Here is a 230,686-nt window from a genome sequence, read left to right as displayed (position 1 = left end):
CTTTCGACAGGGCAGCGGACGGCACGACGGCCGATACGTCATCGCCGCGAGGGCACGGCGTGTGCCCACGTGCCGGCTTCTGTGCCGACGATGTCCCCTCCTCTTCCAGGAGTGCCAGGTAGTCGACGGCGTCGGCGTCCCCGAGTTCCGCTGCCAGCTTCCACCAGCGCACTGCCTCCTCATCGGCGTCCATCAGTTCCAGCAGTTCCGCGGCCCGACGGGCCTGGGCCCCGGTGAGTCCCTCCTCCACGCCCAGCAGGTCCACCAGTTCACTGATGGCTGCCGTCGCGTGACGGAGGTGCTCGGCCGTACCCGCCCCGGCGGGGACGGCCCCGGGGGGGCCGGCCGCCTGGTGGCGGCCGGCCCTCTCGCTCTGATCGTCTTCTGCGGGCCTCCGGGCCGGCTCGGACAGCCAGCCCTTGATCAGTGACTGCAGCAGGGCGGCAGCCACCCGGTCGAGGCGGTGCAGTTCGTCGACGATGAGCAGATCCCCGTACTTCACGCGACCACCTCCTTCACGATCTCCTGCGCACCGGCCTTGAGGTTCTTCTTCGCCAGGCGCAGGTACTTGTCGACGGACGTGACCTTGATGCCGAGGTGGGCGGCCACCTGGGCCTTGTCCATCTGCTTCCAGAACATGAGCTTCACGACCTCGCGCTGCCGCTCGGGCAGCTTGTCGAGGAGGCTGTTCACCCGCGCGGCCACCTGCCGGTACGCCTGTGCGAGAACGACGTCCTCGGGGGTGTCGTCATCGGACGCTTCCCGCGACGACGGGATGTCCAGTCCCTGGGGGATCATGCGGTTCCCGTACGTGCGGTAGTGGTCCGTGGTGGCATTGTCGATGGCCCTGCGCATGTAGTGGCTGAGCGCGACCGGATTGTCCGGGACCGCGAGGTCCCTGGCGATCCGGCGCAGCACCTTCTCGTAGACCTGCTGGAGGACGTCCTCCGCCAGGTGCGGGTCTCCGTTGGCACGCCACCGGGCGCGCTTGAGGAGATCGGGATGGTGCTCGTCGACGGTGGCCTCGAATACGGTGCGCGGCAGGGACGCCGGGCCGAGCGTCCCTGCCACCGGGTTGGGGTTGGTCACCGGGTGGACCTCCGGGCGGTGACCGGGAAGCAGTGGGGGGACACCCGCACTTCCCAGCCCTGGCCACCGTCATGGGCGATGGTGACGTCGCCGTGCGGCAAGGCCGCCATGACGGTGGTGATGGTGCCCCGCCGCTCACGCTCCCGACGGAGCAGGAGCCGGCCGGTCACCCACGAGTTCACTGCAGGGGCCAGTGCTCTCGTGGCGGTGGAGAGGTACGCGGAGACGGACAGCGCCACGACCTCACCGCCGTTGAAGAGGGTCCAAGCCATTGGAGCTCGGCTCCTTTCGACAACAAGGAGGGGGCGGGGAACCCCCTCGCTATATACACGAGGCAGGAGCCGAATCGCGGATGCCTCTGAGGGACAAGCGCCTGAAAGACACTCAGGTACCGGTGGTTGCGGCGGAGGTGACGCCGGCGACGACCGCGGTCACGGCCCTGCGGACGGCTCCGGTCTCCGGTGGGGTGCCCTTCCGGTCGGCGAAGAGCATGTGGCCCGTCCCGACCAGCGTGGGAGCGAGGGCGTCGACGTCGGCGTGCGCCGCGATGCGGCCCAGTTCGCGCTCGACGGTGAGGTAGGAGGCGATCGCGGCGGTGGCTTCCGTCAGTACCGGGATGCCGGTCGGCGTGGTTCGACGGAGCCGGGTGCGCAGGTCGTCCCGCGAGGTGACGAGACCGACGATCGCCACGGCGACCGACTCGAACAGATCCGTCAGCGCGTCGGCGAGGTTGTCGGCGACGGTGCCGGTCCCGGCGGAGTCGCGCAGGGTGGCGGCCCGGCTTTCGAGCCGGGCGATGCGGTCCAGTACGAGCTCGGCGAGGAAGGCGTCGAAGTCGGCGAAGTGCCGGTGCAGGACGCCCTTGGCGCAGCCCGCCTCCGTGGTGACCGCCCGGCTGGTCAGCGCACTCGGCCCGTCCCGGAGCAGGACGCGCTCGGCGGCGTCGAACAGCTGCTCGCGCGCGTCCCGGATGGCCACTCCCGTCGGCACCGTGCGTCTCCTTGCTTCTCTCATCCGGTCTCATCCGGCCCGCACGATTGACGAGTGGGCGCACGCCCACTCATAGTGGGCAAGTGCCCACTGTACCGCCGGAACAAGAGCGGCCGTCCGAGCGCGAGCTTCATCAACACCGAGAGGTGGCCGAGTCGTTCGGCGTGGACGCCGAGCGCTACGACCGGGCCCGGCCCCGCTACCCGCAAGCTTTGGTGGACCGAATCGTCGCCGCCTGCCCCGGCCCCGACGTTCTCGACGTCGGCTGTGGTACCGGCATCGCGGCCCGGCAGTTCGCGGCGGCCGGCTGCAAGGTGCTGGGGGTCGACGTCGACGTGCGGATGGCCGACCTGGCGCGACAGCGTGGACTCGAGGTCGAGGTGGCCGCGTTCGAAGCCTGGGACCCCGCCGGCCGGAAGTTCGACGCGGTCGTCTCCGGACAGGCCTGGCACTGGGTGGACCCGGTCGCGGGAGCGGCCAAGGCGGCGCGGGCGCTACGGCCCGGTGGCCGGCTGGCCATGTTCTGGAACGCGGCCCAGCTCCCGCCCGAACTGCTGGAATCCTTCGCCGAGGTCTACCGCAGGGTGCTTCCCGACCCCCTCGCAGCCCGCCAATGGACGATGTCGGCCCTGGACGCGTACGCGGCGCTGTACGCCAGGGTGGCCGACGGGATAGGGGAGACGGGCGAGTTCGGCGACCCGGAGCAGTGGCGATTCGACTGGCAGCGGCCCTACACCCGTGACGAGTGGCTGGACCACCTGCCCACCACCGGCGGCCACACCCGGCTCCCGCGGGCCGAGCTGCAGGAAGTGCTCACGGGCATCGGCGCCGCCATCGATGCGGTGGGAGGCGCCTTCGTGATGCGCTACGCCACGGTGGTGGTCGTTGCGACGCGAGGCGATGCGGCCTGATCCGGCGAGTACGTCGTATTGGGCATGCGGTGAGGGATGGTCATGCTGCACACTCCGCAGGTGATCATCATGCAGCCCGTGCTGGAAACCCGTTCCTCCGATGACTTCTCGCTGTGGCCGGTCGCCTCGACCGAGGCGTACGGGTTCATGCCGCTCAGCGGTGTGCTCGGCCCCGAAGAGATCGGCACCGCGGTGATGTACGTCGCCGCCTGCAACGACGTCGCCCCGGAGCCTGACGACCACCCGCCGGGCCCCGCCGACCCGCTCGGGAGCTTCCTGCACGGGCTGCTCACCATGGATCCCCTCTTCGCGGCCGGTGGCCTGCAGGTCACAGACACCGCGACCGGTGCCACGCTGCTGCCGGGCTGCTGCAACGGCCTTGACGAACGGAGCGACTGGCTTGAGGCTCTCGACGGCGACGGCTGGGCCTCCTTCGGCCACGACCCCACCCCGCTCGCCGAACGCCTCGGCGACAGCGTCCGGCTGACCATCGATGCAGAGCAGGACGACAGCCCTGTGATCGAACTGCCCGCCGACGAGCTGCGCCGCCTGCTCATCGGCGCGGAGAGCGACCTGGCCGACTTCCTCCGACTGGCCACCGCCTGGGCCGCCCGACACCTGCCCGGCTACGCCGCCCCCGTCTCCGCCGCCCTCGCCCGCGCTCTGGCGCTGCCCACCCCCGTCGTACAGCCGCTGCCGTGAGGCCACAGCGGCACCTTCCCGTGGTCGCCGGGGGCGGTGGGCTCGTGCAGCACCTCGTACCGGCGGCAGGGGTCGATATAACTGGCCACATGGCATTGAACTGGAAATTGGTCATCGACAGCACGAACGCATCCACCCTCGCGGACTTCTGGGCCGCGGCCCTGGAGTACGAGGTGGAAGACCCGAGCGCTCTCATCGAGCAGCTGCTGGCCGCCGGACACGTCGGCGAGGAGGCGGTCGTCGAGCATCGCGGCCGCAAGAACTTCCGCGGCTACGCCGCGATCCGCCATCCCGAGGACCCGTTCGACGGGACCAGCGGTATCGGCCGCGGCCGACGGCTGCTCTTCCAGGACGTGCCCGAGGGCAAGTCCGGCAAGAACCGCCTGCACCTCGACGTCCACAGCGAGCCCGGCGGCCTCGACGAGCTGGTGGCCCGACTGGAAGACCTGGGGGCGACCCGTGTCCGCGAGGTCGACAAGAGGCCTGCCGGGCATTGGTGGATCATGCAGGACCCGGAGGGCAACGAGTTCTGCGTGGCCTAGGCCGGGGCGTCGGGAGGTCAGCTGATCCGAACGCTGTGGCCTCCCGCGGAGGACGCGGACTGGCGTGCCGGGACGGTCTGGGCCGGGCCCGTGCAGTCCCGGCTCGTGAAGACGTACGCGACGGTGCCGGTGCGGTTCTGCACCGACAAGGGGGCGTTGAGCTCCCTGTAGCAGCCGGACGGGTTGGTGAAGATGCGGCCGTTGAGGACGAGGTCTCCTGACGTGGAGTGAGCCGGGCCGGGGAGGGCCAGGGAGAGCATCCCTGCGGCAGCAAGGGCACCAAGTGCCGTGACGACGCGTCGCATTGACGCCTCCTGTTCCATCAGTCGACAGGTCGCTCCGAACGCTTCCCCGGTTCCGGCACCGGTAAGTGCTCAAACTGCCGTACGGGCACGTCCGGGCGTCGCGGCGACCGCGGCCCTGTACACCTCCAGCGCCGGCCGGGGCTCGCGGCCGAGGAGCGTGCGCAGGGCGTTGTCCCCGATCCCGCTGCCGTCCAGGAAGCCGCCGGCGATCGCCGAATACGTGCTCAGCAGCATCGGCACCTGGTAGGGCAGCGCTTCACCGGCGGCGGTGATCGCCTCGCGGGCCGCGCCGAGCGAGCCGGGTTCGTACGAGCCGCCGACCGCGTCCGCCAGGTCGGCACCGCCCAGAGGCCGCTCGCCGACGAGCTCGTACACCCGCCCGGCGTGCGCCCCCGGCGCGCTCGCCACCCGGGCCGCCACTGTCGCGAGGTCGGCGCGGGCCACCGCGGCCAGGCGGCCCGTGCCCAGCGGCGCCGCGATCGTCCCGTCGGGGCCCGGGGCGGCGATGCCGGCGAGGAACTCGGCGTAGAGCCCGTTGCGCAGGATCGTCCACGCCAGAGGGCCGCGCCGGAGGCGGCGTTCGGTCCAGCGGTGGGCCAGCGCGTACGTCAGATGGTCGCCGTCGCCGCTGAGGCTGGTGTAGACGACGTGCCCTACGCCCGCTCTCTCGGCCGCCGATATCGCCGCGTCGTGGCGGGCGATGACGACATCGTCCTCGCCGTACCCCGCGGAGACGAGCAGCAGGGTGTCCACGCCGCTGAAGTCGAGCGAGGACGGATCGTCGAAGTCGACGTGCCGCTCGGTGGCGGAGCGGGGGGTGCGGGTGCCGAGGACGACGTCGTCCCGCCCCGCCGTCTCGGCGGCGACGAGCTGTCCGAGCGCGCCGTTGGCACCGGTGAGCAGAATCATGAGATCTCCCTCCTGAGCTGTGTGTTTCCATCTTCGGGAGCGAATTTCGATCGCGTAAGGAGGCACATTGATGTCAGCAGGGCACACCGCGGTAACCGCCCCGGTGCCGGACGGACCCGTGATCGTCTGTGAGACGCCGCAGGACGAGTGCGGGGTGAGGGACGTGCTGGACCGGCTCGGCGACAAGTGGTCCGTGTACGTGGTGGTCGAACTCGCCTCCGGCATACGGCGCTTCAAGGAGCTTCAGCGCGCCATCCCCGGCGACATCTCGCAGCGCATGCTCACGCTCACCGTCCGGCGCCTGGAGCGCGACGGGCTGGTGAAGCGGACGGTATACCCCACGGTCCCGCCGCAGGTCGAATACGAACTGACGGAGATGGGCCACAGCCTCACCCACCTCGTCAAAGCCCTGGCGGACTGGTCGATCGCCCACCGTCCGGCCATCGCCGCCTCCCACGCGGCCTGGGACGCCGCCCACGCGGAGTGATTGCGGGCGCCGCGGTGTCGAGTCCTTCGAGGGTGGCCTCGCGGATGTTCTCGCGCTCGGTCCCGGCCATTGCGGCGAAGAACCCGAACAGCGGGCGTATCCGATGCGGATGTCCGCGCCGGAGCGCGATACGCGCGCCCCGGAGGCACGTTCACACATCGCGATGCCGTACGACGACCACCGCGAGGGCGACCGCGACCAGCGGCCAGAGCGCGTACACGGCCCAGGAGCCGGGGAGCGTGGCGGTGTAGCCCAGGGACGCGGGATCCGGCTCCCAGGTCTGGACCAGGCGAGTCCAGGCGGCCGAGACCGTCGCGTGTTTGACGTCCGCCGACCAGCGGTTGCTCTCCGAGAACATGGTGGGCAGCATCAGCAGGGCGAAGACGCTGGTGAGCATGGTCCCGGCGGCATGCCGGAGCAGGACGCCGAGGCCCAGACCGACCAGGGCACACACCGGAGCCAGCAACGCGGATGCCACCAGCGGCCGGAACACATCGGGGTGGGTGATCGGAACGCCGGCATCGTGCCCGGCCAGGATGGCCTGGGAGATCAGGAAGGAACCGATGGAGGCGGCCGTGCCGACCACGGTCCACAGCGCGGCGGTGACGACCGCCTTGGCCAGCATCACCGCACCGCGGTCGGGGACGGCCACGGTGGTGGTGCGGATCAGGCCGCTGCTGTACTCGCTCACGACGGTGAGGGCGCCCATGCTTCCGGCGACGAGTATCAGCGTCATGTAGCCGGTTTTCGGGAAGGCGTCGTAGGCCAGGAACGCAGCGGGTTCGGAGCCCGCGGCCTTGTCCGCCATCGTGGCCACGGCGGCGGACCCGATGACGAACAGGGTGATGAGTGCGAGGGTCCACGGGGTGGAGCGCAGGGACCGCGTCTTGATCCACTCGGAGGCGAGCAGGTCGCGGAAGCGGGCGGGCGGCTCGGCGAGGGACCCGGCCGAGGTGGTCGCGGTGGCGGAGGCGAGTGTGGTCATCGGGTCTGTCCTGCCTGGTATTCGACGCTGTCGGCGGTGAGTTCCATGAAGGCCTCCTCCAGCGAGGCGGTCCGGGTGGTCAGCTCGTCGAACAGGATCCGGTGCTCGAAGGCGAGCGCGGCGATCCGGTCCGCCGGGAGTCCGGTCACGGAGAGCTTCTCGGCGCCCGCCGATCCCTCCGGCTCGACCGACGCGCCTGCGGCGGTCAGCACTGCCGTCAGCTCGGCGGCCTGTCGCGTGCCGACCACGACGCCGAGGCCGGTGCTGCGGGCCGCGAAGTCCCGTACCGACTCGGCGGCGATGAGCCGGCCCCGGCCGATGACCACGAGCTGGTCGGCGGTGTTCTCCATCTCCGACATGAGGTGGCTGGAGAGGAAGACCGTACGGCCCTCGGCGGCGAGGCGCCGGAAGAGGCGGCGCATCCAGAGCACGCCTTCGGGGTCCATGCCGTTTACCGGCTCGTCGAACATCAGCACCGGCGGGTCGCCGAGCAGGGCGGTGGCGACCCCCAGCCGCTGCTTCATGCCGAGCGAGAATCCGCCGATGCGGCGGTTCGCCGCGTCGGCCAGGCCCACTTCGTGCAGCACCTCGTCCACCCGGCGCCGGGAGATCCCGTTGCTGCGGGCCAGGGCGGAGAGGTGGGCCGTGGCGGTGCGTCCGCCGTGGACCTGGCCGGCGTCGAGGAGGGCGCCGACGTGCCGCAGTCCGCGGGGGTGGCCGCGGAAGGGGACCCCGCTGACGGTGGCGGCGCCGCCGGTGGGCTCCTCCAGGCCGAGGATCATCCTCAGGGTGGTGGACTTGCCGGCTCCGTTGGGGCCGAGGAAGCCGGTGACCTGGCCCGGCCGCACGGTGAAGGACAGCTGGTCGACGGCGGTCTTGGCGCCGTAGCGCTTGGTGAGTTCGTTGACTTCGATCACGTGGACAACACTGCCGGGCGGGCCCCGTCCGGTCATGTGGCCGTGGGCGGCAATCGTGCGGCCGGGTTCGCCCGTGGGCGTACGCCCACGGGCCGATGCCGCGGCGTCGGCGGCTGGATAACCTCGCGGGATGAACGACATACCGACCACCCCGTTGCCCGCGCGACTCGCGGGGCACGACCTTTCTCTTGAGTGGGCACACCGCCTCGAGAGGGCACACCGTCGATGACGAGAACGAAGGTCATGGCCTGGGTGGGGGGTGTTCTGTACCTCCTCGCGGTGGGTCTGCTCATAGGAGGTGCGCCGCGGGCTTCGGGCACGGTCCACGGCATCGGGGCACTGCTGGCGGCGAGCCTGCTCGTCGGCGTCCTGCGTCGCGGGCCGGTCCTGGCCCTGGCCATGGCGCTCTTCGGATCCACGGCCGTGGTGGTGGGTCCCCCGAGCTCCGCCCATGTGGACCTGTCGGCTTCGTACCAGGGCGAGTTCCTGTCGTATCTGGCGGTGGACCTCGTCCTGGGCTTCATCGTCGCCACCCGCGCACGGCGGACTTCGACCGCCGCGGCGGCCACATCCCTCGTCGTCCAGCTGCTGCTCGTCGGCGGCTTCGCACATGGCGACAGCCTGATCGTCAACCTCGTGATCGCCCTCCTGGCGATGGCCGCGGCCTGCACGGCCGGCCTGCTGAGCCGCGAGCGCCGCGAGCACGCGGTGGAGCTGCGCGCACAGGAGGTGGCCGAGGCGGTGGTCGCCGAACGGCTTCGGATCGCACGGGAGTTGCACGACATGGTCGCGCACAGCATCGGCATCATCGCCATCCAGGCCGGGGTGGGGAGCCGGGTCATCCAGACGCAGCCCGAGGAGGCCCGTGAGGCGCTGCGAGCCATCGAAGCCACCAGCAGGGAGACCTTGTCGGGCCTTCGGCGCACGCTGGTCGCACTCCGTCGGGCCGACCCGGACGCGGAGGCTTCGGGGCGGGCGCCGCTCGCGCCTTCGCCCGGTCTGGCGGACCTCGAACGGCTGGCGGCGGCGACGGCGGACGCCGGCGTGAGCGTCGACATGCGCCGCGGCGGGGAACAGCGCCCGCTGCCGACCGACATCGACTTGTCGGCCTACCGTATCGTCCAGGAGTCGCTGACCAACGTGGTCCGCCACGCGGGCACCGGACACTGCCGGGTGACCATCGAGTACGGGGACGGGGAACTATCCGTGGAAATCGTCGATGACGGGCGCGGCGCCGCCGAGGACGGCCCGGCCCACGGCTTCGGCATCGTGGGCATGCGCGAGCGGGTCGCTCTGCTGCACGGCCGCCTCAGCGCCGGGCCGCGACCCGAGGGCGGCTTCCGGGTGGCGGCGCGACTGCCCCTGCCCGACCCCGCCGGAGTTCCGATGGAGGCCCGATGACGACCGGCAGTCTTGCACGCGTCCTGCTCGTCGACGACCAGCCGCTGGTGCGGTCCGGCCTGCGCGTGATCATGGCCGACCACCCCGACCTGGAGGTCGTCGGTGAGGCGTCCACCGGTGCCGAGGCGGTCCAACTGGTCGAGGACATATGCCCCGACGTCGTGGTGATGGACATCCGGATGCCCGACATGGACGGGATCGAGGCCACTCGGCGGATCACCGCCGGTCCGGCGACCGCCCGCGTCCTCGTCCTGACCACCTTCGACGAGGACGACCACGTCTACGGCGCGCTCCGGGCCGGAGCGAGCGGCTTCATGGTCAAGGACATGGCGCTCGACGACATCCTCGCGGCGATCCGAGTGGTCGCCGCCGGCGACGCGCTGATCGCCCCGGGTGTCACGCGCCGTCTGATCGCGGAGTTCGCCGGGCGCCCCGAAGCCGCCCCGGCACGCTCCCCACGGCCGGTCGAGGGCATCACCGAGCGGGAACGGGAAGTCCTGACCCTGGTCGGGCGCGGCCGGTCGAACACCGAGATCGCGGAGGACCTCTTCATCACGGTGGCCACCGCCAAGTCGCACGTGTCTCGCCTGCTCACCAAATTGGGCGCCCGGGACCGGGTTCAGCTCGTGATCACCGCCTATGAGATGGGGCTCGTCACGCTGCCCGGCTGAGCGCGTCCGACGGCGACACCGGTTTCCTGATCCGTTCCTCGCACAGCCCTGCCGCGCCGCCGCTCACGACGTTGCCCGGGACGCTTCAGCGTCCCGGGCAACGTCGTCTTCACCACGGCTCCGGCCAGGCCCGGAGCGTCACGCCGGGATGCTTGCGGCCTCCTCCTGCGGAGTGCGCGGGCCGGGCACTGCCGGGCCACCGCCAGCCGCTCCTGCGTTCAGCTCGACGAGGCGGTCAGGGCGGGGAAAAACGAGGGCTATGGCGGTAGCCATACGAGAACAGGGCCTCCGCTGCTGTCTGGACCGGAGCGGGCGGCCGTAGGGTGGTCCGCGTGGGGAGACATATCGCGTTCGAGCGCCTGCACAACTTCCGGGACCTGGGTGGCTACCGGGCCGCCGACGGCCGTACGGTGCGCTGGGGGCGGCTGTTCCGCTCCGACTCGCTGGGCAAGTTGCGCGGCCATGACCAAGACCGCTTCCTCGCCCTGGACATCCGCACCGTGATCGACCTCCGATACCCCTGGGAGATCGAACGCAGCGGACGCGTCCCGCCCCACCAGGGCCTCGCCTACCACAATCTGAGCATCGAGCACCGGCCGTACGACCAGGCGGGCCTGGACCCGGACGTCGAGCCCGCGCGCTTCCTGGCCGGCAAATACGCCGAGGTTGCCCACGACGGCGTCGAGGAGCTCCGGCACGCGCTGGAGATCATCGCCGAGGACACCGCTCCGCTGGTGTTCCACTGCCACTCCGGCAAGGACCGCACCGGCCTGCTGGCCATGCTGGTCCTCGCCCTGATCGGCGTGCACGAGGACGACATCGCCGCCGACTTCGCCCTCACCGAGCTGGCCACCGACCGCCTGGTCGCCGATTGGCACGCCAATTACCCGGACCTGACCCTCAGATGGCCCGCCTACGGCCGCGCCCCCGCCGAGACCATGCGGCTCTTCATGGCCGACCTGACCACACGGTACGGATCGGTGCGCGGCTACGCCGCCGAGCGGCTCGGCGTCGATGACGACCTGGTGGCGGCATTGCGCGGGCGGCTACTGCATGCCTGAGCCCGCGCTTGTCGGGATGGCAGGGGCGCTGGGAGGAGAGGGGCTCAGGATCCGGCGCCGTCAGGCCTTCCTGACCACGCTGGACTTCAGCTGCATCGCGCCGAATCCGTCGATCTTGCAGTCGATGTCGTGGCCGTCCACGCCGCCGCCCTCGATGAGGCGGATGTTGCGGACCTTGGTGCCCGCCTTGATTCCGCTCGGGTTGCCCTTGACCTTCAAGGTCTTGACCACCGTCACCGTGTCACCGTCGGCGAGTACGTTGCCGACCGAATCCCTGATCACCGAATCCTCACCGCTCACGGGTTCGGCGGCCGCGGGCGACCATTCGTGCCCGCACTCCGGGCAGATCAGGAGGGTGCCCATCTCATAGGTGTAGGCGCTGGAGCACTCGGGGCACGGGGGCAGAATTTCGTTCACCGAGAGAGTGTATTGCAGGCCGGGCACCCCTCAGTGGGTCGCTCCCGCCGTGCGGAATTGGTCGCTCGTCCGAGTGGGTCGGTGATTCACCTCTCCTTGAGGTGGGAATTCGCCATATGGGGCTCGTACTCCGCAATGCCGGGGGAGGTAGCAGTCATGCCTGACGTAACGATCGCGAACCATGCCTTCAACCCCGCCGAGCAGCCCGTGAGGGCCGGCGAAACGGTCACCTGGACCAATGTCGAGGACGGCGTGCCGCACACGGTGACGTCCGACACCAGGCTGTGGGATTCGGGAGTGATCGACCCGGGTTCCACCTTCTCCCGGGTGTTTCCGGCCCCCGGCACTTTCCGTTATCACTGTGACATCCATCCGGATATGAAGGGCGCGATCCTCGTCACCTAGTGCCGGGCGCGCGGGGGCGCCGCTATCGTCGGGCGTCATGCGGATTCTCGTACTGGGCGGGACCTCGTTCGTCGGCCGCGCGATCGTCGAGGACGCGCTGCGCAACAGCGCCGAGGTGACCTTGTTCGGCCGGGGCAGGACCGGCACCGGCCTGTTCCCCGACGTGCCGCGGCGCATCGGTGACCGGGACACCGGCGACTACGCCGCGCTGGGTGAGGGCAGCTGGGACGCGGTCGTCGACGTCAGCGGATACGTGCCGCGCCACGTCGGGCAGGCGATGGAGGCGCTCGACGACAGGGTCGGCCGGTATCTCTTCATCTCCAGCCACGCGGTGTACGCACGGGCGGGCGTCGGGCCCGGCTCCGCCGAGGACACCCCGCGCCGGGCTCCGGTCCGCGACACCGAGGAGCTGACCGAGGCCACCTACGGGCCCCTCAAGGTGGCGTGCGAGGACGACGTACTGGCCCGGTACGGAGCTCGGGCCACGGTCGTGCGCCCGGGGAAGGTCGCCGGGCCGCACGACCGGGCGGATTCGTTCCTGTACTGGGTGCGCCGGGCGGCGCGCGGTGGGCGGGTGGCGCTGCCGGGTCGTCCCGAGCAGCCTGTGCAGGTCGTCGACTCAACGGACGTGGCCCGTCTGGTGGTGCGGCTGCTGCTCGACGACCGGCCCGGCGCGTTCCACGCCGTGGGGCCGGCCGAGCCGGTCACGCTCGGGGGACTGATCGAGACCTGTGCGCGGGCGGCGGGCAGCGAGGTCGAGATCGTGCCGGTGGACCCCGCGTCGGTACCGCCCGGGTTTCCGCTGGTGCGGCCGGACTGGTCCACGCAGCAGCGCAGCGCGGCGCGCGCCAGGGCCGCGGGCCTGCCCGCGACGCCGCTGGCGGTGACGGCGGCCGACGTGCTGGCCTGGGACCGCGAACGCGGCGAACCCCCGCTGGAATGCGGCCTGTCCGCCGCGGACGAGGAGCGGCTGCTCGCCGGAAGGTGATCCCCGCCGGCACATGTTTGTCTCATCCCTGTCTCGGCGTGAAGGTCGGCTGGCAGACCGGCGGCGCCGATCACTACGCTCGGGCGGCACAGCGCCACTGGCCTGGCGGACATGACGTGGACGGGGTTTTCCATGCGCTACCTGGTACGCGATCGCGTGCTGGCCTTTCACGAAGAAGCCTGGATCGAGACCGAACACCGCGAGAAGATCTACAAGGTCAACAGGAAACTGCTGCGGTTGCGTACGACGTTCACCATCGTGGACACCCACGGCCATCAGGTGGCCAGCATCGTCAAGAAGGCGTTCACCCTCCATCACACCATCCTGGTCAAGCGGGACGGCTGGCTGGAGGCCCGGATCAGCAAGCGGGCGTTCACGCTCTTCGGGGACCGTTTCAAGGTGACGCTGCACGACGGGCGGCGGCTGCGGATCACCGGCAACCTCTGGGACCGGGAGTTCGACATCCAGCACGAGGGCACCACCCTCGCGCATGTCTCCCGGCGTTGGTTCAGCATGCGGGACGCCTACGCGGTCGACGTGCTGGACCCGGAGGACGAGACGCTGATGATCATCCTCGCGGTGTGCGTGGACCACACGCTCCAGGACCGCAGGCGGGAACAGCTCGCCAACCGCTGAACCGGCGGTGCACGAGCGCTCGTCAGTGCTCGGCGTCGCCCGTCGGCCCCGGGGCCGGGCGCAGGACCAGCGGCAGGTACACACTGTCGACGATGTCGGTGATGATCCCGTCGTCGACGGGCGCGCCGAACAGCAGGAACTCGTTGCGCAGCAGGTCGGTCGCGACCGTGGCCCGCCGGGAACCCAGGATCCAGGGTTCGACCTCGCCGCGCTCGACGGCCCGTTGCAGAAGGGCGCGGATGGTCACGGGCCCGGCGGTGTGCACCCGGTCCCGGATCAGCCTGGCGAAGTCGGGATCGCTCGTCATCTCGGCGAGCAGGCCGCGCAGGATGCTCCCGAAGGGGCTGGCCATGTGCGTGGACATCCGCCGCAACAGGGCGATCACATCGGTGCGGAGTGCGCCGGTGTCGGGGAGTCCGCCGTCGGGGAAGGCGCGGAGCTTGCAGGCGTCCAGGACGAGTTCGGCCCGGCCGGACCAACGGCGGTAGAGGGCGGCCTTGCTGGTGCGGGCGCGGGAGGCCACCCGGTCCATGGTCAGGGCGGCGTAGCCCACCTCGGCGAGTTCCTCCAGAGTCGCCGTCAGGATGGCGTTCTCCAGCTCCTCGCCCCGCCGGCGGGGGCCTTTGCGGTGGTCGACGGCCGATTCGACGGCTCGGCCGACGTTCGGTGGCACCGGGACTCCTGAGAGGTTGTCGAGAGGTCGTTGCGTTCCTTGTGGGGACACCTTAGCCTCGTATTAGAGAACTGACCGTTCTTTAAGTGTCAGAGAGCTCGAGGGGATCGATGACCGAGACCGTTGCGACGCCCCAGACCGAAGACGCCCCCGCATTCCCCGACGACCGCACCTGTCCCTATCAACTGCCCGAGAGTTACGTCAGTTGGCGGGACGAGCCCCGTTCCCTGAGCAGGGTGACCCTCTACGACGGCAGCCACGCATGGGTGGTGACCAAGCACGAGGCCGCGCGCAAGCTGCTGGCCGACCCCCGGCTGTCCTCCGACCGCACCCGCGCCGGCTTCCCCGCCACCTCGGCGCGCGTGGCGAGCTTCCGGGACAGCCGCCGGCCGTTCATCGGCCTGGACCCGCCCGAGCACGGCCCCCTGCGCCGGATGACGATCAGCGAGTTCACCGTGAAGCGCATGAAGGGCATGCGCGCGGACATCGAGCGGATCGTGCACGGCTTCATCGACGACATGCTCGCCGCGGGCCCACCCGCGGACCTGGTCGGCAGCTTCGCGCTGCCGGTGCCCTCCATGGTGATCTGCCGGCTGCTCGGAGTGCCCTACGCCGACCACGACTTCTTCCAGGACGCCAGCAGGCGGCTGGTGCAGGCGCCGGACGCGCCGAGCGCGGTCGCCGCGCGCCAGGACCTCGAACGCTACATGGACGGGCGGATCACCGAACTGCAGACCCGGCCCGGCCCGGGGCTGCTCGGCAGCCTCGTCGCCGAGCAACTGGCCAACGGGGAGATCGACCGCGAGGGACTGATCGCGAACGCCCTGCTGCTGCTCGTCGCCGGCCACGAGACCACCGCCTCGATGACCTCGTTCGGCGTGATCACCCTGCTGGAGCACCCCGACCAGCTCGCCGCCCTGCGCGCCGACCCCGGCCTCGCGCCCGGAGCGGTCGAGGAACTGCTGCGCTACCTCGCCATCGCCGACCTCGCGGGCAGCCGCGTCGCGACGGCCGACATCGAGATCGACGGGCAGCTCATCCGGGCCGGTGACGGAGTGATCGTCACCAACTCCATCGCCAACCGCGACGGTTCGGTCTTCGCGGAACCGGACACCTTCGACGTACGCCGCTCGGCCCGCCACCACATCGCCTTCGGCTACGGAGTGCACCAGTGCCTCGGCCAGAACCTGGCCCGCCTGGAGCTCGAAGTGATCATCACCGCGCTGTTCGACCGCATCCCCACGCTGCGCCTGGCCGTCCCGGTCGACCGGCTCACGCTCCGCCCCGGCACCACGATCCAGGGCGTCAACGAACTCCCGGTCACCTGGTGACCGCGGCGGAAGGAGTGGCCATGCGAGTGACCGCCGACCGCGGCGTCTGCGTCGGCGCCGGACTGTGCGCGCTGACCGCGCCCGGCGTCTTCGACCAGGACGACGACGGCGTCGTCACCGTACTCGCGGCCGATCCCGCGGCCGACCGGCGGCCCGATGTGCGCGAGGCCGTCGACCTCTGCCCGTCCGGCGCCGTACGGATCATCGAATAGCCCCTGGGCCGGGGCGCGGCCACGGTCGGGTCCCGGCCCTGAGCGCTCCTACCGCCGACGGTAGACCGAGCGCAGCAGCTGATCCTTCTCCGGTCCGGTGGTGCGCCAGCGCACGTGCCATTCGCCGGGCGAGACGATGGTGAAGGTGCCGTCGTAGAGGTCCGCTGCGCACGGGTGGCGGGTGGTCCAGGAGTCGCCGCGCAGGTCCAGATCGTGGAAGAACCGGCCGTCGGCGAACGTCACCTCGGCGGTGCCGTCCGCCCGGGGGAACAGCTTGAGCGTCCGGCCCGCACGGTTGACCGTGCCGTTCCAGCTCAGCTCGCCGTCCTCGACGTGCAGTACGCACGCGTCGTCGGACCGCCGGAATTCGGCCGTGCCGTGGAACGTCCCGCGGGAGTCCGTCCGCAGGTCGACAAGGGTCCGGTCGACCGTCCACCAGCCGGTCAGAAAGGCCGCGGTGTCGCGGACGGGAAGCGGGTGGGGCGTCCCGGGCGGCGGGGGAACGGGGGCGATGGAGCTCACGTGCCCAGTATGACGAGCGCCGCCGTGCGCGTGCCGGGCCCTCGTGGCGGGACCGCCGACGGGCTCGGGCGTGTGGGTGACATACCGGGGTGTTCCAGACATGCCTCGATCGTGGCGGGGCGGGCGGGAGTCAGGATCGCCGTGGGCGTCCCGCCGACGCGGGCCGCCCCGCCGCCGCTCGACGCGAGACCTGTCCGGAGGTCGCCCATGAACATCCTGCTGCTCGCCGACGCGTTCGACAGCCTCACCCAGCGCGTCTACGCCGAGCTGGGCGACCACGGGCACACGGTGGTGGTGGAACAGGTGCCGCACCGGGCGGACGTGGGCGGGATCGTGGGGCGCCACCGCCCGGAGCTGATCCTCGCACCGGTGCTCACCGCGGCCGTCCCGCGCGAGGTGTGGTCCGCGTACCCCTGCCTGATGGTGCACCCCGGCCCGGTCGGCGACCGGGGTCCGTCCTCGCTGGACCGGGCGGTCCACGAAGGGGTGCGGCAGTGGGGCGTCACGGTCTTCCAGGCCGCCGAGGAGATGGGCGCGGGTGACGTCTGGGCGGCGGTCACCTGCCAGGTCCCGGCGGTGGCCAAGAGCGATCTGTACCGCAACGAGATCGCCGACGCCGCCCTCGAAGCGGTGCGGCTGGCCGTGGAGCGCGTCGCGTCCGGAACGTACATCCCCGTCCCGCGGGAAGCCGTGGCGCAGGCGCCCCCGTACTTCCGGCAGGAGCTGCGGCGCATCGACTGGGAGAGCGACCCCACCGGGACGGTCCTGCGCAAACTGCGCGCCGCGGACTCGCGCCCGGGCGTGCTGGACACCCTGCTCGGCGAGGAGTGGTATCTGCACGGCGGCCACTTCGAGGACCGGCTGAGGGGCCGCCCGGGCGAGCTGCTGGCCACCCGGGCGGGCGCCGTCTGCCGGGCGACCGCCGACGGCGCGGTGTGGATCCCGCAGCTGCGCCGGCGCAGCGGACCGGGGGAGCTCCCGGGGCTCAAGCTGCCGGCGACGCTCGCGCTGGGCGACCGGCTGCCGCGCGTCCCCGAGGTGACGGCCCCGCTCGATCTGGCGGACGACCGCTGCACCTGGACCGACATCCGCTACCGCGAGGACGGGCGGACCGGCTTCCTGCGGTTCTCCTTCCCCGGCGGCGCGATGAGCACGACCCACTGCCGGAGGCTGCTCGCCGCCTACCGCTACGCCCGCTCCCGGCCGGTCTCCGTGCTGGTCCTCGGCGGCGGCCGGGACTTCTTCTCCAACGGGATCCACCTCAACGTCATCGAGGCGGCCGCGGACCCGGCCGAGGAGTCCTGGGCCAACATCAACGCCATGGACGACCTGGTCCACGCCGTTCTGACGACCACCGACCGGCTGGTGGTCGCGGCGCTGGGCGGCAACGCCGCGGCGGGCGGGGTGATGCTGGCGCTCGCCGCCGACGAGGTGTGGTGCAGAGCCGGGGTGGTGCTCAACCCGCACTACCGGCTGATGGGGCTGTACGGCTCCGAGTACTGGACGTACTCCCTGCCGCGCCGCGTCGGCGCCGGAACGGCCGAGCGGCTCATGGACGACGCCCTGCCCGTCAGCGCGGTGGCCGCGGAGCGCATCGGACTGGTGGACCGCGTCGTCGACTCCGCCCCCGGCGAGTTCGGCGCGCAAGTGGCCGCGCTGGCCGTCCACTTGGCGGACACGCCCGCGGCCCGGGCGCGGATCGCGGCGAAGAAGGCCGAGCGGGAGCAGGACGAGGCCCGCAAGCCGCTGGCCGCCCACCGGGAGGAGGAGCTGGCCCGGATGCGCGCGGTCCTCCACGACCGCGCCGCGCCCTACCACGCCAGACGCCGGGCCTTCGTGCGCAAGGAGCCGGCCGGGAGGGGCCGGCGGCCTGTCGGCGCGCCAGGGATTGGCGGAAAATGAACCTTCGAGAGGGTCCTACTGCTCCGAGCGCTCGGGGCACTTCTTCCAGGCGAAGTGGTAGAGGGTGTTGATGTTCCCGTCGGTCGAGTCCATCGCCAGGAGGCTGGTCGTCCTGGTGGGATCGGAGGTTCCGGCGTCCACGCGCAGCTCGGTGTTGATGTTGAAGTACCGGATGGCCCCGCAGGGGGCGTAGATCAGGGCGTCGATGTCCGTGGTGTCGGAGGTCTGCCAGTCGTCGCCGGCCGGGCCGGTGAAGTGGTGATTCATATAGGCCGTCTGCGACATGCCCTGGAAGTAGTAGTTGGCTCTCTCCAGGCCGGTGGCGCCCGCTTCCAGATGGGCGTAGCCGCGGTAGTCGGCCTGGGCGACGGCGTAGGTGAAGCCCTGCGGCACATGGACGTTGAGGCCGAGCTGGCAGTTCTTGCGGGCGTCGGTCGGCTTGGAGCCGACGCCGACCTGGGCGATGTAGTTGCTGTAGGAGACGGTGAAGGCGGTGTTGTCCGGCGAGACCGCCACGTTCGCCGTGCCGGTGGGACAGCCCGATCCGTTGACGGACACCACATCGATCACGATCTTGTCCGGCGGAGGCACCCCGTCCAGAGCCGCTGCGCGCGGCGAGAACGACGTGGCGAGCAGTGCCGCGGCCGCGCCACACATCATCACCGATCTGAACACGAAGACCCCTTCCCCTGCATTTCGTTCCCCTGCTTTTCGGGAGCCGATCGGACACGTGCGGGACAGCTGACGCCGGGCCGGCGAACCGCGATGTCTCCGCCGGCCCGGCCCGGGATCACCTCATGAGCCCTGGCACCTGATCAGGGGCATGCCTTCCAGGAGAAGTGGTAGAGGGTGTTGACGCTGCCGTCGGTCGAGTCCATCGCCATGTAGCTGGTGGTCGTCGCCGGATCGGAGGTCCCGGCGCCCGCCCGCAGCTCGGTGTTCACGTTGAGGATCCGCGAGGCGCCGCACGGGGCGTAGACGAGGGAGCTCGCGTCCGTGGTGTCGGTCGTCTGCCAGTCGTCGTCGGCGGGACCGGTGAAGCGGTGGCTCACGGCCGTCGTCTGCGACGTGCCCTGGAAGTAGTAACTCGCCTTCTCCAGGCCGATGGCGCCCGGTTCCAGGTGGGCGAAGCCGCGGTAGTCGGCCTGGGCGATCGCGTAGGTGAAGCCCTGCGGGACGTGGACGTTGAGGCCGAGCTGGCAGTTCTTGCGGTTGTCGGTCGGCTTTGAGCCGACGCCGACCTGGGCGAGGTAGTTGCTGTAGGAGACGGTGAAGGCCGTGTTGTCGGACGCGACCGCCACCGCGGCCGTCCCGGCGGGGCAGCCCGATCCGTTGACCGTCACCACGTCGATCACGACCCTGTCCGGTGGAGGCACCCGCTCGGCCGCCGACGACGGCGTGAACGAAGCAGCCACGAGCGCCACCGCCGCACCGCCGATCATCACGGGCCTGATCATCGCCGATGTGGACATCGCCGGTTTGAACATGGGACCTCCTGCTGCCGTGCGGACCCGCTGGGGACGCCCATGCCACCACCGGACGAGGGGCGTGTACAGGTCAAGTTGAGCCGTCCCTGGAAGCCGGCCGGTCAGCGGCAGGAAGACGCAAGGGGCGGGGCAGTGGCGGCAGCCGCATCCGCGTCAGGGCGGCGCGTCGCCCGTGACGCGGTCGTGCGCGGCGGTCGCGCCGCAGGACTCCAGGCAGCGGGCCAAGTGCCGGTGCAGGGCTTCGAGAACGGTGAGCGGGCCGGTGTCGGGGGCGACGGGCACGGGCGCCAGGGGACGGCAGACCCCGTGGACGAGTTCCAGGATCCGGCGCCGCCACCGTACGACGTCCTCACCGGCCATCGCGGCCGCGGCCAGGACGACGGCCCGGGTACGGGCCCGGTCGGGCACCGCCGCGTCGGCGGCGCTCCCGGCCCGGGCCACGGACGCGGTGGCGGTGTCGAAGGCGCGCGCCACCGCGGGCACCCGCGCCGCGAACCGCCCGCCCGGGGTGCCGTCCGGCGGCGCCTCGCGGCCGTACGACAGCCTGCCGCCGAGCCGGTCCGCCACCTCGACGACCGCCTGCTCCGGGCGCGTCAGCGACACCAGACGCTCGACCGCCCCGGCCGTGAACACGGCGTGCCCCGTGCGCTGCGCGTGCGCGGAGACCGACGTCGCCAGCTCGTGGGCCAGGCTCGCGGCCGCCCGCCGGAGCAGGTCCGTGAGCAGGTTCCCGTAGGTGCCGTCGCGCAGCACCGGCCGGCCCGCGGCGAGCAGCGCGGCGACCCGGTCCCCGCACTCCCGGGCCCGCACGGTCCACTGGCGGAGCGCGTGGTCGACAACGCGCTCGGCGTGGGCGCGGAACATCTCGGAGCGGGCGGCGAGTTCGGCCTCGGCCAGGGCGGTACGGGCGCGCTCCTGTGCCAGGACGGAGCGCTGCTCGCGTATCCGGAACGCGGCCTCCTCGGCGTGCGGGCGCAGCAGGGACGCCGCCCGCGCGCGCCTGGCCGCGGCCGCGCCGCCGTCGCGGGGGCCGGTGAGCCGGGCCAGCAGGGCGCGGGCCTCCGGGCCGCCGAAGCCGGTGGGGTCGGCGGTCGCGGCGCGGACGCCGACGAACGCGAGCCCCGCGGGCCGCGCGCCGTCCAGGGCGGCGGCGAGGCGCCGCCGGTGCCACTCGGCGCGGGTGCCCAGGAAGCGGTCCCAGAGCTCGGGGGTGTCCTCGGTGAGGAAGACGTTGACCAGGACGGCCAACGAGGCGGGCCCCTGGCGTCGGAGGTGCTCGCGCAGGAAGTCCTCCTCCGTCATGGAGAGCGGCTGCCGGGAGTCGGTCACCCACACCAGGAGGTCCGCCTGCCGGGCGGCCGCGGCGGCGCGGCGGGCCGTCACGCCGGTGCCGTCGATGCCCGGCGAGTCGATCCACCGCACCCCGGGCGGCACGGCGGAGTCGGCCAGTTCGATGTCCACCCGGCCGGGCCCGCCCAGCACCTCACCGCGGTACGGGCCGTCGGCCGCGATCAGCGAGACGGCCCCCGCGATCGCGGCGGGGGTGCAGGGCAGGATGTCCCGCAGCCCGTCCGGGCGGGGGACGGTGACCCGGTCGGCGGGGCCGCCGCGGATCACGCAGGCCACCCCCGTCTCCGGGAAGTCGCCGACCGGCAGGAGCCGGCGGCATGTCAGCAGGTTGAGGAGGCTGGACTTCCCGGCGCCTAAGTGACCTCCGAAGACCACCGTCGTGACCGGCCCGGCCAGGGCCTCCCGCACCCGCTCCAGCCTGGCGCACAGCCGGTCCCGGTAGCCGGTGCCGTGGTGGCGCGCCAACTGCTCGGCGAGGGGCGGCGGGAGGACCACCGTCGGGGTCCCGGTCACCGGACTCACACCTGCCGGGCGGTGGTCAGGGTCCGCCGGCGCCGGCCCAGGTGCCCGGAGACCGCTTCCTCGGCCTCGCCGAGCCGGGGCGTCACCATCAGGTCGAAGGTGTCGGAGCGCAGTTGGGCGGCCGTCGCGTCCGGCCGCGCCGCCGTCTCCTTCATGTCCGGCTCGTGTGCCAGGGCCACCAGGCCGTTGATGGCCGATCCCGCCTCGCTCCTGACCTGACCGGCGCCCTCCGCCATCATGTCCGCGGGCGTGCTGATCGTCCCCCGTGTCATCGTCCCTCCCGTTCGGCCGTGCCGGGCGGTGTCACCGCCCGTCGTCCTGGCGTGGGTGAATCATCGTCAGCCGGCCGCCGCCGTCCCCTCCAGCGCGGCCAGCCGCCGCCGCAGCCCGCCGAGTGCTCCGGCGGCCTCCGCGTCGGTGCCGCGAGCGGATCGCGGACCGTCCTCCCGCGGGCGCGCCGCCTCCAGATCCCCGCCGATCCGGTCCAGCGTCCGCTCCGTCGACCGCCGTAGCACCTCGGTCTCCCGGCGCACGGCGGCCGGGACGCCGACCACGAGGGCGCCGACGCGCTCCCGTACGGCGGACCTGCCGTACGCGGCGGCGCGGCCGATCTGCAGCTCGGTCTGGCGGTGGTGGAGCACCCCACCGGCCGCGGCGCCCATCCCGGCGCCGAGCAGGGTGCCCAGCCCGCTGGTCAGCACGGCCCCGGCCGCGGCCCCGAGCGCACCGCCCACCACCATCTCGGTCGGCACTCCGGACGGCTTCCCGCCCGTCGGCCTGCCGCCCGGGGCGGCGGCCGGGCCGCGCGCGGCGCCGTCGAGCGACACCGACGGCGGGGCGCCGACCGTGACCCCGTCCACGCCCCGCGCGGCGACGGTCTGTTCCAGCTCCTGGAACACCTCCGTGGCCACGAGGTTGATCCGGGCGGCCCGGGCCCGCAGCCCGGACACGGTGGCGGCGGCCCAGCCGCCGGTGCCCCGGTCGACGTAGCCGGCGACCAGACCTCGCGCCCGGCCCGGCTCGGACACCTCCTGGCGGTGCCGCTCCAGGAACCCGCCCAGCCCCCGCAACAGGTCCTGCTCCACCACCCGCAGGGTGGCCACGATCTCCCGCTCCGCCGCCGCCGTCTCGGCGTCCACGGCACGGAGCACCTTCCGGCGCCCGCTCTCCAGCACCGCACGCGCCTCGGCGACGCCGTCGGCGGTGGGCCCGGCGAGCAACCCCGCGGCGAGGCCGAGCAGATGGACGGCGCGGTCGTGGAGCAGCTCGGGCGGCGCGGTCACGGCCGACCGCAACCGCTCCTCCAGCACAGCCGCGTCGCGGGCGAGCACCCCGTGCAGCGGCTCGGTGGTGTCCGCCGGATCCTCGGCGCTCCACAGCAGACAGCCGAGCTCCGCCAGGCCCCGGCCGGTCCACTGCTCGTCGGCGTCTGCGTACAGGACACGCCAGATCCGCCGGGCCACCAGGGCGAGGTCGTCGTCCCCGGACAGCGCGTCGGCTCCCGTGAGGACGACGAGGACGGTGCCCGGCGGACGGGCCGCCAGGGCACTGCCCGCCGCGGCCGCCGCGGGGCTGAGTAGCTCGGCGCAGCCCAGGGCGAGGACGACGCGGTTGGCGCGCAGCGCCTCGTAAGGGTCCGTGTGCAGTGGCTCCAACGGGGCTGTACGCAGCTCCAGTTCCGGCAGGCGCGTGCGCAGGTGCGCGGCGAGGGCGGAGCCGTCGGCCTTGGGCGAGGCGCACAGCAGGACGCTCCGGTCGTCCCGCTCCGGCAGCGCGGCGGCCGCCTCGGCGACGGCGGCCCAGCCGTGGCGCGCGGCGGCGCGGGCGGTGTCCTCGATGAGCGCTTCCAGGTCGGTGACGAGCGCGTCGCCCGTACGGTCCGCCGGACCGGGGGTGTCGGGATCGGCCATCACTGCTCCATCCAGGAGTAGAAGTCGGGTGTCGGGGCCCGGCCCCGGGCGTGGCACTCCCTGTCCGGGGCCGAAGGCGCGGACGGCCGGGGCGCGCCGGACCCGGCTCGCGGCATGGCCGCGCGCTTCATGTGCCGGGTGGGGTCGTACGCTCCCGTGCGGTCCGGCCCGTGCGGGCGTCGGGTCAGGGAGTGGCGGGGTCGTCGCCGCTCTGCCCGGTGGGCGGGTTGCCGTCCTGGGCGCCCGTGGTGGGGACGCGGCGCAGCAGTCTGGTGATCTGCCGTGAGAGCGTGCCCATGGCCTGGGTGGCCGGCACCTTCTTCAGGGCGAAGATGGAGGCGACGGAAGTGACGGGCATTCCGCACAGCAGCACGCAGTAACCCGCGTCGCCTCTCTGCACCATCTGATATCCGACCCAGAGATAGGCGAGGACGAGCGTGCCGGAAAGGCATTGCCCGAGAGCCGTCGTGGCATTTCCCAGGATGACGTCGAGCCGTTGATTACGGGCCTCCATGTTGATGGACCGCATGGCGCGCCGTAAATTTCTTGATTTCACGTTCTCGAGATTCTTCACCAACTCCATCAACTGGTCGAAATCGACCGTCGATCCATTGGTGCCCCCGTTGTCGGTCATTAACGCGCCTCGCTCACATCCGCGTCCACGTCCGAGGCCAGCCGCCGAAGTGTACGGGCGATCAGATGGTCCTGGTTGGCCGGGTTCGTCATCTTGCCCACCAGGACGGAGAATGTTTGATGCCGGCCCAATTCCGTGTGCTGTTCGGCCGACTGCTCGGCGTCGGTGTACTCGCGGACGATGCCCGCGAGGATGGCATTCGCCAGCTCCGGATCGTCCTGGCTGCGCCGCAGCAGCTGCTTCGCCTCCAGGTTGAGCACCTGCTCCTCGGCCATGCCCCGCAACGTGGCGCAGAGCGTCGACCGCGAGGCCCGGAGCTGGTGCGCCTGCTGCTTGGCCAGCGCCCGGCGCAGCGCGGTGAAGAAGGCCAGGATGGCCAGGGTGGCGCCGGCCGAGACCGTCCAGACGCCTATCAGCGGCCACTCCGCATGGCTCGCGAAGGCGAGCGTGCAGAAGCCGAGCGTCGACACCGCCGAAAGAAAGCTCCCCGTCACCGCCGCGGTGCGCAGCCTGGTCAATTCCGGGTGTCTGCCGAACTCCTCCTGACGCCCCGCCCGCACCGTCCCCGTGATCTGTCGGGCCTCTTCTTTCCGCAGCGCGGATATGAGTGCCCCTGTGCCTTCGTCGAAGGGTCGCGGCCGCGTCACGCGAGGGGCTGAGCGTGCGGGAAAGGATTGGCCTTCCGGATCAATCAGGCTGCGCACGCCCACAGCGAATTCTTTTCTCCGCACGGCGCCCCCCTGAGGTATCTCGAGCGTACCCAACGTAGCAGATCGTCAACCGTTGGTGAAGCTGTGTCGAAAGATTTGGGAGGCCCGGAAAGGCGCGCTCGGGCGACCGTCGCGAGATGTCCCGGATTACTCGGTGGTAGAACGATCAAGTAGCTGTGAAAGAACGATTCTGTAGCGGAAATTCCGGCATCGTCGGACTCCTGTGCTACCGGCGGAACGCGAGAGCCGATTCACCGGGACAGGCCGAACAGCTGGGTCCAGTAGGTACCCGCCCGGCCGCCGCCGACAAACCCGATGCCGATGTGGGTGAAGCCCGGATCGAGGATATTGGCGCGATGCCCGGGGCTGTCCATCCAGCCCTGGACGACCTCGGCGGGGGACCGCTGCCCGCACGCGATGTTCTCGCCGATGCCCCGGTGTCGGCATCCCGCCGCCGCGGCCCGGTCCCACGGCTGCCGTCCCTCGGGCGAGGTGTGCGCGTAGAAATCGCGCGCGACCATGTCCGCGGAGTGGGCCTGCGCGGCCACGCCCAGGAGCCGGTCGTCGGCCAGCGGCGGCAGATCCGCCGAAGCGCGCTCGGCGTTGGTGAGCGCGACGACCTCGGCCGCGGTGCGCGTCAGACCTGCCGCGCTGAACGGGCTTGCCCACAAGGCCGTCCAATAGGTGGTGCCGGAGCGGGCGTCCACGGACTGCGCGATGCCCACGGCGGTCAGCGCGGGGTCCAGGAACGGGTGCCGTGCCTGTGCCCCGCCCAGGCAGTAGTCCACGAACTCCGCCGGGGTGCGGGGCCCGGAGACCAGCTGCTCGGCTATCCGCAGATAGGCGTAGCCGTTGCCGGTGACGCGCTGGAAGACGGAGAGCCCGTCGGCGCCCTCGGCGGCGAGACATCCCTGGGCCGCCATCGCCGCCGCGTGGCTCCGTGCGGCGGCCGTGAGCCGTGGGTCCACCGCCACCGGCGGGGCGCCGCTGCGCGAGCGCCCCGAATTCACCGTCTCCGCAAGGGGATCGGGGACATCCGCCCCGGCGGCGGGCTCCTCGTCCAGCACGTCGACACCGAAGTCACGGGTGATCCCGGCCAGCCCGTCCGCGTACCCCTGACCGAGCGCGCGCAGCTTCCACCCACCGCCGCGCCGGTAGATCTCCGCGAGCAGCAGCACGGTCTCGTGGGTGGGGCGCGGCGGCGTGAACCGGGCGAGCACGCCCTGCCCGTCGCCCGTCACCGACAGGGCGGGCGCGGGCAGCCGGCCGAGCGGCGTGCCCGGGTCGGCGGGGCTGACCACGAGCGTGACCCGGCTCGCCCCGGCCCGCAGCCGCGCCGGGTCCACGGTGAGGACGCCGTCGTGCAGCCGGGTGCCTGGGGCGGCCGGCTGGTTGTAGAAGACGAAGTCGCCGTCGCCGGTGACCTTGCCGGTGTCGTCGGTGATGAGGGCGGAGAGGTCGAAGGGCCCGGAAACGCGGAGGGACACCGGGCCGTGGGGGAGAGGGGTATTGCCGCCGGGTACCAATGGGGTCATCGCCGCACCTGTGTCCTCGTCGTCCGTGGGGGCATCGCCCGAAGAACGGCTTGCGGTGCGGCGCGGGTTCCCGCTCGCCCTTCCCGGCCGCATCCGGGCCTCCTACCCGGGCCCTGCGGATGCGCGTCTAGGGTGGGGGCATGACCGATGATCCAACCGTGAATGACGTGCAGTCCTGGCGCCGGGAGCGGCGTCACGTCTTCGGTGAGGACGCCGAGATCTACGACGCGTCCCGCCCCGGCTATCCCGAGGCCCTCGTCGCCGATGTCGTCGAGTTCGCGGCCCTGGACGGCGCCCCGGTCGTGGAGGTCGGCGCGGGGACGGGGAAGGCCACGCTCGCCTTCGCCGCGCGGGGCCTGTCGCTCACCTGCGTCGAGCCCGATCCCCGGATGGCCGACGTGCTGGCCCGCAACTGCGCGGGTTCGGCCGATGTCACCGTCGAGGTGGGCGACTTCGAGACCTGGCGCCCGGCCGTCCCCTACGGGCTCCTCTACTCCGCACAGGCGTGGCACTGGCTCGACCCCGAGGTGCGGTGGGCGCGGGCACGTGCCGCTCTGCGCCCGGGTGGGGCCCTCGCGCTGTTCTGGAACGACTGGATCGTCGCCGGGGACGGAGTCGAGGAGGAGCTGGCCGCGGCGCACGAGCCGCACCTCGCGGGCGTGGCGTCGGGCGCCTTCAACGAACTGCGTCCCAGGTCGACCGTCGAGGGCACCGAGTCGTGGGTCCACGAGGAGCTGGCGGCCGACGGCGGCTTCACGGATGTGACGTACCGGCGGTACGAATCCGTGCACGAGCGCTCCGCGCAAGGGCTCGTCGACCTGCTCGCCTCGCACTCCGCGTACCGCGTGATGCCGGAGGAGGCGCGGCAGGCGCTGTTCGCCGACGTGCGACGGGTGGTCCAGGCGCGTGGAGGGACCGCGCGCCTGGAGACGACGACGGGACTCTTCCTGGCGAGGACGGTGTGCTGAAGGCCGTCCTTCCCGCGCGGCGCGCCCCGCCCTCAATCCCCCTGGGGCATCCGGCGCGGCGCGCCCGCTATCGCCGCTTCCACCGCCGCCAGGCGGTCCGCCAGGACACCCAGCGCGGCGACCGCCCGCGTGACCGGGTCGCCCTCGGGCCCGCCCAGCCGCAGCCCCCGTACGTAGGCCGCCTTGACCTCCTCCCACCGCTCCGCCTGACTCGCCGTCAATGTGCCGCGCAGTTCGGCGAGTTTGAGGAGATTGGCCTCGGCGCCGTCCGTCAGCGTCTGGGCCTCGCCCTTGTAGTGGTCGTCGACGACCGCGGCGAGCTCGGCCTCGTTCATGACGGGGTCGATGCGAGAGATGATCTTGTTCATGTCGCGGTACGAGCCCTGGAGCCGGAACGGCGGCTCGGTGCGCGTCGCCTCCGACCGGGCCGCGGAGGCGATGTAGGCCGCGTTGACGGCGAGCACGGTGCGCCGCACGGTCAGCGCGTGGCGCAGGACGGCGAGCACGCGGTCCAGTTCGGCCGGCGCGTACGGGTGGGCGAGCCGGTCGGCCCGTACCGTCGCGTCGCCCGCGGCGAGGCGGAGCAGCAGCTCCAGGTCGGCCTGTCCGCGTGCGGCGAGCGGGGCGAGGGCCGGGTGGGAGGTCAGGGCGTTCTCCACGAAGCTGAGCGCGAAGACCTCCTCCTTGCCGCTCAGGACGTCACCGAGGTTCCACACGTCGGCACGGTTCGCGAGCATGTCGGGCACGCGGAAGACCCCGCCCGACTCGGTGTAGGGATTGCCGGCCATGCAGACCGCGAACCGCTTGCCGCGCAGGTCGTACGTGCGCGACCGGCCGCCCCACACCCCCTCCATCCGCCGCTGCCCGTCGCACAGGGAGATGAACTTCTGGAGCAGCTCGGGCGAGGTGTGCTGGATGTCGTCGAGGTAGAGGAGGACGTTGTTGCCCGCCTCCAGCGCGAAGTTGATCTTTTCGACCTCCTGGCGCGCGGTGGCGTCGGGCGCCTGCGCCGGGTCGAGCGAGGTCACGGAGCGGCCCAGCGCGGGCCCGTCGACCTTCACGAGGACCAGACCCAGGCGGTCGGCCACGTATTCCATCAGGGTCGTCTTGCCGTAACCGGGCGGCGAGACGAGCAGCAGCAGACCGCTGTTGTCGGTGCGCCGCTCGTCGCCCGCCGCGCCCAACTGCCGGGCGAGGTTGTCACCGATCAGCGGGAGGTAGACCTCGTCGATGAGCCGGTTGCGCACGAAGGCACTCATCACCCGCGGCCGGAACTCCTCGATCCGCAGCCGGGAGCGCTCGGCCGCGACGAGCGCGTTGCGCTGCCGCTGGAACGCGCGGAAGCCGGGGACGGTCTCCTCCCGGAACCGGCGGGTGCGGGCCAGGACCTCGTCGAGACGCAGCACGAGCCGGCGGCCGCCGATCCGGGGATGGTCGCCCAGCAGTCCCTCGACGGCCTCCGAGAGCGGCGCCGCCGAGTCGTACCGCGCGATGTCACCGCACAGCTCCACGGCGACCGCCTCCGCGAGGTCGCCCGCGTCGACCGCTTCACCGCGCCCGGCGGCGTACGAGCCGAGCCAGCCCTCGACGAGCTGACGGCGCGCCGCGAGGAGGCCGTCCCGCGCGCCGAGCGCCCGCAGTTCGTCGTCGTACGCCGGGCCGCCCACCGCCCGGCGGAAACCACCGATGAGCTCCCGCGCCGCGGCGCCGGTCACGAAGCCGTCGCGCTCGTGGGCCAGCTCCTCGAAGAGGTACTCGGCCGCGAGCGCGGCATCGGCCGCCAGGGCGCCGCCGTCCTCGAACGAGACCATGGCGGCCGCCAGTTCGGCCGTGAGGTCGCCGATCGCGGGCGCGAGCCCGAACGTCCCGCGCGCCCGTGAAAGCGACCGGGCCCGCAGCGTCCACGCCTCGCGCGCCGTGCTGTCGGTGCCGTACGTCCAGAACAGCTGGGCGGCCGCGCGGGCGGCGGGCGGATAGCGCAGGAGGCCCGCGCCCGAGTGCAGCCGCAGCAGGGCGGCGAGGATCGCGGTCGCGTCGTGGTCGTGCACGCCGCGCTCGTAGCCCTCGTCGTACGCCGCGTCGGCCGCCGCCCTGACGAGAGCGGCCAGGCCGTCCGGACCGGCGTCCCGCAGGACGGCGGGGCCCCGCGCCGCGAGCAGGCTCGCGGCCAGGTGCTCGGCGCGGTAGACCGCACGGCTCTCCGAGGGCAGCAGCTGCTCCCAGTAGGGGCGGGTGGCCGCGAAGCCGGGGTCGGCGACGGGGGAGCGGTAGTCGGTGCCGGTCAGGGCGAAGGCGAGGCCGTCCCCGTGCGGGACGAGGGTGAGGTCGACGGGCTGCGCGTTGACGGTGAAGCGGTGGCGGCCGAGCCGGACGGCCGCACCGCCGTCGGCGTACAGCTCGGCGCGGTCGCGCACCGCGCGCCCTGCCTCCTGACGCGCAGCCTCGATCCGCCCGTCGAGCTCGTCGGCCCGCACGCGGTCCCCGAGCCCGCGCAGCTCGCCCGCCGTGCGGCGGACCTTGGCGACCATGGGATCGGAGGCGAAGTAGGTGTTGACCGCGTCGGCGTCGGGGAGGGCGGTGGCCCGGCGCCGGACGGTGCCGAGGATCCGGGCCGCGGAACCGGCCAGCCGCTCGGCGCGCCGGGCGAGGCCGTCCTCCAGGATCTGCTTCCGGGAGGCGAAAGCCTCGTGGACCTCGACGCGCTTGGCGGACAGCTCCTCCAGGAAGCCGTCCGACTCGGCGTGGCGCGATTCGAGGTTCTCCAGCTGGAGCAGGACGCGCGCGAGCTGCTCCTCGCACGCCCGCGGGGTGTCGGCGGCGGCGAGCGCCCCGGTGACGGCCTGCCCCAGCAGCGCGAACTCGGCGGCGAACCCGGCCCGGCCCTCCCTCTCCCGCAGTTCGCGGCGGCGCGCGGAGAGCGTGGCGCGGGCGCGGTTGACCCCGCCGAGCGCCTCGGCGATCCGCTCCAGGATCGAGGTGCGCACGGTCGCGTCACCGATGTCCAGGCCCGCGACCACCTCGGTGAGCACCCGCAGGCCCTCGGCCCGCTCGTCGAGCCGCTCGGCGACCGGCGCGGCGGCCGCGGTCGACTCGACGGCCGCGGCGTCGGCCGTCAGCCGCTCGACGTCGGAGTGGTAGCCGGTGAAGGCGTCGTCCTGCTGGAGGAAGGCGATGGCCCGCTGCGCGGCGGCGGCGATGTCGCCCTCGACATCGGAGGCCAGGGAGTCGACGCGCTCGACATCGGCGTACCGCAGCTCCCGCAGGGTGGCCAGCCTGCCCTGCGCCCGCCGCAGTTCGGTGAGCTGCCCGACCCACGCGTCGGCGGTGCGGGGCGCCTCGCCGCGGACGCGGCGCACGAGCGAGGCGATGTGGACCGCCGCCTTGCCCAGTGCCTCGGCGGCCTGCCGGGTGAGCGCCCGCACGGTCTCGAACTCCCGCAGCACCTGCCCGGCCGTGGCCCGTATCGCCGTGAGCGGGGCGAGCAGGTCGCCCAGTTCGGGGTCCGCGAGCCAGGGGAAGCGGTCCGCGGTCCGCACGCACGCGGCGTCGATCTCCTCGAAGACGGCACCCGTCGGAGAGGTCCCGGCCGCCATCCGGGCCACGGTCAGGCACGCGGAGACCCCGCGCACCAGATCCGCGTTGCCGACCCGCCCCAGGGGCCCGCTGCCGGTGGGCTGCGAGGCGGCGTGGGTGTCGGAGGCGTACGGGCTCCGCCAGATCTGCACCGCGTGCACGCGCGCCGCCTCGCCGGTGCCCGGGCGGAGCGTGACGAGCGTGCCGTCGTCGAAGAGCGCATGGCCCTGGCAGAGCACCGGGGCGGCGACCTCCTTGCGGATGAGGTTGTAGGAGAGCAGCAGCGTCCGGCCGTCGGCGGGGGAGCGGAAGACGTAGAGGATGTCCTCGCCGTTCGGGGACCGCACGGACCGCTCGAAGGAGAGCTCCTCCCCCTCGGCGCCGGTGTCGAAGGTCCTGGTGTCGCCGGTCGCCAGGCAGTAGCCGCCCGGGAAGACGATCCCCTGGTCGTCGGGGAGCGGCAGACAGGCCCGCCCGATGCCGTCGAGGCGCGCCACGGTCCCGGTGACGGTGTGGAAGACGAGGTGGCGCCAGGCGTCCTCCTTGTACGGGCGGACGCGCACCAGGAGCAGCGGGCCGGTGCGGGCGTGCTCGACGGCGGCGTCGGCGAGCGATTGGAGCGGCTCGTCGACCGGCTCGCTGTGGATGCCCTCGGACGTCTCGGTGGAGTCCTCGGTCTTGACGGTCAGGGCACCGCCGACCGTCGAGACGAACAGCTCACCGCCGATGGAGATGTGCGGGTGGCGGCCGAGGACGTGGTCGTCACGGGTCGTCGGCGTCCACGCGAGTTCCCCGCCGAGCGGCGGGACGTCGTCACGGTCGCCGCGCGCGTCCAGGTAGTCCGGTGTGCCGTCGGCGTCGAGCCGCCAGCGCAGGACGCGCCGGTCGCCGGGCAGCGGACCGGTCCGGAAGACGGCGAGGAGCCTGCCGTCGAGCGGCCGCAGCCGGGTCAGCTCGGCATCGCGGTAGTAGCGGTGCAGCTCCCCGAACTCCTTGCCGAAGGCGGGGTCGTGGAGCAGTCCGGGCAGCGTGCCGTCGGGGGCGCGGTCGAGCCCGGGGACGGTGTGGAGTGCGAATACGTGGTCCGCGGCGGTGTCCGCGTAGCCGACGAGCAGGTGCCCGCCGACCGCCGCGACGTCGCGCGGGGTGCAGGTGCGGTCGGTACGGAGCAGGCCGGTGCGCAGGAGCTGCATTTCGGTGGTGCCGAACGTCTCCGTGCGGCGGGTGTTGAGCGCCTCGGCCGCCCGGGTGAGCGTGGTCGCCTGCGCGGCTAGGCGATCGCGCAGTACGTCGTAGGTGCCGGTGTCCATCGGGCAGTTTGCTTCCTGTTGTGCGGGCACTCGTCGCGCCGTTGCCGCCTGCGGCGGGAGCGGCCTGCGGCCGCGTCCTCAAACGCCGGACGGGCTGAAATTGCGTACCCCGGAGGTCTGGGGCGGAGCCCCCGGTTTCGGAAGGGGCTGTGCTGGTTACTTGTGGGTGCCGTTGACCTTGGTCGCGCGACCGGCCAGGTCACCCAGCTTCACTTCGCTCAACCCACCGGCCTGCGCGGACTCCAGCAGGCCGGACAGCGCGCCCGCGATCGTCACGTCGCGCAGGCCACCGGCGCCCAGCCCCGCCGCCAGCGCACCCAGGTCCTTCGTGAAGGAGGAGTCCTCGGCGAGCCAGGGCCCGGCCAGCGTCCGCACCGTCTCCGAGCGGTCGACGAAGGCGTCCACGCCCTTGCCCAGCGCGATGGAGTTCACGAGCCGGTCGAAGAAGACGCTCTCCCCGCCGACGATGTCGATCTTCGCGTTCTCCAGCCCGGTGGCCAGCACCGTCGCCTGCGCCTCGGCGACCTGGCGGTGGACGTCGATGCCGGCCAGCCGTACGTCCTTCTCCGCCTCCAGCCGCAGCCGGAACTCCTCGTGGTCGCGGCTCGCCGCGTCCAGCGCCGCCATCGCCGCGGCCTTCTCCGTCAGGCCCTCGGCCTCGCACTTGAGCTTCTGCTTGAGGCCCTCCGCGCTCGCCAGGGCCTTCTCCCGGGCGACCTCCGCCTCCGCGTGGCCGACCTTCGCGATGGCCTCGGCCTCGCGCATGCGCACCTCCGCCTCCGCGAGACCGATCGCGGCCGCGTCGGCGCGCTTGCCCTCCGCCAGCCGGACGGCGGCCTCCGCGTCCAGCTCGGCGGCCTTGCGCCTGGCCTCGGCCGCCGTCAGCGTCTCCGCGGCCCGGTGGGTCGCGGCCGCCTCCGCGGCCTCGGCCGCCTTGATGTCCTTCACCAGCCGCTCCTGCGCCTCGGCCTCGGCGCGGATGACCAGCGCCTGCCGGTCCCGCTCGGCCTCCTCGACCTTGCGGAGCTTCTTGATCTCCTCCTCCTGGGCGGCCACCGTCCGCTCGACCGCGATGCGCTCCCGCACGACGTCGGCGATCTCGCGCTTCTCCGCCTCGACCTCCTTGTCGGCGGCGATGCGCCGCAGCTGCGTCTCCCGCTCCCGGGCGATGACCTCCAGCAGCCGGTCCTTCTCTATGCGCTCGTTCTCCACGGCGATGACCCGCTCGCGGTTCTTCTGCGCGACGGCGACCTCGCGCTCGCGGTTCTCGTTCTGGACGCCGAGCTGCTCCTCGGTCCGGATCTGCGCGGTGTGGGCGCGCAGCCGCTCCTCGGCCTGGACGCGCGCCGTCTCGGCCTCCTCCCGGGCCCGGGAGGTCTCGATCTCCCGCGTCTGCTTGATCTCGGCGTCGGCCTGCCGCCGCTCCAGCTCCAGGACCGCCTCGCGGGCCTCGACGTTCTGCCGGGTGATCTCCTTCTCCTCGGTGCGCCGGAACTCGTTGGTGCGCACGTGCTCGATCGCCGTCAGCTCCGTGATCTTGCGGATGCCCTGGGCGTCGAGGATGTTGGCGGAGTCGAGCTGGGTCATCGGGGTCTGCTCGAGGAAGTCGATGGCCGCGTCCTCGAGGTGGTAGCCGTTGAGGTCGGTGCCGATGACGGCGATGATCCGGTCCCGGAACTCCTCGCGCTTGGTGTAGAGGTCCACGAAGTCCAGTTGCTTGCCCACCGTCTTGAGCGCCTCGGAGAACTTCGCGGCGAAGAAGTCCTGCAGGGTGGCCGCGTCGCTGGCCCGGTGCGTGCCGATGGCCTGGGCGACCTTGACGACGTCCTCGACGGTCTTGTTGACCCGGACGAAGAAGTTGATGTGGATGTCGGCGCGGATGTTGTCCTGGCAGATCAGCCCCTCGCGGCCGGTGCGCCGGATCTCGATGGTCTTCACCGAGATGTCCATGTACTCGGCCTGGTGCAGCACCGGCAGCACGACGGCACCGGTGAAGGTGACGTCGACCCGCTTCGTCTTGGAGATGATCAGCGCCTTGCCCTGCTCGACCTTGCGGAAGAGGCGGCTGACGGTGAACAGCACGCCGAGGGCGATCAGCAGCAGGACGGCGACGAGCACGCCGATCCCGATGGCGGTGGCATCCATGGTGGAACCTCTGTCGGTGAGTTGGTGAAGGGGCGGCCGGGAGCGGCCGCCGGGCCGCTCAGACGGCCGGGAAGCCGGGGTCCAGGGCGGCGTCGAAGGGCGTGACCCGGAAGAACTCGCCCTCGGCGTCGTAGTCGAAGATGAGGGCCGTCGCGCCCGAGGCGAGACCGGGGTCGTCCGTGCGGACCTGGACGATCGCCGTCGAGCCGTCCTCCGCGGCCACCTCGGCCTGCCCGAACCCGCTGTCCACCCGGCCGGTGCGGATGACGCAGACGCGGCCGACGAAGTCGAGGCGGGAGGGCGGGCGTTCCTCGGGGAAGAGCCCGCGCAGCGGCCGTACGAGCTGCCGGGTGACCGCCCACGACCCGCCGAGCGCGCCCGCGAGCACCCCCGCGGCGGGCAGGAGCCGTACGGGACCTGACCAGTCCGCGGTGTGCAGCAGGGACGCGCCCGCCAGCGAGAGGAACCAGGCGACGGCGATCAGCAGCGACACGGCGACGGACACCGGGACCCCGCCGAGCCCGGCCGCGGCCAGCAGGCCGGCGGGCCCGCCCGGAGCGGAACCGTCCGCGTCGTCGTGGGCATGGCCGTGCGCGTGGCCCCCGCCGTGGTGACCGCCGTCGACGCCACCACCGGGCAGCATCAGCAGCCAGTAGGCGATGACGACCAGCAGCGCGAAGCTGAACAGGGCGGTCGGGAAGCCGAGGGCGGCCGCGAGGAAGTCACTCATCCGCCCGCCCCTCCGTTCCATGTGCCCGATCCGGACCGGCAGGAACTCGATGCCAGGCTTCCGCTTCCGGAACCCGGCATCGAGTTCATCCCCCGTGTCCGCGGACCCATGGTGACAGCCGTGAACGTCTGTGCGCATTGCCGGACACCGGCAATCTTTACGCTTCCCTGATGCAGGGTGCTGTCACTTTTCGGCGTCTGGCACCCTTGAGCCGCGCGCTAGGAATTCATCAAGGGCGCATCAAGGATCGGGAGAGCGCGTGACGGACCGGGAGATACCCGCCGACTATCTGAAGGGCTATGCGGACCTGCTGACCGAGGCATCGGCCACCGGCAGGCGCCTGCGCCGCGAAGAACTGGAGTCGCGCCGCCTGCTCGGGGAGCGCGCCGCCGAGAACGGGCAGGGGCTGCGCACACTCGTCGTCGGCCACCTCTCCGCGACCCGCGCCCTGTGGACCCGGCTGCCCTCGGCCCCGGGCGCCGACGGCGCCTCCGGGGTCCGCGCCACCGCCGCGACCGTACTCGCCGCCGCCGAGCAGGCCATCGACGCGTTCGCGGAAGGGTACGAGCGGGCCCAGCGGCTGGCCGTCCGCAAGGAGGAGGCCGCCCGCCGGGAGTTCATCGACGACCTCCTCTACGGCCGCAGCGACCTGGGCCGGCTCTCCGAACGCGCCGAGCGCTTCGGACTGCGGCTCGCCCACGCCCACGCGGTGGCCGTCGCAGCGGGACCCGAACCGTACGACGACGCCCACCCGGTCATGCGCCGCGTGGAGAGCGTGCTCAACGTCCGCTTCGGCGAACGGCAGATCCTGCTGACCACCAAGGACGGCCGGCTCATCTGCGTCGCGCCGGGCGACCAGGACGACGTCCTGCGCTTCTTCACCAAGCAGGCGTACGCGGCGACGGACGGCGGCCGGGTGGCGATAGGCCGCCCGCACCCCGGCGCCGGAGGCGTCGTCCACTCCTACGAGGAAGCCCTCGGCGCCCTGGACCTCGCCGAGCGCATGGCGCTGGACAGCCCCGTGCTGCACGCCGCCGACCTGCTGGTCTTCCCCGTCCTGACCCGGGACCGGCAGGCGATGGCCGACCTCGTACGGTCGACGCTCGGCCCGCTCCGCGAGGCCCGCGGCGGGGCGGTGCCCCTGCTCGAGACATTGACCGCGTATTTCGACTCGGGGTGTGTGGCCGCCGAGGCGGCACGCCGACTCTCCCTGAGCGTACGGGCCCTGACGTACCGTCTGGAACGCATCCAGCGGCTGACGGGGTCGGACCCTGCGGACCCGATGCACCGCTATACGCTGCAGACGGCGGTGATCGGGGCCCGGCTCCTGGACTGGCCGTCGAAGGAGCTGTGATCTTCCCCGGTCCCGCCCCTTCCCGATGCGCCGAAGTCGTATCGGCCATCCGGCGCTGTGGGAAGGGGCGGGGCCGGGGACAAAGCCCGCCGCAGGCGCTCAGCCCTCCAAGCCGTACCGCCGCGCAGCGTCCCGTACGGTCTCCGGCTTGACCTCGCCCCGGCGCGCCAGTGCGGCCAGCGCCGCCACCGTCACCGACTGCGGGTCCACGCCGAAGTGGCGCCGCGCCGCCTCGCGCGTGTCGGAGAGGCCGAAGCCGTCCGTGCCGATGGACGTCCAGTCCTGCTCGACCCAGGGGGCGATCTGGTCGGGGACCGCCCGCATCCAGTCGCTGACGGCGAGGACCGGACCCGGCGCACCGTGCAGTGCCTGGGTCACGTACGGGACCCGGTCCTCGCCCTTGAGCTGCGCCGCGTCACAGGACAGGGCGTCGCGGCGCAGCTCGGTCCAGGAGGGCGCGGACCACACGTCGGCGGCCACGCCCCAGTCGTCGGCCAGCAGCCGCTGGGCGTCCAGGGCCCAGTGGACTGCCGTGCCGGAGGAGAGCAGTTGGAGGCGCGGGGCCTCGGCCGGGGCGTCCGCGGCTTCCTTGAAGCGGTAGAGACCCTTGAGGATGCCCTCCTCGACGCCCTCGGGCATGGGCGGCTGGATCTTGGTCTCGTTGTAGACGGTGAGGTAGTAGAAGACGTCCTCGGCGTCGGGGCCGTACATCCGCCGCAGGCCGTCCCGGACGATGACCGCGATCTCGTACGCGAACGCCGGGTCGTAGGAGACCGCCGCCGGGTTGGTGGAGGCGATCAGGTGCGAGTGGCCGTCGGCGTGCTGGAGGCCCTCGCCCGTCATGGTGGTGCGGCCCGCCGTGGCGCCGATGACGAAGCCACGCCCCAACTGGTCGGCCAGTGCCCAGAACTGATCGGCCGTCCGCTGCCAGCCGAACATCGAGTAGAAGATGTAGAACGGGATCATCGGCTCGCCGTGCGTGGCGTACGACGTGGCGGCCGCCGTGAAGTCGGCCAGCGAACCCGCCTCGGTGATGCCCTCGTTGAGGATCTGGCCGTCCTTGGCCTCCTTGTAGTAAAGGAGCTGGTCGCGGTCCACGGGGTCGTAGGTCTGGCCGACGGGGGAGTACAGGCCGGCCGAGGGGAAGAGGGACTCCATGCCGAAGGTGCGGGCCTCGTCGGGAACGACGGGCACCCAGCGCCGGCCGGTCTCCTTCTCCCGCATCAGGTCCTTGACCAGCCGGACGAACGCCATGGTCGTGGCGATCTCCTGGCGGCCGGAGCCCTTGTGCAGGGCCTCGAAGGGCTTGGCGGACGGCTCCGGCAGCGGCTTGGCGACGACCTTGCGGGCCGGGGCCGGGCCGCCGAGCGCCGCGCGGCGCTCGCGCAGATACCGCGCCTCGGGGGAGTTCTCGCCGGGGTGGGCGTACGGCACCAGCTCGCCGTCCAGCGCGCTGTCGGGGATCGGGAGGCCGAGCAGATCCCGCATCGCCCGGAACTCCTTCCCCGTGAGCTTCTTCATCTGGTGGTTGGCGTTGCGCGACTCGAAACCGGGGCCGAGCGTATAGCCCTTGACGGTCTGCACGAGGATGACGGTCGGCGCACCCCGGTGCTCGACGGCGGCCCGGTAGGCGGCGTGGACCTTGCGCGGCTCATGGCCGGCGCGGGAGGTCCGGAAGAGCTCCAGGAGCCGGTCGTCGCCGAGGCCCGCGCCGATGGTGTGCAGCGGGGAGCCGGGGCCCTCGGCGCCGAAGAAGTGCTCGCGGAGATAGGCGGGCTCCACGGTGGCGTACGTCTGGAACTGCGCGTCCGGCACCTCGCGCAGCCGGCGCACGAGCGCACCCTCGGTGTCCTGCGCGAAGAGCTCGTCCCAGGCCGTGCCCCACAGGGACTTGACGACGTTCCATCCGGCGGCGCGGAACTGGGCCTCCAGCTCCTGCACGATCTTGAAGTTGGGGCGGACCGGGCCGTCCAGGCGCTGGAGGTTGCAGTTGATGACGAAGGTCAGGTTGTCCAGTCGCTCCCGGCCGGCGAGGGCGAGGGCGGCGGTCGACTCCGGCTCGTCCATCTCGCCGTCGCCGAGGAAGGCCCAGACGCGCGACCGAGAGGTGTCCTTGATCCCGCGGTGCTCCAGATAGCGGTTGAACCGCGCCTGGTAGATCGCGGAGAGCGGGCCCAAGCCCATGGAGACGGTCGGGAACTCCCACAGCCAGGGCAGCCGGCGCGGGTGCGGGTAGGAGGGCAGCCCGTCGCCGCCCGCCTCCTGCCGGAAGCGGTCCAGCTGACCCTCGGTCAGGCGGCCTTCCAGGAAGGCACGCGCGTAGATCCCGGGGGAGGCGTGGCCCTGGATGTAGAGCTGGTCGCCTGAGTTGTCGGCCTCCTTGCCGCGGAAGAAGTGCTGGAAGCCCGTCTCGTAGAGCCAGGCCGCCGAGGCGTAGGTCGCCATGTGGCCGCCCAGGCCCGCGCGCTGGTTGCCACGGGTGACCATGGCGGCCGCGTTCCAGCGGTTCCAGGCGGTGATCCGGGCCTCCAGCTCCTCGTCGCCCGGGTAGTCGGGCTCGGCGGAGGTCGGGATGGTGTTGAGGTACGGGGTCTCCAGGAGCGGAGGGAGGTCCAGCCCGGACCGCTCGGCGTGTTCGGCCATACGGCGCAGCAGGTACGCCGTCCGGTTGGCTCCCCCGAACCGGACGGCGGAGTCCAGGGACTCGCACCACTCGGCGACCTCTGACGGGTCCTTGTCGGGCAGTTGGTCGAGCTGGGACACGGGTGATCCTCTTTCACGATCCCGGGTGGGGGCCGGGGGCGCCGCGTGCTGCCGCGGTGCCCCCGGCTGTGGTGACGCGCGGCCGGGCATGCGGGTGGACCGGCCGCCGGGGCCGGCGGTGCGCCCCGTCAGAACCTCTGATTCCGTGTGGCGGAACCGCGTTTCCGTCCGGCAACGCTAGGAGTGACAAGTTGGTGTAGTCAACATCTACTCACCGGTAATGAACGATGATCGATCATTTTTCCCCGTGGGCCCGCCCGGGCCGTTCTGACCTGTGAGTCAGTCGGCCGCGCGCTCCAGGATGGCCTCGTAAACGCCCCGGTCATTGGCCGTTACCTCGGGAAAGCCCGTTCCGTACGCGCCGTGCCAGCGCGCCGCGACCCCGGGATTGGCGTGATCTGATCCATCGGGGAGGTAGAAGTGCGGGCTGCATATGACGCCGTGTTCCTTCGCGCAGAGGAAGTCGCGCGCGATCAGCGCGCGGGCCCGGCCCCCGGCCAGCCCCTCGGCGATGGGCTGCGGATCAATCCCTTCCGTCTCCTTGGCGACGGCCAGCACGACCGCGTACGCGCCGATGGACCGGCTCTCCGCCCAGAAGGCGCGGCGCAGCGCCAGGTCCAGCCGCTCGGACGCCTCCAGGCCCTGCTCCTTCGCGAGCTGCACCGCCTCCAGCGCCGGCAGCGAGGTGGAGGGGAACTTCCAGTCGGGCGCGCGCCAGAGCTGCCAGCCCGCCTCGGGCTCGATATGGGCCACGCCGCCCACCTCGGAGTCCGTGCCGGGGCGCGGGCTCGGGCCGTTGTTGAACATCTCCAGCGGGAACGCGCGGTGGTTCAGCCTGACGCGGTCCTCCAGTCCCAGCCGTGCGCGGGTGGTGTGCAGCCGGTGCATGGCCACGTGCGCGAACGAGCACCAGATGTCGGAGAAGACGGTGATGACCCCGGGACGGACCTCGTCCCGGGGCGCGGGTGTGGTGGTGGTCATGACGCTCCGATCGGTTCATGGGCGTAGCCCAGGATGTGCAGTTGCAGCAGCCGCCCGGCTTCCGGGTCCTGGCGCCGGAACGCCTCGACGAGGGGCTCGTGGTCCGAGGCGTTGTCGTGCAGCTCGGTGCGCAGCCGGGTGAGGGAGAGCCGGGTCCACAACTCGATGGTCAGCGACTCCCAGTTGGGCAACAGTACGGAATTCCCGGCCGCTTCGACGATCTCCCGGTGAAAGGCCACTCCGTGGCGGACCTGTCCGTCGACGTCCCCGGCCCTCGCCGCGGCGTGCATCCGGGCCGTGTGCTCCTCCAGGACGTCGACGCGGTCCGCCAGTTGTTTGTGTGCGAGCTCCGCGGCCAGCCGCTCCAGGGCGCCGCGGACCGGATAGACCTGGCCGAGCCGCTGGGGCGTCAGCTCGCGCACCCACGTCCCCTTGTTCGGCGACAACTCGACCAACTGCAGCGCCTGGAGATCCCTCAGGGCCTCCCGAACGGGCGTCTGGCTCACCCCCAGTTCCATCGCGACCCGGCGCTCGACGATCCGCTCGCCGGGCAGCCAGCGACCCCGCGAGAGATGGTCGAGCAGGATGCGCCTGACCTGGTCGCTGAGCGGGGCACGGGTCGGCCCGGTCATGGGGCCTGGGCGGTGGAGCGACTCTCCAGTCATGGACGTGGGTCTCCCAACAACCTTGAGCGATGATCGATCATCGGTTAACGTACGTTATACGGGGGTCAATTCGCGGGTGCTTCACGCCACTTCGCCGTCGACCTCCGGCCAGGCCGGATGCGGGTCCGGCGTCATCACGCGGCCCACGCGTTTCCGACCAGCGCGCTCTCGTTCCACGCACGTCGCCGTGCGGAACCTCCGGTTCGTATTCCCACCGCCGTCACGCGGGCCCGTGCGCCATCCGCCCGGACCCCGTCGGCGCGCCTCTTCACCGCGGGAGCCCATCGGCACCCGTGGCGTCTGACTGTCGCTCATCTGCCACAGCACGCGAAGGAGAACCCGTGACCGAGCAGCTTCTCGACCTCACCCAGCACGAGATCGAGGCACTCAAGACCCGTTTCAACCTCGCCGATGCCCACACGCACCAGCAGCAGTCCCCGGGCCAGCAGGAGATCGTGGCAGCCCTGCCCGCTCTCTGGTACGAGGCCGAGGCCACCAAGCAGGCCGATCTCGAGGACCGATTCAAGGAGGTCTTCTTCCGGCTGCACGGTCAGAACAGCGTCCGCGCCGAATCGACCATGCTCTCCTACGCGGCCTCCATATCGACGCTGGTCGCCGGCATGTACCTCAAGAGCCACGACATCACCGTCAGCCTCGTCGAGCCGTGTTTCGACAACCTTCCCGACGTGCTGCACAACGTCGGTGTGCAGCCGGTGCCCGTCCCCGAGGACGCCCTGCACGACGTCGACCGCATCTACGAGCGGCTCGCCGCGTCCGTCACCACCGACGCGCTCTTCCTCGTCGACCCCAACAACCCCACCGGGTTCAGCCTTCTCTCCCACGGCCGCAAGGGCTTCGAGGAGGTCGTCCGCTACTGCGTCGACCACGACAAGCTCTTCATCGTCGACCTCTGCTTCGCCGCCTTCGCCCTCGCCGACCCCCGCTTCGGCCGCTTCGACCTCTACGAGCTGCTCGACGCCTCCGGGGTCCGCTACATCGCGCTGGAGGACACCGGCAAGACCTGGCCGCTCCAGGATGCCAAGTGCGCCCTGCTCACCTGCAGCCGCGACCTCTACGAGGACGTCTACAACATCCACACCAGCGTGCTGCTCGACGTCTCGCCCTTCATCCTCAACTTCCTCTCCCGCTATGTGGAGGACTCCATCGAGGACGGCATGGCGTCGGTCCGCGATGTGATCACCCGCAACCGGGAGGCCGCGCAGAAGGCCCTCGCCGGCAGCCTTCTGGAGCACATCGAACCGGCCGTCAACGTCAGCGTGGCCTGGTTCCGTATCCAGGACGGGAACGTCAAGGCGACCGACCTCCAGCGGCACTTGGCGCAGCACGAGGTCTATGTGCTGCCCGGCACCTTCTTCTTCTGGAACGAGCCCGAGCGCGGCGAGTCCTATGTCCGTCTGGCGCTCGCCCGCGACCCCGGCGAGTTCCTCGCCTCCGTCACCCGCCTCCGAGAGGCGGTGGACGGCTATGGCGTCTGACATCTACCTCGACGCGTCCCTCTTCATGGGGATGCACAGCACCGACCCGGCCGTACGGGCGGCCTGCACGGCCTTCTTCGCGTCCCACCTGGACCGGCCCGTCGTGATGACCTACGAGGAAGTGGGCCGCTGCGACGACTTCGTGTGGCATCTGCCGCGTGACGTGCAGGACGCCTACTACCCCTTCATGGATGTGCTGCACTCCCTGATGCCGATCGCCCGGCGCGCCTACACGGACGCCGATCTGGCCGCCGCCGCGGCCCTCCCCGCGGAGACCTCCGGGCTGCGGGTGCGCGACCGGCTGCTGCTCGGCTCGGTCGTCGCCACCGGCGGCCGGCTGGTCACCGTCAACCCGCGGCTCACCGCCCTGACCGGACTCGGACCCTCCGTGCGGGAGCCCGAACCGGCCACGGAGCGCGGGGTCTTCCCGGACGCGCTCGACAAGCTCTACGAACGGTCCCTGGTCCTGGAGGCCGACCATGGCGGGCTCTGACCGCGCGGCGGCCGTCCGGCGGCTGAAGGGCCTGCGCGGCACGCTCGTGCCCCTGGTCACCCCGGTCGACGAGCACCGCCGGGTGTGCGCGGAGAGCGTCGAGCGCCTGGTGCGGTCACTGCGGGACGACGTCACCGGCTATGTGCCGGCCCTCAGCACGGGCGAGGGCTGGACCCTCACGCCCGAGCAGTGGACCGACATGGTGCGGCTGACCGTCGAGCACGCGGACGGCGCCCCCGTCCTCGCCGGCGCGGCGCTCGGCGACGTGGACGGCATCCTGGCCCGCGCCCGGCTGGCGGCCGGGCTCGGTGCCGACGCGGTCGTCGTGCCCCCGCCGTTCCCCGACGCCGACGGGGGGCGCCGTGGGCTCGTCGACCACTTCGCCGAGGTCCTCGACGGCAGCCCGCTGCCGGTGTTCGTCTACCACGAGCACGTGGTCTCCGGGGCGCCCCTGGACATCGACGCGCTGCGTGAGGTCTGCGACCTGCCCGGCATCGTCGGCGTCAAGGACTCCGGCGGATCGGCGGAGTTCACCCGGGACCTGCTGGGGAACGCCGCCGCGGTGCCCGTCTTCCAGGGCTGGGAGCAGCTGCTCACCCGGGCGCCCGGGGTGGCGGGCTTCGTCGGACCGCTGGCCAACCTCGAACCCTCGGTCTGCGCCGCGGCGCTCGCCCGGCCGGGCGAGGAGACGCAGGCCCGCATCGACGAGCTGTCCGAGCGCCACCGCCTGCTGACGGACGACTGGTACCTGCACGTCAAGGCGGAGCTGGTCCGCCGGGGCGTCATCGGCACCGCGCTGGCCGTCGACTGACCGGACGCGCAGGCCCGGACGCGCCGCCCCACCGGCCGTGCGTCCGGGCCGGCGCCCCATCCGTATCCGTGAATCCGTTTTCCGCCGGGAGTCTTCCGTGACCACCACGACCCGTACGGCCGGCAGCCGCCTCTTCGTACTCAACCGTTCCATACCCACCCCCGATGAACTGCGGGAACTGCTCGACCTGGAGGAGCGGCTGATCGTCGGCCGCGCCCGTGAGATCGAGGCGGCCGCGCCCGGGATGGCCGACCGGGCGGCCCTGACCCGTCAGATGAAGGCCCTGCTCGAGGCGGAGAAGGCCGACGCGCCCGAATTCGAGCGGGTCCTGGCCGAGGACCTCGACCGCGAGCAGTTCAAGGAGGTCGTCGCGCAGTTCGCCGTGGACGGCCTGACCGAATCGGAGTCCTTCCTGCCCATCGTGTGGCGGCTCCCGAAGAAGGCCAAGATGGCGGTCTTCCGGGTGCTCGTCGACGAATTCGGCTGCGGGAACCTCGACCAGGCGCACTTCAACATCTACCGCGACCTGATGACGGAACTGGACATGTCCCTGGAGGTCGGCGACTACCTCGACCGCACCAACGAGGAGACGTTTGCCTACGTCAACACCTTCTTCTGGGCCGCCGCCCGCGCTCCGCGCCCGGAATACTTCCTCGGCGCGCTGTGCTACCTGGAATCCAGCATCCTCTACGCGTTCCAGTGCTTCGCCGACGCCGCCACCAGGCTCGGCCTGACCGGCGCCCGCTACTACACCGAGCACCTGCACATCGACAACTTCCACGCCAAGGAACTCCAGTTCGCCATCAGGGAGTTCGACTCCGAGGCCGACCTCCACCCGGCCAAGGTGTGGACGGGATTCAAGCTCGCCAGTGACGTCATCGGCGGTGCCACCGAGGCAGCCGTCGCCTCAGCGCTGAAGGTGGGCTGAATGCCGGACACGACAGGACCGGTAACGGTCGAGAAGATCGGCGAGGACCGCATCCGAATCCGCGTCGGCGAGCGGGAATTCGAAGCCGATTCCCTCTGCCCGCACCGCAAGGGATTTCTTGCCCACGGCTATGTCAACGCCGCCCGGCTGCGGATCACCTGCCCGCTGCACCACTCCAGCTTCTCCCTGGAGACCGGTGAGGCCGTCACCGGCCCCACCCGCACCCCGCTGTGCGTACGGGAGACCACGGAGCGGTCGCCCGAGCCGGTGAACTGAGAAAACCCGGCCGGAGCCCGACCGGTCGTGCGGAAGCGCGCGTGCCGCTTCCGTGCGACCGGTCTCCGGCTCTGTCAGTGCGTCAGATGCGCGCGCTCGTAGGTGAGTTCCTCGATGTCCACGCCCGCCTTCTCCAGCAGCTGTTCGGCGAGGCCGTACAGCGCGCGGGCCGCCGCGACCTCTTCGCCGACCCGCTGCTGGCCCGGGTCGTCCGGGTGACGGTTGGTGACACCGTGCGCCGTGAATTCCGAGCCGTCGCGCATGCGCAGCCGCGCGGCCGCCTGGGTCAGCGGCCCGGCCTCACGGAACTCGAGATCGATGGTGCACTCGACGATCGTCTCCATGGCAATCACACCTCCAGCGATTCACGGTCCGGCGCCGGGGCCGGACCGCGCCGTACTGCTCCGCCGCAGCAGATCGACGACCTCCTCGTCCGTCGTCTGGGAAAAGTCCTGGTACCACTCGCCGACCGCGAAGAAGACGCTCGGCACGCTGAGACAGACCAGCTCGTCCGCCTCCGCGCGCAGCTCCTCGGCCGCGTCCGGCGGGGCCACCGGCACCGCCAGCACCACCCGGGCGGCGTCCTGCGCCCGCGCCACCCGGCACGCGGCCGCCGCGGTCGCGCCCGTCGCGACGCCGTCGTCCACCACGACCGCCGTACGACCCGCGAGCGGGATCCGCTCCCGCCCGCCGCGGAACCGCTCCGCCTGCCGGGCGAGTTCCGCCTCCTCGCGGCGCTGCACGTCCGCGAGGTCGTCCTCGTCCACCCGGCTCATCCGCACGATGTTGTCGTGGACGACGCGTACGCCGTCCTCGCCGATGGCACCGAACCCCAGCTCCGAGTGGCTGGGCACGCCGAGCTTGCGGACGAGGATCACATCCAGCGGGGCCGCCAGGGCCCGGGCCACCTCGAAGGCGACCGGAACGCCTCCGCGGGGCAGGCCGAGCACGACCGCGTCCGCGGTGCGCAGGTGCCCCAGCCGCTCGGCGAGCCGACGGCCGGCGTCCACGCGATCGCGGAACCTCAAGCTGGCCATATATCCAATATGGACAGCTTCGCTCGGATAGTCCATGGCGGGCCCCGGCCCCGCACACCTGTCAGACGAAGGCCCCCCGGACCCTCGCCGCCACCTCCGCCGCCGCTTCCCGCGACGCATAGCGCGTCCGCGGCCAGAAGAACCCCCGCAGCCCGTCCTTGCGATTGCGCGGCACGACATGCACATGGAAATGCGGCACGGACTGGCTGACCCGGTTGTTGGCCGCCACGAACGACCCGGCGGCGCCCATGCCCCGCTCCACCGCCCCCACGACGCGCTGCACCCGGGTGAAGAACGGCCCGACCTCCGCCACGGGCAGATCGGTGAGCGTCTCGGCGTGCCGCCTCGGCACGACCAGCACATGCCCGGGGAAGAGCGGCCGGGCGTCCAGGAAAGCCACCGCGGCCGTGTCCTCGAAGACCAGGTGAGCCTCCGACTCGCCCGCCACGATCGCACAGAAAGCGCAGTCCACGTCATCGCACCCTTGCTGGTGGCGGATCCGGTGCCCCCGGGCAAGGATCATTCCATGCCCCTGTTCGTCGGCACCTCGGGATGGCAGTACAAGGACTGGCGCGGCGGCCTCTACCCCGCCGACCGGCCGCAACGCCTGTGGCTGGAGGAGTACGCCCGCCACTTCGCCACCGTCGAGAACAACAACGCCTTCTACCGCCTGCCCGAGACCGCCACCTTCGCCGACTGGCGCGACCGCACGCCCGACGGCTTCGTGATGGCGGTCAAGGCCAGCCGCTACCTGACCCACATCAAGCGGCTCCACGACCCAGAGGAGCCGGTGGACCGGCTGCTGCGGCGCGCCGCCGGCCTCGGGGACCGGCTCGGCCCCGTACTGCTCCAGCTGCCGCCCACCCTCCGCGCCGACCCCGCGCTGCTCGACACCGCCCTCGCCTGCTTCCCCACAGGCGTCCGGGTGGCCGTCGAACCCCGCCACCCGTCGTGGTGGACGGACGAGGTGCGGGCCGTGCTGGAGGAGCGCGGCGCGGCGCTGTGCTGGGCGGACCACGACTCCCGGCCCGTGACGCCGCTGTGGCGGACGGCCGACTGGGGCTATGCGCGCTTCCACTGCGGCCGGGCCCGGCCCTGGCCCCGCTACGGGCACCAGGCGCTCACGAGCTGGGCCCGGCGGATCGCCGAACAGTGGCCAGACCGGGCCGATGTGTACGCCTACTTCAACAACGACCCCGGCGGCGCGGCCGTCCACGACGCCGCCGCCTTCGCCCGCGCCGTCATCACGCTCGGCCGCACCGTGACCCGCACGCCGGACGTGCGCGACTGAGCCCCACAGGAAGCCGTACCACCGGGAACGGGAACGCGGGCCGCGCCGTCTGAGCGGATGTGGCCCGAACGCGCACGGCCCGGAACGCGCCGTCCGTACGGGGAGGGGGCGTACGGCATGGACGCGGAGCACCGACCTCCACTGCTCGCCGGGCGGTACCGGCTGCTGGACCAGCTGGGCAGCGGCGGCATGGGAGTGGTCTGGCGCGCCTTCGACGAACTGCTCGACCGGGAGGTCGCCGCGAAGGAGGTCCGGGCCCCCGAACACCTGCGGGAACAGGACGTACGGATCCTCTACGCGCGCCTCGAACAGGAGGCCCGCGCCGCCGCCCGCGTCAGCCACCCGAACGTGATCACCGTGCACGACGTCGTGGAGCACGACGGCCGCCCCTGGATCGTCATGGAGCTGGTGCGCGGCCGCTCCCTCGCCGACGTCCTCCAGCACGAAGGCGTGCTCCTGCCCAAGGAGGCCGCCAAGGTCGGCTCGATGGTCCTCCAGGCGCTGCGCAGCGCGCACTCCTCCGGGGTGCTGCACCGCGACGTCAAACCGGCGAACGTGCTGCTGGAGCCCGGCGGCAGGGTGGTGCTCACCGACTTCGGCATCGCCCTCGTCGAGGGCTCCGGCACCCTCACCCGCACCGGTGACCTGGTCGGTTCCCCCGACTTCCTCGCCCCCGAGCGCGCGCTGGGGCAGCGCCCCGGGGCCCCGTCCGACCTCTGGTCGCTCGGGGCGACCCTGTACGCGGCGATCGAGGGCGTCTCGCCCTTCCGGCGCGGCTCGCCGCTGAGCACGCTCCAGGCCGTGGTCCAGGACGACCCGCCACCGCCCCGGCGCGCAGGGCCGCTCACCCCGCTGCTCGAAGGTCTGCTCCGCAAGGACCCGCGGACCCGGATGGGCTCGGCGGAGGCACAGCGGATGCTCGACGCCGTCGCCGCCGGGCACATGACCACACAGCCCGGCTGGAGCGGCGGGGGATACGTGCCCACCGAGCGCGCGGCACCCGCCCCGCAGCCGCCGCCCCCGGCCACGCCGCCCGCCCAGGGCAACGCGTCGCTGTCCACCGCGGGCTCCGGCCCGGTCGTGCCGCTGTACAGCAGCCCGGCGTACTCCCCGGCCCCGCCGTCGCACGCACCTGACGCTCCGTCACCTGCGGGGTATGCGCCCGCCGGTGGTCATCCGGTGGGCGCGGGGTATCCGGCGGGCGGCGCGTACCCGGTGGTCGCCCCGGCACCGGACGGACGGCGGCGGCTGATCGCGCTGCTCCTCGGCTCGGTGCTGGCCCTGCTGCTCATCGGCGGCGGCACCGCCGCCGTGCTCGCCGCGCGGGGCACGGGGGACTCCGGCCGGACCCCCTCGGGGGTGTCGAGCGCGACCTCCGGGCCCGCGGGCGGCGGGGGATACGACAGCCCCGCCCCCTCCGCCGGCTCGTCGGCCTACCCCTCGCCCGGTGCCACCACGGCCCCGGCGGGCGGGAGCTCGGCCGGACCTTGCAACGGGGGGTGGCTGCAGACGTGCGGAACGGGGTGAGGCCTCACTCCGCGCAGGACCACATACGCAGGACCACTTCATACCGGCTATCGGGGGTGCATTCATGCGGCTGGTGTCCGATTCATTCGCGAGTCTTCCGTTCATGGAACCGGGGCGCACGTCCTCCGCGCGCCGCGCCGCACTGCGGCGCAGGAGGCTGCGCGTCGTCTCACTGCTCACCGTGCCCGCGCTGCTCGGCGGCGCCGCGGTGGCGGGGTGCACGTCGGCGCAGAAGAAGAAGGTCGCCGAACTCACCCTGGAAGCCGTGGGGGTGACCGGTGACCACCCGTTCCTGCGGAACCCCGGCACCGACCTCAAGGGCGTCAACTCCCCGACCGGGGGCGGCGGCGAGAAGCCGGTGGACGCCCGCGGCGCCTTCGGCGGCACCCCCGGCGCCGCGCACTGCGACAAGGCGCTGCTGATCAAACAGATCACCCAGGACCCGGTCGAGGCCGCGGCCTGGGCCGAGGCACGCGGCATCGACCGGAACCGCATCGCCGCGCACATCGACAGCCTCACCGAAGTGGTCCTGCTCGACGACACCCTCGTCAAGAACCACGACTACCAGGGCGACGGGAGGACCAGGGAGTACCTGTCGGTGCTCCAGAAGGGCGTGGCGGTCCTCAACGACCCCTACACGGGGCCCGCGGTCAAGTGCAACTGCGGAAACCCGCTCGGCGAACCGGACCGCGACGTGGACCTCAAGGCGTCGACCTACACGGGGGTGCGCTGGGAGACCTTCAGCGACACGGAGATCACCGTCATCACGCCCCGGGCCGAGGACAAGGGCCCGGTCAGGAACGTCCAGCTGGTCGACCCCTTCGAGAGCGACAAGGCCTTCGACCGGGGAGTGGGCACGGACGGCGACCAGGACTCCGCGACCTTCCACTGGAACCCGCCGCCCCGCCGCACGCAGCAGCCCTCGCAGGGACGCCCGTCCAGCGCGGGATCCGGTTCGCCCGGGGAATCCTCCGGCGCGCGCACGCCCACGGGGTCCGGCACGCCGGGCGCCTCCGCCGGGACGCCCACACCCGGCGGGGAGCGGTCGCCCTCGCAGGCGACGGAGCCGCCGTCGGGCGGCACCGGGCCGACGACGGCACCGCCGACGGGCGCGTCCCGGTCCCCCGCGACGCCGGTGCCGCCCACCGCTTCCCGTACGGGCACCTCGCGGCCGCCGGACACGGGACGGGAGGTGGTCCCGACGAAGGCCGCACCGACGAAAGCCCCGCCGGCGAAGAGCGACCGGCCGCCGACGGAGGCCGAGCAGCCGTCGGCGCACGCCAAGCCCCCGTCGGCGGCAGTCAAGGAGCCGTCCACGGACGCCAAGCCTCCGCCGGCACACGCCAAGTCCCCGCCTGCGAAGGAGAATCCGCCGTCCGCGCCCGTGCCCACCCATCCGGCCCAGCCGTCCTCCGCAGCGAAGCCGGAGGCGCCCACGTACCACCCGACAGCGCGGGCACCCGCCCCCGCCGACCCTCCGGCGGCTCCCCGGCAGACAGCGGAACCGCACGGCCCCACCCCGTACGGGTCGCATCAGGGGAACCGGTGAATCCGGTGAAAAACCGCCGTCAGGGTACGTTGGGTGCCGGAAACGACGGGACCGTTCAGAGGGGTGGGGCATGGCGATGCTCAAGGGCACCAACATCCGGATTCCGGCATCGGCCGTGCGGATCGAGCTGGGCTGGCGCGCGGGCCCCGGCATACCGGACGTCGATGCCTCCGCGCTGCTGCTGACCACCGGCAAGGTCCGTTCGGACGCGGACTTCGTCTTCTACAACCAGGCCGTCCACCCCTCCGGCGCCGTCCGCCACGAGGGCAAGCGCCCGGCGGGCGACAGCGTCACCGACACCCTCACCGTCGACCTCGCCTCCGTCGAGCCCGCGATCGAGACCGTCGTGCTCGCCGCGTCCGCCGACGGAGGCACCTTCGGCCAGGTGCCCGGGCTGCACATCCGCGTGCTCGACCAGGCGAACGGCGCGGAACTGGCCCGGTTCGACAGCTCGGACGCCACGGTCGAGACCGCCTTCGTCCTCGGCGAGCTCTACCGCCGCCAGGGCGAGTGGAAGTTCCGGGCCGTCGGCCAGGGCTACGACAGCGGCCTCGCCGGACTCGCCACCGACTTCGGCATCTCCGTCGACGAGCCCCGGCCGGCGCCCCCGGCCCCGCCCGTGGCGTACGGCCGGCCCGTCCCGCCCGCGCAGGCACCCGTACCGCCGCCGGTGCAGCCCGTCGCCCCGCCGCCGCCCGCCGCCCCGCCGGCCCCGGCCCCCGCGCCCGTGCGCCTGACCAAGGTCACGCTCACCAAGGACACCCCGACCGTCTCCCTCACCAAGCAGGGCGGCACCTCGGGAGCGCTGCGCGTCAACCTCAACTGGCAGATGCGCAAGCAGGCCAAGGGAGGCTGGCAGCAGAAGCTCGGCCAGGCCATGGCGATGGCCACGCAGAGCGGGCTGGACCTCGACCTCGGCGCCCTCTTCGAGCTCAGCGACGGCCGCAAGGGCGTGGTCCAGGCCCTCGGCAACTCCTTCGGCTCGCTCCACCAGCCGCCGTACATCCACCTCGACGGCGACGACCGGACCGGCGCGTCCGAGGCCGGCGAGAACCTGACCGTCAACCTCGACCACATCGCCGACTTCCGGCGCATCCTCATCTTCGTGACGATCTACGAGGGCGCCCGCAGCTTCGCCGGCCTGCACGCCACCGTCACGCTCCAGCCGCAGCACGGCGCGCCCGTCGACTTCTCGCTCGACGAGTGCACCGTGCCCTCCAACGTCTGCGCCCTGGCCCTCATCACCAACAACGGCGGCGACCTCGTCGTCCAGCGCGAGGCCCGCTACCTCGTGCCGGACCGCGGCGTCAGCCCGCAGCGCACGCTCGACCGCGCCTACGGCTGGGGCATGAACTGGACACCCGGCCGCAAGTGACCCCGCGGCCCGCTCAGGGCGCGGCCTCGGGGCGGGCGTACGTCCGCCCCTTCCAGGCCGCGCCCCGGCCCCGGTGGTGCTGCACCGCCGAATCCACCGTCATCAGCAGATACAGCAGGCCCGTGAACGGCAGGAGCGGCGCCAGCGCGGGGGACTGCCGGTAGTAGCGCAGCATCGGTACGTAGGTACCGGTCATCACCGCCCACGCGGCCGCGCCCGCCGCGAGCGTCACGGCGTCGCCGGTCAGCGCGCCCGCGAGCACGGCGGCCGGCGGCGCGAGATACAGCACCGCCATCCCCACGACCGTCCCAGCCAGCAGCAGCGGATTGTGCCGCAGCTGCGCGTAGGCGCTGCGCGAGACCATCCGCCACAGCGGAGCGAGCCCCGGATACGGCCGGACGCTGTCCACCCGCTCCGCGAGCCCCAGCCAGATCCGGCCGCCGGCGCGCTTGACCGCCCGCGCCAGCGACACGTCGTCGATCACCGCCTGCCGGATGGCGTCCGGGACCCCGGCCCGCTCCGCCGCCTCCCGGCGCAGCAGCACACAGCCGCCCGCGGCCGCCGCGGTCCGCGCACCCGGCCGGTTGACCCACCGGAACGGATACAGCTGCGAGAAGAAGTACACGAAGGCCGGGACGACGAGCCGCTCCCAGGAGCTCGCCACCCGCAGCCGCGCCATCTGCGACACCAGGTCGAGCCCGCCCGACCGCGCCGCCGCCACCAACTCCCGCAGACTGTCCGGCGCGTGCGCGATGTCCGCGTCCGTCAGCAGCAGGAACTCGGCGTCCGTACGGGCACGGGCGAGCGCCATGCCGTGCCGCACCGCCCACAGCTTGCCGGTCCAGCCCGGCGGCGGCTCCCCGGGCGAGTCCACGGTCAGCGGCAGGCCGCCGCGCCCGTCCGCCAGGGAGCGGGCCAGCGCGCCCGTGCCGTCAGTGCTGCCGTCGTCGACGAGGAAGATCTCCGCCCGCCCCGGATAATCCTGTGCGAGCAGCGACGGCAGGCTCGACGGCAGCACCTCCGCCTCGTCCCGGGCGGGGACGACGATCGCCACGGACGGCCACTCCCCGGGCGGCGTACGTGACGGGAGCCGCACGTCCGTGCGCCAGAAGAGCCCTTGCCCCAGCAGCAGCCAGACCCACGCGGCCAGGGAACCGACAGTGATCCACATCAGCGTGCTCATCCGTCGCAGTCTGCCGCACGGCGTGCCCGGCCGGAGGGCTTTCCCCGCCCCGGGCCGCCGGGCCGTGCGATCGGGCCCGTCCGGCGCCGGGGAACGGGGGTTTGAAGGGGGCCGAGGGGGTCCGGAGGGCCCATCCATTAAAGTGACCGGGTGAAGATCGCGCTCATTGACTCCGGCAACGGCCTCCTGGCGGCGGCCGCCGCTGTGCACCGCCTGCGGCCCGACGCCGATCTCGTCCTCTCCTCCGACCCCGAGACCATGCCCTGGGGCCCCCGGACCCCCGAGGACGTCATCGCGCAGGCCCTGAACTGCGCCCGCGCCGCCGCCGCGCACCGCCCCGACGCGCTGATCGTCGCCTGCAACACCGCTTCCGTGCACGCCCTGGCCGCCATCCGCGCCGAGCTGGAGCCCGGTCTCCCGGTGATCGGCACCGTGCCCGCCATCAAGCCCGCCGCGGTCGGCGGCGGCCCGTTCGCCATCTGGGCGACCCCGGCCACCACCGGCAGCCCGTACCAGCGCGGCCTGATCCGTGACTTCGCCTCCGGCGTCCGGGTCACCGAGGTGCCCTGCCCCGGACTCGCCGACGCCGTCCAGCACGCCGACGCGGCCGGCATCGACGCCGCCGTGGCCGCCGCCGCTGCCCTCACCCCCCGCGATGTAAGGGCCGTCGTCCTGGGCTGCACCCATTACGAGCTCGTCGCGGAGCGTATCCGTGGGGCCGTTCAGCCGCTCCTGCGTCCCTCGGACGAGCCCCTCGCGCTCCACGGGTCCGCCGAGGCCGTCGCCGCCCAGGCGCTGCGCCGGATCGGATCCGCGCCGGCCCCCGACGCCGAGCCGTCGGGCACCCTCACCGTGCTGCTCAGCGGCCGTGAGGCGGCCCTGGAGCCGTCCTCCCTCACCTATGCGGAGGGCCGCTCGCTGAGCGCGGTCGGCGCCGTACGCCCCTGACCGCGCTCCGGCCGCCCGATCCGGTTCCGTCCGCGCATCACCCCTGCCATGGTGGCGGAAGGTGAGTAGGCTGCGTCATATGAGGGACCACTCCAAGGGCCCGCAGGGCCACGAGGGCGACGAGAAGCCGGACGCGGTCGGAACCCCTTCCCCAGCCGACGGCGGCACCGAACTCGGCGTCTGGACCGGCCGTGCGACCAACCGGATCCAGTGGCTGCTGGCCGCTGCGGGCGCAGCCTGCCTGGCGCTGGGCGTCGAGCTGGCCGTCGACAGCGCGTGGACCTCGGGGCTGGCCCCTCTCGTCATGTCGGTCGTCGGCTGCGTCGCCGCGGGCCTGCTGATGCTCTACGGCACCCTCGCGTTCGTCCATGTGGCGGTACGGGTGGACACCGAAGCGCTGGAAGTGCGCTGCGGCCACATCGGGGTGCCCCGCACCCGCATTCCGCTCGCCCACGTGGTCGGCGCCGACTTCGACCCCCGGGTCACCCCCCGCCAGTGGGGTGGCTGGGGCTACCGCTGGCGCCCGGAGAAGGGCACGGCGGTCGTCGTGCGCCGGGGCGAGGGCTTCGTGCTGCGGCTGGGCGACGGGCGCTCCTTCACCGTCACGGTGGACGACGCGGAGGCCGCGGTGCGGGTGATCCGTGACGGGCTCCGCCGGGCCGCCGGGCGCCGGGCCACCGCCTGACCGGTGGACCGACGGGTAACGGCACCCCGGACACCCCCTAGGCTCGACCCATGCCGACTCCCGACTTCATCACAGACATCCGCGCCGTCGCGGGCCACCAGCTCCTCTGGATCCCCGGGGTGAGCGCCATCGTCCTCGACGACGCCGGACGGGTCCTCCTCGGCCGCCGAGCGGACACCGGGGAGTGGTCGATCATCGGCGGCATCCCCGACCCCGGTGAGCAGCCCGCCGCGGCGGTGGTGCGCGAGGTGTACGAGGAGACCGCCGTCCACTGCGTGCCGGAACGCGTCCTCCTCGTCCAGGCCCTGGCCCCCGTCACCTACCCCAACGGCGATCACTGCCAGTTCATGGACGTCTGCTTCCTCGCCCGCGCGGTCGGCGGCGAGGCGCGCGTGAACGACGAAGAGTCGCTGGAGGTCGGCTGGTTCGAGCCGGACGCCCTGCCGCCGATGGAGGAGTTCGCGGTGTCCCGGATCAAGCAGGCCACGTCGGGCGGACCGACCTGGTTCGAGGGGATCGGGGAGGGCCGGGACGGGGGCTGGTGAGCGGCGCCGGGCGCGGCGGTCGGGAACCGGGCCCGTATCGCGCTCGGGTCAGGCGCGGTCACTTTCGTCGGCTTCGAGCTCCGCGAGCTTCTCCAGGACCAGTTCCGCGTGGCGCTCGGGCTCGGGCACCGGGTGCAGCACGGCCCGTACAGTGCCCGCGCGGTCGAGGATCACGGCGGCGCGGGCGAACAGCGTGCGCTCGCCCGCCCGCACCTCGGGTATGCCCAGCGTCCGGCCGAGCGTCAGCTCGCCGTCGCCGACGAGCGGATAGCCCAGGTCGCGGGCCTGTGCGAACTCGGCCAGGTGGCCCGGGGCGTGCGCGCTGACGCCCAGCACCCGGACGTCGGCCCGCGCGAACCGGGCGGCGTCGTCGCGCACCGAGCACAGGCCGGTCGTGCAGCCCGCCAGCTCGGGGAGAACCTCGCCGATGCCCGGCTCGGTGATGAAGAACAGCGTTGTCCACCGGTGGCCGGGGGAGGGAACGGCCGTCCGGCCTTCGGTCGTCTCGACGGTGATGTGCATGGATGATTCCTCGCTGTCGGGTGGGCAGCGGGAGGATACCGCGCGTGGCGAGGTCCTCCGCGGTCAGCAGGTCGGCCGGCTCCCCGTACTGCTCCTGCTCAGAGGAAACGGGCGGGATCGAACACGGAGGGGATGCCGTCCCCCCGGCCGCCGCGGATCCGTTCCGCCAGTTGTTCCGGCATGACCTGCGAGTACGGCATGCCGGAACCGTTGAACGCGGCCAGCACCCACAGCCCGTCCACGCCCGGCCAGGCGCCGACCAACGGGCAGCGGTCCGGGGTGAACGCCATGACTCCGCTCCAGGCCCGGACCACCGGCACACCGGTGGCCCGCGGCAGCAGCGCGGGGAGCGCGTCGGCCAGCCGGTCGGCCAAGTCGGGCGAGAAGGCGGGGGTGTTGCCGTCCTCCGGCGGGTCGATGCCCTCGTCACGGCCCGGGACCGTGTTGCGCAGACCGCCGATGAGCAGCGAGCCGTCCCGGGCCTGACCGCCGTACAGGAGCCCCCGGTCGAGCCCCCACTGCGGAATGCGGAAGGGCACGGGCGCGGTCTGGACCACCTGGCCACGCACGGGGGTGATGACCGGAGCGAGCTCCGGCAGCAGCCGGGGCGTCCAGGCGTTGAGCGCGACGACCACCTGGTCCGCGGCCACCCGGCCCGCGTCGGTGGTGACGAGCCATCCGCCGCCGGAGGCCGGTTCCACGGACGTCACGGTGATGCCGCACGCGAACTCCGCGCCGCCCCGCGCCGCCGCGGCCGCCATTCCCCGTACGTACGCGACCGGGTGGACCGAGTCCTGGTCCGGTCGGTACAGCCCGCCCAGGAGGGTGTCGGGGAGGTCGGTGCCGAACACCCCGCGGGCGGCCGGGAGGTCCAGCCAGTCGGCGGCCATGCCGTCCGCCCGCAGGGCCTCGGCGGTCCGCTCGAGTTCGAGGGCCTCGTCCCGGCAGGCGGTGAGGTCGAGCTCGGCCGTCGGGAAGCGGGTCGCCTCCAGCCTCTCGCGCGCGGCCACTTCGCGCACCAGGTCCCGGTTGACGAGGGTGGCCCGGTAGATGGCCAGCGCCTCCGCATGGCCGAACTCCTCGATCGCGAGGGCGTGCTGGGCGTTGCCGCCCTGGATCAGCCGTCCGGCGTTGCGGCCGGAGGAGCCCATGGCCGGGCCGGGGTTGCGCTCCAGCACCAGGGGCCGCAGCCCGGCCCTGGCCAGCCAGTAGGCGAGGGCCGAGCCCATCACGCCGGCACCGAGCACACAGACGCCGGTGCGCCGCGGCAGCGCCGCGCCGTTCCCGGCCCAGCCCGGGCCGGTCTCCAGCCAGTAGGAATCAGGGGATCGCATGGAAGTCCTCGTCGAAGTGCCGTCGGCCATCAGGCCCAGCACTCCGGGCTGCAGTCGTCGGCGGTCGGGATCATCTCGGCGCGCGCGATGCCGTGGCCGACGGCCTTCAGCGCGGCGGCTGCCGGCGGTGTTCCGGTCGAGGACGTCCGCCTCGAATCCGGGACGTACGCATGAGAGACCTCCCCGTCGATGGTGCGGTTCCGCGGCGTCGTTCCCGCTCCCGCCCAGCTTGACGGGGCCCTCTGGCGTTCCGCTCACGCGCGGCTCACGTCCCGCTGACGCCCCCCGGCGAAGGCCCTTACTCGCGGGCCGTGAGCCGGGCGAGCGCCGCGTCGTACCGCGCCTTGAACCCCTCGTCCGACGACACCCGCAGCAGCGCTCCGAGGGCCCGCACGGCGCCGTCGTCGAAGCCGGTCGCCTCCGCCTCCCGTGCCGCCCGGTCGAGCCGCCGGATGCCCTCGTCCACGTCGCCGAGCCCAAGCAGGGCCTCCCCGACCGCCGAGGACAGCAGCACCCGGGACGCGGCCTGCGCCTCCGAGCGGTCGTCGAGGGCGAGGGCCGCCGTCGCCGTGTCGAGGGCCGACCGCCATTCCCGGGCCTCCAGCCGGTGCCGCGCGAGGTGGTAGAGGGCCAGCCGCTCGGTGTGCCGGTCACCGGCCTCGCGGGCCAGTGCCGCCGCCCGCACACAGCCCTCCGCCGCTTCCTCCGGGTCGCCCAGCGACGCCTGTGCCAGCGACAGGTTGACCAGCGCGGTCGCCTCGCCGCTCAGGTCACCGGCGCGGGCGGCGAGCGCGGGGGCGGACTCCAGGCAGGGCAGCGCCTCGTCGGTGCGGCCCTCTTCCGTCAGCACCCAGCCGAGCAGGGCCAGCACCCGCGACTCGGCGTACGGGTCGGCGTCGGCCCGTGCCGCCGCCAAGGCCCTCTCCAGCAAGGGGGTCCAGCCGTCGAGCACCCGCCACACCATCGGCGGCCACAGCGCCAGGACGATCCGCCAGGTCCTGTCGTGCAGTCCCGCGGAGTGCGCCGCGGCCGCCGCCGAAGCGAGGTCGTCGCGCTCGGTCGCGTACCAGGCCATGGCCTCGGCCCGGTCCTCGAACGCCCTTGCCACGACGGGGACATGGAAACCGGATGGCTGCGCGAAGCACGCCTCGTCGCCCGGCTCGGCCGCGCGGACCGCGGCGAGGGCGGTGGCGATGTAGTGGTCGAGTACGCGCGTGAGGGCGTCGGGCCCGGCGTCCAGGCCACGCGCGTAGAGCCGGACGAGATCGTGCAGCGCCCACCGTCCCGGAGCGGTCTCCGTGACGAGGTGCGCGGCGGCCAGCCGTTCCAGCGCGGCCTCGGCCACGTCCGGGTGCGTGCCCGCCAGGGCCGCCGCCGCGTACCGGTCGACGTGTGCGCCGGGATGGCGGCCGAGATGGGCGAAGTGGTGGACGACGGACTCCGGGAGCTGCCGCACGGTGAGCCGCAGCGCCGCCCGTACACCGGTGTCCTCCACGTCCAGAAGGCCCAGCCGACGGGTCTCGTCGGAGAGTTCGGCGCTCAGCGAGTCCAGCGGCAGGTGCGGCCGGTCCGAGAGTCTGGCGGCCGCCACCCGCAGTGCGAGCGGCAGCCCGCCGCACAGCTCGGCCACCCGCCGCGCGGCCGCCGGCTCCGCGAGCACCCGGTCCTTGCCGAGCACTCCGGCGAGCAGCGCCGTGCCGTCCTCCGGCCCGAGCACCTCCAGGGGGACGGGGCGGGCCGCGTCGGAGGCGATCAGCCCGGGCAGCCGGTGCCGGCTGGTGACGACGGTGACGCAGTGGGCTCCGCCCGGCAGGAGCGGCCGGACCTGCTCGGAGTCGCGCGCGTTGTCCAGGACTACCAGCAGGCGGCGGTCGGCGGCGAGCGACCGGAAGAGCGCGGCCGAGCCGTTCGCCGTCTCCGGTATCCGGCGCGGCGCGACACCCAGCGCCAGCAGGAACTCGCGCAGTATCTCGCCCAGTGCGGGCTCTCCGGTGTCGCTGAAGCCGCGCAGGTCGGCGTAGAGGCGGCCGCCGGGGAACATGGCGTGGTTGCGGTGCGCCCACCGCACCGCGAGCGCCGTCTTGCCGACTCCGGCGGGACCCGTGACCAGACAGACGGGTGCCTCGCCCGCGGCGGCCCGGGACAGGGCGGTCAGTTCGGCCACCCGCCCGTGGAAACCACGCGGTGCGCGGGGCAGCAGATCGGCCACGCCGGAGTGCGGGACCGGCGGCGGCACGGGTGCGGGCCGGACGGCTGCCGGGGCGGCCGCGGGCGGGGCCGGTGCCGCCTCCTTCATGGCCTCGCACTCCCCGCGCAGGGCCAGCGCGTAGGCGTCCGCCAGTTCCCGGCCCGGGTCGACCCCCAGCTCGTCCGCGAGCAGCCGCCGGGTGCGGTGGAACCAGTCGAGGGCCTCCGAGCGGCGGCCCGCCCGCTGGAGCACCTGCATGAGGGCGACGGACAGGGACTCGCGCAGCGGATGGGCGATCGCCGCCGGGCGCAGGACCGCGGCCGCTCTGGCGTGCTCGCCCAACCGCGAGTAGCAGGAGGCAAGTTGCTCCGTCGAGGCCAGCCGGAGCTCTTCCAGCGCGTGCGCGGCGGCCTGGAGCGGCGGGCTCGGGTAGGTGTTGGCCAGCGCGGGCCCCCGCCACAGGGACAGGGCCTCCTGGTACATCTCCACCGCGTCGGCCGGGTCGCGTCGGCCGCGGGCCTGTGTCACCAGCTCCTCGAAGCGATGGGCGTCCAGCAGGGTCTCCGGCATCCGCAGGACGTACGCCGTGCCCTGGGTGACCAGCTCGACGCCGTGCATCTCCGCGCCGGCCGAGGTCAGCAGGGTCCGCAGCCGTGACACATGGCCCTGGATGACACCGCGGGCGCGCGGCGGCGGTTCGTGGTCCCACAGGGCGGCCGTCAGCTGGGCGACCGTAACGGGACAGTTGGGACGCAGCAGCAGGGCGGCGAGCAGGCTGCACCGCTTGGCGGGCCCGGGCGGGAGATCACCGGTCCCGGTGGCGACCGATACCGCTCCGAGAAGCCGGAATTCCATCGGCGCACAACCTCCTGCGGGAAAGACCCCAGAATACCGGGGCGCGAAGCGCCCGCAGACCTCCGCTCGGGACGAACGCCCTGGTCAGGCGGTACGGGGCTGCGCGCGGACGTGCATGCGCTCGCCCTGTGGCCCGAACAGGCTGAGAACCTCCACCGGCGCCTCCCCGGTGCTGCCGAACCAGTGCGGCAGCCGGGTGTCGAACTCGGCGGCCTCACCCACCTTGAGCACGATGTCGTGTTCGGCGAGCACCAGCCGCAGCGCGCCGCTGAGCACGTAGAGCCACTCGTAGCCGTCGTGCGTCCGCAGCTCGGGAGTGCTGCGGGTGGTGCCGATGACCATCTTGAACGCCTGCAGGCCACCGGGCTGCCGGGTCAGCGGCACCACCGTCGCACCCCCGCGCTCGACCGGTTTCATCCGCACCCGCGGATCACCCACCGGGGGCGCTCCGACCAGTTCGTCCAGCGGCACCTGGTGGGCGTGCGCGATCGGCAGCAGGAGCTCCAGGCTCGGCTTGCGCTGCCCGGACTCCAGCCGTGACAGCGTGCTCACCGAGATCCCGGTGGTCCGCGACAGCGCCGCGAGGGTGCATTTGCGCTGCTGACGGATCCTTCTGAGCCTCGGTCCGACGGCGGCGAGTACGTCTTCCATCCCCTTATTGCAGAAACGGCAACAAGGTTTGTCAATCCGCCCGGGGCGGGCGCATGGTCGGCGTCAGTGAGGTGTCCGACGACGAATGACGTCGAAGAGCTGAAGGAGCGGGTGGGATGAACGACTTCGACTGGGCCGCGATGGCCGACATGCTGGAGCGCGAGGGCGAGGCGCATGGCCCTTATGTGCGGCAGGCCCTCGACGAACTGGGGGACCTGGCCCCGCGGCGGGTCCTGGACATCGGCAGCGGGCCGGGCGTCGCGGCCTGCCGGATGGCGGCGCTGTTCCCGCGGGCGGAGGTCACGGCGGTGGACGGCTCGCCCGAACTGCTGGCCCGTGCCGAGGAGCGGGCCGGGCGGCTCGGCGTCCGGCTGCGGACCGAGGTGGCGGAGTTCCCCGGGGGACTGGCCGGGCTCGGGACCGCGGACCTGGTGTGGTCGGGGCAGGTCGTGCACCACGTCGGCGACCAGCAGGACGCGCTGGACCGGCTCGCCGGGCTGCTCGCCCCCGGCGGGGTCCTGGCCGTCGTCGAAGGCGGGCTGCCCGCCCGCTCGCTGCCGAGGGACCTGGGCTTCGGGCGGCCGGGCCTGCAGACCCGGCTGGACGCGGCGATGGCCGACCGGTTCGACCGGATGCGGACCGAGCTGCCCGGCTCGGTGGCGGTGATCGAGGACTGGCCCGCCATGCTGCGCGCCGCGGGACTCACCGAGGTGCGGGCCAGGACCTTCCTCGTGGACCACCCCGCGCCGGTGTCCGACGAGGTGCGGCAGTCGGTGCGCGGCACGCTGGAGCGGTGTCGCACGGGGCTCGCGGAAGTCCTCGACGCCGAGGACGCGGCGACGCTCGACCGGCTGCTGGACCCGGCCGACCCGGCGGGTGTCGACCGGCGCCCCGACCTGTTCCTGCTCACCGCGAAGACCGTGCACTTCGGCCGGCGCCCCGGGAACTGACCGGCCCCGCCGCCGGGCACGCTTCTCAGAGCTCGCGCAGCGCCGGGAGGAGTTCTTCCTCGGCCCAGGCCAGGAAGGGGGCCTGCTGGTCCCCGCCGATCTGGATCAGGGCCACCTCCGAGAACCCCGCGTCCGTGTAGGCCCGTACCGCGTCGACGAAGTCGTCGACCTTGGCGCCGCAGGGGATCCACTCCACGACGTCGTCCTTGGTGACGGTGCGGGTCGCGGACGCGAAGGCGCCGTCGTGGGGCAGCTCGGAGTTGACCGGCCAGCCAAGACCGGACCAGCGGAACTGGTCGTGCGCCCGGTCGATCGCCGCGTCGCGGTCCTGGTCGTAGGACACGGGCAGCTGCCCCACCCGCGGCTTGCCGGCCCCGCCGTGCCGGTCGAAGAGCTCCAGGAGCTCCTTCCTCGGCTCGGTGGCTATCACCAGGTCGGCCAGGTGCCCGGCGAGCCGGCAGGAGACCTCGCCCGAGACGGCGATGCCGATGGGCGGGGGCCGGTCGGGAACGTCCCACAGCTTGGCGTGCTCGACCTGGAAGTGCGTGCCGCGGTGGGTGACGACCCGGCCCTCGAAGAGGCGCCGGATGATCCCGACCGCCTCCGCGAGCTTCTCCAGGCGCAGGTCGGCGGAGGGCCAGCCGCCGCCGACGACGTGCTCGTTGAGGTTCTCGCCCGAGCCGAGGCCGAGGCGGAAGCGTCCCCCGGACAGCAGCTGGAGCGTGGCGGCCTGCTGCGCGACCACGGCCGGGTGGTAGCGGGTGGTCGGGCAGGTCACGTACGTCATCAGCGGGATCCGGGACGTGGCCCGCGCGGCGGCGCCGAGGACGGTCCACGCGTGCGGCGCGTGGCCCTGGGAGGCCAGCCACGGGAAGTAGTGGTCGGAGGTCACGGAGAAGTCGAACCCGGCCTCCTCGGCGCCCACCACATGATCGACGAGGTCCCGGGGGCCCGCCTGCTCGGTCATCATCGTGTATCCGATTTGCACCATGCGACCCGGGTTCCCCCGTCGCCGTCGGCTATGCGGCGTCGATCCGTGGAAACGCGGATTCCTCCAGCACGATCCCGATCCCGGCGGCGACCGGAATGGCGATCAGCGCCCCGACGATCCCCAGCAGGGCACCGCCGAGCACGACCGCGACGACGGTCACGAGCGGGTGCACGTCCACGGCGTACCGCATCGCCTTGGGCATGATCAGATAGTCCTCCGCCAGCCGGAACGCGATGTAGAAGCCCGCCGTGCCCAGCGCGACGGGGAAGGACACCGCCAGGGCGACCAGGCTCACCACCACCCCGCCGACGGTCGACCCCACGACGGGGACCATGTCGAGCAGCGCGACGAGCACGCCGAGCGCCGCCGCGTACGGGACGTCCAGCACCGCGCACCAGGCGAACGTGGCCAGGCCCGCGACGGCCGACGTGGCGGCGTTGCCCAGCATGTAGCGCCCGACCCGCACGAGCGTCGCCTCGGTCAGCGTCACCACCCCGGCCCGGCGGCTGAGCGGGACGAAGCGGTAGACGAACCGCTTCAGCTGCTCCATCCCCACCATGAAGTACACCGTCAGGATCACGACCAGGGCGGTCCCGGTGACCGCGCTGACGACCAGGTGGCCCGCGCCCAGCAGCCCGCCGACCACGGCCGGGCCCAGACCGGAACCGAGCTGCCGGCGGGCCTTGGAGACCAGGTGGTAGCGGTCCTCCAGACGGCCCAGCGCCGAGTGGTGGTCGTGCAGCTGCCCCAGCCACTTCGGCACCGCGTCGACCAGGGCGGCGACCTCGGTGGAGACGGGCGGGATCACCAGTGCCAGGAAGCCCGCCAGGAGGGCGAGCGACGCGATGATCACGACGGTCACCGCCCAGCCCCGCCCGAGCCGCCGGTGCGCGAGCCAGGCCACCACCGGCTCCAGGCTGATCGCCACGAAGAGGGCCAGCAGCAGGAGGGTGAGCACACCGCTGATCCGCAGGACGGTCTGCACGGCCAGATAGGCCAGCGTCAGCCCCAGCCCGGCGCTGAACCCGGCCGCGAACCAGGACGCCGTCGGCCGCACCAGCACCCGCCGGCCACGCTCCGCACGAGGGCCGCCCGGCGCGCCACCGGACGGCTCACCCCCCTTCCGCGGGCCGTTCTCCGACTGCATCGCACCCTCTCCGACAAGCCCGCGGGCAGCTGACGGCCCGGCACCGCGCCCACCGGGGAGCACCGGTCCTCGACCCTGGACCTCTCCGTACCCCGCGGCGCCACCGGAGCACCGGACGCCGCCCGAAGACCACCTGCTGAGCCGAGCGTGCCCCGTGAGGGCGGCAGTCGGCTGACACCGGACGCCGGACCGCGCATTCCGCGCCCCGGCGGGTACACGTCCCCCGTGATCACCATGGGAGTGGAGGAGGAATACCTCCTGCTGGACCCCGCCACGGCCACACTGGTGCCGCTGGCGGACGAGGTGCGCGCGGTGGCGGGCCTCCAGCCGGCCGTGGACGCGCGCGAGGTGCAATCGGAACTGCTCCAGGCCCAGCTGGAGGTCGCCACCCCCGTCTGCACCGAGCTGGCCGACGTGGGCGCGCACCTGCTGCGGCTGCGCCGCGCGGTCGGCGTCGCCGCCGACAAGGCCGGCTGTCTGCCCGCCGCGACCGGCACCGCGCCCCTCGCCTGCGCCGCGCCGCCCGCGGTCACCGAGCAGCCCCGGTACGCCGCCGTCGCCGCGCAGGTGGCCCGCCTTGCGGACGAACAGCTGGTCAACGGCATGCACGTGCACGTCGCCGTCCCCGACCGGCGGGTGGGCGTGGCCGTGCTCAACCGCATCCGCCTCTGGCTGCCCGTGCTCGTCGCCATGGGCGGCAACTCCCCGCTGTGGTGGGGGCGGGACACCGGCTTCGCGAGCTGGCGCACCGTCGTCTTCGGCCGCTGGCCCGTCAGCGGCCCCCCGCCCGGCTTCGACGGCCCGGCCGACTACGAGCGACGCGTCGACGCGCTGCTCAGGGCCGGAGCGATCATGGACTCCGGGCAGGTCTACTGGCAGGCCCGGCTGTCCGAGCGCTACCCCACGATCGAAGTGCGCTGCCTGGACGTCCAGCTCACCGCCGACGACGCGATGATGTTCGCGGGCATCGTCCGGGGCCTGGTGGCCACGGCCGTGCACGAGGACCGGCAGGGCCTGCCCGTGACGCCGTGCCCGCCGGAGATGCTCCACGCCGCCAACTGGCACGCCGCGCGCCACGGACTGCGCGGCGATCTCCTCGACAGCCGGGGGAGGCGGCACCGGGCCGACGACGCGGTGCGGGCGCTCGTCGACCACATCACGCCCGCGCTCGACGAGGCGGGGGACACGGCCGAGGTGACGCGGCTGCTCCGCCGCTTCCTGCGGCACGGGGCACCGGCCGACCGGCAGCGCCGCGCGCTCGCCTCCGGCGGTCTGGAAGCGCTGACCGATCTGGTCACGGCCATGTAGCGGGCGCCCTGCTCTGTTCTGGCTAATCGCCGGTTGAGCGCCCGGCACCCGGGTTACCCATCACTCCATGCTGTTCCGGAGACGGGGAGAGAGGGCCGCGCAGCGGGCCCGGGCGGCCGCCGCGGGCGGATTCGTCGCGATGGACCGGCGGCTCCCCGTCGCGGAAGCGGGCCGGGCGCTGCTGCGCAAGGCGTTCCCGGACCACTGGTCGTACCTGCTCGGCGAGCTCGCCCTGTACAGCTTCGTGGTGCTGGTGCTCACGGGGTCCTACCTCGCGCTGTTCTTCGACCCGGGCATGGCGCAGAGCGTCTACCACGGCCCGTACGCGCCGCTGCGCGGACTGCCGATGTCGCAGGCGTACCTCTCCACGCTCGACCTGAGCTTCCAGGTCCGCGGGGGGCTGCTCATGCGGCAGATCCACCACTGGGCGGCGCTGGTGTTCGTCGCCGCGGCCGCGGTCCACATGCTGCGGGTCTTCCTCACCGGCGCCTTCCGCAGGCCGCGGGAGGCCAACTGGCTGGTGGGGATGACCCTGTTCGTCCTCGCGATGCTCGAGGGCTTCTGCGGCTACTCCCTGCCCGACGACCTGCTGTCCGGCACGGGGATGCGCACGGCCAACACGATCGTGCTCTCGATCCCCGTCGTGGGCACGTACCTGAGCTCGTTCCTGTGGCGCGGCCCGTACCCCGGCCATGTGATCCTCCCGCGGCTGTACATCGTGCACGTGCTGTTCGTCCCCGGAGTGCTGATCGCGCTGCTCACCGCTCACCTGCTGCTGGTCGTCTACCTCAAGCACACCCACTGGGCGGAGCGGGGCCGGACCAATCGCAACGCCGTCGGGCAGCCGATGTTCCCGCAGTTCCTCACCAAGTCCACCGGCCTGTTCCTGATGCTCTTCGGCCTGCTGGCCGCGCTCGGGGCGCTCGCCCAGGTCAACCCCGTCTGGAACTACGGGCCCTACCGCCCCGACCAGGTGGCGACGGACGCCCAGCCCGACTGGTACGTCGGCTTCCTGGAGGGCGCGCTGCGCGTCATGCCGCCGTGGGAGACCGTGCTGTGGGGCCACACCTGGATGTGGAACGTGCTGATCCCCGCGGTCGTCCTGCCGGGCGTGCTGTTCACGGCCCTGTATCTCTACCCCTTCCTGGAGAAGTGGGTGACGGCCGACGGCGTCGAGCACCACCTGAGCGACCGGCCCCGCAACCGGCCCACCCGCACCGCGCTCGGGGTCGCCGGCATCGTGTTCTACGCCGTGCTGCTCGCGGCCGGCGGCAACGACGTGGTCGCGTACTCCTTCCGGGTCTCGATCGACACCCTGACGTGGATCTTCCGGGCCGGGGTCGTGCTCGGGCCGGTCGTGGCCTTCCTGGTCACCAAGCGGATGTGCCTCGCCCTCCAGGACCACGACCGGCTGACGCTGGCCGAGGGCGAGGAGAGCGGCGAGGTGGAACAGAGCGTCCACGGCGGGCTCGGCGAGGGCCACCGCCCGCTGTCCGCCCGGCGCGGCTACCGGCTGATGGTGCGTGAGGTCCCGCTGCCGCTGCCCGCGGGCGAGGGCCCGGTGCCCCGCGTGCAGCGGCTCCGTACGGCCCTGAGCAGCTGGTACTACCGTGACCGCGTGGAGCTGCCCGTGACGCCCGAGCAGCGGCGGGAGATCGAGGAGCGGACGGCCGCGCCGGTCGAGCCGGGGGAGTGACGCGACGGCCGCCGGTCAGTCGCGGTGGACGTACTGGAAGGCCAGGCCGAAGACGCCCGCGGCCAGCAGGCCGAAGCCGATGATGAAGAGCCACAGGCCGTAGACGACGCCCAGCGCGGTGAGGGCGGCGCCCAGGCCGGTCAGCGGAGGGTAGCCGCTGCGCGGCGGGAAGAAGTCGAGCGGACCGGCGCGTTCGGCGATCTCGCCGCTCTTGCGGTCCTCCGGCCGGGGGCCCCGGCGCCGGTGGTTCATGGCGCAGAAGAAGGAGACCAGCGACGCCATGACGAAGGAGACGGTCAGGGCGGCGGTGCCCGCGGGTTCGCGGCCGGACAGCCAGGTGTAGAAGGCGCCGGTGGCGAGGAAGAAGCCGGCCACCCCGGCGAAGAGCCATGCCTCGGTCTTCATGTGTTCGTGTCTCCGTGCGGAAGGGCCCGGTCCGCGGGCGGCGGGGCTGCCGCTTCCGCGGCTTCGGGGTGGTGCAGGTCGAAGGCCGGGGAGTCGGACCGTACGCGCGGCAGGGACGCGAAGTTGTGCCGGGGCGGCGGACAGCCGGTGGCCCACTCCAGCGAGCGCCCGAAGCCCCAGGGATCGTCCACCGTCACCTTGGGCGCGTGCCGTGCGGTGTGCCACACGTTGTACAGGAACGGGAGGGTGGAGATCCCCAGCAGGAACGCGCCGATGGACGAGACGGTGTTCAAGGTGGTGAAGCCGTCCGCGGCTAGGTAGTCGGCGTAGCGCCGGGGCATCCCCGACTCGCCCAGCCAGTGCTGCACCAGGAACGTGATCTGGAATCCGGTGAACAGCGTGAAGAAGTGGATCCTCCCCAGCCGTTCGTCGAGCATGCGGCCGGTCCATTTGGGCCACCAGAAATAGAAACCGCCGAACATCGCGAAGACCACGGTGCCGAAGAGCACGTAGTGCAGGTGCGCCACGATGAAATAGCTGTCGGTGACGTGGAGGTCGAGCGGTGGCGAGGCGATGAGGACGCCGCTGAGCCCGCCCAGGAGAAAGGTCACCAGGAAGCCGACCGCCCACAGCATGGGCGTCTCGAAGGAGAGGCTGCCGCGCCACATGGTGCCGATCCAGTTGAAGAACTTCACGCCCGTCGGCACGGCGATCAGGAACGACATGAGGGAGAAGAACGGCAGCAGCACGGCCCCGGTCGCGAACATGTGGTGTGCCCACACCGAGGCCGACAGCATGGTGATGGCGATCGTCGCCCCCACCATGCCCGTGTAGCCGAAGAGCGGTTTGCGGCTGAAGACCGGGATGATCTCGGTGATCACCCCGAAGAACGGCAGGGCGACGATGTAGACCTCCGGGTGCCCGAAGAACCAGAACAGGTGCTGCCACAGGATCGCCCCGCCGTTCGCCGCGTCGAAGACGCGCGCCCCGAACTTCCGGTCCGCCTCCAGCACCAGCAGCGCCGCGGTGAGCACCGGGAAGGCGAGCAGCGCCAGGATCGAGGTGAAGAGGATGTTCCAGGTGAAGACCGGCATGCGGAACATCGTCAGACCGGGCGCCCGCAGACACAGGATCGTGGCGATGAAGTTCACCGAACCCAGCGTGGTGCCGACCCCGGCGACCACCAGCCCCATGGCCCACAGGTCACCGCCCGCCCCCGGCGAGTAGACCGCGCTGTTCAGCGGCGCGTAGGCGAACCAGCCGAACGGCGCGGCCCCGCCCGGCACGACGAGACCGGAGACCACGATCAGCCCGCCGAAGAGGAACAGCCAGTACGACAGGGCGTTCAGCCGCGGGAAGGCCACGTCGGGCGCCCCGATCTGCAGGGGCATCACGGCGTTGGCGAACCCGGCGAACATCGGCGTCGCGAACAGCAGCATCATCAGCGTGCCGTGCATCGTCACCAGCTGGTTGTACTGCCCCGTGGAGACGATCTGGAGGCCGGGCCGCGCCAGTTCGGCCCGCATCAGCATCGCCATCAGACCGGCGGCGAGGAAGAACGCGAACGCCGTCACCAGATACATGTTCCCGATCACCTTGTGATCGGTGGTGGTGGCGTACGTCAGGAGTCGGCCGCCCAGCCGCACCCGGGGATTGCCTGCCGCCCGCCGTGTCCCCTGTGCCGTCCCCTCTGCCGTCCCCTCTTCCGTCTCCTCGGAACCCTCGTGCTCAAGCTGCGGCATTCGCCCCTCCGTGGGCCCGGCCCGGCGCGGGCTGCGACGGGACCGGCGTCCCTGTGCGGGCGCCTCGTGTGTAGCCGTGGCCGCCGCCGGGCAAACCCGGGCGTACGCCAACCGGCGGACGCCCGGCCGCGCCGCTCACGCCAGGACGTCCTCCGCGGGTGTGCGGGCTGCGGGCAGGGAGACCACCATCGTCAGGCCCCCGCCCGGGGTGTCCTCCGGGGTGAGCGTGCCGCCCATGGCCTCCGTCAGGCCCCGGGAGATGGCGAGCCCCAGACCGAGCCCGGTGGTGTTGTCGGTGTCGCCCAGCCGCTGGAAGGGCGCGAAGGCCCGCTCCAGGTCGGCGGGGCTGATCCCAGGCCCCCGGTCGATGACACGGAGCTCGACCCGCGCGGCGAGGACGCTGGCCGCGACGGTGACCGGGCGGTCCGGGGGAGAGTGCCGGGTCGCGTTGGCCACGAGGTTGGCGACCACCCGCTCCAGCAGCGGCGGGTCGGCGAGCACGTCCGGCACCCCCTCCAGTTCGTGGGAGACGACCGGCACCGCCGGGGACTCCGGCAGGGTGTCCAGGGCCAGCGCCAGGACCCCGGCGAGCCCGGTGGGCTGGAGGTGCAGCGTGAGCGCCCCGGCGTGGATGCGGCTCATGTCCAGGAGGTTGTCGACCAGCCGGTTGAGCTTGACGAGGGACTCCTCCGCGGTGGCGAGCAGCTCCTCCCGGTCGGCCTCGGAGAACTCGACCTCCCGGCTGCGCAGGGAGCTGATGGCGGCCCAGCTGCCGGCGAGCGGGGTCCGCAGGTCGTGGCTGACGGCGGCGAGCAGGGCGGTCCGCATCCGGTCGGCGGCCTTGACCGGCTCGACCTCGGCGACGGCCTCGGCGAGGCGGGCGTGTTCGACGGCCGCCGTCAGATGGGCGGCGAAGGCGGTGAGCACCCGGCGCTCGGTGGCGGGCAGCGCCCGGCCGCGGAGCACCAGTTCACCGTCGGCGCCGATGGGCACCGTCAGCCCGGCCCGTACACCCTCCGGGTCCGCCGCCCGCCCCGGATCGGCGCCGCGGGGGCGCAGCTCGGCGGACTCCATCCCGAACGTCTCACGGGTGCGTTCCAGCAGGACGGGCACGTCGTGCTCGCCCCGCAGGATGCCGCCCGCCAGCGACGACAGCGTCTCGGCCTCCGCGGTCGCGCTCGCGGCCCGGCGGCTCAGCCGCAGCGAACGGTCCACGACGGCCGCGACGGTGACGGCGACCACGGCGAACACCACCACGGCCAGGACGTTGTTGGTCTCGTCGATGGTGAAGCGGTCGACCGGTGGCACGAAGGCGTAGTTGAGCAGCAGCGAGGCCGCGACGGACGCGAGCAGCGCCGACAGCACCCCGCCGATGCAGGCGACGCCGACGACGGCCAGCAGGAAGAGCAGCGTCTCACTGGTCAGGTTGAGGTCCAGCGGCCCGGAGAACTCCCGCAGCAGCAGGGTGAGCAGCACCGGCACGAGCAGCCCCGTCACCGGACCGCCGATCCGCCGCGCGGACGACAGGTCCCGCCGGGGCGCGGGCAGGGCCCGGCCCTGCCCCGCCCGCTCGTGCGTGACCATATGGACGTCGATGTCCCCCGACAGCGCGACCGTCGTCTCGCCCACACCGCGCGAGAACCGCGGCAGCAGGCCGCGGCGGCTGACGCCGACCACGAGCTGGGTGGCGTTCTCCGCGCGGGCGAAGTCCAGGAGCGCGGACGGGACATGGTCGCCGACCACCGTGTGGTACGTACCGCCGAGGCTCTCCACGAGCCGCCGCTGCTTGGCCAGGGCGGCGGGCGAGGCCCCCGCGAGGCCGTCGCTGCGGGTGACGTGGAGGGCGAGCAGGTCACCGGAGGAACGGGCGGTGATCCGGGCGGCCCGCCGGATAAGGGTCTCGCCCTCGGGCCCGCCGGTGAGCGCGACGACGATGCGTTCGCGGGTCTCCCAGACGCCCCCTATGCCGTGCTCGGCGCGGTAGCGCTGGAGCGTCTCGTCGACGCGCTCGGCCACCCACAGCAGGGCCAGCTCCCGCAGCGCGGTGAGATTGCCGATCCGGAAGTAGTGCGACAGCGCCGCGTCTATCTTCTCGGGCGCGTAGATGTTGCCGTGCGCCATCCGGCGGCGCAGCGCCTCGGGAGGCATGTCGACGAGCTCGATCTGGTGGGCACGGCGCACCACTTCGTCCGGGACGGTCTCGCGCTGCGGCACATCGGTGATCTTCTGCACCACGTCGTTGAGGGACTCCAGGTGCTGGATGTTGACGGTCGTCACCACATCGATGCCGGCGGCGAGCAGCTCCTCGATGTCCTGCCAGCGCTTGACGTTGCGGACCCCCGGCACGTTGGTGTGGGCCAGCTCGTCCACCAGCGCCACGTCCGGGCGCCGGGCCAGCACGGCGTCCAGATCGAGCTCGGTGTGCGCCGTGCCCCGGTAGGAGTGCCGCGCCCGCGGGACGGCCTCCAGCCCGTCGAGCATCGCCTCGGTGTGCGGCCGCCGGTGGCACTCGGCGAAGGCCACCACCACATCGGTGCCCCGCCGGGCCCGGCGCCGCCCCTCGTCCAGCATGCGATAGGTCTTGCCGACCCCGGGGGCCGCCCCGAGGAAGACCTTGAGCCTGCCGGGACGCGGGCCCGGCGCGTCGGTCGGAAGGCTGCCCTGCACCATCGGTCGCTCCTCTGCGGAAAGGGGGTGCCACGCCGGGGAGAGCGGCGTCGCGCCCGGTACGGGTGGTTTCACATACGCACTGCTCATCGTCGGGTCGCGGCACCGGATCGGGACCGGGGGCGTCCCGACGTTGACACGTTCCTGACCCCGGTGGCCCGGTCCGGCGGGGGCGCCATCGTTCGCGCCGCGCAAGAGGGCAGGGTAGACATGGGGGTATGGCCCGAATCCGGGGCCGCTCCTGGGGCCTCTCGGGCCGCTGGTTCGCCCGGCGCCCGGGGCGCCGTCATGAGCGGCGAGAGAGGCGCCAAGGCTCGCGGGCGGCGTCGGCACGGCGACTGCGACTGGTGGCGACCCGCAGCGTCGCCGGTCAGATGTTCCTGCTGCAAGTGCTGATCGTGCTGCTGCTCGTCGTCGCCGCCGTGATCACCCTGCTGGTCCAGGCGCGGAGCGACCGCTTCCAGGCGGCGCGCGACCGCTCGCTCGCCGCCGCCGAGGCCTTCGCCCACGCGCCCGGCCTGGTCGCCACGCTCGCCGGCCCCGACCCCAGCGCCGTCCTCCAGCCCCTGACCGAGGCCGCCCGCAAGCAGGGCGGGGTCGACTTCATCGTGGTGACCGACCGCAACGGCCTGCGCTACACGCACCCCAAGCCCGAGCTGATCGGCAAGCACTTCATCGGCAACATCGGCCCCTCGCAGGCCGGCCGCATCACCATCGAGAGCGTCCACGGCCCACTGGGCGAAGAGGTGCAGGCCGTCGTCCCCGTGACCGACTCCCACGGCACGGTCGTCGGCCTGGTGTCGTCCGGGATCAAGGTCAGCGCCGTGAGCAGCGCCTTCGACCGCCAGCTGCCCGTCGTCCTCGGCGCGGGCGCCGTCGCGCTCGCCCTGGCGACGGCCGGGACGGCCCTGGTGACCCGGCGGCTGCGCCGCCAGACCCACGGCCTCGGCCCGACCGAGATGACCCGGATGTACGAACACCACGACGCGGTCCTCCACGCGGTCCGCGAAGGCGTGGTCATCGTCAGCGGCGACGGCCGGGTCCTGCTCGCCAACGACGAGGCGCGCCGCCTCCTCGACCTGGCACCGGACGTGGAGGGGCGCACCGTCGCCGAACTCGGCCTCGACCCCCGGATGGCCCAGCTCCTCGTCTCCCGCCGGGTGGCCACCGACGAGGTGATCCCCTTCGGGGACCGGCTGCTGGCCGTGAACAACCGGCCCACGGACCGCGGCGGCGGCCCGCCCGGCAGCGTCGCCACGCTCCGTGACTCCACCGACCTCCAGGCCCTCGCCGGGAAGGCCGAGGTCGCCCGCGGCAGGCTGCGGCTGCTGTACGACGCGAGCGTGGCCATCGGCACCAGCCTCGACGTACGGCGTACCGCCGAGGAACTCACCCAGGTGGCCGCCCCCCGCTTCACGGACTACGCCACCGTCGACCTCGCCGAGCCCGTCCTGCGCGGCGAGGAGCCCCAGGCCGTGGGCACCGAGGCGCCGGAGCTGCGCCGGGTGGCGCTCACCGGCGTCACGGACGACCACCCCCTCTACCGCGCGGGCGAGCTGCACCGGTTCGCCGCGCCCACCCCGCAGGCCACCGGCTTCGTCAGCGGGCAGCCCGTGCTCGTACCCGACCTGGGGACCAACGCGGGCTGGCGTACCCAGGACCCGGAGCGCACCCAGGAGATCCTCGACTACGGTTTCCACTCGCTCATCACCGTGCCGCTGAAGGCGCGCGGCGTCCTCATGGGCATCGCCAACTTCTGGCGCACCCGGCAGAGCGACCCCTTCGAGGAGGACGACCTGTCCCTCGCCGAGGAGCTCGCGGCCCGCGCCGCCGTGTGCATCGACAACGCCCGCCGCTACACCCGCGAGCACGCCATGGCCGTGACGCTCCAGCACAGCCTGCTGCCGCGCGGGCTGCCCGAGCAGACCGCCCTCGACATGGCCTACCGCTACCTGCCCGCCCAGGCCGGGGTGGGCGGCGACTGGTTCGACGTCATCCCGCTGCCCGGCACCCGCGTCGCGCTGGTCGTGGGCGACGTCGTCGGCCACGGCCTGCACGCCGCCGCCACCATGGGCCGGCTGCGCACCGCCGTGCAGAACTTCTCCTCCCTCGACCTGCCGCCCGAGGAGGTACTCGGACACCTCGACGAACTGGTCGGCCGCATCGACCAGGAGGCCGCTGAGGCGGGCGGCGAGACCGCGATCGCGGGCGCCACCTGCCTCTACGCCATCTACGACCCGGTGTCCGGAACGTGCAGCCTGGCCCGCGCCGGGCACCCCCTGCCCGCGCTCGTCCGCCCCGACGGCACCGTGGAGTTCCCCGAGCTGCCCGCCGGGCCGCCGCTCGGCCTGGGCGGCCTGCCCTTCGAGACCGTGGAGATCTCCCTCCTCGAAGGCAGCAGGCTGGTGCTCTACACCGACGGCCTCGTCGAGGACCGCACCCGGGACATCGACGTCGGCCTGGACATCCTCAGCCGCACCCTGGCCGGGCCCGGCAGAACCCCGCAGGAGACCTGTGACGCGGTGCTCGGCGCGCTGCTGCCCGCCCGCCAGAGCGACGACATCGCCCTCCTCGTCGCCCGCACCCGCATCCTGGGAGCCGACCGGATCGCGGAGTGGGAGCTGCCCTCCGACCCCGCGGTCGTGGCCGGGGCACGCGCCGACGTCACCCGTCAGCTGACGGAATGGGGCCTGGTCGAGGCCGTGTTCACCAGCGAACTGATCCTCAGCGAGCTGATCACCAACGCCATCCGGCACGCCGCCGGGCCGATCCGCGTACGCCTGCTCCGCGACCGCAGCCTGATCTGCGAGGTCTCCGACACCAGCAGCACCTCTCCCCACCTGCGCTACGCCGCCGCGGAGGACGAGGGCGGCCGCGGCCTCTTCCTGGTGGCCCAGCTCGCCGACCGCTGGGGCACCCGCTACACCCCCGACGGCAAGGTCATCTGGGCGGAGCAGCCGCTGGCCTGACGCACTTCGGGCGCCCGACGACTCCTCGACGCGTGGCCATGAGCGCCCTGTCCCGGGGCGCCCATGGATCCGGCCGCGCGCTGCGATCACGAAGTGGCGTGCGTGAGCTCCTGGCCGAGGTAGTGGGCGAGCCGGGCGGGGGTGGGGTGCTCGACTATGGCGACCATGGGGATCTCCATGCCGGTCAACACCATGAGGTTCTTGGCGAGTTCGAGGGCGGCGAGGGAGTTGAGGCCGTTCTCGAGGAAGTTGCCGTCGTCGGCGAGCGAGGTGTCGAGGAGCGCGCCCGCCTGGGTGCGGATGGTGTCGGTGAGGAGCCTCTCGCGCTGCTCGGGGGTGGCGGCGGCGAGCTGCTGCTCGATCTCGGCGGCGTCCTGGTCCGAGGTGTCGGGGGTGCTGGTCATGAATGCTCCTGTGGTGTGTCAGGCGGTGGTGGCGGTGGTGTGGTCGTGCAGCCAGTAGCAAGTGGTCTGGAAGGGATATGTCGGGAGGTCGACGGTGTGCGGGTCGGGGGCGTATTGCAGGAGGGGGGTCCAGTCGACGGTGGTGCCGGTGGTGTGGAGACGCGCGAGGGCGGTCAACAGGGCCTCGGTGGCAGTCGGTCGGCCGTCGAGCAGGCCGTGTGCCGCGGGGGTGCCCTGAGGTGAGGAGCCCAAGTGGAGCAGCGCGTGCGTGTCGGGAGTGGGGGGTGAGATGGGAGAAGGGGAGTTGAGGTGGTGGTGCCAGTAGGCGGGCGTGGTGAGGGTGGCGTCCACCGGGGCGGTGGTGGTCAGCGTGAGTGCGGGGGGCTGGAACGTGACCTGGTCCAGGACGGGTTTGTACGTCTCCGCGGTGGGTGGCCGCGCGGGGTCGGCGGTGGCCTGGGCGTGGGCGGCCGCCAGGCGGCACGCGTCGTCGAGGGTGAGGACGTGGGCGGTGTGCGCGGCGGCGATGTGGCCGACGCCGTCGCCGACGAGCGTGTGGGGACGGACCCCGGCTTCTACGAGCAGCCGGGCGAGCGCGGTCTGCAGGGCGAAGAGGAGGGGCTGAAGGTGACCGGGACGGGGGGAGTCGAGGGGGCTGGGCGGCAGAGGGTCGGCAAGGTGTGTGTCGAGGAGGGCGCAGACCTCGTCGAAGGCGGCGGCGAAGACCGGGATGTGGGTGCGGAGGTCGACGCCGAGCGACGCGGGGGCCTCGGCGCCGAAGTACCAGGTGACCTTCTTCGGGGTGTCGTCGGGAGCGCTCAGGGCGAGGCCGGGGTGGTCGCCTCCGGCGGCCAGCGCCTCGGCTGCGGCGAGCAGTCGGTGGTACTCGGTGCCGACGAGGACGGCGCGGTGTTCGAAGGGGGTGCGCGTGGCGGCCAGGGAGTAGCCGACCTCGGCGGGGGCGGGTGCCGGGTCCGCGGCGGCCAGATGGGCGACGAGGGCCTTCGCCTGGGCCCTGAGGGCCTCGGGCGTACGGGCGGACAGGGGCCAGGCCACGGGACGCGCGGACGGGACGGTGTGTGCGGCTGCTCCGGCCGGCGCGGGGGGCTCCTCGATGATGAGGTGGGCGTTGGTGCCGGATGTGGCGAACGCGGAGATGCCGGCGCGGCGGGGGCGGTCGTGGCGGGGCCAGTCGACCGCGTCGGTGAGCAGCCGCACCGCCCCCTTCTTCCACATGGCGAGGGGCGTGGGGCGGTCGACGTGGAGCGTGGGGGGAAGGGTGCCGTGCTGCAGGGCCTTGACCATCTTGATGAGGGCGGCGGTACCGGCGGCGCCTTGCGTGTGCCCGGTGTTGGACTTGACGGACCCGAGCCACAGGGGCTGTTCCCGGGGGCGGTGGGCGCCGTAGGCGGCGATGAGGGCCTGGGCCTCGATGGCGTCGCCGATGGGAGTGCCCGTCCCGTGGGCCTCGACGGCGTCGATCTGGTCCGGGGTGAGCCGGGCGTCCGCGAGGGCGGCCCGGATGACGTGCTGCTGGGAGGGGCCGTTGGGGGCGGCGAGACCGTAGGCGGCGCCGTCCTGGTTCAGGGCGGAACCCCGGATGACGGCGAGCACGGGGTGGCCGTTCGCCTGGGCGTCACCGAGGCGCTCCAGGAGGATCAGGGCGGCGCCCTCCGCCATGCCCATGCCGTCCGCCGCCGCGGCGAAGGGCTTGCAACGCCCGTCGGCGGCCAGGGACTTCTGGTGGGCGAAGGCGTGGAAGGTGTGCGGGGTGGACATGACGGTGCCCCCGCCGGCGAGGGCCAGACGGCACTCGCCGCGGCGCAGGGCCTGGCAGGCCAGGTGGATCGCGACCAGGGAGGACGAGCAGGCCGTGTCCACGGTGATCGCGGGGCCCTCCAGGCCGAGCGCGTAGGCGATACGGCCGGAGACGAGGCTGCCGGAGGTGCCGCCGCCCAGGTAGGGCAGGAGCTCGTCGGGTGCGCTCTCCAGCCGCGTCGCGTAGTCGTGCCCGGTGGCGCCGACGTAGACGCCGGTGAGGGTGGAGCGCAAGGTGTGCGGGGCGATGCGGCCGCGCTCGACGGTCTCCCAGGCGAGCTGGAGCATGAGCCGCTGCAGGGGCTCGGTGGCCACGGCCTCGGTGGGGCTGATGTCGAAGAAGCCCGCGTCGAAGCCGGTCGCGTCCGGGAGGAAGCCGCCGAGCTCGGCGTACGGGGGCTCCTCGGGGATGTCCCAGGCGCGGTCGTCGGGGAACCCGGTGACGGCGTCCCGCCCTTCGGCGACCAGCTCCCACAGATCCTCTGGGGTCCGGGTCCCGCCGGGCAGCCGGCAGGCCATGGCGACGACGGCGACCGGCTCGTGTCGGGCCGCCTCGACGTCGCGCAGCCGCTGCTGCGTCCGATGCAGCTCCTCGGTGGTCCACTTGAGGTACTCGACCAGCTTCTCTTCGTTCGCCACGGGGATGGTCAGCCTTCCTTGTCGCGCGTGAAGCCTCGAGCAGGGCGGGTGGGCAGGCGTGAACCGCACGCTGCCGCAGCCAGGGTCGCCGCGGCCGCTTAAGCGGATCTAACTCCCGCCTTGTCGCCCGCGCCCGGCGCCCGCCGCGCGGGGTCAGCGGGGCGGTGGGACGTCCCGGGCCAGCCGGAGGAGGTCGTCGGCGACCCGGCCGGGGGCGCCGGCGTGCAGGTCGTGGCCGGAGCCGGGGTACCAGCGCACGCTCACCCGCTCCAGGGCGGCCTCGGCGGCGGCCACCCACGCGCGTACCTGGTCGGCGAGTTGGGGCAGGGCCGGTATGACGGGCAGGAGCACGACCGGCACGGTGATCTTGGGATACCAGTCGGCGGGGGACTCGCGCTGAAGGCTTTCGACGATCGACATGACCTGCGTCGCCGTCATACGGGGAACCAGCAGGCCGTCAGGGCCGACGTGGTAGTCGGCCAGGCGCGCCTCGACGGCGGCGGGGGACCAGTCGGGGTGCGTGCTGCGGAGGTAGGCGCGCATGTCCGCGGCGCTGGTGGTGCCCTCCTGCGCGCGCCGGACGATATCGGCGGTGCGCTCCCAGAAGGCGCGCATCACCGGCCCGTCGAACTCGTACCAGCCGCCGTCGACCAGGGCCAACCCGGCTGCCAGGTGCGGGTGTTCGGCGGCCAGGCGCAGGGCCAGGTGCCCGCCCCAGGAGTGCCCGGCCACGAGGGCGTGCTCCAGGCCGAGGGCGGCGAAGACCTCGACCAGGTCCATGACGACGGCGGCGTGCTCGTACCCGTCCGCCGGCGCGTCGGAGGCGCCGTGGCCGCGCTGGTCGACGGCGTGGACCGGATGCCCGGCGGCGGCGAGGCGTTCGGCGACCTCGTCCCACATCCGGGCGTTCGACAGCATGCCGTGCAGCAGTACGAAGGGGCGGCCCGTGGCTTCCGGTCCGTCTGCGGGCCGGTGCCGGACGTTCAGGGAGACGGTCTTCGACACGGGGATACGGAGGTTCTTCACAGAGGGGTCCCTCGATAGGGGGAAGTGAAGCAAGGAGAGCGCGGCCGGGCGGCACGGGCCACGGGCGCGCCGTGCCGTGGCGACGGCGTGGCCGGGTCCGGACATCTTGCCGAGGGCTTCCCGGTGTTCGCAAGGAGAGCTCACGCCACCTCGATGCCGATGGTGCGGGCGCCCGGGGGTACACGGACGAGAAAATGAGAGTACGCTCCGACAAGACATTGAACTCTCGTTAGGAGGTGGACTCTCGTGTCAGCAGATCTGGGTGCGCGCAGGTGGTGGGCCGTCGGTGCTCTCGTGCTTGCGTCCCTGGTCGTGGGCTTCGATGTGACGATCCTGAGCCTGGCCCTGCCGGCCATGGCCGGTGACCTGGGCGCGAACAACGTCCAGCTGCAGTGGTTCGTCACGTCGTACACGCTGGTGTTCGCGGCCGGGATGATCCCGGCCGGCATGCTCGGAGACCGGTACGGGCGCAAGAAGGTGCTGCTCACCGCCCTGGTGATCTTCGGGTTGGCCTCGCTGGCCTGCTCCTATTCCACGTCCTCGGGCACGTTCATCGCCGCGCGTGCGGTGCTCGGCCTGGGCGCCGCCCTGATCATGCCGACCACGCTGTCGCTGCTGCCGGTGATGTTCTCCGACGAGGAGCGTCCCAAGGCGATCGGCGCGGTGGCGGGTGCGGCGATGCTCGCCTATCCGCTCGGCCCGATCCTGGGTGGCTACCTCCTCAACCACTTCTGGTGGGGAGCGGTGTTCCTGATCAATGTGCCGGTGGTGATCCTCGCCTTCCTGGCGGTGTCCGCCTGGCTGCCGGAGTCGAAGGCCAAGGAGGCCAAGCGGTTCGACCTGGGCGGCCTGGTGTTCTCCAGCGTCGGCCTGGCCGCGATGACCTATGGAGTGATCCAGGGCGGCGAGAAGGGCTGGGGGGACGTCACCACACTGGCGCCGCTGCTCGGCGGCCTGCTCGCCCTCGTCGTGTTCGTGCTCTGGGAGAAGCGGGTGGCCGATCCGCTGGTCGACCTGTCGCTCTTCCGCTCGGCCCGGTTCACCTCCGGCACCATGCTGGGCACGGTGATCAACTTCACCATGTTCGGCGTGCTGTTCACGATGCCGCAGTACTACCAGGCGATCCTGGGCACCGACGCGATGGGCAGCGGTTTCCGGCTGCTGCCGATGGTCGGCGGCCTGCTCGTGGGTGTCTCGGTCGCCGGCAGGCTCGCCAAGGCGATGGGACCGAAGACCGCGGTCGGCCTGGGCCTCACGCTCCTCGCCGCCGCCCTGTTCTACGGCGCCACCACGGGCACCGGAAGCGGCACCGGCCTCGCGGCCGCGTGGACCGCCGCGTACGGCCTGGGCCTCGGCTTCGCGCTGCCCACCGCCATGGACGCGGCGCTCGGCGCGCTGTCGACGGAGAGCGCGGGCGTCGGCGCGGGCGTCAACCAGTCGATCCGTACGCTCGGCGGAAGCTTCGGCGCGGCCATCCTGGGGTCCATCCTGAACTCCGGCTACCGCGGCAAGCTCGATGTCGCCGACCTGCCCGAACATGCGCAGGCGGCGGTCAAGGACTCCGTCTTCGGCGGCCTGGCCGTGGCCCGCGCGGCCAAGTCCTCCGCGCTCGCCGACTCGGTGCGGTCCGCGTTCGTCCACGGACTGGACGTCGTCCTGGTGGTATCCGGCGGCCTCGGCCTGTTCGGCGTACTGCTCGCCATGGTGTGGTTGCCGCGTCATGTTGGTGAGAGCGCCACCGGAACCGCAAAATCTGATCATGAAGTCGCAGACGCAGTCTGACCAGGCCAAAACGGTGCCTGGCCTGAGAGAACGCAAGAAGGCCAGGACCAAGGCCGCAATCCAGCGGGAGGCGGTGCGGTTGTTCAGGGAACAGGGCTACACGGCCACGACCATCGAGCAGATCGCCGAGGCCGCCGAGGTCGCTCCCAGCACCGTCTTCCGCTACTTCGCGACCAAGCAGGATCTGGTCTTCTCACACGACTACGACCTGCCCTTCGCGATGATGCTCCAGGAACAGTCGCCCGACCTCACGCCGATCCAGGCGGAGCGCCAGACGATCAGATCGATGCTGAAGGACATCTCCGCGGAGGAACTGGCCCTGCAGCGGGAGCGGTGGGTGCTCATCATCTCCGAGCCGGAGCTGTGGGGGGCCAGCCTGGGCAACATGAGCCGGACCATGGAAGTCATGTCCGAGCAGGTCGCCAAGCGGGCCGGCCGCGACCCGAAGGACGCCTCGGTGCGCGCCTACACCGGGGCGGTGTTCGGTGTGATGCTCCAGGTCTCGTTGGAGTGGGCGAAGGATCCGGAGATGGACTTCGCCCAAGCCCTGGACGAAGCGCTGTTCTGCCTGGAGGACCTGCGGCCCTGACCGCGGGCCGGCACCGAACAGCCACCGCATGGGGCGGGGGCATCCCCCTCGCCCCCGACCGACAGCCGTGCGCGGCGGCACGCCACCGCCCGCCGCGCACGGCACCCCGCGAGTCCCGGACAAACCCCGGCGGGACTCGCGGTGCCCCGGACGACTGTGCGCTGCTCGATCCCCCGGCCGGCGCGCACGGTCCCCTCCCCGGCGCGCCCCGGCCCCCGGCGGGGCGCGCCGGGGACTCCGGCCGTCAGTTGCCCGTACGTGCCGGGGCCGCCGCCGGGCGGTCCGCGCCCAAGGCGTCGGCGACGATGCCGGCCACCTGCTCCTGGCAGTCGTCGAGATAGAAGTGCCCGCCGGGCAGCACATGGAGGTCGAAGGCGCCGCCGGCGCGCTCCTGCCAAGCGGCCGCCTCCTCGGGCGAGGTCCGCTCGTCCGCGTCCCCGATCAGTGCCGTGATCGGGCAGCCGAGACGCTCGGGACCGGGAGGCTCGTACGCGGCGACGGCCCGGTAGTCGGCCCGCAGCGCGGGCAGGATCAGGTCCTGCAGCTCCTCGCTGGCGAAGAACCTCTCATCGGTGCCGCCCAGCGCCCGCAGGTGCGCCAGGATGTCCCCGTCGCCGAGCACCTCCGCCGAGCCCTCCGGCCGGTAGGGCCGCGCGATGCCCCCGGAGGCGAACAGGTGCACAGGGCGGCCGGGGCCGGCCGGCCCCTGGAGCCGCCGCGCGACCTCGAAGGCCACGATGGCACCCAGGCTGTGCCCGAACAGGGCGAAGGGCTTGCCGTCCGAGGGGAGCTGGGCCACTACGCCATGGGCGAGGCCGGCCACCGACTCCAGACACGGCTCGCGATGCCGGTCCTGCCGCCCCGGGTACTGCACGGCCAGGACCTCGACGCCGGGCGAGAGCAGGCGCGAGAGGCCGAAGTAGTAACTCGCCGAGCCGCCCGCGAACGGGAAGCACACCAGCCGCACCGGCGCCCGCGCGGTCTCGTGGTAGCGGCGCAGCCACTCCCCGGTCCCGGTTCCCCAAGCCGCTTGTGCCGTGCCCCTGTCCATGGCCCTCCCTCTCGTCCCGCCGTGCCGCGGAATCTCCGCGCAGCGCGCCGCGGATCTGCCGCCTGTGCCGGCCCGGACCGCCCGGGGCGCACCGGTGCCGATCGCGCCCGATGCTGACCGCAGCCCATAGCGCCGGACTAAAGCGCCAGGCGGCAAGGCGGGGTTTGGCTCCCCTTTAGAGACCCCGCTCACGATGAGCGCGGTACTCGAAGTGATCTCCGATTTCGGACCGGGAGCGCCGTTGATGTTTTGTGGCAGCCAGTTGTCCCCCCAGCGACCGCGCCTGACGTGATGGCCACGCCCGCCACGGGCCCCGACGCCCGCCACGAGCCCGTCGCCGTCGTCGGCATGGCCTGCCGCCTGCCCCAAGCGCCCGATCCGGCCGCGTTCTGGCACCTGCTGCGCGAGGGCCGCAGCGCCGTGAGCCCCGCTCCGCCCCGGCACCGGCAGGCGGATTCGGGGCTCGAAGGGCCGGGCGGATACCTGGACCGCATCGACACCTTCGATGCCGCGTTCTTCGGCATCAGCCCGCGCGAAGCGGTGGCGATGGACCCGCAGCAGCGGCTGCTCCTCGAGCTGAGCTGGGAGGCCCTGGAGGACACCGGGATCAGGCCGCCCGCCCTGGCCCGCAGCCGCACCGGCGTCTTCGTGGGAGCGTTCTGGGACGACTACACCCACGTCCTGCGCCGCTGTGCGGCACAGGACGTCACCCGCCACACCATGACCGGCGTGCACCGCAGCATTCTCGCCAACCGCATCTCGTACACCTACCACTTGACCGGGCCGAGCCTGACCGTCGACACCGCGCAGTCCTCCTCACTGGTCGCCGTGCACCTGGCCTGCGAGAGCGTCCGGCGCGGCGAGAGCGAGCTCGCTCTCGCCGGCGGGGTCAACCTCATCTGCTCCCCGGAGACCACCGAGCTGGCCGCGGCCCGCTTCGGCGGCCTTTCGGCCACGGGGCGCTGCCACACCTTCGACGCCGCCGCGGACGGATTCGTCCGCGGCGAGGGCGGCGGCCTGGTGGTGCTCAAGCCGCTCGCCGCCGCGCGGCGCGACGGCGACACGGTGTACTGCGTGATCCTGGGGAGCGCCGTCAACAGCGACGGCGCCACCGACGGCCTCACCCTGCCCAGCGGGCAGGCGCAGCAGGATGTGGTGCGCCTCGCGTGCCGGCGGGCCCAAGTGGCGCCGGACCAGGTCCAGTACGTCGAGCTGCACGGCACCGGCACCCCTGTCGGGGACCCCATCGAGGCAGCCGCCCTCGGTGCCGCCCTCGGACAGGACGGCGCGCGCACGGCGCCGCTCGCGGTCGGCTCCGTCAAGACGAACGTCGGTCACCTCGAGGCCGCCGCCGGGATCGTCGGGCTCCTCAAGACGGCCCTGAGCATCCACCACCGGCAGCTCGCGCCGAGCCTGAACTTCACCACCCCCAACCCGGCCATCCCGCTCGCCGACCTCGGCCTCACCGTCCAGGACGAACCGGGCGACTGGCCGCAACCCCAGCAGCCCCTGATCGCCGGGGTGTCCTCCTTCGGCATGGGCGGCACCAACAGCCACCTCGTCCTGGCCGCGGCGCCCACCCCGGCAGCCCCGCCGGCCGTGGCGCCGGACCGTCCCTCGACCGCGCCCCCGGTGCCGTGGACAGTCAGCGCCCGCACCGCTCCCGCGCTGCGCGCCCAAGCCGCCCGGCTCCGCGGCCACTTGACCGCCCCGGACCCCGTACAGGTGGGCCACGCGCTGGCCATCGGCCGTGCGGCCCTGGCCCACCGGGCGGTCCTGCTCGGCGGCGACACCGGTGATCTGCTCGCCGGCCTCGACGCGCTCGCCGAGGGAAGGGGGGCCTCCTCCCTGGTGACCGGCGAGGCGGTCGGCGGCGGCAAGCTGGCCCTGCTCTTCAGCGGCCAGGGCGCTCAACGCCTGGGCATGGGACGTCAGTTGTACGCCGTCTTCCCCGTCTTCGCCGACGCCCTCGACGAGGCGATCGCGGCACTCGACACCCATCTGGACCGCCCGCTGCGTGAAATCATCTTCGGCGAGGGTGACGGCGCCGGCGGCAGCGCGGGAGCCGATCGTCGAACGCTGCTCGACCGGACCGCCTACACCCAGCCCGCGCTCTTCGCGATCGAGACGAGCCTGTACCGTCTCGTGTCCTCCTTCGGCCTGAAGGCCGACTACGTCCTGGGTCACTCGGTCGGCGAGATCGCCGCCGTACACGTGGCCGGTGCCCTTTCGCTGCCGGACGCGAGCGCCCTGGTGGCCGCACGTGGTCGCCTCATGCAGGCGGTGCGCGCCAACGGTGCGATGGCCGCCTGGCAGGCGAGCGCGGACGAGGCCGCCGGCATGCTCGCCGGACATGAGCGGCGGGTCACCGTCGCCGCCGTCAACGGCCCCGCCTCCGTGGTCGTCTCCGGCGACCGCGACACCGTGGAGGAACTGACCGCCGCCTGGCGGGAACGCGGCCGCAAGGCCCACCTCCTGAAGGTCAGCCACGCCTTCCACTCGCCGCACATGGACACGGTCCTCGACGAGCTGCGCACCGTCGCCGCGCGCCTGACCTTCCGTACGCCGGTCATCCCTGTCATCTCCGACGTCACCGGCCTGCCGGTCACCGGGGCCGAACTGTCCCGCGCGGACTACTGGGCGCAGCAGGTGCGCGAGCCTGTGCAGTTCCTGTCCGGCATACGTCACCTGTGCGAGCAGAACGTGGCCACCTTCGTCGAGCTGGGCCCGGACGCCCCGCTGTCCGCCATGGCCCGCGAGTGCTTCCCCGCGCCCGAGGGCACGGGCCGCCCGCGCCCCGCGGCGGTGGCGGTCTGCCGCCGGGGCCGCGACGAGACGGTCACGTTGATGACGGGCCTGGCGCAGGCGTACGTGCGCGGCGCCGACGTCGACTTCACCGCCGGGCGGGCCACGTGCCCCGAGGGCCGGGTGAGCCTGCCGACGTACGCCTTCCAGCGCGAGCGCCACTGGCCGGAGGCCCCGGCTGCCGTCCCTGCCCCGGGGCGGGAGGCTCCCGTACGGGAAGCACCTCTCGTGCGGGAAGAGGTGGCGTCGGCCGACGAACCGGCGCAGGCGGGGTTCGCCGCGCGGCTCGCCGGGCTCTCGGCGGCGGAGCAGGAGCGCACCGTCCTCCGTCTGGTCGCCGAGCAGGTGGCCGTGGTCCTCGGCGCCGCGTCCGGAGCGGTCGAGACGGCCCGGACCTTCAAGGAGTCCGGTTTCGACTCGATGGCCGCGGCGGAGCTGAGCGAGCGGCTCGGTACGGCCACCGGCCTGGCGCTGCCCGCCACGCTCACCTTCGACCACCCGACCCCCGCGGCGGTCGCCGGTCACCTGCGCGCGCTGGTCTCCGGCGCACCGGACCGGGCCGCCGCCACGCCCGCCCGCGCCGATGCGGCCGACGACCCCGTCGCCATCGTGGCCATGAGCTGCCGATACCCGGGCGGGAGCGGCTCGCCCGAGGAGCTGTGGCGGCTCGTCGCCGAGGGCGGTGACGCCATCGGGGACTTCCCCACCGACCGCGGCTGGGACCTGGAGCGGCTCTTCCGCGGCGACGCCGACCAGTCGGGCACCAGCAGCACCCGGCGGGGCGGATTCCTTTACGACGCCGCCGACTTCGACGCCGAGTTCTTCGGCATCAGCCCGCGCGAGGCGTTGGCCGTCGATCCGCAGCAGCGGCTGCTCCTGGAGTGTGCCTGGGAGGCGTTCGAGCGGGCGGGTCTGGACCCGCGGGCGCTCAAGGGCAGCCCCACCGGCGTCTTCGTCGGCATGACGGGGCAGGACTACGGCCCCCGGCTGCACGAACCCTCGCAGTCCACCGACGGTTACTTGCTGACCGGCAGTACGCCCAGCGTGGCCTCGGGCCGCCTCTCGTTCACGTTCGGCCTGGAGGGACCCGCCCTCACGGTGGACACCGCCTGCTCTTCGTCCCTGGTCACGCTCCACCTGGCGGCCCAGGCGCTGCGGCGCGGCGAGTGCGGCCTGGCTCTTGCCGGGGGTGCCACGGTGCTGTCCACGCCGGGCATGTTCACCGAGTTCTCGCGGCAGCGAGGCCTGGCCCCCGACGGCCGCTGCAAGCCGTTCGCCGCCGCCGCCGACGGCACCGGCTGGGCCGAGGGCGTCGGCCTGGTCCTGCTGGAGCGGCTGTCGGACGCCCGCCGCAACGGGCATCGCGTACTGGCCGTGATCAGGGGATCCGCCGTCAACCAGGACGGCGCGAGCAATGGGCTCACCGCCCCCAACGGCCCCTCCCAGCAGCGCGTCATCCGGGCCGCCCTCGCCGACGCCCGGCTCGAAGCGGCGGAGCTGGACGCGGTCGAGGCGCACGGCACCGGCACCACGCTCGGCGACCCGATCGAGGCGCAGGCGCTGCTGGCCGTATACGGGCAAGACCGGGACGCGGAGCGGCCGTTGTGGCTGGGTTCTGTGAAGTCGAACATCGGCCACACCCAGGCGGCCGCCGGTGTCGCCGGTGTGATCAAGATGGTGATGGCGCTGCGGCACGGACTGCTGCCCGCCACCTTGCACGTGGACGAGCCGAGCGGGCACGTGGACTGGTCGGCGGGCGCCGTACGGCTGCTCACCGAGCCGGTCGTGTGGCCGCGCGGCGAACGCCCGCGCCGGGCCGGGATCTCCTCCTTCGGGATCTCGGGCACGAACGCGCACCTGGTCCTGGAGGAGTCGCCCGAGGACACGGGCGACGCCACCGCCGAGGCGGCCCCGGAGACCGGGCCGAGTGCGGCGGTGGTGCCATGGGTCGTCTCGGGGCGGACCGGGCAGGCGCTGCGCGAACAGGCCCGCCGCCTGGAGGCGTTCCTGGCCGGAGGCACGGATGTCTCCGCGACGGAGGTCGGCCGGTCGCTGGCCACGACGCGGTCGGTGTTCGAGCACCGGGCCGTGGTCGTGGGCCATGACCGTGCGGAACTGCTGGCCGGGCTCGGGGCGCTGGCCGCGGGCGAGACCTCGCCGGATGTGGTGTCCGGGGTGGCCGGTTCCTCCGGTGCCGGTCCCGTGCTGGTCTTTCCCGGGCAGGGGTCGCAGTGGGCGGGTATGGGGGCCCGGCTCCTGGACGAGTCGGCGGTGTTCGCGGCCCGGATCGCCGAGTGCGAGCAGGCTCTTTCCCCGTACGTCGACTGGTCCCTGACAGAAGTGCTGCGTGGGGACGGCGGTGAGCTGTCCCGGGTGGAGGTGGTCCAGCCGGCCCTGTGGGCGGTGATGGTCTCCCTTGCCGCGATGTGGGCCGAGTACGGCATCACGCCCGCCGCCGTCGTGGGCCACTCGCAGGGCGAGATCGCGGCCGCCTGTGTGGCGGGGGCGCTCAGTCTGGACGATGGTGCCAAGGTCGTGGCGCTGCGCAGCCAGGCGCTGCGGGAGCTGTCCGGCTCCGGCGCGATGGCCTCCCTCGGGGTGGGCCGGGAACAGGCCGCCGAGCTCGTCGACGGACGCCACGGGGTGGGCGTCGCAGCGGTCAACGGACCTTCCTCCACGGTGATTTCCGGGCCGACCGAGCAGGTCGCCGCCGTGGTCGCCGACGCCGAGGCGCGCGACCTCCGCGCCCGCCTCATCGACGTGGACTACGCCTCGCACGGCCCCCAGGTCGACCGGATCACCGGCGAACTGACCCGCATCCTGGCCGGTGTCCGGCCCACCGCCACGGACGTGGCGTTCTACTCGGCCGTGACCGGTACCCGGATCGACACCACCGGCCTGGACACCGACTACTGGGTGACGAACCTGCGTCAGCCGGTCCGCTTCGCGGACGCCGTCGAGGCGCTGCTCGCCGACGGCCACCGCATCTTCATCGAGTCCAGCCCTCACCCGGTGCTCACCCTCGGCCTGCAGGAAACGTTCGAAGAGGCCGACGTCGACGCTGTCACCGTCCCCACGCTGCGGCGGGACGAGGGCGGCCTGCCCCGCTTCGCCCACTCCCTGGGCGAGGCCTTCGGCGCGGGGTGTGCCATCAGATGGGCGAGCTGGTTCGCCGACCCCGGTACGTCCGTCCTCGACCTGCCCACGTACGCCTTCCAGCGTCGGCGCTACTGGCTGGACGCCCCCACCGGCACACTGGACGCGGCCGGTCTCGGACTCGCCGCGGCCGGTCACCCACTACTGGGCGCGGCCGCCGAACTCGCCGATGCAGACGTACGGTTGCTCACCGGCCGCATCAGTCGGAACAGTCACCCCTGGCTCGCCCAGCACACCCTCTTCGGCACCGTCGTCGTCCCCGCCTCGGTCCTGGCGGAGTGGGCTCTGCGGGCCGCCGACGAGGCCGGGTGCGCGGGCGTCGACGACCTCACGCTGCGGGCCCCGCTGGCGCTTCCCGAGGCCGGAGCCGTACAGGTGCAGATCGTCGTGGGCCCGGCCGACGAGCGGGACGGACATCGTGAGATCCATGTCTACGCCCGCCCCGACGAGGAGGCGGCCTCCGACCGGGGCGCGCCGTGGACCTGCCACGCCAGTGGCCGGCTGGCCGCCGAGTCCGCCCGGCCGGCGGCTGGGGCAGAGGCGGTGTGGCCGCCGTCCGGCGCCGAACCCGTCGACCTGGGCGACTTCTACGAAAGGGCCGATACGACCGGTGTCGGCTACGGTCCCGTCTTCCAGGGGCTGCGTGCGTTGTGGCGCCAGGGCCCGGACCTGTATGCGGAAGTGACGCTCCCTCAAGAAGCGTCAGGGGTCGATGGATTCGGCATTCATCCGGCTCTCCTCGACGCCGTCCTGCACCCCGCGCTGCTCGGCGAAGCGCCCCGGGCGGACCACGTGTGGGTGCCCTTCACCCTGACCGGGTTGTCCCTGTGGGCCACCGGTGCCACTTCCGTGCGCGTCCACCTCTCGCCTCTCGAAGGACAGGACGAACAGGCCGGGCGGGCCTGGCGGGTCGGGGTGAGCGACCTCACCGGGGCCGAGGTACTCACGTGCGAGGGCCTCGTCCTGGTGGCGGCCGGTTCCCGGCAGCTGCGGGCCGCAGGAGAGCGCACGCCCGACCTGTACGCGCTGCGATGGGAACCGGCGTCCGTATCCGAGGCACCGGCCGACCGCTCCACCTGGGTGACCCTGGGGGAGGGGTTCCCGGACCTGGACGCCCTGCTGGCCGCGCTCGACGGTGGGGCGGCGGTGCCGTCCGTCGTCATCACCACTGCCACGGCCACCGGGGGCGTCGGTGACGAGACCATCGACGGCCTGGCCGCCGCACAGCACGCGGCCGCACTGGCCGACCGCTGGCTCGCCGACGCACGCCTCGCCGGCAGCCGCCTGGTGGTGATCACGCACGGCGCGGTCGCCACCGGAGACGGCGGCCTTCCCCGGCCGGTGGCCGCCGGTGCATGGGGTTCGATCGGCAACGCCCAGGTCGAGCACCCCGGCCGCCTCGTCCTCATCGACACCGATACCGACGTTCCCGTGGAGTCGGAGTCCGTGGCCACTGCGCTCGCCGCCGACGAGCCCCGACTCGCACTGCGCACAGGGACCGTCCTGGTGCCTCGCCTCGCGCCCGCACCCCGGACGGCCGGAAGCGGACCCCACCCGCTCGACCCCGACGGCACCGTGCTGCTCGCCGGGCCCGGCGGTGCCCTGCTCGCCGCGCTCGCCGAAGACCTGATACGCACCCATGAGTCGAAGCATCTGCTGCTGCTCGTCCCGGGACCGGAGGAGGACAAGGAGGCGACAGCGCTCGTCTCCCGGTTGCGGGACCTCGGTGCCACGGTGCGACTGGCCGTCGCCGATCCGGCGGATGCGTCCGCCGTCGCCGAAGCGATCGCCGCCGTCGGCGTGGACCACCCCCTCACGGGTGTCGTCCACGCCGCCGACGCACAAGACCCTTCCGACGGTGCCCTGTTCGGCGCCGCATGGACGGCCGGGGCCGCGGTCGTGGCCGCTCTGCACTCCGCGACCGCCCACCTCCCCCTGGCCCTGTTCGCCGTCCTGTCCCCGGCGAAGGGGGCCCTGGGCATCCCTCGGACGGCGGCGGCCGCCAGTGCCGACGCCTTCCGCGAGGCCCTCGCCCTGAGGCGGAATGTCACCGGCACGACAGGTCTCGCCCTGGCCTACGGCCCGCCCGCCGCGCCGAGGCCCGGCATCGAGGCGACGGCCCCCGGTCGGGTGCCCGCCCTGCTCGACGCGGCGCGCAGGCACGGTGGTCACTCGTTCCTCGCGGCCCGGCTCGCCGTCCGTGACCTGGCCGCCGAGGATGCCGCCGCCCTGCCCGCGCCGTTGCGCGCCTTGGCCGTCCCGCACACCCCTGCCCGGCGCACCGCCGCCAACCGCCGTCCCCCCATCGACTGGTCCGGCCGGCTGGCCCTCCTGTCCGCCGCCGAACAGCTCCGCCTGCTCGTCGACGCCGTACGCACCCATGCCGCCGAAGTCCTGGGCCGCACCGATCCGGAGGCGCTGCGCGGCGACGCCACCTTCAAACAGCTGGGGCTGGACTCGCTGACCGCCGTCGAGCTGCGCAACCGGCTCGCGGCGGACACCGGGCTCCGCCTGCCCACCGCCCTCGTCTTCCGCTATCCGACCCCCACGGCCGTAGCCGGCCATCTGCGCGAACGGCTGACCGGCCGGGAGAAGGCGCCCACAGGCGTGACAACACCTCAGGCACCGGCCGGGCCTCCCGGCGCCGGCACCGTCCTGAGCGATCTGACCCGCATGGAGAACACTCTGACCGCGATCGCCGCCCAACTGCCCCACGGGGACGCGGGCGAGATCACCACCCGGCTCGAGACGCTGCTGGCCCGGTGGAAGTCCACGAACGTCGCAGCGGACGACGACAGCGCCGCCCATCGGCTCAAGGCCGCATCCGCCGATCAGATCTTCGACTTCATCGACAACGAGCTGGGCGTCTCGCGCGACAACGCGCCCGCGACCCCTACTCCGAAGGCCGGGTGACCCCACATGCCGAGTGAAGAGCAACTGGTCGAGTATCTGCGCAGGGTGACCACCGAACTCCACGACACGAAGCAGCGTCTGCGCCAGGTGGAGGACCGCCGCCTGGAGCCGGTGGCCGTGGTCGGGATGGCCTGCCGCCTGCCCGGCGGTGTGGCCTCGCCGGAGGATCTGTGGGACTTGATCGGCGCGGGCAAGGACGCCATCGAGGACTTCCCCACCGATCGCGGCTGGGACCTGGAAGCGCTCTACCACCCCGACCCCGCCCACTACGGCACCAGCTATGTGCGCCACGGCGGGTTCGTGGACGGAGCGGGATCGTTCGACGCCGACTTCTTCGGGATCAGCCCGCGCGAGGCGTTGGCCATGGACCCGCAGCAGCGACTGATGCTGGAGACGTCCTGGGAGCTGTTCGAACGTTCCGGTATCGACCCCGTCACCCTCAAGGGCAGCCGCACCGGCGTCTACGCAGGTGTGTCCAGCGAGGACTACATGTCCCAACTGCCGTACATACCCGAGGGTTTCGAGGGGCATGCCACCACCGGCAGCCTCACCAGCGTCATCTCGGGCCGCGTCGCCTACAACTACGGCCTGCAGGGCCCGGCGGTCACCGTCGACACGGCCTGCTCCGCCTCCCTCGTCGCCATCCACCTGGCCTGCCAGGCGCTGCGCCAGCGCGAGTGCGACCTGGCCCTGGCCGGCGGAGTGCTCGTGCTGTCCAGCCCGCTGATGTTCACCGAGTTCTGCCGTCAGCGCGGCCTGGCCCCCGACGGCCGCTGCAAGCCGTTCGCCGCAGCCGCCGACGGCACCGGCTTCTCCGAAGGCATCGGCCTGATCCTCCTGGAGCGCCTCTCCGACGCCCGCCGCAACGGTCACGACGTCCTGGCCGTCATCCGTGGTTCGGCCGTCAACCAGGACGGCGCGAGCAACGGCCTGACCGCCCCCAACGACGCCGCGCAGGAGAACGTCATCCGCGCGGCCCTCGAGAACGCCCGGCTGACCCCGGCCGAGGTGGACGTGGTCGAGGCGCACGGCACCGGCACCAGGCTGGGCGACCCCATCGAGGCCGGGGCCTTGCTCGCCACCTACGGCCGGCACCGCGACCGGCCACTCCTGCTCGGCTCGCTCAAGTCGAACATCGGCCACACCCACGCCACCGCGGGCGTCGCGGGCGTCATCAAGACCGTCATGGCGATCCGCCACGGCGTGGTGCCCGCCACCCTCCACGTCGAGGAGCTGAGCCCGCACGTCGACTGGGACGCCGGAGCGGTCGAGGTCGTCACCGAGCCCACCCTGTGGCCGGAGACGGGCCGTCCGCGCCGGGCGGGTGTCTCCGCGTTCGGCATCTCGGGCACGAACGCGCACGTGATCCTGGAGGAAGCGCCCGAGGACACGCCGCAGGGGGCGCCGAAGCCCGCTCCTGGGCTCCCGGCGGGTTCGGTGGTGCCATGGGTGGTGTCAGGACGGACCCCGGAGGCACTGCGCGAACAGGCCCGCCGCTTGGGCGTGTTCCTGGCCGGGGACACGGATGCCTCTGCGACGGAGGTGGGCTGGTCGCTGGCCACGACGCGGTCGGTGTTCGAGCACCGGGCCGTGGTCGTGGGGCGTGACCGTGCCCAGGCCGTCGCCGGGTTGGAGGCGCTGGCGTCCGGCCAGGCGTCTTCGGGCGTGGTGTCCGGTGCGGCAGACGCGGCGGGCCCGGGCCCGGTGCTGGTGTTCCCGGGGCAGGGGTCGCAGTGGGCGGGCATGGGTGCCCAACTGCTCGACGAGTCGCCGGTGTTCGCCGCCAGGATCGCCGAGTGCGAGCAGGCCCTGTCCTCATACGTCGATTGGTCGCTGACCGGCGTGTTGCGCGGGGACGGCGGCGAGCTGACTCGGGTCGAGGTGGTTCAGCCGGTTCTGTGGGCGGTCATGGTGTCCCTTGCCGCCGTGTGGGCCGACTACGGGATCACCCCCGCCGCCGTGGTCGGGCACTCCCAGGGCGAGATGGCCGCCGCGTGTGTGGCAGGAGCTCTCTCGTTGGAGGACGCGGCGCGCATCGTGGCCGTGCGCAGTGACGCCCTCCGGAAGCTCGCCGGGCACGGCGCCATGGCCTCGCTCGCGGTCGGCGCCGAACAAGCAGCCGATCTCGTCGACGGACACCCAGGGGTGGGGATCGCCGCGGTCAACGGTCCCTCCTCAACGGTGATTTCGGGCCCGGCCGAGCACGTCGCGGCCGTGGTCACCGAGGCGAAGGCGCGTGGTCTGCGCGCCCGTACGATCGATGTGGATTACGCGTCCCATGGCCCGCAGGTGGATGAGATCGCCGGTCTGCTGACCGATCGGCTGAGTGGCATCCGGCCGGTGGGCACGGATGTGGCGTTCCACTCCACCGTCACGGCCGGACGTATCGACACCAGCGCCCTGGATACGGGTTACTGGGTGAGGAATCTGCGTCAGCCCGTCCGCTTCGCCGACACTGTCGAGGGCCTGCTCGCGGACGGCTACCGCGTCTTCATCGAGGTCGGTCCTCACCCGGTCCTGAATCTGGGTATGGAGGAGACCATCGAGCAGGCGGGTGTGTCCGCCACGGTGGTCCCGACCCTGCGCCGTGACCATGGGGATGCCGCCCAGCTCGCCCGTGCCGTCGCCCAGGTTTTCACCGCCGGAGTGGATGTGGACTGGCGGCGCTGGTTCCCGGCCGGGCCCACCCCTCGTACGGTCGACCTGCCCACGTACGCCTTCCAACGCCGGCGCTACTGGCTGGCCGACACCGTGTCCACGGCGAGTGCCGTCGACGGCGTCCGGGCCGGGTCGGGGCACGCCCTGCTGCCCAGCGCGGTCTCCCTGGCCGACGGGGGAGTGGTCCTCGACGGCCGGATATCGGCCAAGGGCGCCGGCTGGCTCGGCGGGCATGTGGTGGCCGGGACGGTGCTCGTGCCGGGCACGGCGTTGGTGGAGTGGGTGCTGCGGGCCGCCGACGAGGCCGGCTGCCCCACCCTGGAGGAGCTGACGCTGCAGGCGCCGCTCGTGCTGCCCGAATCCGGGAGCCTCGACGTCCAGGTCGTCGTTGGCGCGGCCGGTGAACAGGGCCGGCGCGACGTACGCGTGTACTCACGCCCGGAGCGGGGCGCCGCGGTGTGGGCGTGCCACGCCGTCGGCGAGCTGAGCCGCGAGTCGGCCGACCGGCCGCCTCGGCAGGCCGGACAGTGGCCCCCGCCCGGGTCCGAGCCGGTGGATGTGACCGGTTTCTACGAGCGCGTCGCCGCTGCCGGTTACGAGTACGGCCCGGCGTTCCAGGGGCTGCGGGCACTGTGGCGGCACGGCGCCGACCTGCTGGCCGAGGTGGAGCTTCCCGAACAGGCCGGTGACGCGGGCGGGTTCGGGATCCACCCGGCGCTCCTTGACGCCGCCCTGCACCCACTCCTCGCGCAGCGGGACGAGGACGCGTCCGGCGGTGGGCAGGTGCTGCTGCCGTTCACGTGGAGCGGTGTGTCGCTGTGGGCCACCGAGGCCACCACCGTACGGGTGCGGCTCGCCGGGCTGCGCGGGGGTGCCGAGGAGACGGTGCGCGTGAGCGTGACCGATCCCGCGGGCGGGCCGGTGGTGGACGTGGCGGCGCTGCGGCTGCGTGCGGCCGACGCCCAGCAGGTGCGGGCCGCCGCGGGGCCGGGCACGGACGGGCTCTACCAGCTGCAGTGGACACCGCTTTCCGTGCCGGCGGCAGACGGCCCCGGCGCGGGCGACGACACCGGCTGGGCTGCCGTGGGCGGTCTCGACCTGGGCGGGGACCGCTACCCGGACGTGGGCGCGCTCGTCGACGCCGCCTCGGGAACCCCCGCGCCCGGCCTTGTGTTCGCGGCCGTGGATACCGGTGCCGGAGACGAACTGGACGTCACCGGCCGAGTGTTGGGCCTCGTACAGGAGTTCCTGGCCGCGCCCCGCCTGGACCAGGCCCACCTCGTGCTCGTGACCCGGGGTGCGGTGGACGCGGCCGACCCCGCCGACGACACCGGGGCCCCGGGCGATCCGGACCTGGCGGGCGCCGCCGTGTGGGGCCTGGTCCGCAGCGCCCAGTCGGAGAACCCGGGCCGCCTCGTGCTGCTCGACGTCGACGGGCCTCTCGGTCCCGACACCCGCGACGCCGTCGTCGGCGCGGTGCGCGGCGCGGTGGACGCGGACGAGCCGCAGATCGCCCTGCGCGGCGGCACGGCCCTCGTCCCCCGATGGGCGCGGGCCACCGGGCCCGCAGAGCTGACCGGGCCGCCCGGAGAGCGGGCCTGGCGCCTTGTCGGCGGGTCGTCCGGGACGCTGGACGCCGTCACGGCGGTGGCGTGCGACGCCGCACTGCGGCCGCTTGAGCCGGGGCAGGTGCGCATCGCCGTGCAGGCGGCGGGTGTCAACTTCCGTGATGTGCTGATCGCATTGGGCATGTACCCGGACCCGGGCGCCCTGCCGGGCACGGAAGGCGCCGGCGTGGTCACCGAGGTCGGCCCCGGTGTCACCCGCCTGTCGGTCGGCGACCACGTGATGGGCATGCTGGACGGCGCGTTCGGGCCGTGGGCCGTCGCCGACGCACGGACGCTGGCACCCGTCCCACAGGGGTGGGACACGCGGCAGGCGGCCGCCGCCCCGGCCGCGTTCCTGACGGCCTGGTACGGCTTGGTGGAGCTGGCCCGGCTGAGGGCGGGGGAGTCGGTGCTGATTCATGCCGCGACCGGTGGTGTGGGGATGGCGGCGGTGCGGATCGCCCGTCATCTGGGTGCCGAGGTGTTTGCCACTGCGAGTCCCGGCAAGCATGGTGTGCTGGAGGAGATGGGCGTCGATGCCGCTCACCGTGCCTCCTCGCGTGATCCCGGTTTCGAGGAATCGATCCGGCAGTCCACCGGCGGGCGTGGGGTGGACGTCGTACTCAACAGCCTCACCGGTGAACTCCTCGACGCCTCGATGCGGTTGCTGAAGGACGGCGGCCGGTTCCTGGAGATGGGCAAGACCGACATACGCGATCCCGAGCTCGTCGCGCTGGAGCACCCCGCCATCTCGTACGAGGCATTCGACCTGGTCGTCGACACCGGCGCCGAGCGGCTCGGGGGGATGCTGGACCGGCTCGCCGAGCTGTTCGCGTCCGGCGATCTGAGCCCGCTGCCCGTCACCGCCTGGCCGCTGGGCCGGGCGCGGGAGGCGTTCCGGTTCATGAGCCGGGCCAGGCACACCGGCAAGCTGGTGCTCGACGTGCCCGTCCCGCTCGACCCCGACGGCACCGTCCTCATCACCGGTGGCACCGGCACCATCGGCGCCGCGGTCGCCGAACATCTGGCGCGCACAGGGGAGAGCACCCGCCTGTTGCTGGTCAGCCGCAGCGGACCCGCCGCGGACGGCGCGCCGGAACTGGCCGCCCGCCTGGAGGAGCTCGGGGCCGAGGCCACCTTCGTGGCGGCCGACGTGAGCGAGCCCGGCGCGGTGGCCGGGCTGATCGCCGGGATCGACCCTGCCCATCCGCTGACCGGCGTCGTGCACGCCGCCGGAGTGCTCGACAACGCCCTGATCGAGTCCCAGAGTACCGAGAGCCTCGCCAGGGTGTGGCGGGCCAAGGCCGCCGCCGCACGTCAACTGCACGAGGAGACACATGGGGTGAGGCTTGGCATGTTCGTGATGTTCTCCTCCTTCGCCTCCACTCTCGGCACCCCCGGCCAGGCCAACTACGCGGCCGCCAACGCCTATTGCGACGCCCTTGCCCGGCACCGCCGCGCCCAGGGCCTGACGGGCCTGTCCGTGGCGTGGGGGCTGTGGGAGACCGCGAGCGGCCTCACCGGGACGCTGTCCGCCGCCGACCGGGCCCGCATCGACCGCTACGGCATCAGGCCGACCGGCGCCGCGCGGGGCTGCGCCCTGCTGTCCGCCGCCCGCGCCCACGGCCGCCCCGACCTGCTCGCCCTGGACCTGGACGCCCGCGTCCCGGCCGCCTCCCCGTCGGCCGTACCGGTCGTGCTGCGCGCCCTGGCGGCCGCCGGCGCGCCCGCCTCGGCCCGGCCCAAGGCGGCCGCGGGCGGCGACGCGGCCGACTGGCCCGGCAGGCTCGCCGCCCTGTCCGGCGAGGAGCGACTGGAGCTGATGACCGACCTGGTCCGCACCCACGCGGCCGGCGTGCTCGGCCACGCCGACCCGGGCGCGGTGCAGGTGGACACGCGCTTCAAGGAGCTCGGCTTCGACTCGCTGACCGCCGTCGAGCTGCGCAACCGGCTCGCCGCCACGACCGGCCTGAAACTGCCCGCCGCCCTGGTCTTCGACTACCCGCGGGCCCAGGCGCTCGCAGCCCACCTCGTCGAACGGCTGGCGCCCGACGGCGGGCCGGCCACGGCGGGCGACATCACCGCGCAGGTCCTGCAAGAGGTGGCCCGCGTCGAGCACACCCTGTCGGCCGCCGTCGCACAGGGCCTCGACCAGGCGGCGGTGGCGGCACGGCTGGAGGCGCTGCTCGCACGCTTCACGACGGCCGCGCCGGACGGCGACGACGCCGTGGACCACCTGCGAGCGGCCACCGCCGAGCAAGTACTGGACTTCATCGACAACGAACTGGGGGTGTGAGGCGCGTGCAGACCGAACACCTCGCGACCACGGGCGGGGAGCGACAGCGCACATGGTGAGCGAAGAGAAGCTGGTCGACTACCTCAAGCGCGTCTCCGCGGACCTCCACGCGACCCGGCAGCGGCTGCGCGAGGCCGAGGAACGCGACCAGGAACCGGTGGCCGTGGTCCAGATGGCCTGCCGCTACCCCGGCGGGGTGCGCAGCCCCGAGGACCTGTGGGACCTGGTCGCGGCGGGCGGCCACGGCCTGGGCCCCTTCCCCGACAACCGCGGCTGGGACCTGGAGCGGCTCTTCCACCCCGACCCCGACCACCCCGGCACCACCTACGCCGACGAGGGCGGCTTCGTCCACGACGCCGACCTCTTCGACCCGGAGTTCTTCGGCATCAGCCCGCGCGAAGCGCAGGTCCTGGATCCACAACAGCGGCTGCTCCTGGAGTGCGCCTGGGAGGCGCTGGAGCGCGCGGGCATCGACCCGCAGGCACTGCAGGGCAGCCGCACCGGCGTCTACGCGGGCGCGGCCCTGCCCGGCTTCGGCACCCCGCACATCGACCCCGCCGCCGAGGGTTACCTGGTCACCGGCAACGCGCCCAGCGTGCTCTCGGGCCGCCTTGCCTACACGTTCGGCCTGGAGGGCCCTGCGGTCACCATCGACACGGCCTGCTCGTCGTCCCTGGTCGCCGTGCACCTGGCGGCCCACGCGCTGCGCCGGGGCGAGTGCGACCTGGCCCTCGCGGGCGGCGTCACGGTGATGACCACCCCGTACGTGTTCACCGAGTTCTCCCGCCAGCGGGGCCTGGCCGCCGACGGGCGGTGCAAGCCGTTCGCGGCCGCCGCCGACGGCACCGCCTTCTCCGAGGGCGCGGGCCTGCTGGTGCTCGAACGCCTCTCCGACGCGCGCCGCAACGGTCACGAGGTCCTTGCCGTGATTCGCGGTTCGGCCGTCAACCAGGACGGCGCGAGCAACGGCCTGACCGCCCCCAACGGGCCCTCCCAGCAGCGCGTCATCCGTGCGGCCCTCGCCGAGGCGCGGCTCTCGCCCGCCGAGGTGGACGCCGTCGAGGCGCACGGCACCGGCACGAGACTCGGCGACCCCATCGAGGCACAGGCGCTCCTCGCCACCTACGGCCAGGAACGGCACGAGAACCGGCCGTTGTGGCTCGGCTCGGTGAAGTCCAACATCGGCCACACACAGGGCGCCGCCGGTGCGGCGGGGCTGATCAAGATGATCCAGGCGCTGCGGCACCGGATATTGCCCACCACCTTGTACGTCGACGAGCCCACCCCGCACGCCGATTGGGAGTCGGGTGCGGTGCGCCTGCTCACCGAGCCGGTCGCCTGGCCGCAGGGGGAGCGGGTCCGTCGCGCGGGCATCTCCTCCTTCGGGATCTCCGGGACGAACGCGCACCTGATCCTGGAGGAGCCGCCGACGGCGGACACCGGGGAATCCGCCGGGGGCGGGGAACACCCGCGACCCACTGCGACCGGCACGAGCACCGGGCAGGCGCGGCCGCCGCTGCCCTGGGTCCTCTCCGCCCGCAGCGCCCCGGCCCTGCGCGCCCAGGCCGACGCCCTGGCCGGTCACGTCGCCGCCCACGAAGACGCCTCCGTGGCCGGCATCGGCGGCACTCTGCTGCGCCGCTCCCTGTTCGAGCACCGTGCCGTGGTGCTCGGCGCGGACCGCGACGAGCGGGCCGAGGCCCTGGCCGCCCTGGCCGGGGGCCGCACCCACCCGGCGCTCACGCGCGGCACGGGCCCGGCCCGTCCCGGAGGCACCGCCTTCCTCTTCACCGGCCAGGGCAGCCAGCGGCCGGGCATGGGCGCCCGGCTCCACGGCACCTTCGACGTCTTCGCCGAGGCCCTGGACGAGATCTGCGCCCACCTGGACCCGCTGCTCGAACAGCCCCTGCGGCAGGTCCTGTTCGCCCCTCCGGGCACCGAGCAGGCAGCCGCCCTGAACCGGACCGACCTGACCCAGGCCGCCCTGTTCGCCCTCGAAGTGGCCCTGTACCGCCTGGTCACGTCCTTCGGGATCACCCCGACCCACCTGACCGGACACTCGGTCGGCGAGATCGCCGCCGCGCACACGGCCGGCGTCCTCTCCCTGCCGGACGCCTGCGCGCTGGTCGCCGCCCGTGGCCGACTGATGCAGGCCCTGCCCGCCGGCGGCGCCATGCTCGCCGTCCAGGCATCCGAGGACGACGTACTGCCGCTGCTCGCGGGCCGCGACGAGCAGCTCTCGCTCGCCGCCGTCAACGGGCCCGCCGCTGTCGTCGTGTCCGGCGAGGCCACCGCCGTCACCGAGCTCGAGCGGATCCTGCGCGGGCGTGGGTCCAAGACGAAGCGACTCAACGTCAGCCACGCCTTCCACTCGCCGCTGATCGAGCCGATGCTGGACGAATTCCGCCTCGTGGCACGCCGGTTGACATTCCACGCACCGAAGATCCCCGTCGTCTCCAACCTCACCGGGGGCCTCGCCGACGCGGAGCTCCTGGCCGACGCCGAGTACTGGGTACGGCACGTCCGCCGGCCGGTGCGTTTCCTCGACGGGCTGCGCACCCTCGACGGCCAGGGCGTCGTGCGCTACTTGGAACTGGGGCCCGACCCCGTCCTGGCCACCATGGTCCAGGACTGCCTCCCGGCCCCTGCGCCCGACGAGGACGCCGAGCCGGTCGTCGCCGCCGCCCTCCGCTCCGGCCACGACGAGGACCGCACTCTGCTGACCGCCCTCGCCGCGCTCCACGCCGACGGGCACCCGGCCGACTTCACGGCCCTCTTCCAGGCCGACACCGAGCGGCTGCCGCTGCCGACCTACCGCTTCCAGCGCCGGCGGTACTGGCGCTCCACCCCGGACGGCACGGCCCCGGCCCGCGCCGCCGACCTCGACGAGACCGGCCACCCGCTGCTGCCCGCCGTCATCCGGCAGGCCGACGGCGGTCTGCTCTTCGCCGGGCGCCTCTCCCTGCGTACGCACCCCTGGCTCGCCGACCACAGCATCGCGGGAAGCGTCCCGCTGCCCGGCACCGCCTTCGTCGAGCTCGCCCTGCTCGCAGGGCGGCATGCCGACTGCGACACCATCGACGACCTGACGCTGGAAACCCCGCTGCTGCTCGACGGTACCGGCACCGTCAGCGTCCAGCTCGCCCTCGGCGCCCCGGACGCCTCCGGCCGCCGCGCCCTGACCGTCCACGCCCGCCCCGTCGACGACACCGGGGACGGCGAGGCGGACGGCGCGCACGGCTGGCGCCGCCACGCCACCGGCGTCCTGGCCGCGGGCCCGGCCACCGAGCCGCCCGCCGACGGCGCGACGCCCTGGCCGCCCGCCGAGGCCACCGCCCTCGACGTCGGCGCGCTGTACGCCCGCCTCGACGAGCAGGGCTACAGCTACGGTCCCGCCTTCCGCGCCGTCCACGCGGCCTGGCGGCACGGCGACGACTTGTACGCGGATGTCCGCCTCGCCGACGAACAGCTCGACGACGCGGAGGCGTTCGCGCTCCATCCCGCACTGTTCGACGCCGCGCTGCATGCCGTGGACGAGCTCTACCGCGAGGGCGAGGGGGACGCCCCGGTGCGGGTGCCGTTCTCCTTCAGCGGCGTGCGCCACTACGCCACCGGCCCCACCCGGCTGCGCGTCCGTCTCAGCCCCCAGGGCGACGACCGGCTGCGGCTGACCTTCTCCGACACCGACGGTGCCCTCGTCGCCGCCGTCGACGCCCTCCGGCTGCGGCTGATCCCCGCGGACCGCTGGCGCTCCGCCCGCCCCGCCACCACACCCCTGCACCACCTGGCCTGGCAGGCGCTGCCGCTGCCCGCGGCCGAACCGGCCCCCGGCACGTGGGCCGTGCTCGGAGCCGACGGCGCGGGGCTCGTCCCCGGCGCGCCGCGCCACCGGGGCCTGGCCGCCCTGACGGCCGCGGTCGCGGAGGGCGGGGCCGTGCCCGACGTCGTGGTCGCACCCTTCCCGCCCACCGCCTCCGACATCACCGTCTTCGATGCCCCGGGCGGTGTCCCCGCACGGGCACGAGCACACGCCCACGACGCCCTGAACCTGCTGCGCGACTGGCTCACCGCGGACACCCTCGCCTCCGCCCGGCTCGTCATCCTCACCACCGGCGCGGTCGCCGTCCACCCGGACGACGCCCCGGCCGACCTGACCACCGCGCCCCTGTGGGGCATGGTCCGCGCCGCCCAGGCCGAACAGCCCGACCGGATCCTGCTGTTGGACGTCGACGAGGACGCCGCATCCGGCCGTGCCCTGCCCGCCGCCGTGGCCGCCGCGACCGCCCACGCCGAGACGCAGCTCGCCCTGCGCACGGGCGCCGCCTTCGTGCCGCGGCTCTCAGCTGCCCTACCCGGCCCCGAGGGGTCCGAGGTGGCGCCCGGCACTTCCGGGCCCGGGTCCGGGGCGTCCGTGCCGGGGTCCGACACCTGCGTGCCCGGCCGCGAGGCGTCCACGCCGGAGCCCGGCACATCCGTGCCCGGGCCCGAGAAGCCCGTGCCAGGGCCAGACACCTCCACGCCTGGGCCCCGCACCCCCGTACGACACCTCGACCCCGAGGGCACTGTCCTCATCACCGGCGGCACCGGTGGCCTCGGCCGGGCCACGGCCCGCCACCTGGCCACCGCGCACGGGGCCCGCCACCTGCTGCTCGCGAGCCGACGCGGCGAGGCCGCGGAGGGCCTCGCCGAGCTGCGTACCGAACTCGCCGCCGACGGCGTCGACGTCCGCGTCGCGGCCTGCGACATCACCGACCCCGACGCCCTGTCCCGGCTCCTCGCCGACATCCCCGCCGCCCACCCGCTGACCGCCGTCGTCCACACTGCGGGCGTCATCGACGACAGCCTCATCACGGCGATGACCCCCGAGCGCCTGGACGCCGTCCTGGCCCCGAAGGTCGATGCGGCCTGGCAACTGCACGAACTCACCCGCGAGTCGGACCTGGCGGCCTTCGTCCTGTTCTCCTCCGGCGCCTCCGTCATGGGCAACGGCGGCCAGGCCAACTACGCGGCCGCCAACGCCTTCCTCAACGCCCTGGCCGAACACCGCCGCGCCCACGGCCTCGCCGCCACCTCTCTGGCCTGGGGTCTGTGGGAATCCGCGAGCGGCGGCATGGCCGCCCGGCTCGGCGCCACCGACCGCGCCCGGATCCACCGCACCGGCGTGGCCGGGCTGACCGACGAGCAGGCACTCGCCCTGTTCGACGCGGCCCTGACCGCCCCGCACGCCACGGTCCTCGCCACCCGCTTCGACCGGGCCGTCCTGCGCGGCCAGGCCGCCGCCCACACGCTGCAGCCCGTCCTGCGCGGCCTCGTGCGCACCCCCCGGCCCCGCGCCGCCACGGCCGGAGCCGACGAGGCCACGCCCTCCTCGTGGAGCGCACGCCTGGCCGCGCTGTCCGCCACCGACCGGGACCGCGCCCTGGGCGAGCTCGTCCGCGACCAGATCGCGACCGTCCTGGCCCACCCCTCACCCGAGTCCATCGAACCGGGCCGCGCCTTCCACGAGCTCGGCTTCGACTCGCTGACCTCCCTGGAGCTGCGCAACCGGCTCTCCACGGCCACCGGCATCCGGCTCCCCGCCACCCTCGTCTTCGACCACCCCACCCCCGGCGCGCTCGTGCGCCACCTGAGCACCCACCTGCCGGACGGCGAACAACACACCTCCACGGCCACGCCCGTACCACTGGTGCGCGCCACGGCCACCGACGACGACCCCATCGCCATCGTCGGCATGGCCTGCCGCTATCCCGGCGGCGTCACCTCGCCCGAGCAACTGTGGCAGCTCGTCGCCACCGGCACGGACGCCATCGGCCCCTTCCCCGACGACCGCGGCTGGGACGTGACCGGCCTCTTCGACCCCGACCCCGACCGGGTCGGCCACAGCTGCACCCGAGAAGGCGGCTTCCTTTACGACGCCGCCCGTTTCGACGCGGGCTTCTTCGGCATCAGCCCACGCGAGGCGGCCGCCGTCGACCCGCAGCAGCGGCTGCTCCTTGAGTGTGCCTGGCACGCCTTCGAGGACGCCGGTATCGACCCGGCCACCCTGCGCGGCACCCCGTGCGGAGTCATCACCGGGATCATGTACGACGACTACGGCTCCCGCTTCCTGGCCCGCAAGCCGGACGGCTACGAGGGGCGCGTCATGACCGGCAGCACGCCGAGCGTGGCGTCCGGCCGGGTCGCGTACACCTTCGGCCTCGAAGGCCCCGCCATCACGGTGGACACCGCGTGCTCCTCCTCGCTGGTGGCGATGCACCTGGCGGCCGACGCGCTGCGGCGCGGCGAGTGCGGCCTCGCCCTGGCGGGAGGCGTGACCGTGATGGCCACCCCGAACACTTTCGTGGAGTTCTCGCGTCAGCGCGGCCTGGCTCCCGACGGCCGGTGCAAGCCGTTCGCCGCCGCGGCCGACGGGACCGGCTGGGGCGAGGGCGCAGGCCTGGTCCTGCTGGAGCGCCTCTCGGACGCCCGCAGCAACGGCCACAAGGTGCTTGCCCTCCTGCGTGGCTCGGCCGTCAACCAGGACGGTGCCAGCAACGGGATGACCGCTCCCCACGGCCCCTCGCAGGAGCGCGTCATCCGCGCCGCCCTGGCCGGAGCGGGCCGGAGCCCCGACCAGATCGACGTGGTGGAGGCGCATGGGACGGGCACCACACTCGGCGACCCCATCGAGGCGCAGGCCCTGCTGGCGACCTACGGCCAAGAGCGCCCTGAGGGCCGGCCGTTGTGGCTGGGTTCGGTGAAGTCGAACATCGGTCATACGCAGGCTGCCGCGGGTGTCGCCGGTGTGATCAAGATGGTGATGGCGTTGCGGCATGGGTTGTTGCCCGCCACTCTGCATGTGGATGAGCCCACTCCGCATGTGCAGTGGGAGGGTGGTGGTGTGCGGCTGTTGACCGAGCCGGTGCCGTGGTCACGTGGTGAGCGTCCGCGCCGGGCCGGGGTGTCCTCGTTCGGCATCTCGGGGACGAACGCGCATCTGATCCTGGAGGAGGCGCCGGAAGAGGAACCGGGTGAGGCTTCTCTGCCGGCGGAGCCCGAGCCCGTGGGTTCGGTGGTGCCGTGGGTGGTGTCCGGACGGACCGGCGAGGCGTTGCGTGATCAGGCCCGTCAGTTGGTCGAGTTCGTGGCCGATGGCACGGATGCGTCTGCGGTGGAGGTGGGGTGGTCGCTGGTCAAGAGCCGGTCGGTGTTCGAGCACCGGGCGGTCGTCCTCGGGCAGGACCGGGAGGCGCTGACTGCCGGGCTGGGGGCGTTGGCGTCGGGTGAGGCGTCGCCGGATGTGGTGTCCGGGGTGGCCGGTTCCTCCGGTGCCGGTCCCGTGCTGGTCTTTCCCGGGCAGGGGTCGCAGTGGGCGGGCATGGGGGCCCAACTGCTGGACGAATCACCGGTGTTCGCTGCCCGTATTGCCGAGTGCGAGCAGGCTCTTTCCCCGTACGTCGGCTGGTCGCTGACGGAGGTGCTGCGCGGGGACGGCGGTGAGCTGTCGCGGGTGGAGGTGGTCCAGCCGGTTCTGTGGGCGGTGATGGTCTCCCTTGCCGCCGTGTGGGCCGACTACGGCATCACCCCCGCAGCCGTGGTCGGCCACTCACAGGGCGAAATGGCCGCCGCCTGCGTGGCCGGGGCCCTGTCGCTGGAGGACGCGGCACGGATCGTCGCCGTACGCAGCGACGCCCTCCGACAGCTCGCCGGACACGGCGCCATGGCCTCCCTCGGAACCAGCGCCGAGCAGGCCACCGAGTTGATCGGTGACCGGCCGGACGTGGGAGTGGCCGCCATCAACGGCCCCTCCTCCACCGTGATCTCAGGCTCGCCCGAACACGTCGCCGCGGTCGTCGCCGACGCCGCGGCACGCGGCCTGCGCGCCCGCGTCATCGACGTGGACTACGCCTCCCACTCACCCCAGGTCGACGAGATCACCGGCCGACTCACCGAGCGCCTGACCGGCATCCGGCCAATGAACACCGACATCGCGTTCTACTCCACCGTCACCGCCGGAAACCTCGACGACACCAGCACCCTCGACACCGACTACTGGATCACCAACCTGCGCCACCCCGTCCGCTTCGCCGACACCATCAAGGCTCTCCTGGCCGATGGGTACCGCATCTTCATCGAAGCCGGCCCCCACCCCGTCCTCAACCTCGGCATGGAGGAAACCATCGAGCAGGCGGACGTACCCGCCACCGTGATACCCACCCTGCGCCGCGACCACGGCGACACCACCCAGCTCACCCACGCCGCCGCCCAGGCCCACACCGCCGGAGCGGACATCGACTGGACGGGCTGGTTCCCGGCCGTTCCACTGCCCCGGGTGGTGGATCTGCCCACGTACGCCTTCCAGCGCCAGCACTACTGGCTGGAGGCGCCCGCCGGGCTCAACGGGGACCCCGCCGACCTCGGCATGGTCTCCGCCGGGCATCCTCTCCTCGGTGCCGGAGTGGAACTCGCCGACACCGACTCGTACTTGTTCACCGGACGGCTCTCCCGAGAGGCCCCCTCGTGGCTGGCCGAACACGTGGTGAGCGGGACGGTGCTCGTGCCGGGTGCGGTGTTGGTGGAGTGGGCGCTGCGGGCCGCCGACGAGGTGTGCTGCGTCACGGTGGAGGAGCTGACGCTGCGGGCGCCGCTCGTGCTGCCCGAATCCGGAGGCTTGCGGGTCCAGGTGGCCGTGGGTGCGGCCGACGAGCAGGGACGACGTGACGTACGCGTGTACTCACGCCCGGACCGGGCGGGTGGAGCCGCCTGGGTGTGCCACGCCGTCGGTGTGCTGAGCCCCGAACCGGCAGCCGTGGACGATGAGATGAGCGGACAGTGGCCTCCGGCCGGTGCCGAACCAGTGGACGTCGAGGACTTCTACGCGCGGGCCGCGGAGGCCGGATACGGCTATGGGCCGGCGTTCCAGGGGGTGACGGCGCTGTGGCGGCACGGCGAGGACCTGCTGGCCGAGGTGGCACTGCCCGAACAGGCGGGCAACGCGGACGGGTTCGGAATACATCCGGCGCTCTTGGATGCCGCCTTGCACCCGCTGTTGCTCATCGACCGGCCCCGGGACGGGCGGATATGGCTGCCGTTCGTGTGGAGCGGAGTGTCGCTCCGCGCCGACCAGGCCACTCGCGTCCGCGTCCGGCTGTCCCCGCAGGAGGGCTCGGCCGAGCGGGATCTGCGGATCGCGATCGCCGACGGAACCGGCGCCCCCGTCCTCGGCGTCGACGCGCTGACCCTGCGGGCGGCCGACCCCACGAGGCTCGCGGCCACCGCCCCCGGCGGTGTCGACGGGCTCTACACCGTGGACTGGACGCCGCTTCCTGCTCCGGCGCCGGAGGAGGGTGCATCGGTCGGCGGCTCCTGGGCCACGCTCACGGATGGTGTCGGCCTGGCGGATGTGGTGCAGGACAGTGGTGTGGTGCCGTGGGCGGTTGTCGTCCCCGTCTCCGACACGACCGGCGGCGGTGATGGTCCGGCGGTCGCGGAGCGGGTGCTGGCCCTGGTGCAGGAGTTCCTGGGTGTACCTCGACTGACCGAGTCCCGCCTGATTTTGGTGACGCGGGGCGCCGTGGCCACCGAAGCCGACACCGGCATCGATCCGGCGGCCGCATCCGTATGGGGCCTGGTCCGTAGTGCCCAGTCGGAGAACCCGGGCCGCTTCGCCCTGGTGGACGGCGACGTCGATGAGCTTCCGCAGGCCGCACTGCGCCACGCCGTCGAAGAGCTGGACGAACCTCAACTCGCCCTCCGGGAAGGGAAGTACCTCGTCCCCCGGATGATGCCTGCGGGCGCCCCCGAAGAGCTGGTCGCGCCGGTCGGCACGCCCGCCTGGCGCCTCGGCGCCACAGGCACGGCCACCGTGGAGAGCCTCTCGGTGATCGAGGCGCCGGAGGCGCTCGTGCCACTGGAGCCCGGCCAGGTGCGGATTTCCGTACGGGCGGCGGGCATGAACTTCCGTGACGTGCTGATCGCGCTCGGCATGTACCCCGACAAGGGCACGTTCGCGGGCAGTGAGGGCGCGGGTCATGTGACGGAGGTCGGCCCCGGCGTCACCCGCCTGTCGGTCGGCGACCGCGTGATGGGCCTGTTCGAGGGCGCCTTCGCCCCGGTGGCGATCGCGGACGCCCGGATGATCGTGCCGGTGCCGGAGGGCTGGAGCCTCCAGGAGGCCGCGGCGGCGCCGGTGGTGTTCCTGACGGCCTGGTACGGCCTGGTGGATCTGGGACGCCTCGGGGCGGGCGAATCGCTGCTCATCCACGCCGGAACCGGCGGTGTGGGCATGGCCGCCACCCAGATCGCCCGCCATCTGGGCGCAGAGGTGTACGCCACCGCCGGCCCCGGCAAGCACGCCGTGCTGGAGGAGATGGGCATCGATGCCGCCCACCGGGCGTCCTCCCGTGACCTCGACTTCGAGCACACCCTGCGGGAGGCCACCGGCGGGCGGGGCATGGACGTCGTACTCAACAGCCTGGCGAACGAGTTCACCGACGCGTCCCTGCGGCTGCTCGCCGAGGGCGGACGCATGGTCGACATGGGCAAGACCGACAAGCGCGCCCCTGAACAGGTCGCGGCCGACCATGCGGGTGCCCGGTACCGGGCCTTCGACCTGGTGCCGGACGCCGGGCCGGACAGGATCGGCGAAATGCTGTCGGAGATGGGAGAGCTGTTCGCCTCCGGGGTGCTGGAACCGCTGCCGGTCAGCGCCTGGCCGCTGGGCCGGGCGCGGGAGGCGTTCCGGTTCATGAGCCAGGCCAAGCACACCGGCAAGCTGGTCCTGGAGATCCCGCCCGCCCTCGATCCCGAGGGCACTGTCCTGATCACCGGTGGCACCGGCGTGCTCGGCCGGGCGGTGGCCGAGCATCTCGTACGCTCATGGGGTGTGCGGCATCTGCTGCTGGCCGGTCGGCGCGGCGCGGAGGCGCCGGGGTCCAGTGAACTGATCGAAAAACTAGGTCAGTCGGGTGCCGATGTGTCCATCGTGGCGGCCGACGTGAGTGACCCGGAGTCGGTGGCCGAGCTGGTCGGCAGGACGGATCCGGCTCACCCCCTGACCGGGATCGTGCATGCCGCGGGTGTCCTGGAAGACGCCGTGGTCACGGCGCAGACGCCCGAAGGGCTGGCGCGGGTGTGGTCGGCGAAGGCGGCCGCGGCGCATCACCTGCACGAGGCGACCCGTGATCTGTCCCTGGGTCTGTTCGTGGTGTTCTCGTCGGCGGCCGCGACGCTGGGCAGCCCCGGTCAGGCCAACTATGCCGCGGCCAATGCCTATTGCGATGCCCTGATGCGGCAGCGCCGGGCCGAGGGGCTAGCGGGCCTCTCCGTCGGCTGGGGTCTGTGGCAGGCCGCCAGCGACATGACCGGGCATCTGAGCCAGACGGACCTGGCCCGCATGAAGCGCACAGGGTTCACGCCTCTCACCACCGAGGCCGGCCTGGCCCTGCTGGACGCCGCCCACGCGCACGGCCGCCCGCACCTGGTCGCGGTCGACCTCGACGCGCGAGCTGCCGCCGCACAGCCCGCCGAGTCCCGGCCCGCCCTCCTGCGCACCCTGGCCACCACGGTCCCGGGCGGCCGCGGCAGCAGACCGGCCGCCGCCGTCGGCACCGGCCCCGGGGACGGCCTGGCCGACCGGCTCGCCGGGCTGCCGCCTGCCGAACAGCACCGCCTGCTGCTCGACCTCGTACGCGGAAACGTCGCCGGAGTCCTCGGCCACACCGACCGCGACACGATCCGCCCGGACACCTCGTTCAAGGAGCTCGGCTTCGACTCCCTGACCGCCGTGGAACTGCGCAACCGGCTCTCCGCGGCCACCGGCCTGAAGCTGCCCGCGGCACTCGTCTTCGACTACCCGGAGAGCGCCGCCCTCGTCGGCCACCTCCTGACGCTCCTGTCGCCCGACGGAGCGCCCGCGCCCCTCAAGGACGCGGCCGATCCGGTCCTGAGCGACCTGGGCCGGATCGAGTCGAGCCTGGACGCCCTCGCGCTGGACGACGAGGCGCGCGGCCGGGTCGCCCGGCGCCTCGACGCCCTGCTGTCGAAGGTGAACGGCGCACACGCCAACGCCGGCGGTGGCGCGGACCTCGACGCGCTCGACGGCGTCTCCGACGACGAGATGTTCGCGTTCATCGACCGGGAGCTGTGACCTTCTGCGCCTTCGCTGACGGACTTCTGTGCCCCTCACTGATGGAACTGATGGAGACGTGACGTTCGATGCCGAGTACCGAACCGAGTACTGAAGAGAAGCTTCGTCAGTATCTGAAGCGGGTGACAGTCGATCTCGGGCAGACGCGCCGGCGCCTGCGCGAGGTGGAGGAGCGCCACCAGGAGCCGATCGCGATCGTCTCCATGGCGTGCCGCTTCCCGGGCGGCACCGGCTCGCCCGAGGCGCTGTGGGAGCTGATCGCCGAAGGCGGTGACGCCATCGGCCCCTTCCCCGCCAACCGCGGCTGGGACCTGGAGAGCCTCTACCACCCCGACCCCGAACACACGGGCACCAGCTACGTGCGCCACGGCGGGTTCCTCCACGACGCCCCGGGCTTCGATGCCTCCTTCTTCGGTATCAGCCCGCGCGAGGCGCTGGCCATGGATCCGCAGCAGAGGGTGCTCATGGAGACCGCCTGGCAGCTCCTCGAGCGGGCCGGAATCGACCCGGCCGCGCTGAAGCTCACCCCCACCGGTGTCTATGTCGGCGCGGGCGTGCCCGGCTTCGGCGGCGGGCACGCCGACAGGACGGTGGAGGGCCACCTCCTGACCGGCAACGCCCTGAGCGTCCTGTCCGGCCGCATCTCCTTCACCCTCGGACTCGAGGGTCCTGCGGTGAGCGTCGACACGGCGTGCTCCTCGTCGCTGGTGGCCATGCACCTGGCGGCCCAGGCACTGCGGCAGGGGGAGTGCAACCTGGCCCTGGCGGGCGGCGTGACCGTGATGTCGACCCCCGGCATGTTCACCGAGTTCTCCCGCCAGCGTGGGCTCTCTCCGGACGGCCGTTGCAAGCCGTTCGCCGCCGCGGCCGACGGGACGGGCTTCTCCGAGGGCGTCGGCCTGATCCTGCTGGAACGCCTGTCCGACGCCCGTGACAACGGCCACAAGGTGCTGGCCCTCCTGCGCGGTTCGGCAGTCAACCAGGACGGCGCGAGCAACGGCCTGACCGCCCCCAACGGACCCGCTCAGGAACGCGTCATCCGCGCCGCCCTGGCCAACGCCGGACTGGGCGCCGCCGAGGTGGACGCGGTCGAGGCGCACGGCACCGGCACCAGACTGGGCGACCCCATCGAGGCCGGTGCCCTGCTCGCCACCTACGGCCGCGACCGCGACGAGGACCGGCCACTGTGGCTCGGCTCGGTGAAGTCGAACATCGGCCACCCCCAGGGCGCCGCCGGTGTGGCCGGAGTGATCAAGATGGTGATGGCGCTGCAGCGTGAACTGCTGCCCGCCACCTTGTACGCGGACGAGCCGACCCCGCACGTCGACTGGTCCTCCGGCTCCGTCCGGCTCCTGACCGAGCCGGTGCCGTGGTCGCGCAGTGAACGCCCGCGCCGCGCCGGGGTGTCCGCGTTCGGGATGTCCGGCACGAACGCACACGTGATCCTGGAGGAGGCGCCCGGGGAGACCGCCGAGGAGCCCGGGTCCGAACCTGCTCCGGAGCGCGGAGCGGGTGCGGTGGTGCCGTGGGCGGTCTCGGCGCGTGGTGCGGAGGCGCTGCGGGCGCAGGCCGGGGCGCTGGCCGAGTGGATCGCCACCGATTCGCGACGGGCATCACCCGTGGAGGTGGGCTGGTCGCTGGCCACGACGCGGTCGGTGTTCGAGCACCGGGCCGTGGTCGTGGGCCATGACCACGAGGAACTGCTGGCCGGGCTGGGGGCGTTGGCGTCGGGTGAGGCTTCGCCGGATGTGGTGTCCGGGGTGGCGGGTGCCGTGGGTCCGGGGCCGGTGTTGGTGTTCCCGGGGCAGGGGTCACAGTGGGTGGGTATGGGTGCCCGGCTGCTGGATGAGTCCCCGGTGTTTGCTGCTCGTATCGCTGAGTGTGAGCGGGCTCTGTCTTCGCATGTCGAGTGGTCGTTGACGGAGGTGTTGCGCGGGGACGGGAGTGAGCTGTCGCGGGTGGAGGTGGTTCAGCCTGTTCTGTGGGCGGTGATGGTCTCCCTTGCCGCTGTGTGGGCCGACTGCGGGGTTACCCCTGCGGCTGTGGTGGGGCATTCGCAGGGTGAGATGGCTGCGGCGTGTGTGGCTGGGGCCCTGTCGCTGGAGGATGCGGCGCGGATCGTCGCCGTACGCAGCGACGCACTCCGACAGCTCGCCGGGCGTGGTGCGATGGCTTCTCTCGGTGTGGGCCGTGAGCAGGCCGTCGGGCTGATCGGTGATCGGTCGGGGGTGGGGGTCGCTGCGGTCAATGGGCCGTCTTCGACGGTGATTTCGGGTCCGCCTGAGCAGGTTGCCGCAGTGGTCGCGGACGCCGGGGCGCGCGGTCTGCGTGCTCGTACGATCGATGTGGATTATGCGTCCCATGGCCCGCAGGTGGATGAGCTCGCCGGCCTGCTCATGGACCGGTTGAGCGGTATCCAGCCGGTGAGCGCCGAGGTGGCGTTTTACTCGACGGTGACCGCGGAGCGCGCCGATACCACCGGGTTGGATGCCGACTACTGGGTGAGGAACCTGCGTCAGCCCGTCCGCTTCGCCGACACTGTCGAAGGCCTGCTCGCGGACGGTTACCGCGTCTTCATCGAGGTCGGTCCTCACCCGGTCCTGAATCTGGGTATGGAGGAGACCATCGAGCAGGCGGGTGTGTCCGCCGTGGTGGTCCCGACTCTGCGTCGTGACCATGGGGATGCCGTCCAGCTCGCCCGTGCCGTCGCCCAGGTCTTCACCGCCGGGGTGGATGTGGACTGGCGGCGCTGGTTCCCTGCCGGGCCCACTCCCCGTACCGTCGACCTGCCCACGTACGCCTTCCAACACCAGCAGTTCTGGCTGGCCTCCTCCGGCGGACGGGCGGGCGATCCGGCAGGCCTCGGACTGGTCGCGTCCGGCCATCCGCTGCTCGGCGCCTCCGTGGGCCTGGCCAGTGGGGACGTTCGGCTGCTGAGCGGCCGGGTGTCGCGACAGTCGGGTTCCTGGCTCGACGATCACGTAGTGGCGGGCCAGGCCCTGATGCCCGGTGCGGCGTTGGTGGAGTGGGTGCTGCGGGCCGCCGACGAGGTGGGCTGCCCCACCCTGGAGGAGCTGACGCTGCAGGCGCCGCTCGTGCTGCCCGAATCCGGAGGGCTGCAGGTCCAGGTCGTCGTGCACGCGGCCGACACGCACGGGCGGCGCGACGTCCAGGTGTTCTCCCGCCCCGATGACGACGACGCCTTTGAGGCGTCACGGCCGTGGACCGGCCACGCGACCGGTGTGCTCGGCCCCGAAACGGCGGTCGGCGGAGTCGAGACCCTGGATGGCGCGTGGCCCCCGGCCGGTGCCGAGCCGGTGGACGTCTCCGACCTCTACGCGCGGACCGAGCGGGCCGGGTACGGCTACGGGCCGGCGTTCCGCGGCGTGCGGGCGCTGTGGCGCGAGGGTGGGGATGTCCTGGCCGAGGTGACGTTGCCGAAAGAAGCCGGTGACCCGGACGGGTTCGGCATCCACCCGGCCCTCCTCGACGCCGTCCTCCAGCCCGCGGCGCTGCTCCTTCCGCCCTCCGACGGCGGGCAGATCTGGCTGCCGTTCGCCTGGAGCGACACGGAACTGCACGCGGTGCGGGCCACCACGGTCCGGGTCCGCCTCTCGCTGCTCGGCGAGCGGGTCGAGCAGGGGGTCCGGATCACCGTGGCCGATGCCGTCGGCGCCCCCGTGCTCACCGTGCGCGGCCTGCACTCGCGCCCGGCCGACACCGACCGCCTCGCCGCGGCGGCCACCCGCGACCGGCGGCACGGCCTGTTCGACCTGGAGTGGATCTCGCCGCCGTCCACCGACGGACAGCCCGAGGCCCCGGACGGCAGCTGGGCGGCGCTGGGGCGGAACGGTGCCGGCCTCGGGGACCTGGTGGCGTCCATCGAGGCGGGGGCCCCGGCGCCGTCGGCGGTGGCCGTCCCCGTCGAGCCCGACCCTGGTGACGACGGCCTGGCGCTCGCCTCGCGCGTCCTTGACCTCGCACAGGCATGGCTCGCCGCACCACAACTCGCCGACGCTCAGCTGGTGTTGACGACGAAGGGGGCGGTGCTCACCGGCGGTGACAGTGGCGTGGATGCCGCTGCCGCAGCCGTATGGGGTCTCGTCCGCAGCGCCCAGTCGGAAAACCCCGGCCGCTTCACGCTGGTCGACCTCGGCCCGGACGACACGCTCGCCACAGCCATGTCCGTGGCGCGGCACGCGGACGAGCCGCAACTCGCCTTGCGTGGCGGTGGGATACGAGTGCCCCGGCTGACCCGGGCCGCCGCCACGCACGAGGGCGAGCGCGATGCTGCCGTGGGCGTCGATCCCGAGGGCACTGTCCTGATCACCGGTGGCACCGGTGTGCTCGGCCGGGCGGTGGCCGAGCATCTCGTACGCGTATGGGGTGTGCGGCATCTGTTGCTGGTGAGCCGACGCGGCGCGGAGGCGCCGGGCAGCGCCGGACTCGCCGACGGTCTTGGTGAGTTGGGGGCCGAGGTGTCCATCGCGTCGGCCGACGTCGGTGACCCGGACGCGGTCGCCGAACTGCTCGCGGGAGTCGACACGGCCCACCCCCTGACCGGGATCGTGCACGCTGCGGGCATCCTGGAAGACGCCGTGCTGACCGCGCAGACGCCCGAAGGGCTGGCGCGGGTGTGGTCGGCGAAGGCGGCCGCCGCGCATCACCTGCACGAGGCGACCCGTGATCTGCCCCTGGGCCTGTTCGTGGTGTTCTCGTCCGCAGCGGCGACGCTGGGCAGCCCTGGTCAGGCCAACTATGCCGCGGCCAATGCCTATTGCGATGCCCTGATGCGGCACCGCCGGGCCGAGGGGCTCGCGGGCCTCTCCGTCGGCTGGGGCCTGTGGCAGGCCGCCAGCGAACTGACCGGGCATCTGAGCCAGACGGACCTGGCCCGCATGAGGCGCACCGGCTTCGCCCCGCTGACCACCGAAGGCGGTCTGGCCCTGCTGGACGCCGCCTGCGAACACGGCCGCCCGTACGTCATGGCTGCCGATCTCGACCCGCGCGCCACGGCCGACGGCCTGTCCCCGCTGCTGCGTACGCTCGTCGTGCCCACCACGCAGCGCCGCGTGGCGTCCGCCGGGCTCTCCGACGGAGCGCTCGCCGCGCGCCTGACCGGCCTGGACGAGCCCGGGCGCCTGGCCGCCGTGACCGACTTGGTGCGCGAGTGCGCCGCCGCGGCGCTCGGCCACGGCTCGGCGGCCCAGGTGAATGTGGAGGCGGCTTTCAAGGATCTCGGCTTCGACTCGCTGACGGCGGTCGAACTGCGCAACCGTCTGTCGGCGGCCTGCGGCCTCCGGTTGCCCGCGACGCTGGTCTTCGACCATCCCACCCCCCAGGCTCTGGCGGCCCACTTGGTCCACCGCCTTGCGGGCACCTCGGCGCCCGTGACCGCCTCCCCCGTGACGGCGGCAGCGTCCGGTGCCGACGAGCCGATAGCCATCGTCTCCATGGCCTGCCGCCTCCCGGGCGGGGTGACCTCCGCCGACGAACTGTGGGGCCTGGTCGACTCCGGCAAGGACGCGATGGGCGCGTTCCCCGCCGACAGGGGCTGGGATCTGGAGCGGCTCTTCCACTCCGACCCGGACCACCCCGGCACCAGCTACAGCGACCAGGGCGGGTTCCTGCACGACGCGGGCGACTTCGATGCCGCGTTCTTCGGGATCAGCCCGCGCGAGGCGCTTGCGATGGATCCGCAGCAGCGGTTGCTCCTCGAGGCGTCGTGGGAGGTGTTCGAGCGGGCGGGCATCGATCCGACGACGCTCAAGGGCAGCTTGACCGGTACGTACGTCGGCGTGATGTACCACGACTACGCCAACACGTTCCCCGAGGCCGACGCCCAACTGGAGGGCCATGCCTACCTGGCGAGCTCCGGCAGCCTGGTCTCGGGCCGGGTGTCCTACACGCTGGGTCTGGAGGGTCCGGCGGTCACGGTGGACACGGCGTGCTCCTCGTCCCTCGTCTCGATTCACATGGCGGCGCAGGCGCTGCGGCAGGGCGAGTGCGACCTGGCTCTGGCGGGCGGCGTGACCGTCATGGCCGACCCCGACGTGTTCGCGGGCTTCTCGCGTCAGCGTGGCCTTGCCCCTGACGGCCGCTGCAAGCCGTTCGCGGCCGCAGCCGACGGAGTCGGCTTCTCCGAGGGTGTCGGCCTGATCCTGTTGGAGCGTCTGTCGGACGCGCGGCGCAATGGGCATCAGGTGCTCGGGATCGTACGAGGGTCCGCGGTCAATCAGGATGGTGCGAGCAATGGGTTGACCGCGCCGAATGGTCCGTCGCAGGAGCGGGTGATCCGGCAGGCGTTGGCGAGTGGTCGGCTGTCGGTGGCGGATGTGGATGTGGTGGAGGGGCATGGCACGGGTACGACATTGGGTGATCCGATCGAGGCGCAGGCGTTGCTGGCTACGTATGGTCGGGGCCGGGATGCCGAGCGGCCGTTGTTGTTGGGTTCGGTGAAGTCGAACATCGGCCATACGCAGGCTGCCGCTGGTGTTGCCGGTGTGATCAAGATGGTGATGGCGATGCGGCATGGTGTGGTGCCGGCGAGTCTGCATGTGGATGAGCCGACGCCGCATGTGGATTGGGAGGCGGGGGCGGTTCGGCTGGTGTCCGAGCCGGTGCTGTGGCCCGAGGTGGACCGGCCACGCCGGGCGGGTGTCTCGTCTTTCGGCGCTTCGGGCACCAACGCCCATTTGATCATTGAGCATGTCCCTGAGCCGGCTGCCGTGAGCGAGGAGCCGGAGTGTGCTGGTGCGTCTGAGGGCGCGTTGGTGCCGTGGGTGGTCTCGGCTCGCAGTCCGCAGGCTCTGCGTGATCAGGCGCGTCGCCTGGGCGACTTCGCTGACGGCGTGTCCGGTGTGTCGCTGAGTGATGTGGGTCGGTCGTTGGTGACGACGCGTGCGTTGCACGGGCATCGGGCTGTTGTGGTGGGTCGGGAGCGGGCTGAATCGGTTGCCGCTTTGGAGGCGTTGGCCGCGGGGGAGACGCATCCGGCGTTGGTCGGTCCGTCTTCTTCGCGGGTTCGCGCGAGCGGTGATGTGGTGTGGCTGTTCAGTGGTCAGGGCAGTCAGCTGGTGGGGATGGGTGCGGGGTTGTATGAGCGGTTTCCGGTGTTCGCGGTGGCATTTGATGAGGTGTGTGCCCTGCTGGAGGGGGAGTTGGGGGCTTCGCCGAAGGAGGTGGTCTTCCGCGGTCCGAAGGAGCGGTTGGATCACACGGTGTGGGCGCAGGCGGGGCTGTTCGCGTTGCAGGTGGGCCTGGCCCGGCTCTGGGAGTCGGTCGGGGTGCGCCCTGATGTGGTGATCGGGCACTCGATCGGGGAGATCGCGGCCGCGCATGTGGCCGGAGTCCTCGATCTGGCGGGTGCGTGCCGGGTGGTGGGTGCGCGGGCCCGGCTGATGGGTGCGTTGCCCGAGGGCGGTGCGATGTGTGCGGTGCAGGCGACGCCTGTTGAGCTGGCTGCTGATCTGGAAGGTTGTGCCGTCGGTGTGGCGGCGCTCAATACCCCTGATTCCACGGTGATCTCGGGCCCGGCCGGTGAGGTGGAGCGGATCGTCAAGCTCTGGTCGGGGCGGGGGCGTAAGGCGAAGGCGCTCTCGGTCAGCCACGCGTTCCACTCGGTGTTGATGGAGCCGATGCTGGAGGACTTCACCGAGGTGATCCGTGAGGTGGAGTTCAAGGAGCCCGTGATCCCGCTGATCAGTAATGTCTCCGGGCGGCCCGCGGGTGAGGAGATCGCGACGCCGGAGTACTGGGCCCGGCATGTGCGGCGGCCTGTTCTCTTCCAGCCCGCCATCGCCCACGTCGCCGAGCGCGCCGGGGTCTTTGTGGAGCTCGGTCCCGCCCCGGTCCTGACCACCGCCGCCCAGCACACCCTGGACGGGTTGGACGGCCCGGAGCCGGTGCTCGTCGCGTCGCTGGCCGGGGAACGCCGGGACGACGAGGCGTTCCTGCGAGCCGTGGCGCGGCTGCAGGTCAGTGGTGTGCCCGTGGGCTGGTCCGTGTGGTTCGCGGCTGATCCCGTGTCGAGGGCGGTGGATCTGCCGACGTATGCGTTTCAGCGGGAGCGCTTCTGGCCGACCGGTAGGGCGGGTGGTGTGGATGCGGTGGGCTTGGGGTTGGTGGCGGCGGGGCATCCGTTGTTGGGTGCGGCGGTGGAGTTCGCCGACCGGGGTGGTTGTCTGCTGACGGGGCGGTTGTCGCGGTCGGGCATGTCGTGGCTTGTTGATCATGAGGTTGCCGGGACGGTGCTTGTGCCGGGTGCGGCGCTGGTGGAGTGGGTGTTGCGGGCCGGGGATGAGGTCGGTTGCGCCACGGTCGAGGAGTTGATGTTGCAGGCTCCGGTCGTGGTGCCGGAGTCGTCCGGGTTGCGGGTGCAGGTCGTGGTCGACGCGGCGGCGGACGACGGCCGCCGCGAAGTCCGCGTCTACACCCGCCCCGATGCGGACGCCACCGGAGGCGACGACACCTGGGTGTGCCACGCGGCCGGTGTCTTTGCCCCGGGGCCCGCGCCCGTGGCGGACCGGACGATCGGATCCTGGCCCGCGGCGGGTGCGGAGCCGGTCGACTTGGAGGGCTTCTACGAGCGGGTGGCCGCCGCCGGATACGTGTACGGCCCGTCGTTCCAGGGCCTGCGGTCGTTGTGGCGGGAGGGCCGGGATCTGCTGGCCGAGGTCGCTCTGCCCGAGGCCGCCGGTGCTCACGACGGATACGGCATCCACCCCGCTCTCCTCGACGCCGCACTCCACCCCCTCCTGGCCGCCCGCTTCCAGGACGGCTCCGGGGACGACCGGATCCATGTGCCCTTCGCGTGGAACGGCGTATCACTGCAGGCAGTGGGAGCCACCACGGTCCGCGTACGCATCGGCCCGGTCGGGGAATCCACCGAGCAGGGACTGCGCGTGACGGTCACCGATGCGACCGGCGGTCCCGTCCTGAGCGTCGCCGCCGTGCGGATGCGTCCCATAGAGCCCGGCCGACTCCTGGCCTCCCGACAGCGCGACGTACGTGGTCTGTTCACGGTGGATTGGACGCAGCTTCCGGCTCCGCAGCCGGGTGCCGCGGATGGCGGCGCGTGGGTGACACTCGCCGACGATGTCGGTCCGGCCGATGTGGTGCGGGACGGCGGTGAGGCGCCGTGGGCAGTCGTCGCCCACGTCGAGACCGCGCCCGACGGCGGTGGCGGTGATGGCCTGGCGGTCGCCGGGCAGGCGCTGGCCCTGGTGCAGGAGTTCCTGGCCGTCCCGGAGCTGGCCGAGTCCCGTCTGCTGGTGGTGACGCGGGGCGCGGTGGCCACCGGCAGCGACGACGATGTGAATGCGGCGACCGCATCCGTATGGGGCCTGGTCCGCAGTGCCCAGTCGGAGAACCCGGGCCGCTTCGTCCTGGTCGACGGCGACGGCGGCGAGCTCCCGCAGGCCACCTTGCGCTACGCCATCGAGGAGCTGGACGAGCCCCAACTTGCCCTGCGCGGATGCCGGATACTCGTCCCCCGCCTGGCCCAGGCGCGCAGAGGTGCCGAGCTGGTCGCGCCGCCCGGCGTACCGGCGTGGCGCCTGCAGCTGGCGACGGGCGGCTCGCTGGAGGACTTGACGGCGGCAGCCTGCCCGGAGGTACTCGGGCCTCTTGCGCCCGGACAGATCCGGGTTGCGGTGAGCGCCGCGGGCATCAACTTCCGTGACGTTCTGGTCGTGTTGGGCATGGTCGCCGAGTACGGAGCCATGGGTGGTGAAGGTGCGGGTGTGGTGACGGAGGTCGGGCCCGATGTCACCCATCTCTCAGTCGGTGATCGGGTCATGGGTGTTTTCGAGGGGGCGTTCGGCCCTGTGGTGGTTGCTGATGCGCGGATGGTCGCGCCGGTTCCGCAGGGGTGGGGGATGAGCGAGGCGGCCGGCGTGCCGGTTGCGTATCTGACGGCTTGGTACGGTCTGGTGGAGCTGGCCCGGTTGAGGGCGGGGGAGTCGGTGCTGGTCCATGCCGCGACCGGTGGTGTGGGGATGGCGGCGGTGCGGATCGCCCGTCATCTGGGTGCCGAGGTGTTTGCCACTGCGAGTCCCGGCAAGCATGGTGTGCTGGAGGAGATGGGCATTGATGCCGCTCACCGTGCCTCCTCGCGTGATCCCGGTTTCGAGGAATCGATCCGGCAGTCCACCGGCGGGCGTGGGGTGGATGTCGTGCTCAACAGCCTGACCGGTGAGTTCATCGACGCCTCGATGCGGCTTCTGGGTGAGGGCGGTCGGTTTCTTGAGATGGGCAAGACCGACCTGCGTGATCCCGGGCGGGTGGCCGTCGAGCATCCCGGTGTGACGTACAAGGTCTATGACCTTGTCACGGACGCGGGCCCGGACCGGATCGGTCAGATGCTGGAGCGCCTCGCCGAATTGTTCACCTCAGATCGGCTTAAGCCGCTGCCGGTACGTTCCTGGCCGTTGGACCGGGCGCGGGAGGCGTTCCGGTTCATGAGCCAGGCGAGGCATATCGGCAAGCTGGTGCTGGAGATCCCGCCCGCCCTCGATCCCGAGGGCACGGTGGTGGTCACTGGTGGCACCGGCATGCTGGGTCAGCTGGTCGCCGAGCATCTCGTACGCGTATGGGGTGTGCGGCATCTGCTGCTGGCGAGCCGGCGTGGCGCGGAGGCGCCGGGCGTCGGCGAGTTGATCGAGCGGCTTGGTGAGTGGGGTGCCGAAGTGTCCGTCGTGGCGGTGGATGTGAGTGAGCCGGAGTCGGTGGCCGGGCTGGTCACCGGGATCGACCCGGTTCATCCGCTGACGGGTGTGGTTCATGCGGCGGGTGTTCTGGACGATGCTGTGGTGACTGAGCAGACTCCGGAGGGGTTGGCGCGGGTGTGGTCGGCGAAGGCCGCCGCCGCGCACCACCTGCACGAGGCGACCCGTCATCTGCGGCTCGGCCTGTTCGTGGTGTTCTCGTCCGCAGCGGCGACGCTGGGCAGCCCCGGCCAGGCCAACTACGCTGCGGCCAATGCCTATTGCGATGCCTTGATGCGGCACCGCCGGGCCTCTGGCCTGCCTGGCCTGTCCGTGGGCTGGGGTCTGTGGCAGGCATCGGGCGGTATGTCGAGTGGCATGACCGGTGGCCTGAGTGGGACCGATCTGGCGCGGATGGGCCGTAGCGGGGTCAAGGCGATGAGCATCGAGCAGGGACTGGCCCTGCTCGATGCCGCGCACCGCCACGACCACCCCCACCTGGTGGCACTCGACCTCGACCTCCGGGCCCTGGCCACGCACCCTGTGGACACCCGGCCCACCCTCCTGCGCGGCCTCGCCGTCCCCACGACGGGTGGGGCGGGCAGGCCGACCGCGACGGCGGGTGGGCAGCCCGCCGGCCTGTCGAGCCGCCTGGCCGCCCTGCCGCAGGCCGAACGGCACCACACACTGGTCGGCCTCATCCGTGAGCAGGCCGCCACTGTCCTCGGGCACCACACCGACAGCCTTACAGCGGGCAGCACCTTCAAGGAACTCGGCTTTGACTCCCTCACCGCGGTCGAACTGCGCAACAGGCTGTCCGCCGTCACCGGACTGCGCCTGCCCGCCGGGCTCGTCTTCGACTACCCGGACGCCGACACCCTGGCCGAACACCTCGGCGGGCAGCTGGCTCCCGACGGTGATACCGCCGCAGGAGCCGCGGGACAAGAGGCCACCGACCCTGTCCTGCGCGAAATGGCGAAGCTCGAGAACACCCTGTCCTCCGCCCTCGTCGAGCACCTCGACACCGAAACGGTCACGGCCCGCCTGGAATCCCTCCTGTCGAAATGGAAGGCGGCCACCGCGTCGCCCGATTCCGGCAGCGCGAAGGAACAGCTCCAAGTCGCCACGACCGACCAGGTCCTCGACTTCATCGACAAAGAGCTGGGTTTGTGAACCAACCGTGCGCGGCGCGACAACAACGTTGAAGGCTGGGTGAACTCTCATGGCGAGTGAAGAGCAACTGGTCGACTACCTCAAGCGGGTCGCCGCCGAACTGCACGACACCCGGCAGCGGCTGCGCGAGGTGGAGGAGCGCGCCCAGGAGCCGGTGGCCGTCGTCGGCATGGCCTGCCGCTTCCCCGGCGGCGTCGAGTCGCCGGAGGGCCTGTGGGAGCTGGTCGCCGGGGGCGGCGACGCCATCGAGGGCTTCCCCACGGACCGCGGCTGGGACCTGGACGGCCTCTACCACCCGGACCCCGACCACCCGGGAACCTGCTACGTCCGCGAGGGCGGATTCGTCGGCGCCGCGGACCGGTTCGACTCCGGGTTCTTCGGTTTCAGTCCGCGCGAGGCCCTGGCCAGCAGCCCGCAGCTGCGCCTGCTCCTGGAGGCGTCCTGGGAGGTGCTCGAACGGGCGGGCATCGACCCCACCACGCTCAAGGGCAGCCCCACCGGTGTCTACGTCGGCGCCGCGACCACCGGCAATCAGACCCAGGGCGACCCCGGAGGCAAGGCGACCGAGGGGTACGCGGGCACCGCCCCCAGCGTCCTCTCGGGCAGAGTCTCCTTCACCCTCGGACTCGAGGGCCCGGCGGTCACCATCGAAACCGCCTGCTCCTCCTCGCTGGTGGCCATGCACCTGGCGGCCCAGGCACTGCGGCAGGGGGAGTGCGACCTGGCCCTCGCCGGCGGTGTGACCGTGATGTCCACGCCCGAGGTGTTCACCGGCTTCTCGCGTCAGCGCGGCCTGGCTCCGGACGGCCGGTGCAAGCCGTTCGCCGCCGCGGCCGACGGGACCGGCTGGGGTGAGGGCGCGGGCCTGGTCCTGCTGGAGCGTCTCTCGGATGCCCGCCGCAACGGCCACAAGGTGCTGGCGCTCCTGCGTGGCTCGGCCGTCAACCAGGACGGTGCCAGCAACGGCTTCACCGCTCCCAACGGTCCCTCGCAGCGCCGGGTCATCCGCCAGGCGCTGTCCAGCGCCCGGCTCTCCACGGCCGAGATCGACGTGGTGGAGGCGCACGGGACGGGCACCAGGCTCGGCGACCCGATCGAGGCCGAGGCCCTCATCGCCACGTACGGCAAGGAGCGCGACGAAGACCGGCCGTTGTGGCTGGGTTCGGTGAAGTCGAACATCGGTCATACGCAGGCTGCCGCGGGTGTTGCGGGTGTGATCAAGATGGTGATGGCGTTGCGGCATGGGTTGTTGCCCGCCACTCTGCATGTGGATGAGCCCACTCCGCATGTGCGGTGGGAGGGCGGCGGTGTGCGGCTGTTGACCGAGCCGGTGCCGTGGTCACGTGGTGAGCGTCCGCGCCGGGCCGGGGTGTCCTCGTTCGGTATCTCGGGGACGAACGCGCATCTGATCCTGGAGGAGGCGCCGGAAGAGGAACCGGGTGAGGCTTCTCTCCCGGTGGAGCCCGAGCCTGTGGCGGGTGCGGTGGTGCCGTGGGTGGTGTCCGGGCGGACCGGTGACGCGCTGCGCGAGCAGACCCGTCGGCTGGGCGTGTTCGCGGCCGAGAACGCGGAAGCGTCGTCGGTCGATCTTGGCTGGTCGCTGGCCACGAGCCGGTCGGCCTTCGAACACCGGGCCGTGGTCGTGGCGGATGACCGCGCCCAAGCCGTCGCCGGGCTGGAGGCGTTGGCCTCGGGTGAGGCTTCGCCGGATGTGGTGTCCGGGGTGGCCGGTGACATCGGCCTGGGGCCGGTGCTCGTCTTTCCGGGGCAGGGGTCGCAGTGGGTGGGCATGGGTGCCCAACTACTCGATCAATCACCGGTGTTCGCGACTCGGATCGCCGAGTGTGAGCGTGCTCTTTCGCCACACGTCGAGTGGTCGTTGACGGAGGTGTTGCGTGGGGACGGGAGTGAGCTGTCGCGGGTGGAGGTGGTTCAGCCTGTTCTGTGGGCGGTGATGGTCTCTCTTGCCGCTGTGTGGGCAGACTATGGGGTTACCCCTGCGGCTGTGGTGGGGCATTCGCAGGGTGAGATGGCTGCGGCGTGTGTGGCTGGTGCGCTGTCGCTGGAGGATGCGGCGCGGATCGTCGCCGTACGCAGTGAGGCTCTCCGTCGGCTTGCGGGGCGTGGTGCGATGGCTTCTCTCGGTGTGGGCCGTGAGGAGGCCGTCGGGCTGGTCGGTGATCGGTCGGGGGTGGGGGTCGCTGCGGTCAATGGGCCGTCTTCGACGGTGATTTCTGGTCCGCCGGAGCAGGTTGCCGCAGTGGTCGCGGACGCCGGGGCGCGCGGTCTGCGTGCTCGTACGATCGATGTGGATTATGCGTCGCATGGGCCGCAGGTGGATGAGATCGCCGGCCTGCTCATGGACCGGTTGAGTGGTATCCAGCCGGTGAGCGCCGAGGTGGCGTTCTACTCCACCGTCACTGCGGAGCGCGCGGATACCACCGGGTTGGATGCCGACTACTGGGTGAGGAACCTGCGTCAGCCCGTCCGCTTCGCCGACACTGTCGAAGGCCTGCTCGCGGACGGTTACCGCGTCTTCATCGAGGTCGGTCCTCACCCGGTCCTGAATCTGGGCATGGAGGAGACCATCGAGCAGGCGGGTGTGTCCGCTGTGGTGGTCCCGACCCTGCGCCGTGACCATGGGGATGCCGCCCAGCTCGCTCGTGCCGTCGCCCAGGTTTTCACTGCCGGGGTGGATGTGGACTGGCGGCGCTGGTTCCCGGCCGGGCCCACCCCTCGTACCGTCGACCTGCCCACGTACGCCTTCCAACACCAGCGCTACTGGCTGGAGATGGATGGTGTAGGCGACATGCGCGCGGCGGGGCTGCGGCGCCTGGAGCACACGCTGTTGCCCGCGGCGCTGGGTCTCGCCGACGGTGCGCTCGTGCTGACCGGCCGTCTCGTGGCGTCCGGTGGCGGCGGCTGGTTCGTCGACCACGCGGTGGCGGGCACGACGCTGGTGCCCGGCGCGGCGCTCGTGGAATGGGCGCTCCAGGCCGCCGACGAGGTGGGCTGCCCCACCCTGGAGGAGCTGACGCTGCGGGCGCCGCTCGTGCTGCCCGAATCCGGAGGGCTGCAGCTCCAGGTCGTCGTGAGCCCGGCCGATGAGGCGGGTGGGCGGCGCGAGGTGCGGATCTTCTCCCGCCTCGACTCCGACGCGGAACTGGACCAGGACGAGGGATGGGTGTGCCACGCGGCCGGTGTTCTGAACCCCGAACCCGCCGCAGTGGCGGATGAGTCGAACGGTCAGTGGCCCCCGGCGGGCGCCGAGCCGGTGGAGATCGGTGATCTCTACGGGCGGGCCTCGGCCGCCGGGTACGACTACGGCCCGGCGTTCCAGGGGCTGCGCGCGGTCTGGCGGCACGGCGAGGACCTGCTGGCCGAAGTGACGCTGCCCGAACAGGCAGGCGCCCACGACGGCTTCGGCATCCACCCCGTACTGCTGGACACCGCGCTGCATCCGGCGTTGCTGCTCGACCGGGACACCGATGGGGACGGTGCGGGCGTCCGCCTGCCGTTCGCATGGAGCGGGGTGTCCCTGTGGGCCACCGGCGCAACCACCGTGCGGGCGCGCCTGTCCCCGTACCAGGAAGAGGGGGCGGAGAACGGGCCGGGCCTGCGGGTGACGCTGACGGACGCCGCCGGAGCGCCGGTGCTCAGCGCCGCCTCCCTCGCGCTGCGCCAGGCAGACCCCGAGCAGCTGCGCGCGGCGAGCAAGGCGGGAACCAGCGGGCTGTTCACCGTGGAGTGGACCGCTGTGTCCTCCACGGACGCGGAGACCGGCGGCGACGGCTGGGTGCTGCTCGGCCAGGACGTACCGGCCTGGGCCGGAGCGGACATCCCGCGGCACCCGGATCCGACGGCCCTGGCGGCAGCCCTCGAAGAGGGAACACGGGCCCCCGCGACCGTGCTCGTCGAGACCCCCGCCGACACCGCGGGGACCGTCGATGAGCGTGGCCGCGCCCTGGCCGAGTGGGCGCTGCGCCTGGTGCAGGAGTGGCTGGCCGAACCGCGCCTGTCCGACGCCCGGCTCGTCCTGCTCACCCGCCACGCGGTGGCGGTGCCGACGGACGGCAGCCAGGACACAGCCGCCATCGACGTCCCGGCCGCCGCCCTGTGGGGACTGATACGCAGCGCACAGTCCGAGCACCCGGACCGCTTCGTCCTGCTGGACGTGGACCACGGCACCGACCGCGCGGCCATCGCGCGAGCCCTCGCCACCGGCGAACCGCAGCTGGCCGTGCGCGAGGGCCAGGTGTTGGCCCCCCGCCTCGTACGCGCCACCGCCACCCCCGCCGAGCCCGGCGCCGGCGCGGCCCTCGCCCCGGACGGCACCGTACTGATCGCCGGTGGCACCGGCATGATGGGCGGCCTGGTCGCCGAACACCTTGTCCGCACCTGGTCGGTGGGACACCTGCTGCTCGTCGGCCGACAGGGTCTCGACGCGCCCGGGGCCCGCGACCTCGCCGGCCGGCTGACCGCCCTCGGCGCCGAAGTGCGGATCGTCGCGGCCGACCTCACCGACGAGCGGGTCACCGCGGAGCTGGTCGCGGCGGTCGACCCTGCGCACCCCCTGACCGGTGTGATCCACGCGGCGGGCGTCCTGGACGACGCGGTGGTCACCGCACAGACCCCCGACCGGCTCGCCCGCGTGTGGGCCGCCAAGGCCACCGTCGCCGCCAACCTGGACGCAGCCACCCGGCACCTGAGCCTCGGCCTGTACGTCATGTTCTCCTCGGCCGCCGGTGTCCTGGGCAACGCGGGCCAGGCCGGATACGCGGCCGCCAACGCCTTCGTGGACGCCCTCGTGGCCCGCCGCCACGGCACGGACGCGACCGGTCTGTCGATCGCCTGGGGCCTGTGGGCGCGCGACAGCGCCATGACCCGCCACCTGGACGAGACCGACCTGGCGCGGCTGCGCGCGGGCGGTATGAAGCCGCTCTCGGACGGGCAGGGCCTGGCCCTCCTGGACGCGGCGCGTGACGTGGCCACCCCCTTGGTGGTCGCCGCCGGAATCGACGTACGCGGCCTGGCACAGGACACCGCCCCCGCGATCCTGCGGAAGCTCGCCGGGCGGCCGCGCCGCCGGGCGGCCGCCGGCTCCGACGTGGACCCGGACGCTCTGGAGACCCGCCTCGCGGGCCTGGACGCGGCCGAACGCCGGGTCGCCGTCACCGACTTGGTACGCGAGTGCGTGGCAGCGGTGCTCGCCTACCCGTCGGCAGCCGACGTCCGCACCGAGGCCAACTTCAAGGACCTCGGCTTCGACTCGCTGACGGCGGTGCAGCTGCGCAACAGCCTGGCGGCGGCCAGCCGCCTGCGGCTTCCCGCCACTCTGGTCTTCGACCACCCCACGCCCCAGGCACTGGCCACTTACCTGTGCACCCGCCTGGGCGGCCCGACCACTGCACCCGCCGTCCCCGCCGCGCGCCCCGCGACCACCGGGACGGACGATCCGGTAGCCATCGTCTCCATGGCCTGCAAATACCCGGGCGGGGTGACCTCGCCGGAAGGCCTGTGGGACCTGGTCGCCGCGGGTGTGGACACGGTCGGGGAGTTTCCCACGGGCCGCGGCTGGGACCTGGAGCGGCTCTTCCACCCCGACCCGGACCACCCCGGCACCAGCTACGCCGACGAAGGAGCCTTCCTGCACGACGCGGGCGACTTCGATGCCGCGTTCTTCGGGATCAGCCCGCGCGAGGCGCTTGCGATGGACCCGCAGCAGCGGTTGCTCCTCGAGGCGTCGTGGGAGGTGTTCGAGCGGGCGGGCATCGATCCGACGACGCTCAAGGGAAGCCTGACCGGTACGTACGTCGGCGTGATGTACCACGACTACGCGGCGGGCCTGGCCGGCGGCCGGGATCCCCAGCTGGAGGGCTACTCCATGCTGGCCGGTTCGGGCAGCGTGGTCTCGGGCCGGGTGTCCTACACGCTGGGTCTGGAAGGGCCGGCGGTGACGGTGGACACGGCGTGCTCGTCGTCGCTGGTGTCGATCCACTTGGCGGCGCAGGCTTTGCGGCAGGGTGAGTGCGACCTGGCTCTGGCGGGCGGCGTGACCGTCATGGCGACACCCGAGGTCTTCACCGGCTTCTCGCGTCAGCGTGGCCTTGCGCCTGACGGCCGCTGCAAGCCGTTCGCCGCCGCGGCCGACGGGACCGGCTGGGGCGAGGGCGTCGGTGTGCTGCTGCTGGAGCGTCTGTCGGACGCGCGGCACAATGGGCATCAGGTGCTCGGGATCGTACGAGGGTCGGCTGTCAATCAGGATGGCGCGAGCAATGGGTTGACCGCGCCGAACGGTCCGTCGCAGGAGCGGGTGATCCGGCAGGCGTTGGCGAGTGGTCGTTTGACGACTGATGACGTGGATGTTGTGGAAGGGCATGGGACGGGGACGACGCTGGGTGATCCGATCGAGGCGCAGGCTCTGTTGGCCACGTACGGTCAGGGTCGGTCCGTGGAGCGGCCGTTGTTGTTGGGTTCGGTGAAGTCGAACATCGGCCATACGCAGGCTGCTGCTGGTGTTGCGGGTGTCATCAAGATGGTGATGGCGATGCGGCATGGTGTGGTGCCTGCGAGTCTGCATGTGGATGAGCCGACGCCGCATGTGGATTGGGAGGCGGGTGCGGTTCGGCTGGTGTCCGAGCCGGTGCCGTGGCCCGAGGCCGGGTCCGGTGCTGGGGTGGTGAGGCCGCGTCGGGCAGGCATCTCGTCGTTCGGCGCTTCGGGCACCAACGCCCACCTGATCATCGAGCATGTTCCCGAACCGACCGATGCCGGAGCGGAGTTGGAGCCTGTCGACGCAGGTGAAGGCGTGCTGGTTCCGTGGCTCCTTTCGGCCCGCAGCCCGCAGGCCCTGCGCGAGCAGGCACGCCGCCTGAGCGACGCGGTGTCGGCCGCTCCTGATGTGCCCGTACGCGATGTGGCGTGGGCACTGCTGCGCACGCGTTCCCTGTTTGAGCAGCGGGCCGTCGTGGCGGGTGCGGAGCGTGCTGAACTGGTGGCTGCGCTTGGGGCGTTGGCTGCGGGGGAGGTGCATCCGGCGTTGGTCGGTCCGGCTGCTGTGGCTCCGGTCGGTAAGGAAACCGTGTGGCTGTTCAGTGGTCAGGGCAGTCAGCTGGTCGGGATGGGCGCCGGGCTCTACGAGCGGTTCCCGGTGTTCGCGAAGGCCTTTGATGAGGTGTGTTCCCTGTTGGACGGGGAGCTGGGGGGTTCGCTGAAGGAGGCGGTCTTCCATGGTCCTGAGGAGCGGTTGGATCACACGACGTGGGCGCAGGCAGGATTGTTCGCGCTTCAGGTGGGTCTGGCTCGGTTGTGGGAGTCGGTCGGGGTGCGTCCCGGTGTCGTGGTGGGTCATTCGATCGGGGAGATCGCTGCCGCGCATGTGGCGGGGGTCTTCGACCTGGCGGGTGCCTGCCGGGTGGTGGGCGCACGCGCACGGTTGATGGGTGCTCTGCCCGAGGGCGGGGCGATGTGCGCGGTGCAGGCCACCCCCGGGGAGCTTGGCGGGGATATCGATGGTACGTCGGTGAGTGTGGCGGCCGTGAACACCCCTGATTCCACGGTGATTTCGGGCCCGGCGGATGAGGTGGAGCGGATTGCCGGGCTGTGGCGGGAGCGTGGGCGCAAGTCCAAGGCGCTGTCGGTCAGTCATGCTTTCCACTCGGCGTTGATGGAGCCGATGCTGGAGGACTTCACCGAGGCGATCCGCGGGGTGGAGTTCCGCGAGCCGGCGATCCCGCTGATCAGCAACGTCTCCGGTCGGCCCGCCGGTGAGGAGATCACCACCCCGGAGTACTTGGCGCGGCACGTACGCCGACCGGTCCTCTTCCAGCCCGCGATCGCCCAAGTCGCGGAGAGGGCCGGGGTGTTCGTGGAGTTGGGCCCGGCCCCGGTGCTGACCGCTGCCGCCCGGCACACCCTCGACGACCTGGCTCGGGCCGACGTACCGGAGCCGGTCCTTGTGTCCTCGCTCGCCGGAGAACGGCCCGAGGAGCAGGCGTTCCTGGACGCCTTCGCCCGCCTTCACTCGGCAGGCGTCGCGTTGGACTGGACGGCCTGGTTCCCGGCCGAGGCCGCGGCGCGGGTGGTTGATCTGCCGACGTATGCCTTCCAGCGGGAGCGGTTCTGGCTGGCCGGTAGGGCCGGCGGCGGGGATGCCGCTGGTCTGGGGCTGGTGGCGGCGGGGCATCCGTTGCTGGGTGCGGCGGTGGAGTTCGCCGATCGAGGTGGGTGCCTGCTGACGGGGCGGCTTGCGCGGTCGGGAGCCACCTGGCTGGCGGATCATGAGGTGTCCGGGACCGTGCTGGTCCCGGGTGCCGCGTTGGTGGAGTGGGCGTTGCGGGCCGGTGATGAGGTCGGGTGTGCGGCGGTCGAGGAGTTGATGTTGCAGGCTCCGGTCGTGGTGCCGGAGGCGTCCGGGCTTCGTGTGCAGGTCGTGGTCGACGCGGCGACGGAAGACGGCCGCCGGGAAGTCCGCGTCTACAGCCGTGCCGATGCTGCCGCTGGTGACGACATGTGGGTGTGCCACGCGAGCGGTGTCCTCGCTCCCGAACCCGCCCCTGTGGCCGACTGGTCGATCGGGGTCTGGCCGCCGGCGGGTGCGGAGCCGGTCGACGTGGACGGGTTCTACGAGCGGGTGGCGGACGCCGGGTACGACTACGGTCCGGCGTTCCAGGGGCTGCGCGCGGTGTGGAAGGACGGTCAGGACCTCCTTGCCGAGGTCGCCCTGCCCGAGGCCGCCGGTGCGCACGACGGCTACGGCATCCACCCCGCCCTCCTCGACGCCACACTCCACCCGGCCCTCCTGCTCGACTGGGGCGCGGAGCCCCGCGACGACGGCAAGGTCTGGCTGCCGTTCGCCTGGAACCAGGTCGGTCTGTGGGCCGCGGGCGCCGACACCGTGCGGGTGCGCGTGGCACCCGGCGCGCACGACGAGACGGAGCGAGAGCTGCGGCTTCTTGTGACCGACGCCGCTGGAACGAACGTACTGAGTGCTGGATCGGTGACCCTGCGGCCCGCCGACATCGGGCAGTTGAAGTCCGCGCAGCAGCGCGGTGACGACGGCCTGTTCGCGGTGGAGTGGACGGCGCTCCCGGCTCCGGCGCCGCAGTCGGACGCATCGGACGGCGGCGACTGGGTGGTGGTCGGGGACGGCGCCGGCCCGGCTGATGTGGTGCCGGACGGTGACGAGGTGCCGTGGGCACTGGTCGCGCACGTCGAGACCGCTGACGGTGACGGTCTGTCGGCCGCCGGGCGGGTGCTGGCACTGCTGCAGGAGTTCTTGGCCGTCCCGGAGTTGGCCGGGTCCCGTCTGCTGGTGGTGACGCGGGGCGCGGTGGCCACCGACAGCGACGACGATGTGAATGCGGCCGCTGCAGGCGTATGGGGCTTGGTTCGTAGTGCCCAGTCGGAGAACCCGGGCCGCTTCGTCCTGGTCGACAGGGACGGCGGTGAGCTGCCGCAGGCTGTACTGCGCCAGGCGGTGGAAGAGCTGGATGAACCCCAGCTCGCCCTGCACGAAGGCAAGGTCCTGGTGCCACGGCTGGTCCGAGCGACCGGCGGCCCCCTGGTCGGAGCGCCCGCCGAACGGGCATGGCGGCTGGAGACCAGCGGCACCGCGACCCTGGAGAGCGTGGCCCCGGTCCACTGCCCCGAGCTCATCGAGCCCCTGGCCGCCGGCCAGGTGCGCCTCGAGGTCCGGGCCGCGGGCATCAACTTCCGCGACGTACTGGTCGGCCTCGGCATGGTGCCGGGACAGACCGGCCTGGGCGGTGAGGGCGCGGGCACCGTGACGGAGGTCGGCCCCGACGTCACCCACGTCTCGGTCGGCGATCGGGTCATGGGTGTACTCGGCGGCTCCTTCGGCCCGGTGGCCGTATCGGACACCCGCATGATCGCGCCGGTTCCGCAGGGCTGGGACATGCGGGAGGCGGCGGCGGCCCCGGTGGCGTTCCTGACGGCCTGGTACGGGCTTGTGGAGCTGGCCCGTCTGCAGCCGGGGGAGCGGGTGTTGATCCATGCGGCGACCGGTGGTGTGGGGATGGCGGCGGTCCGCATCGCCCGCCATCTGGGCGCGGAGGTGTACGCCACCGCGAGTCCCGCCAAGCACGGGGTGCTCGAGGAGATGGGCATCGATGCCGCCCACCGTGCGTCCTCCCGCGACCTCGACTTCGAGGAGGACATCCGCCGGGCCGCCGACGGCCGGGGTGTGGATGTCGTGCTGAACAGCCTGACCGGCGAGTTCATCGAGGCCTCGCTCCGGCTCCTGTCGGAGGGGGGCCGGTTCCTGGAGATGGGCAAGACCGACCTGCGTGATCCCGGTGAGGTGGCTGCCGCGTACCCCGGTACCTCGTACCAGGTGTACGACCTCGTCACCGACGCCGGACCGGACCGGATCAGCGAAATGTTCGCGGAATTGGGCGAGTTGTTCGGCTCCGGCGCGCTTGCTCCGTTGCCGGTGCGCTCCTGGCCGCTGGAGCGGGCGCGGGAGGCGTTCCGGTTCATGAGTCAGGCCAAGCACACCGGCAAGCTCGTCCTCGAGGTCCCGCCCGCCCTCGACCCCGACGGCACCGTCCTGATCACCGGTGGCACCGGCGTACTCGGTCGGGTCGTCGCCGAGCATCTCGTACGCGAATGGGGTGTGCGGCATCTGCTCCTGGCCGGCCGTCGGGGCCCTGATGCCCCAGGCGCCGGTGAACTCACCGAACAGCTGGCGGAGTTGGGCGCGAAGGTGTCCGTCGTCGCGGCCGATGTGGGTGATCCGGAGTCGGTGGCCGAGCTGGTCGGCAAGACCGACCCGGCCCACCCCCTGACCGGGGTCGTGCACGCGGCGGGTGTCCTCGGCGACGCCGTCGTCACCGCGCAGACCCCTGAGGGCCTGGCCCGCGTGTGGTCGGCGAAGGCGACCGCCGCGGCCAATCTCCACGAGGCGACCCGGCATCTGCGGCTGGGGGTCTTCGTGGTGTTCTCCTCGGCGGCCGCCACCCTCGGCAGCCCTGGCCAGGCCAACTACGCTGCCGCCAACGCCTATTGCGACGCCCTGATGCAACACCGGCGAGCCACCGGGAAGGCCGGACTCTCCGTCGGCTGGGGCCTGTGGCGGACATCGGGCGGCATGACCGGAGGGTTGAACGACACCGACCTCGCCCGCATGGGACGTATCGGGGTCAAGGCGATGAGCAGCGAACAGGGCCTGGCCCTGCTGGATGCCGCGCACCGCCACGGCAGCCCCCACCTGGTCGCCGCCGACCTCGACACCCGCATGCTGGCGGGCAGATCCGCCGCCGCGCTGCCCGCTCTGCTCCGCGCCTTCGCGGGCGGGCAGGGCCCCGCGCGGCCGACCGCCGCCCGGCCGAGCGCCGACTGGGCCGGGCAGCTGGCCACGCTCCCTGAGGAGGCGCAGCGCCGCACCCTGCTCGGCTTGGTGCGGACCCACGCGGCGGCCGTCCTCGGGCACGCGGGCACCGACGCCGTGCACGCCGACGTCCCCTTCACGGACCTCGGCTTCGACTCCCTCACTGCGGTCGAACTGCGCAACAGGCTGTCCGCCGCCACCGGCCTGCGCCTGCCCGCCACCTTCATCTTCCGGCACCCCACCCCGCTCGCCATCGCCGAGGACCTGCGAGCGCAGCTGTGCCCCGCGGCGGCCGACCCGTCGGCGCCGCTCTTCGGCGAACTGGACAAGCTGGAGGCGGTGATCGTGGGCCACGCGCACGACGGGGACACCCGCGACCGCCTGGTGACCCGCCTCCAGTCGCTGCTGTGGCGCCTTGACGACGGCGGTGCTGGTGACGGCGGTGACGCCGTCGAGAGCGATGCCCTCGAGTCCGCATCGGACGACGAGCTGTTCGAGCTGATCGACCGGGAACTGCCTTCTTGATCAGGAGTGGAAAGACATGCCGGGTACGGAGGACAAACTTCGCCACTACCTGAAGCGGGTGACGGCGGATCTCGGGCAGACCCGTCAGCGCTTGCGCGAGGTGGAGGAGCGACAGCGGGAACCGGTGGCCATCGTCGCGATGGCCTGCCGGTACCCGGGCGGCGTGACGTCGCCGGAGGAGCTGTGGGACCTGGTCGCCTCGCGCGGCGACGCCATCGAGGAGTTCCCGGCCGATCGTGGCTGGGACGTGGGGAGCCTCTACCACCCGGACCCGGACCACCCGGGCACCAGCTATGTACGGGAGGCCGGCTTCCTGCGGGACGCCACGCGCTTCGATGCCGACTTCTTCGGTGTCAACCCGCGCGAGGCGCTGGCCGCCGACCCGCAGCAACGGGTGCTCCTCGAAGTGTCCTGGGAACTGTTCGAGCGGGCGGGCATCGATCCGACCACGCTCAAGGACAGCCTCACGGGCGTGTACGCGGGGGTGTCCAGCCATGACCACATGTCCGGGTCCCGGGTGCCGTCCGAGGTGGAGGGATACGCCACCACGGGCACCCTGGCCAGCGTGATCTCCGGCCGCGTCGCCTACACGTTCGGCCTCGCCGGGCCCGCGGTGACACTCGACACGGCGTGCTCGGCGTCGCTGGTCGCGATCCACTTGGCGGCGCAGGCGCTGCGGCAGGGCGAGTGCAACCTGGCCTTGGCGGGCGGCGTGACCGTGCTGTCCACGCCCACCGCGTACGTCGAGTTCTCCCGCCAGCGGGGCCTGTCCCCGGACGGCCGCTGCAAACCGTTCGCCGCCGCGGCCGACGGCACCGGCTTCTCCGAGGGCGTCGGGCTGATCCTGCTGGAACGCCTCTCCGACGCGCGCCGCAACGGTCATCAGGTGCTCGGCGTCGTAAGAGGCTCCGCCGTCAACCAGGACGGCGCGAGCAACGGCCTGACCGCCCCCAGCGACATCGCCCAGGAGCGGGTGATCCGTCAGGCCCTGACCAATGCGCGCGTCACCGCGGACACCGTGGACGCCGTGGAGGCACACGGGACCGGTACGACGTTGGGCGATCCGATCGAAGCGCAGGCGCTTCTCGCCACGTACGGCAAAGAGCGCGAGGAAGACCGGCCGTTGTGGCTGGGTTCGGTGAAGTCGAACATCGGCCACACGCAGGCTGCCGCGGGTGTCGCCGGTGTGATCAAGATGGTGATGGCGATGCGGCACGGGGAGCTCCCGGCCTCATTGCACATCGACCGGCCCACGCCCCACGTGGACTGGGAGGGCGGGGGAGTGCGACTGCTCTCCGACCCTGTGCCGTGGCCACGGGCCGACCGGCCCCGGCGGGCGGGCATCTCCTCGTTCGGCATCAGCGGCACCAACGCACACCTGATCCTGGAACAGGCCCCTGAGCCGGCTGACGAGGAGGCCCCGGGGTCGACAGGCGCCGAAGTCTCCGACGGTGCCGTGGTGCCGTGGGTGGTCTCGGCTCGTGGTCCGCAGGCTCTGCGTGATCAGGCGCGTCGCCTGGGCGACTTCGCCCGTGGCGTGTCCGGTGTGTCGCTGAGTGATGTGGGTCGGTCGTTGGTGGCGACGCGTGCGTTGCACGGGCATCGGGCTGTTGTGGCGGCTTCGGAGCGTGCGGAGTTGGTGGCGGGGCTTGAGGCGTTGGCCGCGGGGGAGACGCATCCGGCGTTGATCGGTCCGTCCTCCTCGCAGGTTCGCGCGAGCGGTGATGTGGTGTGGCTGTTCAGTGGCCAGGGCAGTCAGCTGGTGGGGATGGGCGCGGGGTTGTATGAGCGGTTTCCGGTGTTCGCGGTGGCGTTTGATGAGGTGTGTGCCCTGCTGGAGGGGGAGTTGGGGGCTTCGCCGAAGGAGGTGGTCTTCCGCGGTCCGAAGGAGCGGTTGGATCACACGGTGTGGGCGCAGTCGGGGTTGTTCGCGTTGCAGGTGGGCCTGGCCCGGCTCTGGGAGTCGGTCGGGGTGCGCCCTGATGTGGTGATCGGGCATTCGGTGGGGGAGATCGCGGCCGCGTATGTGGCGGGGGTTTTTGATCTGGCGGGTGCGTGTCGGGTGGTGGGTGCGCGTGCCCGGTTGATGGGTGCGTTGCCCGAGGGTGGTGCGATGTGTGCGGTGCAGGCGACGCCTGTTGAGCTGGCTGCTGACTTGGAGGGTTGTGCCGTCGGTGTGGCGGCGCTCAACACCCCTGATTCCACCGTGATCTCGGGACCGGCCGGTGAGGTGGAGCGGATCGCCAAGCTCTGGTCGGAGCGGGGGCGCAAGACGAAGGCGCTCTCGGTCAGTCATGCTTTCCATTCCGGGCTGATGGAGCCGATGCTGGAGGACTTCACCGAGGCGATCCGTGAGGTGGAGTTCAAGGAGCCCGTGATCCCGCTGATCAGCAATGTCTCCGGACGGCCCGCGGGTGAGGAGATCGCGACCCCGGAGTACTGGGCCCGGCACGTGCGGCGGCCTGTTCTCTTCCAGCCCGCCATCGCCCACGTCGCCGAGCGCGCCGGGGTCTTCGTGGAGCTCGGTCCCGCCCCGGTCCTGACCACCGCCGCCCAGCACACCCTCGACGACATGGCCGAGGCGGACGCACCCGAACCGGTCGTCACGGCCTCGCTCCACCCCACGCAGACGGACGACGTGGCCTTCACGCAAGCCGTGGCCCGCCTGCACGCGGCAGGGATCGCCGTGGACTGGTCCGGCTGGTTCCCGGCCGAACCCACTCCCCGTACCGTCGACCTGCCCACGTACGCCTTCCAGGGGCGGCGGTTCTGGCTGGCGGACAGCCTGGTGCCCGAGGCCGCGCAACAGGCGGACGGCGGAGAGGCCGGGTTCTGGGCGGCCGTGGAGGGCGAGGACGTCCAGGCGCTCTGCGACACCCTGCACCTCAAGGACGACGCGCGCAGGTCGGCCCTGGAGACGGTGTTCCCGGCCCTGTCCGAGTGGCGGCGCGAGCGGCGCGTGCGGTCCGTCGTCGACTCCTGGCGCTACCGCGTCGACTGGCGGCGCGCGACCCTCCTCGCCCCCGCCGCCCCGGACGCTTCCGCTGCCGGAACGGGTGCCTGGCTGATCGTGGTGCCCGCGCAGGGGGCCGGGGCCTGGACCCAGGCGTGCGTCAGCGCGCTGGAGCGGTCCGGAGTCCCGGTGGCGCTCGTCGAAGCCGGTCCGAACCCGAGCCGGGCGGACCTGGCCGACCTGCTCCGCTCCCACCGGGCCGGGCACCCGGACGGCACGCCGCCCGCCGGAGTCCTGTCCCTGCTGGCCCTCGGCGAGCAGTCGGACGCCTCTCGGAGCACCGACGGTCTGACCGACACCCTGGCGCTTTTCCAGGCCCTGCTGGACGCCGGCCTTGACGCACCCCTGTGGTGCGCCACCCGCGGCGCCGTCTCGTGCGGCGGCACCGACCCGGTCACCTCCCCGGGGCAAGCGGCGATCTGGGGCCTCGGCCGGGTCGCCGCCCTGGAGCATCCGGAGCTGTGGGGCGGCCTGGTGGACCTGCCCGCCGATCCGGCGGACCTCGCGGCGGCACCGCTGCACGCGGTGCTGTGCGGGGACGGTGCCGAGGACCAGGTCGCGCTGCGCCCGACCGGGGTCCTCGGCCGCCGCCTGGTGCCCGACGCGGCACCCGACGATGGCATCGGGGAGAGCCGGCGGCCGTACGGCGCCGTGCTCGTGACGGGTGGCGTCGGGCATCTGGCGGACCACGTCGTGCGGTGGCTGGCCGCGTGCGGTGCCGAGCACGTCGTACTCCTGGACACGGACGGAACCGGCAGTCGTCAGGAGGCCGGGCTCGCCGCCGAAGCGGCGCAGCACGGCACTGAGGTGACGGTGGTGGCGTGTGCGCCAGGAGACCGGGAGGCGGTGGCGCGGGCACTCGGGGAGCTGACGGACGTACGGATACGGACGGTCATCCACACCTCCCTGCCCGGTCGGCCGGCCCCGCTGGCGGAGGTCACGCCCGACGAGCTCGCCGCGGCCCTCTCCGCCGCCGTGGACCTGGGCGAACCGGTCGGTGCCGGCACGGTGGAGACCGTGCTGTTCTTCTCGTCCGTGGCGGCCGCGCTCGGCAGCAGGGAGCACGGCGCCCACGCGGCCGCCAACGCCTACCTCGACGCGCTGGCGCAACAGCGCAGGCCTGAGGGCCCCCGTACGGTCTCGGTGGGCTGGGGCATCTGGGATCTGCCGGACGACGGGGACCTGGCGCTGCGGCACACCGGCCTGTCGAGGCGGCAGGGGATGTTGCCGCTGGAGCCACAACTGGCGCTCGGTGCCCTGCATTCGGTGCTCGACGGAGGCGACGGACACGTGCTGGTCGCCGACATCGAGTGGGAACGCTTCGCGCCGCTGTTCACGCTGGCCCGCCCCACCCGCCTCCTCGACGGTGTTCCCGCGGCCCTGCGAATCCTTGACGCTGCGTCAGATGATGTGGAGGGGGCGGACGTCTCGGCACTGCGCCGCGACCTGTCCGCCCTGCCCGGGCGTGAGCGGCTCGGCTCGCTGCTGAAGGTGGTCCGTACACAGGTGGCGGCCGTGCTGCGCTACGAGCCCGGGCAGGACGTGGAGCCGGAACGGGCCTTCAAGGACCTGGGCTTCGACTCCCTCGTGGTGGTCGAACTGCGCAACCGGTTGCGCGCCGCCACCGGGCTCCGGCTGCCTGCCACGCTCGTCTACGACTACCCGACGCCGCGCGCCCTCGCCGAGCACCTGCTGGAACGGATACTGCCCGACGGGGGTGCGGCGGAGCTGCCGGTGGCCGCGCACCTCGACGACCTGGACGCGGTGTTGGCGGGCCTCGCGGCGGACGACCCGCGCCGCCGGGGCCTCGTACGGCGGCTGCAGGCCCTGCTGTGGAAGCACCTCGGCACCGCGGGCCCGGACGCGGTGGACGAGGAGGAAGCGCAGGGCGGGCAGCAGGACCTGTCCGGGGCGAGCGCCGACGACATGTTCGCGCTGATCGACCGCGAGTGGGGCAGCCGGTGAGCCGCCCGGCCCGGCCGCCCGCCGCCCGGCCCGGCGGGTGAGTGACGGTACCCCTGAAGTGCACGCCCGCTCACACACGGACGGCGGCCCGCATCACATCCGATGCGGGCCGCCGTCCGTGCGGAAGGACGTGCCGGTCAGGAGCGCACAGCCGCCGGAGCGATCCGCGCGGCGTCCAGGTTCACCACCGCCAGCTCGTCCGGGCTCAGCGGGGGAGCGGTCAGCTCCGGGCGGCGTTCGCTGGAGCGCATCGCCAGCAGGAAGCGGTTGGAACCCAGCTCGGACTGCGGGGAGTTCAGGCTCATGACGTCCGTGACGATCTCGGACGCCTCCGGAATGCGGATCGACGCGGCGGTGATGGCGTCGGCGAACCGCAGGCGCTGCTCCGTGTCGACACCGACGAGCCGTGGATCCGTCGCGTCCACACGGCAGTTGATGTAGTCGATGTCCTTGGACGCGGCCAGGATCCACGGGTCGTCGACGGCCGCGCCGATCGCCTTCTGGACGAGCCGCCCGGCCCCCGCCTCCGATGGTCCGCCCCGCGCGAGCTCCCGGTCGAGCGTGACGGCGCAGCGCGCGGCCGAGCTCATGCCGTGGCCGTAGATCGGATTGAAGGCGGTCAGGGAGTCGCCGACGACGAGCAGCCCGTCGGGCCACTGTTCGAGCCGCTCGGGATACAGGCGCCGGTTGGCGCCGGAACGGGAGCCGTGGACGGGCGTGAGCGGCTCGGCGTCCCGCAGCAGCTCGGCGATGAGCGGATGGGCCAGATCCTTCGCGAACGGCAGGAACTCGTCCTCGTCGGAGGGCAGCCGGGCGCCGCGGGTGCAGGAGAGCGTCACGATCCAGCGGTCGCCCTCGATGGGATAGACCACGCCGAAGCGGCCGGGCTCGCGGAGGCTGTCGTCGGCGGCGATGTTCACGGCGGGGAAGCGGGTCGTCGCCCCGGGCGGGGCCTGGAAGAACCGCGTCGCGTAGGCGACACCCGCGTCCACGACGTCCTCTTCGAGCGCGGGCACGCCCAGCGCCGACAGCCACTGCTTGAGCCGGGAGCCGCGCCCGGTGGCGTCGATCACCAAGTCGGCGTCGAGCGGTGTCCGTCGCCCGCTTCCGAGGTCGCGTACGACGACGCCGGTGACCCGGCCGGCGCTGCCGGTCAGCTCCACGGCCTCGGTGCGCTGCAGGACGGTGACGTTCTCCGCCGTCAGGGCCTGCTGCCGGACGGTCAGGTCGAGCAGCGGGCGGCTGGCGAGGAGGGCGAACTGGGTGGCGGGGAAGCGGTGCTGCCAGCCCTGCCCGGTGAGGGTCACCAGATCCTCGGGGAAGCCGAGTCGGCGGGCGCCCGCCGCGAGGAGGCGGTCGGTGGTGCCGGGCAGCAGGTCCTCGATGAGACGGGCGCCGTTGGACCACAGCAGATGGGCGTGGCGCCCTTGGGGAACTCCCTTGCGGTGCCGGGGTTCTTCCGGCAGGGCGTCGCGCTCCACGACGGTGACGGTGCCGGCGTGGCGGGCCAGGACATGGGCCGCGAGGGTCCCTGCCATGCTGGCGCCCAGAACGACGACGTGTGCGGGGCGGGTGATGGTCACGCGCGGGTCCCTTCGGGGTGGGTGGTGTCGGTGACGGCCGCCGTGCCGGTCGTGCCGGGCTCGTCCATGGTCACGTCCGTCACCCCCCAGAACGCCTGGACCCGGCGGCCGAGCCCGTTCTCGTCGAGCTCGACGATGCCGACGATGCGGAAGGTCATCGGCCGTGGCCTCTGCACGGTGACGGTCGTCGGCGTCACGACGAAGCGGTCGTCCATCGAAGTCATCGGCGGATCGGGAACCTCGTACGTCCCGCAGGAGACCGCCAGTTCGAGATGCCTGCGCAGATCGTCCTTGCCCACCATCGGCGGCCGTCCCACCGGGTCCTCGAAGACGATGTCGTCCGCGAACAGGTCGAGGACGCCTTCGATGTCGCCGGCGTTGATCCGCTGGGCGTAGTCGAGTGCCATCTTCTTGCGCGCGGCCTCGTCGGGCATAACACCTCCAGGATGGATGGGCGGGCCTGAGCCGCCGGTCAGTCGAGGACCGTGAGATCGGATGTGCCCCAGTAGGACTTCACGTGCCGGATGAGGCCGGCCTCGTCCAGCCGCATCACGAGCATGGCCGTGCGCCGAAGGCGGGCCGTCCGTGGATCGTCGGGGGCCTTGAGCCGGCCCCGCTCGGCGTGGAGCGGGCCCGCGGGCAGATAGTCCATGACCGAGGTGACCTGCAGCAGTACGTGGGTGCCGTCCTGTCCGGCGACCGGCTCGGCCGCCTCCTCCCGGACGTGGGCGGCGAGCAGGCTCCCGTAGTGCGCGCGCAGAGCCTCGTGCCCGCTGATCGGCGGCAGGCCGACCGGGTCCTCCAGGACCGCGTCGGGCGCGTACAGCTCGACGACCGCGTCGACGTCCCCGGCGTTGATCCGGCGGCTGTGCTCGAGGGCACGCCGTTTGCGGGTGAACTCGTTCATCGCTGTCCTTCCACTGCCTGGCCGTTGCGTCCGTCGCCGGTGTCCTTGCCGAGATCCCGGTCGATGAACGCGAAGATCTCGTCGATCGACGCGTCCTGGATGCGGGCGGTCACCGCGGCGTCCTCGGCCGCGCCGTCCGGCACGTCGAGGCGGGACAGCGTGGCGCGCAGCCGCCCGGCCAGCTCGGACCGTGCCGTGCCGTCCCGCGAGGAGACCGCGAGCAGCGTCGACTCCAGGCGCTCGAACTCCTCCAGGACACCCGCGAGCGGATCCGCCTCCTGGGGCGCCAGTTCCAGCCCCAACCGGTGGGCGAGCGCCGTCGGATCCGGGTGGTCGAAGACGAATGTCGCGGGCAGCTTCAGGCCGGTGGCCGCGGAGAGCCGGTTGCGCAGCTCCACGGCGGTCAGGGAGTCGAAGCCCAGCTCCCGCAGCCCCTGCGCGGCATTGACGGGCGTGGCCGCGTCGTACCCGAGGACCGCCGCGACGTGCGAGCACACCAGGTCGAGCAGCGCCCGCTCCCGCTCCGCCGCGGGCAGCGCGCCCAGCGACTTGCGGAGCGCGGACGCCCCCACCGAGCCGCCGGCGGCCTTGCCCGCGCCGCCCCGCACCAGATCCCGCAGCAGCGTCGGGGCGGCGGAGTGACTCCGCGCCTGCCTGCGCATCCGGGCCAGGTCCAGGCGGACCGGCGCGAGCAGCGGCAGACCGCTGCTCCACGCGGCGTCCAGAAGGGCGAGGCCCTCGTCGGCGTCGAGCCCGACCACACCGGCGGCGGCGTGCCGCGCCCGGTCGGCGTCGCTCAGGCGCCCCGACATCCCGTCCGTCAACTGCCAGTAGCCCCAGGCCAGGGAAAGCGCGGCGGCCCCGCTGCCCTGGCGGTGCCGGGCCAGCCCGTCGAGGAAGGCGTTGGCGGCCGTGTAACCGGCCTGCCCGGCGCCGCCGAGCAGCCCGGCCACCGAGGAGTAGAGGACGAACGCCGACAGGTCCGCGTCCGCGGTCAGCTCGTGCAGGTTCCAGGCCGCGTCCGCCTTCACCCGCATCACCTCCTCGACCTGGTCGGCCGTGAGGTTCTGGACCACCGCGTCGCTCACGGTGCCCGCGCAGTGGAAGACAGCGGTCAGCGGATGCGCCTCCGGCACCGACGCCAGCAGGTCCGCGGCCGCGTCCCGGTCGCCCGGGTCGCAGGCGGCGAAGGTGATGTGCGCGCCCAGCGCGGCCAGTTCGGCCGCGAGCTCCAGCGCACCGGGCGCCTCGGCGCCACGCCTGCTGGACAGGAGCAGATTCCGCGCCCCATGGCGACCGACGAGATGACGGGCCGTCAAGGAGCCCAGGGCGCCGGTGCCACCGGTGATCAGAACGGTGCCGTCGGGGTCGAACGCGACGGGCAGCGTGAACACCGGCGGGTGTGTCCCGGGGGACGGGGCGCCCAGCGCCTCGGGCGCCCGCCGGATGTCCCACACGCTGACGCCGAGAGGCTCCAGGAGACCTCGCGCACCCAGCTCCGCCCATGCGGCGAGCACGTCACGTACGCGGTCGGGCGTGGCGGGCTCGACGATCCGGTCCGCGCCGCCCTCCCGCCGGACCACCAGCGCACCGTCCTGGACCGCCAGGACCACGGCGGGGGAGTGCTCACGGCCCCTCCCGCGCGCGAGCGCACCGCCGCCGGCGTCCACCTGCCAGTGCCGGGCCAGCTGCAGCGCGGCCCACCCGACGGCGCCCGTCTCCTCCTCGACGAGGAGCGGCGCACCGTCGCGCAGCGCCGCCACGTCCGACAGCGCGTGGTACGCGGCCACGAAGGCGCCCACGGATCCGGCCGCCTGCGTCCAGCTCCAGCCGGACGGCACCGGTGCGAGCAGCCGCTCCTCGGCGACGGCCACCGGCCCCACCGCCTCGAACAGCCCGAGCACCCGGTCGCCCACCGCCACGGCGCCGACCGCGGCGCCCACCTCCGTCACCACACCGGCACCCTCGACCGCGGGCGTGGGAGCGGCGAGCGCGGCCGGGTCCGGCGCGGCCGCGCGCAGGGCCACCCGCACCTCGTGCGCCGCCAGGTCCCGACCGGCCTCGGGGGCGTCGACGAGGGCCGGCCGCCCCCCGTCCCCCGCCGCCAGCCGCCACATGGCGGAACCGACCGGCGGCGCGAGGCGCCCGGAGGCGTCGTCACGTACGAGCCGCGGCACGTGCATCCGCCCGTCGCGCAGCGCCAGTTCCGGCTCACCGGACGCCAGCGCGTCCGGCACCGCCTCAAGGGATGCAGCCAGGTCGTCGATGTCGAGCAGCGTCAGGCGGCCAGGGTTCTCGGTCTGCGCGCTGCGCACCAGACCCCACAGCGACGCGCCGGGCAGATCGCCGACCCCCTCGCCCGGGAGGGCGGCGACCGCACCTTGGGTGACGACGACCAGGCGGCTCGCCTCGAACGCGGAGTCGGTGACCCACTCCTTGAGCAGGGACAGCAGCGCGACGGAACCCAGCCGTGCGTACTCGGCCGCGTCGTACGCACCTTCCTCGGGCGTGACACACACGGCGAGTACGACATCGGGCGCCTCGGCCCCTTCGGCCACCTCCGCCCGCAGCGCGCCGAAGGTGTCCCGCACGGGAGTCCCGGGCAGCACACCGGCGAGGTCCGCGGCCAGCGGGTCCCCGGCCGGCGCGACAAGAGCGGGCCGCACGGAACCGCCGCCGCCCTCCGCGCCCGCCCGCGCCCGGTCGAGCTGCGGCCAGTCGAGCCGGAACAGCGCGTCGCGGTCCACGGCCCGTGCACCCGCGATCCGGTGAGCCGCCACGGGCCGCACCGTGAGCGCATCCAGCGTCAGGACCGGCGCGCCGCCGGTGTCCACGGCCGTCAGGGACAGCTGGTCCGGTGCCGTACGGGCGATACGGATCCGCAGAGCGTCCGCGCCCGCCGCGTGCACCCGCAGCCCGCTCCAGGAGAACGGAAGGAGCACCTGGTCCGTGTCCGCGGACGATGTGACCGCGTCCAGGATCAGCGCGTGCAACGCGGAGTCGAGCAGCACCGGATGCACTTGGTACCGCCCGGCCCCGCCGCTCTCCGTCTCGGGCAGTGCCACCTCGGCGAAGATGTCCTCGCCCTGTTTCCAGGCGGCCACGAGCCCCTGCGACGCGGGCCCGAATTCATAGCCGTACGAGGCGAGGTCGCCGTAGGGATCACGGCTGGAGACCGGCGTGGCGCCGGGCGGCGGCCAGGCCCCGCCGAGGGCCGCGTCCGACGCGTCCGGGCCGGCGGGAGCGAGCACACCCGCGGCGTGCTTGGTCCACGCGGCCTCCTCCTCGCCGTCGCTCGTGGGCCGGGAGTGGACGGACACGGCGCGCCGTCCGTCCCCGTCGACGGCGCCGACCGACACCTGCAGGTCGACCGCGCCCCCGTCCCCGAAGGCGAGCGGCGTGTGCAGCGCGAGCTCCGCCAACTCCTCGCAGCCGGTGCGCACGGCGGCCTGCAGGGCGAGCTCCACGAAGGCCGAACCGGGCAGCAGCACGGTGTCCATGACCCGGTGCTCGGCCAGCCACGCCTGGTCCCGCGGCGAGATCCGGCCGGTCAGCAAATGGCTGCCGCCGTCGGCGAGCCCCACGGAGGCCCCGAGCAGCGGATGCCCCGCCGAGGCGAGCCCGAGCCCCGACGGGTCCCCGGCGAGACCCCGGCGCCCCTCCAGCCAGTACCGCTCCCGCTGGAAGGCGTACGTCGGCAGATCCACCACCCGGGGCAGCGGAACGGCCGGGAACCAGCCCGTCCAGTCGACGTCCGCTCCGGCGGTGTGGGCCTGGGCGGCGGCGTGGGTGAGCTGGGTGGTGTCGCCGTGGTCGCGGCGCAGGGTGGGTATCACGGTGGCGGGTATGTCCGCCTGCTCGATGGTTTCCTCCATGCCGAGGTTGAGGACGGGGTGGGGGGCGGCTTCGATGAAGATGCGGTAGCCGTCGGTGAGCAGGGCTTTGATGGTGTCGGCGAAGCGGACGGGGTGGCGCAGGTTGGTGATCCAGTAGTCGGTGTCGAGGGTGCTGGTGTCGTCGAGGTTTCCGGCGGTGACGGTGGAGTAGAACGCGATGTCGGTGTTCATTGGCCGGATGCCGGTCAGGCGCTCGGTGAGTTGGTCGGTGATCTCGTCGACCTGGGGTGAGTGGGAGGCGTAGTCCACGTCGATGACGCGGGCGCGAAGGCCGCGTGCCGCGGCGTCGGCGACGACCGCGGCGACGTGCTCGGGCGAGCCTGAGATCACGGTGGAGGAGGGGCCGTTGATGGCGGCCACTCCCACGTCCGGCCGGTCACCGATCAACTCGGCGGCCTGCTCGGCGCTGGTTCCGAGGGAGGCCATGGCGCCGTGTCCGGCGAGCTGCCGGAGGGCGTCGCTGCGTACGGCGACGATCCGCGCCGCATCCTCCAGCGACAGGGCCCCGGCCACGCACGCGGCGGCCATCTCGCCCTGTGAGTGGCCGACCACGGCGGCGGGGGTGATGCCGTAGTCGGCCCACACGGCGGCAAGGGAGACCATCACCGCCCACAGAACAGGCTGGACCACCTCCACCCGCGACAGCTCACCGCCGTCCCCGCGCAGCACCTCCGTCAGCGACCAGCCGACGTAGGGGGAAAGAGCCTGCTCACACTCGGCAATACGGGCAGCGAACACCGGTGACTCATCGAGCAGTTGGGCACCCATGCCCGCCCACTGCGACCCCTGCCCGGGAAAGACCAGCACGGGACCGGCACCGGAGGAACCGGCCACCCCGGACACCACATCCGGCGACGCCTCACCCGACGCCAACGCCCCCAGCCCGGCAGTCAGCGCCTCCCGGTCCTGCCCGAGGACGACCGCCCGGTGCTCGAACACCGACCGGCTCTTGACCAGCGACCACCCCACATCGACGGGTGACGCCGGCCGGGGATCGGTGGCCAGCCGGGCGGCAAGGACACCGGCCTGCGCCCGCAGCGCCTTCTCGTCACGCGCCGAGACGACCCACGGCACCACCCCGGCCGGAGAGTCGGACGAGGGCGCGCCCACCGGCTCCGGTACGTCCGGGGCCTGCTCCAGGATCACGTGCGCGTTCGTCCCCGAGATGCCGAAGGCGGACACCCCGGCCCGGCGCGGGCGTTCGCCACGCGACCACTTCACCGGCTCGGCGAGGAGCCGCACTCCGCCGCCGTCCCAGTTCACGTGCGGCGTGGGCGCGTCGATGTGGATCGAGGCGGGCAGCTGCTCGTGCTCCAGGGCCTTCACCATCTTGATCACACCGGCGACACCGGCCGACGCCTGGGCGTGGCCGATGTTCGACTTGATCGATCCGAGCCACAGCGGCCGGTCCTCGGGCCGGTCCTTGCCGTATGTGGCGAGGAGTGCCCCGGCCTCGATGGGGTCGCCGAGTGTGGTGCCGGTGCCGTGTGCCTCCACCACGTCGACGTCCTCGGCGGAAAGCCGGGCGTTGGCGAGGGCCTGCCGGATCACCCGCTGCTGCGCCTGCCCGTTGGGCGCCGTGAGGCCGTTGCTCGTGCCGTCCTGGTTGACGGCAGAACCGCGAATGACGGCGAGGATCTTGTGGCCGTTGCGCCGCGCCTCGGAGAGCCGCTCCAGGACCACGAGACCGACACCCTCGGCCCAGCCGGTGCCGTCGGCCGCGGCGGCGAACGGCTTGCACCGCCCGTCCGAGGCGAGGCCCCGCTGCAGGGAGAACTCCACGAACGCACCCGGCGTCGCCATCACCGTCGCGCCACCGGCGAGCGCCAGTGAGCACTCGCCCTGGCGCAACGCGTTGGCCGCCTGGTGGATCGCCACGAGGGACGACGAGCACCCGGTGTCGAGCGTCATCGCCGGGCCTTCGAGACCCAGTACGTACGACACGCGGCCCGAGGCGACACAGCCGAGGTTGCCGGTGCCGATGTACCCCTCCACCTCGGTGGGGCGCTCACCGACGAGCGCCAGGTAGTCGAAGATGGTCAGGCCGGTGAACACCCCGGCGTTGCTGCCCTTGAGGGCCTCGCGGTTGATGCCCGCGTGTTCGAACGCCTCCCAGGCGGTCTCCAGGAGCAGCCGCTGCTGCGGGTCCATGGCGATGGCCTCGCGCGGGCTGATGCCGAAGAACGCGGCGTCGAAGTCCCCCGCGTCGTAAAGGAATCCACCCTCGCGCACATAGCTCGTCCCGCGGCTCTCCGGATCCGGGTCGTACAGCGCCTCCAGGTCCCAGCCCCGGTCGTCGGGGAAGTCGCCCATGGCGTCCCTGCGGGCCATGACCAGGTCCCACAGCTCCTCGGCGGAGCGCACGCCGCCCGGGTACCGGCAGGCCATGCCGACGATCGCGATCGGCTCGTCTCCGGCGGCAGCGGTGGCCACCGGCACCGCGTCGGCGGGTGTCGCCCCACCGGACAGCTCGGCCTGGAGGACGTCCGTGAGGGCCTCGGGCGTGGGGTGGTCGAAGACCACCGTGGTCGGCAGGGTGAGGCCCGTGCTCTTGTTGAGCCTGTTCCGCAGCTCCACCGCGGTCAGGGAGTCGAAGCCGAGCTCCTGGAACGGCTTCGCCGCCGGCACGGCGTCGACATCCGAGTGCCCCAGCGTCGCCGCCGCCTGGGAGCGCACGTGCTGCAGCAGCAACTGTCGCTGCTGAGCGGGCTTCGCCCCGGTCAGCTCCTGGTGCAGCGACGTCCCCTCCACGGCCTCCTGCGGCACCGGGGCATTCACCCGCCGGTTCTCGGGCAGGTCCCCGAGCAGTGGACTGGGCCGCTGCGCGGTGAATGTCGGGGTGAACCGGGACCAGTCGAAGTTCGCCACGGTCAGCGTGGTCTCACCCGAACTCAGCGCCTGGTGCAGCGCCTTGACGCACAGCTCAGGGCTGAGCGGGTGCAGACCGAAACGGCTGAAGAAGGCCAGAGCGGCCTCATCGGCCGCCATCCCGGCTTCGGCCCAGGGTCCCCAGGCGATGGAGGTGGCGGGGAGCCCTTGGGAGCGGCGGTGTTCGGCGAGGGCGTCGAGGAAGTGGTTGGCCGCGCCGTAGGCGCCCTGCTGGCCGCTGCCCCATACTCCGGCGCCGGAGGAGAACATCACGAAGGCCGTGAGGTCCGAATCCCGCGTCATCTCATGCAGATTGAGAGCGGCACGCGCCTTCGGCTGAAGCACTGCGTCCAGCTCCGGCGCCGAGAGGTCGTTCAGCGCGATGTAGTTCGGCACTCCCGCGGCGTGGATGACGGTGGTGAGGGGGTGTTGGTCGGGGATGTTGTCGAGGAGGTTCTGGAGTTGGTGTGGGTTGCTGACGTCGCAGGCGGTGATGGTGATGGTGGTGCCGAGTTGGGTGAGTTCGTCGGTGAGTTCCTGGGCGCCGGGTGCGTGTGGTCCGCGTCGGCTGGTGAGGTGGAGGTGGGGTGCGCCTTGGTGGGCGAGCCAGCGGGCGAGGACGGCGCCGATGCCGCCGGTGCCGCCGGTGATGAGGGTGGTGCCTGTGGGTTGCCAGTGGGTGTTGTTGTGGGTTGGGGTGGTGGTGGTTGGTGCGTGGGTGAGGCGGCGGGCGTGGGTGCCGGTGGGGCGGATGGCGGTTTGGTCTTCGTGGTGTGGGGTGGTGAGGGTGGTGGCGAGGCGGGTGAGGGTGTGGTGGTCGATGTGGGTGGGGAGGTCGGTGAGGCCGGCCCATAGGTGGGGGTGTTCGAGTGCGGCGACGCGTCCCAGGCCCCAGATGTGGGCTTGGACGGGGTGTGTGAGGGGGTCGGTGGTGCTGGTGGAGACGGCGCCTTGGGTGAGGGTGTGGAGGGGGGTTGTGGTTCCGTTGGTGGTGAGGGCCTGGATGAGTGTGGTGGTTGCGGCGAGTCCGGCGGGTACTGCTGGGTGCTGGGGGTGTGGTTCCTCGTCCAGCGCCAACAGATTGACGATCCCGGCGTATGAGTCTCCATCCATCAGCGCGCGCAGCTCCTGGGCGAACCCCTCACGTTCCACGGCACGTGCATCGACCACGTGACGCCGCGCCTCGGCGCCATGGGCGGTCAGTGTCTGCGCGGTCGCGAGGACGGCGGGGTGATCGGCGTGTGCGGCGGGAACGAGCAGGAGCCAGGTCCCGCTCAGCTCCGGTGCCGCCGCGTCGGCCAGGTGCTTCCACGTGACGTGGTAGCGCCAGGAGTCGATCGTGATCTGCTCCCGGTGTCTCCGCCGCCAGGCCGACAGGGCCGGCAGCGCGGGCTCCAGCGCACCGATCGTCTCCGACTGGCCCTCGATCTCCAGACTGCTGGCGAGCGCCTCGATGTCCAAGTCCTCGATCGCTTGCCACACCTGGGCCTCGACCGGATCGTGGCCACCGCCCGTCGTGGGCGCCGCCGCGGGCGGCTCCACCCAGTAGTGCTGGTGTTGGAAGGCGTAGGTGGGGAGGTCGATGGTGTGGGGGGTGGGTTCGGTGGGGAACCAGCGCTGCCAGTTTACTTCCGCTCCGGCGGTGTAGGCCTGGGCGGCGGAGTGGGTGAGTTGGGTGTGGTTGCCGTGGTCTCGTCGGAGGGTGGGGATGGTGGTGGCTGTGGTGCCGGACTGGTCGATGGTTTCTTGTATGCCGAGGTTGAGGACGGGGTGGGGGCTGGCCTCGATGAAGATGCGGTAGCCGTCGGCGAGGAGGGTTTCGATGGTGTCGGCGAAGCGGACCGGCTGACGCAGATTCGTCACCCAGTAACCCGTGTCCAGGCCGGTGGTCTCCAGGCGCCCGGCGGTGACGGTGGAGTAGAACGCCACGTCGGTGTCCACCGGCTGGATACCGCTGAGTCGCTCGGTGAGCTGGTCGGTGATCTCGTCGACCTGGGGTCCGTGGGAGGCGTAGTCCACGTCGATGACGCGGGCGCGAAGCCCGCGTGCCTCGGCGTCCGTGACCACTGCGGCGACCTGCTCGGGCGGGCCGGAAATCACCGTCGATGCGGGGCTGTTGATGCCGGCGATGCCCACTCCTGGCCGGTTGTCGATGAGCTCGGTGGCCTGCTCGGCGCTGGTTCCGAGGGAGGCCATGGCGCCGTGTCCGGCGAGCTGTCGGAGGGCGTCGCTGCGTACGGCGACGATCCGTGCCGCGTCCTCCAGGGACAGGGCTCCGGCGACGCAGGCGGCGGCCATTTCGCCCTGTGAGTGGCCGACCACGGCGGCGGGGGTGATGCCGTAGTCGGCCCATACGGCGGCAAGGGAGACCATCACCGCCCACAGGACGGGCTGGACGACCTCCACCCGCGACAGTTCACTGCCGTCCCCGCGCAGCACTTCTGTCAGGGACCAGTCGACGTAGGGGGAAAGAGCCTGCTCGCACTCGGCGATCCGGGCAGCGAACACCGGTGATTCATCGAGCAGTTGGGCACCCATGCCCGCCCACTGCGACCCCTGTCCCGGGAACACCAACACCGGGCCCGGACCCGTGTCACCGGCCACCCCGGACACCACATCCGGCGAAGCCTCGCCCGACGCCAGTGCCTGCAGCCCGGCGACGGCCTGGGCACGGTCATGGCTCACGACCACGGCCCGGTGTTCGAACACCGAGCGTGACGTGGCCAGTGACCAGCCCACCTCGGCTGTGGAGGCATCCGTATCCCCGGCTGCGAACCCACTCAGTCTGCGGGCCTGTTCGCGCAGCGCATTCCCGGTCCGACCGGAGACGAGCCACGGCACCACCGCACCCGCCGCGGGCTCGGGTGCGGGGCCCACCGCCTCCGGCCGCTTCTCCTCCGGTGCCTCCTCCAGGATCAGATGCGCGTTCGTGCCCGAAATCCCGAACGCCGAGATGCCCGCCCGGCGGGTACGCTCCGCCGGCCACTCGACCGGCTCGGTGAGCAGCCGTACGCCGCCCTGCTCCCACTGGACGTGTGGTGACGGCGCGTCGATGTGCAGCGAGGCGGGCAGGAGGCCGTTGCGCATGGCCATGACCATCTTGATCACTCCGGCGACACCGGCGGCCGCCTGCGTATGGCCGATGTTGGACTTCACCGATCCGAGCCACAGCGGCCGGTCCTCGGGCCGGTCCTTGCCGTATGTGGCGAGGAGTGCCCCGGCCTCGATGGGGTCGCCGAGTGTGGTGCCGGTGCCGTGTGCCTCCACCACGTCGACGTCCTCGGCGGAGAGGCGCGCGTTGGCGAGGGCGGCGCGGATGACCCGCTCCTGCGAGGGCCCGTTGGGGGCGGCGAGCCCATTGCTGGTGCCGTCCTGGTTGACGGCCGAACCCCTGATCACCGCAAGGACCCTGTGCCCACGACGCCGCGCTTCCGAGAGCAGTTCGAGCGCCACCATACCGGCGCCCTCGCCCCAGCCGGTGCCGTCGGCGGCGGCCGCGAACGGCTTGCACCGCCCGTCGGGTGCGAGCCCGCGCTGCCGCGAGAACTCCGTGAACGAGCCGGGCGTCGCCATGACGGTGGAGCCGCCGGCGAGGGCGAGCGAGCACTCGCCCTGCCTCAGCGCCTGGGCCGCCAGGTGGATCGCGACCAGCGACGACGAGCACGCGGTGTCGACCGTCACCGCCGGGCCTTCGAGCCCCAGGGTGTAGGAGATCCTGCCCGACACCACACTGCCGAGGTTGCCGGTGCCGATGTACCCCTCCACCTCGCTGGCCGTCTGGCTGATCAGCGTCAGGTAGTCGTGGGCGCTCACCCCGGTGTAGACGCCGGTGTCGCTGTCCTGCAACGCCCGCGGGCTCAGCCCCGCGTGCTCGACGGCCTCCCAGGCGGTCTCCAGGAGCAGCCGCTGCTGCGGGTCCATCGCCACCGCTTCGCGCGGGCTGATGCCGAAGAACTCGGCGTCGAAGTCGCCCGCGTCGTAAAGGAAGGCGCCGTCCCGCACATAACTGGTGCCCGGGTGCTCGGGATCCGGGTGGTAAAGCGCCTCCAGGTCCCAGCCCCGGTCGTCGGGGAACGCCGAGACGGCGTCGCCCCCATCGCGTACGAGACGCCAAAGATCCTCGGCGGACCGAGTGCCACCGGGATAGCGGCAGGCCATCCCCACGATGGCGACCGGCTCGGCCGATTCCTTGTCGCGGAGCCGTTGGTGGGCCTCGCGCAGCTCCGCGGTGACCCACTTGAGGTGATCGAGAAGCTTCTCCTCGTTCGACATCTAACCCAGGCTCCTTGGCGCTACGTGGATGATCGAGGTCATGGGGGACGGGACGGGAACGGAGTCAGGACTTTCCGAACTCGCTGGAGATGAGGTCGAAGATGTCGTCCGCGGTCGCGGACTCCAGCTCGTCATGGGCGGAGTCGGAACGGTCTCCGTCACCCTGGGACGGGCTCCACTTCGACATCAGCGCCTGCAGCCGGCCCGCGATCCGCCGCCGGGCCGCCTCGTCCATCTCGGCTGTGCCGTACGTCGCGTCCCACTTGTCCAGGGCCGCGAGGACACCGCCCTCACCGGTGACCTCGCCCGCGACACCGAGCTGCCCGCGCAGATGCGTGGCGAGCGCCTCGGACGTGGGATGGTCGAAGATCACGGTGGCGGGCAGGGAGAGCCCGGTCGTGGTGTTGAGCTGATTGCGCAGCTGGACCGCGGTCAGGGAGTCGAAGCCGAGCTCCTGGAACGGTTTCGCCGCCGGGATCTCCTCCACCGTCCGGCCGAGCGTCGCGGCCGCGTGCGTCCGGACATGCTGGACCAGGAAACCGTGCCGCTGCGACGCGGGAGTTTTCGCGAGTTCCGCGCGGAACGCGCTGGTCTCCGCTCCGGAGCCCGTCCGCTCGGCCTCCCGCTGGTTCTCGGGAATGTCGTCGAGGAACGGGCTGGGCCGCTGTGTGGTGAACGTCGGGGTGAACCGGGACCAGTCGAAGTTCGCCACGGTCAGCGTGGTCTCGCCCGAACTCAGCGCCTGGTGCAGCGCCTTGACGCTCAGGTCAGGACTGATCGGATGCAGACCGAAGCGCTTGAAGTACATGAGCGACTCCTGGTCCGCGGACATCCCGGCTTCGGCCCAGGGTCCCCAGGCGATGGAGGTGGCGGGGAGTCCTTGGGAGCGGCGGTGTTCGGCGAGGGCGTCGAGGAAGTGGTTGGCCGCGCCGTAGGCGCCTTGCTGGCCGCTGCCCCATACTCCGGCGCCGGAGGAGAACATCACGAAGGCCGTGAGGTCCGAATCCCGCGTCATCTCATGCAGGTTCCAGGCCGCGTACGCCTTGGACCCGAGCACCTCGTCCAGGCGCGCGGACGTCAGATCGCCGATCGGCGTCAGATCTGTGATGCCCGCGGCGTGGATGACGGTGGTGAGGGGGTGTTGGTCGGGGATGTTGTCGAGGAGGTTTTGGAGTTGGTGTGGGTTGCTGACGTCGCAGGCGGTGATGGTGATGGTGGTGCCGAGTTGGGTGAGTTCGTCGGTGAGTTCCTGGGCGCCGGGTGCGTGTGGTCCGCGTCGGCTGGTGAGGTGGAGGTGGGGTGCGCCTTGGTGGGCGAGCCAGCGGGCGAGGACGGCGCCGATGCCGCCGGTGCCGCCGGTGATGAGGGTGGTGCCTGTGGGTTGCCAGTGGGTGTTGTTGTGGGTTGGGGTGGTGGTGGTTGGTGCGTGGGTGAGGCGGCGGGCGTGGGTGCCGGTGGGGCGGATGGCGGTTTGGTCTTCGTGGTGTGGGGTGGTGAGGGTGGTGGCGAGGCGGGTGAGGGTGTGGTGGTCGATGTGGGTGGGGAGGTCGGTGAGGCCGGCCCATAGGTGGGGGTGTTCGAGTGCGGCGACGCGTCCCAGGCCCCAGATGTGGGCTTGGACGGGGTGTGTGAGGGGGTCGGTGGTGCTGGTGGAGACGGCGCCTTGGGTGAGGGTGTGGAGGGGGGTTGTGGTTCCGTTGGTGGTGAGGGCCTGGATGAGTGTGGTGGTTGCGGCGAGTCCGGCGGGTACTGCTGGGTGCTGGGGGTGTGGTTCCTCGTCCAGCGCCAACAGATTGACGATCCCGGCAAGCCCGGAGGTATCCACCGAGGCCAGGGCCTCACACCGTACGCGACCCGTCTCCACGGCATGCAGCCGGACGGTCGCGCCGTGCTTCTCCAAGGACTCCGCCGTAGCTCGTACGGCAGGGTGGTCGGCCTGTGCGGCAGGAATAAAGAGGAGCCATTCCCCGCTCAACTCCGGTGCCGCTGGAACATTGTCGAGATGCTTCCACGTGACGTGGTAGCGCCAGGAGTCGACCGTGGACTGCTCCCGGTGTCGTCGCCGCCAGGCTGACAGGACCGGCAGCGCGGGCTCCATCGCCTCGACCGCCTGCTCGCCGCCCTCCTCCGATCCCAGAGTGCCGGCCAGCAGACCGAGATCGAGTTCCTCGATCGCCTGCCACAGCTGCGCTTCGGCCGCGCTGTGACCGCTGTCGGCGGTGGCGGCGGTTGTGGCGCGCTCGAGCCAGTAGTGCTGGTGTTGGAAGGCGTAGGTGGGGAGGTCGATGGTGTGGGGGGTGGGTTCGGTGGGGAACCAGCGCTGCCAGTTTATGTCTGCCCCGGCGGTGTAGGCCTGGGCGGCGGAGTGGGTGAGTTGGGTGTGGTTGCCGTGGTCTCGTCGGAGGGTGGGGATGGTGGTGGCTGTGGTGCCGGACTGGTCGATGGTTTCCTGTATGCCGAGGTTGAGGACGGGGTGGGGGCTGGCCTCGATGAAGATGCGGTAGCCGTCGGCGAGGAGGGTCTTGATGGTGTCGGCGAAGCGGACCGGCTGACGCAGATTCGTCACCCAGTAGTCGGCATCCAACTCGGTGGTGTCGGCGCGTCCGGCGGTGACGGTGGAGTAGAACGCCACCTCGGTGTCCACCGGCTGGATACCGCTCAAACGGTCCGTGAGGAGGTCGGCGATCTCGTCGACCTGGGGGCCGTGAGAGGCGTAGTCCACGTCGATGACGCGGGCGCGAAGCCCGCGTGCTTCGGCGTCGGCGACGACTGCGGCGACCTGTTCGGGCGGGCCGGAAATTACCGTTGATGCGGGGCTGTTGATGCCAGCTATGCCCACTCCTGGCCGGTTGTCGATGAGCTCGGTGGCCTGCTCGGCGCTGGTTCCGAGGGAGGCCATGGCGCCGTGTCCGGCGAGCTGCCGGAGTGCGTCGCTGCGTACGGCGACGATCCGTGCCGCGTCCTCCAGGGACAGGGCTCCGGCGACGCAGGCGGCGGCCATTTCGCCCTGTGAGTGGCCGACCACGGCGGCGGGGGTGATGCCGTAGTCGGCCCATACGGCGGCAAGGGAGACCATCACCGCCCACAGAACGGGCTGGACGACCTCCACCCGCGACAGCTCACCGCCGTCCCCGCGCAGCACTTCTGTCAGCGACCAGTCGACGTAGAGGGAAAGGGCCTGCTCGCACTCGGCGATCCGAGCCGCGAACACCGGTGATTCATCGAGTAGTTGGGCACCCATGCCCGCCCACTGCGACCCCTGCCCCGGGAACACCAACACCGGCCCCGGCCCGGTGTCACCGGCCACTCCGGACACCACGTCCGGCGAAGCCTCGCCCGACGCCAGTGCCTGCAGCCCGGCAGTCAGCGCGTCCCGGTCCTGCCCGAGGACGACCGCTCGGTACTCGAACACCGAGCGTGACGTGGCCAGTGACCAGCCCACCTCGGCCGCGGAGGCATCCGTATCCCCGGCTGCGAACCCACTCAGTCTGCGGGCCTGTTCGCGCAGCGCATTCCCGGTCCGTCCGGAGACGAGCCACGGCACCGCCGCACCCGCCGCGGGCTCGGGCGCGGGGCCCACCGCCTCCGGCCGCTCCTCCTCCGGCGCCTCCTCCAGGATCAGATGCGCGTTCGTCCCGGAGAACCCGAAGGAAGAGACCCCGGCCCGCCGCACCCGCTCGCCACGCGACCACTTCACCGGCTCGGTGAGAAGCCGCAGCCCGCTGCCGTCCCACTCCACGTGGGGCGAGGGGGCGTCGATGTGCAGGGTGGCGGGCAGCAGTTCGTGCCGCAGCGCGAGGACCATCTTGATCACTCCGGCCACTCCCGCAGCGATCTGCGTGTGGCCGATGTTGGACTTCACCGCCCCGACCCACAGCGGTCGGCCCTCGGGCCGCCCCTGCCCGTAGGCGGAGGCGAGTGCGCCCGCCTCGATGGGGTCGCCGAGTGTGGTGCCGGTGCCGTGTGCCTCCACCACGTCGACGTCCTCGGCGGAAAGCCGGGCGTTGGCGAGGGCTGCGCGGATGACCCGCTCCTGCGAGGGCCCGTTGGGCGCGGTGAGTCCATTGCTCGCACCGTCCTGGTTGACGGCCGAACCCCTGATCACCGCAAGGACCCTGCGGCCGTTGCGCCGTGCGTCGGAGAGGCGCTCCAAGAGCACCACGCCGGTGCCCTCGGCCATGCCCATGCCGTCGCTGCTCGCCGAGAACGGTTTGCACCGGCCGTCGGGGGCCAGGCCGCGCAGCTCGCTGAAGCCGATCAGCGGGGCTGGTGACGACATCACGTACGTGCCACCGGCCAGGGCCAGTGAACACTCCCGCGTACGCAGCGCCTGGGCCGCGAGGTGAAGGGAGACCAGGGACGAGGAACACGCGGTGTCCATCGTCACCGCCGCACCCTCAAGGCCCAGGGCGTAGGCGACGCGACCGGAAGTGACGCTGGCGGAGTTGCCGATGGTGAAGTACCCGGCGGTGCCCTCCGGTACCTCGGAGGCGCCCAAGGCGTAGTCGAGGCCGTCGCAGCCGATGAAGGTGCTGGTGGAGCTGCCGCGCAGGGAGAGCGGGTCGATGCCCGCGCGTTCGATGGCCTCCCACGCGGTCTCCAGTGCGAGCCGCTGCTGCGGTGCCATCGCCAGTGCCTCGCTCGGGCCGATGCCGAAGAAGGTGGAGTCGAATTCACCGGCGTCATAGACGAAACCGCCCTCGCGGACGTAGCTGGTGCCGGTGCTCTCCGGGTCCGGGTCGTAGAGGGCGTCGAGGTCCCAGTTGCGGTTGCCGGGCAGCGGTGCGACGGCGTCGCCGCCCGCCGAGATCAGGTCCCAGAATTCTTCGGGGGACCGCACTCCGCCCGGCAGCCGGCATGCCATGCCGACGACCGCGATCGGCTCGTGGGCCGCCGACTCGACGTCCTGCAGCCGCCGTTCCGTCTGACGCAGGTCCGCAGTGACACGCTTGAGGTATTCAAGAAGCTTCTCTTCGTTGTGCGCCATCCCGGTGACAACCGCTCCTCTCCGCAAGAACAAGCGGACCCCTGACCCGAATGACCGGACAGCCGGACGGCGCGAGCATCGGGCAGGTGGGGCCCACCGGGCTGCAGAATTGTCGACGGCGCTAAAGCCCTCCTAATACACCGCTGCGCGCGGCGAGCTCTTAGGAGCGCTTAAGCGGCGGCCGCCAAGGTGAGCGCGTGCCAGGTCGTCATGCTCTGATCAGCGGAGTCGCCCCGATGTCCGGTGGAGTCGGTCGATCTGACCGTCGGTCCGGACAACGCGAATCGAGGCATCGTGTCCCTCACGCAGAGCAAGCAGTCCACAGCCCCCCTGCCCGACCTGGTCGACCCGTCCTTCTGGGCGCGGCCGCACGAAGAACGCGTGGCGCTCTTCGAAGAGCTGCGCAGGCTGCCGCATCCGGCGTTCATCCAGCAGAGCATGCCCGGCGTGCCCTGGGCGTTCGGCTACCACGCGCTGGTCAAGTACGCCGACATCACGGAAGTGAGCCGCCGCCCGCAGGACTTCTCCTCGAACGGCGCGACCACCATCGTCGGCCTGCCGCCCGAACTGGACGAGTACTACGGCTCGATGATCAATATGGACAATCCGGAGCACTCCCGCCTCCGGCGCATCGTCGCGCGCTCCTTCGGCCGCAACATGGTCCCCGAGTTCGAGGCCGTGGCGACCCGAACCGCCCGGCGCATCGTCCGCGAGCTCGTCGCGCGGGGGCCGGGTGACTTCATCCGGCCCGTCGCCGCGGAGATGCCGATCGCCGTGCTCAGCGACATGATGGGGATCCCCGAGGAGGACCACGACTTCCTCTTCGAGCGGTCCAACACGATCGTGGGGCCGCTCGACCCCGACTACGTCCCCGACCGGACGGAATCCGAGCGAGCGGTGATCGAGGCGTCACGCGAACTCGGCGACTACATCGCACGGCTCCGCGACGACCGGCTCGCCGACCCCCGTGACGACCTGATCACCAGGCTGGTGCAAGTGCAGGCGGACGGCGAGCAGTTGACCCGTCAGGAACTCGTGTCGTTCTTCATCCTGCTCGTCATCGCCGGCATGGAGACCACGCGCAACGCCATCTCCCACGCTCTGATCCTGCTGACCGGGCACCCCGAGCAGAAGCGGCTGCTGCTGTCCGACTTCGATACGTACGCCAAGGGCGCGGTCGAGGAGATCCTCCGCGTCTCCACCCCCATCAACTGGATGCGCCGGGTCGCCGCCCGCGACTGCGAGATGAACGGCCACAAGTTCCGCAAGGGCGACCGGATCTTCCTGTTCTACTGGTCGGGGAACCGGGACGAGAGCGTCTTCCCCGACCCGTACCGCTTCGACATCGCACGCGGGTCGAACGCGCACGTCACGTTCGGCGCGGTGGGCCCACACGTCTGCCTGGGCGCCCACCTCGCCCGGATGGAGATCACCGCCCTGTACCGGGAGCTGCTCGCCGCGCTGCCCCAGATCCGTGCCGAGGGGCGGCCCAGGCGCCTGGAATCCAGCTTCATCGTAGGAATCAAGCACTTGAACTGCGCTTTCTGAAGCCGCCCCGGACGCGTCGGAGCTCCGTACACCGAGAAGGGCGTCATCCGGTGTACGGAGCTCCGGTCATCGGCCCGACAGGGCCAAGGGCGGCGTCATCAAGCACTTGTCTCCCGCGAGTATCGCCCGCTGCAGATCCTGGAGCGGGCGCCCGGGCTCCAGGCCCAGTTCGTCCTTCAGGGTCCTGCGCACCGTCTGGTAGACCTTCAGCGCGTCCGCCTGCCGCTCGGAGCGGTAGAGCGCCAGCATGAGCTGACGGTGGAACACCTCGCGCATCGGGTTCTCCGCGGTGAGCGCGTACAGCATGCCCACGGCCTCCCGGTGGCGGCCGAGCCGGAGCCGGCATTCGGCCAGCATCTCCTGGCTCTCCAGGCGGGTCTCCGTCAGCCAGGTCGAGAACCCGTCGATGATCGGGCCGCCCACGGCCGGTCCCTTCTCGCCGTATCCGAGGGTCGGGCCGCGCCACAGCGCGAGGGCCTGCTCGAAGTGGCAGGCGGCCTCGTCATGCCGCTCCTCCCTGAGGAACGCCCGTCCCCTGTCGACGAGTTGCAGGAAGACATGGGCGTCGATCTCGTCGTCGCCCTTGCGCAGCACATACCCGGGCGCACGGGTCTCGACGGGGTTGCCGACCGCGCCCAGCGTCTTGAGGAACTTGCGCAGCTGGGAAATGTACACATGGAGTCCCGCGGTCGCGCGCCGCGGCAGGTCCTCTCCCCAGATCTCCGCCATCAGCTGCTCCGGCGAGACCACCTGGTCGGCGCGGATGAGCAGGACGGAGAGGACGATCTCCACTTTGTGTGCGCTGATGCTCATGCTCTTGGTGCCGTCCGTGACCCGGAGCGGCCCCAGTATTTCGTACCTCACTGAGCGTTCCCCCTAAGTGTTTCCCCTTGCCGTGCGGCGTCCGCGAGAGCTGTGGAGACGACGTCTGCCATGTCCTGCCGACCGTCGTTGCGGACGGGCGGTGCGCGACGCGGCCGGAGGCGTCGTGTCCAGGGATCCGACGTATCAGAGAGAGAGGAGGCGGACATGGTCTTTCCCTTCGTCAGAAGCTCTGATAACGATGCCACCGCATCATCGGGCTCCTCGCGGCGACAGCACGGCGAGGCGCTTCGTGATCGTCGTTGACCACCCGTGGCGCGTGGTCGCATCTACGCGGCGTACGGCTCGGCCCGGCCGACGTGCTCGGCCCGTGTCGCCTGTTCGGTGCGTGTCGCACTCGAGACGCTCGCCAACAGGATGCGGTAATTACTCACAGCGTTGCTTGAAGCGACAGCGATCCTCCAAGGGCCGGTTCTCCGCCGGACGGAAGCGTCGAACCCGAAGAGGTTCCGGAGATCATTGCCCCACGCATCGATGATGCAAGGCTGAAGTGCCGAGGGCAATGGCGTAAAGACGATACCCGGACGGAATGAGACAGTCCATTTGTTCGAATTCCGATCCGGGGCGGCGACTTAATGGCACAAGAGCCACGAAAGCGTAGAAGATCCAATTCGGAGACATGTCGCCCAATGGCCGACGCCGGGCCTGCGTGGAACCGTGAAATGCCGGGTGACCTGGCGGCTTGGCGTAAGGGTCGGGCCTCTTGCGGGTGGTGCGGGATGCTAATGGCTCCTTGTTTCGGGCGATGGGTGGCCCTGTTGAATTCCGTGGGCCCCGGGTGAAATGGGTCCGCGATGCGGGCGTGGGCGGTGAAGCGGGCGGTCCGCAGGGCCTATTTCGGCCGCGGCGAGGAGTCGTAGGGCCGCGGGCGGCATGCGGGGCGCGGCCGCGACCGACCGGACCGCCGGAATCAGACCGATGCGTCGGTATGTGCTGGTGGCGACCCGCGTGTTCACGCCATGGCGGGAGTGGTGGGCCGAGGGGCGTGCCCCATCCGCCCGGGGGCGGTCGGCGAGAGCGGGGGCGCTGCCCATGATGGCGAGAATTAGTGGGTCCGCAATGGCTGATGTGTGTTCTCGCTGTGACTGGACACTCATGGCGAGTGTCAGGAATCGGCCACTCCTCGCCCTGGATCCCCGCCGCGTCGGCTGCCCAACTCGTCAGGCACAGAGCCGAGATGACGACGGCCGCGCCGGGCTCCAGGAGAGGCCGCGACGGCCGGATGGCAGCGGGGACGCCAGGGCCGTGAACCGCGGGGTTCCGCGCGGCACGTGTGCCCGGGGCGGGTCGGCTACGCCTGGGCGGCCTGTCGGGCGAGGACTTCGTCGAAGACCCCGGAAGCGACCGAGATGAACTGGCGCATCGTTTCGTCGTCGTACCAGCGGCGAGGGTAGGGGAGGTCGATCGCGAGTCGGTCGCCGAACCGGGTGACGGTCGCCAACGGGACCGGCATGTCCACCAACGGGAGAATCCTCCACCCGGACACCGTCAGGCCCGTGGGCAGAGTCGGATGCGGGATCTTGTGGAGGTTGGTGACGATCAGAGTGGGCAGGCGCGGGACCGTCTCGTCGGTCAGGCGGGGGATCGTGGCGACATCGAGGTCGGGAACCCGTGCGGCGAGGTCGGCCCGCAGTTTCTCCGACACCGACCGTCCCAGCTCCACCGGGTCGGGCGACTCGGAAACCTCCAGCGTAATCGTGCTGGAAGAAGCGGACGACTGCACACTTTCCGGTTCGATGGGTGGAGAGATCCGTGAGCGCAGGTCGACCGCCGAGACACAGGCCAGAGTGATCGGCCCCGACGATGGTGGGAGGAAGGCCCGTGCCCCGGTCAGCAGGACCCCGCATATCAGGCTGTGCACGGTCAGGCCGGCAGCATGGGCGTAGTCGACGAACCGCCGCGTGCGTTGTGCGTCGAGCTCGAGCCGTACGACACCGAAGGTCCCGGGCTCGCGGCCACGAACGGACAGCACCGACGGGACGGCTTCGCGCTGGGTGGCCCTGGACGTCAGGAAGTCCGACAACTCCTCTTCGGTGAACCCCTCCTGGACGCGGTCGTCGAGCGAGGGCGAGGCCAGCCCACCCGCGATGAGGTGCGTCGGAACGGTCTTGCCGAGCGACAGGTCTGTGTAGATGGACCACAACCTCTTGTACAGGGCGACGTAGGCCGCGCCGTCCACCACGGCCCGCGGCATGCTCAGCGCCACCGTGCTGCGCGGATCGCCCTCGGAGACGGCCACCCGCAGCAGCGGGCCGGCCGACCAGTCCTGGACCACCTGCAGTTCCTGCTGCAGATCCGTGAACTTCTCGATCTTCACCCTCTGCGTGCCGGGGTCACCGTCCCGGACGACGCAGGACTCCTGGTCAGGGACGAACCTGCCGAGGAGAACAGGGTGGAACTCGGTCAGGATCCGCAGCGATTCGGCGAGCAGCCCATGGTCGATGCCCCCCTCGAGCTCACAGGTCACGAGCACACGACCGCCGCTTCGGAAGATCGCCATCTCGTGCGCGCCCAGGCGACGCTCCATGCCATCCTCCGCTCGAAGTCCAGCAACCACCTCCAACTATCCACACCGAGCGGATCACTGACAAGAACACAGAAATGGCGAACTTCCCCAGCAGTCGCACGAGTTCATCAGGGGAATCCACCTGGGGAGTCCCGGCCAGGCGCTCCGCCAGGTCGCCTCAGCCGGTGCGGCGGGCGCGCAGCAGTTCCAGCGCCAGCGGCAGCAGCGACAGTGCGACGACGAGTCCGACGAGGGGCAGGAGATAGCGGTCGACGTTCGGGACCGCCGACCCCAGCCCGTATCCCGCCAGGACCAGACCCACCGTCCACACCAGCCCGCCGGCCGTCTGCCAGAGCGTGAACGTGCGCGGCGCCACGCCCAGGGCGCCCGCGAGCGGGTTGAGGACAGTGCGGACCACCGGCACGAAGCGTGCCAGCACGATCGCACGGGCATGGCCGTACCGGTCGAGCAATTCCTCGGCCCGCGCGGCCCCTTCGTGCAGCCGGCGGTTGCCGGAGCGGCCGAGCAGGGTGCGGCCGCCCCGCCGCCCGAGGACGTATCCGCACTGCGCCCCGGCCAGGGCCCCGACGGCGGCGGCGATGAGCACCTGCGTCAGGTCCAGGCGCGGACCGGAGTGCGCGCCCGCCCTCGCCAGCAGCCCGGCGGTGAACAACAGCGAGTCCCCGGGCAGGAAGAAGCCGATCAGCAACCCCGTCTCCGCGAACAGCACCACGGCGATCCCGAGTGCTCCGAAGGCCGCCAGCAACGAGGAGGCGTCCAGGGGATTGACGGCCAGATCGGCGGCGGTATGGGTGAGCACGTGAAACGCCTCCGCTAGTCGAGCGCGGGGCCGGTCCGTCCCGGCCCCCGGGACTGTATGACGATCCGGGGCGGCGAAGGATGCGGGTCGGCCCGCGGAATCAGGGTCCGCCCGGCGGCTCGGACCGGGGCGCGAAAGGGGGTGCGGGGGAGGGCGCGCCGCTCCGCGCCGTCACCTCCCGTGCTGCCGCGCAAAAGCAAATGCCCCACCAACGAGCCCTGTCGGCAAGGGATCTGCTTTGCTAAAGTGTCTGGCGAAGTGTCCGTCAGGAAACGGCCGGGGGTCATCGCAGATGGACCGCAAAAACATATGATCGGCCGCTTCCCGAGGTCGTCGAACGCGACCTTCCACTGACCGGAACAGCGAGCCGACGAGCCGTACACCGGGGCATCCCGGCCTGTGAGCGGGCCGAAATCATGGTTGTTTCCCCGACCGCGGTCGCCTGTCGGTCGGGCCCGTACAGGGGCGCGCATGAGAATGTTTCTGGCGGTCCGGGAATTCCCTCTGGCATTGCGGTTGCTATTCATCAATCAGTTTGGCGTCGACATCGGCTTCTGCGTCCTGATCCCCTTTCTCGCAAAGTATTTGGAACAGGATCTCGGGATGTCGGCGGCCCTGGTCGGACTCGTGCTCGCCGTACGGAACCTCAGCCAGCAGGGGCTGTTCGTCGTCGGCGGCACCGCGGCCGACCGGCTCGGCGCGCGCACGGTGATCGTCACCGGGTGCGCCCTGCGGACCGCGGGCTTCGCCCTCTTCGCCTTCGGGAACTCCCTGCCCCTGCTGCTGGCCGCCTCCGTGCTCAGCAGCCTGGCGGGGGCGATGTTCTATCCGGCCGTACGCGCCTACGTCGCCCAGGAGATGGGGGAGCGCCAGGCCGAGGCGTTCGCGTTGCTCAACGTCTTCGCCACCAGCGGCTGGCTGATCGGACTCCTGCTCGGCAGCCTGCTGTTCCTCGCGGACATCAGGGTCTGCGCGCTGGCCGTGTCCGGCTTCTTCACCCTGCTGACGATCGCCCAGGCACTCACCCTCCCGGCGCGCAAGGCCGTCCACGCGCCCGAGACGGTCCTCGCGGACTGGCGCGAGGTGCTCGGCAACCGCCGGTTCCTGTGCTTCTCCCTCGCCGCCACCGGCATGGTCGTCATGGAGAACCAGCTCTTCGTCCTGCTGCCCGAGGGCGCGCGCACCGTGTCCGGCTGGGACGGCGCGGCCGGGCTGCTGCTGGCCTCCGGCGCTGTCGTCCACCTGCTCTTCCAACTCCCGATCACCAGAACCCTGGAGCGGCGCGGCGGCGGCGCGCGCTGGCTGGGGGCCGGGATCGCCCTGATAGGGGCCGGCTTCGTGCCGCCCCTGCTGGTCTGCGCCACGACCCGGCCGGACGGCCCCGGGCAGGGCATCGCCCGGCTCGCCGTCATGATCACCGGTGCGCTGCTGCTCTACGCCGGGGGCATGATCGCCTATCCGTCGGCCATGGAGGTCATCCCCCGGTTCGGCCGCGAGCGGCTGACCGGAACGTACTTCGGGCTCTTCTACATGCTGTCGGGCACGGCGGCGGTCGGTGGCAACGCCGTCGTCGGCTGGGCGATGGATCTCGCCGACTGCACCGGCAGACGCTGGCTGCCGTGGCTGTGCTGCGTGGGCTTCGGGCTGACGTCGGCCGTGGCCGTCAACTGGCTCTACCGCACCCGGGTGCTGCCCCGCGCGCCCGCCGCGGTGCCGCGGCCCGCGATCGAGGGCCCGGCCCGGCTGCCCGGCCCGGCGCACGCCCCCGACGAGGCGCGGGAGCAGCCTCCCCGCTGAGCACGTGACGACCCCGCCGTACGGGCCGGGCCCGTGGCGCCCGGCCGCATCACGTCTTGCGCGCCCGCGCGGACCCCTGCAAGGTCGAGGCATCGAGCACGAGGAGCAGGAGGAGGCGGACGACCGTGCCCATCGCGACGGTGAACCCCGCGAACGGCAAGACGCTCAGGACCTTCGACGAGCTCGGGGCGGAGGGGATCGAGCGGTGCCTGGCCGCCGCGGTCTCGGCGTTCCGGCGCTACCGCACCACCGACCTCCCCGAGCGGGCGCGGCTGATGAGCCGTGCCGCGGACCTCCTGGAGGAGGACCAGGAGAGCATCGCCCGCACCATGACCACCGAGATGGGCAAGCCCCTGGCAGCCGCCCGGGCCGAGGCGGCCAAGTGCGTGAAGGCGATGCGCTGGTACGCCGGGCACGCCGAGATCCTGCTGGCCGACGAATACCCCTCCGACACCGAGGTGAAGGACTCCGGCGCGGCCCACGCCCGGGTCCACTACCGCCCCCTGGGCGCGGTCCTCGCGGTCATGCCGTGGAACTTCCCGCTGTGGCAGGTCGTGCGCTTCGCGGCCCCCGCCCTGATGGCGGGCAACGTGGGCCTCCTCAAGCACGCCTCCAACGTGCCGCAGACCGCGCTCTATCTGGAGGACCTCTTCCGCCGCGCCGGATATCCCGAAGGGTGCTTCCAGACGCTGCTCGTGGGCTCCCGCGCCGTCGAGGGCATCCTCCGCGACCCCAGGGTCGCCGCCGCGACGCTCACCGGGAGCGAACCGGCGGGCCGGTCCGTGGCCGCGATCGCCGGCGACGAGATCAAGAAGACCGTCCTCGAACTCGGCGGCAGCGACCCGTACGTCGTGATGCCGTCGGCCGACCTCGACCGGGCCGTGCGCACCGCGGTGACCGCCCGCGTGCAGAACAACGGGCAGTCCTGCATCGCCGCCAAGCGCTTCATCGTCCACACCGACGTCTACGACGAGTTCGCCGAGCGCTTCACGGCCCGCATGGCGGCGCTGACCGTCGGTGACCCCATGGCCGACACCACCGACGTCGGCCCCCTCGCCAGCGAGCAGGGGCGGGCCGACCTGGAGGAGCTCGTCGACGACGCGGTGCGCCGCGGCGCCACGGCACTGTGCGGCGGCGGCCGGCCGAAGGGGCTGGACGAGGGCTGGTTCTACGAACCGACGGTCCTCGCCGGGATCACCCCCGGGATGCGGATCCACCACGAGGAGGCGTTCGGACCGGTGGCGACGCTCTACCGGGCGGGCGGGCTCGACGAGGCGGTGGAGCTCGCCAACGACACCCCCTTCGGGCTGAGCTCCAATGTCTGGACCCGTGACAAGGGGGAGCAGGAGCGCTTCGCGCGGGACATCGAGGCCGGTGGTGTCTTCTTCAACGGCATGACCGCCTCGCACCCCGCGCTGCCGTTCGGCGGGGTGAAGCGCTCCGGCTACGGCCGGGAGCTGTCGGGGCACGGGATCCGCGAGTTCTGCAACATCACCACGGTGTGGCACGGGGCGGACCCGGAGGCCTGAGCCCCCGTTCCCGCCGCCTCCGGGAAGGCCGTCCCTCCCGGCCTTCCCCGGCGCGGCCGCTCCACCGATGGCACGATGCCGCCGCATCTGGTCACCTGGAAGGGGTAACCGGATCCACGGGCCCCGGGGGTTTCGGCCCCCGGGCGGACGGCACTGTTCCGTCGAAGGAGAACCCCATGACCACTGCCACAGCCACCGACACCGGCACGCTGCGCGACCTGCTGCAGGCGCCGGGCCCCTTCCTGTCGGTGTACTTCGACCGCGAGGCGCGACCCCAGCTGGCACAGGCGGCCCAGTCCCGGTGGCGTGGCCTGACCGGACGGCTGGCCGAGGAGGGAGCCGCCCCGGCCACCCTTGACGCGCTCACCGCCGAGGTCATGGACCGGCTGCCGGGCACCGGGGTGCTGGCCGCCTTCGCGGCGGAGGGCAAGGTGCGGCACGTCGTCGAGCTGCCCGGCGGCGGGCACGGCGACCTCGCCGTGTCCGGGCCCCTCCCGCACCTGCTGCCCCTGATGGAGTGGCGCCAGGACCACCCGGCCCACGTGGTCGTCGTCGTGGACCGCTCCGGAGCCGACCTGCTGCTGTACGCGGAGGGCTCCACCGAGCCCGTACGCCGCACGGTCACCGGCCCCGACGACGAGATCGGGCGGAGCTCAGGGCTGCCCCAGATGCGCTTCCAGCACCGGGCCGAGGACTCCTGGGAGCACAACGCCACCGCGGTCGCCGACGCCGTGGCCGAGGCCCTGGGCGAGGTCTCCGCCCGCCTCCTCCTGCTCGCCGGCGACGTACGGGCCCGGCAGTACCTGACCAAGCACCTGCCGTCCCGGGTCCGGCGCGACGTGGCCATCGGCCAGGTCAGCGGCAGCCGCAGCGAGGACGGCTCCGGCGGCGAGCGCGCGGCCCAGGTGGCGGCCGAGGCGTCCGCGGCCGCCCGGGAGGAGACCGCCGAACTGCTGCGCCGCCTCGACGAGGAGCGCGCGCCGGGCGGCCACGCCGTGGAAGGCGTGCACGAGACCCTGGAGGCACTGGCCGCGGGCAGGGTGGGCACCCTGGCCGTCACCGACGACCCCCGGGACTCCCGCACGGCCTGGTTCGGGACCGCGCCCACGGACGTCTACGAACGCCACGAGGACTTCGTGCCCAACGGCGGCGGCCCGCTCGTCAGCGGCCGCCTGGCCGATGTCGCCGTCCGCTCCGCGCTGCTCACCGGCGCCGACGTACGCATCCTGGAGCCGGACACCCCCGGCGCCCCCGCGCAGGGCACGGGCGGCATCTGCCGCTTCGGCTGACCCTGCGGGCGTTCACGGCGCCATGGTGCGCAGCGTCTGTTCCCGTACGGCGTCGAGGAAAGCCGGGACGTCCTCCATTTTCGTCCCCAGACACTCCACGATCAGCCCCATGACATCGCCCGCCGAGAGCGCGCCCACCACAGGATGCACATGGGCGAGCTCCACCCGCTGCTCGATCCGCTCGACGAAGAGCAGGGCCAGGGCGAGTTCCGGCACATTGCCGGTGTTGCCGTATGTGAAGTCCTTCTTGACGACCCACATCTGCGGGATGACGGCCCCATAAACAATGATGTGGGCCAGCGCGAACATGGCCCGCGCCGTCTCCCGCGCCGACCGCTCGTCCTCGTCCAGACCCTGGAGGGCGGCGATGGCGTCCATGTCCTCCGCGAGATGCGCCTTGATCAGTGCCACGCCGTGGAGCACTTCGTCCTTCGTGTAGGGGCGCTTCCGCCTGTCGCTCACTGACCACCAACTCCTGCTCACTGTGGCTCCGTCGCGGTGCGCCCAGTCTGGCAGGCACCCGGCCGCTCCCGCAGGGCGTTGGAATGCCCGGTCGTGAACGCAATTCGAAACCGGGGCTCCCACCCGTTCGGCCTAATTGGTTGTGGGCCGTCCGGGGTAGGGGGGAGAGTGGTCGCCCGGGCCCGGTCCGGCGTTCCGTCCGTACCGGGAATTCCCTTCCGAGCACCGCGAACGCGACAGCATGCGGGGGCGTCATGAGCACACCGGCTCCGATTCGGGTCCTGCGCGGCACCGATTTGCTGGACCTCACCTTCACTTTCCCCGGCCTGGAGTTCCAGGGCGGACTCGGGCCACGGCGGCTGGTCCGGGCGGATCCCCAGGCGGACGCCCTCCTCGTCGTCACCTTCGGACCGCAGCACGTGGTGGAGCAGGCATTCGACGCGGAACTTCCCACCGAACCAAAAGACTTGCCCGTCGAATCCCTCATCAGCGGCAAAAGCGTGCTCGTCTTCGAAGTCGGCGCGCAGGACGTCATCGACTACGACGAAGGCGGGCTGCTCGACGCGATGGGACGGCTGCCGCTCAGGGTCGTCGACGCCGCCCGCGAACCGGACACCGCCCCCGTCGGCGCCCTCCGGCTCCCGGGGCCCGCCCCCGACGGCACCGGTGACCCCACCGCCCGGGCCACCTCCCTCGTGCGCCTCCTGCGCACCACCGCCGAGCTGAGCGCGCGCTACGGGGTCGAGGCCGCCCTCTCGGCGGCCGCGGCGGCCGGAGCGGTCATCGCGAGAGCCGCCACCGCCACCGGTGGCCCCCAGGACCCCCTGGCCGACCCCGCCCACCCCTTCACCGGCGTCGAACTGCCCTACCGGCTCTACCTTTCCCCCACCCAGAAGGCGCGGTGGAGCCACCGGGGAACCGTCGCCGACCCCGCGGCCGGCGAGCGGGTCGAGCTCTGGCACACCCGGTCGACCGGCACCACCGCGCGCGCCGTGTGGAACCGCGACCGCGCCACCGACCCCGGCGCCCCCGCCGACTTCCGGCAGCCGCTGACCGCGCAGGACCGCGGATGGATCGTCGACCTCACCTCCGGCGCCGGGCTCACCACCCCCGGGGCGAAGCCCTATGTGCCGGTGCCGATCGCCGTCGACAAGCTGATGCTGTCGGCCATGGGCGGCTGGCTCGACAGCCTGGGGGAGTGGCCCGAGCGGCCCACCGGAATCCCGCTCACCGAGTGGCGGCACCGTGCCGCACTCGGCAGGGACCACTACGTCAGGGTGATGTACGCGGGCTTCCTCTGCCCCTTCGGCCACCGGGCCAACCTCGTCAAGGTCACCGAGCGCACCTTCGGCGACCCGCGCGCCGCCTATCTCTCCCAGCGGTTCTTCATCGTCGTCCGCCAGCCGCTGCGTAGCTACGACCCCGGCCGCCCCCTCCCGGCCGGACCCGGCGACACCGGTGAACTGACCAACGTCCTCTTCCCGTTCACCCACGTCCACCTCGACACCCTCGTCACGCCCGACCTCACGGACGTACCACCCGGCATCGAGGCGTTCTTCCCCGCCACCCGCGCCGAGACCCCGTTCCGGTTCAAGGCCACCGCGGTGGACCACGACGGGCGGACCGTGGAATTCCGCACTCCGCTGAAGTTCGTCCCCGACACCCTCGCCACCGGCGCCGCACTCACCACGGTCGTCAACGATTACAACAACGAGGACCCCCGGCACCCCCTGGCCGCCACCCTCCAGGTCGACCCGCCCCCGCGGACCAGCGCCGCCCTGCTCGGCCAGTCCGTGGCGCTCGCGCCCAGCGCCAAACCCGACGACACCCGCCTCGACGTCGCCCACCTGGTGTGGGGCATGGCCGCGCCACCGGCCCTGGCCCAGCAGGACCCGGCGCACCCGGGCGAGGCCGCGTTCATCCCCCAGCTCCGCTGGGCGAACGTCACCGTGCCCGCCGTCGGCCACCTCACCGGTGCGAACACCACCGTGCCCGTCCGCTACGCCGAGCGCTATGCCCTGTCCGCCTTCCAGCAGGTCACCCAGGGCGCGCGCACGGCCAACAAGGGCGAGGTCTTCCTCAGCCTGCTCACCGACCCGCACAACCCGCTCACCATGAACTTCAACAGCCGGAGCGACCGTTCCGGCGGACTGGTGGCACCCAGCTTCGACGTGGCCGGGCTCTCCCGCAGGACCGGACCGGTCTCCGGCGTCGCGGCCGCCGGCGCCGACGCGCTCGCGAAGATCGCCGACGGCACGTTCGAACCCACCGACTTCTTCCACGTCTCCGACGTCCTCGGGCTGCTGGGCGCCAATCTGCTGGGCGTCGTCCCCCTCGCCGAGCTCATCAAGCCCGCCGGACTCGACCAGCCCCTGAAGGTGCCCAACTTCTTCACCGAGACCGTCAACGCCGTCACCGGCTTCCTGTCCGACCTGAGCCGGATCCGCGGCCTGATCCTCAACGAGGCCGACCGCTACCCGCCCGCCGCGCGACAGGTCGCCGACACCGCCCAGGCCCTGGTCACCACGGTCGGCGACTTCCTCGCCCAACGCCTCGCCGGAGCGCAGGGCCCGCTCACCATGCAGGACGTCGACCGCGCCTTCGACGCCTTCTCCGCGGCCCTCACCAACCTGCTCAACACCCTTCCTCCCGGCGCCGACCCCGGCGTCCGCGCCCTGCTCTCCCGCGTCCAGCAGCAGGTCGCCACCTGGAACAACGCCGCCGGACAAGTGCTCTCCCTGCGCCAGGCCGTGGAGAAGGCCGCGAACGCCGCGAAACTCCCCGAGACCGTCAACGCCCGGCTGGAGTGGAACCCGCAGATCCAGTCCTGGACACCGCACGGAGTCAGCGGCCCGGTCTTCGTCCCCGACCCCGACGGACGGTTCTCCGTCGTCGTCGACCTCCGCGGGTCGCTGCGCCCCGACCTGTCCTCCGGAGCCGACGTCACCTGCACCCTGGAGAAGTTCAAGCTCTTCCTCGTGCCCGGCTTCAACGCCCTCGAACTCGACTTCGAGCACATCCGCTTCACCGCCCGGGCCGGCAAGAAGCTCGACGTCGACGTCGCCTTCAAGGGCGTCCACTTCATCGGCCCGCTGTCCTTCGTGGAAACCCTGCGCCGGCTCATCCCCCTCGACGGGTTCAGCGACCCGCCCGGCATCCAGGTCACCCCCTCCGGCATCGTCGCCTCGTACGGACTGCCGCTGCCCAACCTCGCGATCGGCGTGTTCAGCCTGGAGAACCTCCGCCTCGACGCCTCCCTCGACCTGCCCTTCGTCGGCCGGTCGATGGAGGCCGGCTTCTCCTTCTGTACCCGGCAGGCGCCCTTCCGGCTCACCGTCTCCCTGCTCGGCGGCGGCGGATTCTTCGGGATCGTCCTCACCCCGCAGCGCATCGCGGTGCTCGAAGCGGCGCTGGAGTTCGGCGCCGCCCTGTCCATGAACTTCGGTGTCGCCAGTGGCAGTCTGTCGGTGATGGCGGGCATCTACTACCGGCTGGAGATCGACACCGGGGAGTCCCGGCTCACCGGATACTTCCGGGCCCGCGGCGAGGTCGACGTCCTCGGCATCGTCTCCGCCTCGGTGGAGCTCTACCTCGAACTCACCTGGGACATGGGCACCCACACGGTCTTCGGCCGGGCGCGGATCACCATCAGCGTCCACATCGGCTTCTGGTCGCAGTCGGTGACCATCGAGTGCGAGAAGCGGTTCGTGGGCTCCGGCCCCACCTCCCTCGCAGCCCTCCCCGGTGCGGCGGACCCCGTACGGCCGCCCACCTTCGCCGAGATGATGGCGCCCTACACCGACCCGGTGACCGGCGACACGCGCGTTCCCGTCGACGAATACTGCACCGCTTTCGCGGAGGTGAGCTGAGCCATGCCCGAGACGATCCGGTGGACCGTACTGCCCGACGGGGTGAGCGCCCAGGGCAAGCTCCGGCTGACCGTGCTGGTCAGCCCGCGCCTGACCGGAGGAACCACGCTGAACGACTTCGCCGGCTTCCTCGACTGGCCGACGACCCTCGCCACCTACGCCAAGGCGCTCCAGGTGGAGTTCGCCCCACCCGGCGGCGGCACCGGCACCGCCGTGCCCACCGAGCCCCGCACGGACCGCTACCCGCCGCCCGACAGCACCCTGTGGCAGCAGCTCTTCCACCGCGACACCAAGGTGACGGACCCCACCCGGCCCACCGCCCTCGCCCAGGGCGTCCCCCCGACGCTCCGCTCCTTCCCCAGCAAGGCCGTCCACGGACAGATCGGCAACCTCTACCAGGTCGCCGTGACGACCACCGCCCGCAGCAGGGCCTTCCCCGGCAGCGGCAGCGGCGGCGAGGGCCGCGCCGAAGGCACACCCACCCCACCGCCCACCTGGGACCTCCCCGACCTCTTCGACCTCCTCGTCCCCCTCAACGAGCGCATCAGGACCCTCGCCAGAGCCGTCGAATCGACCTACGGGCGGCTCGACCGGCTCATCCAGGGCACGACCGGCGGCGGTGGCCCCGCCGCGACCGGCGGCAGCCCCAACCCCTACCGGCCCCGCTGCATGGACCGCTCCACCCCCGACTACCGGGGCGACAGCGCCATGCTCAACTTCGCCGAGCTGTACCGCTTCTACGACCGGCGGCCCGCCACAGCGGCCCCCGGCGACCGGACCGCCGCCACCCCCGACCCGCCGCAGCGCCCCGACCTCGACTTCCACGGCGCCTGCGCCCTCCTCGCGGACCACCCCGAACTGCTGCGCCGCTTCGGCCTCGCCCTCGACCTGCTCGTCACACCGCCACCGGGCCTCGCCGACCAGTGGCAGGCACGCGTGACCTTCACCGCCCCCCAAGGGCGGCTCAACACCGACGAGAGCCTGCGGCCCTGGACCAGGCTGCGCTACGTCGCGGGCGCCCGCTGCGAGGCGTACGCGGAGGACACCGGCCCGTACGGCCGCCGGATGCTCGGGCTCGGCACCGACGCCGTGCACGTCACCGACCTCGACGTGGACGGCGCGGCGATGAAGTTCGTCGAATTCGCCCGGATCGTCGGACAGACACAGATCGGCCCGGCCGATCCCACCGGGCCCGGCTCCGTCGCCTCCGACGTCACCGCCCTGCCCGCGCTGCACGGCGCCGGGATCACCGTCCTGTACGAAGGCCGCGACGCCTCGCTCGCCCGGCAGATGGAGGACGACGCCCGGCACGCCGCGGGCGTCGGCCCCGGGCCCGGACCCGGCACCGCGGTCCCCGCCGCCCTGCTCGACGCCTCGCACCTCGTCCGCGGCTACCGCGTCGACGTCGGCGTCGTCGACGACGCCACGGGCCGCATCACCGCCTGGCACCCGCTGTGCGCACGGACCGGCAGCTACGCCCTGCGACGGCCCGGACAGGCACCCGTCCCGCTGACCGTGGCCCCCGACGAAGGACACGTCAAAGCCAGCGCGGTCACCCAGGACAAGGTCCACGCCGACCAGCTCTACGTCCACCAGGCGCTGTTCGGCTGGCACGGCTGGTCCCTCGCGGCCCCGCCGCCCGGCCGGACCATCGGCCTCGACGACCGGCCGCAGATCTCCGACCCCGAGGTCTCGGCGGACTTCCCCCTCGACGCCCGGTTCCGGCCCACCACCGGCACCCTGCCCGCGCTGCGCTACCGCCGCACCTACCGGCTGCGCGCCCGCCTCACCGACCTCGCAGGGAACAGCCTCGGCCCCGACACCGACCCCGCCGGCGCCGAGGGCACCGTGACGGCCCCCCTCACCTACAGCCGGTGGGAGCCCGTACCACCACCCGTCATCGTGCCCCGGTGGCCCTTCCTGGAGGGCGAGTCGGAGCCACGGCTCGTCGTCCGCTCCACCGTCGAGGACGACGGCACCCCCGTCCCACCGGTCCTCTGGGCGCTGCGCAGGAACGCCGAGGTCCCCGACCACGAGCAGCACTCACCCGCCGACGGGCTCGACCGGCGCTACCGCCCCTTCGACGAACGCCACGTCAGCCCCCCGAAGACCGCCCTCCAGATGGCCGAGCAGCACGGGATGTACGACGCCGCCTTCGGCCCCGGCACCTCGGCCGGAGCGCGCCACCAGTACTTCGCGTCGGCGTCCCGCGAGGCCGGCACCTACCTCGACACCCTCGTCAGCTTCCCGGAGAACCCGAGCCTGACCCGCGACCTCAAGTTCTTCGGCGAGATCCACGTCGCCAAGCACAACCCGCACGACACCGAACCGCCCACCGAACTCCCCGTGTCACGCGGCGACGGGCTCAAGCAGGGCGAGTACGTCGTCCACGACGCGGCCCAGCTGCTCCTGCCCTATCTGCCCGACGTCCTGGCCCGTGGCGTCTCCTTCCGCGGGCTGCCCGGCGCGGACCCCAACGAGACCTACGACTTCCCCGGCCCCTGGCCGCAGGCGCAGCCCCTGCGACTGCGGATCGAGGAGGGCACCGGACGGCCCGACTGGCCGCTGCTCGGCCGCCAGTTGACCGTGTACCTGCCCAAGGCCGAGGTCGCCACCGTCCGGATGAGCTGCCGGATCGACGCCGCCGACCTCGACGTCTTCCGCGCCTGGCAGCTCCTCACCGGCTCCCCGCTGTGGAACGACCCCGTCACCGGGCTGCCGCAGCAGAAGAAGGACGAGCTGACCGCGGCCTCCGCCGCCGGCGAGAACTGGATGATCACCCCCTGGGTGGAGCTCACCCTCGTCCACGCCGTCGAAAAGCCCCTGGAACGACCGGTGCTGAGCGACCTGGCCTTCCTCCGCGCGGCCGAGGAGACCTTCACCGACCTCGTCGGCAGCGTGACGTCACACGCGAAGAGCACCGGCCGGATCGACGTCGACGCCACCTGGACCGAGTGGTCCGACGACATCACCCAGGACGCGCCCGAGCAGGTCACCGGCCACGCCCACGCCGGTGACCTCACCCTCCAGCCCTGGCAGGACCAGCACTCCCTGGCCGGGATCCGCCATGAATTCCGGGACACCCGGCACCGCAACATCACCTACACCCCCACCGCCACCACCCGCTTCCGCGAGTACTTCCACCCGGCGATCACCGACCGGCCCGAGCTCATCACCAGGACCGGGCCCGCCGGCGCGGGTCCGACCGGCGGGGGCTGGCCCGTCCCCAGCTCGCGCCGGCCCGAACCGCCCGTGGTCAGCCACCTCGTCCCCACCTTCCGCTGGGAGAGCTCCGTCGACCACGGACAGCACCGGGTGACCCGGATCCGGCGGCGCGCCGGAGTCCGCGTCTACCTCGAACGCCCCTGGTTCTCCTCGGGCGACGACGAACTCCTCGCCCTCGTGCTCGACCCCGGCACCGACCTGCCGGACGAGCTCGTCACCCGGCGCGCCGCCGACCCGGTGGGAGCGGACGCGACTGTCCTGCCCCACCTCACCCCGGCCCACTTCCCGAACGCCACCCTCAGCGCCACCGGCGTGCCGACGGCCGAGCTCGTCGCCGGGGCCCCGGCCTCCGTCACGGTCGTCGCCTTCACCCCGGTCTTCGACCAGCGGCAGCGGCTGTGGTACTGCGACATCGACGTCGACCTGGGCCAATCCGCCGACGACACCGCCTACTTCCCCTATCTGCGGCCCGCGCTCGCCCGCTACCAGCCGTACTCCGTCGCCCCGCTCCACCTGTCCAAGGTGGTCCTCGGCGAATTCGGCCAGCTGGTGCCCGACCGTACGGTCAGCGCGGCCATGACGGCGAGCGGCCAGTTCCGGATCGAGCTGAGCGGGCCCGCCACCGTGAACGCCGTCGGCAAGCGGGCCGGTGCCGGGCAGCCGGGCATGGCCGCGAGCCGCCGTGTCGTCGTCTCCGTCCAGCAGCGCCCGCTGACCGGCGGCGACCTCGACTGGGCCGACACCGGCGCCGCACTCGAACTCACCTGCGTCGCCCGCGGCACCGGCTTCGCCTGGACCGGCGACCTGACCCCGCCCGCTCCCCGGCTCCCGCAGCTGTCCTCTTTCCGGCTCCGGATTGAGGAGTACGAGACCTACCTGACCGACCGGACCACGGCCACCGGCACGGTCACCGCGGGCGGCACCGCGCTGCCGGTCGGCCACCGGCTCGTCCACGCCGACCACTTCGCCCTGGCCACGACGCTGCTCGGGAGGGTCGTCCTGCAGGAGTAGAGGGGCCGGTGAAGGGGAGGGTTCAGCGTCCCCAGCGGAGGCCCGGGGTCTGCACCGGCGCGTCCCACAGCCGGAGCAGCTCCTCGTCCGCCTGGCACAGCGTCACCGACGCGCCCGCCATGTCGAGGGACGTGACGTAGTCGCCCACCAGCGTGCGGGCGACCGTCACGCCCCGCTCGGCCAGCACCCGGTGGACCTCCGCGGTGAAGCCGTACAGCTCCAGCAGCGGGGTCGCCCCGGCCCCGTTGACCAGCAGCAGCACCGGGCCGGTCGGCCGCAGGTCCGTCAGCACCGCGTCCACGGCGAAGTCCGCGATCTCGCCGGACGTCATCATCGCCCGCCGCTCCCGGCCGGGCTCACCGTGGATGCCGACCCCCAGCTCCAGCTCCCCGGCCGGGAGGTCGAAGGTGGGGCTCCCCTTGGCCGGGGTCGTACAGGCACCGAGGGCCACGCCGAAGCTGCGCGAGGACTCGTTCACCCGCCGGGCCAGGGCCTCCACCCGCTCCAGCGGCGCCCCCTCCTCGGCCGCCGCGCCCGCGATCTTCTCGACGAAAAGAGTGGCACCGGTGCCCCGGCGGCCGGCCGTGAAGAGGCTGTCCGTCACCGCGACGTCGTCGTTGACGAGCACGCTGGCGACCTGGATGCCCTCGTCCTCGGCCAGCTCGGCGGCCATGTTGAAGTTGAGGACGTCGCCGGTGTAGTTCTTCACGATGAACAGCACGCCCCGGCCGCTGTCCACGGCGGCCGCCGCGCGCACCATCTGATCCGGCACGGGCGAGGTGAAGACCTCACCGGGGCACGCGGCATCCAGCATCCCGTGCCCCACGAACCCACCGTGCAACGGCTCATGCCCGGACCCGCCCCCCGAAACCAGCCCCACCTTCCCCGCGACGGGCGCGTCCCGCCGCACGACGATCCGCCCCTCGACGTCGACGGCCAACTCGGGATGCGCGAGCGCCATGCCGCGCAGGGCGTCGGCGACGACGGTCTCGGGGGTGTTGATGAGCATCTTCACGGGGACTCCTCGTGTGATCGGTGGACTGATGGAGTGTCAGCTGCGTTGGGAACCGCTCAGCGTGACAACCCGGTAGTGACCGAGAGTGAATGCGAGGATAGTCGCGCCTTCGGCGCCGCCACCCCCGTACGAGCCCGTGCGGGGCGGCACGGGCGCGTCTTGCTCAGCACCTCGTCAGCACCGCCTCCGCCGCGCCCCGGCCCACCAGTTCGTGCAGCAGGCGGGTGGCGGGCAAGGCCGGGTCGAGGTATACGTACTCGCGGCGGTGTTCGACGGCGGCGAGCATCCTGCGGAGCGTCTCCGTCGCCTCCTCCCGGCGCCCGGCGTGGAACTGCGCCTGCCCCAGCAGCCCCAGGTGCAGCGGGAGGCGCAGATGCGTCCGGGACGGACACAGCTCGTCCAGCGACGTGCCCATCAGAGCCAGGCCCTCCTCCTCGCGGCCGGAGTGCGTCAGGGCCCATCCGGCGGGCAGGTTCAGCATCGCCTTCCAGTAGAGCAGCCCGTGCTCGGCCGCCACCCGGGCCCCCTCGCCGCCGGAGGCGAGCGCCGTGTCGACGTCGCCCTCCCAGGCGGCCACGACGGCGTCCACGTACAGCGCGAAGGCCCGGTCCGAGGGCCTGCTCTCGTAGTCGGTCAGGCGCAGCAGCTCGCGGCGGCGCTCGGCCGCCGTCCGCCGGTCGCCCAGGAGCCAGTGGGTGAACGTGTCGTACGAGCGGCACGAGACGCGCGGGTCGTGCTGGAACGTCCGGGCCAGCGAGTGACCCTCCCTTGCGAAACGATCCGCCATCTCGACACTGTGCTCCAGCTCCGCCAGCGCCTCGGGCAGCCGGCCGCGCACGTGCAGCACGATGCCCTCCCCGTACGCCGCGCCGAGCACCGCCACCGGCTGCCGGGTGCGCCCGGCGAGGTCCCGCAGCAGTCCGGAGAACTGCCGGGAGTCGTCGTAGCGGCCGGTGACCAGGAGCGCCGCGCACAGCGCCCACAGCACCGACGGGTCCTCGGGGCTGTGCGTGACCGCGCTCAGGGCGCGGCCCCGGCCCAGCGCCGCCTCGGCCTCGGCGTCGCCGTAGCCGCGGACGGTGGCCAGCACCTGCCCGAGCTGGATGTGCAGCCGCTGCTCCAGGCCCGGGGCCGAGGGGTCGTCGGCGGGCAGGAAGCCGGCCAGGTGCACCGCCCGCCGCAGCCAGGTCTCGACCTGCTCGTACGCCAGGTGGTGCTCGGCCTGTTCGGCGGCGCGCAGCAGCCGGGGCAGCGTCTCCCCGGGCGCCAGCGCGTCCTTGGCGTTCCAGGAGTGGTGGGCCACCCGCTCGATCTCCTCGGCGCCCATCTGTCCGCGCCCGCGGGCGCACAAGGCTTCGGCGACCCGCGCGTGCAGCTGGTGCCGCTCCTCGCGGGCCGGCTCCTCGGCGAGCGTCTCCTGCACCAGCGCGTGGGCGAAGTGCAGCCTGCCCGGGTGGTGCGGGTCCTCCCCGAGCAGCCCGGCCTGGATGGCCGACTCCAGCGCCTCGGCGACCGGTTCGTCCTCGGTGGCGGTGCGGCGCAGCAGGTCCGTGTCCACCTCGGCGCCGATGACCGCGCACAGCCGCAGCACCCGCATGACCGGCTCGGGCAGTGCGGCGAACCGCTGCCGCAGCGCCTCGCGGACGCCCGTCGGGACCCGGGCGAGGAGGACGGCCGAGGCACCGGGGTCGTGCAGGTGCCGGACGTCGCCGAGGAGGGAGAGGAGCTGCATGACGAAGTAGGGGTTGCCCTTGCTCCGCCGGTGCAGCGCCTCCACGACCTCCGCGCCCACGCCCGGGCCGGCCTGCGCCTCGACCAGGGCCGCGACGGCCTGCCGGGGCAGTCCGTCGAGCCGCAGGGCCTCGCTCCGGGGGCCGCGGACCACCTCGGCCAGCAGCCGGCGCATCGTGGCGTCGGACTCGATCTCGAAGTCACGGGCGGTCAGCACGACGCTCAGCGGGTGGCCCAGGCGGCGGACGCCGAGCAGCCTGAGCAGGTCCAGGGAGGCGGTGTCCGCCCAGTGCAGGTCCTCCAGGAGCAGCACCAGCGGACGCTCCGCGGCCAGGGCCAGCAGGACCTCGCAGACCGCGTCGTGGGTGAGGAACCGGGCCTGGGCCCAGTCGACCTCGGCGCCCTGCGGGCCGCCCGGCCCGGCCGACTGCTCGGGCATCAGCGGGGCGAGCAGCGCGCCGAACGGCGCCGTCGCCGCGCGGAAGGCGTCCGGCCGGGTGGCCGACAGCCTGCGCAGGACCTGTGTCCACAGCCAGTAGGGCGGGACGCCCTCGCCGGGGAAGCAGTGGCTCCAGACCACTTCGAGGTGCTCGTCCGCGGCCTCCAGGCGTGGGGCGAGCTCCATCAGCAGGCGGGTCTTGCCGACCCCGGCGGGGCCGAGCACGGACACCACGTGCCCGTGGCCGGTGAGGGCCCCGGCCGCCGCCGTCGCCAGGCGGTTCAGCTCCTGGTCCCTGCCGGTGAACGGCCAGGGCGCCGACGGGTCCCCGGCGCCGGCGTTCCCGGTCGGCGCGGGCGCGGCGGGGGCCGGTGCCGTGGCGCGCGTCGGCCGGGCCGGGCCCGCCTCCGGCGTCCGCGCGGTCGCGCCGGAAGCAGCGGAAGGACCGGAAGCAGGGGAAGCCGGTGAAGAGGGGGTGACGGGGGAGGCGACGGGGGCGGCAGTGGGCGGCGCCACCGCCCGGTCGCCCGGTCCGTCGTCGCACAACTCCTGCCGCAGGATGGCGGTGCGCACCCGCTGGAGCTCCACGGCGGTGTCCACGCCGAACTCCTCGACGAGGTGGCTGCGCGTCCGCTCGTACACCTCCAGCGCCTCCGCCTGCCGCCCGAGGCGGGTCAGCGCGGTCATCAGGTGGCCGACGAGCCGCTCGCGCATCGGGTGCCGGCGAACCTCCCGGTCGAGGTCGGCCGCCACCTCCTCGGCTGCGCCCAGGGCGAGCCGGGCCTCGGCGAAGGACTCCAGCGCGGCCAGCCGGACCTGCTCCAGCCGAGCGGTCTCGTCGGCCAGCGGCGGGTGGGCGGAGAACTCCGTGTACGGGGAGCCGTGCCACAGCTCCAAGGCCTCGGCGAGCCGCTCCCGCGCGGCCGTCGGATCCCGCTGCTCCAGGAGCCGGCGCCCGGTGGACACCAGGTCCTCGAAGCGGCAGAAGTCCACCTGTTCCGGGGCGAGCTGGAGCACGTAGCCGGGCGCGCGGTAGCGCAGCACCGACGGGGCGCCCGGCCCGGTCGTCGGGTCCAGGACCCGGCGCAGGTGGGAGACATGGCTCTGGAGCGTGGCGACGGGTTGGCGCGGCGACTCGTTCCCCCACAGCTCGTCGACGATCAGCTCGGTGGGGACGATCCGGCCCAGCCGGATGAGCAGCAGGGCGAGCAGTGCCCGCCGGCGCGGCGGGCCGAGCGGCAGGTCCTGCCCGTCGAACCGCGCCGACATGGGGCCGAGCACCCGCAGCAGCGGTCCGGCCGGGTCCGCCCGCTCCGGCAGCGGCGACGGTCTCGGCGTCCGGAGTGCGTGCATGTAGGTCCTCATCGTCCTCGCGCGTGCGGCTGTGCCGGCGGAGCGCCGGGCGACATCGCGCCGCCGACCCTCTCCGGAAAATGATCTTGGCATAGCGGACAGGCCGTTCCAAGGCCGTCAAACCAGCAATTGCCAAGCGATCGGCAAGCATCCCGCAGGGGTGTGGCAAGGGAGCGAGGGAACCACAGAGCTTTGCAAGGTGCCGTCAGCGCGCGCACCAGAGGCCCGCAAGGGAGCCGTCGCACCATGATCGTCGTCGGAGTCCCCGCCGGCCGAACCGCGCCGCGGGGGAGCCGGCATCGAGCTGAGAGGCGCCATGGCGTTCGCGATTCTCTTCCCCGGGCAGGGGGCGCAGTTCCGTGGAATGGGCGCGGACGTCTTCGACCGCTATCCCGGCCTCACCCAGTTCGCCTGCGACCTCCTCGGGTACGACCTCGCGGCCCTGTGCCGCGAGGACCCCGGCGACGTGCTCTCGCGCACCGAATACACCCAGCCCGCGCTCTACACCGTCAACGCCCTGCGGATGTTCGAGCGCGAGCACCGGGAGGAACGGCGCGCCGATCACTACCTCGGCCACAGCCTCGGCGAATACAACGCGCTCCTGGCGGCGGGCGTCATCGATTTCGAGACCGGTCTCCGGCTCGTCAAGCGGCGCGGGGAACTGATGGCCGCGGCGTCCGGCGGCGGAATGACCGCGGTCATGGACGTGCCGGCCCCCCGCCTGCGGGAGATCCTCGCCCAGGACGGTGTCGAGGGCGTCGACGTGGCGGGTTTCAACACCGACACGCAGATCGTCGTCGCCGCCCCGGCCGAGGTGCTCCGCGCCGCCCACGGCGCGTTCGCCCGCCGGGACATCCGCTTCGCCCCGCTGCGCGTCAGCGCGCCGTTCCACTCCCGCTATATGGAGCCCGTGCGCGCCGAATTCGAGAACTACCTCCGGGAGTTCACGTTCCACAGGCCGACGACCCCCGTGATCGCCAATGTGACGGGCCGCCCCTACGAGCAGGGGGCCGTCGTCCGCCTGCTGAGCGACCAGCTCGTCGCGCCGGTGCGCTGGACCGACAGCGTCCGCCACCTGCTGGCCCTCGACCCCCGGACGGAATGCGAGGAAGTGGGCGGCAAGGCCCTCCTCGGCATGGTGCAGAAGATCCGGCGGTCCGCCGACCGGACCCCCCTCCGCGAGACCAGGACTTGAGACATGGACAGAACAGACAGGATCCGGCAGTTCATCGAGGACCGCTTCCTCGTCGAATTCGGCGGTGAGATGACGGACGGGACCGACCTCTTCAAGACGGGGGTCATGGATTCCTTCGGATACATCCAGCTCATGAGCTTCCTGGAGGACGAATTCGCGATCGGCGTCACGGACGAGGAGATCCTCACCGACGTCTTCGTCTCGCTCGACGCGATCGACGCCTTCGTGGCCCGCAAGCTCGCCGGACAGGGCGCGGGGCAAGGGGACGCCTCATGTGCGGGATAGCCGGCTTCCTCGCGCCGTCGCTGCACCCCGACGCCGCCCCCGGGGTCGTCACCTCCATGCTGTCGCTCATCCGGCACCGGGGGCCGGACGAGGCGGGCTACTACCTGGACGACGGCTTCGCGATGGGCACGGTCCGGCTGGCGATCGTCGACCTCGCCTCCGGTTCGCAGCCGATGTCCGACCCCGCGGAGCGCTACTGGATCTCCTTCAACGGCGAGCTGTACAACCACCTCGAACTGCGGGAGGAGCTGCGGGCTCTCGGCCGGCCGTTCCGCACGACTTGCGACACCGAGGTCGTCCTCCAGGCCTGGGTCCAGTGGGGGCCGGAGTGCCTCACGCGCTTCAACGGCGCCTTCGCCTTCGCGATCAGGGACGCGGTCACGGGCGACCTCTTCCTGGCCCGCGACCGCTACGGCAAGCGCCCGCTCTTCTACACCGAGCACGACAGCGGCCTCCTCTTCGCGTCGGAGATGAAGGCGTTCCGCGCCTTCCCCGGCTTCCGCTTCACGCTCGACCCGCGCGAGCTTGCCTCGGTCTTCGCCGTGTGGACGCCGCTGCCCGACCGCACCCCCTTCGAGGGCGTCCGGCAGCTCCCCATGGGCGGCGTCCTCACCGTCCGGGACGGGCGCCGCACCCTGCGCACGTACGAGGAACTCGCCGTCTCCGCCCCGCCGTTCGAGGGCTCCGAGGACGACGCCGCCGCGTTCGTCCGCGAGACGCTGCGCGCGAGCGTCGAGATGCGCCTGCGCAGCGACGTCGAGGTCGGCGTCTACCTGAGCGGCGGCCTCGACTCCTCCATCGTCACCAAGCTGGCGACGGACCTCTCCCCGAGCGAAGTGCGGACGTTCTCGGTCGAGTTCGAGAACGCGGAGTTCGACGAGTCCGCCGACCAGCGGGTCGTGGCCTCGCACCTGGGCACGCGGCACTCGTCCGTCACGGTGTCCGGCGCCGACATCGCGGAGCATTTCCCCGCGGCCGTCCGGCACGCCGAGGTCCCGACCTTCCGCACCGCGTTCGTCCCGATGTACCTCCTGTCCCGCCATGTGCGGGACGCCGGGGTCAAGACGATCCTGAGCGGCGAGGGCGCCGACGAGGCGTTCCTCGGCTATTCGCTGTTCCGCGAGACGATGCTGCGCGCCTCGTGGCACGAGCTGTCCGGCGAGGAGCGGAAGGCGGGGCTCGCCCGCCTCCACCCCGAGCTCGCCCACTTCGGGCCCGCGCACCAGAAGCACATGGCGGGCCTTTTCCAGCAATTCTCCGAGGAGCGTCTCCCGGGTCTCTTCTCCCACGAACTCCGCTACCAGAACGGCCGGTTCGCCGCGCGCCTGCTGAAGGACCGCACCGACCCGTTCGCCGACGCCCTGGAAATGGTGCGCACCGCGCCCGGCTACGCGGATCTGAGCGCCGTCCAGAAGGCGCAGTGGCTCGAGTACAAGACGCTCCTCGCCGGCTATCTCCTCTCCACCCAGGGGGAGCGCATGGGTCTGGCGCACGGCGTCGAGAACCGGTGTCCCTTCCTCGACCCCGCCGTGGTGCGGGCCGCGGCCTCGGTGAACCTCCGCTTCGACGACGGGTCCGAGGAGAAGGCCATCCTCAAGAAGGCCTTCCGCGGGGAGCTGCCCGCCTCCAGCCTGGCCCGCCGGAAACAGCCCTACCGCGCTCCCGGCAGCGCCGTGTTCAAGGACCGGCGGCCCGACTACCTGGAGCTGGTGCTCTCCGACACCGAGCTCGGAAAGCTCGACTGGGCCGACCCGGTCTTCGCGCGGAAGCTCGTCGCGAAAATCATGGCCACCCCCGCCGAGGAGATCAGCACCAAGGAGGACCAGGCGTTCGTCCACCTGCTCTCCACCGCGGTACTCGACCAGCAGTTCGTGAGGGACACGGCATGGCCGGACGCCTCGCCGGAAGCCGATCTGAAGATACGGACGGTCGTCGACAAACGGCGGGTCCTGCCGCGCGCCGGAGGAATGCGATGAGCACGTTCACAGCCCCGGAGAACCCGGACAGCCCCGAGAACCCGGCGGACGCCCCGGAGAGCACCGACGACGTCGCGATCATCGGACTCGCCCTGCGCCTCCCCGGCGCGGACACCCTTGAGGAGCTCTGGCGCCACCTCGACGCCGGCCGTTCGCTCATCTCCGAGGTACCGGCCGAACGCTGGTCGAAGGAGAGGTACTTCGGCGACCCCCGGCGCGGAGCCGAGAAGACGAGCAGCGTCTGGGGCGGCTTCGTCGAGGACGCCGACCGCTTCGACGCCTCCTTCTTCCAGATCTCCCCGCGCGAGGCGGAGACCATGGACCCGCAGCAGCGGTTCGCACTCGAACTCGCGTGGCGGGCCATCGAGGACGCCGGATACCGCGCGAGCGAGTTCGCGGGCACGCGGACGGGCGTCTTCATGGGCGTCTGCCACGCCGACTACGCCGAACTCATGGAGCGCGGGAAGGCCAGGACCGACGCCTATTTCCCCACCGGCACGGCCTATTCGATCATCTCCAACCGGGTCTCGTACTTCCTCGACCTCCAGGGCCCCAGCATCACCAACGACACCGCCTGCTCCAGCTCGCTGGTGTCCGTCTACGAGGCCGTCTCGGCCCTGCGCAACGGCGACTGCTCCGTGGCCCTGGCCGGCGGGGTGAACCTCTGCTGGTCCCCCAAGCACTTCGTCGCGTTCAGCCAGGCGAGCATGCTCTCCCGCACCGGCGAGTGCCGGGCCTTCGACCAGGGCGCCGACGGCTACGTCCGCGGCGAGGGCGGCGCGGTGCTGCTCCTGAAGCCCCTCGCGCGGGCGCTCGCCGACCGCGACCCGGTGCACGCCGTCATCAAGGGCGTCGCGACCAACCACGGCGGCCGGACGAGCTCCTTGACGGTCACCAACCCGGCCGCGCAGGCGAGCCTCGTCGAAGGGCTCTACACCCGCGCCGGCATCCGGCCGGAGACCGTGACGTACATCGAGGCGCACGGCCCCGGCACCCCGGTCGGCGACCCGATCGAGATCATCGCGCTCAAGCGCGCCTTCCACGCGCTCCACGAGGCCCAGGGCACCCGCCCGGAGCCGGAGTCCTGCGGGATCGGCTCGGTCAAGACCAACATCGGGCACCTCGAAGGGGCCGCCGGCGTCGCCGGGATGGCCAAGGTGATCGGCGCCCTCGCGGGCCGGAAGCTTCCCGCGACCGTCAACTTCGAGGTCCGCAACAAGCTCATCAAGCTCGACGGCAGCCCCTTCCGCATCGTCCGCGACACCCAGCCCTGGGCCGAGCCGCCCGCCGGGGCGGACGGCCGGCCCGCGCCGCGCCGCGCGGGCGTCAGCTCCTTCGGCTTCGGCGGCACCAACGCCCACGTCGTGCTGGAGGAACACCTGGCGGACGGCTCGCCGGAGCCCGCCGCCCCCGCGGGTCCGCACCTCGTCCCCCTCTCGGCGAAGACACCGGACCGGCTGCGCGCCGTGGCCGAGGGACTCCTCGCCCACCTCCGCCCGCCGAAGCCCGGCGACGCCGCCGCCGCGCTCAGGCTGCCCCAGGACCTCGCCGACATCGCGTACACCCTGCGTGCCGGCCGGGAGCCGATGCCCGCCCGCGTCGCGTTCGTCGTGGCCTCCGTACCCGAACTCACCGAGGTCCTCGAGGCGTTCCTGGCCGGCACGCTCGCCGGGGCCGGGGCCCACGCCGGCCCGGCCGTACGGGCCGGGGGCGCGCCCGCCGAGGACGCGGCCGTACTCCTGGAGACGGCCGTCCGCTGGGCGCGGGGCGAGCAGGCGGACCTGCCGGAGCCGCAGCACGCCGCCGGGTCCGCCGGGCCGCGCCGCGTCCGGCTGCCCGCCTACCCCTTCGCCCGTGAGCGCCACTGGTTCAAGACCCCGGAGGCGGACCCCGGGCAGCACCCCGCCGCCCTCCACCCGCTCCTCCACCGCAACACCTCCGGCCTCGCCGGACAGCGCTACACCTCCACGTTCACCGGTGACGAGCCGTTCCTCGCGGCACACCGGGTGGGCGGCGCGCGCGTCCTGCCCGCCGTCGCCTACCTGGAGATGGCCCGCGCGGCGGTGGCGGACGCCACGGGGGCGCCGGCCGGCGGGAGCCCGGCCATCCGGCTCCGCGAGGTCGTGTGGCTGCGCCCGCTCGTCGCGGGCGACGCGCCCGTCGACGTCCACATCGGCCTGACCCCCAGGGCCGGGGAAGCGGCCGGGGAGCTCGCGTTCGAGGTGACCACCACCGCGGACGACGCCGCGACGGCCCTGGTCCACGGCCGGGGAACCGCCGAACTCCTCCCGCACGAGGAGCCGGAGACCCTCGACCTCGGCGCGCTCCGCGCCGCCTGCCGCACGCCCCACGCCCCCGAGGACGCCTACGCCGCCTTCCGGGACCAGGGCCTCGACTACGGGCCCGCGATGCGCGGCCTGAGCGAGATCCACCTCGGCGAGGGGCAACTCCTCGCCCGTATCCAGGCGCCCGTACCGGATTCCGGCCCGGCGGAGGGCTGCGTCCTGCCCCCGAGCGTGCTGGACGCGGCCTTCCAGGCCTCGCTCGTCCTCATGGCGGGGGATGCCGGGCCGACCATGCCGTTCGCACTGGAACGGATCGACATCCACCGCCCGTGCGCGGCCGTGACCTGGGCCCGGGTCCGCCGGCGGCCGGGCGGCGGCACGGCCGCCGCGTTCGACATCGACCTCTGCGACGCGCAAGGCGTCGTCGGCGTACGGCTGCGCGGGCTGGTCCAGCGGACGGACGCGTCGAAGACGGCGCCCCCGGCGCCCGCCGGGCCGCGCGTCGTCACGGCCACGTGCCGGTGGACGGACGCGTCGCCCGCCGCGGAGACGGATACGGAGACGGGCACGGAGACGGTGCACGCCTTCCTCACCGGAAAGGCCGCGGCACGCACCCCCGGCCTCGAGGGCACCCCCGGCCTGACGGTCACACACCTCCCCGACATCGCGCCCGGCCGCGTCGCCGACGGCGTCGACGCCGTGCTCGGCCTCGTCCTCGCACGGGTCCAGCAGGTCCTGGCGACGCGCCCCAGGACGCCGCACCGCTTCGTCGTCCTCGTCGACGACCGCGTGCCCCGGCACTTCCACGCGCCGCTCACCGGCCTCCTCGCCACCGTGGCCCTGGAGAACCCCCTGGTCTCGGGGCGCGTCGTCCGCGTCGCCGGGCTCGACACCATGGCCCCCGGGCGGATCGCCCGCGTCCTGCGCGCCGAGACCGCCGACCGGGAGCCCGTCACCGAGATCCGCCACACCGCCGACGGCACGCGCCAGGCGTGGCGCCCCGTCGACGTCGCGCTCGGCGCGGGGCCCGAGGTCCCGCCGCTGAAGGAAGGCGGCGTGTACTGGGTGACGGGCGGCCTCGGCGGTCTCGGCCGGCACGTCGCCCGCTACTTCGCCCGGCACCCCGGCGTGACCGTCGTCCTCAGCGGGCGCTCGGCCCCCGGCCCCGCGAGCGAGGAGGCCCTCGCCGAGCTGCGGGCGGTCGGCGTCGACGCCCACTACCTCCCCGCCGACACCGGCAGCGCCGACGACGTCGCCCGCGCCGTCCGTACCCTCACCCGCGAGCACGGGGGCGTCGACGGGATCGTCCATGCCGCCGGTGTCCTCCGCGACGCCTACGTGCTCCGCAAGGAGGCGGCCGACCTCCCCGCCGTGCTGGAGCCGAAGGTGCGCGGTGTCCTCAACCTCGACGCGGCGACGCGCGCTCTCGCGCTCGACTTCTTGGTCGTCTTCTCCTCCGTCGCGGGTGTCTACGGCAACCCCGGGCAGGCGGACTACGCGGCGGCGAACGCCTTCCTCGACGCCTTCGCGCACCATCGGCAGGCGCTCGCCGACGCCGGTGAGCGCACGGGCCGGACGGTCGCCGTGAGCTGGCCGCTCTGGGCGGACGGCGGGATGACCGTCGACGACCTGACGCGCGAGTCGATGCGCAGGCAGCGCGGCTGGGAACCCCTCCCCACGGAGGAGGGCCTCCGGGTCCTCGGCCGTGTCCTGGACGACGCGCCGGAACACGTCGTCGTCGCCTACGGGGCCGACGCGACCCTGGCCCACCTGCCGTCGGGCCCGTCCCCGGAGCCCGCCGGCGCCGCCCCCACCGGGGCCGCGCCCGCGGACGGCGGCGCGCTCCAGGAGCGCGCCGAGGACCTCCTGAAGGAGCTGCTCGGCGAGGTGATCCACCGCGACCCCGCCACGATGGAGGCGACGGTCAACCTCATCGAGTACGGGATCGACTCCCTCAGCATCCTGGAGATGACCGCCCGCCTCGAAGAGCGCTTCGGGCCGCTGTCGAAGACCCTCTTCTTCGAATACGTGAACATCGAGGGCGTCGCGGGCTACTTCGTGGAAGCGCACCGCGAGCGGCTGGAGACCGTCCTCGGCACGGCACCCGCCGCACAGGAGACGCCGCCCGTGCCCGTCCTCGAACCCACGGTCGCCCCCGCCCCCGCCCCGGCCCCCGCACCCACGGCGTCCCGCGACGACCGCCACGACATCGCCGTCATCGGCATCTCCGGCAGGTACCCCGGAGCGGGCACCCTCGACGAACTCTGGTCGCTCCTCGAAGAGGGCCGCCACACCTTCGAGGAGATCCCGCGCGACCGCTGGGACCACGACGCCGTCTACAGCCCCGACCGCTCCGTCCCCGGCAAGAGCGCCATCCGCACCGGGACGTTCCTGCGCGACATCGACAAGTTCGACCCCCGCTACTTCCGCGTCTCCAAGCGCGAGGCGGAGCGGATGTCGCCGGAGGTCCGCCTGTTCCTCCAGGCCGGCGTCGAGGCGCTGGAGGACGCGGGCTACTCGCGGGAGACGATCCAGCGGCAGTACCAGGGCGACGTCGCCGTCCTCGCCGGGACGATGAGCAACCACTACAACCTCTACGGCTTCCAGAACAGCCTGACCCGGGGGGCCCCGGCCACCGGCAGCTACACGGGGACGCTCCCCAACATGCTGTCGTACTTCTACGGCCTCACGGGACCGTCCATCTTCCTGGACACCATGTGCTCGGCGTCCTCGACCTGCATCCACCAGGCCGTGCAGATGCTGCGGGCGGGCGAGTGCCGGATGGCCGTCGCAGGCGGCGTCAACCTCCTGCTGCACCCGTACAACCTCGTCACCTCCTCGCAGGAGCACTTCACCACCGCGACCTCCGACGTCATCCGCAGCTTCGGCCTCGGTGCCGACGGGACGATCCTCGGGGAGGGCGTCGGCGCCGTCGTCCTGAAGCCGCTCGTCGACGCCGAGCGCGACGGCGACCACATCCACGCCGTCATCAAGGGAACCGCGCTCACCAACGCGGGCGTGCGCAACGGCTTCACCGTCCCCAACCCGCACATGCAGGCGCGCGCCGTCGAGAAGGCCCTGGCCGACGCCGGGGTCGACGCCCGGACGATCAGCTACGTCGAGGGCCACGGCTCGGGCACGTCGCTCGGCGACCCGATCGAGGTCAAGGCGCTGACCACCGCCTTCGGGAAGCACACCCCGGACACCGGGTTCTGCGCCCTCGGCTCGGTCAAGTCGAACGCGGGCCACCTCCTGGCGGCCGCCGGCATGATCGGCTTCGCCAAGGTGGTCCTCCAGCTCCGGGAGGGCAAGCTCGCCCCCTCGCTGCACAGCTCCGAGCTCAACCCCGACATCGCCTTCGCGGACACCCCCTTCCGCGTCCAGCGCGAACTCGCCGACTGGAAGCCGGCCGTCACCACGGACGGCGGGCGCGAGACCGTCCACCCCCGGCGGGCCGGCCTCACCTCGATCGGCGCGGGCGGGATGAACTCGCACATCATCGTCGAGGAGTACCGGGGCGCCCCCGCCCCGGCGTACGACCACGACGGCCGCGAACAGCTCTTCGTCTTCTCGGCGATGACCGACACCGCCCTCGCCGCCTCCCTCACCCGCTTCCGCGCCTACCTGGCCGACGCGGCGGAGGACTCGCTGCCGTCGATCGCGCACACCCTCCGCGTGGGCAAGAACGAACTCCCGCGCCGCTGGGCGTTCCTCGCAGGGGACAAGCGGGCGGCCCTCGCGGCCGTCGACCGCCACCTCGCGGGCGACACCGACGCCGCGCTCGCGAGCCACGACCGGCGCACGGGCACGGCCCGCACGCTCGCGACGGCATGGCTGAAGGGGAAGAGCGTCGACTGGAGCGAGCTGACCGGCCCGCGCCCGCCCCGGCGCGTCCCCCTGCCCTCCTACCCCTTCGAGCGGGTGCGCTGCTGGGCCGAGGAGGAGCCGGAGGCGCCGTCCGTGACCGCGCCGCTCGCGCTCCGGGAGAAGCTCCACCCGTTCCTCGGCCGCAACGCGTCCGACGTCGACGGGCTGCGCTACGTCCTCGACGTCCACCTCGACGACCTCCTCGACTACGGCCACCGGCACGACGGGGAACCCGCCGTCGCCCCGACCTTCGCCGTCGACCTGGCCCTCGCCGCCGCCAAGGTCTCCGGGTTCGCCGCCGCGCCGGTCGTACGCGGCCTCCGGCTGCCCGGCCCGGTCCCGTGGGCGTCCACCACCCGCCTGGTCACGACCTTCGCCGTCACGGGCGCCGAGGCCGCCTCCGGCGTCGTGACCGCCGAGGACGCGACCGGCGCGCGCACGGTCGTCGCCGAGTTCGACATCCACCCGGGCGGTGCGCCGACGCGCGCCCAAGAGGTCCTCCCGGTCGACGCGCTCGGACAGGACGCCGTACACGCCCTGTCCGGGGACGAGTTCCTCGCCGAGCTCGCCGAGGGCGGGCTCGACCACGACCCGCTGTACTCCGGCGTCCGGAGCGCGTACTGGCTGCCCGGCGGACGGCTGCTCCTCGCCCTCGCCGCGCCGCGGCTCCGGCAGGACCACAGTGCACGCCACCTCACCCTCGCGCCGCACGTCCTCACGGCCGTCGCCCAGGGCCTGCTGCTCGTGGCGAAGCGCGCGCACGCGCCGCGGTGGGCCCGGTCGGCCCTGCACGGGATCGAGGAGGTCCGGGTCTCCGGCGCCCCCGCCGAGGTGGCCCACGCGCTCTTCGAGCCCGACGGCCCCCGCGGCCGCGTACGGCTCCTGGACCGCGCCGGCCGGACCGTCGCGGAGCTCACGGGAGTGCGGAGCGGCGACGGTGGACCACCGCGAAAGGAAGCGGACATGAAGAGGGAGGAGCGAACCGTGCCCGCCCCGCGGCCACAGCCCACGGCGGCTCCCGCGCGGGACACGGCCACCGGCGCCGGGATCGTCCCGTTCGCCGTCGCCGAGCTGCGCGAACTCGCCTCCGCGATCCTGAAGTTCGCCCCCGGCGAGCTGGACGACCGCACGACGTTCGACGCCTTCGGCTTCGACTCGATCTCGCTCGTCACCTTCTCCGAGCGGGTACGCGAGCGCTTCGGGGTCACCCTGAGCCCCGCCGTCTTCTTCGACCTGCGGACGCTCGGCGCGCTGGGCCGGCACCTCGCCGAGGAGTTCGAGGGGCCCGTCCGCGAGGCGTACGCCCGGTCGCTGCCGGCGGAGGACGCCTCCCGGGCCGTCGGCACCGGGACTCGGCCCGCCCCCGCGGCCCCGGCCGCCGGCGCGCCGATGCCCATCGCTGTCGTCGGCGCGGCGGGCCGCTTCCCCGGCGCGCCCGACCTCGACACGTACTGGGCGAACCTGGCCGAAGGCAAGGACTCCGTCACGGACTTCCCCGCCCACCGCCACGGCGCGGCCTACGCCCGGGTCGTCGCGGACGCCGACTTCCCGAAGCGCGCGGGCGTCCTCGACGGCGCCGACGGGTTCGACGCGGGGTTCTTCCGGATCTACCCGCGCGAGGCCGAGCTCATGGACCCGCAGCACCGCCTGGCCCTGGAGACGGTCTGGAACGCCGTCGAGCACAGCGCGTACACCCCCGCCGCCCTGCCGGAGAACACCGGCGTCTTCCTAGGTGTCTCGGGCAACGACTACGCGACGCTGCTCACCACCCACGGCGTCGCGCCCGACGCCTTCACCTCGACGGGCAACGCGCACTCGATGCTCGCCAACCGGATCTCCTACGTCCTCGACGTGCGAGGCCCCAGCGAGCCGGTGGACACCGCCTGTTCGAGCTCGCTCGTCGCCGTCCACCGCGCGATGGAGGCCATCCGGTCGGGAGCCTGCGACGCCGCGATCGCCGGCGGTGTGAACCTCCTCCTGAGCGTCGACACGTTCGTGAGCGCGCACCGGGCCGGGATGCTGAGCCCGGACGGCCGGTGCAAGACCTTCGCGAGCGACGCGGACGGCTATGTGCGGGGCGAGGGCGTCGGCGCGGTCGTCCTGAAGCCCCTCGCCGCGGCCGAGCGGGACGGTGACGCCATCCTGGGCGTGCTCGTCGGCAGCGCCGAGAACCACGGCGGGCGTGCCAACTCGCTGACCGCGCCCAACGCCGACGCGCAGGCGGACCTGGTCACCGCCGCCATGGGCGCGCTCGACCCGGACACCGTCGGCTACATCGAGGCGCACGGCACCGGCACCGCCCTCGGTGACCCGGTCGAGGTGCGCGCGCTCACCACCGCGTTCCGCAGGCTGGGCGCCACCGGCCGGGGCACGTGCGGGCTCGGCTCGGTGAAGACGAACATCGGCCACCTGGAGGCGGCGGCGGGCATCGCCGGCCTGCTGAAGGTGCTGCTGGCGATGCAGCACCGCGTCCTGCCCGCGACGCTCAACTGCCGCGAGCCCAACCCGTACATCGAGCTCGACGGCGGCCCGTTCCGCATCGTGCGGGAGACGGAGCCCTGGCGGCGGCCGCGCGACCGCGAGGGCGCCCCCGCCCCGCGCCGGGCGGGTGTGAGCAGCTTCGGCTTCGGCGGCGCGAACTGCCACGTCGTGGTCGAGGAGTACGAGGACCACCAGGGTGACGACACGCACGAGGAGTACGAAGCTGTGGATGCCACCCACGGGAACGGCCGCGGGAACGGCCTGGCGGACGGCGCGGAGGCGCTGATCCCGCTGTCGGCCCGCACGAGCGAGCAGCTCCACGAGCGCGCGCGGGACCTCCTCGCGTACCTGGAGAAGACGGACGGGCCCGCCGGGCTCCACTCGATCGCGTGGACCCTGCAGACCGGACGCGTGGCCATGGCCGAGCGCGTCGGATGGGTGGTGGCCTCGCACGGTGAACTCGCCGACAGGCTGCGGGAGTTCCTCGCCGGTGACGGGCGCGCCGTCGGCGGCTCGCGAGGCCGGGTCGCGCACGACGGGGGTCCCACCGCGCACCCGCCCGTACCGGACGTCCGGCCCGGTGCCACGGCGGACGGCGACCTCACGTCGCTCCTGGCCCGCTGGAGCGAAGGCGCGGCCGTCGACTGGCGCGCCCTTCACGGGGCGCGGCCGCCGAAGCGGGCCCACCTGCCGGTGTACCCGTTCGCGTACGAGCGCCACTGGATCCCGGAAGGCCCGGAGGCTTCGGTGGCCGTCGGGGCCGTGACCGCCCGTACCCACACCCGGACCGGCACCCGCGTCGACCGGCGTCGCGACGGCGGGCCGGGGCAGGCCGCCGACTTGCGGGTCTCCGTCGACGAGCAGGCGGCCGCCGCTCCCCGCACCGTGCTTCTCGTCCCCGCCTGGGCACCCGCGCCTCTCGCCGGGGGCGGGGCGGGCGAACGCCCGTACGCCCACCGCGTCGTGATCCTCTGCGGCGCCCTCGCCCAGGCACGGCCGGACGTCGAGCGGCGCGTTCCCGGCGCCGGCTGTGTCACCGTCACCACGGCGGCGCAGCGCCTCGACAGCCGTTTCACCGACCTCTCGCGGCAGGTCTTCGAGGCCGTCCGCGACCTGGTCGCGGAGGAGCGCGACGGCACGACGCTCGTCCAGGTCGTCACGCCGTCGGGCGGTGACGACACCGTCGGCACGGCCCTCGCGGGCCTCCTGAGCACCCTGACCCTGGAGCACCCCCGGATCACCGGGCAGGTCATCGGTCTCGACGGCACCCCCGCGGGTGACACCGTCGCCGCGCTCGTCGCGGAGAACGCGCGCAGCGCCGGCGAGGACGCCGTCGTCCGCTACCGCGACGGTGAACGCGCCGTCCGCGAGTGGACTCCCGCGGCGCCCGGCACGGGTACGGCCGACATTCCGTGGCGCGCGGGCGGCGTCTACCTGATCACGGGTGGCGCGGGCGGCATCGGCGCCGTCGTCGCGCGGCGGATCGCCCGCGACGTCACCCGGCCGGTGCTCGTCCTCGTCGGGCGGCGGCCGCGCGACGGGCGCGCCGACGCGCTCCTCGGCGAGCTGAGGGCCCTGGGCGCAGAGGCCCGCTACGAGCGGGCGGACGTCTCCCGCTGGGAGGAGGTGCGCCACCTGGTCGCCCGCGTCCGCGAGGACGCAGGCGGGGTCCACGGCATCGTGCACTCCGCCGGGGTGCTCCACGACGCCGCGCTCGCGCGGCAGACACCGCGGGAGTGGGCCGAGGTCCTCGCGCCGAAGGTCGCCGGAACGGTCCACCTCGACCGGGCCACCGAGGCGGCGCCGCTGGAGTTCTTCCTCACCTTCTCGTCCGGCGCGGCCGTCACCGGGAACCGCGGCCAGGGCGCGTACGCCACTGCGAACGCGTTCCTCGACGAGTTCGCCGCGCTGCGCACCGCGCGCGCCGCGGCGGGGGAGCGGTCCGGACGGACGCTGTCCCTCGCCTGGCCGCTGTGGAAGGACGGCGGGATGACCGTCGACGACGCCGCGCGCGCCGCCCTCCGGCGCGATCGCGGCCTGGTGCCCATGGAATCGGCCGACGGCATCGCGGCCCTCCTGGACGCGTGGCGGCTCGGCGGCGACCGGGTGTGGGTGCACCACGGCGACACCGCGCGGCCGCCTGCCGGGGCCCGGACCGCTGTGGACCGGGCCCGCGCGACCGAGGAGAGAACGGCCCCGGCCGCCTCCGCGCGGGACACCCTCCGCCTCCTGGTCGACCTCTTCGCCCGCGTCACCGGATCGGCTCCCGGCACCGTCGACGCCGACGCGTCGCTGGGCGCCCTGGGACTCGACTCGATCATGGTGCTACAGCTGAACAAGGAGCTTTCCGCCGTGTACGGCGACGTCTCGAAGACACTCTTCTACGAGCGGCCGACGCTGCGCGCGGTCGCCGAGCACCTCGCGGCCGAACACGCGCCGCGGACCGCGCGCACGGACGCGGACACCGCCTGGGCCACGCGCCCCGCCGAGACCGACGAGCGGCCCCTGCCGGCCGTCGGCCCCGCCGCGCCGGCAGCGCCCGGGCCACGCGAGCCGATCGCCGTCATCGGGATGAGCGGCCGCTACCCGGGCGCCGGGAACGTCACCGAGTTCTGGGAGAACCTCAAGGCCGGGCGGGACTCGGTCCGCGAGATCCCGACCGACCGCTGGCCGCTGGAGGGCTTCTTCGAACCGGACCGCGACAAGGCCGTCGCGACCGGCCGCAGCTACAGCAAGTGGGGCGGTTTCGTCGACGACTTCGCGGCCTTCGACCCCCTCTTCTTCAAGATCGCGCCGCGCGACGCCTACGCGATGGACCCGCAGGAGCGGCTGTTCCTCCAGGCGTCCTGGGAGGTGCTGGAGGACGCGGGCTACACGCGTGAGGAGCTCGCGCGCCGCCACGGCCGGCGGGTCGGCGTCTTCGCGGGCGTCACCAAGTCGGGCCACGCCCGGCACGGCGCGGGACGGCTCCCCTCGGGCGGGACGGTGGTGCCCGGCCTGTCCTTCGCGTCGGTCAGCGCGCGCACCTCGTACGTCCTCGACCTGCGCGGCCCCAGCCTGACGGTCGACACGATGTGCTCGGCGTCGCTCACCGCGATCCACGAGGCGTGCGAGAACCTCCACCGGGGATCCTGCGAGGTCGCCATCGCGGGCGGCGTGAACCTCTACACGCACCCGCTCGACTACACCGAGCTGTGCCGCTCCACGATGCTGGCGTCCGGCGCGCGCTGCCGGAGCTTCGGCGCCGGCGGTGACGGCTTCGTCCCCGGCGAAGGCGTCGGCTGCGTGCTGCTGAAGCCGCTCTCCCGCGCCCTCGCCGACGGGGACCGCGTGCTCGCGGTGATCCGGGGGACGAGCGTCAACCACGGCGGGCACTCCCACGGTTACACCGTCCCGAACCCGGGCGCCCAGGCGGAGCTGGTCCGCGACGCCCTGGACCGCGCGGGCCTCTCCGCCCGCGACGTGAGCTACGTGGAGGCGCACGGCACCGGCACGGAGCTGGGTGACCCGATCGAGGTGAAGGGCCTCACCACCGCGTTCGCACAGGACACGGACGACAGGGGGTTCTGCGCGATCGGTTCGGTGAAGTCGTCGATCGGCCACCTGGAGGCCGCGGCCGGCGTCGCCGGCCTCACCAAGGCCGTCCTCCAGCTGCGCCACGGACAGCTCGTGCCGAGCCTGCACGCCGAGGAGCCGAACCCGAACATCGACTTCGGCCGGACGCCGTTCTTCGTCCAGCGCGAACTCGCCCCCTGGCGGCCGGAACACGGTCGGCGGATCGCGGCGGTCTCGTCGTTCGGCGCGGGCGGCTCGAACGCGCACGTGATCCTGGAGGAGTACCGCGACGCCCACGACACCGGCTCGCCCGCGGCGGACGGTACCGAGCAGGTCGTCGTCCTCTCCGCGCGGACGCCGGACCGGCTCCGCGAGGCCGCCGCGCGCCTGGCGGACTTCCTCGACCGCGAGGAGGAGGGCGACAGGACCGTCCGCCTGGCCGACCTCGCCCACACCCTCCGCACCGGTCGCGAGGCGATGAAGGAGCGGCTCGCCGTGGCCGTGGTCTCCACGTCCGAGCTGCGCCGCGTCCTGCGCGCGTACCTCGCCGCGGGCGAGCCGGTGCCCGGCCTCCACCTCGGCACCGCCGGCGGCGCCCGGGGCGCCGCCGCCGAGATCGCCGCCGACTCCGACCTCCAGGAGCTCCTCGTGGCGCGCTGGGCCGCGGCCGGGAAGCTCGACAAGCTCGCCGCCCTGTGGGCCGGCGGCGTGGACCTCGACTGGCGCGCCCTCCACGGCCCCGCCGCCCGGCGGATCTCCCTGCCGACGTACCCCTTCGCCCGCGACCGGTTCTGGATCGGCGACCTGGAGCCGGCGGGCGGGAACCACCCGGCCCCGGCCTCCGGCGGGAGCACGGCGACCGTGGCGCCGGAGCGGCCGGACCCGCACACCCGGCCCGGCACCCCCGCACCGCCCACCGGGCCGCGGGAGACGCCCGGTGACCGGGACCCGCTCGACTCCTACGTGCCGCGGGTCGTCCGCGAGAAGATCGCGGCCGCGCTCGCCATGGACGAGGACGCCCTCGACGGCAGGCTCGCCTTCGCCGACTACGGCGTGGACTCCATCCTCGCCGTCCGCACCGTGCACGAGCTCAACGAAGCGCTCTCGCTGTCCCTTCCGACGAGCGTCCTCTTCGACCACAGCTCCGCCGACCGCCTCACCGCGCACCTGCTCGCCGACCACGGCGACAGCATCGCGCCCCCGGCGGCCGCGGCCGTCACCACCGCGTCCGCCGCGGACCGGCCGCGCGACGTCCCCCGCCCGCCGGCCGGCGCGCGGGAGCCGATCGCCGTCGTCGGGATGAGCGGCCGGTTCGCCGGCGCCGACTCCCTCGACGAGCTGTGGCGGCACCTCGCCGACGGCGACGAACTCGTCACCGAGGCGACCCGCTGGGACCTCCGGGGCAGCGGTGACGACGCGTCGGACCGCTGCACGCGCGGCGGGTTCCTCGACCGGATCGACACCTTCGACCCGATGTTCTTCAACATCTCCGGCGCCGAGGCCGCCGTCATGGACCCACAGCAGCGGCTCCTCCTGGAGGAGTCGTGGAAGGCCCTGGAGGACGCCGGGTACGCCGGCCGGACGGGCGACGGCCGCTGCGGCGTCTACGTCGGCTGCTGGGACGGCGACTACCAGGAGGTCGTCGGCGAGGACGCGCCCGCCCAGGCGTTCTGGGGCAACACCGCCTCGTTCGTCCCCGGCCGCGTCGCCTACTTCCTCGACCTCAAGGGCCCCGCGATCGCGGTCGACACCTCCTGTTCGAGCTCCCTCGTCGCCATCGACCTCGCCTGCAAGGACCTGTGGTCGGGCGAGACCGGCATGGCCCTCGCGGGTGGCGTGTTCGTCCAGGCCACACCGCGGCTGTACGAGCTCGCCGGGCGCGCCGGAATGCTGTCGCCGACCGGCCGCTGCCACACCTTCGACCACCGCGCCGACGGCTTCGTGCCCGGTGAGGGGGCCGGCGTCCTCGTCCTGAAGCGGCTGTCCGACGCCGTCGCCGACGGGGATCACATCCACGGCGTGATCCGCGGGTCCGGCGTCAACCACGACGGCGCGACCAACGGCATCACGGCGCCCAGCTCCGTGTCGCAGGAGCGCCTGCTCCGCGACGTCTACGAGTCGTTCGGCGTCGACGTCGAGCGGATCGGGCTCGTCGAGGCGCACGGCACCGGGACCAGGCTCGGCGACCCCATCGAGTTCCGGGCGCTCACCCGGGCGTTCCGCGCCGGCACCGACAAGTCCGGCTACTGCGCGATCGGTTCGGTCAAGACCAACCTCGGCCACACCCAGTACGCGGCCGGCGTCACCGGCGTCCTCAAGGTCCTCCTCGCGATGCGGCACGGGCAGATCCCCGCCTCGCTCCACTTCGAGACGGCGAACGAGGCCGTCCTGCTCGACGGCAGCCCCTTCTACCCGAGCACTCGCACCCACCCGTGGGAGACGCCCGACGGCACCCCGCGCCTCGGCGTCGTCAGCTCCTTCGGCGCGAGCGGCACCAACGCCCACCTGGTCCTCGAAGAGGCCCCGGCCGCGCACCGCGTCCCCGCGCCGCGCCCCGCCCACCTCGTCGTCCTCTCCGCGCGGTCGCGTGAACAGCTCGCCCGGCAGGTCACCGGCCTCGCCGAGCACTGCCGCCGCGAGACCGCCCTCGACACCGGCGACGTCGCCTGGACCCTCCTGGCCGGCAGGGAGCACTTCGCCCACCGCTTCGCCTGCGTCGTCCGCGACCGCGCCGAGCTCCTGAGCGTCCTCGCCGAAGGCCTCGACGGCCCACGGGCGTTCACCGGCGAGGCCGCGACCTCCCGCAAGAAGCACACCGGCACCGCCGCCGACCGGGACCGGGGCGAGGAGTGCCTGCGCCGCTGCGCCTCGCCGAGCGGCACGGACCACACCTACCGCACGGACCTCGGCACGCTCGCCGGGCTCTACGCCCGGGGCACCGCGCTCGACTACGACCGGCTGTTCCCGGCCGGCGCCCACCTGCGCGTACCGCTGCCCACCTACCCGTTCGCCCGCGAGAGCCACTGGGCCGCGCCCACGCCCCCGGCGGCCGCGCGTGCCACCGAACAGCCCGTCACCTCTCCCGTCCCGGACCACCCCCTCGTCCACGCGACGACCCCCGTGCCCGGCGAGCCCGGCGCGTCGCGCACCCTCCCCGACGCCCACGCGTCGCGCCGCGCGGCCGAGCCGGTGCCCGCGCTCCACACGACCGTCTGGGACGCCGTCCCCGCCGGGACGCTCAAGGCGGCCGTACCGAGCCGCGGGCAGCGGGTCCTCGTCGTCGGGGGCACCGCCGAGCAGCGCGCCGCCCTCACCGTCGCCCACCCGCTCGCCGAGCACTGGAGCCTCGCACCCGGCGCCCCGGCCGACGAGGCCGCCCGCGCCGTCGAGGCCGCCGGCCCGATCGACCACCTCCTGTGGCTCGCCCCCGGCACGGAGCTCGCACCGGACGACGCCGCCGGCTTCGTCGCCGCCCAGGAGGAAGGCGTCATCGCCGCCTTCCGCATGATCAAGGCCCTGGTGCGCACCGGGCACGACGCGCGTCCCCTCGGCATCACGCTGGTGACCCACCGCGCCCTCGCCACCCACGCCCACGAGGACGTCAGCCCCGCCCACGCCGGCCTCCACGGCCTGTTCGGCTCGGTCGGCCTCGAACACACCCACTGGACGGTCCGGCGCGTCGACCTCGACGGCACCGACTGGCCCACGGACCTCACCTCGCTCCCCGCCCACTCGGGCGGCGACACCTGGGTCCGGCGCGCCGGCCAGTGGCTCGCCCGCCGGCTCGCCCCCTGCGAGGCCGGGCCCCGGCCCGCGGCCCCGTACCGCGAGGGCGGCGTCTACGTCGTGATCGGCGGCGCGGGCGGCCTCGGCACGGCGTGGACCCGGCACGTCGTCGAGCGGTACGGCGCGAAGGTCGTCTGGCTCGGCCGCCGCCCGCACGACGCCTCCATCGACGCGAAGCTGCGCGCCGTGAGCGGCCGCGGCGAGGTGAGCTATCTCTCCGCCGACGCCACGGACCCCGCCGCCCTGCGCCGCGCCCGCGTCGAGATCACGGCCCGTCACGGCCGGATCCACGGAGTCGTCCAGGCGGCGCTCGCCCTCATGGGCGCGGAGCTGCTGGCCGGCATGGACGAGGCCACGCTCCGCGAGAGCCTCGCGGCGAAGGTCGACGCGACCGTCACCATGGCCCAGGTCTTCGCGGACGAGGCACTCGACTTCGCCCTGTTCTTCTCCTCGATCCAGACGTTCATGCCCGTCGCGGGCCAGGGCAACTACGCGGCCGGCTGCGCCTTCGGCGACTCCTACGCCCACTTCCTGTCCCGGCGCATGCCCTTCCCCGCCAAGGTGATGAACTGGGGCTGGTGGGGGAGCGTCGGCACGGCCACCTCCGACTTCCACCAGGAGCGCATGACCCGGTCGGGCCTCCTCTCGATCGAGCCCCCGGAGGCCATGGCGGCCCTCGACACCCTCCTCGCCGGCCCGCAGGACCAGCTGACCTTCGTCAGGACGGCGAGGCCCGACGTGCTGGCGGCCGTCGACCCGGCCACCCGCACGACCGTGTACCCGCGCACGCCGTCCCCCGTCGAACCCGGCGTGGTCACGGCCCGTCCCCTGGAGCCGGCCGACCGGAACGCCCTGAGCGCGGCCGCCGCGTGGCGGGCCGGGGAATGGGACCCGGTCCTCGCCAGGATGCTCCGCGCCCACCTCGACGCCCTCGGCGCCACCCCCGGCCCCGGCGACACGCACACCGACGTCACGGCGCTCCGGACCCGCGCCGGCATCCACGAGCGGTACACGCCCTGGCTGGAGCACTCGCTCCGCGCCGCGCCCGCCTCTGCCCCCTCCCTCGACGAGGTCACCCGCGAGTGGGACGAGCGCCGCGCGGCCTGGTCGGCCGAACCCGGAAGGAAGGCCCGGCTGGAGCTCGTCGACACCATGCTCCGCGCGCTGCCCGGCATCCTCACCGGCGCGGTCCGGCCCACGGACGTGATGTTCCCGCGCGGCTCCGTCGAACTCGTCGAGGGCTGCTACCGGAACAACCAGGTGGCGGACACCTACAACCGCGCCATGTGCGACGCAGCCGTCGCGATCGTGACCGAGCGGCTGGACAAGGACCCCGGCGCGCGGCTGCGCATCCTGGAGATCGGCGCCGGCACCGGAGGGACCAGCGCCGGGATGTTCGCCGCGCTGCGCCCCTACCGCGAGCACATCGGGACGTACACCTACACCGACCTGTCGCAGGCGTTCCTCAACGACGCGCGCGCCTCGTACGGGACGGACGTGCCGTACCTCACGTGCGCCAGGCTGGACGCCGAACAGCCCCTCGCGGGCCAGGGGATCGACCCCGGAAGCTATGACCTCGTCATCGCCGCCAACGTCCTGCACGCCACACGCGACACCCGGAACACCCTCCGCAACGTGAAGGCGGCCCTCCGGGACGGGGGCTGGCTCCTCCTCAACGAGCTCTCCGGGTTCGACCTCTTCGGACACCTCACCTTCGGGCTGCTGGACGGCTGGTGGCTCTTCGAGGACACCTCGCTGCGCGTCCCCGGCTCGCCCGCGCTGTCGCCCGAGCGCTGGCGCGAGGTGCTGGAGGGCGAGGGCTTCCCGTCGGTCGTCATGGTCCTGCCGGAGGCGCGTGAGCTCGGCCAGCAGATCATCGCCGCCCGGAGCGACGGCATCGCCCGGCAGCGGGTCGAGGGCCGCACGGCCCGGCCGGTGTCCGGGGCGGCGGGGGAGCCGCGCGGCGGCATCACGCCGGAGCCCTCCCTCCCGGAGCCCTCCCTCCCGGAGCCCTCCCTCCCGGAGCCCGTGGCGCCGGAGCCCTCCGCCACGGCGGCGACGACGCCTGCACCCGCCGTCGTCGAAGCCCGTACGGACGGCCGCGCCACCGCGGCCATCCGCACCGAGGCCATGATCGGCTACCTCCGCGACAAGGCGGCCGCCACGCTGAAGATCCCCGCGGAGAAGATCGACCCGTCGGTGCCACTCGCCGACTACGGCATGGACTCCATCTTCATCCTCCGGCTCACCGGCACCCTGCGCGAGGACCTCGGCGAGGTGCCCACCACACTCCTCTTCGACGTGGAGACCGTCGGGGAGCTCGCCGAGCACTTCCTCGGGACCGGCACCGCCCGGGTGGAGGCGCTCCTCACGAGCCTGCTGCCCGCCCCGGCGGAGGAGGAGACGCCCGAGCCCGCCGACGAACCGGCGCCCGCGCCAGGACCCGAGCGGTCGGGCCTGTCCCAGGCCCAGCTGGGCCTCTGGCTCACCCAGCGGATCTCCCCGGACACGACGGCCTACCACGTCCCCCTCGTCTTCGAGGTCCGTGGCGAGCTCGACGAGCGCGCGCTCGAAGCGGCCGTCCGCTCCCTGACCGACAGGCACCCGGTGCTCGGCGCGGTCTTCCGCGAGGACGACGGCGTGCCGTACATGGAGACCGGCGGACCGCGCCGCGTCCCGTTCGCACGCGCCGATCTCGTCGCGGAGTCGCACGCCGTCCGGGTCGCCCGGGTCCGCGAGAAGGTGACCGTTCCCTTCGACCTCGCGGACGGGCCCCTCGCCCGCGCGCACCTCCTGACCTTCGTGACGCCGGACGGCACGGAGGAGGCGCGCCGCGTCCTGCTGATCACGGCGCACCACATCGTCCTCGACGGGATCTCGGCCGGACTCCTCGTCCGCTCGCTGACCGAGGCCTACCGCGCCGCCGTGCGGTCCGCAGGGGCCCCGGAGGCCCTCGAAGGGCCGGCCGAGAGCGCCGGGTATGCCGAGTTCACGGCCTGGGAGGCCGCGATGCTCGACAGCCCCGAGGGCGAGGCGCACCTCGCCTACTGGACCCAGGAGCTGCGCGCCCCCCGGCGGGCGCTCGACCTCCCCGGCGACCGGCCCTTCGACCCGGCGGCCACCCCGCGCGGCGAGGAGGTGACCGCGAAGCTCACGCCCGAGCTGTCCGCGGCGCTCACCGCCCGCGCACGTGAGCGCCGGGCCGGCCTGGCCGTGGTCTTCCTCGCCTCGTACATGGCGTTCCTGCGCCGGGTGACCGGGGAGTCCGACCTCGTCGTCGGCCTCCCGGCCGCCGGTCGCCCCGACGCCCGCTTCCGCGACGTCGTCGGCCACTTCGTGAACCTGCTGCCGATCCGCTGCGCCGTCGACGGCGACGACACCTACGGGGACCTCCTCACGTCGGTGCGGCGCGCGGTGCTGGGTGGCCTCGAACACGCCGCCTGCCCGTTCCCGGCGATCGTCCGTGCCCTCGACGTACGGCGCGACGGGACCCGGTCGCCACTGGTCCGCACCAGCCTCTCGTACCAGAACTTCGAAGAGGCCGCGCTGTTCACCGACGCCAGGGAGGCGGCCCCCGGCGAGCTCGGCCTCCAGGTCTTCGAAGGTGTGCGCCAGGAGAGCGAGTTCGAGCTGGAGGCGGAGATCCTCCAGGAGGCCGACGGCTTCCGCCTCTACCTCAAGTACGACGCCAACCGCTTCGACGCGACGACCGCCCAAGGGCTGCTCGACGCGTGGTGCGCGCTGCTGGAGCGCGTGGCGCACGAACCGGACGGGCGCGTCGGCGACGCGACACCGTCCGCCGGGGAGGCGGACGCGTCGGCGACGCTGTGCGCGCTCTTCGCCGAGACCCTGAAGCTCGGTCGAGTGAGACCCCACGACGACTTCTTCACCCTGGGCGGCGACTCGCTCCAGGCCGCCCGGCTCGCCGCCCGGGCCGGCCGCGCCCTCGGTGTGGAGCTGTCGACGCGGGAGGTGTTCGAGGCGCCGACCCCCGCGGCGCTGGCGGCGCTGGCGACACGGCCGGCGCGCGAGGCCGTACCCGCGCGGCCGGTGCTCCGCAGGATGTTCCGAGAAGGAGATGCTTCATGATCCCGTTGTCGTTCGCGCAGCAGCGGCTGTGGTTCCTGCACAAGCTGGAGGGACCCGGCGCCACGTACAACCTCCCCTTCGCGCTACGGCTGACGGGAGAACTGGACACCGACGCCCTGGAGGCGGCACTCCGTGACGTGATCGGCCGGCACGAGAGCCTGCGCACCGTCTTCCCCGAGACCGCGGGCGTACCCCGGCTGCTCGTCCTGGACCAGGTCGAGGCCTGGCCCGGCATGAAGATCGTGCCCGTCTCCGAGGACGCCCTGGAGGCGGAGACCGAGAACGCGGCACGGTACGCCTTCGACCTGTCCTGCGAACCGCCCCTGCGGGCGACGCTCCTGCGGCTGTCGGAGCGGCAGCACGTCCTCGTCGTCACGCTGCACCGGATCGCCGGCGACGGCTGGTCGCTGGGCCCGCTGGCCCGCGACCTGTCGACGGCCTACGCGGCCCGGCGCGAGGGCGGGGCGCCGGACTGGACGGAACTCCCCGTGCGGTACACGGACTACACCCTGTGGCAGCGCGAGCTGCTCGGCGCCGAGGACGACCCCGACGGCCTCCTGGCCCGGCAGGGCGCCTACTGGCGGCAGGCGCTGGACGGCGCGCCGGAGGAGCTGGCGCTGCCCCACGACCGGCCGCGGCCGGCCGTCGCGTCCTACCGCGGCGGACACGTGTCCTTCGCGCTCGGCCCCGAGCTGCACGCCGGTCTGCGACGGGCCGCCCGCGAGCACGGCACGACCCTGTTCCTGGTCCTCCAGGCCGGCCTCGCGGCGATGCTCTCCCGCATGGGCGCCGGTGAGGACATACCCGTCGGCTTCGACGTGACCGGGCGCCCGGACGAGGCCCTCGACGGCCTGGTCGGCCTCTTCGCCAACACCCTCGTCCTGCGCACCGACGTGTCCGGCGACCCCACGTTCACCGAGCTGCTGGGCCGGGTGCGGGAGCGCGCCCAGGAGGCCTACGGGCACCAGGACGTGCCCTACGAGCACCTGGTCGCGGCCCTCGCCCCGGCCCCCTCCGCCGCCCGCCACCCCCTCTTCCAGGTGGCGCTGCTGCTCCGGCACCAGCAGGCCGAGTTCGCCTTCCCCGGCCTGCGGACCCGGCCGGAGTGGCCGGGCACCGGCACCTCCCGCTTCGACCTGTCCTTCTCCCTCGCCGAACGGCTGGGCGCGGACGGTGCCCCGGCCGGGCTCGACGGCACCCTGGAGTACGCCGCCGAACTCTTCGACCACCCCACGGCCGTGGCGCTGGCCGCCCGCCTCACACGCGTCCTGGAGCAGGCCGTGGCCGCGCCGGGCGTGCCCGTGGGCCGCCTGGAGGTGCTGTCCGCCCGGGAGCGCCACGACGTCCTGGAAGGCTGGAACGACACCGTCCGCGAGGGCGGCGTGGGCGATGTGGTGGAGTGCGTCCGGGAACTCTCGGAGGCCCGGCCCGACCACGTCGCCGTGGTCGACGGCTCGGGCGAGGTGAGCTACGCCGCCCTGGCCGCGCGAGCCGCCGGCGTGACGGCCCGGCTGCGGGAACTCCCGGAGTGGGAGCGCGGCCGGGTGGTCGGCCTGCTGGCCGGGCCCGGCACCGGGTTCGTCGCGGGCGTCCTCGGAGTGCTGGGCGCCGCGGGCGCGTTCGTCCCGCTGGACCCGGCGGCCCCGGCCGGCCGCTCCGGGGGCGTGGTCGCCGACGGCGGCGTGCGCGTCCTGCTGGTGGAGGAGGGGCTGGAGCCCCTGGCCGCGCAGGTGGTGGCCGCCTCCGGTGCCGAGGTGCCGGTGCTGCCGCTGCGCGCCGCCGACGACGGCCGGCCGCGGCCCTGGGACGTGGCCCCGGCGTCCCCGCTGGACCTCGCCTACGTGATCTTCACGTCCGGTTCGACCGGCCGCCCGAAGGGCGCCATGGTCCACCGCGGCGGCATGGCCAACCACCTCTCCGCCAAGGTCGCCGACCTCAGGCTGACCGCCGAGGACGCCGTCGTCCAGAACGCCCCGCTCACGTTCGACGTCGCCGTCTGGCAGATGCTCGCGCCGCTGGCCATCGGCGGCCGCGCCCGCGTCGTCGACCACGCCACGGCCGCCGACCCCGAGGCCCTGTTCGGCGTCGTGGAGGACGAGGACGTCACCGTCCTGGAGGTCGTCCCCTCCCTGCTGCGCACCGCCCTCGACGCCTGGGACGCCGGGCTGCGCGCACCGGACCTCACGGGCCTCCGGTGGCTGATGGTCACCGGCGAGGAACTGCCGCCCGAGCTGTGCGACCGCTGGTTCGCCCGCTACCCGGACGTGCCCGTCGTCAACGCCTACGGGCCCACCGAGTGTTCGGACGACGTCGCCCACGCGGTGCTCACAGGCCCCGTCACCGGTGCCCGCACCCCCATCGGCAAGCCCGTGCGCAACACCCGCTTCTACGTCCTGGACGAGCGGCTGCGCCCGGTCCCCGTCGGCGTCCCCGGCGAGCTGTACGTCGCCGGGCGCGGCGTCGGCCGCGGCTACGTGGCCGACCCGGTGCGCACCGCCGCCGTGTTCGTGGCCGACCCCTACGCCCCGGCCCCCGGGGAGCGCATGTACCGCACCGGCGACCAGGTGCGGTGGCGGGCCGACGGGCAGCTGGAGTTCCTGGGCCGCCGCGACTTCCAGATCAAGGTCCGCGGCCACCGCGTCGAACTCGGCGAGATCGAGGCGGCCCTGCGCGGCGTGCCCGGCGTCACCGGCGCCGTCGCCTCCCTCGCCCACGACCCCGCCGGGCGGCCCCAGCTGTGCGGCTACGTCACCGGAGCCACCGACCCGGCGGCCGTGCGCGCCCACGTGGGCGGACTGCTGCCCGGCTACATGGTCCCCGCCGTCGTGACGGTCCTGCCCGCCCTGCCGCTGACCGCGCACGGCAAGATCGACCGCAAGGCCCTGCCCGCCCCGGACCTCTCCGCCGTCACCGCGACCGCCTCACGGCCGCCGCGCACCCCGGCCGAGGAGATGCTCTGCGGCCTCTTCGCCGAGATCCTCGGCGTCGACGCCGTCGGCGCCGAGGACAGCTTCTTCGACCTCGGCGGCCACTCGCTCCTGGCCACCCGGCTGGCCTCCCGCGTCCGCACCGCGTTCGGGGCCGAACTGCCCGTACGGGACGTCTTCGAGGCACCCACGCCCGCCGGCCTGGCCATCCGCCTGGACACCGCCGCGGCGGCGCGCCCCGCGCTGGCGCGCCGGCCCCGCCCCGAGCCGGTCCCGCTGTCGTACGCGCAGCAGCGGCTGTGGTTCCTCCACAAGCTGGAGGGCCCCGGCGCCACCTACAACATGCCCGCCGCCATGCGGATGTCGGGCGAGCTGGACGTGCCCGCCCTGGAGGCGGCCCTCCGCGACGTGATCGGCCGGCACGAGAGCCTGCGGACCGTCTTCCCCGAGACCGCGGGCGTCCCCCGGCAGCTGGTGCTCGACCCGGCCGAGGCGTGGCCCGGCCTGACCGCCGTGCCCGTCCCCGAGGAGGGCCTGGCGGCGGAGATCGAGGCCGCGGCCCGGCACGGATTCGACCTGTCCTGCGAACCCCCGGTCCGCACGACCCTGCTGCGGGTCTCCGAGCGGGAGCACGTCCTCCTGTTCGTCCTGCACCACGTCGCCGGCGACGGCTGGTCCCTCGGCCCGCTGACGCGCGACTTGTCCGAGGCCTACCGCGCCCGGCGCGCCGGACACGGCCCCGACTGGGCCGAACTGCCCGTCCAGTACGTCGACTACACGCTGTGGCAGCGCGAACTGCTGGGCGCCGAGGACGACCCGGACAGCGTGATGTCCCGCCAGGTGGCCTACTGGCGCGACGAGTTGGCCGGAGCCCCCGGGGAACTGGCCCTGCCTTACGACCGGCCCCGGCCCGCCGTCGCCTCCCACCGGGGCGGGTACGTCCCGTTCGAGGTGGGACCCGAGCTCCACGAGGGGCTGCACCGGGTGGCCCGCGAACACGGCGCCACCTCCTCCATGGTGCTCCAGGCCGGGCTGGCCGCCCTGCTGACCCGGCTCGGCGCGGGCGAGGACATCCCCATCGGCTTCGGCGTCGCCGGCCGGCTCGACGACGCCCTCGACGGACTGGTGGGCTTCTTCGTCAACACCCTCGTCCTGCGCGCCGACCTCTCCGGCGACCCGACGTTCGCCGAACTCCTCGGCCGCGTACGGCGGTCGGCGCTGGCCGCCTACGCCCACCAGGACGTGCCGTTCGAGCACCTCGTGGAGACCCTCGCCCCGGTCCGCTCGGCCGCCCGCCACCCGCTCTTCCAGGTCGCGCTCGTGCTCCAGAACAACCGGCGCGCCGAGATCGACCTGCCCGGCCTGCGCACCCACATGGAATGGGCGGGCACCGGCACCTCCCGGCTCGACCTCTTCTTCTCCCTGGACGAGCGGGAGGACGCCGAGGGCCGTCCGGTGGGCCTGGACGGAGTCGTGGAGTACGCCACCGAGCTGTTCGACCGCGCCACGGTCGAAGGGCTCGTCGGCCGCCTGCTGCGGGTCCTGGAGCAGGCCGTCGCCGACCCCGGCGCCCCCGTGGGAGAGCTGGACCCGCTCTCCGCGCGGGACCGCCACGACGTGCTCGACGGCTGGAACGACACCGCCGTGGAACTGTCCGGCCCGGCGACCCTGCCCGCCCTCTTCGAGGACCGGGCCGCCCGCACGCCCGCCGCGGTGGCGGTCGACCACGGCGGCGAGGAGACGACCTACGCCGAACTGGACGCCCGCGCCGGCCGACTGGCACGGCGCCTGACCGCCGCCGGCGTGGGCTCCGGGGACCTCGTGGCGCTCGCCCTGCCGCGCTCCGCCGAACTTCTCGTCGCGGTGCTGGGCGTGCTCAAGGCCGGCGCCGCCTACCTGCCGCTGGACCCCGGATACCCGGACGCGCGGATCCGCTTCATGCTCTCCGACGCCGCCCCGAAGCTGCTGCTGACGGACGGCCCGACCGCGAAGACGCTCCCCGGGACCGGCGTGGAGCACTGGCTCCTCGACGCCCCGGAGACCGCCGCGGCACCGGACGCGCCCGTACGGCCCCCGCGCCCGGACGACCCGGCGTACGTCATCTACACCTCCGGCTCGACCGGCCGTCCCAAGGGCGTCGTCGTCCCGCACAAGGGCCTGCCCGCCCTCGCCGCCGCCATGGCCGCGGGCCTCGCGGTCGACACCACGAGCCGGGTGCTCCAGCTCTCCTCGCCCAGCTTCGACGCCTCCGTCTGGGACCTCCTCATGGCCCTGGCCGGCGGCGGCACCCTGGTCCTGCCCGACACCGACGGGGCGCCGGTCGGCGAGGCGCTCGCCGGGACCCTCGCGGCACGCCGGATCACCCATCTGTCGATCACCCCCACGGCGCTGGAGGCCGTGCCCCCGGGCGCCGAGTCCACGCTCGGCCTCCTGCGCACCGTCGTGACCGGCGGCGAGATCTGCCCCGCGCCCCTGGTCGAACGGTGGGCCCCCGGGCGGCTGATGGTCAACGTCTACGGGCCGACCGAGGGCACGGTGTGCGCCACCATGAGCGGCGCCCTGTCGGCGGAGACCGTCGGCACCGGACCGGTGCCCATCGGCCGCCCGATCACCAACGCCCGCGTGTACGTCCTGGACGCCCGGCTGCGCCCGGTGCCGCCGGGTGTGGCCGGCGACCTGTACCTGGCGGGCCCCGGCCTCCTCGCCCACGGCTACCTGAACCGGCCGGGCCTGACGGCGGGACGCTTCGTCGCCTGCCCGTTCGGCGCCCCCGGTGAGCGGATGTACCGCACCGGCGACGTCGTGGCCTGGACGCCCGGCGGACAGCTGGTGTTCCGGGGCCGGGCGGACGAGCAGGTGAAGGTCCGCGGCCACCGGGTCGAACTCGGCGAGATCGAGGCCCGCCTCCTGGAACACCCCTCGGTGGGCCGGGCCGCGGTCGTGGCCCGCGAGGAGACCCCGGGTGACGTGCGCCTGGTCGCGTACGTCGTCCCCGCCTCCGGCGCGGACGCTCCCGGCGGGGAACTCGTCGACGAATGGCGGGACATCCACGACCAGGTGTACGCGGCCTCCGGGCCGGCGCCCTGGGGCGAGGACTTCCGCGGCTGGGACAGCACCTACGACGGTGAGCCGATCCCGCTGGAGCAGATGCGGGAGTGGCGGGACGCGACGGTGGCCCGGATCGCCGAGCTGCGGCCGCGCCGCGTGCTGGAGATCGGCGTCGGCGCCGGCCTGCTGCTGTCCCGGCTGGCCGGACACTGCGAGACGTACTGGGGCACCGACTTCTCCCCGGCCGCCGTGGCGAGGCTGACCGCCCACGTCGCCGCCGACCCGGAGCTCGCCGGGAAGGTCGAACTGCGCTGCCGGCCCGCCGACGACGTCGACGGACTGCCGGCGGACTTCTTCGACACCATCGTGATCAACTCCGTCGCGCAGTACTTCCCCGACGCCGGCTACCTCTCCGAGGTCCTCGGCAAGTGCATCGGCCTGCTCGCACCGGGCGGCACCGTGTACGTCGGCGACGTACGCAACCTGCGGACGCGGCGCGCCCTCCAGGCGGGCGTGGCGGGCCACCGGCCGGCCGCCGACACCTTCGGGCCGGACGGGACCGACGCGCTCGACCACGCGATCGACGCCGAGTCCGAACTCCTGGTGGCCCCGGAGTACTTCACCGCCCTGGCCGCCGCCGACGACCGGGTCACCGGCGTCGACATCCGCCTCAAGCGCGGCCTGCACCACAACGAGCTGACCCGCCACCGCTACGAGGCGGTGCTCCGCAAGGCATCCGGCACGGCCACGGTCCGGCCGGAGGCCGCGTTCCTGCCGGTGGACGGCCTGGAGGAACTGCCCTGGCAGCGGCTCGTCCCCGACGGTACGGGAACCGACGGCGTCGCCGCCCTCGCGGCCCGGCTGGCCACCGGCGGCACCGGACTGCGGATCACCGGCGTGCCCAACGGCCGCCTGCTGGCCGAGTTCTCCGCCCTGGCCGGACTCGGCCGCCCCGGCGACGTGCCCGCGACACCCGTCCAGGGCCCGGGAGCGGACCCGGAGGCGCTCTGCCGGCTCGGCGAGGCCCTCGGTCTGCGGCCCGTCGCCACCTGGTCGCCCGCCCGCCACGACACCTTCGACATCGCTTTCCTGCCCGCCGGCACCACCGGGCCGATGGCCGCCTGCACCCACCCGGAGGCCGACCCCGACCCCGCCGCGCACGTCAACACGCCGCTGGGCGCCCGCGGGCGCCGCGACCCAGGCGCGGACGTGCCCGCCCTGAAGCGGCACCTCGCCGAGGTCCTGCCGGCGTTCATGGTCCCGTCCGCCTACGTCACCCTCGACGAGCTTCCCATGACCGTGAACGGCAAGCTGGACCGCAGGGCCCTGCCCGAGCCCGCCCTCGCCGCCGCCCCGGCCGGACGCGCCGCGCGCACCCCCGTGGAGGAACTCCTCTGCGGCGCGTTCGCCGACGTCCTGGGCCTGGCGTCCGTGGGCGCCGACGACAACTTCTTCGACCTCGGCGGCCATTCGCTGCTCGCCACCCGGCTGGTCAGCCGGATCCGGTCGGCACTGGGCGCGGAGCTGACCCTCCGCGACCTCTTCGGCGCCCCCACCGTGGCCGAGCTGGCCGGACGGGTCGCGGAACGACGGTCCGATGCCGGGCGGCCCGCGCCGAGGCCGTACGAGCGCCCCGAGCGCGTCCCGCTCTCCCCGGCCCAGGACCGCACCTTCCGGATCGCACTGGACAACGCGGCGGCCTCCAGCACCCTGAAGAACATGCCCGTCGCCCTCCGGCTCGTCGGCGACACGGACCGGGCGGCCCTGGAAGCGGCGCTGACGGACGTCGTCGACCGGCACGAGGCGCTGCGGACGCTCTTCCCCGGCCCCGACGGCGACCGGTACCAGCGCGTGCTCCCGCCCGAGGACGCCCGCGTCACCCTGCCGGTCGTCACCACCACCGAGGCCGAACTGGCCGACCGGGTACGCGACGCCGCCCACCACGCGTTCGACCTGCGGAACGAACCGCCCTTCCGGGCCGTGCTGTTCGAGGTCGACGAGGGCGAGCACGTCCTCGTGCTGGTGTGGCACCACATCGCGGGCGACGGCTGGTCCGTCGGCGTGCTGCTCGGCGACCTCGCCGCCGCGTACGCGGCCCGGCGCGAGGGCACCGGCCCCCGCTGGGAACCGCTCGCCCTCCAGTACCCCGACTACACCCTCTGGCTGCGGGAACTGCTGGGCGACGCCTCCGACCCGGACAGCCTCGCCGCACGGGGACAAGCCTTCTGGAACGAGGCGCTGGCCGGCCTCCCGGCGGAGGTGACCCTCCCCATGGACCGGCCGCGGCCGGACAGCCCCACCCACCGGGGCGCGACCGTCCCCTTCGCGATCGCCCCGGAGGTCCACCGCGGCCTCCAGGAGCTGGCCGCCAAGCAGGACGCCACCCTGTTCATGGTGCTGCACACGGCCCTGGCCACCGCCCTGACCCTGACCGGCGCCGGCACCGACATCCCCGTCGGCACCCCGATCGCCGGCCGGGTGGACGAGGGCCTCGACGACCTCGTCGGCCTCTTCACCAACTACCTGGTCCTGCGGCTCGACACCTCGGACGACCCCGCCTTCACGGACCTCCTCCGCCGGGCCAGGGACGCCGACTTCGCCGCCTACGAGCACCAGGAGTACCCCTTCGCCGGCATGGTCGACGCCTGCGCCCCGCCCCGGCACCCGGGGCGCCACCCGCTGTTCCAGACCATGCTCGTCCTGCAGAACTACGCCGAATCCGCCCTGGAAATGCCGGGGCTGGCGATGGAGCCGTTCCCCGTGGACCACGTGTCGGCCCGCATCGACTTCTCCCTCCTGCTGACCGAGGCGCCCGGCGCCGACGGCATGAGCGGGCATGTGGAGTACGCCGACGAGCTGTTCGACCGGGAGACCGTCGAGCGCTTCTGCGCGGTCCTGACCGACGTCCTGCGGGCCGCCGGCGACCGTCCGGAGCTCCCCATCGGCCTGATGTCCCCCGCCGCCGCGACCCCCGCGCGCCCTCTGGCTGCCGCGATCCCCGAAGGAGACCAGCTGTGAACCCGTTCGACGACGCCGACGCGACGTTCCTCGTCCTGACCAACGCGGAGGGCCAGTACTCGCTCTGGCCCGCCTTCGCCGAGGTCCCGGCCGGCTGGACGGTCGCGTTCGGTGAGGACGGCCACGCGGCCTGCGTGGCCCACATCGAGGCGAACTGGACCGACATGCGGCCCAAGAGCCTGGCCGAGTCGACGGACGCGCAGTGCTGACCGGGGAACCCGGCATCCTGTCGACCATAGGCTCGACGCCCCTGGTCGAACTCGTCAGGCTCTTCCCGGACAGCCCCATCCGCGTGTTCGCGAAGCTCGAAGGGTTCAACCCGGCGGGCAGCATCAAGGACCGGCCCGCCCTGAGCATGCTGGAGGACCGCATCCGCCGCGGCGACCTCGTGCCGGGCGAGTCGGTGGTCGTGGAGTCCAGCTCCGGCAATCTCGGCATCGGCCTCGCACAGGTCTGCCGGTACCACGGCCTGCGCTTCATCTGCGTCGTCGACCCCAAGGCCAACAAGCAGAACATCGACATCATGCGCGCCCTCGGCGCCGAGGTGGAGATGGTGACCGAACCCGACCGGGAGACCGGCGACTACCTGCCCGCCCGCGTGGCCCGGGTACGCGAGCTGACCCTGACCGTCCCCGGCGCCTACTGGCCCAACCAGTACGGCAACACCCTCAACGCCCTCGCGCACCGGACCACGATGCGGGAGATCGACGAGGCGCTGCCCGGCGGCCTGGACTACCTGATCTGCTCGGCGAGCTCCTGCGGCACGCTCCGCGGCTGCGCGGACTACATCCGCGCGCACCGGCTCCCCGTGAAGATCGTGGCCGTGGACGCGCTGGGCAGCGCCATCTTCGACCCCTGCCCGCCCGCGGTCTCCCGGCTCCTCCCCGGGCACGGGGCCGCGACCCGGCCCCCGCTGCACTCACCCGACCTGGCCGACTCGGTCGTCCACGTCGGCGACCTCGACTGCGTCATCGGCTGCCGCCGGCTGGCCGCGACCGAGGCGATCCTCGCCGGCGGCTCCTCCGGCGCGGTCGTCAGCGCCCTGGACAGCCTGCGCCACGTCATCCCGGACGGCTCCACCTGCGCGCTCGTCCTGCCCGACCGCGGCGAGCGCTACCTCGGCACCATCTACAACGACGCCTGGGTCTCCGAGAACTTCGGCCGGATCCCCCGGCCGCACGACCTCACCGCGGACCTTTCGACAATGGAGAAGATCTCATGCTCGTCATAGGCAACCACACCGTCCACCGCACCCTGGACGGCAAGGAGCACGAGGTGCTCGACGCGGTCCGCGACGCCTATGTGGCACACGCGGTCGGCGACACCGCCGTACCCCACTCCGTCTTCCTCCGCTTCCCGGCCGACGACACGAACCGGATCATCGGCCTCCCCGCCTATCTCGGCGGCGACGCCCAGGTCGCCGGGATGAAGTGGATCTCCTCCTTCCCCGGCAACGTGGCGTCCGGGCGCCCGCGCGCCTCCGCCGCGATCATCCTCAACTCCCTGAGCACCGGACAGCCCGAGGCGCTGATCGAGGGCTCCACCATCTCCGCGCGCCGCACCGCGGCGAGCGCCGCGCTGGCCGCCCGGACGATGCCGGGCGAGACCCCGGACACCGGCGTCTCCCTCATCGGCTGCGGGGTCATCAACGCGGAGGTCCTGCGCTTCCTGAGGGTCGTCGCCCCCGATCTCCGCACCGTCCGCCTCTTCGACCTCGACCGCACGCGGGCGGAGGCCTTCGCCGAGGCCCACGCCACCGGCCTGACCGTCGAGTTCGCCGACTCGGTCGACGAGGCCCTGGCGGCCCACCGCCTCGTCTCCATCGCCACGACCGCGTCCACCCCGCACACCGGCCTCGACCACTGCCGGCCGGGCACGCTGGTCCTGCACCTCTCCCTCCGCGACCTCACCCCCGAGGCGATCCTCGACAGCGTGAACGTCGTCGACGACGCGGACCACGTGTGCCGCGCCTCGACCTCCCTCCACCTCGCCGAACAGCGCTCCGGCAACCGCGACTTCATCACGGCCGCCCTGGGCGACACCCTCGCCACGGGCCGCCCCGCTCCCCGCGACCCGCACAAGGTCACGGTCTTCTCCCCCTTCGGCCTGGGCATCCTGGACCTGGCCCTGGCCGACCTGGTCCGCACGGACGCCGAGAAGAACGACACGGCGGTCCGTCTGACGGACTTCCTGCCGGGGGAGTAACACCGACCGCCGGGGCCCCGCCCCGGGCCCTGGTCCTCGAACGCCGGGCGGGCTGAATACCGGCCCGCCCGGCGTTCGACGACACCGTGCCCGCGACTCCGTGACCTCGGCTCCCATATCCGAGCCCGGCGGATGTTGTCAGCCCGTAGCGTTCCGGATGCCTTTGCCGGGCAGTCGTGGCTACCTTCCACCTGCCTGTTCGCGTGAGCCCGTCGCTCGACGAACCGCACTCGTAGCCCACCTGTCCACCCTGAAATGCCCCCAAGAGGGGAGGAACGCCACGTGCTTCACGGTCTTTCCCGATGCGCGCTGCGCCTCGTTCTCGTGGCATCGGTCGCGGTACTGCCGTCGCTGGTGACCACGTCCCCGGCTTCCGCCGTCCAAGTCGCCGGATTCGCCGCCTCGTGCCCGGCGGCCGGCTTCATCTCCGATCCCTACGGCGGATCCCGCGATCACGACGGCATCGACATAGCCAACAACTACGGCACGCCGATCTATGCCGTGGGCGACGGCGAGGTCATCAACTCCGGCCCTGCCCAGGGCTACGGCCAGTGGATCCGCATCCTGCACCCCGACGGAACGGTGACCGAGTACGGGCACATGTACCAGAGGGACGTCGCCGTCGGTGATCGCGTCACGGCCGGTCAGCGCATCGCGCTCATGGGTGCCGAAGGCCAGGCCGACGGTCCCCACCTCCACCTGCGGGTGCGACGCGACACCAGCATGAATCACGGCATCAACCCCATTCCGTACCTCGAGGAACGCGGCGTGGCCATACCGTGCACGCCGGGCCGACGCCCAGGGCCCGCTCCGTTGGTGTATCCGGTGGAGTCGGGCCGGGTGGTGTCGGCACGGTCGGCGGACGGCCGTCTGGAGGTGTTCGCCGCGGGGGCTGACGGGGTGCATCATGCCTGGCAGTCGCAGGTGAACGGTGGTTGGTCGCAGTGGGAGCGGCTGGGTGGCCCCGGCAGTGCTCAGTTGGCGATCGCGCCGAATGCCGACGGTCGTCTGGAGGCGTTCGCGATCAATGGTCAGGTTGCCCAGCACCGTTATCAGCTGTCCCCGGCGGGTGCCTGGTCGAGCTGGGAGGATTTCGGTGCGGGCGGGAGCAGTGTGGCTGCCGGTGTCAATGCCGACGGTCGTATCGAGGTGTTCGCCTCGGGGCCGAAAGAGGTGTTCCACCGCTATCAGACTGCTCCCAATGGTGGGTGGTCGGGTTGGGAGCCCACGGGCGGCGGCCCCGCCGGCAGCCGCGTGAAGATGGAGAAGGCTCCTGACGGCCGGCTCGAGGCGTTCGCGCTCAACGGCAATGTGTTCCAGCACCAGTACCAGACGGTTGTGAACGGTGGCTGGTCGCAGTGGGAGGACTTCGGTGGCGGTGGCCATGACGTGACTGTCAACCACAACGCCGATGGCCGCTTGGAGGTGTTCGCTTCCGGTCCGGTGGGGGTGTTCCACCGGTATCAGACGGGCCCGGCGAGTTGGTCGGGCTGGGAGAAGACGGGCGGTCCTGCGAACTCTCAGCTCGCCGGCAACCGCACTGCCGATGGGCGGGTGGAGATCTTCGCCATCAATGGCGAAGTCGCCATGCACACCTGGCAGAAGGACCTGAACGCCCCCTACAGCGACTGGGACAAATTCGGCACCGGCGGGACCGAGATCAACGCCGCCTCCAACGCCGATGGCCGTATCGAGGTCTTCGGGAGCGGTAAGGACGGGGTCCACCACAGGTGGCAGACCGGCTTCAGCACCTGGTCCGAATGGGACTGGGTCAACGGCTCCGGTCCCCCCATCACCTGACTCACCCTTCGAAGGGGCAGCAGTTGACAAGAATTCGGCGCGTCCGGCGAGGGAGAACGACTTCGTCGGCACGACGCGCTTTCCACCGTATCGTTCTGTCGGTACTCGCTTCGCTGCTCCTCGCGGCGGGCATGGTCGTCGGCGCCTCACCGGCGCAGGCCGACGCGAGCGACCTGTGTGCCCAGGTCGGCTACAACGCCGGCTGGCGCGGCGAGGCCCTGGAACTCGCCGTCGCCGTCGCACTGGCCGAGTCCAGTTGCAACCCGTCCGCGTCCAACACGACGAACAACACACCCCCGTCGACCGACCGCGGGCTGTGGCAGATCAACAACTACTGGCACAAGGAGGTCGACGACGCCTGCGCCTACGACCCCCAGTGCAATGCGAACGCGGCGTACCGCATCTCCAACGGGGGGCGGAACTGGGACCCATGGTCCACGTACGTGCAGGGCGCTCACCTGCGGCACATGGGCGAGGCACGCGCCGCGGTGGCGCGTCTCGGGAATCCCGGCACAGGACCCGCGCCGTTGGTGTATCCGGCGAAGTCGGGCCGGGTGGTGTCGGCGAAGTCGGCCGATGGTCGTCTCGAGGTGTTCGCGGCCGGGGCTGACGGGGTGCATCACGCTTGGCAGACCCAGCTGAACGGTGGTTGGTCGCAGTGGGAGCGGCTGGGTGGCCCCGGTAACGCGCAGCTGGCGATCGCGCCGAATGCCGACGGTCGTCTGGAGGCGTTCGCGATCAATGGTCAGGTCGCCCAGCATCGCTATCAGCTGTCCCCGGCGGGTGCCTGGTCGAACTGGGAGGATTTCGGTGCGGGCGGGAGCAGCGTGGCTGCCGGTGTCAATGCCGACGGTCGTATCGAGGTGTTCGCCTCGGGGCCGAAAGAGGTGTTCCACCGGTATCAGACCGCTCCCAATGGTGGGTGGTCGGGTTGGGAGCCCACGGGCGGCGGTCCTGCCGGCAGCCGGGTGAAGGCGGAGAAGTCCGTCGACGGGCGTCTCGAGGTGTTCGCGCTCAATGGGAGCACGTTCCAGCATCTGTATCAGACGGCTGTCAACGGTGGCTGGTCGCAGTGGGAGGACTTCGGTGGCGGTGGCCATGACGTGACCGTCGATCACAATGCGGACGGGCGCCTGGAGGTGTTCGCTTCCGGTTCGGTGGGGGTGTTCCACCGGTATCAGACGAATCCGACGAGTTGGTCGGGCTGGGAGAAGACGGGCGGTCCTGCGAACTCTCAGCTCACCAGCAGCCGTAGTCCTGACGGACGTGTGGAGGTCTTCGCCATCAACGGTGATGTCGCCATGCATATCTGGCAGAAGGGCATGAACGCCCCGTACGGCGACTGGGACAAATTCGGCACCGGCGGCACCGAGGTCGCTGCCGCGACGAATGCCGATGGCCGTATCGAGGTCTTCGGGAGCGGTAAGGACGGGGTCCACCACAGGTGGCAGACCGGCTTCAGCACCTGGTCCGAATGGGACTGGGTCAACGGCTCCGGTCCCCCCATCACCTGACCCGACACCCGTGGCCGGCCGGGGCGACACCGCCCGGCCGGCCACGGCATCCCGCCCGGAGGGCTCATGCATCCGATCAGCAGACGCCGTCTGCTCCAGGGCTCCGCCGCGGCGGGCACACTCGCACTGCTGGGAGCCGGCGGCGCCGCGCCCGCCGGCGCCGCGCCGCCCCCGCCCCACCAGTGGATCGGCGCGGGTCCCTTCGCGCACGTCTACGACCCGTCCACCCCTGGCGGGCAGCGCTACCTCAACGATCACACACTGATCAAGGCAGCCGACCGGTGGCACCTGTTCGGCATCGTCGGCGCTGGCGCGCCTCCCGGCCAGGCCCCCGACAGCTCGGCCGAGGTCTCCTTCGCCCACGCTTCCGCCCCGGATCCGTACGGGCCGTGGACCACGCACACCGACGCGCTGACCGTCGACCCTGCCTACTTCGGAGAGGAACACCTGTGGGCGCCGCACGTCATCGAGGCGGGCGGCACGTACTGGATGTTCTACGCCGCCGGTGGCCGCGGTGGTGCCGCGATCAACCTCGCCACCTCGACCGACCTGTTCACCTGGACGCGGGTTCCGACCGGCCCGCTCTTCCGGGGGCGCGTGGCGCGCGACCCGATGGTGCTGCGGGTCGCCGGCCAGTGGGTGATGTACTACACCGAACTGTCCGGCCAGGACGGCCGGCATGTGGTGGCCTTCCGGCGCTCCGATGATCTGTTGCACTGGAGCGAACCGGGTATCGCGTTCACCGACGCGACCACCGCTGCGACGCTGTCGGTCACCGAGTCACCCTTCGTCGTCGAGCGCGACGGCTGGTACCACCTGTTCATCGGGCCACGCAACGGCTACGACGGCACCGATGTCTTCGCGTCCCGGAATCCGTTCGCCTTCGACCTCGACGGTTACGCGGGCCATGTGCCCGGACACGCCGTCGAGGTGGTCACCGACGGACAGCAGTGGCATGCGAGTGCCGCGGGCTGGTTCCAACAGGGGCTGTATCTGGCCCCCTTGCAGTGGCGGGACACACCACCGCCCTGGCAGAGCATCGATAATCCGGTGGCCGGGCTGGATGTCGACGGCCGGCTGACCGTGTTCGCGCTGGACGCGAGCGACCGTTCGCTGCTGCGACGCGTCCAACTCGACCAGGAGTCGGACACATGGTCGTCCTGGGAGCCGTTCGGCGGACCGGCCGGGGCGGTTCCCACGCTCGGCCGCAACACCAACGGCAGGCTGGAGGTCTTCTCCCTCGCCCCGGGCGGTGCTGCCCTGCACCACCGGGTGCAGCGTCCGGACGGCGGCTGGGGCGACTGGGAGGAGTTCGGCGGCGCGGCAGGCTCCGCCCCGGCCGTCGCCCGCAATGCCGACGGCAGGCTGGAGGTCTTCGCGCCGGGCCCGGGCGGCACCGCCGTCGCCCGGCGGCGGCAACGCTCGCCCGGATCGCTGACATGGGACGCGTGGGACGGCGGCTTCGGCGGGCCCACGGGCGCACCGCCCGTCGTCGCGGCCAACGCCGACGGACGGCTGGAGGTCTTCGCGCTCTCGCCCGGCGGCTCCGGCATCTACCACCGGTGGCAGGAGACACCCAACGGCGTCTGGGCGCAGTGGAGCCGTTTCGGCACTGCGGCCGGCACCGCGCCGCGCGTGACACGAGACGGCAGCGGCAGGCTCACTGTCGTCGCGATGGCCCCGTCCGGCCTGGCGGCGTACTACCGGCGCCAGACCGTGCCGAGCGGCGGCTGGGACGACTGGCAAGCGATGTTCGGCTGGACGGCCGCGGCCCCGGCGCTCGCCCCCGACGCCGACGGCAGGCTCGAAGCCTTTGCCCTGTCACCCGGCGGGGCCCGGCTCAGCCACCGCCGGCAGGTCACACCTGGCGGCAGCTGGGATCCCGGTGGCGAATTCGACGCGCCCGGCGTCCGGTTCGCCGCCGTGCCCACGGCAGCGGTCGACGCCACCGGACGGATCCACGTCTTCGCCGTCACCACCGAAGGCCGGATACACACCCGCGTCCAGGACCGGCCCAGTGGCGGCTGGCGCCCGTGGACCGCGTTCGGCGATCGCGCGGTCGCGCCCGTACCGGCGGGCAGTCCCGCGTACTGAGGCTGCCCTGATTTATCGGCACCCACAGGGGTATGGCTGCTGCCACCCCAATTGCCTACTGGGGCAGCTAGGGGTTGGCTCGTAGGGGGACCGCTCATAGTGTCCTCCGGAGGAGTCGGTCAATTCGGTCGACCGTTACCCGCGTGCTCAATCGAATGAGGATTGATAGCAGGTGTTAGCGAATTTGCAATCGGCTTCGATCGCTGTGTTCGGCGCAGGGGTCATGGGCCGCAGCATCACCGCGCTGGCACTGGGCCGCGGGGTGGACGTCGTACTGATCGACGTCTCGGACGATGTACTGCAGGACGCCCGAGCGGAGATCACGCAGCAAATGCGGCACGGGCAACTCATGGGCGCCTTCCCCGCCGGCCGGACCCCCGGAACGCTGACGGCGACTCTGTCGGGCGAGGCCGCCGCGGATGCCGCCGTGGTGATCGAGGCGATCACCGAGGACGCCTCGCTCAAGGCGCGGGTCATGACGGAGATCTCCCGCACGATCCCCGCCGGCGTCCCGTTGATCACCAACACCTCCGGCATCCCCGTCGCCGAACTGGCGAAGTCGGTGCGACGGCCCGCGGAACTGGCCGGGGTGCACTTCATGAATCCGGCCTATCTCATCGAGATGGTCGAGGTGGTCCGCGGCCCGCAGACCGGCGACGACGCCATGGCCGCCGTCCTTTCCTTCCTGGAACGGCTGGGGAAGAAAACGGTCGTCGTCCGCGACGCGCCGGGATTCGTCACCAGCAGGCTGCTGCATCCCATGATCAACGAAGCGGCGAGAATCGTTGCCGAGGGCACCGCGAGCGTCGAGTCCGTGGACCGGCTGATGCACGGATGCCTCGGCCATCCGACGGGCCCGCTGCGCACCGCCGATCTGATCGGACTCGACAACCTCGCGGACGCTCTCCGGCTTCTCGCCGAGCGGACCGGGAATTCCACCTTCGAGCCCTGCGAACTCCTCATGGAAAAGGTGCGCCGCGGTGATCTGGGGCGCAAGACGGGGCGCGGTTTCTATGACTACGGAGAGGTGCTTTCGTGAACCAGGACCCGGCAACCACCGCTGAGGGGATCGCGCAGGCGATCACGGCGTTCGTCTCGAAGCGGGTCGGGGCCGATGTCCCCGCCGATCAGGATCTCTTCGAGTCCGGGCTGGTGTCCTCGCTGTTCGCGATGGAGCTCGTCGTCCACCTGGAGCAGGCGTTCTCCGTGCAGATCCTGGGGGACGACCTCAAGCGGGACAACTTCCGCTCCGTGCGGGCGATGACCGCCCTTGTGCTGCGGTTGAACGGCGCCGGGCATGCCACCGGTGCCTGAACCGCTCGCGGACGCCGGTGAGTTCGTCGACGACCTGGTAGGCGACCGGGCCGCCGAGTGGGACCGGGCCGGTCTGATTCCCGGCGACGTCCTGCGCGCACTGGCGGCCCGCGGCCTGTTGTGCGCGGAGGTGCCGGAGACCTTCGGCGGCCTCGGGGCGAGCAGCGCGGCGAACGGCGAGTTCACCGCGCGCGTCGGCAGCCGCTGCAGCTCGCTGCGGAGCGTGATGACCTCGCAGGGCATGGCCGCGTGGACGATCCGGCGCCTGGGTGATCCGCGGCAGCACGCGGAGTACCTGCCGGAGCTGGCCGGTGGCCGGCTCGCCGCCGTCGCGTTCAGCGAGCCGGAGGCGGGCAGCGATCTGTCGGCGATGACCACCACCATCGAACCCGACGGTGACACCGTCGTCGTCCGCGGACAGAAGGTCTGGACGACCGCGGCCCACTACGCCGACATGATCGTCGTAGTAGGGCGGTACGGCTCCGGGGCGGCCGCTGTCGTGGTGCCGGCGTCGGCTCCGGGCGTCACCGTGACCAGGGTCCCGCGGCCGTCCGGCTGCCGGGCGGCGGGCCACGCGGACGTGAGGCTCGACGGCGTGCGGCTGCCGGCCACCGCGGTACTCGGCGGCGGGCAGCCGCTGATGCTCCTGGTGACGACCGCGCTGGCGTACGGGCGGATGTCGGTCGCCTGGGGCTGCGTGGGTATCCTCCGGGCCTGTCTCGACGCCGCCCGCCAACACGCTCGGACCCGACGGCAGTTCGGCAGAACGCTCGCCCGGCACCAGCTCGTCGGCCGTCACCTGGCGAACCTGCTGACCGGTGAGCAGATCGCCACTCGGATGTGCGAACACGCCAGCCGGTGCTGGGACAGCGGCTCTCCCGAGATGGTCGTCGCCTCCGTCCTCGCCAAGCAGGTGAGCGCCGTCCAGGCCGCGCAGGGCGCCGCCGCGGCCGTGCAGGTCCTGGGTTCGGCGGCCGCGCACGAGGGCCATGCGGTCGAGCGCGCGTACCGCGACGCGAAACTCATGGAGCTCATCGAGGGCAGTACGGAGATCTGCCAGCTGATCCTTTCCGACCACGCGGTGTCCATGCCGGCGCGATGAGACGGCGACACGAGCCAAGGAGAAGCAGTGGCTGAACAGACCTCGATCGTGAAGTGCCTGGTGTGGGACCTCGACAACACCCTCTGGCAGGGCACGCTGCTGGAGGACGGCGACGTGAGGCTCCCCGACTCCGTCCGCGAGCTCGTCACCGAGCTGGACAGCCGCGGCATCCTCCAGTCGGTCGCCAGCAAGAATGACCACGACCAGGCATGGAAGCGGCTGGAGGCGCTGGGCGTCGCCGAGTACTTCGTCCTGCCGCGCATCGGCTGGGGCCCGAAGTCGGACTCGGTGCGGGAGATCGCCGACGAGCTCGGCTTCGCGCTCGGCACCGTCGCCTTCGTGGACGACCAGCCGGCGGAGCGGGCAGAAGTCCGCTTCCATCTGCCGGAGGTCCGCTGCTACGACGCCGGGCGGTTGCCCGAGCTCGCCGCTCTGCCGGAGTTCAGCCCGGTGACGGTGACGGTGGACTCGCGCCGCCGTCGGCAGATGTACCAGGCCGGATTCCGGCGGAAGTCGGCCGAGGCGGAGTTCCAGGGGCCGAGCGACGACTTCCTGCGTTCCCTGGAACTGCAGATGCGCATCGGACGCGCCACCGAGGACGAGTTGTCCCGCGTGGAGGAGCTGACGCTGCGCACCAGCCAGATGAACGCCACGGGAGTGCACTACTCCAGCTCCGATCTGCGCGCGCTGCTCGCCGATCCACGTCACGAGGTCCTGGTGACCACGCTCACCGACCGGTTCGGGCCGCACGGCGCGGTCGGCCTCCAACTGCTGGAGAAGCACGCCGGCGTCTGGAATCTGAAGCTGCTGGCCACGTCGTGCCGCGTGGTGTCGTTCGGCGCCGGTTCTGTGCTCCTCGGCTGGCTCGTCGACCAGGCCGCACACGCGGGCGTCCACCTGGTCGCCGACTTCCGGCGCACCGAGCGCAACCGGATGATGGAGATCGCCTACCGCCTCGCCGGCTTCACCGACGAGCCCTGCGACTGCCGGGCCGGGCTGCCGGAGCCCGCTCAGGAAGACGTCCAGCGGCTGCATCTGCTTCCGGCGCCCTGCGCCCCGCCGCCCACGATGAAGCTGCACACCGTCAGCCTTGAGGGCGTCTGAGCGCGGGCGCGTACTCGACCGGTCCGATCAGAGAAGATGGATGACGCATGGCGAACCAGCTAGGTCTCCCGGCCGGGCTCTCGGAGTACATCCGGGAGTCCTCCTTGCGCGAGGACGAGGTCCTGCGGCGGCTGCGCGGGACGACGTCGGAACTTCCGGCGGGCAGCGCACTGCAGGTCATGCCCGAGGAGGGGCAGCTGCTGACCCTGCTGGCCGGTCTCACCCCGGCCCGCAGGATCCTCGAGATCGGTACGTACACCGGGTACAGCACCCTGTGCCTGGCCCGCGCGCTCGTGCCCGGCGGACGGCTGGTCACCTGCGACATCACCGACCGCTGGCCGCGGATCGGCGCCGAGTACTGGGCCGAGGCGGGCGTCGACGGGCAGATCGACCTGCGTGTCGGTGACGCGGTGGACACCCTCGAAGCACTCGTCGCGGACGAGGGCCCGGGCGCGTTCGACTTCGTCTTCATCGACGCCGACAAGCAGCACTACCCGGACTACTACGAGTCGGCGCTGACTCTCGTCGGCGACCACGGCCTGATCGTGGTCGACAACACCCTGTTCTTCGGCAAGGTCGTGGACCCCGACGCCCAGGACCCGGACACCACCGCGATCCGCGCGTTCAACACGCTGGTCCGTGACGACCCGCGGGTGGAGATGTCCCTGATCCCGATGGCGGACGGTATGACGCTGATCCGCAAGAAGCGGCAGTAGCGGCACAGTCGGACGCCGTACACCTCGGCGGGGGCGGAGCCGTCGGCCGAGGAATTCGACGACCCGCTTGAGTGCCGGCGGAAATCGACCGCGGAGACGAGCTCTCGTCGTTCGACCAACCCATTTCCGTCAGCAAAGCCGCCCCGGGTCCGCGGGCAGCGCCGCCGGGTGTTCCAGCCACGGGTCGATCGGGGTGGCGGAGGAATTCAGGATGAAGGCCAGCGTCTTGTACGTCCCGGCGAGGGCCAGCAGTTCGAGGAACTGCTCCTCGCCGTAGCGCTCGGCGAGTCGTTTCCAGGTGCCGTCCGAGATCACGGACCTGGTGTGGAGCTCGTCGACGGCCGCGAGGAGGGCGGCCTCGAAGAGCGTCCACTCGGAGGTGTCGTCCGAGGCGACCCGGGCGATCTCCGCCTCGCTCAGCCCGACGAAGAGCCCCGCGGCGTGGTGGTGGGCCCAGACGTACGGGGCCTGGGAACGCCAAGCCGTGCGCAGGATGACGAGTTCGCGCTCGCGTGCCGGGAGGAGCTCGCCGGCCACGTGCGCCATCAGCGGCTGCATCGCGGCCAGCAGTGCCGGGTGGTTGGCGATGGTCCGCGTGACGTTCGGCGGGGGCCTGTCCGCGAGGAGCCCGTTCAGCGACTCCTTCGCCGTCCGGGCATAGGCATGGCCGGCGGGTGTGACGGCGAATTCTTCCACGCCCTGCGGATGGATCCTGGGCCGCATTCCCTCTCCTTCGATTGGATTGACGATATCTCAACGATAATGCAACGGAAGGGATTTCATGCATAGGGGTCCGGAAAGCAAAAGATTGGCTCTTCGCAAGTGCCCCTGTAGTGTTGCGCTTTGTCGATACACGACGTGAACGGCAGTCCTGTGCCGCCTGATTCTTGGAGAACGGGCGTGTGGCGGTGCGTGCTCTCTCCCTGCCGAACCTGCTGAGACGAAGAGTTGGGGGAGCGGTGCCGTGAGCCGATCCGAGTCCATTTCCGCCGAACGCATCCGTGCGAGGGACAACGCCATCGCGGTGGTGGGGGTGGCCTGCCGGTTGCCGTCCGCGGAGGATCCCGAGCGGTTCTGGCGGCTGCTGACGGGCGGGGCGAGCGCGGTGGCGCAGGTGCCGCCGGGCCGGTGGGGCGAGGCCGCGGAATCCGGCACGATCGGCCGGGGTGCCTTCCTGGGTGAAGTCGACCGTTTCGACGCCGAGTTCTTCGGTATCTCCCCGCGCGAGGCGCGGTCGATGGACCCGCAGCAGCGGCTCGCGCTGGAGCTGGGCTGGGAGGTCCTGGAGGACGCGGGCGTACTGCCCGCCGCGGTACGGGGCAGCGACACCGGGGTGTTCGTCGGCGTGACCGCGGACGACTACAGCGCGCTGGACCGGCGCAGGGGACCGGAGGCGGTCGGGCACCACACCCTCACCGGCCTGAACCGCAGCGTGATCGCGAACAGGATCTCCCACTTCCTGGGATTGCGAGGGCCGAGCCTGGTGGTGGACACCGGGCAGTCGTCCTCGCTCGTGGCGGTGCACCTGGCGTGCGAGAGCCTGCGGCGCGGGGAGTCGGCGACGGCACTGGCCGGCGGCGTACAGCTCAACCTGGCACAGGACAGTGCGATGGCGGCGGACCGGCTCGGCGCCCTGTCCGCGGACGGCCGCTGCTTCACCTTCGACGAGCGGGCCAACGGGTACGTCCGCGGCGAGGGCGCGGCGATGGTGCTGCTCAAGCCGCTGGCCAGGGCGCTCGCCGACGGCGATGAGATCTACTGCGTCATCGAGGGGAGCGCGGTCAACAACGACGGCCCGGCCGAGGGTCTGACGACGCCCGATCCGCGTGGCCAGCAGGCAGTGCTCGAGGCGGCGTGCCGGCGTGCGGGCGTGGACCCGGCCGAGGTGCAGTACGTGGAGCTGCACGGGACCGGTACCCGAGTGGGCGACCCGGTGGAGGCGGCGGCGCTCGGCGCCGTCCACGGGGCGGGCCGTCGCGCGGACAGTCCGCTGCTGGTCGGTTCGGTGAAGACGAACGTGGGACATCTGGAAGGCGCCGCAGGCATCACCGGACTGGTGAAGGTCGTGCTGTCGCTGCGGAACGGCGAGCTCCCCGCGAGCCTGAACTTCGAACGGCCCAGCTCCCGGATCCGCTTCGACGAATGGCACCTGGACGTGGTGACGGCGACCCGCCCCTGGCCCTACCGCGACGGCCGGGCCCTGGCCGGGGTGTCCTCGTTCGGCATGGGCGGCACCAACTGCCACCTGATCGTGTCCGCCGCCGAGCCGGCGCCCGGGAGCGCGCCCGCGGCCGCCGATGCCGTCGACGGCACTGCGCCGTGGCCGCTGTCGGGGCGGACCCGGGACGCCCTCCGCGCGCAGGCCGCCGGCCTGGCCCGCCACATGGAGGACGACCAGCACCTCGATCCGATGGACGTGGGTCTCTCCCTGGCGACCACCCGGACCGCTTTCGACCAGCGCGCCGTCGTCCTCGCGCCGGACCGGGCGGGTGGACTGCGCGCGTTGGCGGCGCTGGCCGACGGCGAGTCCGCGCCCGGCGTGGTGCGGGGAGCCGCCGACGTCGAGGGCGGGACGGTGTTCGTCTTCCCCGGCCAGGGTTCGCAGTGGGCGGGCATGGGCGTCCAACTGATGGCGGAGTCCCCGGTGTTCGCCGAGCGGCTGGCCGAGTGCGCCGCCGCGCTGGCGCCCCATGTGGACTGGTCGCTGCAGGAGGTGTTGCAGCAGGCCGAGGGGGTGCCGTCGCTGGAGCGGGTGGACGTGGTCCAGCCCGTCTCCTGGGCGGTGATGGTGTCCCTCGCGGCGCTGTGGCAGGCGCACGGGGTGGTCCCGGACGCGGTGGTGGGCCATTCGCAGGGGGAGATCGCGGCGGCGTGCGTGTCCGGCGCGCTGTCGCTCCAGGACGCGGCGCGGGTCGTGGCGCTGCGCAGCCGGATCATCGCCCGCCGGCTGGCGGGGGAGGGCGGCATGCTGTCGGTGCCGTTGCCCCGGGCCGAGGTCGAGGCACGGCTGGACCGCCGGGACGGCCGGATCTCGGTCGCGGCGGTCAACGGGCCCGGCTCGGTCGTGGTCTCCGGTGAACCGGCGGCGCTGGAGGCGCTGTTCGAGGAACTCGCGGGCGCCGGCGTACAGGTACGCCGCGTCGCGGTGGACTACGCCTCGCACTCGGCACAGGTCGAGCAGGTGCGTGAGGAGCTGACGGCCGCGCTGGAGGGCATCGTCCCACTCCGTACGCAGGTGCCGTTCTTCTCCACGGTGACCGGCACATGGCTGGACACCACCGGTACGGACGCCGGGTACTGGTACCGCAACCTGCGCCAGACCGTCGGTTTCGAACCGGCGGTGCGGGCGTTGCTGGAGCAGGACCACCGGTTCTTCGTCGAGGTCAGCTCCCACCCCGTGCTGACCGGCGGAATCCAGGAGACCGCCGACGCCGCCGACGCCCGGGCGGTGGCCGTCGGCACGCTGCGCCGGGACCTCGGCGGGAGGGACCGGTTCCTGGCCTGCCTGGCGGAGTTGTACGTCCGTGGTGTGCCGGTCGACTGGTCACGGTCTTTCGCCGGGACCGGCGCCCGGCGGGTGGCCCTGCCGACGTACGCGTTCCAGCGGGAGCGGTACTGGCTCCCGGAGCCGGCAGGCGCGCCCGCTCCGGTGGCCGGGGCCGGGCAGGCCGTCGTCGTGGACGGGCACGCCGCAGGTCCGGAGCCGGTTCGCGCGGGATCCGACGCCACCTGGACGCGCGCCGGTCTGGCGCGGCTGGTGCGTACGGAGACGGCGGTGGTGCTCGGTCACTCCTCCGCCGACCGGATGAACCCGGCGCACTCCTTCCGGGAGCTGGGCTTCGACTCGGCCATGACGGTGGAGCTGGTGACCCGCCTGAAGGCCGCGACCGGGCTGCGGATGGCCGACACTGTGCTGTTCGACCACCCCACGCCCGACCGGTTCGCGGATCATCTGGCCGTCCGGTTCACCGGCCCGGCAACCGGCGGCGTGCCGCCGGAGCCCGGCGCCGTCGAGGCGGACGAACCGGTCGCGATCGTGGGCATGGCCTGCCGCTTCCCGGGCGGGGTGACCTCACCGGAGGAGCTGTGGGACCTGGTCTCGGACGGAACGGACGCCATCTCGGGGATGCCCACCGGCCGTGGGTGGGCACCGGAGACGGGGGCGACCGGCGGGCCGGGCGGGTTCCTGTACGACGCGGACCGTTTCGACGCCGCGCTGTTCGGGATCTCGCCGCGTGAGGCGCGGGCGATGGACCCGCAGCAGCGGCTGGCGCTGGAGGTGAGCTGGGAGGCGGTGGAGCGGGCCGAGATCGCTCCGTCGTCCCTGCACGGCAGCCGGACCGGGGTGTTCGTGGGGGCGATGGCCCAGGACTACGGTCCGCGGCTGAAGGACAGCTCGGGTGACGCGGAAGGGTATCTGCTGACCGGCACCTCGCCGAGCGTCCTCTCCGGCCGGATCGCCTACGCCCTGGGGCTGCGGGGCCCGGCGCTGACCGTGGACACGGCCTGCTCCTCGTCGCTGGTCGCGCTGCATCTCGCGGCGCGGGCGCTGCGGGCCGGCGAGTGCTCCCTGGCACTGGCCGGCGGCGTCACCGTGATGTCCGAGCCGGGCATCTTCGTGGAGTTCGCCCGGCAGGGCGGCCTGTCGCCCGACGGCCGCTGCAAGGCGTACGCGGAGGCCGCGGACGGCACCGGCTGGTCCGAGGGTGTGGGCATCCTCGTGCTGCAACGGCTCTCGGACGCGATCCGGGACGGCCACCACGTGCTGGCGGTCCTGCGTGGTTCCGCGGTCAACTCCGATGGCGCGTCGAACGGTTTGACCGCGCCGAGCGGGATCGCGCAGCAGCAGGTGATCGGCCAGGCCCTGGGCGGCGCGGGCCTGCTGCCCTCGGACGTGGACGCGGTGGAGGGGCACGGCACCGGCACCCGGCTGGGCGACCCGATCGAGGCCCAGGCGCTGCTGGCCGCCTATGGGCAGGACCGGGACCGTCCGCTGCTGCTGGGGTCGCTGAAGTCCAACATCGGGCACACCCAGGCCGCCTCCGGTGTCGCGGGTGTCATCAAGATGGTCCTGGCGATGCGGCACGGTGTGCTGCCCCGGACGCTGCACGTGGACGCGCCGTCGTCGCAGGTGGACTGGTCGGCCGGCGCGGTGGAGCTGCTCACCTCGTCCGTTCCGTGGCCGCCGGTCGAACGGCCGCGTCGCGCGGGCGTGTCGTCGTTCGGGATCAGCGGCACGAACGCGCACGTGATCGTCGAGCAGCCGCCGCGGGACCGGCCCGGCCGTCCCGCCGTGCCCGCACCGGCCGCGCCACCGGCGCAGGCCGGGCCCGCGCTGGTGCCGTGGCCGGTGTCGGCCCGTACCGAGGCGGCGCTCGAGGCCGGGCTGGACCGGCTGGCCGCTTTCGTGGCCGCGACCGGCGCGGCGGCGCAGGACGTCGGCTACTCGCTGGCGACGACACGCTCCGAACTGGAATGCCGAGCGGTTCTGCTGGCCACGACGGGCGGCGCCGCCACGGACGGCGCGGAGGACGCTGCCGGGCGGGCCGCGCGGGTGGCCGAGGGCACCGTGGCCGGCGACCCTGGCCCCGTGGCGCTGCTGTTCGCGGGCCAGGGTGCGCAGCGACCGGGCATGGGCCGCGACCTGTACGCCAGGTTCCCGGTGTTCGCGGCGGCGTGGGACGAGGCCTGCGCGCTGCTGGACGGGCAGTTGGAGCGGCCGCTGAGCGAGGTGGTGTCCGGCGACGACGCGGAGCTGCTGAACCGTACCGAGTACGCCCAGCCCGCGCTGTTCGCTCTGGAGGTGGCCCTCTTCCGGCTGGTGGAGTCCTGGGGGACGGCACCCGATGTGCTGGTCGGGCACTCCGTCGGGGAGATCGCGGCGGCACACGTGGCCGGGGTGCTGTCCCTGCCGGACGCGTGCACGCTCGTCGCCGCCCGCGGACGGCTGATGCAGGCGCTGCCGGAAGGCGGCGCCATGGTCGCGCTGCGGGCCACCGAGGACGAGGTGGCGCCGCTGCTCGCCGCTTCCGGGGGCTGTGCGGGGCTGGCCGCCGTCAACGGCCCGCAGGCGGTGGTGGTCTCCGGGGAGACCGCCGCGGTCGAGGCGATCGCGGACCGGTTCGCGGCCGACGGGCGCAAGGCGACGCGGTTGCGGGTCGGCCACGCGTTCCACTCCCCGCTGATGACGCCGATGCTGGACGACTTCCGCACGGTCGTCGAGGGCCTGGCCCTGGGCGAGCCCCGTATCCCGATCGTCTCGACCGTCACCGGGCGGGAGATCGACGGGGAGCTGATCCGCACCCCCGGCTACTGGGTGGAGCACGTCGGGCGAACCGTGCGGTTCGCCGACGCGGTCGCCGCGGCGGCCGCGGCCGGAGCCCGTACCTTCCTGGAACTGGGACCGGACGCGACGCTGTCCGCGCTGGCCCAGGACGTCCTGATCGACGTGGAGGACGTCGAGGCGGTGCC

The 230,686-nt window shown here is 72.8% G+C and carries 115 protein-coding genes and 1 pseudogene (2 of these 116 running past the window's edge); 62 read left to right on the top strand and 54 right to left on the bottom strand.

Going from position 1 to position 230,686, the window contains the following annotated elements; translation table 11 throughout:
* From DXZ73_RS07790 to DXZ73_RS07775, 4 genes are all read right to left on the bottom strand, one after another.
* Positions 1-502: the 5' portion of a hypothetical protein gene (locus DXZ73_RS07790; RefSeq protein WP_116210279.1), read on the bottom strand. Its footprint begins 221 nt before the window's first position; 502 of the gene's 723 nt are visible here — the first part of the coding sequence; its start codon is at positions 500-502; the stop codon falls past the left edge of the window.
* Positions 499-1,089: an RNA polymerase sigma factor gene (locus DXZ73_RS07785; RefSeq protein ID WP_162890105.1), complete on the bottom strand. Its 591-nt coding sequence runs from the start codon at positions 1,087-1,089 to the stop codon at positions 499-501. Before DXZ73_RS07785 ends, DXZ73_RS07790 begins: the two co-directional genes overlap by 4 nt.
* Positions 1,086-1,361 carry a hypothetical protein gene (locus tag DXZ73_RS07780; RefSeq protein WP_116210277.1) on the bottom strand — a complete coding sequence of 92 codons (276 nt, stop codon included), beginning with the start codon at positions 1,359-1,361 and terminating at the stop codon, positions 1,086-1,088. Before DXZ73_RS07780 ends, DXZ73_RS07785 begins: the two co-directional genes overlap by 4 nt.
* 112 nt (positions 1,362-1,473) lie before the next feature.
* On the bottom strand, positions 1,474-2,079 hold the full coding sequence (locus DXZ73_RS07775) for a TetR/AcrR family transcriptional regulator (protein WP_116210276.1): 606 nt from the start codon (positions 2,077-2,079) through the stop codon (positions 1,474-1,476).
* Between the two features lie 83 nt (positions 2,080-2,162).
* On the opposite strand from DXZ73_RS07775, the gene DXZ73_RS07770 reads away from it, so the two are divergent.
* The 3 genes from DXZ73_RS07770 (at position 2,163) to DXZ73_RS07760 (ending at position 4,234) form a co-directional block, all read left to right on the top strand.
* Positions 2,163-2,990: a class I SAM-dependent methyltransferase gene (locus tag DXZ73_RS07770; protein ID WP_116210275.1), complete on the top strand. Its 828-nt coding sequence runs from the start codon at positions 2,163-2,165 to the stop codon at positions 2,988-2,990.
* Between the two features lie 42 nt (positions 2,991-3,032).
* On the top strand, positions 3,033-3,692 hold the full coding sequence (locus tag DXZ73_RS07765) for a hypothetical protein (RefSeq protein ID WP_116215481.1): 660 nt from the start codon (positions 3,033-3,035) through the stop codon (positions 3,690-3,692).
* An 89-nt stretch (positions 3,693-3,781) separates the two neighbouring features.
* Positions 3,782-4,234 carry a VOC family protein gene (locus tag DXZ73_RS07760; protein WP_116210274.1) on the top strand — a complete coding sequence of 151 codons (453 nt, stop codon included), beginning with the start codon at positions 3,782-3,784 and terminating at the stop codon, positions 4,232-4,234.
* Between the two features lie 17 nt (positions 4,235-4,251).
* Here the strand turns inward: DXZ73_RS07760 and DXZ73_RS07755 are convergent, their stop codons facing one another.
* Entirely contained in the window at positions 4,252-4,539 is a 288-nt protein-coding gene (locus DXZ73_RS07755; RefSeq protein ID WP_162890104.1) for a hypothetical protein, read from the bottom strand.
* 69 nt (positions 4,540-4,608) lie between these two features.
* The gene (locus DXZ73_RS07750) at positions 4,609-5,448 is read right to left on the bottom strand and encodes an NAD(P)H-binding protein (RefSeq protein ID WP_116210272.1); all 840 of its coding nucleotides are present in this window, start codon (positions 5,446-5,448) and stop codon (positions 4,609-4,611) included.
* 70 nt (positions 5,449-5,518) lie between these two features.
* Here DXZ73_RS07750 and DXZ73_RS07745 point away from each other — a divergent pair, with 70 nt between their 5' ends.
* The gene (locus DXZ73_RS07745) at positions 5,519-5,935 is read left to right on the top strand and encodes a winged helix-turn-helix transcriptional regulator (RefSeq protein WP_116210271.1); all 417 of its coding nucleotides are present in this window, start codon (positions 5,519-5,521) and stop codon (positions 5,933-5,935) included.
* Between the two features lie 151 nt (positions 5,936-6,086).
* Here DXZ73_RS07745 and DXZ73_RS07740 read toward each other — a convergent pair whose 3' ends face one another.
* Complete coding sequence (locus tag DXZ73_RS07740; protein WP_116210270.1) at positions 6,087-6,920, bottom strand: ABC transporter permease; 834 nt, start codon at positions 6,918-6,920, stop codon at positions 6,087-6,089.
* Positions 6,917-7,837, bottom strand: coding sequence for an ABC transporter ATP-binding protein (locus tag DXZ73_RS07735; protein ID WP_116210269.1), 921 nt, complete (start codon positions 7,835-7,837; stop codon positions 6,917-6,919). The genes DXZ73_RS07740 and DXZ73_RS07735 overlap by 4 nt, the downstream gene beginning before the upstream one ends.
* A gap of 225 nt (positions 7,838-8,062) precedes the next feature.
* Between DXZ73_RS07735 and DXZ73_RS07730 the strand changes: the two genes are divergently transcribed.
* From DXZ73_RS07730 to DXZ73_RS07720, 3 genes are all read left to right on the top strand, one after another.
* Positions 8,063-9,238, top strand: a complete 1,176-nt coding sequence (locus tag DXZ73_RS07730; RefSeq protein ID WP_116210268.1) for a sensor histidine kinase — start codon at positions 8,063-8,065, stop codon at positions 9,236-9,238.
* Positions 9,235-9,909, top strand: coding sequence for a response regulator (locus DXZ73_RS07725; RefSeq protein WP_116210267.1), 675 nt, complete (start codon positions 9,235-9,237; stop codon positions 9,907-9,909). Before DXZ73_RS07730 ends, DXZ73_RS07725 begins: the two co-directional genes overlap by 4 nt.
* 332 nt (positions 9,910-10,241) lie before the next feature.
* Positions 10,242-10,970 carry a tyrosine-protein phosphatase gene (locus DXZ73_RS07720; RefSeq protein ID WP_116215480.1) on the top strand — a complete coding sequence of 243 codons (729 nt, stop codon included), beginning with the start codon at positions 10,242-10,244 and terminating at the stop codon, positions 10,968-10,970.
* 60 nt (positions 10,971-11,030) lie between these two features.
* Here the strand turns inward: DXZ73_RS07720 and DXZ73_RS07715 are convergent, their stop codons facing one another.
* Positions 11,031-11,387, bottom strand: coding sequence for a zinc ribbon domain-containing protein YjdM (locus DXZ73_RS07715; protein ID WP_116215479.1), 357 nt, complete (start codon positions 11,385-11,387; stop codon positions 11,031-11,033).
* 156 nt (positions 11,388-11,543) lie between these two features.
* Here DXZ73_RS07715 and DXZ73_RS07710 point away from each other — a divergent pair, with 156 nt between their 5' ends.
* From DXZ73_RS07710 to DXZ73_RS07700, 3 genes are all read left to right on the top strand, one after another.
* Entirely contained in the window at positions 11,544-11,792 is a 249-nt protein-coding gene (locus DXZ73_RS07710) for a cupredoxin domain-containing protein (protein WP_205519130.1), read from the top strand.
* A gap of 37 nt (positions 11,793-11,829) precedes the next feature.
* Positions 11,830-12,780, top strand: a complete 951-nt coding sequence (locus tag DXZ73_RS07705) for an NAD-dependent epimerase/dehydratase family protein (RefSeq protein WP_116210266.1) — start codon at positions 11,830-11,832, stop codon at positions 12,778-12,780.
* A gap of 132 nt (positions 12,781-12,912) precedes the next feature.
* Positions 12,913-13,416 carry an LURP-one-related/scramblase family protein gene (locus tag DXZ73_RS07700; RefSeq protein ID WP_162890103.1) on the top strand — a complete coding sequence of 168 codons (504 nt, stop codon included), beginning with the start codon at positions 12,913-12,915 and terminating at the stop codon, positions 13,414-13,416.
* 22 nt (positions 13,417-13,438) lie between these two features.
* On the opposite strand, the gene DXZ73_RS07695 is transcribed toward DXZ73_RS07700, so the two are convergent.
* Positions 13,439-14,089 carry a TetR/AcrR family transcriptional regulator gene (locus tag DXZ73_RS07695; RefSeq protein WP_205519129.1) on the bottom strand — a complete coding sequence of 217 codons (651 nt, stop codon included), beginning with the start codon at positions 14,087-14,089 and terminating at the stop codon, positions 13,439-13,441.
* Positions 14,090-14,199: 110 nt separating this feature from the next.
* On the opposite strand from DXZ73_RS07695, the gene DXZ73_RS07690 reads away from it, so the two are divergent.
* Positions 14,200-15,420: a cytochrome P450 gene (locus tag DXZ73_RS07690; RefSeq protein ID WP_116210264.1), complete on the top strand. Its 1,221-nt coding sequence runs from the start codon at positions 14,200-14,202 to the stop codon at positions 15,418-15,420.
* 20 nt (positions 15,421-15,440) lie between these two features.
* Positions 15,441-15,632, top strand: a complete 192-nt coding sequence (locus tag DXZ73_RS07685) for a ferredoxin (RefSeq protein ID WP_116210263.1) — start codon at positions 15,441-15,443, stop codon at positions 15,630-15,632.
* A gap of 48 nt (positions 15,633-15,680) precedes the next feature.
* Here DXZ73_RS07685 and DXZ73_RS07680 read toward each other — a convergent pair whose 3' ends face one another.
* The gene (locus DXZ73_RS07680) at positions 15,681-16,154 is read right to left on the bottom strand and encodes a DUF6314 family protein (RefSeq protein ID WP_338059112.1); all 474 of its coding nucleotides are present in this window, start codon (positions 16,152-16,154) and stop codon (positions 15,681-15,683) included.
* A 207-nt stretch (positions 16,155-16,361) separates the two neighbouring features.
* Here DXZ73_RS07680 and DXZ73_RS07675 point away from each other — a divergent pair, with 207 nt between their 5' ends.
* A complete protein-coding gene (locus DXZ73_RS07675) occupies positions 16,362-18,056 on the top strand; it encodes an enoyl-CoA hydratase-related protein (RefSeq protein ID WP_116210262.1) in 1,695 nt (564 codons plus the stop codon).
* 15 nt (positions 18,057-18,071) lie between these two features.
* On the opposite strand, the gene DXZ73_RS07670 is transcribed toward DXZ73_RS07675, so the two are convergent.
* From DXZ73_RS07670 to DXZ73_RS07635, 8 genes are all read right to left on the bottom strand, one after another.
* On the bottom strand, positions 18,072-18,716 hold the full coding sequence (locus DXZ73_RS07670) for a DUF4360 domain-containing protein (RefSeq protein ID WP_116210261.1): 645 nt from the start codon (positions 18,714-18,716) through the stop codon (positions 18,072-18,074).
* Positions 18,717-18,871: 155 nt separating this feature from the next.
* Positions 18,872-19,513, bottom strand: a complete 642-nt coding sequence (locus DXZ73_RS07665) for a DUF4360 domain-containing protein (protein ID WP_116215475.1) — start codon at positions 19,511-19,513, stop codon at positions 18,872-18,874.
* Positions 19,514-19,696: 183 nt separating this feature from the next.
* Complete coding sequence (locus DXZ73_RS07660) at positions 19,697-21,406, bottom strand: dynamin family protein (RefSeq protein ID WP_162890102.1); 1,710 nt, start codon at positions 21,404-21,406, stop codon at positions 19,697-19,699.
* A 5-nt stretch (positions 21,407-21,411) separates the two neighbouring features.
* Positions 21,412-21,687 (bottom strand): hypothetical protein, encoded by a 276-nt coding sequence (locus DXZ73_RS07655; RefSeq protein WP_116210259.1) that lies wholly within the window; start codon positions 21,685-21,687, stop codon positions 21,412-21,414.
* A gap of 66 nt (positions 21,688-21,753) precedes the next feature.
* On the bottom strand, positions 21,754-23,325 hold the full coding sequence (locus DXZ73_RS07650; protein ID WP_116210258.1) for a hypothetical protein: 1,572 nt from the start codon (positions 23,323-23,325) through the stop codon (positions 21,754-21,756).
* Between the two features lie 184 nt (positions 23,326-23,509).
* Positions 23,510-23,959, bottom strand: a complete 450-nt coding sequence (locus tag DXZ73_RS07645) for a hypothetical protein (protein WP_162890101.1) — start codon at positions 23,957-23,959, stop codon at positions 23,510-23,512.
* A complete protein-coding gene (locus DXZ73_RS07640; RefSeq protein WP_162890100.1) occupies positions 23,959-24,663 on the bottom strand; it encodes a hypothetical protein in 705 nt (234 codons plus the stop codon). The genes DXZ73_RS07645 and DXZ73_RS07640 overlap by 1 nt, the downstream gene beginning before the upstream one ends.
* Positions 24,664-24,920: 257 nt before the next feature.
* The gene (locus DXZ73_RS07635) at positions 24,921-26,204 is read right to left on the bottom strand and encodes a CAP domain-containing protein (RefSeq protein WP_116210255.1); all 1,284 of its coding nucleotides are present in this window, start codon (positions 26,202-26,204) and stop codon (positions 24,921-24,923) included.
* Between the two features lie 140 nt (positions 26,205-26,344).
* On the opposite strand from DXZ73_RS07635, the gene DXZ73_RS07630 reads away from it, so the two are divergent.
* Positions 26,345-27,172 carry a class I SAM-dependent methyltransferase gene (locus DXZ73_RS07630; RefSeq protein WP_116210254.1) on the top strand — a complete coding sequence of 276 codons (828 nt, stop codon included), beginning with the start codon at positions 26,345-26,347 and terminating at the stop codon, positions 27,170-27,172.
* A 32-nt stretch (positions 27,173-27,204) separates the two neighbouring features.
* Here DXZ73_RS07630 and DXZ73_RS07625 read toward each other — a convergent pair whose 3' ends face one another.
* The 3 genes from DXZ73_RS07625 to DXZ73_RS07615 all read right to left on the bottom strand — a co-directional run bounded on the left by DXZ73_RS07625 (position 27,205) and on the right by DXZ73_RS07615 (position 34,930).
* Positions 27,205-32,055, bottom strand: a complete 4,851-nt coding sequence (locus DXZ73_RS07625; protein WP_116210253.1) for a DNA repair ATPase — start codon at positions 32,053-32,055, stop codon at positions 27,205-27,207.
* 156 nt (positions 32,056-32,211) lie between these two features.
* On the bottom strand, positions 32,212-34,200 hold the full coding sequence (locus DXZ73_RS07620) for a flotillin family protein (RefSeq protein ID WP_116210252.1): 1,989 nt from the start codon (positions 34,198-34,200) through the stop codon (positions 32,212-32,214).
* Positions 34,201-34,258: 58 nt separating this feature from the next.
* Entirely contained in the window at positions 34,259-34,930 is a 672-nt protein-coding gene (locus DXZ73_RS07615; protein WP_116210251.1) for a hypothetical protein, read from the bottom strand.
* A 259-nt stretch (positions 34,931-35,189) separates the two neighbouring features.
* On the opposite strand from DXZ73_RS07615, the gene DXZ73_RS07610 reads away from it, so the two are divergent.
* Positions 35,190-36,284 (top strand): PucR family transcriptional regulator, encoded by a 1,095-nt coding sequence (locus DXZ73_RS07610; RefSeq protein WP_116210250.1) that lies wholly within the window; start codon positions 35,190-35,192, stop codon positions 36,282-36,284.
* A 99-nt stretch (positions 36,285-36,383) separates the two neighbouring features.
* On the opposite strand, the gene aceE is transcribed toward DXZ73_RS07610, so the two are convergent.
* The 3 genes from aceE to DXZ73_RS07595 form a co-directional block, all read right to left on the bottom strand.
* Positions 36,384-39,047, bottom strand: coding sequence for a pyruvate dehydrogenase (acetyl-transferring), homodimeric type (gene aceE, locus DXZ73_RS07605; protein WP_240351260.1), 2,664 nt, complete (start codon positions 39,045-39,047; stop codon positions 36,384-36,386).
* Between the two features lie 279 nt (positions 39,048-39,326).
* Positions 39,327-40,028: a DsbA family oxidoreductase gene (locus DXZ73_RS07600; protein ID WP_116210248.1), complete on the bottom strand. Its 702-nt coding sequence runs from the start codon at positions 40,026-40,028 to the stop codon at positions 39,327-39,329.
* Entirely contained in the window at positions 40,025-40,660 is a 636-nt protein-coding gene (locus tag DXZ73_RS07595) for a GntR family transcriptional regulator (protein WP_116210247.1), read from the bottom strand. The genes DXZ73_RS07600 and DXZ73_RS07595 overlap by 4 nt, the downstream gene beginning before the upstream one ends.
* 374 nt (positions 40,661-41,034) lie before the next feature.
* On the opposite strand from DXZ73_RS07595, the gene DXZ73_RS07590 reads away from it, so the two are divergent.
* The 5 genes from DXZ73_RS07590 to DXZ73_RS07570 all read left to right on the top strand — a co-directional run bounded on the left by DXZ73_RS07590 (position 41,035) and on the right by DXZ73_RS07570 (position 44,697).
* Complete coding sequence (locus DXZ73_RS07590; protein WP_240351259.1) at positions 41,035-42,189, top strand: pyridoxal phosphate-dependent aminotransferase; 1,155 nt, start codon at positions 41,035-41,037, stop codon at positions 42,187-42,189.
* Positions 42,179-42,682: a DUF6190 family protein gene (locus DXZ73_RS07585; RefSeq protein WP_116210245.1), complete on the top strand. Its 504-nt coding sequence runs from the start codon at positions 42,179-42,181 to the stop codon at positions 42,680-42,682. The genes DXZ73_RS07590 and DXZ73_RS07585 overlap by 11 nt, the downstream gene beginning before the upstream one ends.
* The gene (locus tag DXZ73_RS07580; RefSeq protein WP_205519128.1) at positions 42,669-43,493 is read left to right on the top strand and encodes a dihydrodipicolinate synthase family protein; all 825 of its coding nucleotides are present in this window, start codon (positions 42,669-42,671) and stop codon (positions 43,491-43,493) included. The genes DXZ73_RS07585 and DXZ73_RS07580 overlap by 14 nt, the downstream gene beginning before the upstream one ends.
* Positions 43,494-43,590: 97 nt before the next feature.
* Positions 43,591-44,421 carry an iron-containing redox enzyme family protein gene (locus tag DXZ73_RS07575; RefSeq protein ID WP_116210244.1) on the top strand — a complete coding sequence of 277 codons (831 nt, stop codon included), beginning with the start codon at positions 43,591-43,593 and terminating at the stop codon, positions 44,419-44,421.
* Complete coding sequence (locus DXZ73_RS07570) at positions 44,422-44,697, top strand: Rieske (2Fe-2S) protein (RefSeq protein ID WP_116210243.1); 276 nt, start codon at positions 44,422-44,424, stop codon at positions 44,695-44,697.
* Between the two features lie 74 nt (positions 44,698-44,771).
* Here DXZ73_RS07570 and DXZ73_RS07565 read toward each other — a convergent pair whose 3' ends face one another.
* The 3 genes and pseudogenes from DXZ73_RS07565 to DXZ73_RS07555 form a co-directional block, all read right to left on the bottom strand.
* Positions 44,772-45,041 carry a DUF1876 domain-containing protein gene (locus tag DXZ73_RS07565; RefSeq protein ID WP_116210242.1) on the bottom strand — a complete coding sequence of 90 codons (270 nt, stop codon included), beginning with the start codon at positions 45,039-45,041 and terminating at the stop codon, positions 44,772-44,774.
* Positions 45,042-45,071: 30 nt separating this feature from the next.
* Positions 45,072-45,725 (bottom strand): annotated as a pseudogene (locus DXZ73_RS07560) (phosphoribosyltransferase); the annotation flags it as partial.
* 70 nt (positions 45,726-45,795) lie between these two features.
* Positions 45,796-46,206, bottom strand: coding sequence for an HIT family protein (locus DXZ73_RS07555; RefSeq protein ID WP_240351258.1), 411 nt, complete (start codon positions 46,204-46,206; stop codon positions 45,796-45,798).
* 54 nt (positions 46,207-46,260) lie between these two features.
* On the opposite strand from DXZ73_RS07555, the gene DXZ73_RS07550 reads away from it, so the two are divergent.
* From DXZ73_RS07550 to DXZ73_RS07535, 4 genes are all read left to right on the top strand, one after another.
* Positions 46,261-47,025, top strand: coding sequence for a DUF72 domain-containing protein (locus DXZ73_RS07550; RefSeq protein WP_116210240.1), 765 nt, complete (start codon positions 46,261-46,263; stop codon positions 47,023-47,025).
* Positions 47,026-47,142: 117 nt separating this feature from the next.
* The gene (locus DXZ73_RS07545) at positions 47,143-48,552 is read left to right on the top strand and encodes a serine/threonine-protein kinase (RefSeq protein WP_116210239.1); all 1,410 of its coding nucleotides are present in this window, start codon (positions 47,143-47,145) and stop codon (positions 48,550-48,552) included.
* 103 nt (positions 48,553-48,655) lie between these two features.
* Positions 48,656-50,101, top strand: coding sequence for a DUF6777 domain-containing protein (locus tag DXZ73_RS07540; protein WP_162890099.1), 1,446 nt, complete (start codon positions 48,656-48,658; stop codon positions 50,099-50,101).
* A gap of 70 nt (positions 50,102-50,171) precedes the next feature.
* Positions 50,172-51,476, top strand: coding sequence for a TerD family protein (locus tag DXZ73_RS07535; protein ID WP_116210237.1), 1,305 nt, complete (start codon positions 50,172-50,174; stop codon positions 51,474-51,476).
* Positions 51,477-51,489: 13 nt separating this feature from the next.
* On the opposite strand, the gene DXZ73_RS07530 is transcribed toward DXZ73_RS07535, so the two are convergent.
* Positions 51,490-52,659: a glycosyltransferase gene (locus DXZ73_RS07530; protein WP_116210236.1), complete on the bottom strand. Its 1,170-nt coding sequence runs from the start codon at positions 52,657-52,659 to the stop codon at positions 51,490-51,492.
* A 150-nt stretch (positions 52,660-52,809) separates the two neighbouring features.
* Between DXZ73_RS07530 and DXZ73_RS07525 the strand changes: the two genes are divergently transcribed.
* The 3 genes from DXZ73_RS07525 to DXZ73_RS07515 all read left to right on the top strand — a co-directional run bounded on the left by DXZ73_RS07525 (position 52,810) and on the right by DXZ73_RS07515 (position 54,837).
* Positions 52,810-53,607, top strand: coding sequence for a glutamate racemase (locus DXZ73_RS07525; RefSeq protein ID WP_116210235.1), 798 nt, complete (start codon positions 52,810-52,812; stop codon positions 53,605-53,607).
* Between the two features lie 79 nt (positions 53,608-53,686).
* The gene (locus DXZ73_RS07520; protein WP_205519127.1) at positions 53,687-54,292 is read left to right on the top strand and encodes a hypothetical protein; all 606 of its coding nucleotides are present in this window, start codon (positions 53,687-53,689) and stop codon (positions 54,290-54,292) included.
* Between the two features lie 50 nt (positions 54,293-54,342).
* Positions 54,343-54,837 carry an NUDIX hydrolase gene (locus tag DXZ73_RS07515; RefSeq protein ID WP_116210233.1) on the top strand — a complete coding sequence of 165 codons (495 nt, stop codon included), beginning with the start codon at positions 54,343-54,345 and terminating at the stop codon, positions 54,835-54,837.
* A gap of 48 nt (positions 54,838-54,885) precedes the next feature.
* Here the strand turns inward: DXZ73_RS07515 and DXZ73_RS07510 are convergent, their stop codons facing one another.
* From DXZ73_RS07510 to DXZ73_RS07495, 4 genes are all read right to left on the bottom strand, one after another.
* Positions 54,886-55,359: a redoxin domain-containing protein gene (locus tag DXZ73_RS07510; RefSeq protein WP_116210232.1), complete on the bottom strand. Its 474-nt coding sequence runs from the start codon at positions 55,357-55,359 to the stop codon at positions 54,886-54,888.
* 98 nt (positions 55,360-55,457) lie between these two features.
* Positions 55,458-56,693 carry an NAD(P)/FAD-dependent oxidoreductase gene (locus tag DXZ73_RS07505; protein WP_162890098.1) on the bottom strand — a complete coding sequence of 412 codons (1,236 nt, stop codon included), beginning with the start codon at positions 56,691-56,693 and terminating at the stop codon, positions 55,458-55,460.
* A gap of 298 nt (positions 56,694-56,991) precedes the next feature.
* A complete protein-coding gene (locus tag DXZ73_RS07500) occupies positions 56,992-59,736 on the bottom strand; it encodes an AfsR/SARP family transcriptional regulator (protein ID WP_116210230.1) in 2,745 nt (914 codons plus the stop codon).
* Positions 59,737-59,820: 84 nt separating this feature from the next.
* The gene (locus tag DXZ73_RS07495; RefSeq protein ID WP_116210229.1) at positions 59,821-60,387 is read right to left on the bottom strand and encodes a helix-turn-helix domain-containing protein; all 567 of its coding nucleotides are present in this window, start codon (positions 60,385-60,387) and stop codon (positions 59,821-59,823) included.
* 116 nt (positions 60,388-60,503) lie between these two features.
* On the opposite strand from DXZ73_RS07495, the gene DXZ73_RS07490 reads away from it, so the two are divergent.
* Positions 60,504-61,337: a class I SAM-dependent methyltransferase gene (locus DXZ73_RS07490; RefSeq protein ID WP_116210228.1), complete on the top strand. Its 834-nt coding sequence runs from the start codon at positions 60,504-60,506 to the stop codon at positions 61,335-61,337.
* Positions 61,338-61,362: 25 nt separating this feature from the next.
* Here the strand turns inward: DXZ73_RS07490 and DXZ73_RS07485 are convergent, their stop codons facing one another.
* On the bottom strand, positions 61,363-62,328 hold the full coding sequence (locus DXZ73_RS07485) for a TIGR03557 family F420-dependent LLM class oxidoreductase (protein ID WP_116210227.1): 966 nt from the start codon (positions 62,326-62,328) through the stop codon (positions 61,363-61,365).
* Positions 62,329-62,356: 28 nt separating this feature from the next.
* Positions 62,357-63,475 carry an AI-2E family transporter gene (locus tag DXZ73_RS07480; RefSeq protein WP_116210226.1) on the bottom strand — a complete coding sequence of 373 codons (1,119 nt, stop codon included), beginning with the start codon at positions 63,473-63,475 and terminating at the stop codon, positions 62,357-62,359.
* 225 nt (positions 63,476-63,700) lie between these two features.
* On the opposite strand from DXZ73_RS07480, the gene DXZ73_RS07475 reads away from it, so the two are divergent.
* Together DXZ73_RS07475 and DXZ73_RS07470 are read left to right on the top strand one after the other, a co-directional pair.
* A complete protein-coding gene (locus DXZ73_RS07475) occupies positions 63,701-64,783 on the top strand; it encodes a carboxylate-amine ligase (protein WP_116215472.1) in 1,083 nt (360 codons plus the stop codon).
* A gap of 67 nt (positions 64,784-64,850) precedes the next feature.
* Entirely contained in the window at positions 64,851-66,479 is a 1,629-nt protein-coding gene (locus tag DXZ73_RS07470) for a cytochrome b (protein WP_116210225.1), read from the top strand.
* Between the two features lie 15 nt (positions 66,480-66,494).
* Here DXZ73_RS07470 and DXZ73_RS07465 read toward each other — a convergent pair whose 3' ends face one another.
* The 3 genes from DXZ73_RS07465 to DXZ73_RS07455 form a co-directional block, all read right to left on the bottom strand.
* Positions 66,495-66,884, bottom strand: a complete 390-nt coding sequence (locus tag DXZ73_RS07465) for a cytochrome c oxidase subunit 4 (protein WP_116210224.1) — start codon at positions 66,882-66,884, stop codon at positions 66,495-66,497.
* Positions 66,881-68,626 carry a cytochrome c oxidase subunit I gene (gene ctaD / locus DXZ73_RS07460; RefSeq protein ID WP_116210223.1) on the bottom strand — a complete coding sequence of 582 codons (1,746 nt, stop codon included), beginning with the start codon at positions 68,624-68,626 and terminating at the stop codon, positions 66,881-66,883. Before ctaD ends, DXZ73_RS07465 begins: the two co-directional genes overlap by 4 nt.
* Before the next feature lie 135 nt (positions 68,627-68,761).
* Positions 68,762-71,296 carry an ATP-binding protein gene (locus DXZ73_RS07455; RefSeq protein ID WP_116210222.1) on the bottom strand — a complete coding sequence of 845 codons (2,535 nt, stop codon included), beginning with the start codon at positions 71,294-71,296 and terminating at the stop codon, positions 68,762-68,764.
* 215 nt (positions 71,297-71,511) lie between these two features.
* Between DXZ73_RS07455 and DXZ73_RS07450 the strand changes: the two genes are divergently transcribed.
* Positions 71,512-74,262, top strand: coding sequence for a SpoIIE family protein phosphatase (locus tag DXZ73_RS07450; protein ID WP_116210221.1), 2,751 nt, complete (start codon positions 71,512-71,514; stop codon positions 74,260-74,262).
* Between the two features lie 86 nt (positions 74,263-74,348).
* On the opposite strand, the gene DXZ73_RS07445 is transcribed toward DXZ73_RS07450, so the two are convergent.
* The 3 genes from DXZ73_RS07445 to DXZ73_RS07435 all read right to left on the bottom strand — a co-directional run bounded on the left by DXZ73_RS07445 (position 74,349) and on the right by DXZ73_RS07435 (position 78,149).
* Positions 74,349-74,666 carry an acyl carrier protein gene (locus DXZ73_RS07445; RefSeq protein WP_116210220.1) on the bottom strand — a complete coding sequence of 106 codons (318 nt, stop codon included), beginning with the start codon at positions 74,664-74,666 and terminating at the stop codon, positions 74,349-74,351.
* Between the two features lie 18 nt (positions 74,667-74,684).
* Complete coding sequence (locus DXZ73_RS40055; RefSeq protein ID WP_116210219.1) at positions 74,685-77,123, bottom strand: type I polyketide synthase; 2,439 nt, start codon at positions 77,121-77,123, stop codon at positions 74,685-74,687.
* A 153-nt stretch (positions 77,124-77,276) separates the two neighbouring features.
* Complete coding sequence (locus DXZ73_RS07435) at positions 77,277-78,149, bottom strand: alpha/beta fold hydrolase (protein WP_116210218.1); 873 nt, start codon at positions 78,147-78,149, stop codon at positions 77,277-77,279.
* A gap of 246 nt (positions 78,150-78,395) precedes the next feature.
* Here DXZ73_RS07435 and DXZ73_RS07430 point away from each other — a divergent pair, with 246 nt between their 5' ends.
* Positions 78,396-79,931: a DHA2 family efflux MFS transporter permease subunit gene (locus DXZ73_RS07430; RefSeq protein ID WP_240351257.1), complete on the top strand. Its 1,536-nt coding sequence runs from the start codon at positions 78,396-78,398 to the stop codon at positions 79,929-79,931.
* Entirely contained in the window at positions 79,909-80,520 is a 612-nt protein-coding gene (locus tag DXZ73_RS07425; RefSeq protein ID WP_116210216.1) for a TetR/AcrR family transcriptional regulator, read from the top strand. The genes DXZ73_RS07430 and DXZ73_RS07425 overlap by 23 nt, the downstream gene beginning before the upstream one ends.
* A gap of 244 nt (positions 80,521-80,764) precedes the next feature.
* Here the strand turns inward: DXZ73_RS07425 and DXZ73_RS07420 are convergent, their stop codons facing one another.
* The gene (locus DXZ73_RS07420; RefSeq protein WP_116210215.1) at positions 80,765-81,571 is read right to left on the bottom strand and encodes a thioesterase II family protein; all 807 of its coding nucleotides are present in this window, start codon (positions 81,569-81,571) and stop codon (positions 80,765-80,767) included.
* Positions 81,572-81,862: 291 nt separating this feature from the next.
* Here DXZ73_RS07420 and DXZ73_RS07415 point away from each other — a divergent pair, with 291 nt between their 5' ends.
* The 6 genes from DXZ73_RS07415 (at position 81,863) to DXZ73_RS07390 (ending at position 137,865) form a co-directional block, all read left to right on the top strand.
* Entirely contained in the window at positions 81,863-90,445 is an 8,583-nt protein-coding gene (locus DXZ73_RS07415; RefSeq protein ID WP_116210214.1) for a type I polyketide synthase, read from the top strand.
* Positions 90,446-90,451: 6 nt separating this feature from the next.
* Complete coding sequence (locus DXZ73_RS07410) at positions 90,452-97,006, top strand: type I polyketide synthase (RefSeq protein WP_116210213.1); 6,555 nt, start codon at positions 90,452-90,454, stop codon at positions 97,004-97,006.
* 52 nt (positions 97,007-97,058) lie between these two features.
* Complete coding sequence (locus DXZ73_RS07405; RefSeq protein ID WP_116210212.1) at positions 97,059-109,133, top strand: type I polyketide synthase; 12,075 nt, start codon at positions 97,059-97,061, stop codon at positions 109,131-109,133.
* Between the two features lie 68 nt (positions 109,134-109,201).
* Positions 109,202-121,012, top strand: coding sequence for a type I polyketide synthase (locus DXZ73_RS07400; protein ID WP_116210211.1), 11,811 nt, complete (start codon positions 109,202-109,204; stop codon positions 121,010-121,012).
* 49 nt (positions 121,013-121,061) lie between these two features.
* Positions 121,062-132,887, top strand: a complete 11,826-nt coding sequence (locus tag DXZ73_RS07395) for a type I polyketide synthase (RefSeq protein WP_116210210.1) — start codon at positions 121,062-121,064, stop codon at positions 132,885-132,887.
* 16 nt (positions 132,888-132,903) lie between these two features.
* On the top strand, positions 132,904-137,865 hold the full coding sequence (locus tag DXZ73_RS07390; RefSeq protein WP_116210209.1) for a type I polyketide synthase: 4,962 nt from the start codon (positions 132,904-132,906) through the stop codon (positions 137,863-137,865).
* 137 nt (positions 137,866-138,002) lie between these two features.
* On the opposite strand, the gene DXZ73_RS07385 is transcribed toward DXZ73_RS07390, so the two are convergent.
* The 5 genes from DXZ73_RS07385 to DXZ73_RS40050 form a co-directional block, all read right to left on the bottom strand.
* Positions 138,003-139,448: an NAD(P)/FAD-dependent oxidoreductase gene (locus DXZ73_RS07385; protein ID WP_116210208.1), complete on the bottom strand. Its 1,446-nt coding sequence runs from the start codon at positions 139,446-139,448 to the stop codon at positions 138,003-138,005.
* Positions 139,445-139,882 (bottom strand): nuclear transport factor 2 family protein, encoded by a 438-nt coding sequence (locus DXZ73_RS07380; protein ID WP_116210207.1) that lies wholly within the window; start codon positions 139,880-139,882, stop codon positions 139,445-139,447. The genes DXZ73_RS07385 and DXZ73_RS07380 overlap by 4 nt, the downstream gene beginning before the upstream one ends.
* A gap of 38 nt (positions 139,883-139,920) precedes the next feature.
* Entirely contained in the window at positions 139,921-140,355 is a 435-nt protein-coding gene (locus DXZ73_RS07375; protein ID WP_116210206.1) for a nuclear transport factor 2 family protein, read from the bottom strand.
* Positions 140,352-151,391: a type I polyketide synthase gene (locus DXZ73_RS39355; protein WP_275898572.1), complete on the bottom strand. Its 11,040-nt coding sequence runs from the start codon at positions 151,389-151,391 to the stop codon at positions 140,352-140,354. The genes DXZ73_RS07375 and DXZ73_RS39355 overlap by 4 nt, the downstream gene beginning before the upstream one ends.
* A 64-nt stretch (positions 151,392-151,455) precedes the next feature.
* Positions 151,456-156,378 (bottom strand): type I polyketide synthase, encoded by a 4,923-nt coding sequence (locus tag DXZ73_RS40050; RefSeq protein ID WP_116210205.1) that lies wholly within the window; start codon positions 156,376-156,378, stop codon positions 151,456-151,458.
* Between the two features lie 294 nt (positions 156,379-156,672).
* Here DXZ73_RS40050 and DXZ73_RS07360 point away from each other — a divergent pair, with 294 nt between their 5' ends.
* Positions 156,673-157,926 (top strand): cytochrome P450, encoded by a 1,254-nt coding sequence (locus tag DXZ73_RS07360; protein ID WP_116215471.1) that lies wholly within the window; start codon positions 156,673-156,675, stop codon positions 157,924-157,926.
* Between the two features lie 66 nt (positions 157,927-157,992).
* Here DXZ73_RS07360 and DXZ73_RS07355 read toward each other — a convergent pair whose 3' ends face one another.
* From DXZ73_RS07355 to DXZ73_RS07345, 3 genes are all read right to left on the bottom strand, one after another.
* Entirely contained in the window at positions 157,993-158,790 is a 798-nt protein-coding gene (locus tag DXZ73_RS07355) for an AfsR/SARP family transcriptional regulator (protein WP_116210204.1), read from the bottom strand.
* A 1,309-nt stretch (positions 158,791-160,099) separates the two neighbouring features.
* Positions 160,100-161,335, bottom strand: a complete 1,236-nt coding sequence (locus DXZ73_RS07350) for a phthiocerol/phthiodiolone dimycocerosyl transferase family protein (protein ID WP_116210203.1) — start codon at positions 161,333-161,335, stop codon at positions 160,100-160,102.
* 157 nt (positions 161,336-161,492) lie between these two features.
* Positions 161,493-162,134 (bottom strand): DedA family protein, encoded by a 642-nt coding sequence (locus tag DXZ73_RS07345; protein ID WP_116210202.1) that lies wholly within the window; start codon positions 162,132-162,134, stop codon positions 161,493-161,495.
* A 471-nt stretch (positions 162,135-162,605) separates the two neighbouring features.
* Here DXZ73_RS07345 and DXZ73_RS07340 point away from each other — a divergent pair, with 471 nt between their 5' ends.
* From DXZ73_RS07340 to DXZ73_RS07330, 3 genes are all read left to right on the top strand, one after another.
* Positions 162,606-163,931 carry an MFS transporter gene (locus DXZ73_RS07340; RefSeq protein ID WP_116210201.1) on the top strand — a complete coding sequence of 442 codons (1,326 nt, stop codon included), beginning with the start codon at positions 162,606-162,608 and terminating at the stop codon, positions 163,929-163,931.
* 125 nt (positions 163,932-164,056) lie between these two features.
* Positions 164,057-165,460 carry an NADP-dependent succinic semialdehyde dehydrogenase gene (locus DXZ73_RS07335; RefSeq protein WP_116210200.1) on the top strand — a complete coding sequence of 468 codons (1,404 nt, stop codon included), beginning with the start codon at positions 164,057-164,059 and terminating at the stop codon, positions 165,458-165,460.
* Positions 165,461-165,636: 176 nt separating this feature from the next.
* Positions 165,637-166,749, top strand: a complete 1,113-nt coding sequence (locus DXZ73_RS07330; RefSeq protein ID WP_116210199.1) for a Vms1/Ankzf1 family peptidyl-tRNA hydrolase — start codon at positions 165,637-165,639, stop codon at positions 166,747-166,749.
* A gap of 12 nt (positions 166,750-166,761) precedes the next feature.
* Here DXZ73_RS07330 and DXZ73_RS07325 read toward each other — a convergent pair whose 3' ends face one another.
* A complete protein-coding gene (locus tag DXZ73_RS07325; RefSeq protein WP_116210198.1) occupies positions 166,762-167,211 on the bottom strand; it encodes a DUF6224 family protein in 450 nt (149 codons plus the stop codon).
* Positions 167,212-167,465: 254 nt separating this feature from the next.
* Between DXZ73_RS07325 and DXZ73_RS07320 the strand changes: the two genes are divergently transcribed.
* Together DXZ73_RS07320 and DXZ73_RS07315 are read left to right on the top strand one after the other, a co-directional pair.
* Complete coding sequence (locus DXZ73_RS07320; RefSeq protein ID WP_116210197.1) at positions 167,466-171,080, top strand: hypothetical protein; 3,615 nt, start codon at positions 167,466-167,468, stop codon at positions 171,078-171,080.
* Positions 171,081-171,083: 3 nt separating this feature from the next.
* Positions 171,084-175,316, top strand: coding sequence for a hypothetical protein (locus DXZ73_RS07315; RefSeq protein ID WP_116210196.1), 4,233 nt, complete (start codon positions 171,084-171,086; stop codon positions 175,314-175,316).
* Between the two features lie 22 nt (positions 175,317-175,338).
* Here the strand turns inward: DXZ73_RS07315 and dhaK are convergent, their stop codons facing one another.
* Positions 175,339-176,331, bottom strand: a complete 993-nt coding sequence (dhaK, locus tag DXZ73_RS07310) for a dihydroxyacetone kinase subunit DhaK (protein ID WP_116210195.1) — start codon at positions 176,329-176,331, stop codon at positions 175,339-175,341.
* A gap of 163 nt (positions 176,332-176,494) precedes the next feature.
* Complete coding sequence (locus DXZ73_RS07305) at positions 176,495-179,854, bottom strand: BTAD domain-containing putative transcriptional regulator (RefSeq protein ID WP_240351256.1); 3,360 nt, start codon at positions 179,852-179,854, stop codon at positions 176,495-176,497.
* A 316-nt stretch (positions 179,855-180,170) separates the two neighbouring features.
* Between DXZ73_RS07305 and fabD the strand changes: the two genes are divergently transcribed.
* The 16 genes from fabD (at position 180,171) to DXZ73_RS07225 (ending at position 224,215) form a co-directional block, all read left to right on the top strand.
* Positions 180,171-181,049: an ACP S-malonyltransferase gene (fabD, locus tag DXZ73_RS07300; protein WP_116210194.1), complete on the top strand. Its 879-nt coding sequence runs from the start codon at positions 180,171-180,173 to the stop codon at positions 181,047-181,049.
* Positions 181,050-181,052: 3 nt separating this feature from the next.
* Positions 181,053-181,334: an acyl carrier protein gene (locus tag DXZ73_RS07295; protein WP_116210193.1), complete on the top strand. Its 282-nt coding sequence runs from the start codon at positions 181,053-181,055 to the stop codon at positions 181,332-181,334.
* Positions 181,322-183,310, top strand: a complete 1,989-nt coding sequence (gene asnB, locus DXZ73_RS39325; RefSeq protein WP_116210192.1) for an asparagine synthase (glutamine-hydrolyzing) — start codon at positions 181,322-181,324, stop codon at positions 183,308-183,310. The genes DXZ73_RS07295 and asnB overlap by 13 nt, the downstream gene beginning before the upstream one ends.
* Complete coding sequence (locus DXZ73_RS07285; RefSeq protein WP_240351255.1) at positions 183,307-203,373, top strand: SDR family NAD(P)-dependent oxidoreductase; 20,067 nt, start codon at positions 183,307-183,309, stop codon at positions 203,371-203,373. The genes asnB and DXZ73_RS07285 overlap by 4 nt, the downstream gene beginning before the upstream one ends.
* Positions 203,370-212,366, top strand: a complete 8,997-nt coding sequence (locus DXZ73_RS40045; RefSeq protein WP_116210190.1) for a non-ribosomal peptide synthetase — start codon at positions 203,370-203,372, stop codon at positions 212,364-212,366. Before DXZ73_RS07285 ends, DXZ73_RS40045 begins: the two co-directional genes overlap by 4 nt.
* The gene (locus DXZ73_RS07275) at positions 212,363-212,575 is read left to right on the top strand and encodes an MbtH family protein (RefSeq protein WP_116210189.1); all 213 of its coding nucleotides are present in this window, start codon (positions 212,363-212,365) and stop codon (positions 212,573-212,575) included. Before DXZ73_RS40045 ends, DXZ73_RS07275 begins: the two co-directional genes overlap by 4 nt.
* Complete coding sequence (gene sbnA, locus DXZ73_RS07270) at positions 212,569-213,597, top strand: 2,3-diaminopropionate biosynthesis protein SbnA (RefSeq protein WP_240351254.1); 1,029 nt, start codon at positions 212,569-212,571, stop codon at positions 213,595-213,597. The genes DXZ73_RS07275 and sbnA overlap by 7 nt, the downstream gene beginning before the upstream one ends.
* Entirely contained in the window at positions 213,585-214,571 is a 987-nt protein-coding gene (gene sbnB / locus DXZ73_RS07265) for a 2,3-diaminopropionate biosynthesis protein SbnB (protein WP_116210188.1), read from the top strand. The genes sbnA and sbnB overlap by 13 nt, the downstream gene beginning before the upstream one ends.
* Positions 214,572-214,853: 282 nt before the next feature.
* Entirely contained in the window at positions 214,854-216,371 is a 1,518-nt protein-coding gene (locus DXZ73_RS07260; RefSeq protein WP_116210187.1) for a peptidoglycan DD-metalloendopeptidase family protein, read from the top strand.
* 131 nt (positions 216,372-216,502) lie between these two features.
* A complete protein-coding gene (locus DXZ73_RS07255) occupies positions 216,503-217,885 on the top strand; it encodes a transglycosylase SLT domain-containing protein (RefSeq protein ID WP_116210186.1) in 1,383 nt (460 codons plus the stop codon).
* Between the two features lie 66 nt (positions 217,886-217,951).
* A complete protein-coding gene (locus DXZ73_RS07250) occupies positions 217,952-219,979 on the top strand; it encodes a family 43 glycosylhydrolase (protein WP_116210185.1) in 2,028 nt (675 codons plus the stop codon).
* A 172-nt stretch (positions 219,980-220,151) separates the two neighbouring features.
* Complete coding sequence (locus tag DXZ73_RS07245) at positions 220,152-221,018, top strand: 3-hydroxyacyl-CoA dehydrogenase family protein (RefSeq protein WP_275898571.1); 867 nt, start codon at positions 220,152-220,154, stop codon at positions 221,016-221,018.
* Positions 221,015-221,293 carry an acyl carrier protein gene (locus DXZ73_RS07240; protein ID WP_116210184.1) on the top strand — a complete coding sequence of 93 codons (279 nt, stop codon included), beginning with the start codon at positions 221,015-221,017 and terminating at the stop codon, positions 221,291-221,293. Before DXZ73_RS07245 ends, DXZ73_RS07240 begins: the two co-directional genes overlap by 4 nt.
* Complete coding sequence (locus DXZ73_RS07235) at positions 221,286-222,395, top strand: acyl-CoA dehydrogenase family protein (protein WP_240351253.1); 1,110 nt, start codon at positions 221,286-221,288, stop codon at positions 222,393-222,395. Before DXZ73_RS07240 ends, DXZ73_RS07235 begins: the two co-directional genes overlap by 8 nt.
* 27 nt (positions 222,396-222,422) lie before the next feature.
* On the top strand, positions 222,423-223,499 hold the full coding sequence (locus tag DXZ73_RS07230; RefSeq protein ID WP_116210182.1) for an HAD-IIIC family phosphatase: 1,077 nt from the start codon (positions 222,423-222,425) through the stop codon (positions 223,497-223,499).
* 47 nt (positions 223,500-223,546) lie between these two features.
* The gene (locus tag DXZ73_RS07225; RefSeq protein ID WP_116210181.1) at positions 223,547-224,215 is read left to right on the top strand and encodes an O-methyltransferase; all 669 of its coding nucleotides are present in this window, start codon (positions 223,547-223,549) and stop codon (positions 224,213-224,215) included.
* Between the two features lie 129 nt (positions 224,216-224,344).
* On the opposite strand, the gene DXZ73_RS07220 is transcribed toward DXZ73_RS07225, so the two are convergent.
* Positions 224,345-224,938, bottom strand: a complete 594-nt coding sequence (locus DXZ73_RS07220; protein WP_116210180.1) for a carboxymuconolactone decarboxylase family protein — start codon at positions 224,936-224,938, stop codon at positions 224,345-224,347.
* 241 nt (positions 224,939-225,179) lie between these two features.
* Between DXZ73_RS07220 and DXZ73_RS07215 the strand changes: the two genes are divergently transcribed.
* Positions 225,180-230,686, top strand: the start of a protein-coding gene (locus DXZ73_RS07215; protein WP_116210179.1) for a type I polyketide synthase. The gene runs 7,318 nt beyond the window's last position; 5,507 of the gene's 12,825 nt are visible here — the first part of the coding sequence; it begins with the start codon at positions 225,180-225,182; its stop codon lies off the right edge, out of view.

Source organism: Streptoverticillium olivoreticuli subsp. olivoreticuli, assembly GCF_003391135.1.
GTDB lineage: Bacteria > Actinomycetota > Actinomycetes > Streptomycetales > Streptomycetaceae > Streptomyces > Streptomyces blastmyceticus.
The sequence above is the reverse complement of the archived record's forward strand: the minus strand, read 5'-3'. Positions and strand labels throughout refer to the sequence as shown.

What these genes read in the sequence shown, in the direction of transcription:
- DXZ73_RS07780 (WP_116210277.1), bottom strand. Translation starts at nt 1,361, where the DNA reads ATGGCTTGGACCCTCTTCAACGGCGGTGAGGTCGTGGCGCTGTCCGTC.
- DXZ73_RS07765 (WP_116215481.1), top strand. Translation starts at nt 3,033, where the DNA reads ATGCTGCACACTCCGCAGGTGATCATCATGCAGCCCGTGCTGGAAACC.
- DXZ73_RS07760 (WP_116210274.1), top strand. Translation starts at nt 3,782, where the DNA reads ATGGCATTGAACTGGAAATTGGTCATCGACAGCACGAACGCATCCACC.
- DXZ73_RS07755 (WP_162890104.1), bottom strand. Translation starts at nt 4,539, where the DNA reads ATGCGACGCGTCGTCACGGCACTTGGTGCCCTTGCTGCCGCAGGGATG.
- DXZ73_RS07750 (WP_116210272.1), bottom strand. Translation starts at nt 5,448, where the DNA reads ATGATTCTGCTCACCGGTGCCAACGGCGCGCTCGGACAGCTCGTCGCC.
- DXZ73_RS07745 (WP_116210271.1), top strand. Translation starts at nt 5,519, where the DNA reads ATGTCAGCAGGGCACACCGCGGTAACCGCCCCGGTGCCGGACGGACCC.
- DXZ73_RS07740 (WP_116210270.1), bottom strand. Translation starts at nt 6,920, where the DNA reads ATGACCACACTCGCCTCCGCCACCGCGACCACCTCGGCCGGGTCCCTC.
- DXZ73_RS07730 (WP_116210268.1), top strand. Translation starts at nt 8,063, where the DNA reads ATGACGAGAACGAAGGTCATGGCCTGGGTGGGGGGTGTTCTGTACCTC.
- DXZ73_RS07725 (WP_116210267.1), top strand. Translation starts at nt 9,235, where the DNA reads ATGACGACCGGCAGTCTTGCACGCGTCCTGCTCGTCGACGACCAGCCG.
- DXZ73_RS07710 (WP_205519130.1), top strand. Translation starts at nt 11,544, where the DNA reads ATGCCTGACGTAACGATCGCGAACCATGCCTTCAACCCCGCCGAGCAG.
- DXZ73_RS07705 (WP_116210266.1), top strand. Translation starts at nt 11,830, where the DNA reads ATGCGGATTCTCGTACTGGGCGGGACCTCGTTCGTCGGCCGCGCGATC.
- DXZ73_RS07700 (WP_162890103.1), top strand. Translation starts at nt 12,913, where the DNA reads ATGCGCTACCTGGTACGCGATCGCGTGCTGGCCTTTCACGAAGAAGCC.
- DXZ73_RS07690 (WP_116210264.1), top strand. Translation starts at nt 14,200, where the DNA reads ATGACCGAGACCGTTGCGACGCCCCAGACCGAAGACGCCCCCGCATTC.
- DXZ73_RS07685 (WP_116210263.1), top strand. Translation starts at nt 15,441, where the DNA reads ATGCGAGTGACCGCCGACCGCGGCGTCTGCGTCGGCGCCGGACTGTGC.
- DXZ73_RS07675 (WP_116210262.1), top strand. Translation starts at nt 16,362, where the DNA reads ATGAACATCCTGCTGCTCGCCGACGCGTTCGACAGCCTCACCCAGCGC.
- DXZ73_RS07670 (WP_116210261.1), bottom strand. Translation starts at nt 18,716, where the DNA reads ATGATGTGTGGCGCGGCCGCGGCACTGCTCGCCACGTCGTTCTCGCCG.
- DXZ73_RS07665 (WP_116215475.1), bottom strand. Translation starts at nt 19,513, where the DNA reads ATGATCAGGCCCGTGATGATCGGCGGTGCGGCGGTGGCGCTCGTGGCT.
- DXZ73_RS07655 (WP_116210259.1), bottom strand. Translation starts at nt 21,687, where the DNA reads ATGACACGGGGGACGATCAGCACGCCCGCGGACATGATGGCGGAGGGC.
- DXZ73_RS07650 (WP_116210258.1), bottom strand. Translation starts at nt 23,325, where the DNA reads ATGGCCGATCCCGACACCCCCGGTCCGGCGGACCGTACGGGCGACGCG.
- DXZ73_RS07645 (WP_162890101.1), bottom strand. Translation starts at nt 23,959, where the DNA reads ATGACCGACAACGGGGGCACCAATGGATCGACGGTCGATTTCGACCAG.
- DXZ73_RS07635 (WP_116210255.1), bottom strand. Translation starts at nt 26,204, where the DNA reads ATGACCCCATTGGTACCCGGCGGCAATACCCCTCTCCCCCACGGCCCG.
- DXZ73_RS07630 (WP_116210254.1), top strand. Translation starts at nt 26,345, where the DNA reads ATGACCGATGATCCAACCGTGAATGACGTGCAGTCCTGGCGCCGGGAG.
- DXZ73_RS07625 (WP_116210253.1), bottom strand. Translation starts at nt 32,055, where the DNA reads ATGGACACCGGCACCTACGACGTACTGCGCGATCGCCTAGCCGCGCAG.
- DXZ73_RS07620 (WP_116210252.1), bottom strand. Translation starts at nt 34,200, where the DNA reads ATGGATGCCACCGCCATCGGGATCGGCGTGCTCGTCGCCGTCCTGCTG.
- DXZ73_RS07615 (WP_116210251.1), bottom strand. Translation starts at nt 34,930, where the DNA reads ATGAGTGACTTCCTCGCGGCCGCCCTCGGCTTCCCGACCGCCCTGTTC.
- DXZ73_RS07600 (WP_116210248.1), bottom strand. Translation starts at nt 40,028, where the DNA reads ATGACCACCACCACACCCGCGCCCCGGGACGAGGTCCGTCCCGGGGTC.
- DXZ73_RS07595 (WP_116210247.1), bottom strand. Translation starts at nt 40,660, where the DNA reads ATGACCGGGCCGACCCGTGCCCCGCTCAGCGACCAGGTCAGGCGCATC.
- DXZ73_RS07585 (WP_116210245.1), top strand. Translation starts at nt 42,179, where the DNA reads ATGGCGTCTGACATCTACCTCGACGCGTCCCTCTTCATGGGGATGCAC.
- DXZ73_RS07580 (WP_205519128.1), top strand. Translation starts at nt 42,669, where the DNA reads ATGGCGGGCTCTGACCGCGCGGCGGCCGTCCGGCGGCTGAAGGGCCTG.
- DXZ73_RS07570 (WP_116210243.1), top strand. Translation starts at nt 44,422, where the DNA reads ATGCCGGACACGACAGGACCGGTAACGGTCGAGAAGATCGGCGAGGAC.
- DXZ73_RS07565 (WP_116210242.1), bottom strand. Translation starts at nt 45,041, where the DNA reads ATGGAGACGATCGTCGAGTGCACCATCGATCTCGAGTTCCGTGAGGCC.
- DXZ73_RS07550 (WP_116210240.1), top strand. Translation starts at nt 46,261, where the DNA reads ATGCCCCTGTTCGTCGGCACCTCGGGATGGCAGTACAAGGACTGGCGC.
- DXZ73_RS07545 (WP_116210239.1), top strand. Translation starts at nt 47,143, where the DNA reads ATGGACGCGGAGCACCGACCTCCACTGCTCGCCGGGCGGTACCGGCTG.
- DXZ73_RS07540 (WP_162890099.1), top strand. Translation starts at nt 48,656, where the DNA reads ATGGAACCGGGGCGCACGTCCTCCGCGCGCCGCGCCGCACTGCGGCGC.
- DXZ73_RS07535 (WP_116210237.1), top strand. Translation starts at nt 50,172, where the DNA reads ATGGCGATGCTCAAGGGCACCAACATCCGGATTCCGGCATCGGCCGTG.
- DXZ73_RS07530 (WP_116210236.1), bottom strand. Translation starts at nt 52,659, where the DNA reads ATGAGCACGCTGATGTGGATCACTGTCGGTTCCCTGGCCGCGTGGGTC.
- DXZ73_RS07520 (WP_205519127.1), top strand. Translation starts at nt 53,687, where the DNA reads ATGAGGGACCACTCCAAGGGCCCGCAGGGCCACGAGGGCGACGAGAAG.
- DXZ73_RS07515 (WP_116210233.1), top strand. Translation starts at nt 54,343, where the DNA reads ATGCCGACTCCCGACTTCATCACAGACATCCGCGCCGTCGCGGGCCAC.
- DXZ73_RS07510 (WP_116210232.1), bottom strand. Translation starts at nt 55,359, where the DNA reads ATGCACATCACCGTCGAGACGACCGAAGGCCGGACGGCCGTTCCCTCC.
- DXZ73_RS07505 (WP_162890098.1), bottom strand. Translation starts at nt 56,693, where the DNA reads ATGCGATCCCCTGATTCCTACTGGCTGGAGACCGGCCCGGGCTGGGCC.
- DXZ73_RS07500 (WP_116210230.1), bottom strand. Translation starts at nt 59,736, where the DNA reads ATGGAATTCCGGCTTCTCGGAGCGGTATCGGTCGCCACCGGGACCGGT.
- DXZ73_RS07495 (WP_116210229.1), bottom strand. Translation starts at nt 60,387, where the DNA reads ATGGAAGACGTACTCGCCGCCGTCGGACCGAGGCTCAGAAGGATCCGT.
- DXZ73_RS07490 (WP_116210228.1), top strand. Translation starts at nt 60,504, where the DNA reads ATGAACGACTTCGACTGGGCCGCGATGGCCGACATGCTGGAGCGCGAG.
- DXZ73_RS07485 (WP_116210227.1), bottom strand. Translation starts at nt 62,328, where the DNA reads ATGGTGCAAATCGGATACACGATGATGACCGAGCAGGCGGGCCCCCGG.
- DXZ73_RS07480 (WP_116210226.1), bottom strand. Translation starts at nt 63,475, where the DNA reads ATGCAGTCGGAGAACGGCCCGCGGAAGGGGGGTGAGCCGTCCGGTGGC.
- DXZ73_RS07470 (WP_116210225.1), top strand. Translation starts at nt 64,851, where the DNA reads ATGCTGTTCCGGAGACGGGGAGAGAGGGCCGCGCAGCGGGCCCGGGCG.
- DXZ73_RS07465 (WP_116210224.1), bottom strand. Translation starts at nt 66,884, where the DNA reads ATGAAGACCGAGGCATGGCTCTTCGCCGGGGTGGCCGGCTTCTTCCTC.
- ctaD (WP_116210223.1), bottom strand. Translation starts at nt 68,626, where the DNA reads ATGCCGCAGCTTGAGCACGAGGGTTCCGAGGAGACGGAAGAGGGGACG.
- DXZ73_RS07455 (WP_116210222.1), bottom strand. Translation starts at nt 71,296, where the DNA reads ATGGTGCAGGGCAGCCTTCCGACCGACGCGCCGGGCCCGCGTCCCGGC.
- DXZ73_RS07450 (WP_116210221.1), top strand. Translation starts at nt 71,512, where the DNA reads ATGGCCCGAATCCGGGGCCGCTCCTGGGGCCTCTCGGGCCGCTGGTTC.
- DXZ73_RS07445 (WP_116210220.1), bottom strand. Translation starts at nt 74,666, where the DNA reads ATGACCAGCACCCCCGACACCTCGGACCAGGACGCCGCCGAGATCGAG.
- DXZ73_RS07425 (WP_116210216.1), top strand. Translation starts at nt 79,909, where the DNA reads ATGAAGTCGCAGACGCAGTCTGACCAGGCCAAAACGGTGCCTGGCCTG.
- DXZ73_RS07420 (WP_116210215.1), bottom strand. Translation starts at nt 81,571, where the DNA reads ATGGACAGGGGCACGGCACAAGCGGCTTGGGGAACCGGGACCGGGGAG.
- DXZ73_RS07415 (WP_116210214.1), top strand. Translation starts at nt 81,863, where the DNA reads ATGGCCACGCCCGCCACGGGCCCCGACGCCCGCCACGAGCCCGTCGCC.
- DXZ73_RS07410 (WP_116210213.1), top strand. Translation starts at nt 90,452, where the DNA reads ATGCCGAGTGAAGAGCAACTGGTCGAGTATCTGCGCAGGGTGACCACC.
- DXZ73_RS07405 (WP_116210212.1), top strand. Translation starts at nt 97,059, where the DNA reads ATGGTGAGCGAAGAGAAGCTGGTCGACTACCTCAAGCGCGTCTCCGCG.
- DXZ73_RS07400 (WP_116210211.1), top strand. Translation starts at nt 109,202, where the DNA reads ATGCCGAGTACCGAACCGAGTACTGAAGAGAAGCTTCGTCAGTATCTG.
- DXZ73_RS07395 (WP_116210210.1), top strand. Translation starts at nt 121,062, where the DNA reads ATGGCGAGTGAAGAGCAACTGGTCGACTACCTCAAGCGGGTCGCCGCC.
- DXZ73_RS07390 (WP_116210209.1), top strand. Translation starts at nt 132,904, where the DNA reads ATGCCGGGTACGGAGGACAAACTTCGCCACTACCTGAAGCGGGTGACG.
- DXZ73_RS07380 (WP_116210207.1), bottom strand. Translation starts at nt 139,882, where the DNA reads ATGCCCGACGAGGCCGCGCGCAAGAAGATGGCACTCGACTACGCCCAG.
- DXZ73_RS07375 (WP_116210206.1), bottom strand. Translation starts at nt 140,355, where the DNA reads ATGAACGAGTTCACCCGCAAACGGCGTGCCCTCGAGCACAGCCGCCGG.
- DXZ73_RS39355 (WP_275898572.1), bottom strand. Translation starts at nt 151,391, where the DNA reads ATGTCGAACGAGGAGAAGCTTCTCGATCACCTCAAGTGGGTCACCGCG.
- DXZ73_RS40050 (WP_116210205.1), bottom strand. Translation starts at nt 156,378, where the DNA reads ATGGCGCACAACGAAGAGAAGCTTCTTGAATACCTCAAGCGTGTCACT.
- DXZ73_RS07350 (WP_116210203.1), bottom strand. Translation starts at nt 161,335, where the DNA reads ATGGAGCGTCGCCTGGGCGCGCACGAGATGGCGATCTTCCGAAGCGGC.
- DXZ73_RS07340 (WP_116210201.1), top strand. Translation starts at nt 162,606, where the DNA reads ATGAGAATGTTTCTGGCGGTCCGGGAATTCCCTCTGGCATTGCGGTTG.
- DXZ73_RS07330 (WP_116210199.1), top strand. Translation starts at nt 165,637, where the DNA reads ATGACCACTGCCACAGCCACCGACACCGGCACGCTGCGCGACCTGCTG.
- DXZ73_RS07320 (WP_116210197.1), top strand. Translation starts at nt 167,466, where the DNA reads ATGAGCACACCGGCTCCGATTCGGGTCCTGCGCGGCACCGATTTGCTG.
- DXZ73_RS07315 (WP_116210196.1), top strand. Translation starts at nt 171,084, where the DNA reads ATGCCCGAGACGATCCGGTGGACCGTACTGCCCGACGGGGTGAGCGCC.
- DXZ73_RS07305 (WP_240351256.1), bottom strand. Translation starts at nt 179,854, where the DNA reads ATGCACGCACTCCGGACGCCGAGACCGTCGCCGCTGCCGGAGCGGGCG.
- fabD (WP_116210194.1), top strand. Translation starts at nt 180,171, where the DNA reads ATGGCGTTCGCGATTCTCTTCCCCGGGCAGGGGGCGCAGTTCCGTGGA.
- DXZ73_RS07295 (WP_116210193.1), top strand. Translation starts at nt 181,053, where the DNA reads ATGGACAGAACAGACAGGATCCGGCAGTTCATCGAGGACCGCTTCCTC.
- asnB (WP_116210192.1), top strand. Translation starts at nt 181,322, where the DNA reads ATGTGCGGGATAGCCGGCTTCCTCGCGCCGTCGCTGCACCCCGACGCC.
- DXZ73_RS07285 (WP_240351255.1), top strand. Translation starts at nt 183,307, where the DNA reads ATGAGCACGTTCACAGCCCCGGAGAACCCGGACAGCCCCGAGAACCCG.
- DXZ73_RS40045 (WP_116210190.1), top strand. Translation starts at nt 203,370, where the DNA reads ATGATCCCGTTGTCGTTCGCGCAGCAGCGGCTGTGGTTCCTGCACAAG.
- sbnB (WP_116210188.1), top strand. Translation starts at nt 213,585, where the DNA reads ATGCTCGTCATAGGCAACCACACCGTCCACCGCACCCTGGACGGCAAG.
- DXZ73_RS07255 (WP_116210186.1), top strand. Translation starts at nt 216,503, where the DNA reads ATGGTCGTCGGCGCCTCACCGGCGCAGGCCGACGCGAGCGACCTGTGT.
- DXZ73_RS07250 (WP_116210185.1), top strand. Translation starts at nt 217,952, where the DNA reads ATGCATCCGATCAGCAGACGCCGTCTGCTCCAGGGCTCCGCCGCGGCG.
- DXZ73_RS07225 (WP_116210181.1), top strand. Translation starts at nt 223,547, where the DNA reads ATGGCGAACCAGCTAGGTCTCCCGGCCGGGCTCTCGGAGTACATCCGG.
- DXZ73_RS07220 (WP_116210180.1), bottom strand. Translation starts at nt 224,938, where the DNA reads ATGCGGCCCAGGATCCATCCGCAGGGCGTGGAAGAATTCGCCGTCACA.